At 35.3% G+C, this 230,686-nt stretch carries 191 protein-coding genes, 12 tRNA genes, 1 rRNA gene and 11 pseudogenes (2 of these 215 cut by a window edge); 106 read left to right on the top strand and 109 right to left on the bottom strand.

All coding sequences use genetic code 11. From position 1 onward, the window contains the following. From leuS to OPR21_RS06710, 8 genes are all read right to left on the bottom strand, one after another. On the bottom strand, window positions 1-1,807 hold the 5' portion of the coding sequence (gene leuS / locus OPR21_RS06675; protein WP_077188483.1) for a leucine--tRNA ligase. 710 nt of this gene lie to the left of the window's left edge; only the first 1,807 of its 2,517 coding nucleotides appear in the window; its start codon is at window positions 1,805-1,807; its stop codon lies off the left edge, out of view. A gap of 12 nt (window positions 1,808-1,819) precedes the next feature. Beyond that, window positions 1,820-2,416, bottom strand: coding sequence for a murein hydrolase activator EnvC family protein (locus OPR21_RS06680; RefSeq protein ID WP_006279879.1), 597 nt, complete (start codon window positions 2,414-2,416; stop codon window positions 1,820-1,822). A gap of 45 nt (window positions 2,417-2,461) precedes the next feature. Next, window positions 2,462-2,788, bottom strand: a complete 327-nt coding sequence (locus tag OPR21_RS06685) for a MerR family transcriptional regulator (protein WP_006279880.1) — start codon at window positions 2,786-2,788, stop codon at window positions 2,462-2,464. Next, the gene (locus OPR21_RS06690; protein WP_006279881.1) at window positions 2,788-3,093 is read right to left on the bottom strand and encodes an integration host factor subunit alpha; all 306 of its coding nucleotides are present in this window, start codon (window positions 3,091-3,093) and stop codon (window positions 2,788-2,790) included. Before OPR21_RS06690 ends, OPR21_RS06685 begins: the two co-directional genes overlap by 1 nt. Window positions 3,094-3,153: 60 nt before the next feature. After that, window positions 3,154-4,341, bottom strand: a complete 1,188-nt coding sequence (locus OPR21_RS06695) for an MFS transporter (protein ID WP_006279883.1) — start codon at window positions 4,339-4,341, stop codon at window positions 3,154-3,156. Between the two features lie 301 nt (window positions 4,342-4,642). Then, entirely contained in the window at window positions 4,643-5,599 is a 957-nt protein-coding gene (locus OPR21_RS06700; RefSeq protein ID WP_265029812.1) for an IS5 family transposase, read from the bottom strand. A 533-nt stretch (window positions 5,600-6,132) separates the two neighbouring features. Further along, window positions 6,133-7,635 (bottom strand): leucyl aminopeptidase, encoded by a 1,503-nt coding sequence (locus OPR21_RS06705; RefSeq protein WP_010962337.1) that lies wholly within the window; start codon window positions 7,633-7,635, stop codon window positions 6,133-6,135. A gap of 96 nt (window positions 7,636-7,731) precedes the next feature. Continuing rightward, entirely contained in the window at window positions 7,732-8,373 is a 642-nt protein-coding gene (locus tag OPR21_RS06710) for a protocatechuate 3,4-dioxygenase (protein ID WP_006279956.1), read from the bottom strand. A gap of 424 nt (window positions 8,374-8,797) precedes the next feature. On the opposite strand from OPR21_RS06710, the pseudogene OPR21_RS06715 reads away from it, so the two are divergent. After that, window positions 8,798-9,383 (top strand): annotated as a pseudogene (locus OPR21_RS06715) (DUF6444 domain-containing protein); the annotation flags it as partial. 7 nt (window positions 9,384-9,390) lie between these two features. Here OPR21_RS06715 and OPR21_RS06720 read toward each other — a convergent pair. Then, window positions 9,391-9,801: pseudogene (locus tag OPR21_RS06720) on the bottom strand (IS4 family transposase); the annotation flags it as partial. On the opposite strand from OPR21_RS06720, the pseudogene OPR21_RS06725 reads away from it, so the two are divergent. From OPR21_RS06725 to OPR21_RS06750, 6 genes and pseudogenes are all read left to right on the top strand, one after another. Further along, a pseudogene (locus OPR21_RS06725) lies at window positions 9,793-10,071 on the top strand (hypothetical protein); the annotation flags it as partial. The pseudogenes OPR21_RS06720 and OPR21_RS06725 sit on opposite strands and share 9 nt — an antisense overlap. Window positions 10,072-10,293: 222 nt before the next feature. Next, the gene (locus tag OPR21_RS06730) at window positions 10,294-11,241 is read left to right on the top strand and encodes a hypothetical protein (protein ID WP_077188481.1); all 948 of its coding nucleotides are present in this window, start codon (window positions 10,294-10,296) and stop codon (window positions 11,239-11,241) included. A gap of 63 nt (window positions 11,242-11,304) precedes the next feature. Further along, window positions 11,305-11,382, top strand: a tRNA-Arg gene (locus OPR21_RS06735). A gap of 82 nt (window positions 11,383-11,464) precedes the next feature. Beyond that, a complete protein-coding gene (gene dnaJ, locus OPR21_RS06740; RefSeq protein ID WP_012673045.1) occupies window positions 11,465-12,583 on the top strand; it encodes a molecular chaperone DnaJ in 1,119 nt (372 codons plus the stop codon). A gap of 208 nt (window positions 12,584-12,791) precedes the next feature. After that, a complete protein-coding gene (locus OPR21_RS06745; RefSeq protein ID WP_012673044.1) occupies window positions 12,792-14,426 on the top strand; it encodes a ribonuclease J in 1,635 nt (544 codons plus the stop codon). 5 nt (window positions 14,427-14,431) lie between these two features. Beyond that, on the top strand, window positions 14,432-15,694 hold the full coding sequence (locus OPR21_RS06750) for a Tol-Pal system protein TolB (RefSeq protein WP_265029876.1): 1,263 nt from the start codon (window positions 14,432-14,434) through the stop codon (window positions 15,692-15,694). Window positions 15,695-15,735: 41 nt separating this feature from the next. On the opposite strand, the gene gatC is transcribed toward OPR21_RS06750, so the two are convergent. From gatC to OPR21_RS06765, 3 genes are all read right to left on the bottom strand, one after another. Then, complete coding sequence (gene gatC, locus OPR21_RS06755) at window positions 15,736-16,089, bottom strand: Asp-tRNA(Asn)/Glu-tRNA(Gln) amidotransferase subunit GatC (protein ID WP_006279727.1); 354 nt, start codon at window positions 16,087-16,089, stop codon at window positions 15,736-15,738. Then, window positions 16,079-17,005 (bottom strand): ribose-phosphate diphosphokinase, encoded by a 927-nt coding sequence (locus OPR21_RS06760; RefSeq protein WP_265029877.1) that lies wholly within the window; start codon window positions 17,003-17,005, stop codon window positions 16,079-16,081. The genes gatC and OPR21_RS06760 overlap by 11 nt, the downstream gene beginning before the upstream one ends. Window positions 17,006-17,308: 303 nt before the next feature. Then, window positions 17,309-18,175: an ankyrin repeat domain-containing protein gene (locus OPR21_RS06765; protein ID WP_006280296.1), complete on the bottom strand. Its 867-nt coding sequence runs from the start codon at window positions 18,173-18,175 to the stop codon at window positions 17,309-17,311. A 413-nt stretch (window positions 18,176-18,588) separates the two neighbouring features. Between OPR21_RS06765 and OPR21_RS06770 the strand changes: the two genes are divergently transcribed. Next, entirely contained in the window at window positions 18,589-21,147 is a 2,559-nt protein-coding gene (locus OPR21_RS06770; RefSeq protein ID WP_265029878.1) for a WD_0033/WD_0034 family tandem repeat-containing protein, read from the top strand. Window positions 21,148-21,783: 636 nt separating this feature from the next. Here the strand turns inward: OPR21_RS06770 and purD are convergent. Together purD and serS are read right to left on the bottom strand one after the other, a co-directional pair. Continuing rightward, entirely contained in the window at window positions 21,784-23,055 is a 1,272-nt protein-coding gene (gene purD / locus OPR21_RS06775) for a phosphoribosylamine--glycine ligase (protein ID WP_265029879.1), read from the bottom strand. Window positions 23,056-23,089: 34 nt separating this feature from the next. Then, entirely contained in the window at window positions 23,090-24,367 is a 1,278-nt protein-coding gene (gene serS / locus OPR21_RS06780; protein WP_077188478.1) for a serine--tRNA ligase, read from the bottom strand. 143 nt (window positions 24,368-24,510) lie between these two features. Between serS and OPR21_RS06785 the strand changes: the two genes are divergently transcribed. Both OPR21_RS06785 and dusB read left to right on the top strand, forming a co-directional pair. Further along, window positions 24,511-26,442, top strand: coding sequence for a Ulp1 family isopeptidase (locus OPR21_RS06785; RefSeq protein WP_077188476.1), 1,932 nt, complete (start codon window positions 24,511-24,513; stop codon window positions 26,440-26,442). 5 nt (window positions 26,443-26,447) lie between these two features. Continuing rightward, the gene (dusB, locus tag OPR21_RS06790) at window positions 26,448-27,410 is read left to right on the top strand and encodes a tRNA dihydrouridine synthase DusB (protein ID WP_077188475.1); all 963 of its coding nucleotides are present in this window, start codon (window positions 26,448-26,450) and stop codon (window positions 27,408-27,410) included. A 6-nt stretch (window positions 27,411-27,416) separates the two neighbouring features. On the opposite strand, the gene OPR21_RS06795 is transcribed toward dusB, so the two are convergent. The 12 genes from OPR21_RS06795 to rpsL form a co-directional block, all read right to left on the bottom strand. Then, window positions 27,417-35,930 (bottom strand): DNA-directed RNA polymerase subunit beta/beta', encoded by an 8,514-nt coding sequence (locus OPR21_RS06795; RefSeq protein WP_265029880.1) that lies wholly within the window; start codon window positions 35,928-35,930, stop codon window positions 27,417-27,419. A 58-nt stretch (window positions 35,931-35,988) separates the two neighbouring features. Beyond that, window positions 35,989-36,390 (bottom strand): 50S ribosomal protein L7/L12, encoded by a 402-nt coding sequence (gene rplL, locus OPR21_RS06800; RefSeq protein ID WP_007551887.1) that lies wholly within the window; start codon window positions 36,388-36,390, stop codon window positions 35,989-35,991. Window positions 36,391-36,416: 26 nt separating this feature from the next. Beyond that, complete coding sequence (gene rplJ / locus OPR21_RS06805; protein ID WP_006279539.1) at window positions 36,417-36,935, bottom strand: 50S ribosomal protein L10; 519 nt, start codon at window positions 36,933-36,935, stop codon at window positions 36,417-36,419. A gap of 12 nt (window positions 36,936-36,947) precedes the next feature. After that, window positions 36,948-37,601, bottom strand: a complete 654-nt coding sequence (gene rplA / locus OPR21_RS06810) for a 50S ribosomal protein L1 (protein WP_077188473.1) — start codon at window positions 37,599-37,601, stop codon at window positions 36,948-36,950. A 4-nt stretch (window positions 37,602-37,605) separates the two neighbouring features. Further along, complete coding sequence (locus OPR21_RS06815; RefSeq protein ID WP_006279541.1) at window positions 37,606-38,046, bottom strand: 50S ribosomal protein L11; 441 nt, start codon at window positions 38,044-38,046, stop codon at window positions 37,606-37,608. Window positions 38,047-38,048: 2 nt separating this feature from the next. Beyond that, the gene (gene nusG / locus OPR21_RS06820; RefSeq protein WP_065094731.1) at window positions 38,049-38,885 is read right to left on the bottom strand and encodes a transcription termination/antitermination protein NusG; all 837 of its coding nucleotides are present in this window, start codon (window positions 38,883-38,885) and stop codon (window positions 38,049-38,051) included. Beyond that, complete coding sequence (secE, locus tag OPR21_RS06825) at window positions 38,875-39,084, bottom strand: preprotein translocase subunit SecE (RefSeq protein WP_006279543.1); 210 nt, start codon at window positions 39,082-39,084, stop codon at window positions 38,875-38,877. The genes nusG and secE overlap by 11 nt, the downstream gene beginning before the upstream one ends. Before the next feature lie 10 nt (window positions 39,085-39,094). After that, window positions 39,095-39,167: transfer RNA gene (locus OPR21_RS06830), tRNA-Trp, on the bottom strand. A 13-nt stretch (window positions 39,168-39,180) separates the two neighbouring features. Next, window positions 39,181-40,353, bottom strand: a complete 1,173-nt coding sequence (tuf, locus tag OPR21_RS06835) for an elongation factor Tu (RefSeq protein WP_253303378.1) — start codon at window positions 40,351-40,353, stop codon at window positions 39,181-39,183. An 11-nt stretch (window positions 40,354-40,364) separates the two neighbouring features. Further along, complete coding sequence (gene fusA, locus OPR21_RS06840; RefSeq protein WP_236514502.1) at window positions 40,365-42,440, bottom strand: elongation factor G; 2,076 nt, start codon at window positions 42,438-42,440, stop codon at window positions 40,365-40,367. 21 nt (window positions 42,441-42,461) lie between these two features. Then, window positions 42,462-42,941 (bottom strand): 30S ribosomal protein S7, encoded by a 480-nt coding sequence (gene rpsG, locus OPR21_RS06845; protein ID WP_007549313.1) that lies wholly within the window; start codon window positions 42,939-42,941, stop codon window positions 42,462-42,464. A gap of 5 nt (window positions 42,942-42,946) precedes the next feature. Then, window positions 42,947-43,321 carry a 30S ribosomal protein S12 gene (rpsL, locus tag OPR21_RS06850; RefSeq protein WP_006279787.1) on the bottom strand — a complete coding sequence of 125 codons (375 nt, stop codon included), beginning with the start codon at window positions 43,319-43,321 and terminating at the stop codon, window positions 42,947-42,949. 953 nt (window positions 43,322-44,274) lie between these two features. On the opposite strand from rpsL, the gene prmC reads away from it, so the two are divergent. Continuing rightward, on the top strand, window positions 44,275-45,114 hold the full coding sequence (gene prmC / locus OPR21_RS06855) for a peptide chain release factor N(5)-glutamine methyltransferase (protein WP_265029881.1): 840 nt from the start codon (window positions 44,275-44,277) through the stop codon (window positions 45,112-45,114). Window positions 45,115-45,286: 172 nt separating this feature from the next. Here prmC and OPR21_RS06860 read toward each other — a convergent pair whose 3' ends face one another. From OPR21_RS06860 to OPR21_RS06895, 8 genes are all read right to left on the bottom strand, one after another. Further along, entirely contained in the window at window positions 45,287-46,168 is an 882-nt protein-coding gene (locus OPR21_RS06860) for a P44/Msp2 family outer membrane protein (RefSeq protein ID WP_265029882.1), read from the bottom strand. 121 nt (window positions 46,169-46,289) lie between these two features. Continuing rightward, entirely contained in the window at window positions 46,290-48,293 is a 2,004-nt protein-coding gene (locus OPR21_RS06865; RefSeq protein ID WP_265029883.1) for a type IV secretory system conjugative DNA transfer family protein, read from the bottom strand. A gap of 30 nt (window positions 48,294-48,323) precedes the next feature. After that, on the bottom strand, window positions 48,324-49,316 hold the full coding sequence (virB11, locus tag OPR21_RS06870) for a P-type DNA transfer ATPase VirB11 (protein ID WP_065094644.1): 993 nt from the start codon (window positions 49,314-49,316) through the stop codon (window positions 48,324-48,326). A 1-nt stretch (window position 49,317) separates the two neighbouring features. Further along, a complete protein-coding gene (locus OPR21_RS06875; protein ID WP_174515709.1) occupies window positions 49,318-50,778 on the bottom strand; it encodes a TrbI/VirB10 family protein in 1,461 nt (486 codons plus the stop codon). A 16-nt stretch (window positions 50,779-50,794) separates the two neighbouring features. Continuing rightward, complete coding sequence (gene virB9, locus OPR21_RS06880) at window positions 50,795-51,595, bottom strand: P-type conjugative transfer protein VirB9 (protein ID WP_174515708.1); 801 nt, start codon at window positions 51,593-51,595, stop codon at window positions 50,795-50,797. Further along, the gene (locus tag OPR21_RS06885) at window positions 51,582-52,262 is read right to left on the bottom strand and encodes a VirB8 family type IV secretion system protein (protein ID WP_151807683.1); all 681 of its coding nucleotides are present in this window, start codon (window positions 52,260-52,262) and stop codon (window positions 51,582-51,584) included. Before OPR21_RS06885 ends, virB9 begins: the two co-directional genes overlap by 14 nt. A gap of 72 nt (window positions 52,263-52,334) precedes the next feature. After that, window positions 52,335-53,417, bottom strand: a complete 1,083-nt coding sequence (locus OPR21_RS06890; RefSeq protein ID WP_010082649.1) for a GTP cyclohydrolase II — start codon at window positions 53,415-53,417, stop codon at window positions 52,335-52,337. A gap of 29 nt (window positions 53,418-53,446) precedes the next feature. Continuing rightward, a tRNA-Leu gene (locus tag OPR21_RS06895) sits at window positions 53,447-53,534 on the bottom strand. 190 nt (window positions 53,535-53,724) lie between these two features. Between OPR21_RS06895 and OPR21_RS06900 the strand changes: the two genes are divergently transcribed. Beyond that, a complete protein-coding gene (locus OPR21_RS06900; protein ID WP_006279778.1) occupies window positions 53,725-54,999 on the top strand; it encodes a metallophosphoesterase in 1,275 nt (424 codons plus the stop codon). A 27-nt stretch (window positions 55,000-55,026) separates the two neighbouring features. Here the strand turns inward: OPR21_RS06900 and dnaA are convergent, their stop codons facing one another. Beyond that, entirely contained in the window at window positions 55,027-56,409 is a 1,383-nt protein-coding gene (gene dnaA / locus OPR21_RS06905; RefSeq protein ID WP_010962298.1) for a chromosomal replication initiator protein DnaA, read from the bottom strand. Between the two features lie 326 nt (window positions 56,410-56,735). On the opposite strand from dnaA, the gene OPR21_RS06910 reads away from it, so the two are divergent. Continuing rightward, on the top strand, window positions 56,736-57,473 hold the full coding sequence (locus OPR21_RS06910) for a type I glutamate--ammonia ligase (RefSeq protein WP_265029884.1): 738 nt from the start codon (window positions 56,736-56,738) through the stop codon (window positions 57,471-57,473). 9 nt (window positions 57,474-57,482) lie between these two features. Here OPR21_RS06910 and OPR21_RS06915 read toward each other — a convergent pair whose 3' ends face one another. Continuing rightward, window positions 57,483-58,127 carry a hypothetical protein gene (locus OPR21_RS06915; protein ID WP_265029885.1) on the bottom strand — a complete coding sequence of 215 codons (645 nt, stop codon included), beginning with the start codon at window positions 58,125-58,127 and terminating at the stop codon, window positions 57,483-57,485. Between the two features lie 175 nt (window positions 58,128-58,302). On the opposite strand from OPR21_RS06915, the gene OPR21_RS06920 reads away from it, so the two are divergent. From OPR21_RS06920 to ubiA, 5 genes are all read left to right on the top strand, one after another. After that, a complete protein-coding gene (locus tag OPR21_RS06920; protein ID WP_320157057.1) occupies window positions 58,303-61,377 on the top strand; it encodes an efflux RND transporter permease subunit in 3,075 nt (1,024 codons plus the stop codon). Between the two features lie 88 nt (window positions 61,378-61,465). Continuing rightward, window positions 61,466-63,028, top strand: coding sequence for a transcription termination factor NusA (nusA, locus tag OPR21_RS06925; RefSeq protein WP_264722976.1), 1,563 nt, complete (start codon window positions 61,466-61,468; stop codon window positions 63,026-63,028). A gap of 9 nt (window positions 63,029-63,037) precedes the next feature. Next, window positions 63,038-65,362 carry a translation initiation factor IF-2 gene (gene infB / locus OPR21_RS06930; RefSeq protein WP_265029887.1) on the top strand — a complete coding sequence of 775 codons (2,325 nt, stop codon included), beginning with the start codon at window positions 63,038-63,040 and terminating at the stop codon, window positions 65,360-65,362. Window positions 65,363-65,371: 9 nt separating this feature from the next. Continuing rightward, entirely contained in the window at window positions 65,372-65,770 is a 399-nt protein-coding gene (locus OPR21_RS06935; RefSeq protein WP_038249615.1) for a ribosome-binding factor A, read from the top strand. Between the two features lie 3 nt (window positions 65,771-65,773). Continuing rightward, entirely contained in the window at window positions 65,774-66,631 is an 858-nt protein-coding gene (ubiA, locus tag OPR21_RS06940; RefSeq protein WP_077188461.1) for a 4-hydroxybenzoate octaprenyltransferase, read from the top strand. A 789-nt stretch (window positions 66,632-67,420) separates the two neighbouring features. Here ubiA and OPR21_RS06945 read toward each other — a convergent pair. Both OPR21_RS06945 and OPR21_RS06950 read right to left on the bottom strand, forming a co-directional pair. After that, a complete protein-coding gene (locus OPR21_RS06945) occupies window positions 67,421-68,899 on the bottom strand; it encodes a UbiD family decarboxylase (protein WP_265029888.1) in 1,479 nt (492 codons plus the stop codon). Between the two features lie 47 nt (window positions 68,900-68,946). Continuing rightward, window positions 68,947-70,827 (bottom strand): DUF3857 domain-containing protein, encoded by a 1,881-nt coding sequence (locus tag OPR21_RS06950; RefSeq protein ID WP_236514513.1) that lies wholly within the window; start codon window positions 70,825-70,827, stop codon window positions 68,947-68,949. Window positions 70,828-71,253: 426 nt separating this feature from the next. On the opposite strand from OPR21_RS06950, the gene OPR21_RS06955 reads away from it, so the two are divergent. Together OPR21_RS06955 and OPR21_RS06960 are read left to right on the top strand one after the other, a co-directional pair. Continuing rightward, the gene (locus tag OPR21_RS06955; protein ID WP_236514514.1) at window positions 71,254-72,012 is read left to right on the top strand and encodes a DsbA family protein; all 759 of its coding nucleotides are present in this window, start codon (window positions 71,254-71,256) and stop codon (window positions 72,010-72,012) included. A gap of 190 nt (window positions 72,013-72,202) precedes the next feature. After that, window positions 72,203-72,799, top strand: a complete 597-nt coding sequence (locus OPR21_RS06960) for a TIGR02217 family protein (protein WP_138265061.1) — start codon at window positions 72,203-72,205, stop codon at window positions 72,797-72,799. 127 nt (window positions 72,800-72,926) lie between these two features. Here OPR21_RS06960 and OPR21_RS06965 read toward each other — a convergent pair whose 3' ends face one another. From OPR21_RS06965 to purE, 4 genes are all read right to left on the bottom strand, one after another. Beyond that, on the bottom strand, window positions 72,927-73,715 hold the full coding sequence (locus OPR21_RS06965; protein ID WP_265029889.1) for a GTPase Era family protein: 789 nt from the start codon (window positions 73,713-73,715) through the stop codon (window positions 72,927-72,929). Window positions 73,716-74,295: 580 nt separating this feature from the next. Further along, window positions 74,296-76,941 (bottom strand): 2-oxoglutarate dehydrogenase E1 component, encoded by a 2,646-nt coding sequence (locus OPR21_RS06970; RefSeq protein WP_236514305.1) that lies wholly within the window; start codon window positions 76,939-76,941, stop codon window positions 74,296-74,298. A gap of 889 nt (window positions 76,942-77,830) precedes the next feature. Continuing rightward, complete coding sequence (gene mutL / locus OPR21_RS06975) at window positions 77,831-79,648, bottom strand: DNA mismatch repair endonuclease MutL (protein ID WP_265029890.1); 1,818 nt, start codon at window positions 79,646-79,648, stop codon at window positions 77,831-77,833. Window positions 79,649-79,655: 7 nt separating this feature from the next. Next, window positions 79,656-80,147: a 5-(carboxyamino)imidazole ribonucleotide mutase gene (gene purE / locus OPR21_RS06980; RefSeq protein ID WP_006280351.1), complete on the bottom strand. Its 492-nt coding sequence runs from the start codon at window positions 80,145-80,147 to the stop codon at window positions 79,656-79,658. A gap of 436 nt (window positions 80,148-80,583) precedes the next feature. Here purE and OPR21_RS06985 point away from each other — a divergent pair, with 436 nt between their 5' ends. From OPR21_RS06985 to OPR21_RS07025, 9 genes are all read left to right on the top strand, one after another. Further along, a complete protein-coding gene (locus OPR21_RS06985; RefSeq protein WP_010081926.1) occupies window positions 80,584-80,880 on the top strand; it encodes a helix-turn-helix domain-containing protein in 297 nt (98 codons plus the stop codon). Window positions 80,881-80,940: 60 nt separating this feature from the next. Beyond that, the gene (rpoZ, locus tag OPR21_RS06990; protein ID WP_007548528.1) at window positions 80,941-81,348 is read left to right on the top strand and encodes a DNA-directed RNA polymerase subunit omega; all 408 of its coding nucleotides are present in this window, start codon (window positions 80,941-80,943) and stop codon (window positions 81,346-81,348) included. A gap of 28 nt (window positions 81,349-81,376) precedes the next feature. Then, complete coding sequence (locus OPR21_RS06995) at window positions 81,377-81,622, top strand: monovalent cation/H+ antiporter complex subunit F (protein ID WP_007548527.1); 246 nt, start codon at window positions 81,377-81,379, stop codon at window positions 81,620-81,622. A gap of 6 nt (window positions 81,623-81,628) precedes the next feature. Further along, window positions 81,629-81,916, top strand: coding sequence for a monovalent cation/H(+) antiporter subunit G (mnhG, locus tag OPR21_RS07000; protein WP_006279703.1), 288 nt, complete (start codon window positions 81,629-81,631; stop codon window positions 81,914-81,916). Window position 81,917: 1 nt separating this feature from the next. Next, window positions 81,918-82,445 carry a DUF4040 domain-containing protein gene (locus tag OPR21_RS07005; RefSeq protein ID WP_006279704.1) on the top strand — a complete coding sequence of 176 codons (528 nt, stop codon included), beginning with the start codon at window positions 81,918-81,920 and terminating at the stop codon, window positions 82,443-82,445. Continuing rightward, window positions 82,438-82,857, top strand: coding sequence for a Na(+)/H(+) antiporter subunit B (locus OPR21_RS07010; RefSeq protein WP_006279705.1), 420 nt, complete (start codon window positions 82,438-82,440; stop codon window positions 82,855-82,857). The genes OPR21_RS07005 and OPR21_RS07010 overlap by 8 nt, the downstream gene beginning before the upstream one ends. After that, window positions 82,854-83,165 carry a cation:proton antiporter subunit C gene (locus OPR21_RS07015; RefSeq protein WP_006279706.1) on the top strand — a complete coding sequence of 104 codons (312 nt, stop codon included), beginning with the start codon at window positions 82,854-82,856 and terminating at the stop codon, window positions 83,163-83,165. Before OPR21_RS07010 ends, OPR21_RS07015 begins: the two co-directional genes overlap by 4 nt. Window positions 83,166-83,303: 138 nt before the next feature. Further along, window positions 83,304-85,247, top strand: a complete 1,944-nt coding sequence (rpoD, locus tag OPR21_RS07020; RefSeq protein ID WP_182319843.1) for an RNA polymerase sigma factor RpoD — start codon at window positions 83,304-83,306, stop codon at window positions 85,245-85,247. Between the two features lie 140 nt (window positions 85,248-85,387). After that, window positions 85,388-86,368, top strand: coding sequence for an SGNH/GDSL hydrolase family protein (locus OPR21_RS07025; RefSeq protein WP_010082050.1), 981 nt, complete (start codon window positions 85,388-85,390; stop codon window positions 86,366-86,368). Window positions 86,369-86,543: 175 nt separating this feature from the next. On the opposite strand, the gene OPR21_RS07030 is transcribed toward OPR21_RS07025, so the two are convergent. The 3 genes from OPR21_RS07030 to carB all read right to left on the bottom strand — a co-directional run bounded on the left by OPR21_RS07030 (window position 86,544) and on the right by carB (window position 90,875). Then, window positions 86,544-86,921 (bottom strand): hypothetical protein, encoded by a 378-nt coding sequence (locus tag OPR21_RS07030; protein ID WP_245994753.1) that lies wholly within the window; start codon window positions 86,919-86,921, stop codon window positions 86,544-86,546. Beyond that, window positions 86,918-87,124, bottom strand: a complete 207-nt coding sequence (locus OPR21_RS07035) for a hypothetical protein (RefSeq protein WP_265029891.1) — start codon at window positions 87,122-87,124, stop codon at window positions 86,918-86,920. The genes OPR21_RS07030 and OPR21_RS07035 overlap by 4 nt, the downstream gene beginning before the upstream one ends. Before the next feature lie 376 nt (window positions 87,125-87,500). Further along, the gene (gene carB, locus OPR21_RS07040; protein ID WP_236514310.1) at window positions 87,501-90,875 is read right to left on the bottom strand and encodes a carbamoyl-phosphate synthase large subunit; all 3,375 of its coding nucleotides are present in this window, start codon (window positions 90,873-90,875) and stop codon (window positions 87,501-87,503) included. Between the two features lie 138 nt (window positions 90,876-91,013). Between carB and OPR21_RS07045 the strand changes: the two genes are divergently transcribed. Further along, entirely contained in the window at window positions 91,014-91,187 is a 174-nt protein-coding gene (locus tag OPR21_RS07045) for a hypothetical protein (RefSeq protein ID WP_167471214.1), read from the top strand. A gap of 124 nt (window positions 91,188-91,311) precedes the next feature. Here OPR21_RS07045 and OPR21_RS07050 read toward each other — a convergent pair whose 3' ends face one another. Together OPR21_RS07050 and OPR21_RS07055 are read right to left on the bottom strand one after the other, a co-directional pair. Beyond that, complete coding sequence (locus OPR21_RS07050) at window positions 91,312-92,067, bottom strand: SDR family oxidoreductase (protein WP_006279711.1); 756 nt, start codon at window positions 92,065-92,067, stop codon at window positions 91,312-91,314. After that, window positions 92,054-92,869 carry a YihY/virulence factor BrkB family protein gene (locus tag OPR21_RS07055; protein WP_006279712.1) on the bottom strand — a complete coding sequence of 272 codons (816 nt, stop codon included), beginning with the start codon at window positions 92,867-92,869 and terminating at the stop codon, window positions 92,054-92,056. The genes OPR21_RS07050 and OPR21_RS07055 overlap by 14 nt, the downstream gene beginning before the upstream one ends. Before the next feature lie 135 nt (window positions 92,870-93,004). On the opposite strand from OPR21_RS07055, the gene OPR21_RS07060 reads away from it, so the two are divergent. Then, the gene (locus tag OPR21_RS07060; protein ID WP_236514311.1) at window positions 93,005-93,334 is read left to right on the top strand and encodes a TrbC/VirB2 family protein; all 330 of its coding nucleotides are present in this window, start codon (window positions 93,005-93,007) and stop codon (window positions 93,332-93,334) included. Between the two features lie 92 nt (window positions 93,335-93,426). Here OPR21_RS07060 and OPR21_RS07065 read toward each other — a convergent pair. Then, window positions 93,427-94,438 (bottom strand): IS630 family transposase gene (locus OPR21_RS07065; RefSeq protein ID WP_265029892.1). Its coding sequence is split into 2 segments (ribosomal slippage): window positions 93,427-93,975 and window positions 93,977-94,438, totalling 1,011 coding nucleotides; the frame shifts between segments, so codons are not numbered across the junction. 144 nt (window positions 94,439-94,582) lie between these two features. On the opposite strand from OPR21_RS07065, the pseudogene OPR21_RS07070 reads away from it, so the two are divergent. The 3 genes and pseudogenes from OPR21_RS07070 to OPR21_RS07080 all read left to right on the top strand — a co-directional run bounded on the left by OPR21_RS07070 (window position 94,583) and on the right by OPR21_RS07080 (window position 97,449). Beyond that, window positions 94,583-95,415 (top strand): annotated as a pseudogene (locus OPR21_RS07070) (IS5 family transposase). Window positions 95,416-95,501: 86 nt separating this feature from the next. After that, window positions 95,502-96,333: pseudogene (locus tag OPR21_RS07075) on the top strand (IS5 family transposase). A gap of 159 nt (window positions 96,334-96,492) precedes the next feature. Beyond that, window positions 96,493-97,449: an IS5 family transposase gene (locus tag OPR21_RS07080; protein ID WP_265029893.1), complete on the top strand. Its 957-nt coding sequence runs from the start codon at window positions 96,493-96,495 to the stop codon at window positions 97,447-97,449. 618 nt (window positions 97,450-98,067) lie between these two features. Here OPR21_RS07080 and recF read toward each other — a convergent pair. The 3 genes from recF to OPR21_RS07095 form a co-directional block, all read right to left on the bottom strand. Next, window positions 98,068-99,165: a DNA replication/repair protein RecF gene (recF, locus tag OPR21_RS07085; RefSeq protein ID WP_077188449.1), complete on the bottom strand. Its 1,098-nt coding sequence runs from the start codon at window positions 99,163-99,165 to the stop codon at window positions 98,068-98,070. Between the two features lie 16 nt (window positions 99,166-99,181). Then, entirely contained in the window at window positions 99,182-99,649 is a 468-nt protein-coding gene (bcp, locus tag OPR21_RS07090) for a thioredoxin-dependent thiol peroxidase (protein ID WP_006279715.1), read from the bottom strand. Between the two features lie 189 nt (window positions 99,650-99,838). Continuing rightward, on the bottom strand, window positions 99,839-101,257 hold the full coding sequence (locus OPR21_RS07095; protein ID WP_236514312.1) for a sensor histidine kinase: 1,419 nt from the start codon (window positions 101,255-101,257) through the stop codon (window positions 99,839-99,841). Between the two features lie 66 nt (window positions 101,258-101,323). Between OPR21_RS07095 and OPR21_RS07100 the strand changes: the two genes are divergently transcribed. The 4 genes from OPR21_RS07100 (at window position 101,324) to OPR21_RS07115 (ending at window position 104,345) form a co-directional block, all read left to right on the top strand. Next, on the top strand, window positions 101,324-102,499 hold the full coding sequence (locus OPR21_RS07100) for an aspartate aminotransferase family protein (RefSeq protein ID WP_065094478.1): 1,176 nt from the start codon (window positions 101,324-101,326) through the stop codon (window positions 102,497-102,499). Between the two features lie 14 nt (window positions 102,500-102,513). Next, the gene (rimM, locus tag OPR21_RS07105; protein ID WP_006279718.1) at window positions 102,514-103,020 is read left to right on the top strand and encodes a ribosome maturation factor RimM; all 507 of its coding nucleotides are present in this window, start codon (window positions 102,514-102,516) and stop codon (window positions 103,018-103,020) included. A gap of 62 nt (window positions 103,021-103,082) precedes the next feature. Beyond that, window positions 103,083-103,649 (top strand): elongation factor P, encoded by a 567-nt coding sequence (gene efp, locus OPR21_RS07110; protein ID WP_265029894.1) that lies wholly within the window; start codon window positions 103,083-103,085, stop codon window positions 103,647-103,649. Further along, on the top strand, window positions 103,650-104,345 hold the full coding sequence (locus OPR21_RS07115; RefSeq protein ID WP_265029895.1) for an inositol monophosphatase family protein: 696 nt from the start codon (window positions 103,650-103,652) through the stop codon (window positions 104,343-104,345). A 118-nt stretch (window positions 104,346-104,463) separates the two neighbouring features. Here OPR21_RS07115 and hemA read toward each other — a convergent pair whose 3' ends face one another. The 5 genes from hemA to ispH form a co-directional block, all read right to left on the bottom strand. After that, a complete protein-coding gene (gene hemA, locus OPR21_RS07120) occupies window positions 104,464-105,672 on the bottom strand; it encodes a 5-aminolevulinate synthase (RefSeq protein WP_265030314.1) in 1,209 nt (402 codons plus the stop codon). Between the two features lie 64 nt (window positions 105,673-105,736). Next, window positions 105,737-108,922, bottom strand: a complete 3,186-nt coding sequence (locus OPR21_RS07125) for a host RNA manipulator TomO (RefSeq protein ID WP_265029896.1) — start codon at window positions 108,920-108,922, stop codon at window positions 105,737-105,739. 37 nt (window positions 108,923-108,959) lie between these two features. Next, window positions 108,960-110,864 (bottom strand): molecular chaperone HtpG, encoded by a 1,905-nt coding sequence (htpG, locus tag OPR21_RS07130; protein ID WP_265030315.1) that lies wholly within the window; start codon window positions 110,862-110,864, stop codon window positions 108,960-108,962. A 608-nt stretch (window positions 110,865-111,472) separates the two neighbouring features. Then, window positions 111,473-111,727, bottom strand: a complete 255-nt coding sequence (locus tag OPR21_RS08695; RefSeq protein WP_218914978.1) for a hypothetical protein — start codon at window positions 111,725-111,727, stop codon at window positions 111,473-111,475. A 639-nt stretch (window positions 111,728-112,366) separates the two neighbouring features. Further along, window positions 112,367-113,296, bottom strand: coding sequence for a 4-hydroxy-3-methylbut-2-enyl diphosphate reductase (gene ispH / locus OPR21_RS07140; protein WP_264329845.1), 930 nt, complete (start codon window positions 113,294-113,296; stop codon window positions 112,367-112,369). Between the two features lie 20 nt (window positions 113,297-113,316). On the opposite strand from ispH, the gene OPR21_RS07145 reads away from it, so the two are divergent. Beyond that, window positions 113,317-115,161: a peptidoglycan D,D-transpeptidase FtsI family protein gene (locus tag OPR21_RS07145; RefSeq protein ID WP_077188445.1), complete on the top strand. Its 1,845-nt coding sequence runs from the start codon at window positions 113,317-113,319 to the stop codon at window positions 115,159-115,161. Window positions 115,162-115,163: 2 nt separating this feature from the next. Here the strand turns inward: OPR21_RS07145 and OPR21_RS07150 are convergent, their stop codons facing one another. Together OPR21_RS07150 and elbB are read right to left on the bottom strand one after the other, a co-directional pair. Further along, window positions 115,164-115,472 carry a hypothetical protein gene (locus OPR21_RS07150; RefSeq protein ID WP_039963709.1) on the bottom strand — a complete coding sequence of 103 codons (309 nt, stop codon included), beginning with the start codon at window positions 115,470-115,472 and terminating at the stop codon, window positions 115,164-115,166. Between the two features lie 175 nt (window positions 115,473-115,647). Next, window positions 115,648-116,355, bottom strand: coding sequence for an isoprenoid biosynthesis glyoxalase ElbB (gene elbB / locus OPR21_RS07155; RefSeq protein WP_022626165.1), 708 nt, complete (start codon window positions 116,353-116,355; stop codon window positions 115,648-115,650). Window positions 116,356-116,491: 136 nt separating this feature from the next. On the opposite strand from elbB, the gene OPR21_RS07160 reads away from it, so the two are divergent. After that, the gene (locus tag OPR21_RS07160; protein WP_077188444.1) at window positions 116,492-117,529 is read left to right on the top strand and encodes a hypothetical protein; all 1,038 of its coding nucleotides are present in this window, start codon (window positions 116,492-116,494) and stop codon (window positions 117,527-117,529) included. 32 nt (window positions 117,530-117,561) lie between these two features. On the opposite strand, the gene OPR21_RS07165 is transcribed toward OPR21_RS07160, so the two are convergent. The 10 genes from OPR21_RS07165 to OPR21_RS07210 form a co-directional block, all read right to left on the bottom strand. Further along, complete coding sequence (locus OPR21_RS07165; RefSeq protein WP_077188443.1) at window positions 117,562-118,113, bottom strand: 5-formyltetrahydrofolate cyclo-ligase; 552 nt, start codon at window positions 118,111-118,113, stop codon at window positions 117,562-117,564. Continuing rightward, window positions 118,097-118,717, bottom strand: coding sequence for a ferredoxin reductase domain-containing protein (locus OPR21_RS07170; protein WP_006279429.1), 621 nt, complete (start codon window positions 118,715-118,717; stop codon window positions 118,097-118,099). Before OPR21_RS07170 ends, OPR21_RS07165 begins: the two co-directional genes overlap by 17 nt. A 97-nt stretch (window positions 118,718-118,814) precedes the next feature. Then, window positions 118,815-119,960 carry a SurA N-terminal domain-containing protein gene (locus OPR21_RS07175; RefSeq protein WP_265029898.1) on the bottom strand — a complete coding sequence of 382 codons (1,146 nt, stop codon included), beginning with the start codon at window positions 119,958-119,960 and terminating at the stop codon, window positions 118,815-118,817. 184 nt (window positions 119,961-120,144) lie between these two features. After that, window positions 120,145-120,235 (bottom strand) — tRNA-Ser (locus OPR21_RS07180). A 133-nt stretch (window positions 120,236-120,368) separates the two neighbouring features. Then, window positions 120,369-120,875, bottom strand: a complete 507-nt coding sequence (ppa, locus tag OPR21_RS07185) for an inorganic diphosphatase (RefSeq protein ID WP_265029899.1) — start codon at window positions 120,873-120,875, stop codon at window positions 120,369-120,371. A 70-nt stretch (window positions 120,876-120,945) separates the two neighbouring features. Next, the gene (locus OPR21_RS07190) at window positions 120,946-122,208 is read right to left on the bottom strand and encodes a WD1261 family protein (RefSeq protein WP_265029900.1); all 1,263 of its coding nucleotides are present in this window, start codon (window positions 122,206-122,208) and stop codon (window positions 120,946-120,948) included. 66 nt (window positions 122,209-122,274) lie between these two features. Continuing rightward, the gene (locus tag OPR21_RS07195) at window positions 122,275-122,424 is read right to left on the bottom strand and encodes a hypothetical protein (RefSeq protein ID WP_265029901.1); all 150 of its coding nucleotides are present in this window, start codon (window positions 122,422-122,424) and stop codon (window positions 122,275-122,277) included. Window positions 122,425-123,351: 927 nt separating this feature from the next. Then, window positions 123,352-124,464 (bottom strand): tRNA 2-thiouridine(34) synthase MnmA, encoded by a 1,113-nt coding sequence (gene mnmA / locus OPR21_RS07200; protein ID WP_265029902.1) that lies wholly within the window; start codon window positions 124,462-124,464, stop codon window positions 123,352-123,354. Window positions 124,465-124,780: 316 nt separating this feature from the next. Then, on the bottom strand, window positions 124,781-125,857 hold the full coding sequence (locus tag OPR21_RS07205) for a rod shape-determining protein (protein ID WP_236514315.1): 1,077 nt from the start codon (window positions 125,855-125,857) through the stop codon (window positions 124,781-124,783). Between the two features lie 23 nt (window positions 125,858-125,880). Next, window positions 125,881-127,302 carry a gluzincin family metallopeptidase gene (locus tag OPR21_RS07210; RefSeq protein WP_077188438.1) on the bottom strand — a complete coding sequence of 474 codons (1,422 nt, stop codon included), beginning with the start codon at window positions 127,300-127,302 and terminating at the stop codon, window positions 125,881-125,883. Window positions 127,303-127,577: 275 nt separating this feature from the next. Here OPR21_RS07210 and OPR21_RS07215 point away from each other — a divergent pair, with 275 nt between their 5' ends. The 4 genes from OPR21_RS07215 (at window position 127,578) to OPR21_RS07230 (ending at window position 132,212) form a co-directional block, all read left to right on the top strand. After that, window positions 127,578-128,057, top strand: a complete 480-nt coding sequence (locus OPR21_RS07215) for an OmpA family protein (protein ID WP_010081889.1) — start codon at window positions 127,578-127,580, stop codon at window positions 128,055-128,057. Window positions 128,058-128,241: 184 nt separating this feature from the next. Next, window positions 128,242-129,537: a tRNA lysidine(34) synthetase TilS gene (gene tilS / locus OPR21_RS07220; protein WP_236514317.1), complete on the top strand. Its 1,296-nt coding sequence runs from the start codon at window positions 128,242-128,244 to the stop codon at window positions 129,535-129,537. Window positions 129,538-129,549: 12 nt separating this feature from the next. Then, complete coding sequence (ftsH, locus tag OPR21_RS07225) at window positions 129,550-131,388, top strand: ATP-dependent zinc metalloprotease FtsH (RefSeq protein ID WP_236514318.1); 1,839 nt, start codon at window positions 129,550-129,552, stop codon at window positions 131,386-131,388. A 155-nt stretch (window positions 131,389-131,543) separates the two neighbouring features. Further along, window positions 131,544-132,212, top strand: a complete 669-nt coding sequence (locus OPR21_RS07230; protein WP_010081999.1) for a hypothetical protein — start codon at window positions 131,544-131,546, stop codon at window positions 132,210-132,212. Here OPR21_RS07230 and tmk read toward each other — a convergent pair. Beyond that, window positions 132,205-132,795, bottom strand: a complete 591-nt coding sequence (tmk, locus tag OPR21_RS07235) for a dTMP kinase (RefSeq protein WP_236515193.1) — start codon at window positions 132,793-132,795, stop codon at window positions 132,205-132,207. The genes OPR21_RS07230 and tmk overlap by 8 nt on opposite strands. A gap of 108 nt (window positions 132,796-132,903) precedes the next feature. On the opposite strand from tmk, the gene OPR21_RS07240 reads away from it, so the two are divergent. The 4 genes from OPR21_RS07240 to tnpC (OPR21_RS07255) all read left to right on the top strand — a co-directional run bounded on the left by OPR21_RS07240 (window position 132,904) and on the right by tnpC (OPR21_RS07255) (window position 137,142). Continuing rightward, window positions 132,904-133,476: a thioredoxin family protein gene (locus OPR21_RS07240; RefSeq protein ID WP_006279694.1), complete on the top strand. Its 573-nt coding sequence runs from the start codon at window positions 132,904-132,906 to the stop codon at window positions 133,474-133,476. A gap of 5 nt (window positions 133,477-133,481) precedes the next feature. Then, window positions 133,482-135,200, top strand: coding sequence for a monovalent cation:proton antiporter-2 (CPA2) family protein (locus OPR21_RS07245; protein WP_077190578.1), 1,719 nt, complete (start codon window positions 133,482-133,484; stop codon window positions 135,198-135,200). A 54-nt stretch (window positions 135,201-135,254) separates the two neighbouring features. Beyond that, a complete protein-coding gene (locus tag OPR21_RS07250) occupies window positions 135,255-135,404 on the top strand; it encodes a hypothetical protein (RefSeq protein WP_236514320.1) in 150 nt (49 codons plus the stop codon). A gap of 394 nt (window positions 135,405-135,798) precedes the next feature. Further along, window positions 135,799-137,142, top strand: a complete 1,344-nt coding sequence (gene tnpC, locus OPR21_RS07255) for an IS66 family transposase (protein WP_265022247.1) — start codon at window positions 135,799-135,801, stop codon at window positions 137,140-137,142. Window positions 137,143-137,334: 192 nt separating this feature from the next. Here tnpC (OPR21_RS07255) and OPR21_RS07260 read toward each other — a convergent pair whose 3' ends face one another. Genes OPR21_RS07260 through OPR21_RS07275 form a run of 4 tightly spaced genes read right to left on the bottom strand, consistent with a single transcriptional unit; the run spans window position 137,335 to window position 139,646 of the window. After that, window positions 137,335-137,976 (bottom strand): SURF1 family protein, encoded by a 642-nt coding sequence (locus OPR21_RS07260; RefSeq protein WP_077188434.1) that lies wholly within the window; start codon window positions 137,974-137,976, stop codon window positions 137,335-137,337. Window position 137,977: 1 nt separating this feature from the next. After that, window positions 137,978-138,454, bottom strand: coding sequence for a bacterioferritin (bfr, locus tag OPR21_RS07265; RefSeq protein WP_077188433.1), 477 nt, complete (start codon window positions 138,452-138,454; stop codon window positions 137,978-137,980). Window positions 138,455-138,513: 59 nt separating this feature from the next. After that, window positions 138,514-139,008 carry an RDD family protein gene (locus OPR21_RS07270; RefSeq protein ID WP_077188432.1) on the bottom strand — a complete coding sequence of 165 codons (495 nt, stop codon included), beginning with the start codon at window positions 139,006-139,008 and terminating at the stop codon, window positions 138,514-138,516. Further along, window positions 139,008-139,646 (bottom strand): HAD family hydrolase, encoded by a 639-nt coding sequence (locus tag OPR21_RS07275; RefSeq protein WP_077188431.1) that lies wholly within the window; start codon window positions 139,644-139,646, stop codon window positions 139,008-139,010. The genes OPR21_RS07270 and OPR21_RS07275 overlap by 1 nt, the downstream gene beginning before the upstream one ends. Before the next feature lie 167 nt (window positions 139,647-139,813). On the opposite strand from OPR21_RS07275, the gene OPR21_RS07280 reads away from it, so the two are divergent. The 5 genes and pseudogenes from OPR21_RS07280 to OPR21_RS07300 all read left to right on the top strand — a co-directional run bounded on the left by OPR21_RS07280 (window position 139,814) and on the right by OPR21_RS07300 (window position 143,708). Beyond that, window positions 139,814-140,638, top strand: coding sequence for a hypothetical protein (locus OPR21_RS07280; RefSeq protein ID WP_022626161.1), 825 nt, complete (start codon window positions 139,814-139,816; stop codon window positions 140,636-140,638). An 856-nt stretch (window positions 140,639-141,494) separates the two neighbouring features. Continuing rightward, window positions 141,495-141,659 (top strand): annotated as a pseudogene (locus tag OPR21_RS07285) (phospholipase D family protein); the annotation flags it as partial. A gap of 59 nt (window positions 141,660-141,718) precedes the next feature. After that, a protein-coding gene (locus OPR21_RS07290) for an IS5 family transposase (RefSeq protein ID WP_265029708.1) occupies window positions 141,719-142,551 on the top strand; the annotation gives its coding sequence in 2 pieces (ribosomal slippage) (window positions 141,719-142,085 and window positions 142,085-142,551; 834 coding nt in all). 86 nt (window positions 142,552-142,637) lie between these two features. Beyond that, window positions 142,638-143,470, top strand: a pseudogene (locus OPR21_RS07295) (IS5 family transposase). A gap of 127 nt (window positions 143,471-143,597) precedes the next feature. Beyond that, window positions 143,598-143,708 (top strand): WPE palindromic element domain-containing protein, encoded by a 111-nt coding sequence (locus OPR21_RS07300; RefSeq protein WP_080717651.1) that lies wholly within the window; start codon window positions 143,598-143,600, stop codon window positions 143,706-143,708. Between the two features lie 600 nt (window positions 143,709-144,308). Here OPR21_RS07300 and ndk read toward each other — a convergent pair. Then, the gene (ndk, locus tag OPR21_RS07305; RefSeq protein ID WP_182309846.1) at window positions 144,309-144,728 is read right to left on the bottom strand and encodes a nucleoside-diphosphate kinase; all 420 of its coding nucleotides are present in this window, start codon (window positions 144,726-144,728) and stop codon (window positions 144,309-144,311) included. 113 nt (window positions 144,729-144,841) lie between these two features. On the opposite strand from ndk, the gene OPR21_RS07310 reads away from it, so the two are divergent. The 3 genes from OPR21_RS07310 (at window position 144,842) to OPR21_RS07320 (ending at window position 147,487) form a co-directional block, all read left to right on the top strand. Further along, window positions 144,842-145,639: a hypothetical protein gene (locus tag OPR21_RS07310; RefSeq protein WP_006279845.1), complete on the top strand. Its 798-nt coding sequence runs from the start codon at window positions 144,842-144,844 to the stop codon at window positions 145,637-145,639. Next, window positions 145,640-146,587 (top strand): ferrochelatase, encoded by a 948-nt coding sequence (hemH, locus tag OPR21_RS07315; RefSeq protein ID WP_265029903.1) that lies wholly within the window; start codon window positions 145,640-145,642, stop codon window positions 146,585-146,587. Window positions 146,588-146,665: 78 nt separating this feature from the next. Further along, window positions 146,666-147,487, top strand: a complete 822-nt coding sequence (locus tag OPR21_RS07320) for a hypothetical protein (RefSeq protein ID WP_265029904.1) — start codon at window positions 146,666-146,668, stop codon at window positions 147,485-147,487. Window positions 147,488-147,490: 3 nt separating this feature from the next. On the opposite strand, the gene gshA is transcribed toward OPR21_RS07320, so the two are convergent. Beyond that, window positions 147,491-148,651, bottom strand: a complete 1,161-nt coding sequence (gene gshA / locus OPR21_RS07325) for a glutamate--cysteine ligase (RefSeq protein WP_006279841.1) — start codon at window positions 148,649-148,651, stop codon at window positions 147,491-147,493. A gap of 115 nt (window positions 148,652-148,766) precedes the next feature. Between gshA and hslV the strand changes: the two genes are divergently transcribed. Next, on the top strand, window positions 148,767-149,321 hold the full coding sequence (hslV, locus tag OPR21_RS07330; RefSeq protein ID WP_077188416.1) for an ATP-dependent protease subunit HslV: 555 nt from the start codon (window positions 148,767-148,769) through the stop codon (window positions 149,319-149,321). A 1-nt stretch (window position 149,322) separates the two neighbouring features. After that, complete coding sequence (gene hslU, locus OPR21_RS07335) at window positions 149,323-150,813, top strand: ATP-dependent protease ATPase subunit HslU (protein WP_265029905.1); 1,491 nt, start codon at window positions 149,323-149,325, stop codon at window positions 150,811-150,813. Window positions 150,814-150,881: 68 nt separating this feature from the next. On the opposite strand, the gene OPR21_RS07340 is transcribed toward hslU, so the two are convergent. Together OPR21_RS07340 and OPR21_RS07345 are read right to left on the bottom strand one after the other, a co-directional pair. Beyond that, window positions 150,882-151,823: an FKBP-type peptidyl-prolyl cis-trans isomerase gene (locus tag OPR21_RS07340; protein ID WP_265029906.1), complete on the bottom strand. Its 942-nt coding sequence runs from the start codon at window positions 151,821-151,823 to the stop codon at window positions 150,882-150,884. Then, the gene (locus tag OPR21_RS07345) at window positions 151,816-152,607 is read right to left on the bottom strand and encodes a polyprenyl synthetase family protein (protein ID WP_077188418.1); all 792 of its coding nucleotides are present in this window, start codon (window positions 152,605-152,607) and stop codon (window positions 151,816-151,818) included. The genes OPR21_RS07340 and OPR21_RS07345 overlap by 8 nt, the downstream gene beginning before the upstream one ends. Before the next feature lie 145 nt (window positions 152,608-152,752). Between OPR21_RS07345 and acpP the strand changes: the two genes are divergently transcribed. From acpP to thyX, 6 genes are all read left to right on the top strand, one after another. Then, window positions 152,753-153,013 (top strand): acyl carrier protein, encoded by a 261-nt coding sequence (gene acpP / locus OPR21_RS07350; protein WP_006279836.1) that lies wholly within the window; start codon window positions 152,753-152,755, stop codon window positions 153,011-153,013. Window positions 153,014-153,026: 13 nt separating this feature from the next. After that, a complete protein-coding gene (fabF, locus tag OPR21_RS07355; RefSeq protein WP_077188419.1) occupies window positions 153,027-154,298 on the top strand; it encodes a beta-ketoacyl-ACP synthase II in 1,272 nt (423 codons plus the stop codon). Window positions 154,299-154,301: 3 nt separating this feature from the next. Further along, window positions 154,302-154,427, top strand: coding sequence for a hypothetical protein (locus OPR21_RS07360; protein WP_255322260.1), 126 nt, complete (start codon window positions 154,302-154,304; stop codon window positions 154,425-154,427). A 122-nt stretch (window positions 154,428-154,549) separates the two neighbouring features. Then, complete coding sequence (locus tag OPR21_RS07365) at window positions 154,550-155,374, top strand: CPBP family intramembrane glutamic endopeptidase (RefSeq protein ID WP_022626149.1); 825 nt, start codon at window positions 154,550-154,552, stop codon at window positions 155,372-155,374. A 155-nt stretch (window positions 155,375-155,529) separates the two neighbouring features. Further along, a complete protein-coding gene (gene murA, locus OPR21_RS07370) occupies window positions 155,530-156,807 on the top strand; it encodes a UDP-N-acetylglucosamine 1-carboxyvinyltransferase (RefSeq protein ID WP_006279833.1) in 1,278 nt (425 codons plus the stop codon). Window positions 156,808-156,816: 9 nt separating this feature from the next. Beyond that, on the top strand, window positions 156,817-157,671 hold the full coding sequence (gene thyX, locus OPR21_RS07375; protein WP_015589436.1) for an FAD-dependent thymidylate synthase: 855 nt from the start codon (window positions 156,817-156,819) through the stop codon (window positions 157,669-157,671). Between the two features lie 72 nt (window positions 157,672-157,743). Here thyX and OPR21_RS07380 read toward each other — a convergent pair whose 3' ends face one another. After that, a complete protein-coding gene (locus OPR21_RS07380; RefSeq protein WP_077188420.1) occupies window positions 157,744-159,528 on the bottom strand; it encodes a hypothetical protein in 1,785 nt (594 codons plus the stop codon). A 144-nt stretch (window positions 159,529-159,672) separates the two neighbouring features. Between OPR21_RS07380 and priA the strand changes: the two genes are divergently transcribed. After that, a complete protein-coding gene (priA, locus tag OPR21_RS07385; RefSeq protein ID WP_265029907.1) occupies window positions 159,673-162,015 on the top strand; it encodes a replication restart helicase PriA in 2,343 nt (780 codons plus the stop codon). A 9-nt stretch (window positions 162,016-162,024) separates the two neighbouring features. Here the strand turns inward: priA and petA are convergent, their stop codons facing one another. The 8 genes from petA to OPR21_RS07425 form a co-directional block, all read right to left on the bottom strand. Continuing rightward, on the bottom strand, window positions 162,025-162,624 hold the full coding sequence (gene petA / locus OPR21_RS07390) for a ubiquinol-cytochrome c reductase iron-sulfur subunit (protein ID WP_010963095.1): 600 nt from the start codon (window positions 162,622-162,624) through the stop codon (window positions 162,025-162,027). A 92-nt stretch (window positions 162,625-162,716) separates the two neighbouring features. Further along, a complete protein-coding gene (gene gyrA, locus OPR21_RS07395) occupies window positions 162,717-165,419 on the bottom strand; it encodes a DNA gyrase subunit A (protein WP_006279827.1) in 2,703 nt (900 codons plus the stop codon). Between the two features lie 52 nt (window positions 165,420-165,471). Then, a tRNA-Val gene (locus tag OPR21_RS07400) sits at window positions 165,472-165,544 on the bottom strand. A 224-nt stretch (window positions 165,545-165,768) separates the two neighbouring features. Then, complete coding sequence (locus OPR21_RS07405; protein ID WP_265029893.1) at window positions 165,769-166,725, bottom strand: IS5 family transposase; 957 nt, start codon at window positions 166,723-166,725, stop codon at window positions 165,769-165,771. After that, window positions 166,710-166,904, bottom strand: coding sequence for a hypothetical protein (locus OPR21_RS07410; protein WP_265029908.1), 195 nt, complete (start codon window positions 166,902-166,904; stop codon window positions 166,710-166,712). Before OPR21_RS07410 ends, OPR21_RS07405 begins: the two co-directional genes overlap by 16 nt. A 579-nt stretch (window positions 166,905-167,483) precedes the next feature. Next, window positions 167,484-168,359 carry a tetratricopeptide repeat protein gene (locus tag OPR21_RS07415; protein ID WP_265029909.1) on the bottom strand — a complete coding sequence of 292 codons (876 nt, stop codon included), beginning with the start codon at window positions 168,357-168,359 and terminating at the stop codon, window positions 167,484-167,486. 168 nt (window positions 168,360-168,527) lie between these two features. Next, a complete protein-coding gene (locus OPR21_RS07420) occupies window positions 168,528-168,917 on the bottom strand; it encodes a DUF1284 domain-containing protein (protein ID WP_006279825.1) in 390 nt (129 codons plus the stop codon). Further along, window positions 168,914-169,441 (bottom strand): biotin transporter BioY, encoded by a 528-nt coding sequence (locus OPR21_RS07425; protein WP_006279824.1) that lies wholly within the window; start codon window positions 169,439-169,441, stop codon window positions 168,914-168,916. The genes OPR21_RS07420 and OPR21_RS07425 overlap by 4 nt, the downstream gene beginning before the upstream one ends. Window positions 169,442-169,526: 85 nt before the next feature. On the opposite strand from OPR21_RS07425, the gene OPR21_RS07430 reads away from it, so the two are divergent. Both OPR21_RS07430 and dapF read left to right on the top strand, forming a co-directional pair. Beyond that, window positions 169,527-170,114 (top strand): nitroreductase family protein, encoded by a 588-nt coding sequence (locus tag OPR21_RS07430; RefSeq protein ID WP_006279823.1) that lies wholly within the window; start codon window positions 169,527-169,529, stop codon window positions 170,112-170,114. Further along, window positions 170,095-170,883: a diaminopimelate epimerase gene (gene dapF / locus OPR21_RS07435; protein ID WP_006279822.1), complete on the top strand. Its 789-nt coding sequence runs from the start codon at window positions 170,095-170,097 to the stop codon at window positions 170,881-170,883. Before OPR21_RS07430 ends, dapF begins: the two co-directional genes overlap by 20 nt. Before the next feature lie 8 nt (window positions 170,884-170,891). On the opposite strand, the gene sucD is transcribed toward dapF, so the two are convergent. The 8 genes from sucD to hemF all read right to left on the bottom strand — a co-directional run bounded on the left by sucD (window position 170,892) and on the right by hemF (window position 176,549). Next, entirely contained in the window at window positions 170,892-171,767 is an 876-nt protein-coding gene (sucD, locus tag OPR21_RS07440) for a succinate--CoA ligase subunit alpha (protein ID WP_006279821.1), read from the bottom strand. A gap of 3 nt (window positions 171,768-171,770) precedes the next feature. Beyond that, on the bottom strand, window positions 171,771-172,922 hold the full coding sequence (sucC, locus tag OPR21_RS07445) for an ADP-forming succinate--CoA ligase subunit beta (protein WP_006279820.1): 1,152 nt from the start codon (window positions 172,920-172,922) through the stop codon (window positions 171,771-171,773). Between the two features lie 37 nt (window positions 172,923-172,959). Beyond that, window positions 172,960-173,160 (bottom strand): 30S ribosomal protein S21, encoded by a 201-nt coding sequence (gene rpsU, locus OPR21_RS07450; RefSeq protein ID WP_006279819.1) that lies wholly within the window; start codon window positions 173,158-173,160, stop codon window positions 172,960-172,962. Between the two features lie 199 nt (window positions 173,161-173,359). Further along, window positions 173,360-173,433 (bottom strand) — tRNA-Pro (locus tag OPR21_RS07455). Between the two features lie 218 nt (window positions 173,434-173,651). Beyond that, entirely contained in the window at window positions 173,652-174,338 is a 687-nt protein-coding gene (locus tag OPR21_RS07460) for a 16S rRNA (uracil(1498)-N(3))-methyltransferase (RefSeq protein ID WP_006279818.1), read from the bottom strand. Between the two features lie 28 nt (window positions 174,339-174,366). Beyond that, window positions 174,367-174,438, bottom strand: a tRNA-Glu gene (locus tag OPR21_RS07465). A gap of 68 nt (window positions 174,439-174,506) precedes the next feature. Beyond that, window positions 174,507-175,643 carry an ankyrin repeat domain-containing protein gene (locus tag OPR21_RS07470; RefSeq protein WP_265029910.1) on the bottom strand — a complete coding sequence of 379 codons (1,137 nt, stop codon included), beginning with the start codon at window positions 175,641-175,643 and terminating at the stop codon, window positions 174,507-174,509. A gap of 81 nt (window positions 175,644-175,724) precedes the next feature. Next, on the bottom strand, window positions 175,725-176,549 hold the full coding sequence (gene hemF, locus OPR21_RS07475; RefSeq protein ID WP_236514518.1) for an oxygen-dependent coproporphyrinogen oxidase: 825 nt from the start codon (window positions 176,547-176,549) through the stop codon (window positions 175,725-175,727). A gap of 160 nt (window positions 176,550-176,709) precedes the next feature. Between hemF and OPR21_RS07480 the strand changes: the two genes are divergently transcribed. The 3 genes from OPR21_RS07480 (at window position 176,710) to OPR21_RS07490 (ending at window position 180,971) form a co-directional block, all read left to right on the top strand. Then, complete coding sequence (locus tag OPR21_RS07480) at window positions 176,710-179,190, top strand: response regulator (protein WP_265029911.1); 2,481 nt, start codon at window positions 176,710-176,712, stop codon at window positions 179,188-179,190. Between the two features lie 90 nt (window positions 179,191-179,280). Continuing rightward, a complete protein-coding gene (locus tag OPR21_RS07485; protein WP_006280226.1) occupies window positions 179,281-180,123 on the top strand; it encodes a ParA family protein in 843 nt (280 codons plus the stop codon). Then, window positions 180,120-180,971, top strand: a complete 852-nt coding sequence (locus tag OPR21_RS07490) for a ParB/RepB/Spo0J family partition protein (RefSeq protein ID WP_265029912.1) — start codon at window positions 180,120-180,122, stop codon at window positions 180,969-180,971. Before OPR21_RS07485 ends, OPR21_RS07490 begins: the two co-directional genes overlap by 4 nt. Window positions 180,972-181,770: 799 nt before the next feature. On the opposite strand, the gene OPR21_RS07495 is transcribed toward OPR21_RS07490, so the two are convergent. Further along, on the bottom strand, window positions 181,771-182,385 hold the full coding sequence (locus OPR21_RS07495) for a hypothetical protein (protein ID WP_006279813.1): 615 nt from the start codon (window positions 182,383-182,385) through the stop codon (window positions 181,771-181,773). A gap of 153 nt (window positions 182,386-182,538) precedes the next feature. Here OPR21_RS07495 and OPR21_RS07500 point away from each other — a divergent pair. The 19 genes from OPR21_RS07500 (at window position 182,539) to tnpC (OPR21_RS07595) (ending at window position 203,744) form a co-directional block, all read left to right on the top strand. Then, a 16S ribosomal RNA gene (locus tag OPR21_RS07500) occupies window positions 182,539-184,043 on the top strand. 100 nt (window positions 184,044-184,143) lie between these two features. Next, window positions 184,144-184,521, top strand: coding sequence for a succinate dehydrogenase, cytochrome b556 subunit (sdhC, locus tag OPR21_RS07505; protein ID WP_007548462.1), 378 nt, complete (start codon window positions 184,144-184,146; stop codon window positions 184,519-184,521). Further along, window positions 184,518-184,874: a succinate dehydrogenase, hydrophobic membrane anchor protein gene (gene sdhD / locus OPR21_RS07510; protein WP_010963113.1), complete on the top strand. Its 357-nt coding sequence runs from the start codon at window positions 184,518-184,520 to the stop codon at window positions 184,872-184,874. Before sdhC ends, sdhD begins: the two co-directional genes overlap by 4 nt. An 84-nt stretch (window positions 184,875-184,958) precedes the next feature. After that, window positions 184,959-186,197: a hypothetical protein gene (locus OPR21_RS07515; protein WP_253303522.1), complete on the top strand. Its 1,239-nt coding sequence runs from the start codon at window positions 184,959-184,961 to the stop codon at window positions 186,195-186,197. 112 nt (window positions 186,198-186,309) lie between these two features. Continuing rightward, entirely contained in the window at window positions 186,310-187,602 is a 1,293-nt protein-coding gene (locus OPR21_RS07520; RefSeq protein ID WP_264329418.1) for a sugar phosphate nucleotidyltransferase, read from the top strand. 128 nt (window positions 187,603-187,730) lie between these two features. Next, window positions 187,731-188,939 carry a hypothetical protein gene (locus OPR21_RS07525; protein ID WP_077188429.1) on the top strand — a complete coding sequence of 403 codons (1,209 nt, stop codon included), beginning with the start codon at window positions 187,731-187,733 and terminating at the stop codon, window positions 188,937-188,939. Window positions 188,940-189,219: 280 nt separating this feature from the next. After that, window positions 189,220-190,449, top strand: coding sequence for a lipoprotein-releasing ABC transporter permease subunit (locus OPR21_RS07530; RefSeq protein WP_006279924.1), 1,230 nt, complete (start codon window positions 189,220-189,222; stop codon window positions 190,447-190,449). Beyond that, a complete protein-coding gene (locus OPR21_RS07535; RefSeq protein WP_038250643.1) occupies window positions 190,442-191,173 on the top strand; it encodes a hypothetical protein in 732 nt (243 codons plus the stop codon). Before OPR21_RS07530 ends, OPR21_RS07535 begins: the two co-directional genes overlap by 8 nt. After that, entirely contained in the window at window positions 191,170-192,390 is a 1,221-nt protein-coding gene (locus OPR21_RS07540) for a hypothetical protein (RefSeq protein ID WP_006279922.1), read from the top strand. Before OPR21_RS07535 ends, OPR21_RS07540 begins: the two co-directional genes overlap by 4 nt. Window positions 192,391-192,588: 198 nt before the next feature. Then, complete coding sequence (atpG, locus tag OPR21_RS07545; RefSeq protein WP_010081973.1) at window positions 192,589-193,461, top strand: ATP synthase F1 subunit gamma; 873 nt, start codon at window positions 192,589-192,591, stop codon at window positions 193,459-193,461. Between the two features lie 18 nt (window positions 193,462-193,479). Then, a complete protein-coding gene (locus tag OPR21_RS07550) occupies window positions 193,480-194,799 on the top strand; it encodes a TldD/PmbA family protein (RefSeq protein ID WP_265029913.1) in 1,320 nt (439 codons plus the stop codon). 174 nt (window positions 194,800-194,973) lie between these two features. Further along, window positions 194,974-195,225 (top strand): cold-shock protein, encoded by a 252-nt coding sequence (locus tag OPR21_RS07555; protein WP_006279919.1) that lies wholly within the window; start codon window positions 194,974-194,976, stop codon window positions 195,223-195,225. A gap of 35 nt (window positions 195,226-195,260) precedes the next feature. After that, entirely contained in the window at window positions 195,261-196,487 is a 1,227-nt protein-coding gene (locus OPR21_RS07560; protein WP_038199603.1) for a DEAD/DEAH box helicase, read from the top strand. A 203-nt stretch (window positions 196,488-196,690) separates the two neighbouring features. Then, on the top strand, window positions 196,691-198,997 hold the full coding sequence (locus OPR21_RS07565; RefSeq protein ID WP_265029914.1) for an AAA family ATPase: 2,307 nt from the start codon (window positions 196,691-196,693) through the stop codon (window positions 198,995-198,997). A gap of 64 nt (window positions 198,998-199,061) precedes the next feature. After that, on the top strand, window positions 199,062-199,958 hold the full coding sequence (locus OPR21_RS07570) for a class I fructose-bisphosphate aldolase (protein WP_209473361.1): 897 nt from the start codon (window positions 199,062-199,064) through the stop codon (window positions 199,956-199,958). A gap of 5 nt (window positions 199,959-199,963) precedes the next feature. Next, window positions 199,964-200,035, top strand: a tRNA-Cys gene (locus OPR21_RS07575). A gap of 121 nt (window positions 200,036-200,156) precedes the next feature. Then, a complete protein-coding gene (locus OPR21_RS07580) occupies window positions 200,157-201,224 on the top strand; it encodes a quinone-dependent dihydroorotate dehydrogenase (protein WP_265029915.1) in 1,068 nt (355 codons plus the stop codon). A gap of 90 nt (window positions 201,225-201,314) precedes the next feature. Beyond that, window positions 201,315-202,013, top strand: a complete 699-nt coding sequence (gene rnc / locus OPR21_RS07585; protein ID WP_006279914.1) for a ribonuclease III — start codon at window positions 201,315-201,317, stop codon at window positions 202,011-202,013. Between the two features lie 387 nt (window positions 202,014-202,400). Then, complete coding sequence (gene tnpC, locus OPR21_RS07595; RefSeq protein WP_265022247.1) at window positions 202,401-203,744, top strand: IS66 family transposase; 1,344 nt, start codon at window positions 202,401-202,403, stop codon at window positions 203,742-203,744. A gap of 97 nt (window positions 203,745-203,841) precedes the next feature. On the opposite strand, the gene OPR21_RS07600 is transcribed toward tnpC (OPR21_RS07595), so the two are convergent. Next, the gene (locus OPR21_RS07600; protein WP_077188390.1) at window positions 203,842-204,339 is read right to left on the bottom strand and encodes a hypothetical protein; all 498 of its coding nucleotides are present in this window, start codon (window positions 204,337-204,339) and stop codon (window positions 203,842-203,844) included. A 70-nt stretch (window positions 204,340-204,409) separates the two neighbouring features. Continuing rightward, window positions 204,410-204,494: transfer RNA gene (locus tag OPR21_RS07605), tRNA-Leu, on the bottom strand. 62 nt (window positions 204,495-204,556) lie between these two features. Here OPR21_RS07605 and OPR21_RS07610 point away from each other — a divergent pair. From OPR21_RS07610 to OPR21_RS07620, 3 pseudogenes are all read left to right on the top strand, one after another. Then, window positions 204,557-205,342, top strand: a pseudogene (locus OPR21_RS07610) (PmbA/TldA family metallopeptidase); the annotation flags it as partial. A gap of 49 nt (window positions 205,343-205,391) precedes the next feature. Beyond that, window positions 205,392-206,256: pseudogene (locus tag OPR21_RS07615) on the top strand (IS630 family transposase); the annotation flags it as partial. Window positions 206,257-206,321: 65 nt separating this feature from the next. Further along, window positions 206,322-207,173, top strand: a pseudogene (locus OPR21_RS07620) (IS630 family transposase). 55 nt (window positions 207,174-207,228) lie between these two features. Here OPR21_RS07620 and OPR21_RS07625 read toward each other — a convergent pair. Then, window positions 207,229-208,061, bottom strand: a protein-coding gene (locus OPR21_RS07625; protein WP_265029917.1) for an IS5 family transposase whose coding sequence is annotated in 2 segments (ribosomal slippage) — window positions 207,229-207,695 and window positions 207,695-208,061 — 834 coding nt in all. Because the reading frame shifts where the segments join, the coding sequence is not laid out codon by codon here. 44 nt (window positions 208,062-208,105) lie between these two features. Between OPR21_RS07625 and OPR21_RS07630 the strand changes: the two are divergent. The 3 genes and pseudogenes from OPR21_RS07630 to OPR21_RS07640 form a co-directional block, all read left to right on the top strand. Further along, a pseudogene (locus OPR21_RS07630) lies at window positions 208,106-208,789 on the top strand (metallopeptidase TldD-related protein); the annotation flags it as partial. 37 nt (window positions 208,790-208,826) lie between these two features. After that, window positions 208,827-208,985 carry a hypothetical protein gene (locus OPR21_RS07635; protein WP_186809137.1) on the top strand — a complete coding sequence of 53 codons (159 nt, stop codon included), beginning with the start codon at window positions 208,827-208,829 and terminating at the stop codon, window positions 208,983-208,985. Between the two features lie 90 nt (window positions 208,986-209,075). Next, a complete protein-coding gene (locus OPR21_RS07640; protein WP_077188391.1) occupies window positions 209,076-210,323 on the top strand; it encodes an IscS subfamily cysteine desulfurase in 1,248 nt (415 codons plus the stop codon). A 34-nt stretch (window positions 210,324-210,357) separates the two neighbouring features. On the opposite strand, the gene OPR21_RS07645 is transcribed toward OPR21_RS07640, so the two are convergent. The 5 genes from OPR21_RS07645 to OPR21_RS07665 all read right to left on the bottom strand — a co-directional run bounded on the left by OPR21_RS07645 (window position 210,358) and on the right by OPR21_RS07665 (window position 215,150). Next, entirely contained in the window at window positions 210,358-211,317 is a 960-nt protein-coding gene (locus OPR21_RS07645) for an Rpn family recombination-promoting nuclease/putative transposase (RefSeq protein ID WP_236514387.1), read from the bottom strand. A 292-nt stretch (window positions 211,318-211,609) separates the two neighbouring features. After that, window positions 211,610-212,773, bottom strand: coding sequence for a 1-deoxy-D-xylulose-5-phosphate reductoisomerase (dxr, locus tag OPR21_RS07650; protein WP_077188384.1), 1,164 nt, complete (start codon window positions 212,771-212,773; stop codon window positions 211,610-211,612). Between the two features lie 82 nt (window positions 212,774-212,855). Beyond that, window positions 212,856-213,353, bottom strand: a complete 498-nt coding sequence (locus OPR21_RS07655) for a hypothetical protein (protein WP_182367341.1) — start codon at window positions 213,351-213,353, stop codon at window positions 212,856-212,858. Between the two features lie 320 nt (window positions 213,354-213,673). Further along, window positions 213,674-214,375 (bottom strand): ABC transporter ATP-binding protein, encoded by a 702-nt coding sequence (locus tag OPR21_RS07660; RefSeq protein WP_006279859.1) that lies wholly within the window; start codon window positions 214,373-214,375, stop codon window positions 213,674-213,676. Next, window positions 214,368-215,150 (bottom strand): MlaE family ABC transporter permease, encoded by a 783-nt coding sequence (locus OPR21_RS07665; protein ID WP_015589313.1) that lies wholly within the window; start codon window positions 215,148-215,150, stop codon window positions 214,368-214,370. Before OPR21_RS07665 ends, OPR21_RS07660 begins: the two co-directional genes overlap by 8 nt. Window positions 215,151-215,733: 583 nt before the next feature. On the opposite strand from OPR21_RS07665, the gene rpmF reads away from it, so the two are divergent. From rpmF to OPR21_RS07680, 3 genes are read left to right on the top strand one after another with little or no spacing between them, the layout of a single operon-like run. Then, window positions 215,734-215,916, top strand: coding sequence for a 50S ribosomal protein L32 (gene rpmF, locus OPR21_RS07670; RefSeq protein WP_010962967.1), 183 nt, complete (start codon window positions 215,734-215,736; stop codon window positions 215,914-215,916). Window positions 215,917-215,926: 10 nt separating this feature from the next. Continuing rightward, window positions 215,927-216,964, top strand: a complete 1,038-nt coding sequence (gene plsX / locus OPR21_RS07675) for a phosphate acyltransferase PlsX (RefSeq protein ID WP_151807807.1) — start codon at window positions 215,927-215,929, stop codon at window positions 216,962-216,964. Next, entirely contained in the window at window positions 216,957-217,967 is a 1,011-nt protein-coding gene (locus tag OPR21_RS07680) for a beta-ketoacyl-ACP synthase III (RefSeq protein WP_182321005.1), read from the top strand. The genes plsX and OPR21_RS07680 overlap by 8 nt, the downstream gene beginning before the upstream one ends. 459 nt (window positions 217,968-218,426) lie before the next feature. On the opposite strand, the gene OPR21_RS07685 is transcribed toward OPR21_RS07680, so the two are convergent. Continuing rightward, window positions 218,427-218,771 carry a hypothetical protein gene (locus tag OPR21_RS07685; protein ID WP_265029918.1) on the bottom strand — a complete coding sequence of 115 codons (345 nt, stop codon included), beginning with the start codon at window positions 218,769-218,771 and terminating at the stop codon, window positions 218,427-218,429. A 452-nt stretch (window positions 218,772-219,223) separates the two neighbouring features. Between OPR21_RS07685 and tnpC (OPR21_RS07690) the strand changes: the two genes are divergently transcribed. Then, a complete protein-coding gene (gene tnpC, locus OPR21_RS07690) occupies window positions 219,224-220,567 on the top strand; it encodes an IS66 family transposase (RefSeq protein ID WP_265022247.1) in 1,344 nt (447 codons plus the stop codon). 162 nt (window positions 220,568-220,729) lie between these two features. On the opposite strand, the gene OPR21_RS07695 is transcribed toward tnpC (OPR21_RS07690), so the two are convergent. The 3 genes from OPR21_RS07695 to mnmE all read right to left on the bottom strand — a co-directional run bounded on the left by OPR21_RS07695 (window position 220,730) and on the right by mnmE (window position 223,378). Then, complete coding sequence (locus OPR21_RS07695; protein WP_265029919.1) at window positions 220,730-221,746, bottom strand: NAD(P)/FAD-dependent oxidoreductase; 1,017 nt, start codon at window positions 221,744-221,746, stop codon at window positions 220,730-220,732. Window positions 221,747-221,914: 168 nt separating this feature from the next. After that, window positions 221,915-222,002: transfer RNA gene (locus OPR21_RS07700), tRNA-Ser, on the bottom strand. 47 nt (window positions 222,003-222,049) lie between these two features. Next, a complete protein-coding gene (gene mnmE / locus OPR21_RS07705) occupies window positions 222,050-223,378 on the bottom strand; it encodes a tRNA uridine-5-carboxymethylaminomethyl(34) synthesis GTPase MnmE (RefSeq protein WP_265029920.1) in 1,329 nt (442 codons plus the stop codon). 222 nt (window positions 223,379-223,600) lie between these two features. On the opposite strand from mnmE, the gene nuoI reads away from it, so the two are divergent. From nuoI to infC, 4 genes are all read left to right on the top strand, one after another. Then, window positions 223,601-224,083: an NADH-quinone oxidoreductase subunit NuoI gene (gene nuoI, locus OPR21_RS07710; RefSeq protein WP_265029921.1), complete on the top strand. Its 483-nt coding sequence runs from the start codon at window positions 223,601-223,603 to the stop codon at window positions 224,081-224,083. A 115-nt stretch (window positions 224,084-224,198) separates the two neighbouring features. Beyond that, the gene (locus OPR21_RS07715; protein ID WP_049973587.1) at window positions 224,199-224,486 is read left to right on the top strand and encodes a hypothetical protein; all 288 of its coding nucleotides are present in this window, start codon (window positions 224,199-224,201) and stop codon (window positions 224,484-224,486) included. Continuing rightward, a complete protein-coding gene (gene thrS / locus OPR21_RS07720) occupies window positions 224,479-226,380 on the top strand; it encodes a threonine--tRNA ligase (RefSeq protein ID WP_265029922.1) in 1,902 nt (633 codons plus the stop codon). Before OPR21_RS07715 ends, thrS begins: the two co-directional genes overlap by 8 nt. 12 nt (window positions 226,381-226,392) lie before the next feature. Further along, window positions 226,393-226,911 carry a translation initiation factor IF-3 gene (gene infC, locus OPR21_RS07725; RefSeq protein ID WP_006279610.1) on the top strand — a complete coding sequence of 173 codons (519 nt, stop codon included), beginning with the start codon at window positions 226,393-226,395 and terminating at the stop codon, window positions 226,909-226,911. 28 nt (window positions 226,912-226,939) lie between these two features. Here the strand turns inward: infC and nuoF are convergent, their stop codons facing one another. Together nuoF and OPR21_RS07735 are read right to left on the bottom strand one after the other, a co-directional pair. Continuing rightward, window positions 226,940-228,193, bottom strand: a complete 1,254-nt coding sequence (nuoF, locus tag OPR21_RS07730; protein ID WP_077188376.1) for an NADH-quinone oxidoreductase subunit NuoF — start codon at window positions 228,191-228,193, stop codon at window positions 226,940-226,942. Window positions 228,194-228,212: 19 nt separating this feature from the next. Continuing rightward, window positions 228,213-228,285: transfer RNA gene (locus tag OPR21_RS07735), tRNA-Lys, on the bottom strand. Between the two features lie 341 nt (window positions 228,286-228,626). Between OPR21_RS07735 and OPR21_RS07740 the strand changes: the two genes are divergently transcribed. From OPR21_RS07740 to OPR21_RS07750, 3 genes are all read left to right on the top strand, one after another. Continuing rightward, window positions 228,627-228,702 (top strand) — tRNA-Ala (locus OPR21_RS07740). 213 nt (window positions 228,703-228,915) lie between these two features. Further along, complete coding sequence (locus tag OPR21_RS07745; protein ID WP_265029923.1) at window positions 228,916-230,397, top strand: magnesium transporter MgtE N-terminal domain-containing protein; 1,482 nt, start codon at window positions 228,916-228,918, stop codon at window positions 230,395-230,397. 38 nt (window positions 230,398-230,435) lie between these two features. Further along, on the top strand, window positions 230,436-230,686 hold the 5' portion of the coding sequence (locus tag OPR21_RS07750; RefSeq protein WP_265029924.1) for a hypothetical protein. The gene runs 121 nt beyond the window's last position; the window shows 251 of its 372 coding nt (coding positions 1-251); the start codon lies at window positions 230,436-230,438; the stop codon falls past the right edge of the window.

The following is a 230,686-nucleotide window of genomic DNA, read 5'->3' on the forward strand; positions in this document are numbered from 1 at the left end:
TAGCTCCTTGTGCAATCAACTCTTTTGCTTCTGCGGGAAATAGCCACTTACCATTTTCGTCTTTATAAGTTGCATGGCAGACCATTCCTTGAGTGATTAAAGTAGAGAAAGGCTCTTTAATATCAAAATAGCCACATTTGGTTAAAGCACGGCAGAAAAATCTTGAATAAAGCAAATGCAGAATTGCATGTTCTATCCCACCTATATAATAATCAACAGGCATAAAACGATTACATGCATCTTTGTCTATTGATTTATCTTCACTACAGAATGCAGCAAAATACCAGGAAGATTCAAAAAAGGTGTCGAATGTATCAGTTTCACGCTCTGCTTGCTTTCCGCACTTTGGACAATCAACAAATTTCCAAGTTGGGTGCTTATCCAGCGGATTGCCACCACTTGTAAATTCTACATCTATTGGTAGAACTACAGGAAGGTCTTTTTCTGGCACTGGAACAGTTCCGCAATCTTTGCAATATATGATAGGTATAGGGCATCCCCAATAACGCTGCCTTGAAACTCCCCAATCGTGCAAACGATAGTTTATTGTTTTTTTGCCTATTTTTTTTTCTTCAAATTTTTTAACTATGGCTTCCTTTGCTTCACTAACCATTAATCCGTTTAAGAATTCGGAGTTAAACATTGTCCCGTCTCCAGTATACGCCTCCTTTGTCATCTGAGTAGCTTGACACTGGGATCCATTGTAAGAATTCTGGTCACGCGCTGGAATGACACCTAAGTGGGCTGAAGAAATAACGGGAATTATCGGCAAATTATATTTCTGTGCAAATTCAAAGTCACGCTGATCATGTGCAGGGCAACCAAAAATCGCGCCTTCCCCATATTCCATCAACACAAAATTCGCTATGTAAAGCGGCAATTCCTTATCAAGAAATGGATGTTTGACGTTTAATCCGGTGTAAACTCCTATTTTTTCATCGTTCTCTCTTTTCGATTTTATTTCCTGGATCCCAGTGTCAAGCACTGGGATGACAACAGAAGAACCATTCTTTAAATCCTGCACAATAGGATGCTCTGCTGCCACTGCACAAAAAGAAGCCCCAAACAAAGTATGAGGATAAGTTGTAAAAACTTTTAATTTCTTATTCAGGCCAACTACTTCAAACTCTATAGTTGCTCCTTCAGATTTTCCTATCCAACGCTCCTGCATTGTTTTGACTTTTTCTGGCCAATTTTTCAAACTTTGCAGGCACTTGAGTAAATCTTCAGCGAAATCAGTAATCTTTAAAAACCATTGGGACAACTTACGTTTTTCAACAACTGCACCTGATCGCCATCCTTTTCCATCAACCACCTGTTCATTTGCAAGCACTGTTTGGTCCACTGGATCCCAGTTAACCCATGATTCTTTTCGATAGGCAAGCCCATGCTTTAAAAAATCCAGGAAAAATTTTTGTTCGTGTTTGTAATAATCAGGCTCACATGTGGAGAGTTCACGCTCCCAATTATAAGAAAGACCTATAGATTTCAACTGTGTACGCATATTATCTATATTCTCTTTTGTCCATGTTTCGGGGCTAATATTGTTATCCCTTGCTGCATTCTCAGCTGGTAATCCAAACGCATCCCAGCCAATTGGATGCAAAACCTCAAATCCATTAGCTCTCTTGTAACGCGCTATCACATCCCCTATTGCATAGTTACGTAAGTGTCCCATATGAATTTTACCAGATGGATATGGAAACATTTCCAACACGTAACACTTTTCTTGTTTACCACTCTTGCTTACAGAAAAATCCCATTTATCTTGATAAAATTTTTCAACACTTTTAAAATCATATTTCATATAAATCCAAATTCAATTACAGTTCATATGCATCAAAGGATCAACCGCTTGGCCATTATGTCGTATTGTGAAACACATCTGTGGATCTTTATCTTGTGTGCTTGATTTACCTGCAGATCCAATTACTTGACCTTGCTTTACTTTATCGCCAATTTCAACATGTATGTTTTTTAAATAGGAGTACACAGTCATGTAATTATCTTTGTGTTCCACTATAATTAAATTCCCATACCATCTCAGCCCTTTGCCTACATATATCACTTTGCCTGGTGCAGAGGAAACTACGTTCGTTCCATTTTGAGCAGCAATTTTTATGCCATCCTTACACATTTCATCAGAAGAGGTAGCTGAACCTTTAACTGGCATTACAAATTTACAATTTACCCCCACATTTTGTGTATTATTGTTATCTTTGTATATCCTATTTATGATGGCTTTTCTACTTTCTTTTTGCACTGAAGGCTCCCTAATTAAATGGTACTCTCTTGTATATTCCAGATCTCTTTTTCCGTAAAATTCTTCGCCTTTAAGCAGCACAGGTGCAGGTTTTTGCAGGCCACAGCCTATTAATATTGCTAATAACATAAGAAATGAGGCTATATGCCACATTTTAAACTCTCACAAAACTCCAAAATTTTAGCGAGACGTAGTGTTTCACGCCTGCTTGTTACTTTCCTCGTTATTTATTTTACTAGTTAAATAGTCCCTCAAATCGGTGAGTTCTTGCAACAAATTCTTTGTGACTTTTATATCATTACCAAATTCTTTTTGCACTCCTTTTATTGTATATCCTTTATCATATAGCATGTATTTTACTTTCTTTATGGCCTCTATACACTTGCGATCATATAGCCTTCTTCCTTTACGCTTTGTAGGCTTAATTTGATGAAATTGACCTTCCCAAAATCTCAAAACATGCTGTTCCAAATGTAGCTCTTCAGCTACTTCCCCAATCGTATAAAATAATTTTTCCTTGTTCATTAATTATTGATTGATTTTTTTATAATTTTTGAAGGCCTAAAAGAAACTGAATTTCTTGCCTGAATCATCACTTTCTCCGATGTATTTGGTATATTTCCTGGTCTTTCCTTCTTTTTCTTAACCAAGAATGTTCCAAATGACGATATTTTTACTATTCCATCCTTTACCAAGCTTGTCTTTATTTCGTCCAATATATCATCTATTATCGAAACAGAGTCTTCCTTTGATAATCCTATTTCTTGGTTTATATCTCCAGCTATCGTTGCCTTAGTTACTGTTGTGTCTTTTGTTGTAACGTGATCCATTATTGATAAATATTACAATACGTAAATATAATATAGCAATCGACTCGAGATTCAGCTACTTTATTTTTTAGAGTATGTCTCTTTTGTTGCATAATTTAAAATACCGGCAACTATCAATATCGCAAATATTGCAAAAAGTGCCATTTTATGATCTGTAAAAAGTGCTAACATTGACACTATAACTCCACTGCCAATAAACATAAATCCATTGATAATGGATGATGATGTGCTGATGTATTTTCGTTTCACAATCTCGCTGCCGACAGTAAAATTAAGCATATGTCCTCCCGCAAAAAACCCGAACATTAACATACAAAAGTACACAACGTGGACTGTTAAATGGCTGTATAGTAAAATAATAATTGAGACGCCTTGCAATAAAGCAAAAGCAGAAATTACATGTTTCCTATTTTTAAATAAGTTTGAGATTCGATCTGCAATTGGAGCACCAACTGCAAGACCAAGCCATAGTATTGCAGTTGCTATACCTGACTCCATTGCATTGAGTTCTGAGTTGCCCAGTAACCTTGGAGCCCACAAGGTATTAAGTGCTAAAAATGTTCCAAAAGTAATAGCACCCACCACTGAAGTTATCCAGATATCTCTTAATTTTAGCACTGTTAATATAGAGCACATTACTGTCTTCATAGAGCTTTTTATTGTGCGCTTTTCTGAGCTGCTTTCTGGAAGTGTGTTTGGACAAAAAAGCGTAAGTACAAATATCAACACACCAAATAGTATTATGCATACAATCAGATTTTTCCAATATGCATCTTCGGCAAGCAAGTTAGAGAACAGTATTTGAATTACCAAAGCAGAAAGGCTTGAAATTGTCTGCACTAGTGAAAACATTAGTCCAAATTGGGCAGCGGAAAAACATATGCTACTTGTGTGAGCAGCACCAATAAAACCAAATGATGCTCCAGTTGCAATCAACACTTGAGACAAAATCAAATGGGAGAAATTGTCACTATTAATAAGGACAAAAAACCCCAAGATCATAGTTGATAACGAGAAAAAATAAATTTTTTTACTGGAAAAAACATTAAACGTTGCTCCACTAAAAAATTGTAAGATGGCGAAAGTCCAAGTATATACTGAATTAGCCAGTGCAACTTGCGCGATTGTAAGTCCAAGTTCCTTTTCGAGATTTACACTTATAAAGGTATAAATTATCTGCATGTTGCTGAATATAACAACCAAGTTACTAATCAGCCAAATGAACCAAGCCTTAGCTCTGCTTTCCATAAGATTTATTTTTATAAGTAATCTATTAGAAATTTAACACTAAGTCTCTTTTTAAGCTATTGTTTCCTGACTACTGTTATAGCTAACCCAAAAAACGGTTTCCCTACGTCATGCCGCCGCGGTATCTCTTAGCCGCTAACAAGCAGCGGGATGACGATTGTCAGGGTGTCATCCTAGCGCCCCTATGATGTCATCCGAGTAGCCAACACTGGTTTCCATCCAAGACGGTGTCATTCCAGTGCTTGACACTGGAATGGCTTTGTTGCATCGCTCTTCGGATAGTAGGTAACGTACAATAAATTCATGAAGCTATCTCAAACTTAGCCATGCCTATTTCAGTAAATTTGTTAAGCAAATAACACTTGAGTAGCAGTTCCTTCTCACGATTAATTTCAGATTTGCTCCTAAAACTAAACCCAAATATTCGCTTCAACCTTGAGAAAAATCCTTCAATATACGATCTTTTTCCGTAATTTACTTCTTCTTTCCATCTTTTTATACCATTCTCACCATGTAATTTCATTAACTGAATAGCGGCATTTCTATCAAGCATATAATCCAATTTTGGATGCTCTGCTGCGTTGTTTTTCGGAGGAATTTTCGTTTTTATACCATATTGATTACACAGCTTATAGAGCTTTTCTCTGTCATATGCCCTATCTGCATATAGTACTTTTATGACATACTGAAAATCGACTTCTTTTAGCAAATCACAAGCTCCATAGTGATCAGAGTAGACACCGTTACTGTATTTTACAGCTATGGCTTTTTTGCTGTTTGTATTCAACATTACATGCAATTTTCTTGTCTGTTCATAGCTGCGATACTTTCTATCTTCGCTATTTTCTTTGCTATGACCAGGAGTGTTGTTGTATATACTAATTCCTGTACTGTCTATAGCAATTTCGATATCTTCCATATTATTTTTATCAATTCTGCAATCATTGATCTTAATATTGAGTTTCTTAAACCTTCTTGATGATTGTGAATAGCTGATAACTTGCAAATTTTTCCCAATTTGCTCAAGGTATCCTGCTATAAACCCAACTGTTTGCCTCAGGCCTATTCTAAATAAACAAGTTATTATGTGCACCAAAATTACAACTTTATCGCTATAAATATTGTTGCCACCTGGTATTTTTGGACCATTCTCGTACCACTTTTCTATGGCTTCGTTGATATAATGAAAAATATTTCCTCTTTTTTCTAGAAATTTGTTATATTCGCTATGGTTACTGACCCTCATTTTTTGTGGCATATTTTTTCTTTCAAGGTTAAATGGCTATTTTATAATGAATTTTGTCAGTAGCCACCAGATTTTTCAGTTGCTATGCAACAAAGCCCACTGGAATCCAGACTTTAATTGTTATACTTGTAAATAATCTGGTGAAAATAAACGTTCATCTCAAAATGCAGTATTTTTGTTGAAATAGCTCAACTGGATCCCAGTGTCTGGGCACTGGGATGACACCATAGGAGGCTACTTGGGTGACAAAAAAAGGAGCACTGGGATGACAGCAGTCCTACGTCATACCGCCGCGGTATCTCTAGATCCCGCTAACAAGCAGCGGGATGACGAGCTTATCGTCACGCCGCCACGAACCGTCATACCGCGATTCATTCGCGGTATCTCAGCCGCTAACAAGTAGCGGGATGACGGTTGTCAGGGTGTCATGAAAGTAGCTGACACTGGAATCCAGAAAAAAAGAAATATGTATCAGCTACTTTCATTTGCTGCGCCTCGAAAATAAACGTTCATGTAGCTAAGCCATAAATCCAGTATAAAGACCTTTAATCATTGGCTTCGTAGTACTTCTCAACCAACTTATTAAGTAACCTTACACCAAAACCTACTGCTCCTCTTGGACAAATGTCAGTACCTTTCTCGTGCCAAGCAGTGCCTGCGATATCTAAATGTGCCCAGCAAGTTTCATTCACAAAACGCTGTAAAAACTGTGCAGCCATTATGCTATCTCCACCAGAGCCTGCAGGAGCGATGTTTTGAACATCAGCAATCGGTGAATCAATAATTTTGTCATAAGTTTCATTCATAGGAAAACGCCATAACTTCTCATTTACTTCATTTCCTGCATCAATCAGACGGTTTGCTAATTCATCATTATTTGAAAAAAGACCAGCATATTCGTTATTTCCAAGTGCAACCACTATAGCACCAGTTAAAGTTGCAAGATCAATCATAAATTTTGGTGAGAATCTATCTTGCGTATACCATAAAGCATCTGCAAGTATGAGCCTTCCTTCTGCATCGGTGTTCAACACTTCTATTGTTTGTCCAGACATTGAAGTTACTACATCACTTGGTCTTTGAGCATTACCACCCACTGCATTTTCTGCAAGTGCGACCACGCCAATTGCATTTACTTTTGCTTTTCGTCCTGCTAAAGCATGCATCACCCCAACCACAGTAGCAGAGCCTGCCATGTCATATTTCATCGACTCCATACCACGTGAAGGTTTGAGTGATACTCCACCAGTGTCAAACGTTATACCTTTACCAACAAAAGCTATAGGCTTTTGTTCTTTAGAAGCCCCATTCCATTTTATCACTACTAATTTTGGTTCTTTACTACTTCCTTGTGCAACTCCAAGCAAGGCTCCCATTTTTTTCTCTTCCATCTGCTTTTTATCAAGCACCTCGATTTCAAGGCCAAGCTTAGTAAGTTCTTTTTTTATATGATCAGCATAGGATTCTGGATATAGAATGTTAGGAGGCTCTGTTATAAAAGAGCGCGCAAGGAATATACTCTCACCTTCTTGCCTTAAGTGCTCAAATGATCTTTCAGCATTACTTAATTGTTCATCTTTTACTAATACGGTAATCTCCTCTACCTCTGTAATTTTCTCATCCTTTTTAGTTTTATACTTATCAAACTTAAAACTACGCAGAAACGCACCATATGCAACATTTGCTGCACTACCTTCGATTAAAACCGCTGCTTTTTTAATTTTTAATCTGCTTAGCTCACAATATATTTTACCACCAATATTTAATTCTTTATTTTCATTCCATTCATCCTTCTTACCCAGTCCAACAACTATAACATTTTTTTCTTCTGGCAAAGCAGTAGAGAAAAATTCACCAAAACTTCCATTGAAATCGCTAAATTGCTTTATATTATCTATGACCTGTTTTCCTTGCAAAACTCCGCCATCATTTACGGTTTCGTTGTCTTCAAATAAACCCATTACTATTGTTTTAAAATCGGGCGAAATTTTAGAAATTGTTATTTTCATTGCTGGTATCTCCGTTGCAAATAATTGTAAACTGTACATAAAACATAGCAAAAACATCAGTAAGATATTTTTCATATACATCCTAAGTACAATAACACTTAAGTTTACTATGGACTCCCTTACATGCAAGGTTTTTTATCTTTTATTAGAGAACTTATTATATCCGCCCAAGGTAATGTTAAACGTATAGGTTTTTATGACCTGATCACTGTAAGTAAATGGTGTTATGAGAAGGCTTGCAAGCCCATTACTAACAAAATCTTCAAGAACAGGATCAGCGCAATTATCGCAATTATGGTCAGCAAAAAACATTTGCGTTGTGAATTCTGGAAAATCCGGATGTTGAACTAGAAAGTTGATATGTGGAGCTCTATCACCAATTTTACCAGGTGCTATCGTAATAAAATTATAATAGCCAAGATTATTCACTACAAACCTTCCTGATCCAGCAAAATTCGGATCATCCTCTATATTCTTATCGTAATGGTTCACGCCGCGTGAATTCGCGTGCCATATAGAAACTACAGCATTTTGTATTGGTAAACAGTTTATATCAGTAATTCTACCCACTATGTGTATTAATTCTCCTGTTGCACTATTTGGAGAACCAGGTTTCCTTCTTAAATTGTTTGAAGAGCTAAAATTTTTTGGCCTTGCATCAAGGTCATATATTTCTGGAGTTTCAATGCAGTTGAGCAAAACAGGATCAGCTGCAAATAGCGGCAAACTGAATACCATTTGTACTAAAAACGCTAATAAGATATTTTTCACATTCATTTCATTTATAATAGACTTCTTGCATAACCATATAACAAACTTTTATTGGAAATAGAAACGAAAAAACTTGCTTGACACCCTTCGCCAGCCCCCTTATCATAAAACTGAAGGTATTCAGTTATCTTCATCTGTGCAGATTAAACAGCAAGAAAACAACGTAGTTGGCGTCTTATTTTTAATTTTTTGCACTATGTGCACCTTATGTCTTCACAATATTTCTAGGTTTTTACCTACACAAGCTGAAACGCGCTATTTAAAACATTAAAAAACGCCAACTTAAAAAATGGATAGTGAATAACTAGCTACCCTAGGGTTTCTTTTGCCTTTTTTTCTGTTTAGTAAATTGTATCCGTTCAGCGGAGTGGTAGAATAAGGTAGACAAAGCAAGATAATAAAGATAATCATAGAGCAAAAGTGAGGTAATGTGGTAAACCTTTTAGAACTTTGCAAAAATTTACAGCAAAAAATAGAAAAGTTGGAAGGGAGGATAGAAGAGTTAGAGGCAGAAAATAAGGCCTTGAGGATTGAGAACGCTGAGTTGAAAGAGAGGCTTGGTTTAAACTCGAAAAATTCATCTCTACCGAGCTCTAAAGAATTGTACAAAACAAAAAAGGACAAGCCAAAAAGCGAAAGGAATGTTGGCGATCAGGTTGGGCATAAAGGAAATTTTCATGCCACAATGGAAGCGGATAAAGTAGTAAAAATAGAGTTGCCTAATATTTGCGAATGCGGAGGAGAGCTTGTAATATGCGAAAAACCTTATGTTCACCAAAAAGTTGATCTTCCGGAAATTAGGCCTTATGTAGTAATTGGAACATGGTCGTTGTCGGAGATGCAGAAAAAGAAAAAGTAGCAAGTTACCAGAAGGTGTTACGCCAGATGCATTTGGTCCAAGGGTTAAGTCTATAATTGCAGCACTCAGCGGATTTTACAAAAACTCAAAGCGTGAAGTGGCTAGTATCATAAATGACATTTTTAATTTGAACATAAGTGTTGGCAGCATATCAAATCTTACTATTACCCACAAATATGAGGTTCGTGAGCAAGTCGCCATCCTTCTGCTAAATCAAAGAGACGTTTATATCCTTTCCAAAGAGTAATTGGTCCTGGTTTTGGGTCATTTTTTCTTGCTAAATGGCCTCCAAGTTCATGAAACAGCTTCTTTTATGTTGGGAACTACACTTGGACATGGTTTTCTGTGTATTTTAACGTATAAAACTTTCCATTCTTCTTCAGCTAATAAAGTAGTACATGGTAATGTTGGGTTAGCTCTTGCAATTGATGTAATAAAGAAGATCCTCCAAGCAATAATACTCACAACTGTTAGATATCTCATTAGTCTTTCTGCTATTCCAAGCCTACATTCTTCAACTTTGAGACCGAATTTAAAATTTTATGTAATATCTCTATTTTCCATCTAAGGCAATAGCAGAAAAAGCACCAATAATAAAGTTAGCCTACGATGAATTAGACAGGTTTAGCTGGAATGAAAAAGATTTAGTAGCATATGAAGAAAGAATAATGGATCTACGTAAGGAAGAAGCCATTCTTGAATACAAACTTGAGGAAGGTATAGAGAAAGGAAAAATCGAAGTTGCAAAAAATTTACTTAAAGCTGGTGTATCTGTTAATTTAATAGCTGAATCCACTGGCCTTTCTCAAGCTGAAATTGTACAGCTTAAGCAAGAAGTGGCCTAAGTATCACGGTTTTTAGGGCTTTTTTAGCTCGGCAGTGGTCTGAAAAGTCCATTTTTCACTTTATAAAATGTTTATATTTTACCACCTACTTTATTTGAATAAGTTCTTCTGCCACACTCTGAACGGATATTTGAATCAGGCTCAAGTTGACAAGTAGATGTTATCTTGTTATAATAAGTAAGTAAGTATTTATTAATTTAATCTTAACTTAAGAGGGTATTTATGGTAGCAAGTGATAGTGTTTTAAAAAGGTATGCGTTAGCCTATATAAAGAAATCTGGTAGTAACAGTGATGTTAAAGAGTTTTTACAATTTTGTAATACGCAAAATACCACAAATTGGAGTGAGGAGAATTTTAAAAATGCGTATGAAAAATTTACACATCCAAATTCAAGCAATAGGCACGATACAGGAAGCAGAAATGATCAATATAACGCAGGGAATAACGCACAACCTACAGGCTCTCAGATTACACATATACATGTACACAATAGAGGTTTAGACTTTTGGGATTATTTGCTATTACAATGCTGGATGGATTCTTTATTCGGTGGACGTGGTCACACTACGGTTAATAATATAACGAATATTAACAATGGTAATACCACTCATCAAGGGAGAAAAGAGAATAAAAAAGAATCAGAAGACAGTAGAAAGCTATTAGCTTTGGGTATAGTAGCTGCAGTTGTGTGTGTTGCTTTCCATGCTGGTATGTGTTTTTGGTATAACAGCAGCAGAAAAGTGGCTAGAAAAGAAGAAAAAATAGATTACCTGGATAGTAAATTTAAAACGTTCAGAAATATAGAATTTGCGGTTGGCGTTGTTTCTTTGGCAGCTTTGGTAGCTTGTGCTGTTTACCCAGTCTTACCAGTGTGGGGTTTAGCTATCCTTGGCGTTAATTCTCTCGTATGTTTTGCTGGTGGTTTAGCTTTTCATATGAAGCATGAGGAAGAATCAGAAAATATCGAGAAAGCTAAAGGAGCGGTAGATAGCTGTCTTAGACAAGGGCATGGTTATGGAGATCCTTCTCGTTATGATGCACCACCTCCTTACTTTTCTCAAGATCCTAATACTACTCCAACTGCTCCTCCTTGTAGTGAATTTGATAATCCTAATGCGAAACGGCAGTCTGAGAATTGTGAGGGGTTCACGTATGATAGAAATGAATAGTTTTATTTTTAGCCAAATTAATTGAATCAAGCTACAAAACCTGCTAAAGTTAACTTTGTGAAAGCACCCTTAGCTCAGTTGGATTAGAGCATTTGACTACGGATCAAAAGGTCGGGCGTTCAAGTCGCTCAGGGTGCACCACATTTTATAGGAAACAGAAGTCATACTTGAAATTAATATATGTAATACCTATCTTTAAAGGTTAAGCACTAAACTATTATATATGAGCAAAAAAGACTACTATGATCTGCTGGAAGTAGGCAGAAATGCCAGTATTGATGAGATAAAAAAAGCGTATAAAAAATTAGCATTAAAATATCATCCTGATAGAAATCCTGGCAATCAAGAAGCAGAGGAAAAATTTAAAGAAGTAACAGCTGCATATGAAGTTCTGTCTGACTCTGAGAAAAGGGCAGGCTATGACCGTTATGGCCACGAAGGTGCTTCTGGTGGATTTCAAGGCTTTAGCTCTGCAGGAGATTTTAGCGACATATTCAATGACTTCTTTGGTGGAGGATTCGGTGGTGGTGCAAGTAGATCGAGAGCAAAAAGAAGTACAACAGGAGTATCTGGAGCAGACCTACGTTATGATCTTGAAATTACCTTAGAAGATGCATTTAAAGGAATACAAGCGCCTATACATTATGTGACAAATGTAAAATGTGATACATGCCAAGGCACAGGTGGCGAAGGAGCAATTAAACCAGTTCAGTGCCACACATGCCAGGGAAGCGGTAGGATTAGAACTCAACAAGGCTTTTTTACCATCGAAAGAACATGTACTACATGCTATGGGGAAGGAGAAATAATACAAAACAAATGTAAGAAATGTGGTGGAAGTGGACGTAGAAGAGATGAAGTAAATATATCCGTTTCAATTCCAAAAGGCATAGAAGAAGGAGCTAAGGTAAGGATAAGTGGTAAAGGAGAAGCTGGAACAAAAGGTGGAAAAAGTGGAGATTTATACGTATACGTGAAAATAATTTTCCATAAAATCTTTGCTAGAAATAAAGCAGATTTACACTGTAAAGTGCCTATAAGAATGACACTAGCAGTGCTTGGTGGTGAAATCGATATTCAATCAATTGATGGAGCTAAAATAAAAGTAAAGGTCCCTGAAGGCACTCAAACTGGTACCAAACTACGTTGTAGGGAAAAGGGTATGCCATATATGAACTCACATGCTCGTGGTGATTTATACGTACAGGTAATAGTTGAGACTTTAAATCCAAAAAATTTAACTAAAAAGCAAATTGAACTATTAAAAGCGCTTGAAGAAGAGGAAAATGCAAGTGTACAACAGCAATCTGAAGGGTTTTTTAGTAAAGTAAAAAAAAAATAAGAAATCTGCTAAATGACATAAAGGGGTAACTGTTTACGGGTTTTCATTTAATCCTGCAATTCTTTGACCTTATTAATGGAAAACTTAACAATAGTGTTATTATTAGCCAACAGAAACTTCTTAGTTCCTTAAAACTATGTAAAAGCAATAAATTTCTTTATTTAAGGTCGAAGTTTTGCTATTCTCAGGTTTTAATAATTTAAATTTAATGAATATAAACAAAAATGAGTTTTTATTTCTTCCGCTTGGGGGAGTAGGAAGAATCGGGATGAATGTTAGCCTATATCATTACCAAGGTAAGTGGATTATGATCGACCTTGGTGTTGGTTTTGCAGATGAAACTATGCCAGGTGTTGAGCTGCTCATTGCTGATATAGATTTTATTGCTCAAAGAAAAAAAGATTTACTTGGAATAATAATTACACATGCACATGAGGACCACTGCGGTGCAGTGCCCCACTTGTGGGAAGAGTTGCAGTGCTCCATATATACAACAAAGTTTACGGTTAATTTTCTTAAAGAGAAACTAAAAGAATTTCGATTGGAAGGTATAGTGCCTGTGAAAGAGGTAGACATAAATGGCAGCATAAATTTGGGTCCTTTTACCGTCGAGTTTATAAATGTAACTCATTCAATTCCTGAGGCAAATTCAATATTAATTAGCACTGAAATGGGTAGTGCACTCCATACCGGAGACTGGAAATTTGATCCAAAACCTGTTGTTGGATTAACTTCTAATATGGAGCGTCTAAAAGAAATTGGCGATAAAGGTGACCTGCTTGCAGCAATTTGCGATTCAACCAATATATTAAGCAAGCATCACCCTGAGTCAGAAGGTGAAATTTATAATAATATTTATAACATAATAAAGCGGTCTAAAAAATTAGTTGCTGTTTCGCTATTCGCTTCAAATGTGGCACGAATTGAAACGATAAGCCAAGCTGCAAAAGCACTAAATAGAAAAGTAGTTTTACTTGGTAGATCTTTATGGAGAATAGTGAAAGTTGCGCAAGATAGTGGTTATTTAACTGATTCTCCTCAGTTTCTTGAAGCAAAGGAAGCAGTAAATTTTCCAAGGGAAGAACTGGTGCTACTTTGCACAGGTTGTCAAGGTGAGCCACTGGCAGCTACCGCAAGACTTGCTGCTAAGAGTCATCAAGCATTTAAAATGCAGCAAGGTGATACCATGATCTTTTCGTCAAAAATCATTCCTGGAAATGAAACTCGTGCGCACAACATGCTCAATGCCTTTATTGAGATGGGGGTAGAAGTTATTACTGAAAAAACAGAGCATGTTCATGCTTCTGGGCATCCAACAAGAGAAGAGCTAAAGGAAATGTATTCTTTAATAAAACCGAAGATGTCTATTCCAGTTCACGGCGAATATATTCACACGCATGCACATGTAAAATTTGCTAAAGAGTGCGGTGTGGCAAAAGCAATAATGATTGCACCAGGTGATATTGTTAATTTGGAGAACGGAGAAAAGGTTGATTCAATTGATGTTGACTACTTTGGTATTGATGGTATGTTGCTACGTCATCCGGAGAGCAGTGTTATAAAAATGCGTAAAAGAATGAGAGATGCCGGAGTTATTGTGGTAACAGCAGTTGTAAACAAGAAAAATAAATTGCTTGCTAAACCAAAAGTATTTGTACCTGGTGTTTTTGAAGTGCTAGAAGATGCAGCTACCATACAGAAAATTGTCAAGAAAGTTGAGTCGTTGTTTAGTTTGCAGCCAACAAAAAAAATTAAAAATAAGATTGAAAGTTCAATATTGAGTATCTTAAAGGAATATTTACTAAAAAGACCTATAATTGAGGTTCAGATAGAACAGGTATGAAATGAATGAAGCTATTCGTTCATCTGGTGTTATTTATTTCGTTATTTATTCCTTATTTTACAAAAGCTGCTTTATATGTTGATATAAAAAAAAGCAGTGTTGGTAACATTGGTCTTGTTGTATCTAAATGTACATGTAAAACAGCGTTGGAAAGCGAATTAAGCGAAAATATTGCAAAGGTAATAGGAACAAATTTATCTAATTGTGGCTTATTTAATGTAAAACGTGGCGCGGAAGCTGAATCTAAATCTTGGAAAAGCGATACTGTAGTCACAGTAAGTTTAAGCGAAATATCTGGTAGTGCATTAGAGCTATCATTTCGTTTATTTGACGCTTTTACAAAAAGAGAATTACTTACTCAGTCAGTTGTTTTTCCAGCAAAAGACTGGAGAAAAATTGGTCACCTCGTTTCGGATGTGATACATGATAGATTGATTGGTGAGAAAGGGCACTTCAACACAAAAATCACGTATATCGCTGAAGAAAAAGATAGCAACTACAAATCTGTGCGTAAAATTGCTGTGATGAATCAAGATGGAAGTAATATAAAATACTTAACAAATGGCGATAGATTTGTGTCAACACCGAGATTCTCACCAAATGGAAAGGGTATTGTTTATATCTCGTACGCAAATGGTAAAAGTTATATAATATTAAAAAATTTAAAAGATAACACTGAATCAATAATCAGCGCATTTGAAGGAGTTGTTTCTGCACCAAGATTTTCTCCTGATGGTAAATCTCTTTTAATTTCCCACTCATTGGGTGGTGAAACGAATATATTATCTTTAGATTTAAGTAGTAAACGGACAAAAAAAATTACTAAAGGTTCAGCTATAAGCACTTCTCCCTCTTTTTCTCCAGATCAAAAGTATATGGCTTTTAGTTCTGATATAAGTGGGAGTCAGCAACTGTACGTTATCGATTTTACTAACAAAAGTAAAAAACCTAAAAAAATTAGTTTTGGAAGTGGAAGATATGCTACGCCTGTTTGGTCGCCAAAAGGAGATCTGATAGCTTTTACAAAGATTCAGTCAGGAAAATTTTACATAGGAGTTATGAAGCCAGATGGCAAAGAAGAACGTCTGCTTTCAGAGGGGCATAAAATTGAATCCCCGGCATGGCTACCAAATGGTAGAGAAATCATTTTTACAAGAACAGAATCACCAAGCAACTCTAAACTATATTTAGTAGACTTAGTAAAGAAAAATCAAAAAATGGTTTCCACTCCCACAAATGCTTCTTTACCGGATTGGTCTTATTTTTGAAAGTAGATCTATTATAGGTTTGATATGAGCCTTATTTTACTTTAATCGCTTATAACCTTTGGCACTACAAAATACCCATGCTCAGGTTTTGTATTGGACAATATCTCTTCTTTAATATTTTGAGAATTTATAACATCATCGCGTACATGAATGTCCTTGTCTATACTGCCATAACGCATAGGAGAAACACCTTCAGTATTAACTTGCAATAAAGTATCGTGTATCCAATCCAGCATTGTCAGTTCTTTGGAGTAGTGATCAATCTCGTCATTTGATAACTTAATCCTTACAAGCTGTGCAATTTTAAGCATTTCTTCCTTGGTAATTGTTATTTTTCTCTTATTTGCAAATTCTATTAGTGAAGTAATAACGTCTTCTGTTGACTTAGCTGGCATCTTTACCTCCTTGGATAAAGTGAGTTAAAATATCTACGACCGAAACAACTTCTATTTTACCAGTTTTTTCAAATTTGTGAAGTATGGTATCCGTAATCACTAATTTATCTAAAGAAGAGGAAGAGATTTTCTCAACTGCACTTCCTGAAAGCACACCGTGTGTGATGCATGAAGTTACGGACTTTGCTCCGTAACTTTTTAAAGCAAGAGCTGCATTACACAATGTTCCACCAGAGTCAACTATATCATCAACAATGACACAATTTTTGTTTGCAACTTCTCCTATTATGTTCATTACTTGAGATGTGCCTGCTTTCTCCCTATATTTATCTACTACAATAATCTTATCACTTAACCCTATCTTGTACTTTTCCTCTAAAGTCTTTGCAAAAGCACGTGCTCTGCCAATTGCTCCAACATCAGGTGCAACAATTGCCAAATTTTCTGTGTGTATAGAGTCAACAAATGCTTCAAAGCAGTTCAAATTAGTTATCGGTACATCAAAGAATCCTTCAATTTGACTTGAGTGCAAATCAATAACTGCAACACTACTTGCACCTGCAGTTTGAATAAGATTTGCAACTAATTTAGCACTTAAAGCAGACTGCACATTATTGTTCTTGATAATTCTATCTTGCCTGCTATATCCATAATAAGGAATAATTACTACTATCCTTTTGGCTCCTAATCTATTTACTGCATCAATTATGAGCAGAAACTCCATAAGGTTATCATTCACAGGGGGAGAAAGAGATTGTATTATATATACTTCTTGATTATACAGATCATTTGCTACTTCTACATTTACCTCGCCATCGGTAAACTTTGATATCCAAGCAGAGGATGGTTGAACATCTAGCCGGTTAACTACTGATTCCCCTAATTCCTTACTAGCATTACCTATTATTATCTTCATAACGCACTAATTGAGTTTTTAAGATTATACAGAAATTGTGAAATAATTGAAATGTAAGTGTCTTTATCTAGCATTCTTGTCGGTGAATTAGGTACCTCTTGTACAATGACCTGTCATTTTCACGCGTTGTTTCAATATACAGACCCAAATTGAAACAACTATACAAAATCCTGCTTATGTTTCAAGATAAATGACTTTAATGAAATATAATTTATCTAGTCATTTGTATCTGCTAACATACTACACTTCCCATTGTAGAGCCTCTGCAACTTACTGAAATTTATAATCGCTTTATAAAAAGCTTTATACTCTTTGCTTAATTGGAGGCGCTACCTCTGCACTTTCTGCTCTGTCTAGGGTACTACTTGGTTTTTCTGCAGTAATTTTTTGAATGCTACCATCTACCTTATTCTTGATATCTGCTCCATATGATCTTAATACTTCAATAGCTTTCTCGTTTCCACTATTCAGCGCAATATCCAAAGCATCCATTCCATCATTATTTTTGTGGTTGATAAAATTCTCTAACTCAAAGATTTTTATATATTGCTCAATGATGAATTCTACCACTTTTCCAGGGCAATTATTAGCGGCAGGAAAGAGTACTGCATTGTTATTATTGTCTTTCTTTGTTACATCTGCTTTGAGCTTGTCTATCAAATACTTGATAATTTCTATTCTGCTATCATCTTCTGCTTCAGTGCACTGCCTAGCAGCTAAAAACAGAGCTGTTCGCCCATTATTGTCCACATCTTCAATATCTTGTCCCTTATCAATTAAGGCTTGTATTATATTTTTGTTCCCATACAAAGCAGCAAAGTGAAGAGGAGTATACCCTTCGGTACTTTCTCTTTCATTAATCAATGCACCATGGCTAGCTAGTAATTCTATAAATTCTGGCGTATTTGCAAAAACTGCAAAGTGCATTGGTGTTAGATCATCTTTACCATGATTTTGAGTTTTTGCATTAACGTTTGCTCCATTTTTTATCAGCAATTTTGCTATTTCTAATTGTTTGCGTCCGATGGCAATATGCAGTGGCGTACGATTGCGTTCATAATGATCATTGACGTTTGTGCCACATTTTATTAGTAGTTCTGCAGCTTCAATATTACCTTCCTGAATTGCAACGTATAAGGAAGCATATCCATCTTTTGTTTCCTCTGTCATACGAAATTGCGAACATGTTAGTTCATATATTATTAAGGATTATTATTAAGTTTTTATTAATACAATATTAATGTAGCGGGATGACGAGCTTATCGTCATCCCGCCGCGAACCGTCATACCACTGCGAACCGTCATACCGCCGCGGTATCTCTAGATCCCGCTAACAAGCAGCGGGATGACGGTTTTTCAAATTATCGTAAGTCAGTTTAGCTATAGCTACAAGTTTCATTCTTCCCTTACAAATAACTTTACTGCGTCCTTTTTTCGGATTCAGAATTAGCAAGAAACGTTCTTGTAAGGTGGTCTACTAAAATTTTGCTTTATAAAACAATGTCTGAACTATGCAATTAATACATTATCAACACAACTGATTCATAAAAGCAAATATTATAACCACGAAGAGAGAAAATGTTATGCTTAGTTTAATAAGAAAGACCTTGAGAAAAAAAATGACTCATCAGGTAAACGATTCGAAATTGAAAGAGAAAGATGAAAAAAGTATTTTAAAATTAGCATCAAAAATAAAAGGCAAAAAAAGTAGCATTGCTGAAGAACTAGAAAAAATATCTAAAAAGGAAAAACAAAGGATTCTTACTACGGAAGTAAGCAAACATCGGGGTAAAGAACCAACTATTATATCACTTGCTTATGCTATACTACGTAAAGATAGTATAGCTGTTGAGAAAATGTTAAGAGTAGCTAAAGAAAACGGTATTCTGAAAGACATTCTTGACGCAACAACAACTATAAAATATCCAGGTGGTCAGGAAGAAACTTGCACACCACTTACTTATGCCATATTATGTAAAAATAGCAAAACTATTGAAGAAACTTTAAAAGTCTCTAAAGAAAACGGTATTCTGAAAGATATTCTTAACGCAACAACAACTATAAAATATCCAGATGGTCGGAGAGCAACTGTTACACCACTTGCTTATGCTATACTATATGAAGATAGTATAGCTATTGAAGAAATTTTAAAAGTCTCTAAGGAGAACGGTATCCTGAAAGATATTCTTAACACAACAGCAACTATAAGATATCCAGATAACAAGGAAGTGACTTACGCGCCACTTGCTTATGCTATGTTCTGGAAGGATAGCAAAGCTATTAAAGAAATTCTAGTAGCAGCTGAAGAGAACAGTATTCTGAAAGATATTCTTAACACAACAACAACCATGAAATATCTAGACCGGGAAGTGACTTACACACCACTTGCTTATGTTATACTACGTAGAGATAGTATAGCTGTTGAGAAAGTGTTAAGAGTAGCTAAAGAAAACGGTATTCTGAGAGATATTCTTGACACAACAATAACTATAAAACATTTAGATAGCCGGGAAGTGACTTACACACCACTTGCTCATGCTATGTTCTGGGAGGATGGCAAAATTATTAAAGAAATTCTAGTAGCAGCTGAAGAGAACAGTATTCTGAAAGATATTCTTGACGCAACAACAACTATAAAATATCTAGATGGTCAAGAAGAAATTTACACACCGCTTACTTACGCCATATCATGTAAAAATAGCAAAACTATTGAAGAAATTTTAAAAGTCTCTAAAGAAAACGATATTCTGAAAGACATTCTTGACGCAACAACAACTATAAAATATCTAGATGGTCAGAAAGAAATTTACACACCGCTTACTTACGCTATATCATGTAAAAATAGCAAAACTATTGAAGAAATTTTAAAAATCTCTAAAGAAAACGGTATTCTGAAAGATATTCTTGATGCAACAACAACTATAAAATGTCCAGATGGTCATGAAGAAACTTGCGCACCGCTTACTTATGCTATACTACGTAAAGATAGTATAGCTGTTGAGAAAATGTTAAGAGTAGCTAAAGAAAACGATATTCTGAAAGACATTCTTGACGCAACAACAACTATAAAACATTCAGATAGCCGGGAAGTAACTTACACACTACTTGCTTATGCTATACTGCGTGAAAATAGTATAGCTATTGAAGAAATTTTAAAAATCTCTAAGGAGAACAGTATTCTGAAAGATATTCTTAACGCAACAATAACTATAAAATGTCTAGATGGTCGGAGAGTAACTGTTACACCACTTGCTTATGCTATACTACGTAAAGATAGTATGGCTGTTGAGAAAATGTTAAGAGTAGCTAAAGAAAACGGTATTCTGAAAGACATTCTTGACGCAACAACAACTATAAAATATCCAGATGGTCAGGAAGAAACTTGCACACCACTTGCTTATGCTATACTACGTAAAGATAGTATAGCTGTTGAGAAAATGTTAAGAGTAGCTAAAGAAAACGGTATTCTGAAAGACATTCTTAACACAACAATAACCATAAAACATAAAAATAATCAAAAAGTAACTGATAAGTTACTTGCCGCATTACATGATCGCAAAGTTATTCAAGAAATTTTAGACATAGCTAGAGAAAACGATATTCTGAAAGACATTCTTAATGCAACAATCACTATAAAATATCCAGATAGTGAAGAAAAAATCTACACACCACTTACTTATACAATATCATGTAAAAGCAACGAAGCTTTTAATACAACAAGAGCTATAAATCAAGATGGTCAGGAAAAAACTCACATCCCATTTCCTACCCTTGATAAAAGAGAAACTGAATTAAAATTAAAAGAAAAAAGACAAAGTAGAAGAGATGAGGGATTAAATTTTAACAATGGTAGTAGTGACAAAAATGTTGAAATAAAAGTTAATGGGGATATCTTGTTGCAGCATAGTAGTGGAATTGAAAATGAAATAAATCATACTGCTGTACGTAATGATGTAAGGGGGGTAAAGCCTCTAATAGAAAGTAGAGTAAATGTTAAAGTACAGAATATAAATGCAGTGATTGCAACTTCTGTGACACTTGAGTTGGTAGCTAGTAAAATAACATGTGTACTGTCAAAACCCACCACTAAATTGGAAGAAGTAGCTATAACATATTTTCAAGGTTTAGCACTATATTTGTGAAACTTAATTTATATGTGCTAAACAAGATGCTGATTAGTTTTATAGCTAACCCAAGAAAGGTTTCCCTACGTCATACCGCCGCGGTATCTCTAGATCCCGCTAACAAGTAGCGGGATGACGATTGTCGTTTAGCCATAAATATTTAAGAAATTTACCAAATGAAAAAAAAGGCAAAAGAAGCCCTGGGGTTATTATCTGCTTTAAAATATTGGCGTTTTTTATGTTTTAAACGCTTGACAAGCAAGATTTAGCTGCTTTTAATTGCAACTAACCTATGCTGCAAATGTTTAAGAAATTTACCAAGCAGAAAAAAAGACAAAGAATCCCCGAGTTAGCTAGTCTTTTACTATCTCTGTCGAGTATTGGCATTTTTTGATGTCTTGTAACGCTTTATAAGCGCGTTCAGCTTATTTAGATAAAAATCTAGATGTAGATGAAGTTTTGTAAAGACATACAGTATCTATATACTGCAAAAAATTGAACATAAGACGCCGATACATTAAGTAATCCTTACCTTTTAATCTGCAGATTGGCGAAAGCAAATACAATAGCTTCAGTTTCATGATAAGGGGGCTGGCGGAGTTTGTCAAGGAAGTTTTTCGTTTCTGTGAACCACCTGCTAACCGACAGCTAACATTAACTACCGATATCGTATCTGAAGAAGCCCCCTGGCCATTCTAAAAAATTTAATGCTGAGTACACCTTACTTTTGGCTTCCTCTATAGTGCTCCCTTCTGCTACTATATTTAGCACTCTTCCGCCATCGGAAACTAAGTTACCACTTTCATCGAATTTAGTACCAGCATGAAACACCAACACACCAGGAATGCTTTCAATCTTATCTAATCCTTTAATTACTTCTCCCTTTTGATAATCACCCGGATAGCCTTTACTTGCAACAACTACACAAACTGTAGATTTGTTGTTAAGTTCCACCATTTTGACATTTAACTTTCCTTCTGCAACTGACAACATCAATTTTAACAAATCGCAATTTGAATCAAATCTAGGTAATATAGATTGCGTTTCTGGATCACCGAATCTAACGTTATACTCGAGAAGTTTTGGGCTATCTTTGCAAATCATTAAACCAGCAAAGAGTACTCCTTTATAAGGCGTACCCATGTTAACCAATGCTTGAGCTGTAGGGTATATTATTTTTTGGATAATTTTTTGCTCCATGTCCTTACTTATAATTGAAGGTGATGAGTACGACCCCATACCTCCAGTATTTTGGCTTTCATTACTTTCATCAACTCTCTTATAATCTTTTGCACACCCAAGAGTTACTACTTTCAACCCATCAATAAGAGCAAAAAAACTTACTTCTTCTCCAACTAAAAACTCTTCTATGATTATTTCTTCACCTGATTCACCAAATTTTTTCTCCACTAGCATTGAATTTATTGCTGAAAAAGCTTCGCTTTCTGTATTACATATAACCACCCCTTTTCCTGCTGCAATTCCATTTGCTTTCACTACAAGTGGAAACTTTATTTTATTGCTACGTACAAAATCTTTAGCTAACCCTTCATCAACAAAACACTCGTACTTGGCAGTTGGTATACCATATCGTTTACATAGTCCCTTGGTGAAAGACTTCGATCCCTCAAGTTTTGCAGTTGCTTGACTTGGAGCAAAAACATTTATTCCCTCTGCAACTAAATCATCAGCAAGCCCATCAATTATTGGTTGTTCTGGACCAATAACAACCAACTCTATATTTTCTCTCTTGCAAAATTGTGTAACATCCACTGAATTTTGAATATTTACATCCACAAGAACTCCCAAATTTTCCATGGCCTGGCGACCAGGAGTTACATATAACTCAGTCAAGATAGGAGATTTTTTTAGAGCCCAAAGTAGAGCGTGCTCACGCCCACCAGAACCTATAACCAGAACCTTCATCTTTATTTCCTCGCTTTTCTATATGTCAAAATTATTATTTGCTTATAACAGTATCATTACTCATGTATTTTTGCAACACGTTTGGTATTGCAATCGACCCGTCAGAATTTTGATAATTCTCCATTATGGCAATAATCGTTCTTCCTATAGCTAAAGCTGAGCCGTTTAAAGTGTGAATATATTTTTTCATCTTTTTATCAGTTTCTGAAGAGTATTTAGTGTTCATCCTTCTTGCTTGAAATGCACCACAATTTGAGCAGCTTGATATTTCTCTATATTTATCTTGCTCAGGTAACCATACCTCTATGTCATAAGTCCTTTGTGCAGCAAAACCCATATCACCACTACAGAGTAGCATTACTCTATACGGTAATTCTAGTTTTTTTAATATCTCTTCAACAATACTCGTCATGCGCTCAAGTTCATCATTTGATTGGTCTTCAGTTGTGATACTAACCAATTCCACTTTACCAAATTGGTGTTGCCTTATCATACCTCTCGTGTCTCGCCCTGCGCTGCCTGCTTCTTTACGAAAGCACTCCGAATATGCAGTAAAGCGAATAGGCAGTTCTTTTTCTTCCATTATTTTGTCAGCAACTAAATTTGTTAAAAACACTTCACTTGTGGGAATCAACCTCAATTCGTCGGTAGTTAAATACGAATCGTCAGAAAATTTCGGTAGCTGACCAACATTATACATAGCCTCGTTTTTCACCAAAGTCGGGTGGTACAGCTCAGTATAGCCAAATTCATTAACATGCATTTCAAGCATAAAATTTATTAGCGCTCGTCCAAGCTTAGCTAACTGTCCTTTTAATATCGTAAATCTTGATCCGGAAATTCTCGCCGCTTGTTCGAAGTCCATTAAACCTAATTTTTCTCCGAGTTCATAATGAGATTCTGGTACAAAATCAAACTGTCTTTTTCCTCCATATCTTCTCACCTCTAAATTAGAGTTCTCATCTGCGCCTATTGGCACATCTTGCGCAGGAATATTCGGCAAGTTAGATAAAACATTCACTAACTTATCCTTTTCTGCTTGTTCTTTTAAGCTGATTGCCTCTATCTCATTTGTGATGCTTTTTGACAACTCTATTTGCTCTTCACAGGGGCTCTTGCTCATTTTAAGCTTTTTTATTTCCTCTGTGATTTCATTGCGCTGCCTATTCAAATCCTGCAGTTTAGTGGTTAATGATCTTTTCTCGTGATCGATTTCTAATATCTCTTCCGCAGTAGATTCTCTAATTCCCCTGCTTTTCATTGCCTTTTCAAATCCTTCAGGGTTTTTGCGTATATATTCTATATCGTGCATATATTGTGCTATTACTAACATTGTTACTGTACTCCAAAAGCTCTTAATATTCAATATTTTCTCATACTACTAAAATTATTATGGTTGATTTTTTTGTTAGAATTTGTTAAAATTTAATTAACTTAGCGTTCATAGGGTGTAGTATGTTGGGCATTACAAAAAATAATCAGAAAGAGAGCACTTACTTTGCTGGTGAGGAATTCGTTATCTACGCTACTTGTGTATGCCTAGCAGCCACATTCGCTGCTGGCTGTTTAGGGGCGGTAATAGGATCCCCTCTATTGACCTTTCCACTTGCTATGCTCATCTCTAACCCCGTAGTTTGGGTTTTAATGGGAATAATTCTTACAGTAGCATACAAAATGGTTGTTGAACCTTTATTTTACTTAGCGAAGAACTATATTAATGGAAAAAGAGCTTCAAAGGGGGAAAAGAGTGAAGAAAAAGATACAGAACTACAAGATTTGCAAGGCAAGACTCCAGAAAAGCAAGCAAGACCGAAAACTCCTGATAGGGATAGTGGTGTTATTACATCGGAAATAGCTATAGATAATAATTCTTTTTTACATCAAACAGAGAAAGAAAAGAATTATAATTACAAATTAACTACTACTGATATTAGAGATATTGTAAAAAGCAAATATGGGTGGATAGCACACAAAAATAAAAAAGGCTTAAAAGATACTTCTGAAGGTGTGATTTTTGCTTGTCCTGACTCTACATCATCTTTAGAGCAAGAACTAAAAGAATATAAAAATAAAGTAGAACGAGAGGGTAGTGATTTAGTGTTCACTTCAATCCTTAATTTAAATGGAAACCATTGGGTAACACTGGGTGTTTCTTACGACGAAAAGAGTGAAAAGTTTAGAGCTTGCTATTGCGATTCATTTGGTGAACCATTACCAGAAGAGGTATCAAGTGCGCTACAGAAAACTCTAGGAATAGACAATAGTAGTATTAGAAACTCAAAAGCTAAACAACAAGATGATAAGTATAATTGTGGAATATTTGCCTTAGAGAATGCTAAGAAAATTACAGATATGCTGAAAGCAGGCAAATCGTTTGATGAAATTGATGATCAGCTAAAATATGAACTTAGTTCAGAGCAATTAATAGAGAAGAGAAAAGAATTTGCAAAAGCGTTGAAAAAGGATGAACAAAGCAGGGCTGGCACGCCAAGCCCTGTATTAGGTGGTCCAGGAAATATAAGTCGTAAAGATAGCGGAGTAAGTTTAGATTCAGTAGAAAGTAAGCAAACAAAAATTGTTCAATATAATACTACAGGTGATGGCAACTGCTTTTTCCATGCGGTATTTGGTGATAATAGCTCTGGTCAATATAAAACTGAAAAAGCACAAGATATGAGAATGGAATGGCACAAATTTTTAAGTCAATTTAACTCTTTGAATAATCCAAGGATGCCTGAGTTATTGAAGGGACAGATGCAGAAAGTTTTTGGTGCATTCTTAGAAAATCCAAATCATTTGATTGGTATGTCGGACTCAATAAAAGATTTGGTTCAGCATACAAACAGACGGGTAGAGAAGATCAAAAAAAAGACTAATAAATTAATAAAAAAGTTATGTTGTCTTACGACATTAAAAGAAAATGAAGTTATAGGTGATTTAAGAAGCATTAGTGCTAGTAATCTCAATATTAGTGAAAGAAAATATGATAGAAATTATAATAGTGATACTGCAGCAAATTCTTTTCTCAATGGCAAATCCATTTATAGATCTTATCTAGAGGCAATCAGCAGCCAAAGTTACCATGTTTTCATAGAAGAAATTTCTATCTTAGCTTCGCTGGCTAATATTGAAATTGACGTCTACTATAAAAATAATGGTAATGATGTAAATACATTGTTTCTGCCAAATGCGGGAATGATAAATGAAGGTTATCAGCAGAACAACGAGCTATGGGGAAATAAAGAACAAGAAACGGTATACTTGGCACCTGGTCATTATGAGAGAGCTGAGATAGTAGAGGTAGAGCCTTCTCTTATGGAAAAAGTAAGTTCGGCTATACAAAGTGTTGTAACAGTATGTGTAAATGCGCTAGGTTTGAACACATAGAATATATGTCCCTACAAGTAGGAAATTTGACAATTGATTCTCCAGTTATTTTAGCTCCAATGTCTGGAGTGACTGATTATCCGTTTAGAAGTATTGTGAAGAAACTTGGTGCAAGTTTGTTAGTTTCAGAAATGATTGCAAGCAGAGCTATGATTATGCAAACTCATCAGAGTCTGCAAAAAGCAAAAGTCGATGCATTAACTGCTGTGCAGCTTGCTGGGTGTGAGCCAGATGTTATGGCGGAGGCTGCAAAATTAAACGAGGACATGGGAGCAAAAATTATAGACATAAACTTTGGTTGCCCTGTTAAAAAAGTTGTAAACGGTTATGCAGGATCAGCGCTAATGCGTGATGAGAAAAAAGCCGCTGAGATAATTGAAGCTGTGGTCAAGGCAGTGAATGTGCCAGTTACAGTGAAAATGCGCACCGGGTGGAACGATGAAAATCGCAATGCACCGAGACTTGCGAAAATTGCCGAAGACTTAGGAGCAAAGATGATTACTGTACATGGAAGAACAAGGGCACAGCTTTATAACGGTCAAGCAGATTGGAAATTCGTTAGAAATGTTAAAGAGCAAGTAAAAATCCCAGTTATAGTAAATGGCGATATTAAAAATTTAAATGATATTCAGAATGCTCTCAAAGAATCTGGAGCAGACGGAGTGATGATAGGTCGTGGTGCCTACGGTAAACCTTGGCTGATTAATCAAGCAATGAACTTTCTCAGTGGAAGTGAAACTTCTGAGCCAACAGCTTCAGAGAGATTAAGCATCATACTCGAGCATTACGACAATATTCTTGAGTACTATGGAAATGACACAGGAATAAAGATGGCCCGCAAACACATAGGTTGGTACAGTAGCGGGCTTCAAGGCTCATCTGAATTTCGTGTGAGAGTAAATAACATGACAGATAGCACAGAAGTGAAAGAAAATATTATTGGCTTTTTTGGTCAAGAGACACACTAGCTGTACTCAATTCGACTGATCGTATGCCACTACGCTCTCTTCCTCACCAGAGTGTAAATGACAACCATTATCCATCAACCATTCCTCGTCATAAGTTTCAATATCAAAATATTTTTCATATTTATCCACATTATCACAAAGTGAAAGTGCTCTGATCTTATTCATAATCAAACCTGTACCAGCAGGAATTAATCTTCCTACTATAACATTTTCTTTTAATCCACTTAAAGGATCACTCTTCCCGCAGAATGCTGCTTCTGTAAGTACTTTTGTTGTCTCTTGGAAAGAGGCAGCAGAAATAAAGGAGCTAGTTTCAAGACTTGCCCTAGTAATCCCCTGCAGAATAGGAAGATAATGAGTAGACCGTTTGCCAGAGTTACTCATAGCATCATTTTCCCTATCAACTTCCAGCTTGTCAATGCTTTCGCCAACCAAGTACATAGTATCACCAGGATCAGTAATTTCCACTTTTTGTAGCATTTGTTTTAAGATCACCTCTAAATGCTTATTGTCTATACGAACACCCTGCAATCTATAAACTTGCTGTATTTCAGAAATCATATAGTGCGCTAAAGCTTCTAACCCAAGCACACGTAAAATATCATGGAGATCAGGGTCACCATCCATCAATAGATCACCTTTACGTACAAAATCACCTTCATTGACTATTACATGCTTACTTCTTGATACCAAATATTCAACTGGAGAAATTTGTTCATCTACAGGTTTAATTAATATACTGCGTTTTCCTCTACGGTCTTTTTCAGAAAACGCTACATAGCCATCTATCTCACTAACAATAGCATGCTCTTTAGGACGACGTGCTTCAAATAACTCTATAACCCTCGGTAAACCACCAGTAATATCACGAGTTTTAACTGACTCTCTTGGTGTTCTTGTAATAACATCACCTGCATGAACCTTCTGGCCATCTTGTACATTGAGCACTGCACCGATTGGTATAAAATAACATGCTTCAACGCCACTTGCGAGTGTCATTACTTTACCATTATCGTCAAGCAGCACAATACGAGGACGTAAATTAGCTCCACCAGAATGCAATTTCCAGTCTTTTACTACTTTGCTTGATATTCCTGTAGATTCATCCATCACTTCAGTGATCGAAATTCCATCTTTTAAGTCCTGATAAGACACTGTACCAGTCTTCTCCGTGATAATAGGCAATGTATAAGGATCCCATTCCGCAACTTTATCGCCAATTTTTACTGACCCACTCTCATCTACATAAAGCTTAGCGCCGTAAGGTACACTGTGCTTCAACTTCTCACTACCAAGGCTATCAATCAACATGACTTCACAGGAACGGCTTATCACAATTTTATTTCCGTTTCTATCTATAATTATATTACTATTGTTTAACTTTATTTTAGCATTAATAGAAGCTATAATATTCGAGGATTCAACGCCTCTAGTCATTACTCCACCTATATGAAAAGTACGCATCGTTAACTGAGTACCTGGCTCTCCAACAGATTGAGCAGCTATAACACCAACTGCTTCACCTATTGAAACAATTTTACCAGTTGCAAGGTCTCTTCCATAACATAAAGAACATACACCAGGACTTATTTCACAAGTTAAAGGCGATCTAATTTTTACAACATCAAGACCTGCAATGCTGATTTGCTTTACTTTATCCTCATCAATTAATTCCCCTGCTTTTACTAATAATTCTTTTGTCACTGGGTTATATATATCATTTGCAGCTGTTCTACCCAGCACAACACTCTCTAGAGATGCAACTATAGTACTTCCTTCAACTGTAGCTCTCACAACAAGACCATTTTTTGTTTTACAGTCATGCTTTGTAACTATGCAATTTTGAGATACATCAACTAAACGACGAGTTAAGTATCCAGAGTTTGCAGTTTTAAGTGCAGTGTCAGCTAAACCTTTACGCGCACCGTGAGTAGAATTAAAGTATTCAAATACGTTCAATCCTTCACGGAAATTAGAAATTATAGGTGTTTCTATAATCTCACCAGAAGGTTTGGTCATGAGCCCTCGCATTCCTGCTAGCTGTTTCATCTGTGAAGTAGAACCCCTTGCACCAGAGTTAACCATCATATACACTGAGTTGTACTTACTATTTCCATCATATATAGATATTGCTTTTAACATATCATTAGCTATCATATCCGTACACTTAGACCATTCATCTATAACCTTGTTATACCTCTCACTTCTAGTTATTAGCCCATCTTGATATTGCATAGAGAATTTCTTAATTTCACCCCTCGCGTGATCAACATGTGTAGCTTTAGTTTCAGGTATAACCATATCACAACGACCAAAAGAGACACCAGAAAATGTGGCATACTCAAAGCCAAGTACCATTAATTTATCAGAAAATGCCACTGTAGCACTTTGACCACAGTTACGATATACCAAATCAACTATACCAGTTATTTCCTTGACTGTTAATATCTGATTTATTAGATCGAAGCCTAGATTCTCATGCTTAGGAAAAATTTGCCATAATATTAAACGGCCAGGAGTTGTACAAACAGTTTTATAGTGAGTTTCACCGCTGCTATTAATATACTCCATCCTATACTTTATACTAGAATGAATATGTAAAGTACCATCACTCAAGGAATGCTCAACTTCACAAAAAGCACCAAAAGATGGTAAATTATCTTCCTTAGGTTCTTGTAAAGTCAGATAATATATACCAAGTACTATATCTTTACTAGGAACTATAATCGGTCTGCCATTAGAAGGACTTAAAACGTTATTAGTGGACATCATCAACACCCTAGCTTCAAGCTGAGCTTCCAATGAAATTGGCACATGCACTGCCATTTGATCACCATCAAAATCAGCATTAAACGCCGTACAGACAAGCGGATGAAGCTGTATTGCTTTGCCTTCAATAAGGATTGGCTCAAAAGCCTGAATACCAAGTCTATGTAGCGTAGGCGCTCTATTCAACAAAACAGGATGCTCTTTTATTACCTCTTCAAGCATATCCCAAACTTCTGGTTTTTCTGCTCTTATCAACTTACTAGCAAACTTAATAGTTGGAGCCATACCATACATCTTAAGCTTTGAGTAAACAAAAGGTTTGAATAGTTCAAGAGCCATTCTTTTTGGTAATCCACACTGATTTAGTTTCAAAGTTGGACCAACAACTATTACAGAACGTCCAGAGTAGTCTACCCTTTTTCCTAAGAGGTTCTGGCGAAAACGACCCTGTTTTCCTTTTAACATATCACTAATGGACTTTTTATATCCAACAGCACCAGCTTTATTTACCAAAGTATTACGACGACTATTATCAAAAAGAGAATCAACTGCTTCTTGTAACATCCTTTTTTCATTACGAATCATAATCTCAGGAGGATTTAAGCTCAACAATTTCCTCAACCTGTTATTTCTATTAATAATAGTCCTATAATGATGATTCAGATCAGAAACTGCAGGACGACCACTCTCAAGCGATACCAAAGGACGCAAATCAGGTGGTAAAATAGGTATAGTTGTAAGTATCATCCACTCAGGCCTATTTCCAGATTTAATGAAGTTTTCAACAATACGCAATCTCTTTATAATTTTCTTTCTTCTTATCTCAGAAGCAACAGATTCTAATTCTAGTCTTAAATCCTTCCTAATTTCATGTAAATCAAGGCGCGTTAGCAACTCTCTTATAGCTTCAACACCTTGCATAGCTACAAAACTATCGATCCCATAGCTATCTTTAGCTTCATTATAAGCTTTTTCACTAATAATCTCACCTTTTTCAAAAGGCGAAACAAGAGGATCTATTACGATATAATTATCGCTATATAAAATATTCTCAATATCTCTGAGAGACATATCCAATAATGCTCCAATTCTTGAAGGAAGCGATTTCAAAAACCATATATGAGCAACAGGAGATGCAAGCTCTATATGACCCATCCTTTCTCTTCTTACTTTAGAAGATGTAACTTCTACTCCGCATTTTTCGCATATGCGACCTCTGTGTCTTCTTTTTTTGTATTTTCCACATAAACATTCATCGTCATTGACAGGGCCAAAAACCTTAGGGCAAAATAATCCACCTTTCTCAACTTTGAACGTACGATAATTTGCAGTTGAAACATCTTCTATCTCACCACAAGATATACGCTTAATACTTTCAGGGCTAGCAATCGATATGCTAACCTCATTAAAAGGTTGTGCAATGTTAGTGTGAGATATATCTTCAATCACTACATCATTTTGCTTTAAATCTACATTTAAACATAAAGAACGTAGTTCTTTTATCATCACATTAAAGGATTCAGGAATTCCACATTCAAAATTACTGTCACCTTTTATTATCGATTCATAAATCTTAACTCTACCATTAATATCATCAGACTTCACAGTTAACATTTCCTGCAAAGTATAAGCAGCACCATAGGCTTGTAATGCCCAACATTCCATTTCACCAAAACGCTGACCACCAAAATGAGATTTTCCTCCAAGAGGTTGTTGAGTAACCAAACTATAAGGCCCTACTGAACGCGCATGAATTTTACCATCAACCAAGTGGTGCAACTTAAGCATGTACATGTAACCAACTGTAACCTTGCGGTCGAATTTTTCACCACTGCAACCGTCATATAATACAGCTTGTCCAGAGTTATCTAAACCAGCAAGTTCAAATAATTTTGCTATTTGTTCATCTTTTGGACCCTCAAATACAGGTGCAGCAACAGGAACGCCATCACGTAATTTGCGTGCAAATTCAATGAGATTATTATCACTAATATTACGAATATCATTACAGATAGATACGTTACTGCCATAGCTATAAACCTCAATCAGGAAGTTACGTAAATTGCTGTATGAACTTTTACAAGAGTTCAAATAGTTCTCTACTAACTCATTCAACTCGTCATTTAGTGCATTCTTATTAGGTGTATTTAAAACAGAAGCCGTTATTTCATCATCATCAATATTTTCAATTTTTTTATTATCAAGGTATGCTACTGCAAATTGTGTAAAATTATCATCGTTAAGGGACCTAATTCCCTTGCAAAAAGCACTTTTGATCTTATTGATCTCATCGAGAATATTACTTACCTTTTCCCCTAATTTTCTACAAGCCCAACCTACATGCGTTTCCAGTATTTGTCCTACATTCATTCGTGAAGGAACACCAAGAGGGTTAAGAATAATATCAACAGGAGTACCATCTTCCAAATAAGGCATATCTTCCACTGGCACAACTCGAGAAATCACACCTTTATTTCCATGTCTACCAGCCATTTTATCCCCTGGTTGCAGACTATGTTTCACAGCAATGAAAACTTTTACTGACATCGACACACCTTGAGGCAGGTCATAACCTTCATGTAATTTTTCTACTTTTCGCTTAAACTGTGCTATTGCATGTGATACTTTTTCATCAAAATCTTTTTTTAAGCTCTTAACTTGCTCAGAAATGGATTGGTTTTTTAATCCTATACCCCACCATTGCTCACGTTCAATAGAGTCAAATTTTTCTCGATCTTGAGAACCAGAATTAATAAGAAGTTTCTTCAGTTCATCATAGAAATATTCACTAGTAACATTGATTATATAATCTCGCTCTTCCTCAAAGTCATTTATCTCTTTTTGTTTGATGAGTAATGCCCTTTCATTTTCTTCAACCCCCCTGCGTGTAAAGACTTGTACATCAATTACTGTCCCTTCAACATCTGGAGATGTATATAAAGAGGAATCCGCACAATCGAATGACTTTTCACCAAAAATTGTCATTAATAACTTCGTTTCAGGAGGCAATGAAAGAGAAGGTTTAGGTGTAACTTTACCTACCAGAATATAGCCTGGACCAACTCTTGTACCAATTTTCACTATACCACTATCATCCAAGTGATATAGATTTTCTTCATTAACACCAGGTATAGCACGAGTTATTTTTTCTGATCCTAAAGGGGTATCATGTACAACACAGTCAAATTCTTCTATATGAATAGAAGTAAAGAGATCTTTTTTAACAACTTCACTAGAAATAATAATAGAGTCTTCAAAATTATAACCTTGCCAAGACATAAAAGCGACTAGCAAATTTTTACCAAGCGCCAACTCACCACTGTTAATTGCAGGACCATCAGCTATTACATCACCCTTTTTAACATAATCACCTACGCACACTAGCGGTCTTTGATTAATACAAGTATTATGGTTAGAACGCTGAAATTTCCTTAGATGATAAATATCTACGTCCAAGTAGTTAACCCTTTCTTTATCAAAAGCACGTATAACTATAGAGTTACTATCAGAGCTATCAACTATGCCATCGCGTTTTGCTAAAACTACAGCACCAGAGCCAGAAGCTACAAAAGACTCCATACCAGTAGCAACCAGAGGAGCGGTAGGCTTCAATAAAGGTACGGCCTGACGTTGCATATTTGAGCCCATTAATGCTCTATTAGCATCATCATTTTCTAAAAATGGAATCAAGGAAGCTGCAACTGATATTACCTGCTTAGGAGATACGTCAATGTAACTAACTTGGTCGCTACTTACCATGACGAAGCTACCAGCATATCTACAGTATAGCATGTCATCAACAAAGCAATTATTTTCATCAAGCTTTACGCTAGTGTCAGCTATATGATGTGAGCCTTCGTCTATAGCAGAAAGATACTCAATTTGATCAGTAACAACCCTATTGACTACTTTTCTATAAGGGCTTTCAATGAAACCATATTTATTAATACGCGCGTATATAGCTAAGCTGTTGATTAACCCTATATTTTGCCCTTCAGGAGTCTCAATAGGGCAAATTCTTCCATAATGAGTTGGATGAACATCACGCACCTCAAATCCTGCCCGTTCTCTTGTTAAACCGCCAGGACCTAACGCGGATAACCTTCTTTTATGTGTTATTTCAGATAACGGATTAGTCTGATCCATAAATTGAGATAATTGAGAAGAATTGAAGAAATCTCTTAAGACATTAGTTAACACTTTTGGATTAATAAAATCAGATGGAGAAACTTTATCTAAACTAGAAGTGGACATAGAATCAACTATTGCGCGTTCCAATTTCAACAACCCAGTTCTAAATTGATTTTCTATAAACTCTCCAACTGATCTTACTCTTCTGTTTCCTAAATGATCAATATCATCTACAGATCCTTGACCGTCACGTAACAATACTATTTTTTTCACAATTTCAATAATATCTTCATGCATTAAAACAGTTAAATCCTCATCATAATTTAATCCAAGGTAAGAGTTAAGCTTCAACCTACCAATGTTAGACAAATCATAATATTCCGGACTGAAGAAAAGATTACGGAAAAACTCTTCTACTATCTCTAAAACAGGAACTTCACCAGGACGCAAAACTCTATATATTTCATATAGTGCATCCTGATAAGACATGTTTTCATCTAAGAAAAGCGTATTTAATATATAAGGTCCAACAAACAAATTATCTATGTTCAACACTGATATTTCATCTACAGATAATAACTCAAGCTTCTTTATGTCTTCCAGCTTTATAGATTCACCAGCAGATAAAATTTTCGTAGAGCTAGCACTATCCATTAAATCTTCTGCGAGGAATAAACCACATATAGAATTAAAAGGAACCAGATACTCTTTCAATTCATTATCATATAGCTTTTTAGCTAGTCCTGAGGTAATACGAACGTTAGCTTTAAGCAGCACATTACCTTCAATATCCATTAAGTCGAAAGGCAGCCTCACTCCTTTAAATTTATCAGGAACAAAAGGCACTTTCCAACCATCTTTATGTTTTACATACTTTATTTTCTCATAAAATCTATCGAGTATATCATTATTTGATAGACCCAACGCCTTTAATAAAACTGAAATTGGCAATTTTCTTTTTCTATCAACACGAAAATACAAATGGTCTTTAACATCAAATTCAATATCAAGCCAAGAACCCCTATAAGGAATAATTCTAGCAGAATAGATCAATTTACCAGAATTGTAAGTTTTTCCCTTATCGCTATCAAAAAATACACCAGGAGACCTATGCATTTGTGAGACGATAACTTTTTCCACACCATTAATGATGAAAGTGCCTTTATCAGTCATCATAGGCAACCCACAAAAGTGGACTTTCTGCTCTTCTATAGATTTTACAACGGTTGCAAGTTTAGAATGATCTCCACTCTCTTTAATCGATTTATATTCATCAAGAGAAATACCATCCTGCATAACAACAAGACGTATAGAAGCAATAACCTGAGCAGAAAAAGTTACACCACGCTTTATACACTCAGATTCATCATACTTAGGATCATCTACCCTACAACTTATAAACTCAATAGTAGCCCTACGCAAAGGATCATTTATTGGAAAGATTGTATGAAAGATAACTTCAAGTCTTTCATTACCCTTATTCTTAGGAGTAAAAGAATCATATGATTCTTTTTGAACCTTAACCAAATCCAATAAAGAATCTTTTAAATCAATCGACCTAGAATAAGAAACTCTAGGAACAAAAGCACCAGAAGCGTACATATAAGAAGAATCAACCATTAAAATACCCCAAACTAATTAAAAGAGCTATATCAATATAAAATTAATACATTAAATATTATTCAAGCTCCACTTTAGTTGCTCCTGCTTCAATAAGTTTTTGCTTGATTTTTTCTGCTTCGTCTTTAGGAACATTAGCAGTCAAATCTTTAGGTAAAGATTCAACCAACTCTTTTGCTTCTTTTAAACCCAATGTAGAATTAACCTCTCTCACAGCTTTAATAACTCCTATTTTTTTACTCGCATCAATTTCTTTAATCACAACTTTATACTCAGCTTTTTCTTGAGCAGCAGGAGCAGCAGCATTATCACCAATAGGCGCCCCAGCACCAACAGCTCCACCAAGAAAAGAACCAGCAGGCAACCCTATTTTCTCTTCTAAAACTTTTACAAGTTCAGAAGCCTCTAATAGGTTTAAAGATAATATTTTATCAACCAAATCACTTGTTACATTACTCATAATTACCACCTTACTTAACAACAAATTTATTTTTTAGAACTATAATAATCCAAAACTCTCATAAGCCTCATAGAAGATGAATTAATAGACAACGCTAACCGAGCAGGAATATCATAAGATATTAAACGCATAATTTTAACACGCAATTCATCCAGAGAAGGCAACTTAGCCAGTTTATTAACATCTTCCACTGTTAACAATTCATTTAAATGAGCTGCGCAAATCACAGACATTTTTTCTTTGTTAGCATTAGTAAAATCAACTATTAATTTTGCAGCTTCTACTATGCCACTAGAGTATATAATAGCAACAGGACCGGAAAATTTGCCTGATAAATAAGAGAATTTACCAGTCCTTTCCAAAGCCAAGCGCGCTAGAGTGTTTTTAACTACTAATACCCCACCTGCTATAGACTTCAGACTATTCCTCAGAGTTAATGAATCATTAGCATTTATAGATTTAAAATTTACTAATATCAAGAAATCATTATTTACAAACACGTTTATTGTGCTCTGTATAAATTCATCCTTATCTTTACGCTTCACGGTATCACTCCCTTAAATTATATCTTCCACTTTGCCTATCTTATAAGCTTTACCCATAGTTGAATTTAAAAAAACACCCTTAAAGTAAATTCCTTTCGCAGAAATAGGTTTATTATCTTTAATTACTTTAAGAAAGGCTTTTAAATTTTCTAGCAAGTCATCAATATCAAATTTAATATTTCCTAATTTACCATGAATAACACCATTTTTATCTGTTCTAAATTTTACCTGACCAGACTTAATGGTTTTAATAGCTTCTGCAATGTTAGAAGTCACAGTACCAAATTTAGGGTTAGGCATCAGCCCTTTAGCACCCAATACTTTTGCAATAGGAGTGATTTTTGCCATAAAATCAGGAGTAGTAATGCACCAATCAACATCTAACTTTCTACCTTTTTTTATTTCTTCAACTAAATCCTCTCCTCCTGCAATATCAGCACCAGCTTTTTCAGCTTCTAATAAATGTTTATCTTGAGCGAAAACAGCTACTTTAATATTCTTCCCGATACCTTTAGGCAAAACTACTGTACCACGCACCTGCTCTTCAGATTTACGTGAATCTACGCCTAAATTGACCGCAATATCAACTGATTCATTAAATTTTGCTGAAGCAGACTCAACAATCTTCCTCAAACACTGCTTAGGATTATCATTATATGTATTCATTTACCTAACCTTCCACAACTTCTATACCCATAGATTTTGCAGTGCCTACAACCATTTTCACTGCTGAATCTTCATTATCCACTTTCATATCAACCATCTTGCACTTTGCTACTTTAATTATAGCAGACATAGGTAATTTAGCCACTAATTCTTTACCAGGATTACCAGAACTTTTACTTAATTTAGCCTCCTGCTTAAGTAAATAAGCCACAGGCGGACCGCTGACAGTAAAATCATGAGAGCGATCATCCTTTATGGAAATTCGCACTGTTACTAAATCGCCTACTTTATAATTAGCGTTAGCAGCACTAGTAACTTTATTAAAAGCTTCACAAAACTTAGGAACAGGTATACCACGTGGACCAAGTACTGAAGCAATTTTCGGTCCTGGAACTGCTTTCCCAGCTTCCATAAGTAAGTTAATCTTAGCAACTATAACACTCATAATTAATCCTCTATTTTCTCTACTTGAGCCAGATCAAGCTCTATTATTGTCGGCTTACCTAAAATCGATACTTCCACATTAATAATTTTTTTCTCATCGTTTACCATATTTACCTTACCAGTAAAATTTTGAAAAAGACCATCATTAATTTTCACTTTTTCACCTTTTTCATAACCATAACCTAACTTCTTTGTCTCTTGAGCATTATAAAGTGCATTACACATTGAGTGAATCTCATCATCCAAAATCACCTTTGGAATATTACCGTTTTTCAAAAATCCATAAACCTTAAGAGATTTTGGTATATTATTGATAAAATTCAATACTTCATCGCATAAATTCACGTATAAAAAGACATAACCAGGAAAGCATTTCCTTCGTGTAGCAATTTTCTTAGATTTCAACTCTACTTCACTTAGCTCTTCATATGGAATAAAAACTTCCTTAAAGTAATCATTAACACCCAATCTCATAGAATTTTCTAATATATGTTGGCGCACTTTCTCTTCACAATTAGAAGCAACTCTCAAGATATACCATTTATACCTATTAAATTCTTTACACTTTAAACTTATCTCATCATCTAAAATCATCTCAAAATTACCAGATTCGCCACTGCAGAATCCAGGCGTTTGATTCAAAATATTTTTGCTTTCATCACACAGATGCATATATACATACACTTCACATAATTCTTTTATATCAGACTTTGAATTACATACCGTTTGATAAGGAATAAACACTTCCTTAAAATAAACAGCATTACTTACCAATTCGCGTATACCTTGCTCATATCCATAATCAACTTTAATGATATACCATTTATATTCACATTCCATAAATAATTCCAAATAAAGCCTTAATTACGTAAAGAGACATAAAATCCACAAAACAGAAGAAAATCGAAAAGCATAATATAACAATCATTACAACAAATAGAGATGACAACACCTCCTGTTTCTTTACCCAAGCAATTCTTCGTATTTCTTGCTTTATATCACAGAAAAAACCACACAAACTTTTTAACATTTCCACCACAACATTAATGCAGGAGCGATAGGAATTGAACCTACAACCTCTGGTTTTGGAGACCAGCGCTCTACCAATTGAGCTACACTCCTATAACTCAAACTCTCACTCCAAAATTTCAGAAACAACACCAGAACCAACAGTTCTACCGCCTTCTCTTATCGCAAAACGCAATCCCTTATCCATTGCTATCGGTACTTGCAATTCTACTTCTACACTCACATTATCTCCTGGCATTACCATCTCCTTCCCATCTAGCAATTTTATGCTCCCAGTTACATCCGTTGTCCTTAAATAAAACTGTGGCTGGTAATTCGCAAAAAATGGTGTATGCCTTCCTCCTTCCTCTTTCTTTAATATATAAACCTCCGCCTTAAACTTTCTATGCGGTGTTATCGTCCCCGGTTTCGCTAATACTTGCCCTCTCTCCACTTCTTCTCTTTTTGTTCCTCTTAACAATATTCCTACATTGAGCCCTGCACTTCCCTTATCCAGCAACTTCTTAAACATCTCAACACCTGTGCATATCGTCTTTTGCGTCGCTTGCAGACCTATTATCTCTATCTCTTCTCCCGTCTTTATCTCTCCCTTCTCTATTCTTCCTGTTACCACTGTTCCTCGCCCCGATATCGAAAATACATCTTCGATTGGCAATAAAAATGGTAAATCCACAGGCCTTGGTGGAACCGCTACATATTCATCTAACTTTTCCATCAATTTGTCTATTGATTTCTTTCCATATTCGCTGCTGTCATCCTCCAGCGCCTTGAGTGCTGAACCAACCACCACAGGCACTTCATCCCCTGGAAATCCGTATTTACTCAGTAATTCCCTCACTTCCATTTCTACTAAATCTATCATATCAGCATCAGCAACATCAGCTTTATTTATATACACCACGATATATCCAACACCTACCTGCTTCGCCAGCAATATATGCTCTCTCGTTTGTGGCATTGGCCCATCAACCCCCGACACTACCAATATCGCCGCATCCATCTGTGCTGCACCTACTATCATGTTCTTTACATAGTCAGCGTGTCCAGGACAATCAACGTGTGCATAATGCCTTTTTTCCGTCTGATACTCAACATGCGCTGTTGCTATCGTTATCCCCCTCTTCCTTTCTTCTGGCGCTTTATCTATCTGATCGTACGCTACAAAATTTCCATAATGCTTCGTTATCGCCGCTGTTAACGTCGTCTTCCCATGATCCACATGTCCTATTGTTCCCACATTTACATGCGGCTTTCCAAATGCTTCCACTACTGCTGTCATAATTATTACCCTTAATTATACTCTAACTTTAACTCATCAACCACATATTGTGGCACTTGCTCATAACAAGAAAAATGCATACTATACTGCGCCCTTCCCTGAGACATAGAACGCAAAACGTTGATATAACCAAACATATTTGCAAGAGGTACCGAAGCAGTAATTATTTTACTATTATTACCTAAATCGAGCATATCAGCAACATTTCCTCTTCTACTATTTATATCACCCATAACATCACCCATATATTCTTCAGGAGTAATGATTTCAACTTTCATTATAGGCTCCAGCATTTTTGGACCAGCTTTATTTGCCATCTCTTTAAAAGCACCTTTAGCAGCAAGTTCAAAAGCTAAAGGACTAGAATCAACCTCATGAAAAGCACCATCAAGAAGGGTAGCCTTAAAATCAATCAACGGAAATCCCGAAATTATACCACCTTCTTTTATCAACTCCAAGCCATTTTCTACCCCAGGAATATACTCTTTTGGAATAGCACCACCTACAATTTTACTTTCAAATTGAAACCCAGAACCAGGCTCAAGAGGTTCAAATTTTATTTTAACCTTAGCAAACTGACCAGCTCCACCAGATTGTTTTTTATGAGTGTAATCAATTTCAACAGATTTAGTGATAGTTTCACGATATGCAACCTGAGGAGCACCGACGTTAGCCTCAACGTTAAATTCGCGCTTCATTCTATCAACAATAATCTCAAGATGGAGCTCACCCATGCCTTTCAATATAGTCTGGCCACTTTCCGCATTTACTGACATTCTCAAAGAAGGATCTTCTGCAACCAACCTATTTAGAGCAATACCTAATTTTTCCTGATCTGAAGTGGTTTTAGGTTCCACAGCAATTTCAATAACAGGCTCAGGAAATTCCATACGCTCCAATAATATAGGAAAATCAACAGAACATAAAGTATCTCCGGTGGTTGTTTTCTTTAGCCCAACTAAAGCAACTATATCTCCAGCCCTAGCCTCAGTTATATCTTCTCGGTTATTTGCATGCATAAGTAACATTCTGCCAATCCCTTCAGTTTCGTTTTTTAACGCATTTGAAGCGGTAGATTTAGACTTTAATTTACCAGAATAAATACGGATAAACGTCAAGCTGCCTACAAATTTATCCGTCATCACTTTAAATGCAAGAGCAACAAATTTCTCTTTTTCTGAAGGTTTGACCTCAATTTTCTTTTCTGAATCTTTAGGATCAATTCCAACAATTACATCAACATCAATAGGAGAAGGTAAAAAGTCAACCACACCATCTAAAAGTGGTTGTACGCCTTTATTTTTAAAAGCTGATCCACACAACACAGGAACAAATTTTCCTTTAATGGTCCCATTTCTCACGCATTTTTTCAGTAAATCCACTGGCAGATCATTAGACTCAAAGTAAGTATTCATCGCTTCATCATCCATCTCAGCTGCAGCATCTAATAAAAGATTTCGATATTCTTGAGCCTTATCAAGCAAATCAGAAGGAATATCTTCATAAGAAAATTTAGCGCCCAACGTTTCTTCTTGCCATATAATGGCTTTCATAGAAATAAGGTCAATTATACCTTTGAAATCTTTCTCACTCCCTATTGGTAAATGAATAACTAAAGGTGCTGCACCAAGCTTCGTCTTTATCATATCAACACATCGATAAAAATTTGCCCCTATTCTATCCATCTTATTAACAAAGCAGATACGAGGAACGCTATATTTATCAGCTTGACGCCACACTGTCTCAGATTGAGGTTCAACTCCAGCAACTCCATCAAATACAGCAACTGCACCATCCAAAACCCTTAAAGATCTCTCAACTTCAATAGTGAAATCAACGTGACCAGGAGTGTCTATTATATTGACCCTATGATCATTCCAAAAACATGTTGTTGCAGCAGATGTGATTGTAATACCACGCTCTTTTTCTTGCTCCATCCAATCCATAGAAGCTGCACCATCGTGCACTTCACCAATTCTATTTTGCTTACCAGTATAAAATAAAATACGCTCTGTTGTGGTAGTCTTACCAGCATCTATGTGAGCCATTATCCCTATATTTCTGTATTTAGATATTCCAATTTCCATATCACAATTAATTAGCTAACATTAAAAACGAAGATGAGAAAATGCCTTATTAGCTTCAGCCATTTTATATTTTTCTTCGCACATCTTAAACGCACCACCGCGTTTATTATAAGCATCCAGTATTTCAGATTGCAAACAATCAACAGTGGTTTTTCCACTCTTTTTTCGAGCAGCAGAAGTTGCTTTAGCAATCCACCTTAACGCTAAAGAAACCGCTCTATCTTGTCGAACTTCAACAGGTACTTGATAAGTTGCACCACCAATGCGTCGAGAACGCACTTCTATAGAAGGAGTAACATTTCCTACTGCTGTCTCAAAAATTGATAACCCACCTTCGCCTATTTTCTTTTCAGCTAAAGACAAAGCGTCATAGATAATCTTTTCTGCAGTAGATTTTTTACCACATTTCATGATTGTATTAATGAAACGCATCAGCAAAACACTGCCGTAACGCGAATCAGGACTTATTTCTCTTTTTTTTGCTTTATTCCGACGAGCCATAAACTTTAACCAGATTTCTTTACACCATATTTTGAACGAGCTTTCTTTCGATTTTGCACACCACGCAGATCAAGGGCACCTCTTATTATGTGATAACGCACACCTGGCAAATCTTTAACCCGCCCACCACGTATCAAAACAACAGAGTGTTCTTGTAAATTATGACCTTCACCAGGTATATAAGCCGTCACTTCACCATACCCACTAATTTTTACTCTGGCTACTTTACGGAGTGCTGAGTTAGGCTTTCTAGGAGTTGTAGTATACACCTTAGTGCAAACACCTCTCCTTTGAGGGTTGCTTTCTCCCAAAGCTGGTACCTTTTTCTTATGGGTCAATCCTAATCTACCCTTACGTATTAATTGATTTATCGTAGGCATATGTTATAAACTCAAGCTCATTAAAATAACTAAGTTTTTAGTTATAAAATAATAAACCTCAATAGTCAATATAAAAATAAACATTACTACTCTAATAATTAAGCTCAACTGCCTTGAAAGCCATCAGTAGACTTCTTGCACTACCTCCCAAGCCACAACTGTCATTCAGTAGAAACGAAAAAACTTACTTGACACCCTTCGCCAGCCCCATTATCATGGTACTGAAGGTATTCATTTATCTTCAATCTGTGCAGATTAAATGACAACAGTATTACGTAATTGGCGTCTTATTTTTAATTTTTTGCACTATGCACACTTTACTTCTTCACAACATTTCTGGGTTTTTACCTATATAAGCTGAAACGCGCTTATAAAGCGTTTAAGACAGTATAGTACGCCAATTTGCAGGATTAGAGAGTGACAACTAGCTAATACGGGATATCTTTTGCCTTTTTTTCTGCTTAGTAAATTTCTTAAACATTTAAACTAAGGTGAGTTGCATTTAAAATGCAGCTAAATTGCAGTGTTTAAGACTTAAAAAACGCCAATGTTTTTAAATAGATATTAGCCGGGGCTTCTTTTGTCTTTTTTTTCTATTTGGTAAATTTCTTAATGTTTATGGCTAAACGACAATCGTCATCCCGCTACGTGTTAGCGGGATCTAGAGATACCGTGTCGGTATGACGTGGACTGCTGTCATTCCGCTACGTGTTAGCGGCTAAGATACCGCGAATGAATCGCGGTATGACGGTTCGTGGCGGTATGACGTAAAGCTCGCGTTAGCTATACTTTTATGCTCACCAACTTAGCTGGATCCAAGTAGTCAAGCTACTTGGATCTGCAAATTGCAATGTTCGTACAGCTGCGTGCTTGACACCGGGATTTAGTGCAGCTATCCTAAACTCAAAGATTTACGCTCATCTTTTGGCTGAAAGGAACACATTTTTAGAATAATGAAAACAATCAGCACTTTAATTCAAGAAGGATCGGAGTTATTATCGTCACATAAAGTTGAATCACCACATTTAGATTGTGAAATCATCATGCAGCACGTACTTGGAGTGGAAAGATCATTCATAATTATGAACCATGCTGATCAAGTGCCGATGGAAAAAGAACTTTTATTTTGGAAGTTAACAAAAAAAAGAGCGGAAAGATATCCAATATCGCAAATAATAGGTACTCGTGAATTCTGGAGTAAAAATTTTATAGTTAACCAGCATGTTTTAGATCCAAGACCAGATAGTGAAACATTAATCTCAACAGTGTTAAAATATTACCCAAACAAAAAGCAGAAACTAAAAATTGCAGATTTTGGTACAGGCACAGGTTGTTTATTGATATCCGTACTTAGTGAATATGAATATGCTGTCGGTATCGGTTTTGAAAAAAGCTTGGAAGCATACAAAGTTGCCTATCAGAACACAAAGAAACATAATCTTCTCAGCAGAGCCAAAATATTTCCAAGTTCGTGGGCAGAGTGTAGCGATTTATTTGATCTGATAATTAGCAACCCTCCATATATTAAAAGAAGCAAATTGAAAGACTTGCAAGCTGAAGTGCAAAAGGAGCCAAGAATTGCCCTTGATGGTGGAATTGATGGTCTGAGCTGTTACTTGAGCATTTTTCCAATATTGAGAAAGTGCCTTAAAAAAAATGGGTTTGCGATATTGGAGATAGGTGAAGATCAAAGCAATATTGACAAAATAATCCCCTCATACGAATTAGCTTTTCAGGAATATGTATATGATTTGGCAGGAATGAAGAGAGGCATTGTTATGCAAAAAACATAGCTAATGTTTTCTTGTATTATCTCCTTCATCCCATATTATCCTATGTCATCCCAGTACCCTCTACCTAGTCATCCAAGTAGCGTGACTACTTGGATCTATATTTAACTAGATCCTATGGTCAAGCCATAGGATGACAGGAACGGTTTTATGCATTTTTTAAAGGGCAACATGTTTAAGCTTTGCTGGCAAAGTGGAAAGTAAGGCCAGCTTCTATGCCGTGTGTGTGAAATAGTCGATTACCTATATTTATTTTATCTGTTTTCGCAGCCTCTATCGGTTTATTATTGTCAACGAGTTCATTATACCGCCTTGTTTTGCTGACTTTATCGTCTACCACTTCCCTGAACGCTTCTGCTTCAAGCGTAAAATTGCTATCAATAACACCACCAACAGCAAAACCCCTATATCCGATATGCATATTTACATCTTCATTTATGCGATAATCAAGGCCAGCTTTTAATTGACCTGCAGGTCTTATTGACGATTTTTCAAACATTGTCATTCTTGTTGCACCAATTCCAATACCAATGTAAGGAGAAAAAGAGAAACGGTCACCCTTCCAATGATGATAAACATTTGCCATTACAGATATGTTCTCAATTTGGTCGTGATTGACTATAGCACGATACAAATATTCTATATCAGTGTTGTCTGCTTGCTTCTTAACTTTTTCCTTTGTGTACGATACAGTCATTTGATTGCTTATTAAACCAATATTATCCACTTTTACAGAAGAATACATCCCTTCCAATTCAGCCCTATAGCTGTTGCCATTCAATTCCCCTGTATAACCCAATACTACATTTGCAGCAAAAGGTGGATTATAATCTCCTTTATACTCACTTAGTGACTGACCTTTTGTGTTCTGAGCATCCCTGTCATTTATAGACAAATTTTTGATACCTGTAGTGCTTGTTTTTAGTTCACCCATGCCATTAAAAAATTGACCATAATACCCACTACCAAAGTAAAACCCTTCTGTTTCACTTGCAAAAGATTGTTGTGACAACAGCAAAGCAAGTGCTGTAACCGCTAATGTTTTTTTACTAATCATTACTACTCCCCTAGTTAAAATAGCTAATCTAATACTAATTAATTAAAAATGGCTTAATATGAAAAACCTAATTATTTGCATAACTTGCACTTTTCCGAGCTAAAAATAGGCAAAGTTAACCTTACTTCTCGTCATTTTTGAATTTATCCTCATCTTCAAATTCATCCTCCTCTTCTTCGTCATCAAACCCATCATCGCTCCTATCCTCATCTTCCTCGTCATCATCTTCAAACTTATCGTCAATATCTTCATCATCAATATCTTCGTCTGCAAATTCATCTGATTCATCATATACTGCATCTTCTGTTTTAGTCTCAGCAGGATAATCAACTGAATTAGGCCCCTCAAGAGCATTATTCCCCTCGTTATTAACCTTATCTTTGCTCGCAGCGGCAGAAAGAACTTTATTTGGGTCATATGGTTCTTGTGTAGGCACACGAGTTTGCTTGAGCAGCCTTCTTGTGAAGGTGGTATCACTGTAGTACAAAATTTTCTTTGATTTAATTGGGTAAGTCGACTCTATTAAAATTATCTGATCGTCACGTGGCAACATAATAACTTCTTGAGGCAATAGCAATGCTCTTTGTATTTCAGAGATATGTAATGACCTTGAAGCAGGATTTAAATCTAAAAATTTAGGCTTATTCAACGATTCTTGTTGTACAGTTTTGTTTCCTATAAGTTGCGATATTAAATTAGCTGTTTCAATATTATTGGCTGCAAAAGTTATTCTGTAAGTCGAGTTTGACAAAAAGGAGTTCATCCCTGCTTCTTCGTATATTCCTTTGAGCTGCTCAGTATCTTGAACAATTAAGAATAACCTAACTCGATAACCACGAAAATATGCAATACCTGTTTGAAATTGCTCCATTTTTCCAAGTGTAGGAAACTCATCCATTAAAAACAATACGCCATAAGGCTCGTCATCCGATGGCAATTTTCTACATAAAAACTCAGTTGCCTGTTGGTAAAAAACCTGCATTAAAGGCCTGAGCCTAGTCAAGTTGTCAGGAGTTAAACCAACATAAACTGTAATTTTCTTCTTTTTAAAATCTAGAATATTAAAATCACTTGACGCAGTTGCAGTATCAATCAATGGGTTTGCCCACAATTCAAGTGATGAGTTCATGGTTGATACAACACCTGACCTTTCTTTATCAGCTTTTTGTAAAAAAGCTGCAATATTCATATATGCTACAGGGTGTAGTATTTTACCCATTGTATCAAGAGCAACAGCAAGATTATAAACCACGTCATCACTACGCATCGTACGCACAACTTCACCAAAAGATTTAACTTTCTCTGGTGCAGCAAGTAAGTATAATACCACTCCAACAAATAAGCTTCTTGCTTCATTCTGCCAAAAGTCTTGTTCAGGCATGATTAGGTTAGCTATTTTCTGCACATCGTCAACCATCTGCCCAGGTTTTTCACTAATCCATTGTAATGGATTGTAACAGTGACTTATTCCATCTGGCTGCGCTGGATTCCATACGTATACTTTTTGTCCTTGTCGTTCTCGCCAACCACTTGTTATTTCATAGTTTTCTAATTTTATGTCGTGTACAATTACCGAGTCAGTCCAAAATAATAAATTAGGAATTACAAAGCCAACACCCTTACCAGAACCTGTAGGTGCAAATAACAATGCATGCTGAAACCCATCAGAAATGAAGTATCCTCTTTTATCTTTACCAAGCAATAATCCCTTTTTGCTTCTTAATCCTGCTTTTCGTATGTCTTTCTCTGATGCCCACTGCGAATCTCCATGAAGTGATTCCTTCTTTTTAAATGGTCGCCACTCAATTATCCTTTCTCTTAAATTCCATAAGATAATCATTAAAACAATGATAGGCAGTGCAGAAGATATAATTAATGTGATTTTGAGCTCAAGGCTATATAACTCTGGATGATGCCAACAATATTGTATATGATCAAAAATCGTTGGCCAAAGAGCTTGAGGGAAAGGCGTCAAACTAGGATTAATTGCCTTAAAATCCACAGCATCCGGACCATCAGCAAACAGAACAAACAATATACCAGATAGATAGAAGCAAAACTCAAGTACGCTAAAAGCTACTACACCTCCTATGAGAATATTACGTAGGTGATTTCCATTACTCATAAACTACTCTTCCTTAACTTATGTATAAATTTAAGCATTTTCGCTCGCAGATCTAGTAAATAATATCTCAGAAATGCTTCTTTTGCCCCCACCGGTTCTTTTTAGCTGAATAACAATATCAATCACATTTCTAATGTATGGTATAATTTGGTCTGGAGGAATGCCAAGATTTGCCTGCATAACCATCAATTTTATTTGCTCAAGGGCCATTGTTGGACTATCTGCATGAAGGGTTGATATTGATCCAGGGTGACCAGTATTTATCGCCCTGAGAAAACTAAAAGCTTCCGCTCCACGGAGCTCACCAACTATTATTCTGTCTGGCCTTAAACGTAAGCACGCTTCTATCAAATCTTGAGTGGTTACTTTTGCTCTGCCCTGCCCTCCTTTAGAGGCAATTAGATGGACTTTATTGGGATGATCGTTCAAAACGATTTCCCTTGCATCCTCAACAGTAATAATTCTTTCCTCAGCTGGAATAGCACGCAAAGTAGCATTAGTAAAAGTAGTCTTACCAGTGGAAGTTCCACCACTAATTATAATATTTTTCTTACTTATTACAGCGTATTCTAAAAACTCTTTTATTTTTTTTTGCCTTAACAATAAATCCAAATGACGGTCAACTGGATTATCAGTTGCTTCTGTAACAGTTTCAGAAAAAGCCCCCATTTTTTCGTAATCATCGAGTGCTAACTGCATGCTAGAAGGCTTACGAATCGACATTACTACTTTATCAGGTTCACATGCTGGCGGAAATACTATCTGTATACGATAACCATTTGGTAATGTTGCCGAAAGTAAAGGTGCTTCTTCGCTAAGCTTTTGTTCTGTAGCTTGAGCAATCAGTCTGCCAAGAGATTTCAAATGGTTAAGATCGAATACTTCTAATTTTTCACACCTTATTTCACCGCGATTTTCAATCCATACTTCCTTTGGCTTATTTATTGATATTTCATTTACGCCTTCTTCTTGAAATATGCCTTGTAATGGCTCCAAATATGTATCAAGTGCAGCATAGTTCATTTCATTGATTTAATATTGCCTGTGGAGGAAATACTATATCTTGGTTAACAAATACTTTCAATGCAGTGCCTTGATCAACATAAATAGTTGGTTTTTTATCTGTATATCTGCCCACTACATCCCGCATATCTTTAGAAAAATCCTCGATTGATTTCCCGATTGCTTCATCATAAACAGACTTGCTTTTTCTTTGAATTTGTTCTAACAGTTGATTTACAATTTCCAGGCTTATATTTACCTCGTCTTCTTCAATTCCTAGTGCTTTTGCTATTTCCTCTTTCATTATTTTTAGTAAATCTTGTCTGCTTTTGGCACTCCGAATTCTTCCGATAGCCCCAAGGCCTAATTTCCATTTGTCACTAGATATCTTCTTTTCTGGGTCAATAATGAGTTGGAGAGAAGAAAAATCTATTTCGGTTGCAGTGATAGACTTTACTGCATCTCTGATAGTTAGCGTATCAACAAGATTAGAAGCCTTTTGCCCTATAACAGCAGAACCAATCGAAACACCAGCAAGTGTCACTGAAGAGAATAACGCACTTACTATTTTGTTATCAACTATTCCTGCTATTCCTGCTCTACCAAGCTCGTCAGTACTAAGTGATGAGATTGCAATATCTATTCCATGTGGCAGAATCACTCTATTCCAGTTTATATTTACACGAGATTTAGCAACATTCGAGTCAAATGAATAACTGCCTATCAATCTTGAGCCTTTAGGTATTAAAACTGTATCACCAGTTTCTGCATAAACATCTCTACTCACCATAGCACGCAGCATTCCTTGCAGATCAGAGTTTATTGCAGTTTCAAGAACAGCATCAATAATTTTACCTTGAGTAATCATTAAACCAAGCTTTCCTACTCTGGTAGCTTTGCTCGATTGTGCTGAAGTGTCGGATAAAATAGCATCAGCAGCCTTGTTCTCTCCACTACCACCTGAAATTGTCAACATCTGTGCACTACGTCTGTCTCTAGGATAACCGCCACCCCCTATTGTAGGAAACGAGGTAGGTAAATTGCCCATAACATTACTAGAAGGAAAATTTTGCTTTGGCAAAATAGGTATATTTGACACAGGAGTTTCTTTTGGTTTCTCTTCTTCTTTTTTCATCACTTCTTCTTTTCTAATTTGTTTTATTTCTGGTATGATTAGTGGTGTAGGAAGAGGAGGTAAGGGTGGTAAGGGATCAGTTATTATTCTTTCAGGAACCATTACATTATCTGGAACTTGTTCCAACTTTCCTTTCAATTCTTGAACGTTTTGCTTTGTTTCCTCTTTTTTAATAACTTCTGAACCCTCTTTAGGAGAAGGACTAAAATAGAGATAATACACTCCACCAGCCAGAAGCACTAAAATAATGACCATCAATGCCCTATGACCTTGATTAGAGCCAACTGTTACTACCTTATTCTCTATTTCTGATTCATCTTCTGAATTGTTACGCCTTTCTTTATTCATATTGCATGTACCACAGCTAAAGTGACCTATTTATAATTTCAACTTCACCATCTTCATAACGCATAAATAGCTTTTTATGTACTCCTTTTATTATAACATAATCATCAAATAACAGCCTTTTACAAGGTTTATCCTCCCCTTCTACAAAAACCTGAGGTATTTTATTATTATTTCTAAATTTTAAATAGGTTAAATAACCATCATCAAATAACTCGATCGGAACTATATCCGCATTACCACCTTCATCAATATATGTATAATTGTACTTCGTATCATTTTCTTGTATTATTTTTTCTAGCTTGTCTGTAGTATATTGCATTTGAGTAGGTAAAGAAACCTCATCTAAATCAACATCAAATTCACCTTCTTCTTGAGGATAATAAAAACGTACTACGTAAGATATATCCTTTTCAGCAGAATAATCGTGATCCACTTTCTTAGCATCAGTATCCGGGTATTTATCGTAGTTTGGCCTTGAGATTAAATCAAAAATGTAATTTCTTTTTTTAGTTGTCGTAATAATCATGTTAGTGCGACTACTAACTTCAAATGGCATGATAAGCAATTTATTGTCATAAGGATTAATTTTCCAACTTGATGCATCACCAACAGCGATATTTTTAACTTTTTCTCCTTCCGCAAATTCAATATAAGAATAGTAACCCTGACTAAAAACCACCGTAAATACTTCATTAGGGCTATACACAAAAGTCTTTATTCTACTATCTATAGAAATAGGCTCATTATAATTAATGGATGCGTTTAAATTGCCACTTACAAGTAAAGCTAAAACTAATAATATCCTATACATATTCATCATCTACTCTATATGAAATAACTTGAAATCCTAATGGGTTAATATATCTTTGCTGATCATCCATTTCAAGCGATGCATATCTATATGACATAATAACTATCTTATTTTTTCTCGTAGAACTTCCATCTTTCCGTGTAAATTCCACAAAAAATCTCACCTGAAGAGCATCGTTACCCAACTTTTGAATTGAGCGAATTTTAAATTCACTTTTGGTATCTGAATATAAATTAAAAAGATCATCCATATTCTGCGATCCTACATAATTTCTAAATTCATTATACACATTAGGTGAGGAAAACAACCTCACCTTTGTATAATAGTTATAATTATAATGATATGGATCAAAAACCTCCCTTGCTTTTATATACTCTGAAATAAAATAATCGTTTAGCGCTTCATCTGCAGAATACTGTTTTACTGTGACAGGATCAACCAATTGCACTATTCCTGATTTCTTGTCAATTTCTATAACAAATGGCTCAATAGTGCTACTTGTGCTAATTTTAAATATGACTAATATGCTGATAGAGATCGTTGCTAATAATATTAATGCAAATAAAAGTAGAATATTCCTTTGAGCAATAACTGTGCTGTAGCGGTTTGAATTCCAATTTATATCCTTATCTAAGGATTCAGTATTTTTTTCTCGCTTAAAAAATCTTAGCATTTTAGTATTCCTAAAAATCTTAACTTATGTTAATAAACATAGCAAATTAACAAAGTAGTTACAGCAAAAAAGCTAAAAAACTCTTAATCTATGGCCTAATTTACCAAACTTTGTCTCCATATATGAATCGTTATATTTATTACGTTCCACAATAAGTGGTAGACACTTTGTAACTCCTATACCACTACTTTCCAATTCTGACAATTTCCTATCATTGTTTGTAAGTAATTGGATTTTGTTAATGTTCAATTTCTTAAGCATTTTAGCTGCAACAGCAAAACTCCTTTCATCATCTTCAAAACCCAATATTCTATTTGCATCAACAGTATCAAGATTATGTCCTCTTTGCATACTGTACGCTCTTAACTTATTAGTTAAACCAATGCCTCTTCCATCTTGCATCAAATACAATATAATACCACTTCCAGAGTCAGCTATCATTTGAATTGCTTGATGTAACTGACTTCTGCAATCGCATGACAAGCTATCTAACAAGTCACCCGTATAGCACGAAGAATGAATTCTCACTAATGGTTCGTCATCTTTATCTGGATTGCCAATGATAATTGCATGATGTTCTCTTCCACCACTTTCGGTTCTATAAGATATGATATTTACTTCTTGAGTCTGTTTTAAAAATAATGATGTTTTGCACACTTCATATACATCCTGATTTTCTTGAAAATTATTTATGAATGACGTGTCCAGTGCAATAACGTCATTTTTCTCGCACCAATTTCGCATTTCATGGTTATTCTCAAAAGTCATATCAGCCACTAACGCGTATGGCAATAATTCTGAGAACTTAAGCAAGGCAATAGCACATTCATCTATTGTCTTTGAGCATTGCAACTCTTTTATGCAATCTTCCTTTGAACAGTTTATTAAATAGAGCAGTTCATCAAAATTATTCACCAACAGACGTTTGCTGTTATGTTCTTTATTCTGAGATATGTATTTTACCTTACTTGAAGTTAAAGTAACATATACATTACTTGATGTAAGCTTGTATTGATTAAATAAATCTCTTTCTAAAGCCTCAGCAGCAGCAAACAATAGGTAATTACTTTCATCATATATTACAATTGGCCGACCGCGCCTGATTTCGCTGATAGCTCTTTCTACCTTATTGCTACTCTGATTTCCTATAAACATTTTTACCCATATTAAACAGCGATAAAAACTGGTGCGGCCGAGAAGACTTGAACTTCCAAGGCCTTATGAGCCACAGCGACCTCAACGCTGCGTGTCTACCAATTCCACCACGGCCGCACTATATTCTAGTTTTTATATAATTATTTTAAATTACTTAATCATTTTAGAATTTTTCATCTAGAGTGTCAATCTGATACTAGAATAATTTAGAAATTGTTTGTATAATTTGATTATGAATTTTGTGATTATAAATTTTAATCATTTAAGATAACCTTACTACTAATTTTTAACTTAGGTTTTTATACAAATGAATATAGCTAATATCTTTATTTTTTTAGCTCTCTCTCTTATAACTAGCTTTCATTTCGTCCATGCACAAATATTATACACATGGTCTCAAGTTATCCCAGAAAATAAACTAAGCATACGCGCAATTACGGACAATGACATGTGTCCCATTGTTTATGTTGATGGCGAGGAAACAGAAATGCTGAATCGCAGCTCAATTAACAATGGTGATCATAACGAAACAGTTTGTGAACTGACAGTACAAACAAGTGCCAAAAACATTAGTATTGAGGATCTACGGGTTCCTATATTACCAAAAAAGGTTAATAAAATTGCTTTCATTGGTGACACGGGCTGTAGAATAAATATGTTATTTCAGCAGGAATGTAATTCGGTAGATAGCTGGCCTTTAAAAAAAAATTTAGATTCAATCGCCCTTCATAAACCAGATTTAATTATCCATGTTGGTGATTATCATTATAGACAAACAAAATGTAGAAATACAAAAAAGTGTGGCGATATTTATGGATATAATAAAGAAGTTTGGTACGCTGATTGGTTTGAGCCTGCAAAGGATATTTTATCACAATCCCCTTTCCTTTTTGTTCGTGGAAACCATGAGAGTTGTGATAGAGCTTATGAAGGATGGTTCAGGTATCTAGATTCATACCCCTTTTCGTCTGAAAAATGTGGAAACTTCGTTTCTAGTTGGTCCTTAGATGCTGGACCGATGAAATTTTTTATCTTCGACTCTTCATCCGGTGAGGATATTTTTACAACCCAAAGCACAATTGATGCTTTTGAGAGGCAATTTGATAAATTGATACAAAATAGTTCTGACAAGCCCATGTGGTTTTTAACTCATAAACCGCTTTGGAGATCTCCAAAAAAAGAATTTTTGACATTAAAAAGCCATGGTAATCTTACACAAATCGAAGCTTTTGGAGATAAATTTCCAAGCAATGTTACTACCATAGTTTCTGGCCACATTCATATAGCCCAGATTTTATTAATGGATAATGTTCCAGACCAAATTATAGTTGGAAACGGTGGTGCATCATTACACGCTCAAGATCAAGAATCTGTTTATCAAAATGTAGAATTTGACTATTTAAATGGTAAAAACTACTTAGCACACGAGGTTAGAAACTTTTTTGGCTTTGGCTTTGCAATACTAAATTTAGATGATCACGAATTTACCTTCTATAATCAACACAATAAGGAAATGTATTCTGCGAAGCTAACAGAAGATTTTAAACTTAAACGGATTAAAACTATAGTCGATTCATTTTAGGATTTGTTATTAGCTATTTTAAAAACGCTACTTAAACATTTTTTTTAATCGATTGATTTCATCAGCAAATTTTGAGTCGGTCTTTATAAAATTTTCTACTTGTTTTACTGCATGTATAACAGTAGCATGGTCTCTGCCACCAAAGTTTCTCCCAATATCTGGTAGGCTTTTTTGCGTAAATTTTTTGGCAAAATACATAGCTATTTGTCTTGGCCTTGCAAGACTGCGAAGCCTTCTATTGGATTGCATATCTGCAACCTTTATATTGAAAAATTCAGCTACTTTCTTTTGTATTTCTTCTATTGTGACTGACCTATGATTTGACCTAAGAAGATCGATTAGGGTTTCACTAGCTGATTCTACCGTCATACTTCTTCCAATTAATGAGGTATGGGTAACCTTATTTAATGCTCCTTCTAATTCTCTTATATTAGATTTTATGTTCCTTGCTAAAAACTCTAGGACATCTTTCGGAACATACATATTCATCTGCTCCACTTTTGCCTGCAATATACCAAGCCTTAATTCAAAAGTTGTTTCATTAATATCTGCCACCAACCCCCAACCGAGTCGTGATTTTATTCTTTCTTCCACTCCATCAAGATCACTAGGAGACCTATCAGCTGATATAACCAATTGTTTATTTTGGTCTATCAATGCATTGAAAGTGTGAAAAAATTCTTCTTGTGTACTATCTTTACCACTGATAAATTGCACATCATCTACCATCAATACATCTACTGATCTAAATTGCTCTTTAAATAACATAATATCTTTGCTTCGCAGCGCTGTAATATATTGGTACATGAATTTCTCTGCTGATAAATACACCACTTTTCTTTTTGCTGATGGGGAATTGACTATGTGCCAAGCTATAGCATGCATTAGATGTGTTTTACCAAGTCCCACTCCACCATATAGAAACAAAGGATTGCTGCCTAATATTGGATCTATAGATTCTGCCACACGCTTTGCCGCCGTAAATGCTAATTCATTTGGCTTTCCCACTACAAAATTATCAAAGGTGAACCTTGGATCCAGCGGCGAACCAAGATTATGATTACTTTCCTCTCTGTTTTTTAGTATAACATTAAAATTTGAATTCCTCTCCTCAATTACTTGAATATCAATAGAACGTATACTTTTATCTTCGCTTTGCCATAATGATAATATTTTTTTCATGTAATGAACTGTAATCCACTCTTTTATAAACCTTGTTGACACGGATAAAAGAACTTCCCCATTTCTGCTACTGACAAATTTTAGCGAACTCAGCCAGCTGTTATATGTTGCTTCTCCATAAAGATTATAAAGACAATTTTGGATTTTTTCCCAAGTAACATTGTGATCCGTTACTGTAATAATCTGATCAAAAAACATAGTAGAAACCTTAGGGCTAGTTAAGTTCATATACCACACCAAGAAAAAAGCAATAATTAGAAAAATATAAGATAATCAATAGCTTACTGCAAAATGAAAAGCTAATACTACTTAATACATACTAAAAATTATGGTGATTTTTTGATGGGTTGTAAAGGGTATAAAAACATTAAAATTGATCATTTTTATTTCAAAAAAATGAAAAATTTGTAAATGTCGCTTGTATCGAGGATTAGAAGCATGCTATTAAAAACAGTAATACATTATGTATAAATAAGATGTTAAATTTACTGGCAAATAAGTAAAGTATTCATATAAATATAGCTAACCTAATATAGATTTACTGAAGCAAATTTATGATTATATTAAGTAATTTGAGTTGTTATGCTGTATTCGGTATTGAACTAGAGTTTTACATTGAAGGAATAGAAAAAGAATACTTATTTCTGAATAGCATCAAAAATAAAATAGCATCTCTTGAATTTTCTTGCGAGAAGGAGAATTCTACACATCAGTATGAGATAAAAAGTGGTTGTTATACGAACTCCTACAATTTAATTAAGCATTTTGAGTTAGCAAAACAATCACTTACTGAAACAGCACAAAAACTAGGTGGGAATATTTCTTTTAAAGCAAAGCCCTATTTGGATAGAGCAGGCAGTGCATTAAATGTGCATGTTAATCTCGTGAATTCAAATAACGATAACTTATTTTATATCAATGAGCAAAAGTACAGTGACTATCTGATTCACAGTATTGGTGGATTATGTGCAATGATGAAAAAACATATGTTGTTTTTCGCTCCAAATGATGATTCATATTTAAGATTTCAGTACCCGGATATTCACACTCCAACTACGATTAGTTGGGGAATAAATAACAGAACTGCTGCAATAAGAATTCCCTATTTTGGCAACGATTCCAAAAGATGCCGCCTAGAGCACCGTGTTCCTGGAGCAGATTGTAACCTTGAAAAAGTACTCACAGCAATAATTGAAGGTATAGTTTTTGGTATAGAGAACAAAATTGCTCCGCCAAATAGAGTGTATGGCATTGCATCTGATCCTCAATATAAGATGGAGAGTTTGATATAGCAACTACATCTAAAACCCTAACCCGTTAAATGGCTGTTGGATAATTGGCTGTTTTAGCACTTCCCTCACATCATTATTTACATTCCCGCACTGTAATAGCCACTTTGCAGGAGATAGTTTTCTCTCAGGTTTAGATTCTATACTAATATTTGCACTTGGTCTTTCAGGAAGTGGATTACCAAGCGCATCCATGTGTTTAGGTAAAGGTTCCATAACAATATTTGTAGCACTAGAAACGGAATGACTATCTTTAGTATCAGCGCTTTTAGAAAGTGAATTACCTTTGAAATCCATATGTTTAGGTAGTCCATTTTTCATTTCTTCTTCTGCTCTTTTATTTTTTAATTCTTCTTCTAGCTCAGTTTCAGTTCTTTTTGGTTCTTTTACGGTATCTTTTTCTTCACCTTCATCAACACTGCTATACCCTTCATCTTCTGAAACTTTATCTCCTGAAACACGAGTAATTTCAGCTTTAGTTCTTATTTTATGAATCAGCGAAAGTAATAAGTAAGTAACTGCAGCGGCAGAAACGATAATGGCTATCTTTGCGGCAATGTGGATTGCTGTTAAAAATATTAAAGCTGATAAAGCTCCAGCTAATCCAGACACAATAACTTTATTTTTGCCCTTTGTTACATTTAGAATTGCCACCATAATAACCTCTCAAATACTGTTCTAGAATTATTATACAGGAATTTTCTTATACTTGCAATTTTGCGAAAATTTTAATTATTTGCGTAAAGTTTTAAAGCTACACAAGGATTAATTAATATGCAATGTATCTCGACTATAATATTGTACAAACACACATATTCAGCTAACATTCAACATGCAGAGCTTACTCATAGAGCGAAACAGGGCGGTGGTATTATTACTTATAGTAATTTTTATCTTCGGTTCATACGTTTATGTAAAAATGCCAAGGGAAAGCAATCCTGATATACAGATTCCTATAATCAGCGTGTTTGTTGGACTTCCTGGGATTTCTGCTCAAGATAGTGAAAAGCTATTAGTGCTTCCTATAGAAAATGAACTAAGATCCATCGAAGGTGTAAGAGAATTGAGAGCTTTTGCAACTAATGATGGTGCTCACATGATACTCGAATTTGGAACAGAGTATGATAATAAAGAAGTGCTCGATAATGTTCGTTCAAAGCTTTCAAACATAAAATCGAAGTTACCTGTTGAAGCAGAATCTCCGATAATCAATGAAATAAACTTGAGCTTATTTCCGATACTCAATGTCGGCTTAATTGGTAATTTGCCAGAAAGAGCCTTAACTGAAATAGCACGCAAGCTAAAGAAAGAAATAGAATCTCTGCCAAATGTTCTCAAAGTTGAAGTGGCAGGTATGCGTAAAGAAACAGTGGAAGTGATAGTTGAGCCCACAGTTCTAACAAAATATAACATTCAATCAAACGAAATATTCCAAGCTATATCAAGCAATAACAGACTAGTGGAAGCTGGGTCACTGGAAAATGATACCGGTAAATATTCGATTAAAATATCAGGGTTATTAAAAGATATAGAAGATATTATGAATATTCCTATTAGATCTCAAGGCGATGCAGTTTTGAGAATCAAAGATATAGCAAAAGTATACCCTAGGTTTGAGGATCACCAAGGATTTGCTCGCATTAATGGATTACCTAGTGTCGTGCTAGAAATTTCAAAACGTAACGGAAAAAACATAATAGACACAGTAAATCAAGTAAAATACTTAATGGATAAGGCAAAAGATCAATTACCTGAAAATTTAAAAGTGGTGTACTTAAACGACCAGTCAAAAAACGTCCGCGATGTGCTTGATGACTTGGAAAACGGCATAATATTTGCTGTGTTGTTAATATTGATCATAATGATGCTTTCTATGGGAACAAGGATTGCTATTCTTGTGGCACTCTCGATACCCGGTTCCTTTCTCATTGGGATAATAGCTCTTTACTTTATGGGTATAACCTTAAATATCGTTGTGCTCTTCAGTTTAATTATGGCTGTTGGCATGCTGGTTGATGATGCAATTGTGATCAGCGAATATGCCGATAGAAAGATGATCTGCGGAATGGACAAAGTAGAAGCTTTTTACACTTCAGTTCGTGATATGTTTTATCCGGTTCTATCATCAACGTTAACTAAATTAGCAGTGTTTTTTCCTCTATTATTCTGGCCTGATACTGTTGGTAAATTCATGCAGTACATACCAATTACAATAATTCTAACTTTGACTGGATCGCTCATTATGGCTTTGGTTTTTATACCAACACTTGGTGCAATATTTGGTAAGCCTTCGATAACTTCAAAAAAAGAAATAAAAAAAATGAGTGCTATAGAAAGTGGTGAAATAAAAAATGCTGGGCCTATAATAAGAGCTTACGTACGCATGCTAGAGAAGGTTTTGGATCATCCTAAAAAATTCGTATGTGCTACTGTATTCGTTTTGTTTTCATTTAGTGTGCTGTACTTTACTTTTGCTCCTGGAGTAAAGTTTTTTCCGAAAGTGGATTCAGATAATATTTTAATCAGTGTTAAAGCAAAAGAAAGCTTATCAGCCAAAGAACGAGATCTGATACTCAAAGAAGTGGAAGAACGCATTTTGAGCATTGAAAAAGAAATTCATGTTTCTTATGCTAGATCAGGAGCATTTTCAGACAACGTTATCGCCAGAATACAACTAGAACTTATGGATTGGCGCTTCAGGCGCAAAGCTAAGCACATACTAAATGATATAAGGAGCAGTGTGCAAGACATGAAAGGAATAATAATTAATGTTCAAGAGGAAAAGCCAGGACCGTCGGCTGACAAGCCAATACAAATTAACCTCAGCGGGAGTGTATCCAGTTTGAATTTAGCAGCAGAGAAAATTCTAGAAATTATGAACCAACCTTCATCCGGGTTTATAAATATTCAAGATAGCAGATCAGCACCTGAAATAGAGTGGAATATGAGTGTTGATAAGAATAAGGCTACAAGCTCTGAAGTAAGTGTTGCAACCATTGGCGATTTTATAAAGATGGTTACAAATGGAGTGTTGATTGGAAAATATAGACCAAATAACACGGATGAAGAAATCGATATTGTACTCCGTTTCCCTGGAAAGGATCGCAACATGAAGACTATAGACAATCTTTTTATCAATACAGTTAATGGCCCGTATCCTATGAGCAATATAGTAAAATATGCTCCCGAAAAAAAGGTAAACAAACTAAACAGGATTGATGGATTACGCATAGTGACAATCTCTGCTGACGTTGATACTGGCTATCTTGTTGATGAAAGAGTAAAGTTCATTCAGAATTCTATTGCCCAGGATTGGGACAAGGGAGTAAAAATTGATTTTAAAGGCGACAAAGAAGATCAACAAAAATCAGGAGCATTTTTGTTAAAGGCTTTTATATTAGCGATTACACTAATGATATTGGTATTAGTAACACAGTTTAATAATGTATACCATACATTTATCGTAATGACAGCAGTGTTTTTATCCACAACATGTGTGTTTTTTGTTTTCTTTCTTATCCAACAAGTTTTCGTAGTTGTTATGTGTGGAGTGGGGATAATTGCTTTGGCGGGAATTATAGTGAATAATAACATACTATTACTTGATGCCTTTCATCACCAAATTAAGGTACACAAAAATGACATCAAGCGATGTGTAATAAACGCTGCAATTTCTCGCGTTAGGCCAATATTGCTTACCGTTGCAACCACAGTTCTTGGTTTAATACCGATGATTACCAGGTTAAATATCAATTTTTTTACGCTACAAATCACATATGATGCTCCATCAAGCCAGTGGTGGGTTGACATTTCAACAACCATAGCAAGTGGAATATTGGCTGCAACGGTTTTAACTTTATTCTTTACTCCTGCGTTGCTTGTTATACAAAGACATGAAAAAACTTGACTTAAATTAGCAATCATTTAACATTTAAGATAGTGTTCTTTGCCCGTTGGAGCTATAATTATAACTAATTACATTGGATTTATTTATTATGATTGCTAATCGTAAAAGCAGTGTTAAGCAGAAAAGTAACAAGAATAACATAGTTGGAAGCCTTGATGTAATAAAAACAGCAGGAGAGCTTTCACTTCAAAAAGGTTTAGATTTTGATGTTGTAATAAAGGCACTAGAAAGTGCTATAGAAGCAGTGGCTTATCAAAAATATGGTAGCAAAAGTAAAATTGTAGTTAATATAGATAGAAACACAGGCAAAGTTACTTCATACAGAAAACTAAAAGTTATTGATGATGAATCAAATGAAAAAGAGAATACTGAGTGTGAATCAATTACGCTTACACAAGCTAAATTAATAAAAGGAGATGCAAAAGTTGGAGATACTGTTAGTGAATTACTCTCTCTTAACACTGATCTTGCTTCAGCAAGAATTGCCCAGCAAAAGATTGCTCAAATAATTAAAGATGAAGAGTCAAAAAAGCAATATGAGGAATTTAAAGATAAGGTGGGAGAAATAAGGTATGGTATTGTTAAACAAGTAGAATATTCAGATCTTATTATAGACATAAATGGCACTAGGGCATATCTTCCATTGCGAAATTTAACTGGTGGTGAATCATTTCGTGAAGGTGATAAGGTTAAAGCTTACATACAGACTGTTAAGCGCTCTGATGATGGACGTCAAATTATTCTTTCTAGGACTCATGAAGGCTTTTTGGAGGCATTATTAAATCAAGAAATACCAGAAATTGCTGACGGATTAGTGACAATTAAAGGTATAGCTAGAGATGCTGGTTCAAGGTCTAAGGTTGCCGTTTTCTCTCCCGACAAGAACATTGATCCAGTAGGTGCTTGTGTTGGAGTTAAGGGAGATAGAATAAAAACTATTATACACGAATTAAATGGTGAAAAAATTGACGTTATAAATTACTCCTCAGATTTGGGTCAATTTGTTATTAAAGCCATTACTCCTGCAGAAGTATCGAAGGTTATTATTGATGAAAATGAAAATTGCATAGAGTTAATAGTTGCTGAAGATCAATTGAGTTTAGCGATAGGAAAAAAGGGCCAGAATGTAAGATTAGCTTCAGAGCTTGTTGGATGGAAAATTGAGATATTAAGCACTCAGCAAGAATCAGAAAGGCGAAGTAAAGAACTTAGTCAATGTTCAGCTTTATTTGCTGAAGCTTTAAACTTAGAAGAGATTATGGGTCAGCTATTGGTAACAGAAGGTTTTTCAAGTGTAGAAGACATATCTAGCGCTTCAATTAAAGAGCTTGCTTCAATAGAGGGCTTTAATGAAGATATTGCAAACGAACTTCATAATAGAGCAAATAAGTACCTGAAAGCAGAAAATGATAGAAAAATAGAAGAGCTAAAAAGTTTAGGTATGGAGGATGATGTAATCAATTTAACTTTATCAATAGACAATAAAATTGCTCTTAGTAAGCATGATATTAAGACTTTAGAGGACATAGCAGATTTATCAAGTTATGAGTTTTGCAGCATACTCTCTTCCTCATCCGATAGCAAAGAAGATCTAAAAGATACAGTAGATTCAATAATCATAGAAGCACGTAAAAAGCTTGGATTAATATAATAAAATAATATGAATAATGAAGATATCAGTGATAAAAAATTAACGCTCCAAGGTTTAAGCAAGCTTAAATTAGACCTCAATTTAAACTCTTCAGCTAGCCCAAGTACTGGAGCTACAGTAGTAAAAAAAAGAAGAAAAAAATCTCATGATGCAGAAGAACATAATTTATTTGACGAGAGTAAATTAGGTTCTTTAACAGAGAAAGAACAAATTTTTCGCATTAATGCTGTGCAGAATGCTGCTTTGCTGAAAGAAAGAAATCAGAGAGAAGAAAAAGAGAAAACAGCAAAAGAAGACAGCAATAAAGAGATTGACGAGAAAAATGAAGCGGACGCTTTATCTAAGGAAATAAATAAGCAAGTTTTAAGTAATACCCACTTAGTTGAACCAAAAGAAGATAGTATTGACCATGAGGACAACGATAAAAAGTCTTTTAAAGTCAACAAAGATATATATTCTAAGCATTCTAAACTGGTAATTGCACAGGCAATAGATGAAAAAACTGAACAACCCCCTGTATTTAAGCAAAGGTTTGGTATAAGAGGTAGAAAGTCAAAGTTTACTAAGGGTAAAAATATATCAAGAGAAGTTATTATACCAGACAAAATAACTATCAGGGAGTTATCTATTCGCATGGCAGAAGATAGCAAGAGTGTGCTAAAAATGTTCAAAGAAGAAGTCGGTGAGAGTTATAGAGTAGATGATCTGGTGGATCCAGATATAGCATGTGAAATAGTGGAAAAATTTAATCATACGGCTAAACGAGTGAGCGATACCAACAGAGAAAAAGATTTATTTTTTATAGAAGGCAGAGAAAGCCTGCCTAAAAAACCTAAACCACCAATCGTCACTTTTATGGGACACGTCGATCATGGTAAAACCTCATTGCTCGATGCATTTCGTGAATCTAATGTTGCAGAAAGAGAGTCAGGTGGCATAACTCAACACATAGGTGCTTATCAAATAACGACAAAAGATAAGCAAAAAATTACCTTTATTGATACACCAGGACATGAAGCGTTCACTGCGATGCGTGCACGTGGTGCCAATATTACTAATATAGTTGTAATAGTAGTTGCAGCTGACGATGGAATCATGAAACAAACAGTTGAAGCAATAAATCATGCAAAAGCAGCAAATGTTTCCATTATAGTTGCTATTAATAAAATTGATAAATCTGAGCCTGGTGATGTAGAAAAAATAATTAATAGTTTGCCTCAATATGATCTCATCCCTGAAGGGCTTGGTGGTGATGTTATGATTGTGCCAGTATCAGCAAAAAAGAAAACTAATTTAGATAAACTAGAAGAGACGATTTTGTTAATCGCTGAATTAATGAAGCTAGAAGCAATAGAAGATTGTCGAGCACTTGGATGGGTAATAGAATCCAAAATAGATAAAGCGAAAGGAATATCAGCCACATTGATAGTTGAGGAAGGAACGTTAAAGGTTGGTGATATATTGGTAGTTGGTACAACATACAGCAAAGTACGTAGTATGGTTAATCACCTCGGTCAAAGAGAAAAAGCAGCACTACCCTCCGCTCCAATTGAAATTACTGGTCTAAATGGTGTACCAAATGCTGGAGATAAATTTGTTGTTGTAAATTCTGAAAAGCAGGCGCGTGAAATTGTTGAATACAGGCTAGAGTTAATCAAGAAAAAGAAAGAAGATTTGGGCGACAATAATTTAGATATATTCAGTCGTAATAACAGCGAAACAGAAGAACTATCTGTAGTTTTAAAGTGCGATGTAACTGGTTCTATTGAAGCAATATCAAGTTCAATTGATAAACTCGGTAAAGACCAAGTGAAATTAAATATCCTACACAAAGCAGTAGGAGGGATAACAGATTCAGATGTGCTGCTTGCAGAAGCATCAAGTGCAGTAATTTTAGCTTTCAATGTAAAAGTGGACTCAAAAATAAGGGACTTGGCAAAACAAAAAGGTATAGAAATACATACTTATAACATAATATACGAGCTCATTGACGACATGAGAATGTATTTAACTAAAATGTTAAAGCCTGTTACACGAGAGGTTCGTGTTGGTTCTGCATCTGTAAGGCAAATATTTAATGTATCTAAAGCTGGTAATATCATTGGATGTTATGTAAGTGATGGAGTCATAAAAAAAGATTCTTTAATTAAGGTAGTGCGCAATAGTAAATTGGTGCATGAAGGAAAGTTAAAAGCACTACGTAGATTTAAAGATGATGTTAAAGAAGTAGGTGTAAACTTTGAATGCGGAGTATCACTAGAGGGTAATGTCGATATTAAAGTTGGAGATATTTTGGAAGCTTATCAATTAGTGCAAGAAGAAAGGGTGTTATAGTAGCTGGATATGAAAAAGGAAATTAGAAACCTAAAGATAGCATCGGTATTGCATAGAGCAATATCAAGAATTCTAATGGAAGGTAAGGTGTTCAATAAAAATGTAGCGGTATCTGACGTAAAATTAAGTAAAGATTTGAAAAAAGCAGATGTATATATTGTGTTATCTTCATTGAATATTCAAGTAGCTGACTACTTAGATCCAGAAAAAAGACGCACTGGAGATCCTTCTGAGAATAATTGTGATATTAATACTGTTGTTAATGAAATGAACCAATCTGCATGGTCAATACGTAAATCTATATTGTGTTATGTTGATTTGCGATTTATACCTGAACTAGTTTTCAAGCCTGACTTAGCGTTCGATAATTTTGTTAATGTAAGCAAAATATTACATAATCACACTTAATTAATGCATTTCAATCGTTACTTTTCATTAATGAGGTTGCACAGTTTAACAGGTTTGTGGCTTGTGCTATTTCCCAGTTTGAGCGGTATTCTTTTAGCCTCAACTTCTCTATCGTATCAGGTTCTTTTTCTCCTTGTTTTGTTTACTATAGGTGCATTTTTAATGAGACCTGCAGGGTGCATAATCAATGACATTTTCGATAGGGAAATAGATGCGCACGTTGAACGAACAAAATATAGGCCACTTGCAAGTGGTGCATTAAACATAAAGCAGGCTTTAGCTTTACTTTCACTGTTACTGTCTATTGCCCTGGTAATCTTATTATTAACTAATAAAACTACACTCATACTTGGAATAATCTCAATGTGTATGATAGCTACTTACCCTTTATTAAAGCGGTATGTTTGGTGGCCACAATTGTTCTTAGGGTTTACCTTCAATATGGGATCGCTCATGGGCTCAGCAGCAATAACAAACCAGATCAGTATAGAATCCTTGCTGTTTTATATAGGATGCGTCTTTTGGACACTTAGCTATGACACCATATACGCCCATCAAGATAAAAAAGATGATGAAAAACTCGGGATGAAATCTACCGCATTATATTTTGGTGATACAACAAAATCTTGGTTGAAAAGATTTTATTTAATATCTCTTATGACGTGGCTATATGCTGGTATCTTATCATCATTAAATAACATTTTTTATATTGCTCTACTTGCTGTAGGGTTCATATTTCACCGCCAATACAAAAATTTCAATCCTGACGATCCCAGTCAATGCATGTCCATATTTAAAAATAATTCCTACGTAGGGTTGCTGCTCTTTTTCGGCATTCTTTTAGATAGAATTATCACCTAGGTCTCAAGAGTTTCGGCTCTAATGAAATCAATAGACTCAGGTAGCCCGCAGAAACAAAAAAACTTGCTTGACAAACTCCGCCAGCCCTCTTATCATGAAACTGAAGCTATTGTATTTGCTTTCGCCAATCTGCAGATTAAAAGGTAAGGATTACTTAATGTATCGGCGTCTTATGTTCAATTTTTTGCAGTATATAGATACTGTATGTCTTTACAAAACTTCATCTACATCTAGATTTTTATCTAAATAAGCTGAACGCGCTTATAAAGCGTTACAAGACATCAAAAAATGCCAATACTCGACAGAGATAGTAAAAGACTAGCTAACTCGGGGATTCTTTGTCTTTTTTTCTGCTTAGTAAATTTCTTAAACATTTGCAGCGTAAGTTAGTTGCAATTAAAAGCGGCTGAATCTCGCTTGTCAAGCGTTTAAAACATAAAAAACGCCAATATTTTAAAGCGGATAATAACCCCAGGGCTTCTTTTGCCTTTTTTTTCATTTGGTAAATTTCTTAATATTTACAGCTAAACAACAACCGTCATCCCTAAGTATCCCGCTGCTTGTTAGCGGCTGAGATACCGCGAATGAATCGCGGTATGACGGTTCGCGGCAGGATGACGATAAGCTCGTCATCCCACTACTTGTTAGCGGCTAAGAGATACCGCGGCGGTATAGCTATAGGATGACAAAAAAAGGGCACTGTGACGAACTTAAATCACAATTATCAGTTAATGCTAATTACGGCATTATAAAAAACGCCAAACTTTTTTCTGCTTTTATGCAAGAAGTCTAGTCCATATATTCCTCCCACTTTTCCGTGACTTTTCTTACTATTTCCTCACTCATTTTAATTTTCTTTCCCCATTCTCGTTTGGTTTCAGGCGGAATTTTGTTTGTCGCATCAAATCCCATCTTACCTCCCAGGCCACTTTCAGGGGAAGCAAAGTCTAAATAATCAATAGGTGTATTTTCTATCATGATTGTGTCACGCACAGGGTCCATCCTCGTTGACATTGCCCACATCACTTCCTTCCAATCACGTATATTTATATCATCATCAACAACGATAATAAACTTCGTGTATAAAAACTGCTTTAGAAAAGAAAGTATGCCCATAACAATTCTTTTTGCCTGCCCTGGATAGGATTTTTTTATCGACACTACCGCTATTCTATATGAGCAACCTTCCGGCGGCAGATAAAAGTCCACTATCTCTAGAAATTGATTGATAAGAATGGGCACAAAGATTTCGTTGAGCGCTTCACCAAGAATTGATGGTTCATCAGGTGGCTTGCCAGTGAAAGTGCTGAGATAAATTGGATTTTTGCGCATAGTAATTGCAGTAATATTAAATTCAGGAAATTGCTCAACAGAATTATAGTAGCCAGTGTGGTCTCCGTATGGCCCTTCGTCTTGATAGCTATCCAAACTCACATAGCCTTCCAGAACGATTTCCGCGTGAGCTGGTACTTGAAGTGGAACAGTCTTACAATTTACAAGCTCAAGCGGCCTCTTTCGCAGCAGTCCAGCAAATTGGTATTCTGACAATGTTTCTGGCACTGGAGTTACCGCAGCAATAATCGTTGCAGGATCACTACCAATCACAGCAGCAGCAGGAAATTTCATATCTCTGCCTTCTTCCTTCCAACGCTTATGGTGAGTTGCGCCACCTCTTTGTGCAAGCCAACGCATTAGTGTTGTTTTTTTATCTATAACCTGCATACGATATATTCCAAGATTAAAATTATCTTGCTTTTCTTTCGTGGGTCCTTTTGTTACCACAATCGGCCAGGTGATAAGTGGTGCAGGTTCATTTGGCCAGCATGTTTGAATGGGCAGTAGACTTAGGTCCACTTCATCTCCGGTTAGCACTACCTCTTGACATGGAGCCTTGCTCACGACTTTACTTCGCATCGATAACACGACTTTCAACAAAGGAAACATTTTTATAGCATCCTTAAAGTTTTTTGGCGGCTCAGGTGATTGCAAAAATGCTAAAAGTTTACCAAGATCTCTTAGTTCATCAGGATTTATGTTCAACCCCAATGCAATCCTCTTAATAGTACCAAATAAATTCACCAAAACAGGAATCGAATTTTTGCCATTTTCTGTGATAACATTTTCAAAAATGATCGCTGGCCCTTTGCTTGACAAAACTCTGCGATGAATTTCTGTCATTTCAAGAACTGTTGAAACTTCCTCCTTAATCCTAATCAGATCTTTTTTTTCTTCTAAGGCTTTGATGAAGTCGCGTAAGTTGTTGTACATATTTTAAAGATTTTAAGTCTTTTAAGAAGTGTTTTTCCCAGCACAACCTATTCACTTATTATTATAGAGGCTCTAGAAAAATTATTCTCCAGCTCGCTTTTTAAGTTTTTATATTCAGTAGTGTTTAACTCTTCATTGGTAATAAAGCTTTTCTGTATAGCTACTATATCATTTAATTCTGTGCTGCCATTTTGATGTTTACATGACCTATTTACATATAACCATGGAGAATTTATTTCAAAATTCAATTCTGCACAGTTTTTAATCGCAATGTCTTTTATTACCGTATGCGTTTCACGAGTATGAGGAGTACCTATAAAAATGTCTGACACTTGGTCAGAAACTGTATTTACGACACCATTAAGCAAATTATTTTCTAAAGTTAAAACAAGTCCTAGGTTCGTCCTAAAAACTTTATTTTTTTGTTGTAATTCATACTTAATTGTAAGATCCTCTACATTACGCGAAGTAAGATCAGGCAATTCTAAGAATTTCTTTTCTTTTTCATTAAGATATACCCCACTAATTATATAAAAAACAGAATCTCTTAACTGCTCGTTTGAGTAATATAATCCAGCACTTGCTAAGCTCATAGCTGACTCCCCTTGCATAGTAAGCTGACCACGTTCGTTTACAACATTATCTTGTATAGTTAATTCACTATGGGATATAATTTTTGAATTTTCAGCTTGTACAGCAGGAATTTTTGTGTAGCTAACTTCTTTAGAATCCAATACTAAAGCAACTTTGTCAGCAACATCTGGAAAAATACCTTGTGCCATACTAACCTTATTAGTCGGATCAATCCAATATATTTTTCCACCTTTATTTGTTACTCTGAGCATCGTATGATTAAAATTACCCAGATTAGGTAATGCTTCGGAATTAGGAATGCTAGTAATTCCTCTCATAACTAGAGTAGGTTGAACTCTGTAACCAAGTTTTTGTAAAATAGCAGCCGTACTAACAGAAAAATCCTTACAATCTCCAGTTTGATAATCAGCAATTTTCTCTAAATCTCTTGGAAAAAATCGTCCTGACACTGTACGCCAATCTCCCGTGTATTGAATTTTCTCATTCAACAAAGAAGTAACAACGTTAATTTTCTCTTCATCAGTACTCTCATTGGCAGCAGATTCTGCTATGGCCGTAAAAATTGTAGGAAGTGGCTGAGTAATGACGTTATAATATCCAGGAGCTAATTTTTTTGCTAAATCCTCCCATTTAGATAGGCTTGACAGTGATACCCAAGTATTGTGCTTAAAATTCAATATTCCATTATGTGGCTCATTTATCAAACCTTCATAAATTGCCTTTTTTAAAGTAATGCTTATAGAATGTACACCATTCTTTTTCTCCTCAGCGATCTTTAATACGTTTCTTGGATCATTCACTCTAATCTCTAGAGGCAACTCAGAATTGATTTTAGTATTCTCTGCTTGAAAATACCGCCCATAATAAGAAAAGTGCAAACCATAAAAATTATCAATAGGAACTTTTTTATGAATTTGTTTATATTTTAGATATACTTCTGCACCAATTGTCATTTTAGGAAATGATATGGTTACTTGCCTTAGCTGATCGAAACCTTGAGGACTAGCCAACGCCTTGTCCTCTATCATGTTTTTAGCGACTACGTATTCCCTCCCATTGTAAGCTGTTTTAGCTTCTAAAATAGTGAGGTCTGCACTATCACCATTATAAATAAGACTGTATGGGGAGAATGCACTACGCCCAGATTCCTTGAGTACTTTTGCTTGGAGTTCTGATTCTAATTCATAAGTACCATCCCCATTAATATTAATGGTACTATTAGAAATTTTGATCTCAATGGGAGCATCTTCATACTTAGTCCACCTTGCTTCAACTGGAGGAGTTATAAAAAACACTAACAATGTTAAGTTAAAAAGAGTTTTTAAAAATTTCATTATGACACTCATATAGAATATTTAAAATTATCGGCATATTGACTGAAAAATTGTTTTATTACACCCACACGACGCGACCATACACTGCAATAAACTCAGCAAATGGGAAAAAGAGAAGCTTACTTCCTAGAATGGCTATTTCCTTTTTTTTACCAATATTTATCGCCGCGTTTGTTAGCATTATACATGGCAGTTATAAGATAATCAACTACCAAAATGTTTCACCACCCTCATCACCAAGTTTTCTGATGAACTTTGTGGTAATGTGCTTGAGTTTCATTGTACGTAAAGTTTGTACTTGCAGCAAAATTGGCTATAAAATACACTTGATACAAATGTTTTTATGTATTAACATTAGATGCTTCTTTTAATATACAGATAAATGTGTACTAAAAGTTTTATGTTGTAGGTTTTTAAATAAATTGTATGTCTAGGGTATCGTTTTTATTAATTTTAATAATAGCAATAGCAAGCTTGCCGATAATAAATAATTGGCTCTCAAATCGCAGCCAAATGCTAAACGATGATTATATAGGTGAGAAATTAGATAATTATATAAGTAGAAATTTTGATAAGATCATAAAAACTCTCAAAGAGGAGTCGATTAAAAGTAGTTACGCTGCTCGAGATAATGTAACCAAAAGTAAAATTTCACAATACAAGGATCAAATATTTGACCTTACTTATCCTTACTCCGGAAATGAAAATAGTAGTGTTATAGCTGTAGGCTTCCTTGACTATTCTTGTGGACATTGCAAAGCTATAAAGAATGATATAAAGCAGTTAATTAACGACGGCAAAATTAAGTATATCTTTAGGGATGCTCCAATACTTGGTAACGCTTCTTTAAAGGCAGCAAAAAGTGCTTTAGCTGTCTATTTTCTCGATAAAGAAAAATATTTCGATTTTCACCATGCTGCTTTAAGTCACAAAGGAGAATTTTCAGACGAAAGCATATTGGATATAGTGAAAAACATAGGGATTGATGAGGACGATTTTAATGATTCCATAAAAGATAACGCGGACAAAATTGAGCAAATGATAAACAACAGTAGGCTTCTAGTAAGAGATTTGGGAGTAGGTGGTACACCTTTTTTAATAATTGGAGATAGCCTGTTTGTAGGAGCAACTGATTTGAATGTATTACGCAAAAAAGTAGATGAATTAAGTCACAAGCAAGGCTAGTTTCAATTTGCCATAAAATTTTATTTTTTTGCTTGACAACTCAAATGAACCTGAGTATAGTAATTGTGGGTATGACAGCAGTTTAACTCAGTGGTCTCATCCACTTTCCATGGCGTCATTTACTATGTGAAACGCTTTCAAATTACAACATTTTCTTCAACCAAACTATTTTACTTTCTCAGGAGGACATATGTCATTCACAGAAATTAGATTTCCAGAAAATATATCTTATGGTTCCACTGGAGGACCGGAATTTTCCACTGACGTTGTAACAACTCACAATGGTTGTGAACAGCGCAACATCAATTGGTCTCATGCACGCACTAGATACAACATAGCTTACGGGGTCAGATCAAACGAGCAGCTACTAGAACTAATAACATTTTTTCATGCACGAAAAGGTAAAGCAATAGGGTTTCGTTTTAAGGATTGGTCGGATTTTATAGCCATTAATCAAGAGATTGGTATAGGAGATAACAAAAAAACGACTTTTCAGCTAATCAAAACTTATGTAAGTGGGGAAGATAAGCATATACGTATGATCAAAAAGCCAGTACATGGGACAGTAAAGATTTATTTAAATGGTAAAGAAGAGAGTGAATATTCAGTAAATTATTCAACGGGAGAAATAACATTTATGAAGCCACCAGTAAAAGATGCGATAATCACTGCGAGCTTCGAATTTGATGTGCCCGTACGCTTTGATACAGATTACTTAAACGCTTCGATTGATGACTATGGAAGCAATAGCTGGAATAATATCCCCTTGGTGGAAGTGAAATTTTAGTTAGCGAGCATAGATCCACATCATAGTAGGGCTACTAGTCTACCATAAATTGAAAAATTAAGCACCACTGAGGCTCTATACCTAAATGAGCCTCAGTATATGCAATTATTTTAAACTTTATCACCAGCTATATACTACAATGTTGCTGAGCTTTGCTAACATTTACACTTGAAGCTTGGGGAGATTCTAACTTAGTGCTTTTTTCTTCCTGCAAAATAGAAAGCTTCAACAACTCCTTTAGAGTTGATTTTGCAAGTGTTGTATCATCTTTGTTTAAGATGTAGTCTAGCATGCCGTTTTTCTGTAAGAGATTAACAAAATATCTATCTCCCTCATTAAGAACCTCTATCTTGTTAATACAAGATAATACTAAATCCGAATTCTTTGTTGCTAAAATTCCATTCAAAAAGATATCTAATTTTGTTTTATCTTCAGTTAAGTCTTCAGCTAACCTATTTCTGATATTCTCATTGTCAAACACAATGTACTCGAGGTACGAGGAAGGCTCAATAAGTATAAAGTCCTCTAAAGGCACTAGTTCTGGATAGGTGCCAGCGTAATCAAGTATGCCACACTCAGTAATACACCCTCCTTTTCTTATAACACAGCAATTGAGACGACCATGATACATTGATAACAAAGAAAAAAGACGTATTATACTTGTACCTCTATCTTTCATTTCCTCGAAAAGCTTCCTATCATTTATTAATTTGTGCAAAATGTAATCCATAGCAGGACCTGGTTTGCGGAAATGAAACATATTATTCTCTTCAAAAATGGCCTCAGCTAATTCGATAGATTCTTTATCCTCATCTACGAAAGCTTTTTCATTTCTATTTAACTGTATGATCTCAGCTTTGCTATCTCTGCGTAGACCAGTTCTCCTTATTAACATCTCAAATATTTTTGTATTCATATATATCCTATATTAGTTAAAGTAAATATTAATAATGTTTACTTTTTAAATAAAAATAAATGAAAATTTTAATAAAAATTAAATTTTTTTTAATAGAATAAAAATCTTTTATATTTGCTTGAGTACCAAAAGGGCTTTATTGGTGTAATGCGTTTTCTATTGCGCCTGGCCGCAGCGCGTGATGCAACCGGATTCAAGTGGGCTTTGTTGCATCGCTACTTATGAAAGGCTAACTATAGTTAGGATTATAAGCAACCTATTGAAAATCTTGTTTTTTTGCAATCAATCTGATCAAATTTAAGAATAGTAATTTGTTATTTATATTAATAAATTTAATTCTATTGAAAATAGCTAAAGCATTGAAATTCTTGAATTTTAGCCAGATTAGTGAGTGGTAGTGAAATTTCTTTTACTCAAATTTAGGTATTCACTGACCGTTCTTGTTATAAATACCAGAATAATAAGCTACTGATATTCCCTATCTTTTTTATCTTTAATCCATCATAGCTAGCGATGCAACAAAGCCATTCAAGTGTCAGCTACTTTTATAGCACCACTTCTGCTTCAATAACTGTAAATACTAAGCGATCTGTCTTAAAATCTCCTCTTGTTGCTGAGCATGTACACTAGCATAACCACATGCAGGAGATGCAGCAGCAAGTCTTGCAATGCACTTAGGTCTTTTTGCTTGAATATTGAGATTGGATAACACTTCTTCTATCAATGGGTTGACAAAAAACCATCCTCCCATATTTTTTGGTTCTTCTTGACACCATATAATTTCAGCGCTTTTGTATTTTTCAAGTTCAATACTTAGTTTATCGGCAGGAAACGGATAGAATTGCTCCAAACGTATTACTGCTATATCGTTTATTTTTTGTGCTTCACATATGTCGTAATAAACTTTACCACTGCATATTACAACTTTACGTATTTTATCATTCGAAACTAAATCTGTTCTATATTCTGGAATCACCGTGAGGAATTTTCCTTCAAAGTCAGATAGGTTAGAAACTGCTCTTTTGTGACGCAATAGCGATTTAGGTGTAAACACTACTAAAGGCTTACGAAAGTCTCGATGAATTTGCCGACGTAAAACATGAAAGTAATTTGCCGGAGTGGAGCAATTAACTATCTGCATATTATCTTCTGCACAGAGTTGTAAAAACCTCTCTATACGAGCAGAACTATGTTCAGGTCCTTGCCCTTCATAACCGTGGGGCAACAATAAAACTAGACCGCTTGATCGCAACCACTTTGTTTCTGCAGATGCGATAAACTGGTCGATCATAATTTGCGCACCGTTTGCAAAATCACCAAATTGTCCTTCCCAGAGCACCAGTGAATACGGGGAATCAAGACTATAGCCATATTCAAAGCCCATTACAGCATACTCTGATAAAGCGCTATCTATGACCTCAAAGTGAGCTTGCTTTTCATTTATATTGTTTAGCGGAATAAACGCTTCTTCTGTTACCTGATCAACAAGCCTTGAATGACGGTGCGAAAAAGTGCCACGGCCAGAGTCTTGGCCTGATAAACGCACTTCTATTCCTTCTGTAAGCAGTGACGCAAATGCAAGACTTTCGGCAGTTGCCCAGTCTATATTACTGCCGGAATTTATACTGTCTATTCTGCCATCAAGTATTTTTCTAACCTTATTATTAATGTTAAAGCTACTTGGGATATTGCTATTTATATACACACCTAATTTTTTCAACTCATCTGGCGGAACACCAGAATCTGTATAGTATTCGCTCAAATCGTTCAACCTTGCCCTTCTTAATTTTGACCATACTCCACAAAACCAGTCAGCTTTTTTTGGAGTGTAAGTCACTGATTCAGCAAGACTTTTATCTAATTTTGCCCTGAATTCACTGCGTAATTTATTTACTTCATCACCACTTAATACTTTCTCTGCAGTCAATTTTTCTTCATACAATGTTCCAGGAGTTTTATGCTTTGATATCACCTTATACATGAGTGGCTGAGTGAAATTCGGTTCATCACCTTCATTATGGCCATATTTGCGGTAACATATTATGTCAATCACTACGTCCTTTTTAAATTTCTGCCTATATTCCATCGCCAAATTCGCAACAAAACTCACAGCTTCAGGGTTATCTCCATTAACGTGAAACACTGGAGCTTCTATTGATTTTGCTACATCAGTGCAATAAAAAGAGGACCGCGCACAACACGGATTAGCAGTAAAACCAACTTGGTTATTAATGACAACGTGCACAATGCCATCCACCTTATAGCCTTCAATATTGCTTAGGCTCAAGGTTTCAGCAACCACTCCTTGACCGATGAAAGCCGCATCACCATGAATTGATATGCCAAGCACAGATCTTATATTCTGTTTTGCTCTTATTCTTCCAGCCAAAACCGGATTTACCGCTTCAAGATGAGATGGATTAGGGCATAAACTTAAATGTATTTTTTTGCCACCTGAAAGTGCTCGATCAGAAGAATAACCAAGGTGATATTTAACATCACCGGACACCTCAAGACCACTTGGGTGTGCGAGATTGCCTTGAAATTCAGATAGCATTGCCGCATATTCTTTTCCCATAACTTTGGTTAGAACATTGAGCCGTCCGCGATGAGCCATACCAAGAACTACTTCTTCAATACCATAACCAGCGGAATCACTAATAATTTTTTCAATTGCAACAATAGCTGATTCTCCACCTTCGATAGAAAAACGTTTATATCCAGGAAATTTCATATGGAGAAATTGCTCGAACATCTCAGATTCGATCAAGTGCCTCAGTATTTCCTTTTTATCTTGTGAACTCAGCGTATAGGTTTGATTTTCGATCTTTTCCTGCAGCCACACTCTCTCCTCATAAGAGGAAATATGCATAAATTCAAAACCGATGTTCTTGCAGTAAATATCTCTATAGATTCTAGTGTCACCCATAGGAGAGAGATTCGAATATTTCTGATAATCTACTTCCTTATTCACATTGGGTGATAACGGATTAAGATCCGCAAAAAAATGACCGTAAGATCTGAAAAAATTTGCTAAACTAGAAACTGAATCATCCACCTTAGTTGCACGCTGTGCACCGCAGGTCTCCGCTTTATTAACTTCTAAATTGCTTGAAAAAATTCTATACCAATCCTCCCCGATTGATTTATCACCCTGCAAATAACGGCTATACATTTCTTCCACAAATTCTGCATTATCACCATAAAGGCAGCTTAAACTCGACATAATCACTATAAAAAGTATCAAATACTTATAAGTATAACTTAAGTTTTTTAAAAAAGAACTTTTTTAGTTTCTATACGTCATACTGCGATTCATTCGCGGTATCTCTTAACATAGATCCCGCTAACACGTAGCGGGATGACGATTGTCAGGGTGTCATTCCAGCGCGTGACGCTGGAATCCAGTTTTTATTTGCAGCCTACTTGACTCGAAGCTAAGTTTTCTGGATCTAAATAGTCAAGGCACTGGGATGACAAAAAAAGGAGCACTGGAATGACAAAGCTATAGGTTGCAAGCGAGACGTCATACCGCCGCGGCGCTAACAAGAGATCCCGCTAACACGTAGCGGGATGACGGTTGTCGTTTAGCTATAAACATTAAGAAATTTACTAAGCGAAAAAAAAGGCAAAAGAAGCCCCGTGGTTGGCTAATTACTTACATTATACTTTCAAGTATGGCGTTTTTTTATTCTAAACGCTTAATAACCGCGATTTAGCTGCTTTTTAATGCAACTAACCTTTAGTCATAAATGTTTAAGAAATTTACTAAACAGAAAAAAAGACAAAAGAAACCCTAGGGTAGCTAATTATTCACTATCCATTTTTTAAGTTGGCGTTTTTTTATGTTTTAAATGCTTTATAAGCGCATTTTAGCTTATATTAGGTAAAAACCTAGAATTTTATAAAGACATAAGGTGCACATAGTGCAAAAAATTAAACATGAGACGCCAGATTCGTGAGTTTTTTTGTCATTTAATCTGTACAGAGAAGATAAATAAATAGCTTCACTTTCATGATAAGGGGGCTGACGGAGTTTGTCAAGGAAGTTTTTTCGTTTCTATGAGCTACTTGGATGACGAGAAAGGAGCACTTACATATTTATGGCAACCTCATTACCTACGCTCAAAAAGTTTTTCAATATCACTGAGTTTCATTTCTATATAAGTTGGTCTTCCGTGGTTGCATTGCCCGGAATATGGGGTTTTTTCCATTTGTCTCAGCAGCTCATTCATTTCATCTAACCTCATTTTTCTACCCGCTCTAATTGATCCATGACAAGCGATAGTGGCCAATATTTTGTTCACTTTATCTTCTACTGGCAATGTATCTTCTATTTCCGTTAATCTATCGACTATATTAATTAGCATCTCTTTCACATCTATTGCTCCCAAAATTGCAGGGATTTCTTTTACTATCACTTTATTTTCTGATTTGATCTCAATATCAAAACCCATTTCAAATAACTTATCTTTATAAACTTCAATCATCTCCATTCCGGCTTGATTTTTGATTTCAACCGTTTCAGGAAGAAGTAGTTTTTGTCTTTTTACACTTGATTTTTGTTTTAAGCATTCATATACTAGCCTTTCGTGGGCTGCATGCTGGTCGACTATAATCAATTTGTCTCTTACCTCGGCAATAATGTAAGTATTATAGACCTGACAGCGTGCAAACCCGAGCGGGTGGCTCTCTATCAAATCAACTTGCTCTAACACCTTTTTTTCTAGAACCATAGTCTCCGCTTGTGATGGTAATTTCTGTATGCCGGTATAATCAAACGATTTTGACTGTTCTGATAAGCTTTTTACTCTTTCATTTGGAGAAGCAAATTCTTTTATTAGTTGATTTTCAAAAGGACTTGGCCTTCTTTCATTTTGAACATTAGGTTTATCAAAAGGATCTGGCAATGTTGAATCCATTTTCTGGTCATGCGCTAGAAAGGTGCCTATCCTTCTTGACAATGCTTTAATTAATCCTCTTGTCACTATCTCATATATGAGCTTCTTATTCTGAAACCTTACTTCTGACTTATTTGGATGCACATTTACATCTACTTGATCATAAGGTATCTCTAAATGTAACGCTGCGAAAGGATACCTATCGCTTGGAATAAAATCATGATATGCATACCTAACTGCGCCAATAAGTAGATTATCTTTGATTGGCCTTCCATTAACAAACGTATAGATCTGAGTTGACTTACCACGATTGACGGTCGGTTTACAGATGTGTCCCGTAAGTTTAATGCCGTCTTCTTCTTCATTAATCTCCAGAGAACTGCCCTGAAATTCTTCTTCTACTTCACACAATCTATGAAATAACGAAGTCTGCTTAGCGTATTTTAAGAGCTTTTTATTACCTGAAGTGAGAGTAAACCCTATATGATAGTTAATCATTGCTAGGTTATTTACAATATCAACAATGCTTTGAGTTTCTGCTCTTTCGGTTTTTAGAAATTTTAGTCTATTTGGAGTGGCAAAAAATAAATCTCGTACTTCAATATGTGTCCCTTGTGATAAAGAGTAAGGAATCAGCTCCCCTATTTTCTCTCCACCCTCATAACTTATAGACCATGCTTCATTTGCTTCTCTTGCCTTAGACGATAATTTTATCCTACTTACTGCTGCTATTGAAGGCAGAGCTTCTCCTCTAAAGCCAAGATGCTTGATTTCTATCAACTCATTGTCGCTCAATTTTGAAGTAGCATGGCGCATAAACGCAAGTTCTAAATCGTTTTTTTCTACTCCGTTACCATCATCTGTCACAATAATAAGGTTACGCCCACCACTTTCTATTTTGATCTCTATTTCTAAACTTCCAGCATCTATTGCATTTTCCACTAATTCCTTTACTACACTTGCTGGCCTTTCTATCACCTCCCCCGCTGCTATACGGTTTATGGTTTTTGTGTCTAAAAGAATTATTGCCATAGATTTATTATGAAACTGGTTTTTCTTTTACTTCTTTGGTCTGTTTCTCTCTCCACTTTTTTAACCTACCTGCAATTTCACTGTTGGAAATTGACAATATAGATACGGCAGTAATGGCAGCATTATATGCTCCATTTTCTCCTATAGACATGGTTGCAACTGGAACACCCTTTGGCATTTGAACTATAGAGAGTAGACTGTCCAGCCCATTTAATTGTTTACTATGCACAGGAACGCCGATAACTGGTAAACAAGTTAGTGACGCAACCATACCAGGTAAATGAGCTGCACCTCCTGCACCAGCTATAATAACCTTAAAACCTTCTTCTTGTGCAGATTTAGCAAAATTGAAGAGCCTTTCTGGTGTTCTATGTGCAGATATTATGAATATATCATGTGAAACTTCTAATGCTTTTAACATATCAACAGTATGGACCATAGTGGTGTAATCTGACTCACTTCCCATAATAACAGCAACATCTTTTTTTATTTTTGTCATATTCAACACAATTTTACTTACTAACTAAATAATGTTCCAGCTAAAAAGCAACAAATATTTAAATTATATTATAAATATAGTATATAGAATTCTCGTTAAAATAGAAATTTTAAAAATTTAAATAAATATTTATATTAAGATATAGAGATATAAACTTCTTATGTAAGATAAATTTATAAAATAATTATTTTTGTATTTCAAGCTTTGTAATCTTAGCTTGTTCTTTCTATAAATGGTTTTTTCAGATAGACTGATGGTAAAATGGTAATTTAAAATTACTAGAAATTTGATAAAAATATTAATATATAATCAACTTAAAGTTTTAAATATTGATATCATATAATTATTGACAAGTTACATGATATTAATATCTTGGTATATTAAATATTATGTTATAATATTTAATAAAGTTAATTGATATGTGAGTGTAAGAATTATGGAAATAATATCGTTAAATAACTTAGACAGTGCAGGAATAAAAACAAAGTTGCTTTATATAATAAATAAAATTATAGAAAAAAATGCTTGGACTCAGGCTTTTGCAGCTGAGAAACTTGGTATTGATCAGCCAAAGGTATCGCAAATTAAAAATGGTAAAATAGATGGTTTTTCTTTAGAGCGATTGTTAGGATTTCTAAAAAAACTTGATCATGAGATAACAATCACGATGACAGAAAGCCAAGAAATAAAATCTGAGGCAGAAAAAGTAAAACATGAAGTTGAATCGCAATAGATACAAAGTTGACAACTTGTTTTTTGTGATATAGTATAAAACTTATTAAGGTAGTATCTTATGGCTGAGTCTATTGTAGAAAAGTGTATAGAACGGGTAAGTAACCGTTTCAAATTGGTTCTGTTGGCAAGTCAAAGAACACATGATTTAAATACAGGGGCAAGTAATCCAATTCAAGCAGCTAAGTTTAAAGGTCATAAAAATACCATAGTTTCCTTACATGAAATAGCAGGAAAACAGGTGGATACTCATGAGCTGTTTAGCCTTTTGGTAGGTAGATGCAAGGAATACATGAAAGGAAATATGAATAATGTTTACAGCAGTAATACAAGTAAGCTAGCGAATTTATTAAATTTTTCTGATAACACAGACCTTGATGCAAGTCAAGAAAGCCAAGATTATGAAGTGGATGGTGAAATAGATGATGAAATAAATGATCAAGATGGCGATGAAGAAGTATCCGTTTAGAAATCTACTGAAGTTACATAGTCTTTAAATGATTTGCATTGCTATCTATACACTGTTGTTCTGTATGAGTGTAATGTTGTGTTGCATAGTGTCTAAGTCAAATGATGTGTACAATAAGGTTTTAGCGTTCAATAATTTCTCAACGCAAGTAGTTGTACTTATAACAGCAATATCAATCATTCTGAATAATTTTTTTTTAATTGATATAGCATTGTTGTATGCTAGCGTTAGCTTTATATCAACTATAGCACTAATGAGATTAATGTTGTTTTGATAATTTATGATAGGATCCATTTTCATATTTTTAGGTATTTGTTTGATAATTATTTCAAATATAGGGGTGATCAGATTTCCTGATTTCTATACTAGGTTACATGCAGCAGGTATTACAGATTCTAGCGGTGCAACGTTATTGTTAATTGGTTTTGCTTTGCAGAATGGATTTTCAATCAATACTGTTAAAATAGTATTATTAATTTTTATAATATGGGTAGCTAACTCAACTAATAGCTATATTTTAGCGCGCACTCATTATAAAGTTAAGAAAAAAACTGTTAAAGAAGGCTAAGGTGTTAGAAATATTAAATGTAGTGTTACTTTTGTTGTTACTAACAGTTACGGTTTTTATAGTTTTCTCGCGACATTTAGTCGTAAGTGCTGTTCTAATGTGTGTATTTAGTTCACTGATTGCGCTTATACACTTAATTATGAATGCACCTGATGTTGCAATTACTGAAGCTTCTGTTGGTGCGGGGCTCAGTACAGTTTTTACGTTTGCAGCACTCTCCTTGATAAAGAATCATAAAGTAAATCTATCTCATAACCCTATAACGCTTTTTTTTATGTTATTTCTGGCTGTATGTTTGTCATATTTTATGATTCAATTGCCAGATTTTGGCAGCCACAATGCTCCGATCCACTTGCATGTTGCTCCTTATTATGTGGAAAATACCGAAAAAGCTACCGGTATTCCTAATATAGTGACAGCTATTTTGGCAAGCTTTCGTGGTTATGACACGTTTGGAGAAACTATAGTAGTTTTTACTGCTGCGCTTTGTATAACGTTGATATTAAAAGAAGAAAAAGAAAATGATTAAAGATCCGATATTAAATGCAGTAACATTTTTGATGATACCTTTTATCATTTTATTTGGTTTATACATACAATTTCACGGTGATTACACTCCGGGTGGAGGTTTTCAAGCAGGAATAATTATTGCCTCCGGGATAATATTATATTCAATGCTATTTGGTGTATCTACAACTCTAAAAGCAATACCTTATTCTGTGATTAGATTGACTAACGTGTTAGGTATTTTAATTTATGGAGGAACGGGCGTTGCAACAACTTTACTTGGCCAAAATTTTTTATCTTATGATATCTTGTTAACCAATAATAGAACCGGTCAAAAATTAGGTATTTTTTTGGTGGAATTAGGTGTAGCATTTACTGTCTGCTCCTCTATGTTAATTATATATATAAATTTTGCTCGTAGGAAAAAACAATGACTTTATATAATTATACGATTATTATTGTATTAATGGTGCTAGGTTTATATATTATTATAAACGATAAAAATTTAATCAAGAAAATGATAGGGGTAAGCGTCTTCCAAGCATCTGTTTTGTTATTTTACATATCTCTAGGATATATAAAAAGTTCCTTGCCTCCTATATTGGTTTCAAATTTTTATTCATATAGCAATCCTATACCCCATGTTTTAATGCTTACTGCTATAGTGGTTGGAATTGCAACATTTTCAGTTGGATTATCCATAGCAGTAAAAATGGAAGAAAAGTATGGAACAATCGATTAAGACAAGTGTACATAAATTAACAGTATCTTAAACTATATGAAGTAACAAATAGCCACAAGTTAAAAGTAAAATTATAGACTTGCTCGTTGTAAGTTTGTTTGTTAATAAGAAATAAAGTTATAAACTATAAAGGTAATGATGTCAACTATTAATGATGCAGAAGATAAGAAAAAAATTATCAAAGATCTGGTAACTAAGAGTATAAAAAAGGGTGGTTTTATCACCTTTGATGATATAAATGATAAATTATCAGATGAAAATTTTTCGTCTGACTTTATAGATGATGCTATATCTTTATTGCAGGATTCCGGAATTAATGTGCTTGAAAGTAGCGAAGATGAAGAAGATATTCCTTCCAACAGTGATGATAGTAAACTTGATGATGATGACACATCGCCAAATGTTACTGCAACTTTAGTACAAAATGATGATCCAGTGAGGATTTATTTACAAGACATGAGCTCCGTAAAGCTTTTATCAAGGGCAGATGAAATCGAGATAGCAAAAAAAATTGAATCTGAAAAGCATAACATGTTACGTGCAATAATTGAAACATCAGTAACATTAAAGGTGATAAAAGTATGGCGTGATGATTTAAGTAATGGAGCTCTCTTACTGAGAGAAATTATAGATCTGGATGCAATTTATAACTCTGATTTTAATGTGGTACCCAAAGAAGAGAGTGAAGAAAGTGCTGAAGATGTTGAGGATTCTGAGGATGTTTCTGAAGATGCTGAGTACTGTAGTGATGATGAGAAAGATAGTAAAAAAAGTGATGATGAGAAAGACGGTAATAATGAAGATATAAGTTCAGTCAATTTAAATGTTTCTATTCTTGAAATGGAAAGTGACTTATTGCCAAAGGTCATAGTTGCATTGGATGAGATAATTACTTTAACAAATGAAGCGTTGATATTAAGAAAAAATTCTAAAAATTTCTCTAATGAGCTAGAAAATTTGTATAATCAAATATGGTCTATAGCATTACAAATTAAGTTAAGTGATGCTGCTGTTGCCAGAATTACACAAGAACTTTATAAGATAAATAGATCCATTACGCTTGAAGAGGCTAATCTTATTGCTGAGGCTAGAAAATACGATATCGATAGAGAAAGTTTCTATAAAGTTTATGATGACGTGCTTTTAAAGCACGAATTGAAAAAGATAAGTCTTTTAAAGATCAATGAAAATCAGTCCTCTTTTACAGGTGAATTAAAAAACAAATTTTTAAGGTTTATAGACGATAACTCTGAACATATAGCTAGTACCTTGAACGGTATTAAGCAGCATATACAGGAAGATAACGTACAAGAATTTAAGGAGCTAATCAAGAGAATACAAAAACACGAACGAGAAGTCTCTGAAGCAAAGCAAGAAATGATTAAGGCTAACTTAAGGCTAGTAGTTTCCATTGCTAAGAAGTATTCAAAAAGAGGCCTTGATCTGCTTGATTTGATACAAGAAGGCAATATTGGTCTTATGAAGGCCGTGGATAAGTTTGATTACAAACGTGGATATAAATTTTCAACTTATGGCACTTGGTGGGTAAGACAATCAATCACTAGAGCAATACCTGAGCAGTCTAAAGTAGTTAGAATACCAGTTCATATGGTGGAAATTATCAGTAAAATCAACAGAGCATTAAGAAAGATGACTCATGAGATGGGAAGAGAGCCGACGTTAGAGGAATTGAGTGTAGAACTGACAATGCCACTGGAAAGAATACGCAAAGTTATGAAAATAGCAAGGGATCCAGTAAGTCTTGAAGCTCCAACAGGAAAAGATGATAGTAGTACCTTTGGTGATTGTATAGAAGACAAGCGAGTCTCCAGGCCAGAGGATGCTGCAATACTTGCTGACTTGCGTGGCATTACAACCAATGTTCTTGCAACTTTAACACCAAAGGAAGAAAGAATTTTAAGAATGCGTTTTGGCCTTGGTAAAGATGGGAAGGAACATACCTTAGAAGAAGTAGGAAAAATTTTTAATGTAACACGTGAGAGAATTAGGCAAATAGAGGCAAAAGCACTGCGCAAGTTGAAACATCCAAGCCGTGCTAGAAAACTTAGAGGGTTCTTTTAAGTATACGTGTCAAGTTAAGAAAAAGCTGATTTTGCCCGGAAAAAGTGGAGAGCAAGTTAGGCCAAAGTTGTATAATTTCACCGCTATTTTTCTTTTTCTATGAATCTAATGAAACAACATGCTAATCTACGGTAAATATTATGACAAACAAAAATGACAATTCTAATTCAAAGTATAGAAATTTTTATGTTCTGGGTGATAGCTTATCCGATAATGGCGCAATCATTGGAATTTTAAATAATTTATCCTTTGCAAAAAGCGTAAAATTTGATGATCCTTTTTATCAAGGAAGATCTTTTAGCAATGGCCCTACTGCTGTTGAATATATAGCAAAATATTTAGATTTAGATGAATTTAAACCTGGGTGGAGTTATTCATTTTTTGGGAGATGCCACGAACAGCAAGGTCAGAATTACGCAGTTTCATATGCAACAGCATCTGAAATTTTTGACCCTATTTTTTCTTATTTCTTCAATAAATTTCGTTTAGCTAACCAGCTAGATGCGGTAATTAAACATCATCCAGATATAGGTAAAGAAGATTTATTTTGCATCATAATCGGCGGAAATGATGTTATGGTTGCCACTGCTTATGACGATACTAAAGCGGAAGAAGTGTTGGAACAAGCAGTGAGTGAAATATGTAATGCACTTAAGGTTCTAAATGAACATGGTGTTAAGCATGTAGTTGTTGCAAATGCACCTGAAGTTGGCTCAATACCAGCTTTTAATAGAGATGAAGAAGCAAGGGAACTAGCTACAAAGCTCACGGAGAGTTTCAATGCAAAACTGGCTAAAGGCTTAGATTATATGAAGAAAAGTACAAATCTTGAAATAAAAGCATTTGATCTTAACTCTAAAATGAGAAGTATGTTTAGCGAATACAAGAGCAAAGGTTTAAATTGTCAAGATGCATGCACATCGAACATTGCAGACCAAGTTGGGAGATTTAAAGAAAATATAAAAATACTCTTAAAGTTGATATTTAAAGGGGAACTTGACGTTCACTATAACCCTGGGTGTAGCAAAGAAACACTAAAGGATTATTTCTTTTTTGATTATTTCCATCCAACTGCGGAACTTCATCATGAAGTTGGTAATGAAGTGTATGAGTTGATTTGACACAGTTTTTTTGAACATATCCTTTTAAATAGTAACCAGACTGCATTCTGTGATTTTTAGCAAAACACGATCTTTCATTTGAGCTTTCTTCAATTTAAAATAAATACAGAAAATTGCTGCCTATAGCTAAACTGACTTAGATTTACCGACAATTTGAAAAACCGTCATCCCGCTACTATATAGTTATTGATATATATTTTCTTTTAAGCTCTTGGTTTTGATCGATAAATGTAATCATTTCATCTTCTAAAGTTTTAATTTGATTACGTAAAATTGCAAGAAGTTCCTCTATTTGTTTGATTATAGATGTATCAGTTACCTGTTGGATTTGGGTTTTTTGTATTTTTGCTATTTCTACAAGTTGGTTTCTACGAGATAATTTTTGTTTCAAGCAATCAATATTACCATTACTAACTGTTAAAGGAGTAACACGCATATCTGTATTATTAATATAACGTGAGATGATACTGCAGTCTATTTTATCAGTTTTTGTAGTAATACCAAGGCTTTTAGCATAGTCTCTCCCACCTTGGTTGAATGACGTACACCTCATAAAGTATAGGCACATAATTTTTCGTATCCACCAGTTGCCTCAAGACCAATTTTGGTTACATTATGCAAACGTAAAAAGTCCAGCATTTCATCAATGGATTGTACATTGTTTTCAAATATTTTATAATGCTCAAGTGGGTGAATGTGGAGATCTAATTTACTTTTGCTAACATCAATGCCAGCAATAATGTTTGATGAACTCATAATTCCTCCGTAATAATAACATATACTGCATTTTCCAGCCTTATATACGAGCCTAAAAGCTCAATCAGTTGTTCGGAACTTTCAGTATAATAAACCAGAGAAGAGAACCTTGCTGAACAACGATTCTTATAATCAAGGGGCGTGACGGTTCCTCTTCTCTGTGTGTCTTTAATATCACTACTTTGATATTTATAAAGACTTGTTCTTAACATATAAGGGAAGTGTCCTCTAGGTAAGATTGTGGAGTATTCGTTGTAGCATTTGGCTGTTCAATTACGCTAGTTGATTCTTTAGGTATACTATTTCCTTCAAAATTTCCATCTTTTTATTATGTTCTCTTTAGCATTTTGAGAGTGAATTATTCTAGTTTTGATATTTAACCGTTTTGTATCTGCTGTAATGATTTCACTTCCAATTTGCTATTCTTTACATATTGAATTGCAAGCACTAACGCTTTACTCCCAGAAGCTGTGGTACTGTAAGCTATATTTTGCAAAATAGCAGTTCTCCTGATATCTTTGCTATCTGAAACTGATTTCACACCTTTTGAGGTATTGATCACTAGATTTATTTTTCCATCTTTGAGCATATCAACTATGTGGGGTCTGCCTTCTCTCACTTTATTTACAGTTTGTGCAGCAATGCCATTATTATTCAGATAAGAAGCTGTACCTTTGGTTGCATATATTTCAAAACTCAGTTCTTTCAACATTCGTACAACAGGCAATATATACTCTTTATCATCATCTTTTACTGAAACCAGAGCTGTTCCTTCTGTTGGTAACTTGTATCCTGCAGCCATGTGCGTTTTTGCAAGTGCAGCTTCAAATGATGAGTCAATTCCCATCACTTCTCCTGTTGATTTCATTTCAGGACCAAGTAGAGTATCAATTCCCGAAAAACGCGTGAATGGAAAAACAGCAGCTTTAACTGCAAAATGATTGAAAGGCTTGTTTTCCTGATTCAATTTTTTACCCAAAATAACCTGAGTGGCAAGCTTTGCAATAGGAATATTGATTACCTTGGAAATAAAAGGAACTGTGCGACTAGCCCTTAAATTCACTTCAAGTATGTATACATCACTAGACCTCTTGCATAACTCGATTTCTGAAGGCAATTTTGTCGTCAAAGCTTGTCTGCGCTCCTCAAATACATTCGAGTATTCTGTGGTGCTCATCTGCACTTTTCCTAAAGACTTCTCATCACAAACAGGTTCTGCAAGAGGTCTATTCTCTTGAACAGCAAACTGAATGTTTATCAGACCTTTCACTTTTAATGCTAATGCTATTCTCTCAGTTTGGAGCTCGATCTCTTTTATTACTTCGTCACTCAATGTATTTGTCGGTATTGAGCATGTTGAATCGCCAGAATGAATACCAGCTTCTTCAATGTGCTCCATGACCGCTGCAATGAAAACTTTTTCCCCATCACATACAGCATCAACGTCAACCTCAACTGCATTGACTAAAAATTTATCAAGAAGCAGCGAACCATGCTCAAAGATTTTAGTTTGATCTAAGACGTACTCTTTAAAGCTCTGAGTATCGTGTCTAATCGACATGGATTGACCACCGAGGACATATGATGGCCTGACTACTAGTGGAAACCCCACCTTTTCTGCATTGGTTAACGCTTCTTCTACTGAATGGCAGATAGAACTTTCAGGTTGTTTTAAATTAAGTTGCAAAGCAAGATTTTTAAACCTCATGCGATCTTCTGCAAGGTCAATAGAATCAAACGAAGTTCCCAGAATTTTGAAACCTCTCTCGTTAAGCACTTTGGCTAACTTTAAAGGTGTTTGACCACCTATTTGAACTATTACACCAACCAGTGTGCCATTTTCTTGCTCTTTGCTTAGTATTTCAAGCACATCCTCTGCAATCAGTGGGGCAAAATATAAACGATCAGCGGTATCGTAGTCAGTTGAAACAGTTTCTGGATTACAGTTGATCATTATTGTTTCATACCCCATTTCTTTGGCGGCAGAAGCTGCATGTACGCATGCATAATCAAATTCAATACCTTGACCAATGCGGTTTGGACCACTTCCTAAAATGACAACCTTTTTTCGGTCAGAAATGTCCGCTTCGCATTCTGTCCTATTTGTAATGTTTCCCTCATAACAGCCATACATATAAGCAGTGCTCGATTCAAATTCAGCTGCACAGGTGTCTACACGCTTATAAACTTGTTTGATGCCAAATTTTTTTCTTGTTTCTTCGATTTGCTCTACTTTCTTATTGCTTAATTTCGCCAATCTTGCATCTGAAAATCCCATTTTTTTCAGCTCTAACATTTCATATGCAGTTCCAGGGAGGCCGTTTTCCTTGATTTTTTGTTCAGCCAAGATGATTTGCTGTATATTCTGCAAAAACCATAAGTCATAACCTGTAATTGAATTTATTTCTTCTATGCTAATTCCGTGGCGCATTGCGTCAGCAGCAATCAGTAATCTGTTTGGTAGCAATTTTGCTAATTGAGATTTTACGTGATCAATATCAATGTTCTCAGGAAACACTTCATCAAGTCCTGTAAGATCAGTTTCAAGTGAACGAAAAGCTTTCTGCAGTGACTCATTAAAAGTGCGGCCTATAGACATTACTTCTCCCACTGATTTCATGGAGGTTGATAGTTCACAATTCGTTCCTTTAAATTTCTCAAACTCAAATCGAGGAATTTTAGTGACGATATAATCAATCACTGGTTCGAATGCTGCTGGTATTATTGGAGCACAGTCGTTACGTATTTCGTCGAGCGAATAGCCAATAGCAAGTTTAGTTACAACTTTTGCAATAGGATAGCCTGTTGCTTTCGAAGCAAGTGCAGAAGAGCGAGAAACCCTTGGATTCATCTCAATCACAACGAGGCTTCCATCTTCTTTAGGATTCACTGCAAATTGAACATTTGCACCACCGGCACTAACATCAATTTCTCTCAGCACTGCTATAGATGCATTTCTCATTTGTTGATATTCAGCATCACGCAGAGTCAAAGCAGGAGCAACCGTAATACTATCTCCGGTGTGCACTCCCATCGGATCAACATTTTCTATCGAACAGACTATTATGCAGTTATCTTTACAATCGCGGATAACTTCCATTTCATACTCTTTCCAGCCGATAATTGATTCATCTATCTGAACTTCATTTATTGGCGAAATTTTGAGAGCACTTTCTGCGATATTGAAAAACTCCTCTTTATTATATGCTATGCCACTACCTGCACCACCAAGAGTGAATGATGAACGAATGATTGCTGGTAATCCAACGTAATCCAAAGCCTTTTTTATTTGTTCTTGATTTTTTATAATGATACTTTTGGGGTATTTCAGTCCTATTTTATCCATGGATTGGCGGAATAACTCTCTATCCTCTGCTTTTTTTATTGCTTCTCTATTTACCCCTATTAATTCTACGTTGTATTTGTCTAACACTCCATCATCTGCAAGTTTTATTGCACAATTGAGCGCTGTTTGCCCGCCCATTGTTGGCAATATTGCGTCTGGCCTCTCCTTAATTATAATTTTCTCTATGATTTCAGGCAGTACCGGCTCAATATACGTCGCATCAGAAAACTCAGGATCTGTCATTATAGTTGCGGGGTTGGAGTTAACCAAAATGACTTTATAACCTTCGCTTTTTAATACTTTACAGCTTTGCGTTCCGGAATAATCAAACTCGCATGCCTGACCTATAACTATTGGGCCTGCTCCTATTACTAATATAGATTCTATATCTGTGCGTTTCGGCATAATTACAATAACGGTCTCTATTCAAGTAATGTTACCAATCTTTCCTGTATATGTGAATTTTTATTAAACCTATTAGCTAATTACTTTTAGGCTTGACGCATAACTGTACGAACATTGCAATTTGCGTGGCAGATTCCAGTGCTTGACACACAGCTGTACAAACATTCATTTTTGAAGGTAAATTGCACAGCAAATGATGTCATTCAAGTAGCTGACACTGGTTCCTTTATGACGGCAGTGCCCAGAGGTGTCATCCCAGTCTGGGATCCAGAAAACTTAACTTTAAATAAGTGGCTGCATAATAAAGACTAGATTCCAGACTGGAATGACACCATAGAGGCACTGGGATGACATCCTTCCTAGTGGAGATTACTCTCAAATCACAATGTTCATACAGTTGTGGGCTTAACGGTATCTTTGCAGATACTATGGTAATTTATTCGGGAGATTTGCTGAGCGGTAAGATTTTTCCTGATATGCTGCAGTCTTCAGAAGCTAATTCCACAAATTTATCTGTTAGTTTATCAGGTGACACCAATTCAGATCCAGGAAATGCCTGCTCACTACCCACAGGTCCTTCCGTGTATACAGCATTTACACATAATTTTGTATGTTTTGTCTCAGATGCATATATCTGCACCATTATTTCTAGTGCAACTTTACTTGCAGCATACGGCATCCAATATGGATAAGAGGAAGGAGAAAGTGTCACTTCTGAGGTCATGAATATCGCTCTTCCAGCATTAGACTTTTTTAGCATTGGATCTAAGTTTTTTAGTAAGTACCAATTGGCAGTAAAATTTGTATTCATTACGTTCTGTAGCTCTTCAATCTCACAGTCATGAATGGGGTTCAGTTTGCCTAAAATTCCAGCACACGCAACTAATATATCAAGTGCTCCAGATTCTGATAATTTCAGGCTTTCTATCATGTTTGTCAGTATCTTTACATTCTCAAAGTCTAGAAGATCAAGCTGAATTAGTTTCACAGAGCCTTCTTTAAATTCTTCAAGCTCTTCAATTTCATTATATAGTGGCTTGAGATTATCAAGAGATCTTGAAATCAGAATCACACATGCACCTTCTCTTATAAACCTTTTTGCAACAGCAGAGCCTATTCCACCTGAAGCTCCGGTGATTAAAGCTACTTTACCTTCTAACTTACCCATTTCTTTCTCCTTAGCGAGATCCATTGAAATATTTTAGCTGAAAATTGAATTTTGCTCCATATATAAAAATCAAACTTAGCATATAAAAAAATAGTAATGACACTACCACACCACCTAAACTTCCATATATCAAATCCAGTTGGTCAAAGGAAGCTTTTAAGTATTGCTTAAAAGCTGAAGCAGAAATCGTCCAAAGAATAACAGCTACACAAGATCCAGGAAATACGTCTGATAAATTTTGTTTTATGTTTGGTAACATAAAATATAGCCAAGAGACTACTGTGAAAAGTACAAATTCAATAAGTAAATACCTAGTATAACTTAGCCCCTGATAGGAAAAATCAATTAGCATTGGTACTAGTGTAGAAAACACTATAGTTAGAGTTATAATAAGCGTGATTACTAAAAATTGTAATATACTTAGTACTCTTCTTAATATATAAGGCGGCGAAACCGGAACTTTATAGGCCTTATTGAGTATTGTTCTAAGCCCTTCAATTGTCGATGAAGCGGTCCAAACAGCACCTACAATTGCTAAAGTTAGTAAGCTTTGCGGCGGGCCTGATATTATCTCCCTAATACGCGGCATCAAAGATGATAAAATATCCTGTGGCATGTTATCAATGATAAATACCCAGCCAATGTTGTACTGGTCTAAAAAATTTGCGAATGTTGACGCCACAGCCATTAAAACGATGAGAAAAGGAAATATTGATAACAGAATTAAAAATGATAAATACCCTGCATGCTCCACTCCATCATTATGAATTGTGTCAATCAAAGCACGATAAAGGCAATAAACGATGCTGTAAAATTTCTGTAGCACTGTAATATAAACGAACCAAGAAAAGTATTCTAAATGAAATAAAGGATACTTTTAAGCAAAAAATCCTCACCATTTACTTAAACTTAATCAATGTGATAGATAATCAAATATGAAACAGAAATTATCGGAGGCATAATGAAAAATTTTCTTCTACTTGTAGCTTTAATTCTCTCCTTTGCGTTTGATGCAGGTGCTCCTCCTACAAGTACTACTTTTGTTGATACAAATGATACAACATCATCGGTGATATGCAAGATAATAGGCTATACTCATGGCATAGGTGGACCAATGATCACAATAGTGATAATTGGTGCAGCGTTGCTTGCAATATTCGGCAGAATGCCGTGGCCAGCGCTTTTTGCACTCGGTGCATTCACTGCTGTGTTTTTTGGCGCTCCTGTAGTCGTTTCAAAAATAACACCAGGAGGTGTGATTTGTAAAGACGGTGCAGTAGCAGATAAGTAATAGAAATTGTTGGAGGCACAAACGTAGTTTTCTTTACTTGAAAGTGGTAAGTTTTACCACTTTCAGTGTCTATGACTACCTAATACCAATTCTCATTGTTGTCCAGTCAAATAGGAAACATTGCAGAGTTGTTTAGTTGTGGAGCTGGCAAGAGAAGTAATAAATTTGCACAAAGCACCCTCAAGTAGAGCAATTGTATCGTATATTTTATTGCGCAAAATGTTCTGTTTTATATATAACCAAAGCCTCTCAACAGGATTTAGCTCAGGTGAGTATGGAGGTAGGTATATAATGTCGATATTTTTAGGTACCTTTAAATTTTTTGACCTATGCCAACTAGCACAGTCCATAACGAGAAAAGCCTCTCGTGTTTCTAGATATTGCGAAATTTGCTCAAGAAATATGTTCATGCAATCAGTGTTGACATTTGGTGCAAATAAGCTAGAACTCTCTCCATTTCTAGGATTAACTGCACTATAGAGATAGAAATTTTGCCTACCTAATTTTGTTTTAACCTGTGTTCTAATCCCCTTTTTAAACCACCCATGTCCAACTTTTGAATGTGTGCCAAACCGTGATTCATCAAAGAAAAATAGCTCTTTTTCTGGATACTTGCTAATAGCTCCATTGAGATTTTTTTTTGAATTCCTCTTTTTTGCTTTTATCTTGTCCATTATGAACTGGTCTTGGTGTAATATATGAGAATTTCATCTTTTGCATATGGCGGTGTACTGTAGATTTGCTGATATTTAATCCGAACTTTTCCTGGATTCTTATTCTCATTTCTTTAATGGTGATATTAGGATTTTCTTCTATCCACTCTTCAATTTGCTGTAGTTGAGCCTGATTTAATTTAGTTTTTCTACGACGTTGTGAAGGAGCAAACAGTTTTTCTTCTCTGCCAATTTTCAAGAGTTTTACCCACGAAGTTAGTGCGCTTCTTGAAATGCAATATATTTTTGCTACAGCCGTTATACTGTACTTTTTTGCTGCAATTACAGCATTTAGTTTTTTTGAAACATATGCATTATTCCTTACTTTCTTCAGCATTTCTTTTGCTGATTCTACTACTTTTTCATCCAATAATTTTGATCTTAATGCCATTTAAACCTCGCTATTTTACTTACTTCAGTATGGCTTTTCTTCCATCATTGTCCATCTGTTTGCCCTGTAATGGGAATTGGTATTAGAGGTTGTCCGGAAACAAGTAAAAGGCTATAATATCTGAAATTTTAGTACGGGGTAAAGATGAGAAAAAAGTATCCAACAGATCTAAGCGAAAGGGAATGGGCAAGAATAGAAAAACACTTCAGAGTATCATACAAGAAAGGAGGAAGGCCGCCAAAGTATAGCAAAAGAGAAATATTAGAAGCAATTTTCTATGTATTGCGTACAGGGTGTCAATGGCGGTATTTACCAAATGATTTTCCGCTATGGAAGACTGTGTATGAGCAGTTCAGGCAATGGAAGAAGCAGGGAATTTTTGAGAAAATGAATTATGAAATTACAAAATATAGTAGAAGAAAAATAGGAAGGAATGAGCAGCCGAGTGCCTGTATAGTAGATAGTCAATCTGTAAAGACTACAGAAAAGGGGGGATCAAAGGCTATGATGGAAGTAAAAAAGTAAAGGGTAGAAAAAGGCATATAATTACAGACACTCAGGGTTTTATACTAGGTTGTTACGTAGGCGCTGCTAACGAAAATGATAGAGATGGTATTAAAATAGCATTAAACAATATGAGAACAAAATATACTAAAGTTAAAAAAATGTGGGCTGACATGGGATACCAAGGAAGAAATTTAAAGAATCACATAAAGGAAGAATATGACATAGATATTGAAATTGTTACAAGGCCTCCATGTAGATTTTGGGTGCACAAAGATACGCCACCTGAGCTACTACCAACAAGAGAACAAGGGTTTAAAGTACAGCCAAGAAGATGGGTTGTAGAAAGGACTTTTGCTTGGGTTAATAGGAATAGAAGGCTATCGAAGGAGTATGATTTACTCACAACATCCACTGAGAATTTCATATACCTAGCTATGAGTAGGGTTATGTTAAAGAGGGAATATGCTTGAATTTACTAGTTTCCGGACAACCTCTAAGAGGTTGTCCGGAAACAGGTAAAAGGCTATGATATTTGAAATTTTAGTATGGGGTAAAGATGAGAAAAAAGTATCCAACAGATCTAAGTGAAAGGGAATGGGCACAAATAGAGAAGTACTTCAGAGTATCATACAAAAAAGGAGGAAGACCGCCAAAATATAGTAAAAGAAAAATGTTAGAGGGAATTTTCTATGTATTGCGTACAGGGTGCCAATGGCGGATTTACCAAATGATTTTCCGCTATGGAAGACTGTATATGAGCAGTTTAGGCAATGGAAGAAACAGAGGATTTTTGAGAAAATGAACTATGATATCACTAAATATAGTAGGTCAAAAATGGGAAGAAATGAAGAGCCGAGCGCATGCATAGTGGACAGTCAGTCGGTAAAAACCACGGAAAAAGGGGGGTCAAAGGTTATGATGGTGCGAAAAAGGTAAAGGGGAGAAAAAGACATATAATTACAGATACTCAGGGTTTTATACTAAGTTGTTACGTAGGAGCTGCTAATGAAAATGATAGAGATGGTATTAAAATAGCATTAAACAATATGAGAACAAAATATACTAAAGTAAAAAAAATGTGGGCTGATATGGGGTACCAAGGAAAAGATTTAAAAACCCATATAGAGGAAGAATATGGCATAGATATTGAAATTGTGAAAAGGCCTCCATGTAGGTTTTGGGTGCATAAAGATACACCACTAGAACTATTGCCACAACGGGATCCTGGATTTTTAGTACAGCCGAGAAGGTGGGTGGTAGAAAGGACTTTTGCTTGGATCAATAGGAATAGAAGACTATCAAAAGAGTACGATTTACTTACAACATCTACTGAAAGTTTCATATATCTGGCTATGAGTAGGGTTATGTTACGGAGGGAATATGCCTAAGTTTACTAGTTTCCGGACAACCTCTAATAAATTCTCTTTCTGTAATCATATCAGTTAAAGTCTGGATTCCAGCGGGCTTTGTTGCATAGCAACTGAAAAATCTGGTGGCTACTGACAAAATTCATTATAAAATAGCCATTTAACCTTGAAAGAAAAAATATGCCACAAAAAATGAGGGTCAGTAACCATAGCGAATATAACAAATTTCTAGAAAAAAGAGGAAATATTTTTCATTATATCAACGAAGCCATAGAAAAGTGGTACGAGAATGGTCCAAAAATACCAGGTGGCAACAATATTTATAGCGATAAAGTTGTAATTTTGGTGCACATAATAACTTGTTTATTTAGAATAGGCCTGAGGCAAACAGTTGGGTTTATAGCAGGATACCTTGAGCAAATTGGGAAAAATTTGCAAGTTATCAGCTATTCACAATCATCAAGAAGGTTTAAGAAACTCAATATTAAGATCAATGATTGCAGAATTGATAAAAATAATATGGAAGATATCGAAATTGCTATAGACAGTACAGGAATTAGTATATACAACAACACTCCTGGTCATAGCAAAGAAAATAGCGAAGATAGAAAGTATCGCAGCTATGAACAGACAAGAAAATTGCATGTAATGTTGAATACAAACAGCAAAAAAGCCATAGCTGTAAAATACAGTAACGGTGTCTACTCTGATCACTATGGAGCTTGTGATTTGCTAAAAGAAGTCGATTTTCAGTATGTCATAAAAGTACTATATGCAGATAGGGCATATGACAGAGAAAAGCTCTATAAGCTGTGTAATCAATATGGTATAAAAACGAAAATTCCTCCGAAAAACAACGCAGCAGAGCATCCAAAGTTAGACTATATGGCTGAGAGAAATTCTGCAGTCAAGCTCATAAAGTCATATGATGAAGATGGTATAAAGAAGTGGAAAAAAGAGATGAGTTATGGAAAAAGATCTTATATAGAAGGTTTTTTCTCGCGATTAAAAAAGACATTTGGGTTTAGTTTTAGGAGCAAATCTGAAATTAATCGTGAGAAGGAACTGCTACTCAAGTGTTATTTGCTTAACAAATTTACTGAAATAGGCATGGCTAAGTTTGAGATAGCTTCATGAATTTATTGTACGTTACCTACTATCCGAAGAGCGATGCAACAAAGCCATTCCAGCGCCACGCGCTAGAATGACAAGGCTTATCGTCATGCCGCCGCATACCGTCATACCGCGATTCATTCGCGGTATCTCATCAGCTAACAAGCAGCAGGATGACGGTTGTCGTTTAGCTATAAATGTTTAAGAAATTTACCAAATGAAAAAAAAGGCAAAAGAAGCCCCATGGTGGTTGGCTATTTACTATGTACTAAAATATCGGCGTTTTTTTATTCTAAAACGCTTGATTAAGAGCGATTTAGCTGCTTTTAACTTGCAACTAACCTACACCGCAAGTGTTTAAGAAACTTACTAAGCAGGAAAAAAGGCAAAGAAACCCCGTAGTAGCTAGCATTCAAATTCTCCCTTGTCAATTTGACGTTTTTTGCTGTCTTAAACGCTTTGTAAGCGCGTTTCGGCTTATATAGGTAAAAACCTAAAAATTTTTAAAGACATGCGATGCACGTAGTGCGAAAAATTAAACATGAGACGCCAAATACCCTAAGTTTTTTGTCATTAACCTGCACAGATTGCGAAGATAAATAAATAGCTTCAGTTTCATGATAAGAGGGCTGGCGGAGTTTGTCAAGTAGGTTTTGCATTTAATTCATTTGATAATTCAAAAAACTTGAAAGAATAAAGATAGCTATTGAAATTATCTTGATTTACATCAGTTATCCAAGTTTGACATTGAATACTTAACACTTCCTCCATTAACGCCTTTCTGTAATGTTTATCCAGATGAGACATTATATCATCAAGTAGAAGAAGTGGTGCCTTATTGTAATGAATACACCTTGCTTTTACACTGGATAAAATAATAGAAAGCAGTAATAACTTTTGTTCTCCAGTGGAGCACAGATTTATTGGTACGTTTCTTTTTTGACAAAAAACCCGAAAATTATCGTTATGCACACCAAAGGTTACTCTACCAGTCAATGAGTCTTTTTCTCTGTTTTCCTTTAGACGATTCTGAAAATATTCTGCAGTATCGTTCAAAGTTAGCTGGCTGCTGAATTTCAAACTTGCCTTCGGAAAAAGCTCACTGGAATGGTTATCAATTGTGTCTTGTAGTGTCTTTAAAACAGACGATCGCATACGTAAAATACTAACTGCATTAACGGCCATTATGTTTTCAAGACTAGAGAGCCAGTTTTTGTTCAAAATGTTCTCCCTCAATAGTTTACTTCGCTCATGCTTAGCTTTTCTATATTTCATGTAGCAGCAAGTGTAATTTTCCTCAAACAGTGAGACTATACGGTCTAAAAATTTTAATCTGTCACTTGGAGAATTAAGAAGAACATAGTCCATTTGTGGAATCAGCCATATTACATTGGATATCTTATACAAAGATGAATAACTCGATTGCGTTTTTCCATCAATTTGTATTAGTTTCTTATCAAAACTCTTTGCGATACCAATTGAATTAAAATCCATTCCATTAAAAAAATCATAGTGCACTATCCAATCTTCATTACTGAATCTATTTTGTATCTCACTGGCTTTTGCTTTTTTCATTCCATTGCTTTTAGCAAGCAACGAGATTGCTTCAAGTATATTAGTTTTACCAATACCGTTTTTGCCAGTTATTACAACTGAGCTATCATCTGAATCCAGTTCAAAGTTTGAGTGGCTACGAAAATTATGTAATTTCAGCTTTTTTATGTAGCAATGGGTAGCCATTAACCTATTCTTTAGTTTATATTCTCTTTACTTCTTCCAGAACCTCATCAACATGTCCACTAACTTTTACATTTTTCCAGATCTTCACTATTTTACCTTTTTTATCTATTAAAAAAGTAGTGCGTTCTATTCCCATATACTTTTTGCCAAACATACTTTTCTCTACCCAAACACCATATTTTCCCAACATTTCAGCATTCTCATCAGAAACTAAAGAAAACGGCAGAGAATATTTTGCTTTGAAGTTAGTGTGACATCTAACACTATCTTTTGATACACCAATTATCACTGTGTCAAGGAAAGAAAAATCATCTATTTTATCTCTAAAGCCTTTTGCCTCCATTGTACAACCCGGAGTATCGTCTTTAGGATAAAAATAAAGAACTACATTTTTTTTATCAAAAAATTCACTCAGTGATAAATTTTCACCAGAATCTGTTGGTAAGCTAAAATCGGGTGCATTATTTCCTACTGCTAATTCCATACCTTGCTCCATTAATAACACTTCTATCTATAGTAGTATATTGTAGTCAGAGTATCAAATTTTATATATAGCTAACAGATAAGATTCTTGATGGGGGCTTATTGATGAATTTCTGCCTACCTTCTCGGCTTGCCGCTTTTGATAAAGTGTGGTTTTCGTCTGATGTAAGGCCATATCAAATAGATCCTATTAAAAATCAATCGAATCTTCACATGTTTGTTCTTCATAAAAGAAGTTCAATGTTATCGTAGTACCAAGTTTTGCTTCACTTTTAATGTCAAAAGTTCCACCCATTAACTCTACTAATTTCTTGCTTAGCGGCAATCCGATGCCCGTACCTTCGTTTCTATACCCCGAATCTGCTTGGCCAAAAACAGACATAACTTTATATATGTCCTGCTGCATTATCCCTATTCCATTGTCATGAAACTCAATAGTTAATAAGTTTTTTTCTATATTTTCTTTTACCACCATTCTTATTAAACCACCCTTTGGGGTAAATTTGATTGAGTTTGATAATAAATTTATTATAACTTGTTTCATTCTCTTAGGATCTGCAATAACTAATAATTGCTTATTAGGTATCTCTTTTTTTAAATTAATCTCAGTTTCTCTTAATTTAGGTAATAGCATATTTATGCATGAATCCATTATTTTGTTCAGGTTAAACTTCACTTTTTCTACTGTTAAACTACTTGATTCAGCTTTAGAAAAATCGAGCACATCGTTAATTAAAGCAAGTAAATGCGTCCCTGCATTATATATATCGTCTGCATACTCCTTGTATTGAGAGTTATCCATTGAACCTAAAGTTTCATTTTTGATCAACTCTGCAAATCCAATAATAGCATTAAGAGGTGTGCGTAACTCATGTGTAACGCTTGCAAAAAACTTTAGCTTGTTTGCATTTTCTTGCTCTAATGCCTCTTTTATCTGCTGTAATTCAATGTTAGTTTTATGTTGCTTGGCCAGCATTTTGGTATTAGAAAAGTGCAAATAGAACATTATTAATATTAAAATTATTAATAATAAGCCTAAAAATAGGCCATATGCTATAACATAAGAATTATTGTAGCTTCGAAGAATCTTCAAAAAAAACGACGGTTTAGCGCTATTTTCATGGAATATAGGGAAAATAGAAGTTAATGTATTTCCTGTAGTATAAAATATTTCTTGGTTACTTAATAGTTTATCAATTTCATCGTTTGTAAGTAACTGTTCATAATCATAATCTTGAGTGTTAAAATTACTGAATATTATTCTGCCGTTTTGATCATACAGTATTAAGCTGAAATCCTTTACTTTGCTCACTGATTGTAATAATTCAGCACGTAGTTTTACTAGTTGGTTTATGTAGTCAAAATTTTTGTATTTAATGTGATGCTTTTCTATTAGTAAATAATGGTATTTTTTTATTATGCCATTTTCCAGTACGCTTTTTAAGTTTACACTTGAATCACGGTAAGAAGAAAGGAAATTACTCCTTAGTAAATAATTACAATATATCACACTGAATAAAATCATAAAAATTGATGAGAATAATGCGATAACTTTTGTGTATTTGTTTTTCCCCAGTGCAGAAAACATTAATTTACCTATCTTATACATATCCTTACTCATTGCGAAACAACGGCTTTTATGTTATTAATAATAAAATTTAGCATATAATATTTTATGACAATTTCTCCTATTTTGCCAGTTTATTCTCCTGTTAATATAAATTTTTCTCATGGCAAAGGTATCTACCTATATGATGTTGATGGTGAGCGCTACGTAGATTTTCACTCCGGAATAGCCGTTAGTAGCTTAGGTCACACTAATTCGCGATTAATTAGTGCTCTTAAATTGCAAGGAGAAAAATTATGGCATATATCAAATACCTATAATATACCTGCTGCCAATAATTTTGCAGAAAAATTAATAAACAATAGTTTCGCTGACACTGTATTTTTCTCAAATTCTGGATCAGAGGCAGTAGAATGTGGACTTAAGATTGCTAGGATCTATCAAAATGGAAAAGGCAATAAAAATCGTCACAGAATTTTAACATTTCATGGTGCATTTCATGGAAGAACCTTTTTAACTTGTGCTACAAACGATAAACAGAAATTTTCTGAATTACTAAATCCCTACATTGATTGGTGTGATAACATCGAGCCCAATATTGAGAGCGTAAAGAAAGCAATTTCAAGTGGTATAGGCGTTATATTAATAGAACCAATACAAGGGCAAGGTGGTATCAAAGTAATGAATGAAGTCTTTATGAAAGAACTAAGAAGGCTGTGTGATGAAAATGACATATTGTTATTTTTTGATTGCGTACAATGCGGTGCTGGTAGGACAGGAAAATTATTCGCATACGAACATATAGGAGTGGAACCTGATATATGTGCTCTTGCAAAGGGAATAGGCGGGGGGTTTCCGCTGGGGGCTTGTCTTGCAACTGAAAAGGCTGCTAAATATATGGCAGTTGGTATGCACGGTTCCACTTTTGGTGGCAATCCGCTTGCAACCTCAGTAGGTAATGCTGTGCTCGAAGAATTGCTCAGCCCCGGCTTTTTGAAAAATGTTGAAATTAGAGGTAAATACTTAAAAAATAAACTAGAAGACTTAGCAAGTAAATTTCCAATAATAGAGGAAGTAAGAGGGAAAGGGTTAATGCTTGGAATAAAAGTGAAAGCAGACAATCAAAAGTTTGCAGAAGAGTTAAGTCATCGCGGCTTGCTTACTGTTGGGGTAACATCAGATAACGTTGTGAGAATTTTACCTCCACTCATTATCACTGAAAAAGAGATTGATGAAGGCATCGAGATTTTGACTCAATATTTATCTGAGAAATCTTCTGATTAGATACTTGCATTAATATGAACGACAATCTGGTATGCTTAGGAATTATTACCTCTCCTCACGGAATTAAAGGAGCTGTTAAAGTAAAAACCTTTACTGAAAAGCCTGAAAATATCTCCTTATATGGTAAGCTAATAAGTGGTGATGAGAATTATAAAATAGACTCAGTATCCGTCATAGGTGATAATTTAGTAATAGCTACAATAAGCGGAGTAAATTCCCGTAATGAAGCAGAGCTTTTAAGGAATAAGAAGCTATATATAGAAAGAAGCAAGTTACCAGAGCTAAATGATGAGGATGAATTTTACCAAAGTGACCTTGTAGATATGGAAGTAAGGCTGAAAAGTAATGAATTATATGGCTATGTAAAATCTGTGTATAATTTCGGCTCAGGGGATATATTAGAAATTTTAGTTATCAGCACAAAAAAACGTATTATGCTGTCTTTCACTAAAGAGATATTTCCACATATAAATATAAAGGGGAGGTATATAGTATTAAATATACCAGAATTTATTGACTAATAAAGACTTTGATATTTATATAAAGCTATTTATAATTGTAAGATCAAACTGAAAATGTAATTATGGCAGAAAGAGCTAACGATATTAGACCAGGTCAGGTGTTGGAACATAACGGCGGATTATTTTTGGTTGTAGGTATTATGCATACTCAACCTGGTAAAGGTGGTGCATACATACAAGCTGAAATGAAAAATATCAAGACCGGAGCAAAACACTATGAAAGATTTCGTTCTGATGCAACAATCAGAAGGGCAATTTTAGATGAAGAGGAATATGTTTACCTTTTCACTGAAGGAAACATTGTAAATCTTATGCATCCAAGTAATTACGAGCAAATCACTATAAATTTGGACTTATTGGGAGAAAAAAAAATTTATTTACAGGATAACATGAAAATTAAAGTTGTAGCTTATCAAGACAAAATAATTTCTGCGCATGTGCCTGATTATGTTACACTTGCTGTGAAAGAAACAGAGTCTGTTATTAAAGGACAAACTGCTACTGCTTCTTATAAGCCTGCAATTTTAGAAAACGGAATGCGTGTTAACGTGCCTCAGTTTATAAAAGAAGAGGATAAAATTATAGTACACACTACTGATGACAGCTATTACGAAAGAGTAAAAGAGTAAATGTCCATTTCCTCACCACGAATCAATGTGATGCTTGATTCTGTACGCAGTGCTTCCAAGCAGCTTATGCGCGATTTTAATGAATTGCAAATCTCCAGTGTTAAGTCAGCGGACTTTATCAATAAAACTTATTCAAAATCCAAGCAAACCATATACGATTGCTTGCACGACTACAAACGAGACTATGGGTTTATTTCCGAAGATGATACTGATCAAGAAGTAAAAGATGACACTTATACCTGGTTTATTATGCCTATAGAGGGCAGGGAGAACTTTTCCAGTTGTATGGTTTATTTTGCAGTATCAGTCTGTCTCATTCATAAAAATAAAGTTGTGGCGGCTGTAATTGATGCTCCGGCTCTTAGAGAAACTTTTTGGGCAGAAGAAAAGAAAGGTGCTTTTCTTGAGGATTTTAGATCTCGTCATATAAAAATGCGAGTGAAAAGCCGTGAAGGGGGTCTAATAGATGTAAGTGGTAATTTATTAAATAAATTGCTGCCTGGTAATAGTAATGTACGCTCCATAGGTTCAACAATTTTAGGCTTTGCATACCTTGCAGCAGGAAGGCACAGAGGAACAGTTTACTCTGGAGTTAACAAATATAAAGCCTTGCTCGGTAGACTTTTTCTGCAAGAAAGCGGTGGAAGGCTAACGGAAGACAACGGGCTAATCATTGCTGGAGATATAAAACTATAGCTAAAGTAATTTATGTTTACCTACAATTTGATAAGCGTAAAACTCGTCATTCCGCTACTTGTTAGCGGAATCCATGCTGAGATACCGCGAATAAATCGCGGTATGACGTAGGGCTGTACTAGCTATAGCATAAACAGGCTACAGAGATAGACAACTTTTCGAAAACTTTTACAAGAGATTCTGTTAAATGCTCTATCATTTCATCGGTATGATAAGGTGTAGGGGTAATACGGAAACGCTCAGTTCCTCTTGGAACTGTCGGGTAATTTATATGTTGAACATATATTCCATACTCATCAAATAATAATTTTGATGCTTTTTTGGATAACTCTGAGTTGCCAATTATTATTGGAATTATATGAGTTTCTGTTGGAATGAAGTTAATTCCTGCATTTCTCAGTGAGTTTTTTACTTTTTCAACGACTTGCTTTTGCTTTTCCCTTTCAATGTTGCTCGATTTTAGGTGCTCAACGCTTGCCTTTGCTGCCGCTGCTAAAACAGGCGACATAGCAGTGGTAAAAATAAATCCTGGAGCGGAACTTCTTATTACATCTACCAAGCTCTTTGAAGACGCTATATACCCACCCATCACTCCAAAAGCCTTTGATAGTGTACCTTGAATAACGGTTATTCTATCCATCAGACCTTCTCTTTCTGCAATTCCGCCACCATGTGAACCATACATGCCAACTGCGTGCACCTCATCCAAATAGGTAATTGCATTATGTTGATCTGCAAGATCACATATCGCTTCAAGCGGCGCTATATCGCCATCCATTGAATATACGGATTCAAGCGCTATTATTTTTGGTGTCTTTTTGTCTATAGACTTGAGTAACTGCTCTAGATGATTAACATTATTGTGTTTAAATATATGTTTTGGCCTTTTTCCTGATTTTATGCCTTCTATCATCGAAGAATGGTTCTTCTCATCTGAAAAAATTACTACGCCAGGAATAACAGACGATAAAGTGCTAAGTGTTGTCTGGTTAGCAAGGTAGCCACAAGCAAAAGTTAAAGCAGCCTCTTTTTTATGCAAACAAGCTAAGGATTTTTCAAGTTCGACAACCTCTTTTGTTGTACCAGATATATTTCTTGTTCCTCCAGCGCCAACAGATGAATTTTGGATAGCGGCAATTACACTCTCATTTTGTGACATTCCCAAATAGTTATTACTGCACCAGACTATTACTTCCCTATTTCTTTCATAGTCCATAATGTGGGGAAGCCTACCTGGTAATGACGCAAAGTGCGTAAATTCACGGTAGCGCCCCTCATCTTTTATATCTTTTATTTTATTCAAGAATATTTCTTCGTAGTTTACCAAGTTTTTATTCACTAATAATTAATACAATTATAACAAATTATTAAATGGTAAACTACAATATTTATTATACAGATACGGTAGTAGATGCTTCCTTCGTGTTGAAAGGTTTGTCAACCTTGTTGTTTTCAACTTGGCTTTTAGGTGTACAGCAGTATATAACTGCAGCAGCAACCAGACAACAAGCTCCAACTGCTATCCCCACTGCTAACATTTCTAAGTAAACAGAGATAGCTATCGAAGCTACTGCAGCCACGACTAGTGTTGAAACAACTATAGTAGACAATGTGCTTTTTTTGATATTCTGTGGAGAATCATTATCTTCTTCACTTGGATCATTATCATTTTCTATATCTTTCATGAGAGGCTTGTGATCATCCAGAGTTATAGTGGAAGCACTATTAGATTGACTTATCACCATACCTATAGACTGCACAGATACACTACTATCATCCACCCCTTTGCTATTCTGCTCTAGATTATCGGCAGGTAGTTGATCACTACCATTCTTTGACACTACACCTACACTACTATCACCTGCACTTTGCAAATTAGTATTACCTTTTTCACTTGAATCATAACTCTGTACCATAGGTTGAGCTTCCAGCAAAAGTACACCATTTTGATTACTTGCAACTTCATCAGTATCTTCACTAATAGTTTCAACCAGACAACTCACATCCCTTGAAACCTGCGCATCAACATGCATAACATGCTCTCTATCCACAAAGGATAATACTGTGCTATTGTCCACATAGCCGCTGCTTTGTAAACTCACACCACTTTTTTCCACTTTATTGTTTTCAGTATCACTACTCACAGGAGTTACCTGATCACTTATAGTAGCGCTAACATCTTGTATATCTTTATTGTTTTGATTATCAGACTGTCTACCATTACTTTGAACATTATTCACTTGTCCAGAATTTTCGTTAGCTACTGAAGGCACTGGTTCTAGTATTGGTGCTGGTTTTGTATCTTGTTCATCAGTTTTAAACGTAGAATTCTTCTCACCATTTGTGCCATTATCTAAAGGATTATCATCATTCGAAGAACCTAGACCACCCGCTTGTTCTACATATCCAGCAGGTTGGACAGGAGCTTGTTTCCTCTTACTACTATCAACTTCAGTGATTACCTTCGAGCCATCATTTTTACCAACATATAGTTCTCTGTTCATAATATTTTTTCCTCTGTCCACAATATTTTTTTCTGTCTGCTTACTGCCAGCACTTTCAAGTCCTGGATTTTCTGATAGAATGTCACTTGTTATAACTGGAATTTCTAATTCATCTGCAACGTTATTACTTCTTTTTCGTATTATAAAAGTTCCAGGAGTTTGGCACATTTCATCCCACAAATCTTGACGTTCATGACAGGAATATTTTTGCACATCAATAGAAAATTGCAGAATATTTCTAATTTGCATTAAACTGAATATTAGATCAATATTCTTTTGACGTTTATTGTCTTTTGGATCTTTAGTGTATTCATCATACACTATGCAAGCAGTCTGAACTAATCCATTTACAATACCTGGAAGACGGCTGTTATATTCACGTAAAGCTTCAGATTGCAATAATTTGTTTTCCTTTTCCAGATCTTCTATGCGCTTTTCTATGCTAGATTTAAAAATCTTACACTCCTCTTGAAAAATTACGTTAATTGCACCCTCTTCTGTGTATAAGTAACATACTTCCTTGACTAAGGAGTAATCTTCTTGGCCTATTGAGTAGTGTGTTGCATTTTTCAGTATATTCTGTATGACCGGCCTAATCACTTGCTCATTATGTGATACGTTTTGATGGATTTCTTTAGTGTAAAAAAGCACCTCGACTATAACGTCTGTGTTTGTGTATTCAACATTAGACAATGCAATGAGGATTGATTCGTGTATGTTATCAAATTCGTTATTTTTAAATTTTTGATTGAGATAGCCGATAACATCATTGCTGCATTTAGCACATTTTTCACACAAGTGCTCGATAAATGCAATATTACCAGCATCCAATGCAGTTTTCAGAATTAAATCATAAATTTCTTTTCTGCCACGAGCTCCTATGTTTTTCAGGATTTGTTGCCCTAGTATTGTAATAACTTTATCATCCGCAAATGCTTGTTCATATACATCGTAAATGGCATGATCTGCACTATTAGTGTATCGTTTGCACAGGTATTCAATGACAGATGTGTGTTCCTGGCTTATCGCAGTTTCTAATAAAGTAACAAAACTCTTTTTTAATAACTCTTCTGTTGAGGCTTTTTTAGTTGGCTCATTAATATATCTTTCAAATGCATCCAGCACTATCGTGATGAATTCTTCATTTTTGATCAGAGACGCTGTTTCAAGCACACCATACAAAGGATCAGGTTTACTTGTTTTTAACACCTGTCCAAAATCTCTTAAAACGTATTCGACAAAAACTGCATTTAATAATTCTTGCTCTTTTCTTAATGCTGTAGCTGAGAAGAAGTCAATCTTATTAGGTTCGACAAGTTGTATAGCTTGACCTTTTAATCTTCCGTAAACTCCATCGTTACCATGGAATTTTTCTATAAAAGCTTCAATATATTTTTGATTACCAACAAGGAGAGGTAAAAGACTTAAGTTTTCTTCAGCAAAAAGAAAATCCTGATATTGCTCTACTAGCTTGTCATTAGCTGCAATTGCCAATAGTACCAATTCTTTTACTGAATAATCATACTTGAAACCCTCTTGATCAAATTTATATTGTGATAGTACATTTGAATATATATGTTGATGGTTGCTTCCGTTTTGTAACTCCAAATTAAGTTGATTTGAACAGAAATCTTTGAGATTTTCATTATCCAGCGTAATAGACCTGCCTTCATAATCTTCAATATTTTGTACAACCTTGTCTAATTCTTCACAATTATCTTCTTGTATAGCTTGATTTAAGATATTTATAATCTCAGCAAAAGTTAAGTTTTTAGGAATGATACCATATGAATCTTCATCTTTTAACTCTACAGTAAACGACCTATCACAACCATCAGGAAAGTTTGCAAGTATTGCATTCTCTAAACTTAGATCTTCAGGGGGTGTGCTACATGGAGTAGCTGGTATCTCTTGACTTTCGCTATCTAAAACTTCAAACTCTTCTTCAATACCTGAATCTTCAGAATCTGGTTTTTCAAAACCATGCCAACTTTTGATTAATCTTTCAGGATTTGATTGGCCATGTGAAGTTGTATCCTGTGATACAAAGTCTCTAAAACCTGGACCAAACATGTTTTACCCCTAATTAATAACTAAACTAAGTATAGCATTAAACAGAAATCTTGCCAAGCAAATTATTCAGTCTCTTAGCAAACAGACTTGCATCATCCATCTCTTCGCCTTCTACAATACAAGCTTGGTAGAACAATAGGTGGATCATATCCTCGAGTGTTGGGCTTTCACCATTTTCAGCGTGGGATTCCATTATGCTTCTTATTATGGGATGCCTAGTATTGATTTCAAGCACCTTTGGTGTGCGGTAATTTAGCTGCTTCTGTTCACGCAAAAAACGCTCCATGCGAAGATCCATAGCACCTTCGTCAACCGCCAGGCATACGGGACTACCGGTTAGCTTTTTGGAAATTTTTACGCTTTTCACTGAATTGCCAAGAACCTTGGTGAAATATTGCAGTATAGAGTCCGTATTTTCTTCAGTCTTTTCTTCATCTTGCTTATTTTCTTCATCTTTTTTATCTTCTTCTGAAGAGAATTTTTCCAGATCAACATCAGCGCGAGTCACAGACTTGAATTTTTGATCTTTATATTCATGAATTACACTGGTCCAGAAATCATCAACTGGATCAACAAATAGGAGCACTTCTAGTCCTTTACTGACGAATCCCTCAAGTTGCGGACTGTTTTTCACTGAATCGAGGCTATTTCCGGTGAGATAATAGATATGTTCCTGCTCAGGCTTCATTCTGCTTATATAGTCATCAATGCTGACTAATTTCTCATCACCAGTACTATGAAATCTGCAAATTGAGAGTAGTGCTTCTCTCTCATCAGTTGGCATAGCTTCACAAAGACCTTCCTTTAAAACTGCACCAAAATTGGTCCAGAATTTTGTATATTCCTCTAAATTCTCTTTTGCTTTTTTACCGAGCTCTGATATCACACGCTTAGTGAGAGATTTTCTGATCTGCTCAACAACACGATTATTCTGCAGCGTTTCTCTGCTGATATTAAGAGGCAAGTCCGGTGAATCAACCACGCCTTTCAGAAAACGCAAGTATTGTGGTATAATCTGTACGTTATCTTCAGTGATAAATACTTTATTTACATATAACTTCACAGAGCAACGTCTATCTGGATGGAATAAATCAAAAGGTTTTATAGAAGGAACATAAAGCAAATTTGTATATTCTATTGCACCTTCATTTTTATTATGCAATATCATCCAGGGCTCCCCGCCAACGTGAGCAACACTGCGAAAAAAATCGTTGTGCTCCTCTTGAGTAACGTCATTTTTTGGCTTAGTCCAAATTGCAGCCTTACTGTTTAACTTTTCACTTTTTCCTTCTTCATCTATGAATTCAACAGGAAAATTTATATGATCAGAGTAAGTAGTGACAATGTTTTCAACACGAAATTTATCTAAAAACTCACTCTCTTCAGGATGCATAATGAGCGTAATTTTGGTTCCGCGAGGGACTTGATTATCTGATTTACTTATTGAATATTCTCCATCTCCCTTGGATTTCCAGACCCAAGACTCCTCTTCTCCAGCTTTTCTCGATTCTACTATTACTTCTGATGCAACCATAAAGCTTGAGTAAAAACCAACACCAAACTTCCCAATCAGCTCCACAGTTTGGCTTGAATCCTTGCTATTCTTAATCGCATCCAAGAACTTTTGCGTACCAGAGCTTGCAATTGTACCAAGATTGTCTATTAAATCCTGTCTATTCATTCCAATGCCATTATCAGTGATATATAGCTCGTTCTTATCTTTATTGGAGCTGATAGTGATTTTTAATTCGTCACTCAAATCTAGCAAATTAGGGTTTAGTTGAGATTCATAGCGCAACTTATCACATGCATCTGATGCATTTGATATTAATTCACGCAGAAAAATGTCTTTATTGGTGTAAAGTGAATGAATCACTATATTCAGTACTTTCCCTACCTCAGCGTCAAATTTTAAATTTTCAGTTTCTTGTACATTATGCATTTTGAGCTCCATTATTTGCCTACTACCCTAATAATTTAAGTATTGAATCACGATCTTTCAAGGTCACGTACACCAAAATTAATGTGGGTGTAGTTATTATGACACCCAATTTATGGGATCTCTTGCATAACAAACTTTTGGCAGCGCATTGGATGAAACGAAAAACTTCCTTGACACCCTTCGCCAGCCCCCTTATCATGAAACTGAAGCTATTTATTTATCTTCGCAATCTCTGCAGTGGATTAATGACAAAAAAACTTAATGTATTTGGCGTAAATCATGCTTAATTTTTTGCACTATGTGCACCTCATGTCTTTATCAAATTTCTAGCTACACAAGCTGAAATACGCTATTTAAAACATCAAAAAACGCCAACTTAAAAAATGGATAGTGAATAATTAGCTACCCTAGGGTTTCTTTGCCTTTTTTTCTGTTTAGTAAATTTCTTAACGTTTATAATTTAGATTAGTTGCGGCTTAAAAGCGGCTGAGTCACGGTTATTAAGCGTTTAGAATAAAAAAACGCCATACTTGAAAGTATAATGTAAGTAACTAGCCAACCATCGGGCTTTTTTTGCCTTTTTTTTCGCTTGGTAAATTTTTTAATACTTAGATTAGTTGCAATTTAAGAGACCAGAAATGGTCAGTGCTTGGCACTGGAATAACGTCCTCCTTTGTTATCCCAGTGCCCAGACACTGGGATCCAGGAAACTTAATTGCAAGTAATGCATTGGATTTGGTGAGTATGGGTTTTATGTTATAGAATGAAACACTTTTGGTGAATTTGTAAAGAAAACTGGATCCCAGTGTTTGGGCACTGGGATGACACCATTCTTTTTCCTGGATTCCAGACTGGAATGACACCATTTGTTGTGTTTAACAAAGTTCGTACTTAGCTTCATATTAGCCGTAAATATTTAAGAAATTTACCAAACGAAAAAAAAGGCAAAAGAAGCCCTGGGGTTATTATCCGCTTTAAAATATTGGCGTTTTTTATGTTTTAAACGCTTGACAAGCGAAATTCAGCTGCTTTTAATTGCAACTAACTTACGCTGCAAATGTTTAAGAAATTTACTAAGCAGAAAAAAAGACAAAGAATCCCCGAGTTAGCTAGTCTTTTACTATCTCTGTCGAGTATTGGCATTTTTTGATGTCTTGTAACGCTTTATAAGCGCGTTCAGCTTATTTAGATAAAAATCTAGATGTAGATGAAGTTTTGTAAAGACATACAGTATCTATATACTGCAAAAAATTGAACATAAGACGCCGATACATTAAGTAATCCTTACCTTTTAATCTGCAGATTGGCGAAAGCAAATACAATAGCTTCACTATCATGATAAGGGCGCTGGCGAAGGGTGTCAAGTAAGTTTTTTCGTTTCTATTCCCAATAAAAGTTTGTTATATGGTTATGCAAGAAGTCTAATGAATCGCGGTATGACGTCTTAGCTATAGATGCTGGTTTGTGTGATTTCAAGAGAAGTTTAGTAGATAAGTTGTGTTTTAAACCAGATTCGGTATTTTAAACTGAACATTTTCAATAATACCACCTGGCATAACTGAAATTTTTACACTCAGGTTTACTTTTAGGTAGTCCATTAATTCATCAACCAATATGTCAGGAGCGGAAGCACCTGCAGTGATTCCTATCTTTTCTACGCCCTGGAACCAGCTTTTATTTACACATCTGTAATTATCAATCAAGTAGGCTCTTTTTCCTCTAGCAGTGCACAGATCTAATAAGCGGTTTGAATTTGAGCTATTTTTACTTCCTACAACTAATACCATGTCTACAATTTCAGCTAGCTTTTTAACAGCATTTTGTCTGTTTTGCGTTGCATAGCATATGTCCTTTAAATCTGGACCTGTTATGCCTGGAAACCTTAATTTCAAGGCAGCAATAATGTCACGGGTATCGTCGATGCTTAACGTAGTTTGTGTAACATAAGACAAATTATCTGGATCTTTAACCTTTAAATCATATACATCCTGCAAAGTTTGCACTAAAGTGATAGGATTGTTTACTCTTCCCCTAATTCCCTTAACTTCTGGATGGTTTTCATGCCCAATGAGAATTAATTCTTTACCACTGTTTTCATACCTTTTTGCTTCTTTATGCACTTTGTTGACTAAAGGACATGTTGCATCAATCACTTGAATACCCTTTCTTTTTGCCTCATCTTCTATATTTTTTGATACTCCGTGCGCGCTGAAGATCAGTATTCCTTCATTATCTTCAATTTCCTCGATACTGCTTACAAAAACCACTCCTTGTTTCTTAAAGTCCTCTACTATATATTTATTGTGAACAATTTCGTGTAGCACATAAACTTGGCGCTCGTTTTTGTATTTTTCTAAAGTAATAGCTAATATGTCCACAGCTCTTTTTACCCCGGCACAAAAACCTCGTGGTTCAGCTAAGATGATTTCCATTTTTGTCAAATCAAGTAAATATGCAAGCATTACTTAAAAATAAGCTCCGCTCACTGTGTTTTATAGTACCATTATTTATATTTTATATAATAATTATTTTTCGCATATTCTCTTTAACATTTGATCAACTTACTACTTCAGAAAATTTTAGAAAAGATAATATAGTACATAAACAACCTGATATTTTAGATAGAAATGGAGTGGTAATAGCAACAAATGTGCCCACAACATCACTATATATAGATGCAACCAAAGTAAAGAATCCGGAAAGTATAGCAGCACAACTGTGTTCTACTTTGCATGACCTCGAATACAAGAACTTATATAGAGTACTTACTTCAGAAAAGAAATTTGCTTGGATAAAGCGGCACTTGACTCCAAAAGAATTACTAGCGATCAAAAACGCTGGTGTACCAGGAGTAAATTTTTATGACGACATAAAGCGTATATATCCTCACAGTAATTTATTTTCACACGTGCTTGGTTATACTGACATAGATGGCAACGGTATTGCAGGAGTTGAGGCATATATAAGTAAAAACAAACAACATTCTGTTATCCAAGTACCTGATATACAGTTGTATGAATGTTGCAACTTGAAAGCAATTCCTGCACAACAATTCCCCACACAACAGATGGTGTCATCCCAGTGCGTGACACTGGGATCCAGATATAAAAATACTGACAAATTACGTGATGAACAACGGATTCCAGAAACATATGTCAAAAACAATGTTTGTGATGAAATTGCGCATAAAACTGGATTCCAGTGTCAGTGCACTGGAATGACACCAGACCAAGCTTCTGCACAATCTTCTGTCATCCGACAGGGATGGTCACGCTCTGCTGATCAATATGTTCAACTATCCTTAGATACACGAGTGCAAAGCATAGTGCATGAAGAGCTAACTAAAGCTGTAAGCAGATATCAGGCACTTGGCGGAGTAGGAATTGTTTTAAATGTGAGAAATAGTGAAGTCATCTCGATGGTCAGCCTACCTGATTTTAATCCCAACTTACAGAATAAGGCAGAAGACGTACAAAAGTTTAATCGCGCCAGTCTTGGGGTATATGAGATGGGGTCGGTATTAAAATACTTTACAATAGCCGCAGCGCTTGATGCGAACGCTACAAAAACTAGCGATTTATATGACGTATCAACACCAATCACCATTGGAAAGTATAAAATTCAGGATTTTCATAAATCTAAAATTCCAAAAATTACTGTGCAAGATATATTTGTAAAATCATCCAACATTGGTGCAGCAAAAATTGCAGTCAAACTAGGTATTGAAAAACAGGTAGAATACTTTAAAGCTATGAAGCTATTTTCTCCTTTGAAAATAGAAATACCAGAAAAATCCACACCGATAATCCCGGATAAATGGAGTGAAAACACTTTAATAACAGCATCTTATGGTTATGGCATAGCTGTAACTCCTATACATCTTGCACAAACTGCAGCAGCATTAATCAACAATGGGATATTTCATAACGCAACCTTGATGTTGAATAAAAGAAGTATAGGAGAGCAAATTATCTCAAGAAGAACTTCCAGGGAAATGAGAAAATTATTACGTGCAGCAGTAACAGATGGCACTGGCAGAAAAGCAAAAATAAAGGCATATTCAATAGGAGGAAAAACTGGATCGGCGGAAAAAGTTGTAGATGGTAAATATAGCAAAGATGCAAACATAGCATCATTTATAGGAGTGCTAACTATGCTTGACCCAAGGTACATAGTGCTAATTGCTATTGATGAGCCTCAAGGGATGCACCATACCGGGGGAGTAATTGCTGCGCCTATAGTAAGAAACATTATAAATAGAGTAGCACCTATACTAAATGTTACACCTGAGATGTAAAATTATGATTGCTTTACTATAATTTCAAATTTATCATTACCAAAATCCTTATTAATATACCAAGAACCATCATCTTTAGTTACAAATTCAAGACCTTTAAGGTCTTTTTTTATTGTCTTTCCATTTTGACCATCAATAGCGATATTAATATCGAATGTAATAATGTCTAGATTTATCATAGCTTCTTTCCCGCTGCACGAATTTAGACTGAACTTGCCTAACATGACATCATTAAAACTCACTTCCCCTGTATAGACATCACACTGACCGTCCACACAACACGTAGTTTCAATATAGAAAAGATCTGACATACAAAATACCTTAAAAAAAAGAACTAAACATATATGGCCACTACACCACACCGCTAACAAGTAGTAAAGCGTCGATAAACCTAAGTTACTTTAGCTACGTAGCCATAATACAGCTAGAAATGTAAAATTCAACAGTTAATTGTGTGATTAATAGAGAAGTCTTATTTAGTACACCTTATAGGAATGGCTGTTTAGTTTTTTTGTTAATCTTTTTTACCATGCTGTCAATCATATGCTTTATCCCTTGATATACAGAGTATGTACTTTCGTCGCTACGCATATAAGCAGAACAGGAAAATACATTATGTTCTTCGTCTTCTATTGATAACTCTGTATCGCATTTTATGTGCTCGCCGCCAAGCCTTTCTATCAACTGTTCTCTGTCATCTCCTATAGTTACCTTAACCTTACTTTCTTCTTTACCTATCTTGCTACTTAAAATTGAAACAATGATGGCTGGAGATATGCATATCGCTCCTATTGGCTTTTTTGTAACAAAAAATTCTGAAACTAATCTTTCAAATTCAGGCATTACTGTCACCATGTCTTTACTTTCAGCTAAGTCAGATAAATTTTTCGCAACCCCGTATCCACCAGGTACAACTAGCATGTCAAAATTTTCAGCTTTGGCTTCTTTTAAGTCATATATTTCGCCTCTTGCGATTCTTGCTGCTTCCACAAGTACATTCCTTTTTTCTTTTGTTGCCTCTTTTGTTCTATGATTCATAACTTGTGTGATATTGATATCAGGTGCAAAGCATTTAACATCCACTTCCTGCTGATCAAGCACAAGCAAACTTAAAACCGCTTCTCTTACCTCTGCACCGTCAAGGTGACCACACCCTGATAAGACCACAGCAGCTTTTAATTTTTTTTCACCCATAAAGTACCTTGATTTCATATAATCTAGATATTTTAATACAAATTCTATATTTGGAAAGGGGTATGTTATATCAATTATAATATAATTAATGATTAGTATGTATAATTAGGCATATTTATAATCAACGAAGCTGAATATGGAATCTAGCAATAGTATGTTTTTTGACACTGACTATCCAGAACTAAGAAAAGCTATTTCAGATATAATAGAAAGTATTGCACAATCCTCACAAGAGGGGAAAAAAGAGTTATTTACAACCCTATCAGAACAAGTTAAAGGGATGAACCTCAAAGATTTAGGTTTAGCGATTAATGACCAAGGCTTGCAAAAGGAAGTAAATAAAGAATTATTTATAAAACTCATTGAAGAAGCACTTAAAGGGTTAACTTCTGAAAACGTTGACTCAAAAATAATAGAAGAGGCGTTAAAATCTGTTAATCAGCAAGCAATAAGTAATGTTATAAATAATAATAAAGGTCCGCTGGACAATCTAGTCAATTATTTTAAATCAGCATCTGCAAATGAAAAAATAGGAATAGCTTCTGCTGGAATGGTATTAGGAGCAGCATTTTCTCCGCTTATTGTGCTTGCTACATTAATAGCGCTTGTAGCTATTGGAGCACGTTATGTAGGAATAGGTATAGGAAAGGCAGGGGAAAAAATAAAAGAAGGTGCGATTGAAACAGGAAAAGCAGTAAAAAGTTCATATAAGGATTTAATAGATAAATTACCTACGATTCAAGACAGAGAGAATAACTTTAGTAGATTAAGAACAAACGTGCTTGAAACTATTGCAAACATTAGTCTTAAAGATAACGAAGGCGTTGACGCTAAAAAAGGTTTTGATGATGGGAAAAAAATATTAGAAATGCTTCAAAATGAAAGGCAGCGATCTGCTATACAAGAGTTAGTAAAGAATGGAACCATTCAAAATTTTTCAGAAGATGATATGAGCAGACTTCTGGAAAAGGGCCTCAGTACTCATGTAGCAGATATGAAAGCACTTAATGATCTTATAAATAAATTTCAACCTGCAATTATGGCTATTGGTAACGGTAAAATAGAAGATGTAGAACAAAAAGTTAATGAGAAAGCTCAGGAAATGGAGCCAGATTCTCAATTAGGTGATTCAAGTACTGAACGAGTGAGTGAAGAAGAAAATAAAACCCTCTGATGGCTTGGGGAGGGAATGGGAAAGATAGGGATCTACTCCTTTCTATCCACTTTCTTGAGCAATCCACTTCCACATCTAACACACATCTCAGTGATTATAATATCCAATTTTTGATCATGTTTTTCTACAGGTAAATCTTTACAATATTGTTTCTCATAGGCTACACCTATAAATATTTTTCCAAGTGGCCGCAGTTTTTCTATCATTGTATCATACCAACCACCGCCAAAACCTAATCTATTAAAATGATCATCAAAAGCAATAACAGGAGTAATGATTGTGTCGGGAATTACATCTTCATTTGTTTCGTTCCATTCCTCAAATTTTAGTAACTTATTTTTATTAGGAATTGCTACTTTATAATCTAAATCGAGTAAACTATGCATCAAAGGCACAACATCTATTTCCTCATCCATTGGAATGTAAGCTGCTATTGTTTTGCCTTTAACGTAGCTTAAGTTCTGATTAAAGAGATTAATAAGGGAATTTGCCGCATAACTGGAATAACTTTCATCAATATCTTTTCTTATAGCTCTATATTGCTCTCTTATTTCCTTTTTGTGCTGTTTAATATCTTTGAACATGATCTATCCATTTTGCAGTAAGTTTTTCTTGTAAACTATTTTGCTTCAAGCGCTCACTTAAAAAGTCAAAGTCAACACACCCCATATCCTGGTCTTGATTACTGCAACTATAAACAAAACTCCTTTCTCCTGTTTTCGCATTTATATGTTGCTGCACACACTGAGCGCAGATTTCTTTCATCATACACTGCATAGGAGAATTAACTGATGATATCGCTATGTGGCCTGATTTCAGATATGGCTTTAAAATTGTTTTTCTAGCTTCATTCACAGCTTTCATCATTTTGTCAGAACCAATAGTGATAATTTTATCTATAACGTTCAAATTAATACCTAATCTTCCTTGTTGATAAGAGACTATTGCATCAACTATATTACCATGAAAGGATTTATCTTGATCTCTGCTTGTTTCTATCAATCCTTCTTCACATGCCCAAACTACTGCATTTGATGCACGCTCTATCAGTGCTCGTTTAAATACATCACTTAACTTCTTATAGCCAGCAAAGTACAAAACCTTGTTATTATTTTCAAGACATGCCTTCCCTATCGAAAATAACACTGCATTTCCAACTCCACCACCAATTAGCATTATATTCTTCATGTGCTATTTTAACTGCATTTGTTCAAATTTTTTGAAATTTTATAGAACAAAGTAATTTATATAGTTCTATACACAAAGACAAGGACACTCTCTGACTTCAACTATACCGATAACTGATAGCTGCATTTTTACGCATATCATCTAATAACAAGTTGCTTTGTATCATAATCTTTTGTTGGTACATTTTCTGTTTGATTGCTTCTATACCCGCTACATTACTCTTGATATCACACAACATCATCAACTTTGCAGTGCCATTTTCTCTCAATTCTACTATTTCATTCACACTTGTTTTACTAAATAAAATCTGTAAATCAGGATTTAAATCTCGCATTTTTATTTCAAATTCCTTTGCATTTGGCAGCTTAAAATTATCTGCCAATTTATCAAAATTTAAACAATTAACTTTTTGCTCCTTGAAATTATCCAATAAACTTTCTGAACCTTCAACCACAATCTGTTTTAATTTTAAAGTGCTTTCCAGCAGTGCATGATTAAGTTGTACCTTATCTATGACTTTTATAATAGAGTAACCTTCACTGAAACTGAATGGACCTGCTATATCATTGATTTCTAATCCTTCTAAAACGCTCTTGAGTTTGCCTTTCAACTGACTTAAATTAACTGTTGCTTTACGCATCTTTATTAGAGATTCTGGGTTATTACTGTTGCGTAATTTTTTTACTAAATCTTCAGCTATACCATAAACGTCCTTGTCTTTTTGATCAGGAATTATAAACTCTTGGAACGTGATAAGATAATCCGGCTTTTCTGTTTGCCTTTTTACATCATCTACTTCTTTATCGCTTATATTAATAAATGGCACAATTCTTACTTCAATAATTTTGCTCCACAGTAACTGACATTTTATTTGTTTTCTTAAAATACCAAGATCTATATTATGCTTCTCTATGTATTGATCAACTTCATTAGCCTTAAGTTTAAAACTTTGGGTTAAAAATAACATAATAGCATTATCTAACTCCTCGTTGCTCAATTTTATATTTAGCCTCTGTGCTTCATTGATAATGATAATTTCGTCTATTAGCTCCCTAAGCACTTGAGGCTTTGCTTCTTTTTGATTAACACTTTGAGTGCCAAACAATGAATTTATAAAGTTGATGCGTTTTTCGATATCTAAATTTGAAATTGGTTCACCATTTACATCTGCAACAATTTCAATCTCGGTTGCAAGCAACCTAAGTGGCAACACTATCAACAGTAAAATTAGTATTTTATACATACAAGTAAAGTTGTTTAGTTAATAACCAATTCTATAATAAATACTGAGTCAATGCTAGCCAACTTTTTAATAGTGATCTCAGTGACAATGGAAATAAAAACCATTGCAACAAAATCAGGTACGCTGGTAAATAGGCTAAAAACATGCTAATATAGCGAATTTAAACCGTGCTAAAAACAGTATACGGAAGGAGAGGGATTCGAACCCTCGATACGACTTTTGGGTCGTATAACGGTTTAGCAAACCGCCGCCTTCAGCCGCTCGGCCACCCTTCCAAATTTAGAACCTAAAGATTATATAATACCAAGACCTCCACCGCCTGTCTAATGCTTTTAATTGCAATATTTACCCATTAAAAATAACAACATTTTTCCGAATAACTGTAATTCCAGGCTAAATCAATGCAAACTAATTTCTGCTTTTTTCAATGATTTTCTTTGTTTCTTCTATACCAACCCATTCTCCAATTGTTACCGTTTTTCCCTTTTCTAGATCTTTATAATGAGAAAAGAAATGAGCAATTTTATCTAGTAGGCTTTTAGATAAATCAGAATAGTCCTTTATATTGTCATAATAGCTATCAACACTGGAAACAGGCACAGCTAATATTTTCTCATCTTCTCCTTTTTCATCTTTAGTGAGTAATGCACCTATTGGACGCACCGATATTAAAACACTAGATGCTAAGGAAAATTGAGTTAGCACCAAAACATCCACAGGGTCACCATCACCTGTGCAGGTATTTGGTATAAATCCATAATTGCAAGGATAAGTCATTGAGGTAGACAAAAATCTGTCAACTTGTAACAACCCAAGCTCTTTATTAAATTCATACTTTACAGGCTCAGCATTTGCACTTATTTCAATTACCACATTCACCGCATTTGGTACCGCTGTTATTTTACTTAAATCCATAAATTACCTTCTTAACTTAAGAATAAACATTATACAATATGTACTTTTAAGTTGCTACATTTATGTAGTTCTAAGCTTGTTTTGCATGGAGCGGTCCTAAATTTTCATTCGTCATCTTATTGACTGTTGAAAGTGGTGGTTCCTGTGATAATTGAAATAAAGCATATACTATTACAATAGTAAGCACCGCACCAACTATCAGGTTAGTAAGGTTGTCTTGTGGCAAAACATTTTTTATTGAGTTGAACAATTTTTGCTCCATAAAGAAATAATCAGCAACATATAACCCAACAGATAATACAAACATACCTAAAATAAGTTTACAGACTGTGTTTTTATGGTCTTTTTCTTTTTCCTTGCTGACAATGAAATTTGGCCTGCCTTCATTCTCTTCTTGCGGTGCTGAATAATGTGTGTTGTTTTTTATCCTCTCTTCAAATTTATTGCTATTTTGCTCCTTTAACAGATGTTTCAAAGTTGGTCCAGCTCTTTTCAGGCATAAAAAACCTTGATTATTATAACCTGCAGACGCCGATATATTGAATGTTCTGTTTAGACTACCTATCTTTTCACAATCCAGCGTATATTTAGTGGCTCTATCTTGATCTTTCAAATTAATACTTTGCAGTAATCTAGTTAAATTCATTATATATGTGGAAACGACCACGTTATCTATTATTGATAAACTTTCCTTTTTTATAGACTCTTTGTGATATTCAGAAAGTTTATGGTAGTTGCCAAATATAGAAAATAACAATACTACACCCCTGTCTACTTTTATGTCTTGATGAATAGAATAATAGAAGTCAGTTATGCACTTATTTAATGCAAATTCTCTGTCATATTTGTTTAATGTATTTCCTTCACTTAGTAACTTTCTAAGACCAATGAGTACTTTATTTTCAAAATCTTCTTCTGTTTTAAATATTGGTTCTCCCTTTGGATTTGCTAAGATGTTAAGTAAATCTAATTTACTTCCATCTACTACTTCATTTATATCTTGATTTAGTCCAGACTCTTCAACAACTTTATATATTCGATTAATAACATCCTCAGTACTTAGTTCATTATTTTCACTAAGTATCTTATAAGCTTGAGCATAAATTAAAAACAGCCCTTGTAGACTAAACTTTAAGTTAAAATATTCATCTAATGGCTCCCTCTCTTTTTTAATGAATGCAGACAAACCAAAATGATTTCTGCGGTCCATACTACGATCTAAGTCAGCATGTTGAAAGCCACCTAAAAAAATAAACAAAGTCTCTAATAAATTACCCTTACCAACAATTTTTATTAGTTTTTCTTTTATTAGTTCTTCAATTTCTTTTATCATTGCTGAAACCTATAATGTTCTACTTTATAGTATAAGGGATACATGGCAAAATAGCAATAAATTTTATTAGACTTCTTGCATAACCCAAACTAAGTAGAAAAAGGTATCACCCAAGTAGCTGACACTGGTTCCTTTATGACGGCAGTGCCCTCTTCTTGTCATCCCAGTGCCCAGACACTGGGATCCAGGAAAGTTTGCTTGTGCACTATATAACATTTTCGATCAAAAGCTGGATTCCAGTGGGCTTTGTTGCATCGCTAGCTATGATGGATTAAAGATAAAAAAGGTGGAGAATATCAGTAGCTTATTATTCTGGTATTTATAACAAGAACGGTCAGTGAATACCTAAATTTGAGTAAAAGAAATTTCACTACCACTCACTAATCCGGCTAAAATTCAAGAATTTCAATGCTTTAGCTATTTTCAATAGAATTAAATTTATTAATATAAATAACAAGTTACTATTCTTAAATTTGATCAGATTGATTGCAAAAAAAACAAGATTTTCAATAAGTTGCTTATAATCCTAATTATAGTTAGCCTTTCATAAGTAGCGATGCAACAAAGCCATTCCAGTGTCAAGCACTGGAATGACACCTTCCGTATAAATATTAAGAAATTTACCAAACGAAAAAAAAGGCAAAAGAAGCCCTGGGGTTATTATCTGCTTTAAAATATTGGCGTTTTTTATGTTTTAAACGCTTGACAAGCAAGATTTAGCTGCTTTTAATTGCAACTAACTTACGCTGCAAATGTTTAAGAAATTTACTAAGCAGAAAAAAAGACAAAGAATCCCCGAGTTAGCTAGTCTTTTACTATCTCTGTCGAGTATTGGCATTTTTTGATGTCTTGTAACGCTTTATAAGCGCGTTCAGCTTATTTAGATAAAAATCTAGATGTAGATGAAGTTTTGTAAAGACATACAGTATCTATATACTGCAAAAAATTGAACATAAGACGCCGATACATTAAGTAATCCTTACCTTTTAATCTGCAGATTGGCGAAAGCAAATACAATAGCTTCAGTTTCATGATAAGGGGGCTGGCGGAGTTTGTCAAGGAAGTTTTTCGTTTCTATTCCCAATGTTATATGGTTATGCAAGAAGTCTATTGTATGTTTACACTCTGCATTAAAGCTTTTAGTTAAGAGCATATCCATCCACCGCCAATTACTTGCTCATCTTTATACGCTACACAGGCTTGACCTGGACTGATGCCAAAGTAATCGTCGTTTAAAATGACACAGGCTTTATTTTTTTCGTCAGTTGAATGTATTGTTGCTAAACTTCCCGCATGTGATGATCTCAGCTTCACAGTTACTTCCATACCTTCCTTTGGTTGTTCTAACCAATTTAACTCTTTGATCAATATTTTTTTTTGCATTAATGCGTTGATCGGACCTACTATAACCTCATTATTCTCTGTATTAATTTTTATCACATAAAGAGGTTCATTGTGTGCGATACCCAAGCCCTTTCTTTGCCCCACTGTAAAATTTACTATGCCACTGTGCTCGCCTAGCACTTTTCCATTAACATCCACTATTTTACCTTTCTGTACAGATTGTGGAGCTAATTTAGCTATTGTTTTACTATAGCTTTCGGAAACAAAGCATATATCTTGACTGTCCGGCTTTTCAGAAATTTGTAAACTGAAATATTTTGCTAATTTTCTTATATCACTTTTATAGAACCCACCTAGCGGAAATCGCAAAAGCTTTAACTGCTCTTGAGTTGTAGCAAACAAAAAATAACTTTGATCTTTACTTTTATCAATGCTTCTGCACAACTTTACCTCACCATTTTTTTCTAACCTTCTCACGTAATGTCCTGTTACGAGCACATCCGCACCAAGATTTTTTGTAACTTGCAATAGATCACGAAATTTTACCGTTTGGTTACATCTCACGCATGGTATGGGAGTTTCCCCACGCATATAGGTACTCGCAAAATCCTCTATTACTTCCTTTTTGAATATTTCCTCATAGTTTAAAATATAGTGAGGAAAGCCAACACTTTCAGCTACACGCTTAGCGTCATAAATATCCTGTCCAGCGCAGCATGCACCCTTTCTTGCGTTAGCATTACCGTCAGTGCCATAGAGTTGAAGAGTCACACCTATCACCTGGTACCCAAGGTTATGTAGCAGTGCTGCAGCAACGGAGCTATCAACTCCACCGGACATTGCAACAACAGCCTTGGTCTGGTGCGGAGCTTTATCTTTTAGCAGAGGTTCAATTTCAAATTCTTTTAGCATAATCGCCTTAATTTATAAACGCAAATCTTGTGTCATTCCAACATACAACTGTGCAAACGTTTTGATTTGGGGGCAATTTACATAGTAGATGATGTCATGAAAGTAGCTGACACTGGAATCTAGCTTCTATTACACAAATTCATTAAAACAGCATATTTATTTGTAATCAAGTTTCCTGGATCCCAGTGTTAGCTACTCGGATGACACCCTTTTCTGCTAGAAGTTGCCTTCAAATTACTTGGTGCATGACACTGGGATCTCATTTATATTACATAATTCCATCAAAACAATTCGATAAACTACCTTCAAAAATAATTTAATCTTGCTTGAATAAAACATGGCCAAAATAATCCATGTTTTCAAGCACTTTTCCACTACCTAAGGCAACACAACAAAGTGGGTCATCTGCAACACGAACCGGTAATTTTGTTGTTTCACTGATAACTTTACCTAGATTACGTAATAATCCACCACCACCGGATAAAACTATTCCTCTATCGACTATATCAGAAGAAAGTTCAGGTGGAGTGCTCTCCAGCGCAGTCTTAATAGCAGAAATTATCTGATGTACAGGCTCTATTAAACTCTCTGCAACTTGGTATTCTGATAAAAGCATTTCTTTTGGCATGCCACTCACTAAATCCCTGCCTTTAATTATCATTCCCTCTTTGTTATTTTCACCTGGCAGACTGGCTGAACCTATGCTTTTCTTAATTTTCTCAGCGGTTGTTTCACCGATTAATAACTTATGATTTTCACGAATATATGATTTTATTGCTTCATCCATAATATCGCCACCTACTCTGGCAGAACGTGAATAAACAATTCCGCCTAAAGAAATAATTGCAACTTCAGTTGTACCGCCTCCTATATCAACAATCATAGAACCCTCAGGTTCAGTAACCGGGAGCCCAGCTCCGATTGCTGCAGCCATTGGTTCTTCAATTAAAAATACTTCATTTGCACCAGCACTTTCTGCTGCATCTTGTATAGCACGCCTTTCAACTGGCGTGGATCCAGATGGAACGCATATGATAATATTAGGTTTATTAACAGTGAATTTTGTGTTTGCACTGCGTATGAAATATTTTAGCATTTCTTCCGCACTTTTAAAATCAGCAATAACTCCATCCTTTAAGGGCCTTATCGCCTCTATTTCTCCAGGCGTTTTTCCAAGCATCATTTTAGCTTTTTTACCAAAAGCATAAGGAACGTAGCTTCCTTTTTCTTTTATTCTTGCTACAACTGAAGGCTCATCAAGCACTATTCCCTGATTTTTCTGATAAACTAAAGTGTTTGCAGTGCCAAGATCTATAGCAATATCGCTAGCAAATAAACCTTTGAAAGTGAAAAGACTACAAAACTTTTCGGTTAATTTTCGAACAAAATTCATACGCAACTCAAGAAAATCATTTATTAAGACAAATTATACTTTCCAGATAAGTAGCTAATGCAGCACTCAACGTCTAAACCCTTACCTGTTACTTTTTTTAGCAGTTCTAGGCCACACTTTGCACTGTATATATTTTGAGATAACCAACTGATAAGTAAACTAAAATCTCCTTTTATTATAGCACTTAATGATTCGTAATGATTCTTTTTAACGCAAGAGAAAATCTGCACAGCAGCAATTAAAGCAATAATTTTTATAGGAAAGTAGCCCATAACACCGCTTGCCCAATATTCATCTTGAAAATAAGTGTTTAGCTCATTTTCAGCTTTTACTGGAATTTTATAGTGCTTCATACCTTCCAGCCACGCATCATGCAGGTCTTTGACTTCCAATGTACCATTTATTATATCTTGTTCTAACCTAGTTCTCAACATAATATGAGCTAACAGACTAAATTCATCTGCATTTTTTAAAAAAGAAGAAAGGTTTATTTCATTGAAAATCAAGTACAAATTTTCAACACTGCTAACTTTCTCGTTAGTTTTGCCTTTTATAGCAAATTTCTCTTTTATGTGTGGTTGAATAAACTCAATAAATTCTCTGGATGTTCCAATCATCCTTTCCATGAATAACCCTTGAGTTTCATACATAACATGTCTCGTAATTGGGCTACTTATAGAATTTTGCGCTAAACATTTTTGATAAATTGCATAACCACTATGCCGTAAAAGAGAAAATAAACCATAACAAAAGTCAGATTCATCATAATCTATAGGGTAGTAATAAGAAGTACGAACCTCATGCAGTGCGACACCCATTTGCTGTAAACATGACGAGCCAAGTTCAATCTGCTTCTGAGTAGCAACTTTTTGTATATTAGTAACCTTATCCTTTTTCTGCTTTTCAATTATTTTATCTACATTTCCACTAAAGAATTTGCCTACCTTGGGAAATATTTCCTTTATATTCTTTTCTGTGATATCAGAGTCATAGTCAGCAAGCAGTGAGTCGTATTTTGAGCATTTTAATTGCTGCGATTTTATAGAAGCTACTTCGCGAATGAGTTTGATTAAATCAGTAAAACGTTCTTTTAGTTTTTCCAAGTTACTGGCTTCAGAATTGGTTAGCCTCCATAAACTTTGGCATTCAACTTTAGCTTTGGACAAAGATTTTACTAAATCAATAGGAACAGCACTGTTGCTCTTATGTATTCTCTCTATTAACTTTAGCTGCTGAGTATTTGCACTTTTTTTGTTACCAAGAGCATCTGCTAATGATTCCTTTATTACGTCATGAGAGATAATTTCATGTCTGATTTCTTCTAGAAGGCTCATTTGTTCAACTTTGTCCTCTATATTCAATTGGCTTTGGTTTAGTACTTTTAGCGTATTTTCGATATTCTTTACCCTATATAATACTTCCTCTAAAAACTTATAAGATTGCATATTTGTTCATTATTTTAGAAAACATCTGTTTAATACCGTAATAGATTAATAATAAAGTTAAAAGTATATTTGCTTAAAGTACAATAAAAAATTGTACTTTTTATTCTTTTATTGGATTTTTCTACTCAGAGTCCAGCATATTATAGGAAAATTAATTGTAAGGTTGTAGAAAAAGTATTTAGTATTTTATTTCTCTTGACTATATTACAATATGGAGAGATATTAGCTACTGAAATTAAAGTTACGCACTATTTAAAATTTATGGAGGTTTAGTAATGTGGAGTAGACTGGTTATAATGTGCTGTTTTTGTTTATTACTTACTGGTGTAAGTTCTTGCCCAAAAAAAGGAGCAAATACAACAAATAAAATAAATTCTGTTGTTAAGCAGATAGGTGATAAAAGAGTTTTCTTTGGTTATGATGAATCTAGTATTGCTGAAGTAAGTGCAGATGCATTACTTGACGTAATGGAGGTGTTACAAGATAACCCTGACGCGAAGGTTACTTTAACTGGTCACACTGACAACCGTGGTTCTCATGAATATAATCTTGCGCTAGGCGCTAGAAGGGCAGATGCAGCTAAAAAATTTATGGTTAGTTGTACACCCTACATAGAAAACAGAATAAAAACTGCTTCTAAAGGTGAAACTGAGCCTTTGGTTAATGTAAAAGATGATTCTAGAAATTCTAAATATGAAAAAGAGCATGCTAAAAATCGTAGAGTGGAATTTTCATTTTCTGGAATAAAGAAATAGTTTCTTGCATTAAAACCTGGATCCCAGTGTCAAACACTGGGATGACATAAAGAAAGGGCACTGGGGTAGACAAAAAAGGACAAACTTGTCATATTTCGTTGCTTGTTAGCGGGATCTATATATACCACAAATAAGTCGCGGTATGACGTAAGAGATCTGACCTGTCTGGCCATCAAGAGACATAATGGAATTAGAGTTATTATTTCAAAATGTGGTTAATAGTTTTGCTTTCTATAACAATCAAGTTGCAGTTGCAGTATCAGGTGGTGTAGATAGTATAGTCTTACTGCACTTAATGACTAACTGGGCAAAAAAAAACAAGCTTTCACTTCCTACAGCATTAACAGTAAATCATGGGTTACGTCCAGAGTCTCAAAAAGAAGCTGATTTTGTTGTAAGTTATGCAAAGGAACTTGGAGCAAAGGAATCGTTCATATTAAATTGGGAGAAGCAAAATATTAAAGGCAATATTCAGTTACAGGCACGAAAAGCACGGTATAAGTTACTAGCAGAGTGGTGTAAAAATAATAATGTTAAATATTTACTTGTTGCTCATCACAAAGATGATCAAGCAGAAACGTTCTTGTTAAGATTAGAGCGAGGTAGTGGCGTAGATGGATTATCATCAATGGACTACAAGTCTTTCCTAAATGGTATTTATATATTTAGGCCATTGTTAAATTTTAGTCGTAGTGAAATAGAAAAGTACGCTAAGCTTCATCGGTTAAAATGGATCGAAGATAGAAGCAACTATGACTTAAAATACAGGCGAACTTTATACCGTAACTTACTTAAAGCAAGTGATAATCAAGAGATTTTAACAGAGCGAATATGCCTCACAGCCCTTCATATGAAAAGAGCTGCAAAAGCGTTGATGCACTACACACGCCTTGCGTTTAATGACTGCGTTAATGTGCATGATCTTGGTTATATTGAAATTAAACTAAGTGAGTTTTATCAATTGCCAGAGGAAATAGCCTTGAGGCTTCTTCTTTACTCCATAATGGCAATTGCCAGTAAACATTATAAACCAAGGTACAACAGCCTTATCGTAATATTTAATAAAATATTGCAAAAGGATAGTAATGTTAACTGTACACTTTCTGGGTGTAAAATAAGAAAACATGGAGAAAATATCTTGATAATTAGAGAATCGTCAAAGATACAAGAAATTACCTTAAACCTACCTTTAAATGAATCTACTCAATGGGATAACAGATTTAGCTGCACAATACTCGGAAATCAAGAGTGTTCAGTTATCATCGCTCCATTAAAAAAAACACAAAAAGTTCCTGAATTTCTGAAGGATTACAACTGCTGCCCTGAAGTTTTCTATTCTTTGCCTGTAGTGCTAAAAGATGGAAAGGTGCTTGCTTATCCTGATGTAAATTATAACGGAAAAAATACCAATGACGATAAGGTTCAATGCATTATTAATAGCACGATAAAACAAAATTTGGTAAGCTTGATTAGTATTTAGTTAGAAATAGAAATGAAAAAATTTTTAGAAGGCTTATTGATCTGGTTAGTAATTATTGTTCTTATTTCAGTTGCTTATATTCAGTTCAGCGGAAATGTAGGTAAAAGTAAAACAATTATACCTTTTTCGGAATTTTTAACTAGATTAGAAGACAATGATGTAGAAAATATTGTCATAAAAAACCAGAGCATTGAAGGCAAGTTCAGGGACGGTTCAAGTTTCAATTCAAGCGGTGTCATATATAGCGACCTAATAAAAAATTTACATGATAGAAAAGTGAGATTCTCCTTTTCAACTGGAGATTCTGCCATGAACGTAATTGGTGGATTACTTATCTCATGGGTCCCAACATTTATCTTTATTGGCTTCTTGCTATTCTTTCTTAAACAAACACAAGCGGGGGGCAACAGAACTATAAGCTTTGGCAAGTCAAGGGCTAGACTCATTACTAGTGGAAAAAAAGTAACATTTGATGATGTTGCCGGAATTGATGAAGCAAAAGAAGAGCTAGTAGAGATCGTTGATTTTCTTAAACAAAGGCAAAAATTTCAAATATTAGGTGGAAAAATACCAAAAGGGTGCCTTTTGATTGGCTCTCCTGGAACTGGTAAAACTTTACTTGCTCGTGCAATTGCAGGAGAAGCTAATGTGCCATTCTTTAGTATTTCTGGATCTGATTTTGTTGAAATGTTTGTGGGTGTTGGTGCAAGTCGTGTTCGTGATATGTTTGATCAAGGCAAGAAAAATGCTCCTTGTATAATTTTTATAGATGAAATAGATGCGGTGGGTAGACATCGTGGCATTGGTCTTGGTGGCGGCAATGATGAAAGAGAACAAACATTAAATCAGTTATTAGTTGAGATGGATGGCTTTGAGTCTAATGAAGGTGTAATAATAATTGCTGCGACTAACCGTCCGGATGTCTTAGATCCAGCACTGCTTAGACCTGGTCGTTTTGACCGACAGATTACTATTTCTTTACCCGATATAAATGGGCGTGAAAAGATATTAAATACTCATATAAAGAAAATATCAATAGCACCAGATGTAAACGTGAAAACAGTTGCAAGAGGAACACCAGGCTTTTCTGGAGCTGATTTAGCAAATTTAGTGAACGAATCTGCACTTATTGCTGCAAGAAGAAACAAGAAGATTGTTACCATGGACGATTTTGAATATGCACGTGATAAAGTGATGATGGGCGTAGAAAGACGATCCCTAATTATGACAGAAGAGGAAAAGAGACTGACTGCATACCATGAAGCTGGTCATGCGATAATTGCTGTTAATATGCCTGCTTCTGATCCTATACACAAGGCAACAATTATTCCACGCGGTAGAGCACTCGGTTTAGTTATGAGACTACCAGAAACAGATAGAGTGTCCCTCACAAGAGAAAAGATGATAGCAGATATTACTGTTGCTATGGGTGGAAGAGTGGCAGAGGAGCTAATTTTTGGCTACGATAAAGTCACAAGCGGTGCATCTTCGGATATAAAACAAGCATCTGATTTATCACGCGCTATGGTAACAAAATGGGGAATGAGTGACAAAATAGGTCCGATCTATCACAATCGCGAACAAACCATGCATGGTTCTGAGATAATTTCTGAAGATACGTTAAAACTTATAGATGAAGAAGTGAAGAAAGTTGTGTCTTCTTGCTATGAAAAAGCAAAAGAGATTTTGACCAAGCATAAGAAAGGCTTAGATCTCATTGCCGAAAATCTACTGGAGTTTGAAACTTTAACAGGAGATGAAATAAAGGACATATTAAATGGAAAAAAAATTGTTAGAGAGGAAAATGAGAAGAATGAGAAAATAAAAAAATCCTCTCTCTATGAGAGTTGACCTCATCTTAAAAATGTTAATCAGCTAACGCTGCAATAAAACAATTTAGAATTGTAACTGTCAATATAAATTATATTAAAATATTCATAATATTGCATTTTCATCACAATAATGCTATCATTCAGTTAGTATTAATGTTTAATGAGGTGTGAGTAATGATTGATATAGCTTCTATTGGTGTAAGTACAGTTATTGATCAGAATTATAGAAGAAAAGCACAATTATGTTTATCAGGATTATTTGTAACTGTGTCAATAGCAACTGTTACCTGGTTTATTTTCCCTGCGTCACAAAATGTATTAGCTCCGTTTTTACTTCCGGCTATGTTCTTGCTCTTCACTTTATCGATGGGTTATTACATGTTCATATTTAGTTGTGAAGAAAAATCTTTGGTAAAGAATGTTCTTGGTATGGTTGAACCGGCTGAATCGGTAAAGAGAGTGCATTGCCAAGAAAATATTAAGTCCTTATTAGCAGAAGTGAGAAGTACTACGAAAGATAGGTTTCGCAACGTGCTTGTTAATCTTTGTTTTGAAGATCGTAGTAAAGCACACAAACTTGCATTATATGTGAAAGAAATTGACGATATTGTGTCTTCAATAAAAAATAAAGACCTCTTAGACCATTTTGATCAATTTTTTACTATTACTGAAGTAAGCAATAAAAAAAATAGAAGTGAATTAATGAACCTCGCAAGGGCATATAAGATGATAAGTGAAGAAGATCCAGACAAAATACAGGATTTTTTAGCTACTCAAACAAAAAGTTATTCATATGAAATAATGTTACCTGAAATTGATAATTTTCTATCACAAGCTAGGTGATTTTATCAATAATTTCATTGTGTACGTGATTATCATTTTTTGTTTCAATTCCAGTGATAACACTGCACCTAACGGGCTCTTTTATGGCTATTTCCTGAAATCCTTTTCTGACCTTATTGTAAAAATTAACATCCATTTCTTCATATTTATTCTTGTCTTTTGCTCTATTTAACCCAACTTTAACATCAATATCTAGAATAAATGTAATATCTGGACATTTAATTTCCACTAGCTTATGTAAGTCCCTTATTAGCCCTAAGTCAACTCCAAACCCATATCCTTGATATGCAATAGTTGAATCAATAAACCGATCACAAATCACTATTTTTCCTTCTGCAAGAGCTGGTAATATTAATTTTTTCATATGTTCGCGCCTCATCGAGATAAGTAGCAAGAGTTCAGAAATAGAATCAATATTATTCGTTAACAATACTCCTCTTACCTTCTCTGCAAAGTTAGTGCCACCTGGTTCTCGAGTCAATACCACATTATTTTCGCCGCGAATTTGCTTAAAATGATTTGCAAGTAGCTTAGATTGTGTTGTTTTACCAGAGCCGTCTATTCCTTCGAAAGTTATGAACATAAGTTTTATAATTATAATACTAAAAAAGAATATGCAAACAGTATACATAGAAACCGTTTGACATTTAAATAATAAGACCGTAAATTACATGTGGTATAATAATAGTCTATGGTTGCTCTGAATACTCCTAAAGTTGATTTTAGTTTTACTGCAAAAGATTTTAATCTTTTGGGAGTAGACAATAAATATTATGCATTAAGTGACTGTTGTGGAAAAAATGGTCTTATTATAATGTTTATATGCAATCACTGTCCTTACGTTCAGTCAATTATTAGCAATCTGGTAAGCGATGTTGATCAATTGAAAAAAGATTATCAGGTAAACACCATTGCAATAATGCCAAATGATGTAAATGAATATCCAGAAGATTCCTTTGAAAATATGATTAATTTTGCCAAGGAAAATAAGTTTACATTTCCATATTTAATTGATAGTACACAGAAAATAGCTAAAGAATACGGGGCTGTTTGCACTCCTGACTTTTTCGGCTTTAATTCCAATTTAAACCTTTGCTATCGTGGACGTTTTAACGACACAAAAAAAGAAAAGGTTCAAAGCTATGAAGTAGGAAGTAGTGACTTATTTCAAGCTATGAAATTTATTGCAGAAACTGGTAATTCTCCAATTGACCAAAAATCAAGTATTGGCTGCTCAATTAAATGGTCTAATTCTACAGGTTAAATATCATGCACAGTGGCTCTCAGCATTTGTTTGATATTATAATTTTACTTTCTGCTGCTGTGTTTATAGTCATAGCATTTTGGAAAATGAATATTAGTCCAGTGCTTGGTTACTTCGTTGCAGGTGCAGTTATTGGTTCTCACGGATTTAATCTGATACACTCAGCTGAAGCAATGGATAATCTTGCAGAATTTGGTGTAGTTTTTCTATTATTCATTATAGGCCTTGAATTGACATTTGAACGCCTGATCGCTATGCGTATTCATGTATTTGGGTTCGGTTCTCTTCAAGTTATAGTTACCATGGTAGCAATATGGTGCATCGCTCTTGCTTTCGGAGTGAATACGAATATAGCAACAGTTATTGGTGGTGGGCTTGCGCTATCCTCAACAGCAATAGTGTTGCAGGTTCTGCAAGAAAAAGGTTCTCAAGCAAGTCAGGTTGGTAGATTGTCGATAGCAGTGCTATTAATGCAAGATTTTGCAGTGGTACCATTAATAGTATTGGTACCTTTACTTACTGGCAATTCTGAGCACAGCCTGATAAGCTCATTGGCAGGTTCATTGGTGCAAGCAGCTATTGCATTAGTGCTGATATTTATAACTGGTAGATTATTGCTTAGACCTTTATTTTCGGTTATTGCTAAAATGGAAAGTAATGAGGTCTTTATATCAACAACGCTTTTAATAGTATTAGGAGCAGCATTTATTACTGAGCAATTCCATTTATCGTTGGCATTAGGTGCATTTGTCGCTGGATTGTTAGTTGCAGAAACAGAATACAGACACTCAGTGGAACACGCGGTACTACCATTTAAAGATTTGTTTCTTGGCTTATTTTTCATGACTGTTGGTATGTCCATCAATACCGAACTTTTACTCAATAAGTTACCACTAATCACCTTATTATCGATTATCCTTATCGTTTTAAAAACATCTATCATATATATATTGTGTAGATTTTTTGGGTTTAAGAGTGCACCTGCTATACAAGCTGGGTTACTGCTTTCACAAGGCGGTGAATTTGCGTTTATTTTATTTCGCTTAGCAGATGAGCTAAATGTGCTACCAAGTGAAATCGCTCAAGTACTTATGATGGTAACTACAGTAACCATGGCTTTCACTCCTCTTTTATCGGGGCTTGGAGATTGGATAGCAAACTCATTTAGCACTGAGAAAACAATATTAGATGATGAAGCTGTTGAAACAGATACACAAGATCTTTATAACCATGTGATAGTTGCTGGATTTGGTAGAGTGGGATATATGGTAACAAAAATGCTTACTGCAGAGCATTTAAGTTACGTTGTTGTAGATATTCAATCGAAAATAGTCAAAGAAGGAAAAAGTGATAGTTTTCCTATATATCTTGGAGATGTTACAAGATGTGAAATTTTAAAATCGGTAGGAATAGAAAGAGCTCAAGCTCTCGTTATTTCAATAAAGAATGAAGTTACTATAAAAAAAGTTGTTTCTTTAGTTGCAGCAAATTTTCCGCATGTAAATATTGTAATACGCTTACCAGATCTGAGTAATGTGGAGGTTTATAGAGATCTAGGAGCTAGTAAAATTATTCCTGAAACATCTGAGATAGGATTGCAGCTAGGTGGAGCTGCACTGAGCCTTAGTGGTATTAGCGAAAGTGGAGTTACGTCTTTAAAAAGTAGATTTAGAAAAGGCAATTATAGTATGTTAAAAGACCTTGGTAGTGATAAAGATGAATAACTACTTCTCTAATTTTATGTACAGAAAGCTTCAAGCTTTGTTGAGGTCAGATGCATGGCTAATGCTGAAACAAAAATTCCAGTGCTCCCTTTCTTGTCATCCCAGTGCGTGACACTGGGATGGCTTTGTTGCATCGCTAGCTATGATGGATTAAAGATAAAAAAGATAGGGAATATCAGTAGCTTATTATTCTGGTATTTATAACAAGAACGGTCAGTGAATACCTAAATTTGAGTAAAAGAAATTTCACTACCACTCACTAATCTGGCTAAAATTCAAGAATTTCAATGCTTTAGCTATTTTCAATAGAATTAAATTTATTAATATAAATAACAAATTACTATTCTTAAATTTGATCAGATTGATTGCAAAAAAACAAGATTTTCAATAGGTTGCTTATAATCCTAACTATAGTTAGCCTTTCATAAGGTAACCGTTCACGCAATGGCGTCAACTTAAGAGCCTTCATTAGCAGACTCTCCTAAAGACATGATGGCGTTTAGGCTTATCAACTTTGTCCATTCACGGTATAAGAAAGTAGTTTACAAAAATTGCATAATTAGTATAAAAAACAATAAACTAGATAGATGAGGGGTTGATGATAGAGGTGCTACAAGAAAAGATTGTGGTATTGGAGTCAGAAGTTGGTACTCTGAAAGCAGAGAATGATAAGTTAAGGACAAAAATAATTGAGCTAGAGGATAAGCTGGGTTTAAATTCAAAAAATTCATCGCTGCCACCATCGCAAGATGTATATCGCAAAAAGACAAAAAAGAAGAGCGATAAAAAACCAGGCGGGCAGCCAGGACATGAAGCGCACAAGCGGGAATTGATGGTAGCAGATGAGGTGGTAAAATGTTCAATTGATACAATTTGCATGTGTGGAAGCCAAGTTATTTTAGAAGAAGAAACTGTGCATCAAAAGGTTGAATTGCCAAAAATTAAACCGATAGTGACTGAATATAGGCTACAAAAAGGCTACTGTAAGGCGTGTAAGAAAAGGATCTCAGCTAGTCTGCCTGAAGGTGTGACAAGGGATCTTTTAGGAGCTAATGCAAAAGCAGTAATTAGCAGTTTTAGTGGATTTTTTATCAATTCAAAAAGGGAAGTACAGCAAATTTTGAGCAGCATATTTAATCTGAATATAAGCCTAGGTTTGGTATCAAAGACCGAGGGTAGAGTATCAGAAAAATGTATATCTGAATACGAAAAAATAAGAGAAGAGCTACGGAAAAGCAAGTATTTACATATAGATGAAACAAGCCATAGGAACCAGGGAAAGAAAGGTTGGAGTTGGGTAGTAACGAATAAAACAGCAACACTTATGAAGTTAGTTGGATCTCGCGGAAAGAAGATATTAAAAGGGCTATTGCCAGAGTATGATGGAATAGTTATAAGCGATAGGTATGCTGCGTATAATTACTTTAATCGTGAAAACAGACAGATATGCTGGGCCCATTTAGCAAGGGACTTTGAAAGGTTTTTTTACAGTAAAAATGTTGAAGTGAGCAGAATTGGCGCAGCATTAAAATCGCTGAGCAACAGGGTATTTGTGGTAGATAGAGCACGTAAACAAAACCTGATAGACAATTTAAGATTTTTCCGGTTAATGAGGAAGATTCGAAAAAGGGTGAAACATTTTTTGCGAGAGATAACAAGGGTTGCAAAAGGAACTCAGGCCTCGAGAATGGCTGCCAATATACTACGTTCTGAAGATATGATGTGGAGATTCGTGCGCAATCCTGATCTGATCGAGACAACCAATAACCTTGCAGAACGTCAGGCTAGACGGTACGTCATTTATCGTAAAAATAGTTTTTTCACTTGGTCAGAACGTGGAGAAAAGTTCATTGAAAGAATGCTTTCGATATTTTTGACTGCACGTTTGAATGATCAGAATCCTGTCCAGAAACTACAGAATTTAGTCGCTATTCCTGCCTAATTGGGAATATTCCGTGAACGGTTACTTCATAAGTAGCGATGCAACAAAGCCCACTGGGATCCAGATTGGGCACTAAGTTGGTAAACACGAAAGCGCTTTACAACGTTTTTGATGGAACTGTGCAAAAGGACTGGATGCCAGTGTCACGCACTGGCATGACACCCATTTGTTCCTATAGTTGTCTTTTTTCGTCTACCTTATTTTGCCACCCTGCTGAACAGATACATTGAGGTTTTGCCTATAGTAAATTACGCACATAATCAACCAAGTTAAGGAAAGTGCAAACCAAGTGATTGCATATTCCAAATGCTTCATTGGCTGTATAGCTACTTTGCTGCCAAAATTGTTCGGCCACAATACACACTTCTCTAGCTTAATACCTAACTCATTGGAAATTTCTTCTGTACTCAGGGTAAACCATGTATTCGAAGCAGTATCGTTCTTGATAAACCAATTTTTACTTTTATTGCTATCGCAATATAAAATTCCATCTGCAACTACTTTTTCAATTTTTACTTTTTTCTCCTTTTTTTCTCTAACTATTCCTTTATTCACCAACATGTAACGTCCAGTGGTGAGCAACATAGGAGACAGCACGTGATAGCCGTGTTGCCCTGCAAAAACATATAGTTCTATATCACTTAGAATCCCATCAATCTTGACATGCCTATAGTTAAATTTTTCAAGGTCGTTATTGGGCAATAGATGAACCACTGGAAGACTCATACTTTTAATAATATTATTCTTCCAGTTCAATCTGAATATTTGCCATAACCCTAATAAAAAAAGAAGTGAGCAAGGTATAATTAAAATAAATACTATCTTTTTTAACACTCTATATTTGTGTTCTTAAATAGTTTTCAACACCCATTAGTTCAATAAGATCGATCTGTTTCTCAATCCAATGAAAGTGCTCTTCTTCATTTTTTAACATCTCTTCTAATAACATTACACTAACAAAATCCTTTTCTTTCTCAGCGATAGAAATCGTTTCTTTGATATCCTTAATACCTTTTCCCTCTAATTTCAAATTAGCTTCTAAGATTTTCCGTATTGTGTCTTTTGTAAACTTTCCATCATACTTTGATATTTCGTTTGTATCCTGAAAATTTGGGACTCCTTTAAATAACAAAATTCTTTCTGCCAACTTGTTTGCATGTTCAAGTTCTTCGTTAAGCTCATTTTTTACCTTTTCTGCAAGTCTATTAATTCCATTGTTTTTGAGAATCGCAAAATGCAAAAGATACTGGCGTACAGAAGTCAGCTCATTGGTCAATAATTTGTTCAAATGTTTTACTATCTCTTCATTCATAATCTTCCCTTAGTTCAATTCATCAGCATAATTTATATGATAACGATAGTTATAGCAACTCATTTAATAGTTCCTTTGATAACAACCGTATTAAATAGCATGTCGTGGTATGTCTGTTTTTTCTTAGAGAAGCAAGCAACTAGATACCAGCAGAGAGTGAGTAGCACTATAATTACTTTCAATGCACTCAAGACATTCACTAATACTTCCTGATCTCGCAAAAATTCAGTAAGGACAACTACTACACTGTTTAACAAAGGAAGAAAAAACTGGGAAGAGCTTCTGTCAAACGCTAAATTCAAGTCTATTTTAGAATTATCTAAATTGATAGTATACATATTCATTAACTGTTGACCGGGAGTTGCTTGGGCCTTTGAAGATATAAAATATGTGAAGTAACTACAATTTACACACATGTATGATAGATGTAAGATCAACGGAGAATCCTCTAATAGCAGTATAATTAATAAAGTTGGAATTAATAAAATTGCTACATCTATTAAATACGCGCAAAAGCGTCTTGTTATACTGGCAATCTCTGTAACAGCGGTCATTACCTATCTTCTAAATACTTTATTACAAAATCTGTAAGTTTATCAAAATGTTGAAAACATAACAAATCTTCATAACCGCTTATTGATTGACCGTATATAATAGGTAAACAATTGGCATTTTGTGCACACAGAACATCTGTGATGCTATCACCAACGAAAAACACATTTTCTCTATTTATAGGCAACGTACTCTCTTCTAATGCAAATAGCAGTGGGGTTGCAGATGGTTTATCTTCTGCAGTATCGCATGACCCAACCACTCTTTCAAAGTAAGAATCTAGTTTAAAATAGGTAACTTCTTCACGTAAATTAGTATTTTTCTTATTACTTACTATTGCTAGATAAACATTGTGGCTTTTCAGTGTCTGCAACATTTCCTCTACTCCTTGATTCAGAGCAATGTTTTGTAATAGCGCATTATCTAAGTATTGTTGATATATGTGATTTGCTTTTTTCCACTGATCGCCAAACAAATTGACCATATAGCTCTTTCTCGACTCATGGGAATTTCTATCAGCAGCTTTATTACTATACCCCATTGAGTTTATGGTATGCTTAATAGCATTAAAAATGTTATCTTGAGTGTCAACTAAGGTATTATCCCAATCGAATACTACTACTAATGGGCTATCTTTCATTTCTTACATAATTATACATTTTAACTTAATAAGTAAATAGCATTTTAATGAAAAAGATATAAATAGGACGCCCTTGATAAACACTTTTTACCACAAGTTATGTTAACTGTTTTTTATATAATTAGCTAATATACTGATTATATGATATGTTTTAATAGGTAACAGGTATGGCCCAGACATCTAAAGAAAGTGTTGAAAAAAAGTTTAAAGATGTTTTTGAACGTTCTCCAGGTGCTTTTCCAGAAGGTACCTCATTAGAAAAGAAGGTTAATTATATCGCAAAAGGAACAGAGGCTCTAAAAGCTGTGAAAAGTAAGGAGCTTGAGAACAAAATGAAAAACGTTGCAGAATTGAGTCAGAAATTTGAAAGTCAAAAAGGACGTGCAGATGAAAAAGTACGTCAAGATTTTGAAAGAATTGCTGAGCTTGACCAACAATATAAAGGGAAGGGCATCTTCACAAGTGAAAAAGTTGCAGAGCCAAAAAGTGACAAAAAACTCCAAGACACTCCGAGAAAAACTACAACAGCAGTTAAAGACCTTGAACATAATACACAAAAAAAGACTACTGAAGCTTCTGTGCAAACAGCATCAGAGCACGATTCACAAACCGTTAATCCCTCAGTGAGCAAGAGTTCTGTAAAAGAGAAGCTCAACACTGAGCCGGACAAAAAAGATAACACGCCTCAACCACAAGAAAATCAAAAAGAAGAAGGGTTTTTGAGTCTTCTGAAGCGCTTTGTTAAGAAAATATTAGAAAAATTTTTAGGTGAAGGTGAAAAGGATGTAGAGAATGCTCGTGGCATGAAAGAAGATGCTCAAAGAGATACGTCAAATAACGAAGAGCAACAAAAGAGTAAGCAGCTTGATGAAATTTTAAAGGACAAAAGTGTAAGCGAGGGTTTGAAGCAGGCAACAAAGCTTGAGAACCCGGCAATAACGCCTGTTAATACTCCTAAAGTGAATGAAGTAAACACGGGTCGTGAAAGGTGATCCGCTTTCAAGCTTCATTATACCGCCACGAACCGTCATACCGCCGCGGTATCTCATCCGCTAACAAGTAGCGGGATGACGATTGTCAGGGTGTCATCCCAGTGTCCCTATGATGTCATCCCAGTGCCCTGACTACTTGGATCTAGCAAGCTTTGCTTGCAAATAAGTCTAATACGCGTCGCGTTTTATGCCAAAACACAATTGGAGTTACATGCAAAATAGATCCCAGTGTCAGCTACTCGGATGACAAAAAAAGGAGCACTGGGATGACACCATTTGTTGTATTTAACAAAGTTCGTACTTAGCTTCATGTTAGCTATAAACATTAAGAAATTTACCAAGCGAAAAAAAGGCAAAAGAAGCCCCAGCTAATATCTATTTTAGAACATTGGCGTTTTTTAAGTCTTAAACACTGCAATTTAGCTGCTTTTAAATGCAACTCACCTTAGTTTAAATGTTTAAGAAATTTACTAAGCAGAAAAAAAGGCAAAAGAAACCCCGTGTTAGCTAGTTGTCACTCCCTAATCCTGCAAATTGGCGTACTATACTGTCTTAAACGACTTATAAGCGCGTTTCAGCTTGTGTAGGTAAAAACCTAGAAATATTGTGAAGACATAAGGTGCACATAGTGCAAAAAATTAAAAATAAGACGCCAACTACGTTGTTTTCTTGCTGTTTAATCTGCACAGATGAAGATAACTGAATACCTTCAGTTTCATGATAAGGGGGCTGGCGGAGTTTGTCAAGTAAGTTTTTTCGTTTCTAACGGTTGTTGCCAAAAACTATGCAAGAAGTCTATTGACAGGTGATTAAATTATAATGTAGCCTATCGCCGTATATCCGGGGGTGGGTTGTTGTGAGGCTTTTTCACTTTTTATTCTTGTTAATGTGTTTTTCTCTGTATTACTATGCGGGTTTTATATTTTCGCCCTGCCCAAAAGCTACGGTTTGCTTTTCACCTGGAGAAGATTGTGCTGTACCGATAATCAACGTAATAGATCAGTCTAAAAAATCTATCTTAGAGGTTGTCCGGAAACAGGTAAAAGGCTATGATATTTGAAATTTTAGTATGGGGTAAAGATGAGAAAAAAGTATCCAACAGATCTAAGTGAAAGGGAATGGGCACAAATAGAGAAGTACTTCAGAGTATCATACAAAAAAGGAGGAAGACCGCCAAAATATAGTAAAAGAAAAATGTTAGAGGGAATTTTCTATGTATTGCGTACAGGGTGCCAATGGCGGTATTTACCAAATGATTTTCCGCTATGGAAGACTGTATATGAGCAGTTTAGGCAATGGAAGAAACAGAGGATTTTTGAGAAAATGAACTATGATATCACTAAATATAGTAGGTCAAAAATGGGAAGAAATGAAGAGCCGAGCGCATGCATAGTGGACAGTCAGTCGGTAAAAACCACGGAAAAAGGGGGGTCAAAGGTTATGATGGTGCGAAAAAGGTAAAGGGGAGAAAAAGACATATAATTACAGATACTCAGGGTTTTATACTAAGTTGTTACGTAGGAGCTGCTAATGAAAATGATAGAGATGGTATTAAAATAGCATTAAACAATATGAGAACAAAATATACTAAAGTAAAAAAAATGTGGGCTGATATGGGGTACCAAGGAAAAGATTTAAAAACCCATATAGAGGAAGAATATGGCATAGATATTGAAATTGTGAAAAGGCCTCCATGTAGGTTTTGGGTGCATAAAGATACACCACTAGAACTATTGCCACAACGGGATCCTGGATTTTTAGTACAGCCGAGAAGGTGGGTGGTAGAAAGGACTTTTGCTTGGATCAATAGGAATAGAAGACTATCAAAAGAGTACGATTTACTTACAACATCTACTGAAAGTTTCATATATCTGGCTATGAGTAGGGTTATGTTACGGAGGGAATATGCCTAAGTTTACTAGTTTCCGGACAACCTCTAAGAGGTTGTCCGGAAACAAGTAAAAGGCTATAATATCTGAAATTTTAGTACGGGGTAAAGATGAGAAAAAAGTATCCAACAGATCTAAGCGAAAGGGAATGGGCAAGAATAGAAAAACACTTCAGAGTATCATACAAGAAAGGAGGAAGGCCGCCAAAGTATAGCAAAAGAGAAATATTAGAAGCAATTTTCTATGTATTGCGTACAGGGTGTCAATGGCGGTATTTACCAAATGATTTTCCGCTATGGAAGACTGTGTATGAGCAGTTCAGGCAATGGAAGAAGCAGGGAATTTTTGAGAAAATGAATTATGAAATTACAAAATATAGTAGAAGAAAAATAGGAAGGAATGAGCAGCCGAGTGCCTGTATAGTAGATAGTCAATCTGTAAAGACTACAGAAAAGGGGGGATCAAAGGCTATGATGGAAGTAAAAAAGTAAAGGGTAGAAAAAGGCATATAATTACAGACACTCAGGGTTTTATACTAGGTTGTTACGTAGGCGCTGCTAACGAAAATGATAGAGATGGTATTAAAATAGCATTAAACAATATGAGAACAAAATATACTAAAGTTAAAAAAATGTGGGCTGACATGGGATACCAAGGAAGAAATTTAAAGAATCACATAAAGGAAGAATATGACATAGATATTGAAATTGTTACAAGGCCTCCATGTAGATTTTGGGTGCACAAAGATACGCCACCTGAGCTACTACCAACAAGAGAACAAGGGTTTAAAGTACAGCCAAGAAGATGGGTTGTAGAAAGGACTTTTGCTTGGGTTAATAGGAATAGAAGGCTATCGAAGGAGTATGATTTACTCACAACATCCACTGAGAATTTCATATACCTAGCTATGAGTAGGGTTATGTTAAAGAGGGAATATGCTTGAATTTACTAGTTTCCGGACAACCTCTAAATGTACAATAAGAACTAGATTCCAGACTGGAATGACAGCAGTCCTACGTCATACCGCGATTCATTCTCGGTATCTCTAGATCCCGCTAACAAGTAGCGGGATGACGGTTGTCAGGCTAGCTGTCATCCCAGTGCCCAGACACTGGGATCCAGAAATTTTAATTGTAAGTAAGCATACTGGGTTGATAAGTATAAAAGTAGCTAGAAAATAAACATTTTTGATGAGATTATATGGAAAACTGGATGCCAGTGTCAAGCACTGGCATGACACCCTTCACGGACTTTTAAATTACTTTAGCTATAAATATTAAGAAATTTACCAAATGAAAAAAAAAGGCAAAAGAAGCCCTGGGGTTATTATCCGCTTTAAAATATTGGCGTTTTTTATGTTTTAAACGCTTGACAAGCGAGATTCAGCCGCTTTTAATTGCAACTAACTTACGCTGCAAATGTTTAAGAAATTTACTAAGCAGAAAAAAAGACAAAGAATCCCCGAGTTAGCTAGTCTTTTACTATCTCTGTCGAGTATTGGCATTTTTTGATGTCTTGTAACGCTTTATAAGCGCGTTCAGCTTATTTAGATAAAAACCTAGATGTAGATGAAGTTTTGTAAAGACATACAGTATCTATATACTGCAAAAAATTGAACATAAGACGCCGATACATTAAGTAATCCTTACCTTTTAATCTGCAGATTGGCGAAAGCAAATACAATAGCTTCAGTTTCATGATAAGGGGGCTGGTGAGGTTTGTCAAGGAAGTTTTTTCGTTTCTATGTTGTCAGCTACTTGGATGACGCCAATCTGAGTTAACTACACCAACTCACATTCAGCAAAAAAGAAAGCTATCTCCTTACGAGCATTTTCTAGACTATCCGAGCCGTGGACTCTATTTTCACTAATATCATCAGCAAAATCACCCCTGATTGTGCCTTTATCTGCCTGCTTTGGATTGGTAGCTCCCATGATTTGTCTGTATTTACTTACTGCATTTTCACCAACTAAAACTTGAACTACCACAGAACCAGAGGTCATAAACTCTACTAATTCCCCAAAAAAAGGCCTATCTTTATGAATTTCATAAAACAGCTCTGCTTGTTTTTTTGTTAGTAACATCATTTTTTGTGCTGTGATTTTCAGCCCAGATTGTTCGATGTAGGAATTTATATTGCCTGTAATATTATTTTTTACTGCATCAGGTTTTAAGATTGAAAGTGTCTTCTCAATTGCCATATTATTTCCTTATATAGAATAGTACATTTATAGATTTATTTTATTACAAATTTTAATTTCATAGAAGTGATTTTTTATCTATAATTAAGGACAAATCATCAAGGAGGTATTGTATGGGTAAATGTTGTAAAAATAACACTACTAAACAAGCTGAATCTACTACTAAAAAATTAGTAAGTAACTTTAAGTCATCGCTTTTGTGTGGAACAAAAGGGTTTTTGACTTTTAGTCTGGCATTTTTAAGTTATTTGGAATATAGTTCACATCATAATACAAAATTAAAAGAAGGTGCTGCCTTTGCAATGAAAAGAAACACTATTCCATTTCTTGAAATGACAATCATAGCACCGCTTGTTTGTTTTGCACTGCCAGCTATGCTAGGCAGTATGAGCCTCATGCAATGCGCACTTTTATGTGCTGCCTTAATGATTGCCACATGTTTTATTGTCAGAACTTTTCATCTGCGTGAGAAGTTAATGGAAAAAATCACTAACCATAGTAGAAAAGAAATAGACGCGGAATTTAAGAAAGATACTATAAAATTTCCTATTTTTGATCAAAATAGAAAACACATCGAGTATAATTCGCCCAATTCAGGGCAACCACTGAATGAAACGAGTAGCACCTCTCTTTTCGTTAAAGTTTTACTTTTCCCTCTAAAGGTTCTTTTGAAGGTCCTGCAAAGTTGTATAATGCTATCTTTAGCTGCTGTTGAACTTCTTGAAACCGTGCCAAGTTTTTGTGTTGATCTGTTTTTTGATAGAAGTTTTGAATCCACACAGAGTAACATGCAGAGATTTGGCCACTTATTGTATGCAAATGTGAGAAATTTAGTGCCTATAACTAAATTTGATGAGTGTGTAGCTAATTTTATAGGTACCCCGAAAGTAACTTGTTGTAGTAGTGCGTAGGTGAAAAAGGCAGTTATCTTATTTAATCTTGGCGGGCCTGATTCACTAAATGCGGTCCGTCCTTTTTTATTCAACCTTTTTTATGACAGGAGAATAATCAATCTACCGAATCCCTTTCGGTTTCTTTTAGCAAAGTTTATATCTGCGAAACGAGAAAATACTGCACGAAAAATATACGAGGAAATTGGAGGTAAATCGCCAATTCTAGAGAATACAAAAATGCAAGCTAATGCTTTAGAACTAGAATTAAACGAAAATAGAAACCATGTACACAAGGTATTCATCTGCATGCGCTATTGGCGTCCATTTGCTGACGAAGTTATTGAAAGTGTAAAACAGTTTGATCCTGATGAAGTGATTCTGCTGCCACTGTATCCACAATATTCAACTACCACAACTCTGTCATCCATCGAGAATTGGCAAAAAAATGCTAAACGGTATGGCCTAAAATGCAATACAAAAATGATTTACCGTTATTATGATAACCAAGATTTTATTGAAGCTCACGCTAATCTGATAGCTAAGTACTATAAATTGGCTAGCAAAATCGGTAAACCAAGAGTCCTATTTTCAGCCCATAGCTTACCTCTTAGTATTATTAAAAAAGGCGACCCTTACGCTTCACAGGTAGAAAGAAGCGTAGAGTTAATAGTAGAAAAGTTAGCTATTAATAACTTAGATTGGTCAATATGTTATCAGAGTAAGATTGGTCCTGTAAACTGGCTAGAGCCAAGCACTGAAAGTGAGCTATTACGCGCAAAAATTGATGGTGTACCTGTAGTTCTATCACCTATATCTTTTGTTTCTGAGCATTCAGAAACTCTAGTTGAACTTGATATAGAATATAAAGCAATTATCAAGGATGGATATTACTTTCGCGTGCCAACTCTCAGTGCCGATTCTTTGTTTATTAAATGCTTGGCTGATTTATGCATAAATCTCCCTTAAAGCCCTGATTTATAGTGCTTTTCTTTTAGGATTTTATGTGATAGAATAACAGAAAGTTATTATTTTATTAACTATTTCATGCCAAGCAAGCTAAAAGAAAAATCAAATACGGTTGCACAAAAGGTACATGATGCTTATAATCATGATATCAGGAAGGTAATCTGCATCACAACAGGTTTAACAGCCCTATTGTGTAAGATTTCACTGCAATTTTGCTGCGAGTTCATTGACAATAATAGATCCAATATCTTTCTTATACGGAATGTTGCTCGACTAGTAAAGTTTCCGACATCTATTCTATACATTGCCCATTCTGCATTTACTCTACAGGATCTAATTAAGGATTACAGAAACCCTGAGAGTAAAAAAGAGCTGGCAAAAATTGTGGGTAAATCGGCTAATCTTGCAAGCAGCATCATAGAAGCATTGATGATGTTGAAAGTCATCCATTTTTTTACTAGGAGTAATGCAGACGTAATAAGTCACATTCACTTAACATCAACGATCCTATTTCTGTTTATTTCGGAACCTATAAGCTACTATTATTCATGGAGAAAATACCTAGATAATAAGGATCCTGAAAAGTCTGCTAAGTGTAAGAAGGACCTTATTATCAGCACATTAACTTTGTCATTAGGTTTGTTAAACTTCATATTAAAAAGAATGGAGACTGCAACCATACCAATAAACTTAGGTAATGGTATAATCTATAATTTCAACTTAAGCGTAACAGTTAGCATAATATATAGTGCAGTATTTCTGGCAGTTCAGCTTGACAAATTGTTTCAACAACCTGTCAATGATGATCCTTCCACTGAACTTGATAGTGCTGGCCATAACCATATTCAGCACGGTAATGATGGTAATGATCTGCCCGATGGTAACGCTGTGGGAATGTAAGGGTTAGAGGTGAAAAGATTTTATTTCTACTGCCAACGCTAGTACTGCTAATTTGCTAACAATACTCCAAAGTGACAGAATTTTACCTTCCACAACCTGGCTAACATCATGAAACTCACAGTCAGTGGCATTCAAGCTAGAATATACATCTTTTCTGCTATTACATCGGTATAAGTAACATGTTGGAGTATCTCCTATATAGTATATTAGCGGTTCTGCAGAACTGCTTTTAAACATGTCAATGGTTGGTACACCTTCTTGTATAATAACGCTATTGATTGCTATTCCTTCTTTTATCTTTTTCATTTTATGACGCTTTTTTTTATTGAGGTTTAATATTTCCTCTCCACTTGTTGCTGTTATAATGCCCATCCCATATGTGCCATTGCTTGCTTTGATAAAAACGTAAGGTTGTGTTTTTATTTCATATTCCTCATATTTTTTTTGCACTAGAGATAATATTTGGTCAACTTTAGTTGCTACTGCTCCTAGTGACAAATCATCATCAAAATCAACTCCATCACAGCTCTCTGTAAGCACAGAAATTAGCCATGGGTCTATTTTAAATTCGCCACAAAACTCAGATGCTAATTCTTGATAGATTTCAAAATACTTAAATTTCTGCCTGCTATGCCAACCGTATAGTGGGCTTGGTACTATATCTTGCTTTACGTCTTTCAGCGTGTCTGGAATGTGGCTCGTCATATCACGGTTCAGTATAATAACATCAGGCACAAATCCTGAAGTTGTCTTTAGCAGAGAGTTTTCTTTCACAACAGTTTCATACTGTTCTATTAAATTGTATACTTCATTATGTAAAAGGCCAATTCTAGCTTCAAAACCTGCGAGTTGCAGTACTTTCTCTATAACAAATACGTTTTCTATATACATTTTATTGCGTGTATAATTTTCCGGTATTATAAGAACCTTTTTGTATTGATGTCTTTTAAAGTAGCTTTCTATCAATCTTGCTGCCATTGTTCTTGATTCTTCACTTAAGTTATTGAATCCTGCAGGAAATAAATTAGCGTCCACTGGGGCAATTTTGTAGCTGGAGTTTCTAAGATCTATAGAGCTATAAAATGGCGATGTAAGGCCATTAAATTTTGCTTCGAACCAATTATTTATACTTTTTTCCAAATCTGGGTGAATTATGTTTTGCATCTGCACTTTAAATGTTATAAGGAAGGTATTATATTATAAGCTATAGTTGAACATATTTAGTAAATTTGACTAAAGATTAAAGTATAATGAGATTCTTATTTAAAGTGATAGAAAAATGATTCAACACGATAACAATAAAATGTATGGCACTACTATACTGTCAATTAGAAAAGATAAAAGTGTAGTAGTAATAGGTGACGGACAAGTTTCACTGGGCCACACTGTTATAAAATCTGGAGCAAAAAAAGTTAGGCGTCTTTCTGGTGATTCCGTAATTGCTGGATTTGCCGGGGCAACAGCCGACGCATTTACTCTTTTTGAAAGATTAGAATCTAAACTTGACAAGCACCCAGGGCAATTAATGAGAGCATGTGTTGAACTTGCAAAAGACTGGAGAATGGATAAATATCTGAGGAAATTAGAAGCTATGATGATCGTTGCAGATAAATCTATTTCATTAGTAATTACGGGAACAGGTGATGTTCTTGAACCTGAAGATGGAATCGCAGCTATTGGCTCTGGGGGAAATTTTGCTCTATCTGCAGCAAGAGCTTTAATTGACATTAAAGGAATATCAATAGAGGAAATTGCGAAAAAGGCTATGAAGATAGCTGCTGATATATGTGTTTATACAAATCATAATGTGATTATTGAAAAAATAGAGGAGTGATATGTCTTCCAAGCAAAAAACTTTATGCACCAATTTTTCCAATCAGCCTATAACCCTTTCAGAAGGACGGTCTTGTAGTAGTGACACCTACGATGAAAAAAATGACCTCTATAAAGATACTAAGAGTGGTTTTGATTCAAATGACAGCGATGTTCAAGTTAATGACAGTACTCAAGTTTTGTTAGATGACCTGCCACCACAGAAGATAGTTAAAGAATTGGACAGATTCATAATCGGACAGGATGATGCAAAGCGTGCTGTTGCTATTGCGCTCAGAAATCGTTGGCGTCGCAATCAGGTTCCATTTCCATTGCGTGATGAAATCATACCTAAGAATATATTGATGATCGGTCATACAGGGGTTGGTAAAACTGAAATAGCTCGCCGCTTAGCAAAACTTGCCGGTGCACCGTTTATAAAAATTGAGGCAACGAAGTTTACTGAAGTAGGATACGTTGGACGTGACGTTGATTCGATAATACGTGATTTAGTTGATGCAGCAATAGTTTTAGTTAAAGAGAAAGCCCGTAAAGCCTTAGCTAAAAAGGCTTTAATTTTAGCTGAGAAAACAATAGTAAACTCTATGGTAGGCGAAGATGCAACCGAAGAGAGTAAAAAAATTTTTAGAGAAAGGTTGAGGAATAAAGAGTTTGAGGACGGAGAAGTTTCTATTAACGTCAGAGAGAGCAAGAGTATGTTACCTACTTTCGATATACCAGGCATGCCAGGTGGGCAAGTTGGTGTGATGAATGTAACAGAAATAATGGGCAAGATGTTTAACGGGAGCAAAAAAACAAAAACTATTACGGTGAAGGTAAAAGAAGCGCGTGAAATATTAATTAATGAAGAAAGTGAAAGGCTAATGGATGAAGATAAGATAATCAAAGAAGCCATTGATCTTGTTAGTAATGACGGTATAGTATTTTTGGATGAAATAGACAAAATTGCAGCGCGTACAGAAGTAAAAGGTGAAGTAAACAGAGAAGGAGTGCAACGCGATCTGTTACCATTACTTGAAGGAACAACTGTTACAACTAAGTATGGCCATGTAAAAACAGACTATATATTATTTATTGCATCTGGTGCTTTTCATCAGTCTAAACCATCTGACCTCTTACCGGAATTGCAGGGCAGATTACCGATCAGGGTAGAACTTAAGGCACTTACTCAAGAAGATTTAATAAGAATATTAAAGGAACCAGAATCTAGTTTGTTAAAGCAGTACATAGCTTTAATGAAAACAGAAAATGTGACACTTGAGTTCACTGATGATGGTATAAAAACCATAGCTGAAATAGCGTTTACAGTTAATAGGCAAGTGGAAAATATAGGCGCAAGAAGGCTTCACACTGTTATGGAGAAGCTTTTAGATGAGATAAGTTTCATTGCTTCTGAGAAAAATAGCGAAAAATTCATTATAGACAGCAAGTATGTAAAAGATAAACTTGAGTCAATTTCGAAGCAGCTTGATTTATCTAAGTTTATACTTTAGGAAAAACGAAAAGCCTACTTTAAGTAGTATAGAAAGTGTTCAGAAGGTCAGCCAGTAGACCTAAAATTTCAGCTATATTCTTTAGGCTGTTTTTCAACAGTAGAATGGTGTGCTGCGACCTCTTGCTTAACATCTAAGCTTAAGTCAATTATTGAGATATTTTCTTCATCATAATCTATGTCTTTTATTAACATATCGTCAGTAATAGTCAAAAGGTCAGGCGGAGAAAGAATAGTTCTTTTATTACCAGCTCTCATTCCCACAACTCCAAGCTCTATAGCAAGTGGTATTTTTTTATCGCCAACCCTAAATTGCACTGTTTGATCTTTGGCTATATATTCTCCATTATGCTCCTTTACGCTATATTTAACCGATATCTCATCACCGCACCTTACTTGTTTTCCAGTCTTGTTAATTAAGTCATTAAAAACCATCAGATTATTTACTGAGTCGGGATATTTATCCTTTACTTCGATCAGTTTGACGTAATAAGAATTAAAATTCATTTTGTTATCATTGGCAATAGTAACTACACGCTCTCCGCCTTCTTTCATACCTATTACCCCTAAACTCGCTTCTTTTAGGTTATCTTGACCTATTTTCAAAGTAACATCAGAAATTTTGCTAGGGAGTGTTGCTAAGTTATTATTAGAAATTTTATATATTTGCAGTAGGACTTCCAGGCCGCAGAAAGCCTTGCTGCCACTGCCTTCAGTAATTTCATAAAAATTTATCGAATCTTCTTCTTTTTGCTGCGTCATTTCTTCTAAATATTCTGTTAGCCCATGCTTTTCAATATAGCGGTCAAGTGCTGATTCAAGTATTGGCTTCACTAGGTAATGTGCTATCGTCTGTATCAAACCACCATGCGTGGCACTTATCTCATAAAGCTTGTCCTTTTTTTCCGGTTTACCTTTGTTTATATAGACAATAGTAAACACAAAAGCAGAAGTTAAAGTGAGAATCATTACTATGGAAATAAGCATTTGTAATATAATTTTTCTAACCATCTTTCTTTACTTGATTCAATAAATCATATAAATAATTAGTATCCCCTGAAAGCGCACTCAAATTATCCAAGCCTTGTTTAAAGAGGCCGTCTATATAGTTCTCTACTTCACTTTTACCAAGCACAGACATAAGATTATTTGTTTTATCTTGTTCGTAGTCTTCAATATCATCCTTAGCTTGAAAGATAAGCCCTAGATTTATTCCATAGTTATATAACGCTTTACGTTGCTTGTCTATAGCATTTCCTATTATAGCGCCTATTTCACATGAAGCTGCAAATAGTTTTGCGGTTTTCATCAAATGAATTTCTTTTATTTTGTTAAAATCTGCACCAATATCTAAAGCCTGTCCTCCCACCATTCCCCTAATTCCTATTGCCTGAGAAAGAACTTTTATGATCTCACAGCGTTTCTCATTTAATGAAGATAATACCTCAAAAGCCAGAGTAAGTAGTGCATCTCCGGCAAGCACTGCTGTTGCTTCATCAAATTTTTTATGGCAGCTTAGCTGGCTTCTGCGAGTATCACTGTTGTCCATGCACGGTAAATCATCGTGAATTAGAGAGTAAGCATGAACAAATTCAATTGCTGCAGCAACTGATATTACTTTTTTAGCTTCCGCGTTAAACACTCGCGATGAAGCTACGACTAAAAAGGAGCGTATATGTTTTGCAGGAGCAAGGAGTATATAACGCATAGCTGATATAAGCTTATTCTCGCTATTTTCGGGTAAGAGTTTATTTACTTCTACAATAAGCAAATTTTTTGTTGTTTCGTCTAGCATTTTTGAATTGTTAATTGTTTAGCACGTAACGCTAGCCAGCTAGGGCAGTAGAAAACTTTACTGTAGTTTACCAGTTATAAAAGATATTGCAAACATAAAAATTTTTTATAACATCAAAGAATAGGTTATTTTTTTGGTAAGAAATGTGAATAGCGAACTAGCAAAGAGCACTAGAGAAGACATAGAAGAAAAAGTAAAAAAGATTATACTAGAGCACATTAGTAAGGATGTAGAGAAATTCAACAGCTCTTCAAAGCTTTCGGAGCATGGTACAGACAGTTTAGATGCAGTTGAAATCATCATGGCGGCAGAAGAAGAGTTCGGAATAGAAATTCCAGATGAAGACGCACAAAAAATGGAAACTATGGAGCAAATAGTTGAGTACATTAATAATAAAAAAGGCTAATAGTTAGTGTTAAATGAGCAGAAGAGTAGTAGTCACTGGTGTTGGTTTAATCACTCCACTAGCGGCAGATGTTGACAACACTTGGTCAAGGCTAATAAAAAGTGAGTCTGGCATAAAAGCAATCAATACGGATAGATTTGACTCTTCTGATCTTGCTTGCAAAATTGCAGGGCAGGTGCCGTTGCAATCAGACAACATTGAGCACCATTTCAATCCACTAGATTATATTTCTGAGAAAGACTCAAAAAGGACAGATCGTTTTATTCATTACGGTATTGCAGCAGCTATTCAGGCAGTAGATGATTCATTAATTTTGGAAAGCCAAAATATCAATCGGGAACGTGTTGGTGTAACTATTGGCTCTGGTATAGGTGGTCTTCCGTCAATTCAGGAAAATGTAATTACCATGCAGGAAAAAGGGCCCAGACGTGTCAGTCCATTTTTTGTCCCTGCAAGTCTAATAAATTTGATATCTGGCCATATTTCTATTAAATACGAATTTACAGGTCCAAACGATTCAGCAGTAACCGCATGTGCAACAGGTGCGCATGCAATCATAAACTCAGCAAGAACTATAAAACTTGGTGAAGCGGATGTTATGATTGCAGGTGGAGCAGAAAGTGCACTGTGTAGAGTTGGAATTGCAGGTTTTGCATCTATGAAGGCGTTATCAACTAAATTCAATGATAAACCCAAAGAAGCTTCAAGACCATGGGATGCAGAACGCGATGGTTTTGTTATGGGTGAAGGAGCAGGTATATTGGTGTTGGAAGAATACGAACATGCAAAAAAAAGGGGGGCAAAAATACATGCTGAACTGGTTGGGTACGGACTCACAGGAGATGCGCACCACATTACAGCACCACATCCAGAAGGAAGAGGCGCATTTAAGGCAATGCAGCTTGCTTTAAAGAGCGCACAAATTAATCCCAATCAAGTAGGGTATATCAATGCACATGGAACTTCAACGCCACTTGGAGATAAAATTGAAGTAATAGCAATGAAACAGTTATTCGGTGACTACGTTTATAAAATACCTGTTTCTTCAACTAAATCTTCTATAGGACATTTACTTGGTGCTGCAGGGAGCGTTGAAGCAATATTCAGTATTCTTGCGTTAAATAATGGAATTATTCCGCCAACCTTAAATTTACACAAGCCTTCAGAAGGATGTGATTTAAATTTTGTACCGTTTAAAGCTCAGGAGCATAAAATTCAATATGCACTTTCTAATTCGTTTGGTTTTGGTGGCACTAATGCATCGCTCATATTTGGACAAGTTTAGTTGATGTCACCCCAGTGTCTTCCTCTTGTCATTCCAGTACCCTCCTCTTGTCATGCAAGCAGCTCTCCTACTGTCATCCCAGCACGTGACACTGGGATGACAAACGGTTGTGAAAGGGAATACATATAAAAATTAAACTATCAATAGCAATTCAAAAAGAAAAAATATTCTATTCATCCCTGAAGAAGTATTTTATTGACAATTTATGAATAAAGATCAATAATGCAGAAAAGGAATTGATAGGCGTATGCATGAATTTAACCACTATTAATTGTACATTATTTGTTGTAATTACATATTTTTTGACGTGCATTATAGCTTGGTGCTTACCTTTCAAAGACATAACATTATTAACAACATTTGTTCCGGCTTCAGTTGCAATTTTGCTAACCATTTATAATAAACAGAAGGTAAGGGATCTTTTTAAACTTAGTTCGCCAAAAAACTGTCTATTAGGGTTTATACTTATTCTGGTAAGTATGCTAATTTCCAATGGTCTTTTGTCAATTTACTGCGGTTTTTCATTTTTCCGAGAGTCTTTTACGTTAGACCGTGTAAAGGATTTGAGTGCAGTTTTGAGTCCATTAGTGATGTTATTTGTTTTATTATCAACCTTTGTGATGTGGATCATTATGTCTCTTGGTGAAGAGATCGGTTGGCGTGGCTATCTTTTGAAAAATCTTAAAAGCAAAATATCAAATTTTTATATCAGAGCAATTATTGTCGGTATTATTTGGTCAGTATGGCACATACCAACTTATGTGGTTGCTGGCTCAGCTTTGTGGAAGGATGGCTTTACATTCCCGACTATTTGTGCTTATACCCTTTATATTTGTGCAATGTCTATAATGTTTACCTGGTTGTTTGAAAAAGACAACTCGATTTGGCCAGTAACTATTGCTCATGCAACAAATAATCTTGTGTATAGTGTTTTGAGCATTCTAATGCCGTCTCCTCCTCTGTCAACTTTCGATGCAGTAATTCGCCTTACATTAGGAGCAGCTGGTTATTTCATTGTTGCAATTGGTGTTATTTGGTTTGATAAAGCTCGAGAGCGTCATTTGAGTAATTCATAGTATAAAATTTCGGGGGCAATTCGCATCAGGTGTCATGCAGGTAGCATGACACTGGGATGATGAGGAAGAAAAAGCAAATTTTGCCTTTTACGGTCAATCTATTATACTTAGTAAGACTTCAATAAACTAATGAATTATACTTTATATCTAATTAAATGCACAAGATATTAATAAGAAATAACTACAAACCTTTGGTCGGAAAAATCAAGATTAATGGCTCAAAAAATGCTGTTTTACCAATAATGGCAGCAAGTCTATTAAGTAGCTCCCCGGTAATTTTGCATAATGTACCTGATTTAATTGATGTGCATCTAATGTCTAAGTTGCTTGAAAGTCTTGGAGCAGAAGTAAACTTTATGCACAATAAAAATTATAAAGCGAACCATACTTTGAAAATTGACTGCAGCAATATCAACAATCACGTGATGCCATATAAAACCGCAAGTAAGCTAAGAACTTCTTTTCTAATATTGGGTCCAATGCTTAGCAGATTTGGCAAAGCGAGAACAGCATTTCCTGGTGGATGCAACATTGGAAAGCGTCCCGTTGATATGCATATTAAAGCATTAGAAGAAATGGGAGCTAAAATTGAAATTGACGGCTATAATATAATTGCAACAGTGAAAGGAAAGCTACAAGGAAAAGAAATCACATTTGAGAAAATAAGTGTTGGCGCAACAGAAAATGTAATAATGGCAGCAACATTTGCAGAAGGAGTGACAACAATAAACAATGCTGCAACTGAGCCGGAAGTTCTTGATTTAATAGATTTTCTGAAGAAAATGGGTGCTGATATTGAAATTGATAATACAAAGGTCATAATAACAGGAGTTGAAGCACTAAATGGATGTGTTCATAAAATAATACCAGATCGCATAGAAGCAGGCACCTATGCACTAGCTGCTATAATAACCGGTGGTAAGTTGGAGTTGGAAGGAATAAATCTATCTGATATAAGGTGTATTACAAATGAGTTGGAGACTATAGGAGCTATGGTTGAACTGTATGATGGAGGCATTGTTATTTCCAGAAAAAATGGCTCTATTAAGTCTGCTAACGTTGCGACAGATCCATACCCCAATTTTCCCAGTGATATGCAACCACAACTGATGTCTGCAATGTGCATCGCTGATGGGATATCAGTAATTGAAGAGAACATTTTTGAAAACAGATTTACACATGCAGATGAATTGAGAAAGTTAGGTGCTAATATCAGCATCGAGAAAAGCAAAGCTACTATAAGTGGAATAAAAAGCTTATCTGGAGCTAATCTATATGCTACTGACTTAAGATCAACAGCAGCTTTGGTGCTTGCTTCTTTGGTAGCCGGTGGAGAAACTATAATAAACAATTCACATCATTTATGGAGAGGATATGAAGCAATGCATGAAAAACTCAATTCATGTGGAGCTGATATCTCCATTTCGTCTTGAGGATATTTTATGAATGAAGCAACCAAACGAACTATAGTAAAAGAAATAGATGCAATCTTATATGAAGAACATAAGGTATTAGACCATGGATTTATTCGAGTAGTGGATTATATGGGCTCTGATAGCGCTATAGTTCAAGCTGCTCGTGTTTCTTATGGTAAGGGAACAAAACAGATAAGTCAGGATGAAGCACTTATAAAGTATTTAATGAGACATCATCATACAACTCCATTTGAAATGTGTGAAATTAAGTTTCACGTGAAACTTCCAATTTTTGTTGCAAGGCAATGGATAAGGCATAGAACTGCAAATGTGAATGAATATTCAGCAAGGTATTCAATACTTGATAATGAATTTTATACACCTAAACCAGAACAAGTTGCAAAACAATCTGACAATAATAAACAAGGTAGCGGGGAAGCTTTTGATCCAGATACCTCAAAGGAAATAATAGATTCTCTAACAAATGACTCTAATTTAGTATATTCTCATTATGAAAAATTTATTGAGCAGGGGCTTGCAAGAGAAATTGCCAGAACTAACCTAATGCTTAATTACTACACGCAATTTTATTGGAAAATAGATCTGCATAATCTCCTTCATTTTTTGAAGCTTAGAGCTGATAAGCATGCCCAATATGAAATCAGAGTTTATGCAGAAGTTATGCTGGATATAATAAAAAAATGGGTTCCACTGGCCTACAATGCCTTTGTTGAATATTGCCTAGAATCAGCCTGTATTTCAAGAACTGGTCTAGAAATAATTCGCAAATTAATTAAAGGGGAAAACGTTACTAGAGAAGAAAGTAATATTGGTAAAAGAGAATGGGGCGAGCTGATGTCTATACTTGATAAACAATCTTAAAGATAAAGGCATACGTGTCAATCTCCTCTGTCAGTTAACTCTCGTTCACCAGATTGAATCTTGCTTTTTACATCACATTAACTCATCACTTTTATAGAACATCTCATTAAAATCATTTAGAGTTCCAAAATCCTGACCCTTGATAAACAGGTGATCATTAGCAACATGTGCTTCATCAAGAGTAAACAGCTCGTAATGATGATTGTGAGCGGGCCTAACAATTTCATTATATAAAACCATTACTTGTTCGTAGTTATATCCATCGCCAGCATGATATTTACCACGTACGGTATCATAAAAATTCTTTACATCATCATATGTCACTTGCAGCTCCACCTTATACTTTCCCACTTCAAGAGGACTTCCTGTCTTTATTTTTAAGGGATGTTGTGAATTTGCAACACTGTTAGAAGTTTCTGCTTCAATATCAGAATTTTTATCCATATTTTCTATCACACTTGCCATAACAGTTTCTTGTTCATCTTCTGTTGGTTTTGTTTGTTTTTCAGTCTTATTACTGCTACTGTCAGTTTCCACAGTTACTTTTTTTACTTCTATATCTTTTTGAGCTTTCTCATTACTTTGCTTGTGTATTTCATCTCCATGCAATTTTTTCTGCAGAGCTTTTTTCGTATCAGCATAATCATCACGATTGCTTTGCAAAGCTGGTTTATAACTGCTGCTATCATCCGCTTGCATTTGATCTATATAGTTAGATTCTTCTTCCTGTATAGTATTTTTTGCGTTATCCTCACCAACCGTTCCTTTCTCCCCAGACTTGGCTTCACTCTCTACCACAACTTCTTCGTCTACTTGCTCATCATCAATTGTAAATTCAGTACCTATCTGATTGCTATCTTCCTCCAATTCATTAGATAATTTTTCAGATAGCTGGTCACCACTCAAATATGGTTCCTTTGAATATTTAGCATAATTATGGGGATCGGTTCTGTTTTCTGAATAAAACCCACTTTCAAAGTCTGAGTAGGAGCTTTGATTGAGCACAAAAAATAAGTTTTCATAATTAACCAGCATATCACTATCAGGGCTAACAAAATTTAAATATTCATCGCCTTCCCATTCTGGGTGGTGTCTATACTCTGCTATGTAGTATTTACTAGAGTCGAGAGGTATCTTGTCACCTTCTTCCCCATCAAGTTGTAAAACTACTGCTGAATGCCCATTACCTAAATCATTACCTTTTACCACTTTGAATATTTTAATCTCATCCTTTTCTACAAGTTCTTTTAACTCCTCGTTCTTTTCATTTAACTCTTCCTCCCTTTGTCTTTCTGCTTCTCTTTCTCTTGCCAATCTTTCTGCTTCTTCATCAGCTTTCTTCTGCAGTTGTGAGAATACATTTTGTAATATATCTTGTGTGGTTAAACTATTTGTGTTGCTTAAAAAATTATCTAACACATTTGATGCAATTGGTGACAATTCACCGTGATCATCAAATACTTTTTCCTTTGCTTTATCATAGTGATTTGGGTTATAGATTGCATACAGAGGATAAAAACCATAATCTGCAATTGACGCTCCGTCAGGTGATAGTTCCATTGAGAATCCATAGTAATTAAGTGGAAGATTGGAGGTTAAATATTTACCGTTATCATCCCTAACGTGTAGCTCACTTCTACCATTGTGCTCACTATATTTGTTGTAGTAGATATAAAAATTCTCATGGTTAAGATTGAAGTGATCATCTAGATTATCGAATTGAATTGTACTGCCAAGCTTCTCCCGCAAAAGATTTTTGCTTTCATCTGTAAGCTTTATATGTGCAGAAAAGTAGTATCGATCTATAGGTTCGCCTTTTTCTATTTCAAAGTTCAAAGTAATCTTGTCGTTGACCATTGGTAGCCTCCACAAATTCTATAAATCATTTTATTTATCAATCATACGGTCTGTACTATGAAAAATGTGTTAAACATTAAGATTTTCTCTGTACCGATTCATCTATATTGCCAAGCTTAATAAAGTTACAAGCTCTTTAAAACAATGTTAAACTCAATCACTATGGCAAAAACAGTTGACGTATTACTACCACTTCCAATTGATCAGTTATTTTCATATGCAATTGAGGAAAGTACTGAGATTTTACTTGGAGATTACGTAGTAGTGCCATTTGGCAAAAAACGCTTAATCGGAATAGTTTGGAAATACAGTGATAAAAGTAACCGAGAATTAAAATTTATTGAGCAAAAAATCGATTTACCAAATATTAGACCAAAATTGATTGCATTTGCAGAGTGGGTTGCGCAATACAACTTAATACCTATTGGTATGCTTGCCAAAGTGATAATGGGAGGAGTGTTAAAAGTAAATCACATAGATAAATTGGTTTGTGTTGAACAAAAGCAGGAAACAAGTGAAATAAGCTGCAAATTGAGTCCTGAACAGCAGGTAGCTAGTGATAAAATAATCAGCAATTTGAACGAATATTCAGTGACTTTGCTTGACGGTGAGACCGGGTCTGGAAAAACCGAAGTTTATCTCTCTGTGATTGCACAATTGATTAAGAATTACACTGCCGTTCCAAATGCTGCTCAGACTTTACCATCCCAGTGCCCAGAGACACAACTGTACGAACATTGTGATTTGGGTCTACCAAGAGGGTGTTATCCGAGTAGCCTGACACTGGGATCCAGTTTTTCATATAACCTCATTACAAATGTTTATTTTAACTTAAAACCAATACCTAATTTACAATCAAAATTCCTGGATTCCAGTGTCAAGCACTGGAATGACACCTTTATACTCAAGGCAAAACCCACTGTAACATTTAGCATACCGTCTTTGCCACGTACTAGTATGACACCAGAATATGTTGAAATGACATCAGGAGAAGGTAATGCGCAAGTGCTAATCCTCTTGCCTGAAATTGTTTTAACTTCACAATTGGTAAACCGTATTCATGGTCAGATATCAAAAAACTTAGTTGAATGGCACTCAGAGCTCACTCCAAAAACTCGCCGGAATAATTGGCTCAGCATAGCGAATGGAAATGCGCAGATAATTATTGGTGCACGGTCAGCGCTTTTTTTGCCTTATAAAAACCTAAAATTGATTATCGTTGATGAAGAGCACGACTCATCTTTTAAACAAGAACAGGGAATTATATATAATGCTCGAGATATGGCGATAATCTTAGCCAAATTTGAAAATATTCCGATTATTTTATCATCAGCTACTCCACTGCTTGAAACGATTCATCATGTTAAAAACGGGAATTACAATCATGTAAAGCTAACTAAACGATTTGGTGGTGCAGAATTGCCACTCATTAAAGTAGTAGATATGAGGAACAACAAGCAATGGATCTCCTCTGAGCTTTTTGAAAGCATCAAACAAACCATAGAGAAAAAACAGCAGGTTATGCTTTTTCTAAACCGCAGAGGGTATGCACAACTGGCAATTTGTAAAAAGTGTGGATATAAAATTTCCTGCTTAAATTGTGCTGTTTGGCTTACATATCACAAGAAAAAAAATGCTCTTTTGTGCCATCATTGCCCTTATCAATTAAAACTTCCAGAGAAATGCTCTAATTGCCAAAGTGAACAGCCATTGTCCCTCTACGGCATAGGAATTGAAAGGTTGCTTGAAGAAATGGTGAAATTAATACCAAACGCAAAAACTGCGATGATAAGCAGCGATCAGAAGTCGGTTAGTAACGTAATTGACTTGATATTGAAAGAAGAGGTGAACATTATAATCGGCACACAAATAATTGCTAAAGGGCACAATTTTCCCAAATTAACTTTGGTTGGAGTAATGAATGCAGATTTGAGTCTCGAAAATTCTGATTTGAGAGCAGCGGAAAAGACGTATCAATTATTGCACCAAGTTGCAGGCAGATCAGGAAGGTTTAATGAAAAAGGAATGGTAATAGTGCAAACCAATAATCCTGAAAGTTCAATAATAAAAGCATTGCTGCATCAAAAAAGAGACTCATTTTATGAAATCGAACTTAAGTCAAGACGCGAAGCCAAAATGCCACCATTTAGCAGATTAATAGCGCTTATAATCTGTGGTAAGAATCAGATTGCAACACAAAAAGCAGCGAATGAAATAGTAAAATCTCTTCTTTGTCATCCAAGTAGCTTAACTACTTGTATCCAGGAAAAAAATGTAGGTGTAGACAAAAAGGAATTTGAAATTCTTGGCCCATCACCAGCAGCGATAAATTTTTTAAATAATAAGTATCGGTATAGGGTATTATTAAAAATACACAATAAACACAGTTTATCTATACAAAAAAAGCTGAAATATTGGATTAAAAATTGTAACTTGAATTCGAGTATTGCAGTAATAATAGATGTTGATCCTGTGAGTTTTTTTTAACGAGTTCCGTTAAGCCTTCTTGCCAATTACCACAACATTCTCACTGGGAAAAAAATAATCAGGTACAGCCATATTTTTCGGTGCAGGACCCCCAATTACTCGACCTGATGTATCATAATATGAACCGTGGCAAGGACAGAACCAACCATTACCATCTCTTGTAGCGTGGTCAACCGGTACACACCCAAGATGTGTACATATTCCAAGCATAATTAACCATTCGTCTTTTCCTTCGTATACTCTCTGCTCATCTAATTGAGGATCCCTCAAGCTCTTCACATTCACAGCTCTTGCAGCCTCAATTTCTTGCTTTGTGCGTCTACGAATGAATACTGGTTTACCTTGCCACTTTACTTTTACTCCGTGTCCTTCCTGAATTCCAGACAAATTCACCTCCACTGTGGAAGTTGCTAGAACTTCAGCAGAAGGATTCATAGATTTAACCAGTGGCCAAAGTCCACTTGCAGCTCCTATACCTGCCATAGCGCATGTAGTTAATGTTATAAAATCTCTCCTACTCTTATTTTTAGTAAGATCTTTAACAGGAGGTGTTTTTTTATCCTCTTTGTCTGCCAGTGGTTTTTTATTTTTAGTTAATTTTTTGTCCATTGATCTTTACTTAGCCATAAGTATATATTTTAATTTAAATACTGCGTATTAATCAACAAAAACTTGCGCTTTTTGTTTAACCTATACTACGGTTAAGAAGCGATAGAGTTTTCAACTTCAAAAATACTATCTTCAGTGGAATCAGGATCTTCAATTTTCGCTACTGACACCACTTTTTCTCTACTTTCTGTTTTAAACAGAGTGACTCCTTGAGTGCTGCGTCCTGCAATTCTAATCTCATTGACCGAAATGCGAATTAACTTTCCTTTATCTGTAATAAGCATTATATTATCACCCTGCTCAACTGGAAAACTAGCAACAACATTACCGTTTCTGCTAGTAGTAAGAATATTGGTGATACCAACACCACCCCTGTTAGTTACTCTATACTCATACGCAGAAGTTCTTTTACCAAAGCCATTTTCAGTAATAGTTAATATAAACTCCTCATTCACTGCAAGTTTTAAGAATAATTCGTTATCTATTCCTAAATCATTCAAAGTCTTTTCCAATTTAGAATCAATGGAGTTATTAATTGCAGTCCCCAGTCTTTTTGCAAGTGGAACTTTTAAGTAAAGTTCTTTTGTTTCTGTTGCTACACCTATCCCATTTAATATGGTCATGGATATCACGCTGTCATTCTTTACAAGTTTGATACCTCTTACGCCATCTGAATTGCGACTCTTAAATTGACGCACATCACTTACAACAAATCTGATACTTTTTCCAAGCGTTGTTGAAAGTAAAACATGGTCAATTTCATTACATACCTTAACCGATACTAATTTGTCTCCTTCATCGAGCTTTATTGCTATTTTTCCATTGCTTGGAATATAGTGAAAGTCCGCTAAAGAGTTACGCCTTATGTTTCCATAGGCAGTAGCAAAAACTATGTTTTGATTTTCGTCATTTTCACTTGGCAATGGCATGATATTAGTTATAGTTTCACTATCGCTAAGCGGAAATATGTTAACAAGCGCTCTTCCACGTGCAGTTGGTTCTGCAAGAGGCAACTTATAAACCTTTAATCTATAGACTCGGCCAATATTAGAAAAGAATAAGAGGCTAGTGTGAGTATTTGTCACAAATAATTCTGTAATTACATCTTCTTCTTTTAATCCCTGTCCTAGCTTTCCTTTTCCACCACGACGCTGAGTTCTGTAGTGAGAAAGTTTCACACGCTTGATATAACCATTCATAGTTACGGTTATCACCATATCCTCTTGTGGAATTAGATCTTCAGCTTCAATGTCCGCGTCTGACTCCTCTATTGAAGTTTTTCGCGGCACAGCAAATCTGTTCTTTATTTCTTGTAGATTGTTTTTTATTTCTTTCATCAACTTCTCTCCTGAGCCAAGAAAAGCGATATATTCTTTTATCAGGTTGATCATTGAACTTAGCTCAGCTTCTAATTTGTCTTTTTCAAGGCCTGTTAAACGCTGCAGTTTCATATCAAGGATAGCCTTAATCTGTAGCTCAGTTAATCTATACACTCCATCTTTCAAAAAGCTTGAGCTATCTGAAATCAACTCGATAATAGTGTTGATTTCATTCGAAGTTTTCCATTCTTTATTTAAAAGTTCTCTACTTGCTTCCGCAGGATCTTTTGCACCGCGGATGATTTTTATCACTTCATCTATGCTGAGGACCGCAATGTAGAGCCCTATATATATATGAGCTTTTTCTCTCGTTTTTCTTAGACGAAATTCTGTTCTCCTGATTAACACTTCTTTTCTAAAGTCAACAAAAGCAGCTATGATTTCTTTTAACGACATCAAAGCAGGCCTGTTGTTATTGAGCACTAAAGTGTTAACACTAAAACTACTTCTTAGTGGAGTTAGCCCCAATACTTGATTAAGTATAAAACTTGCTTCAGCATTTCTTCTGAGGTCAATTACTACTCTAATACCAGACTTATCGGACTCATCCCTAATTTCTGTTATACCATCAATTCTTTTTTCTTTTACAAGCTCACCTATCTTCTCAATTAATTTTACTTTATTTACCTGGTAAGGTATTTCATCAATCACTATTGCTTGCCTATCTTGTGGCAGATCTTCTATATGAGTCTTGCCTTGCACAACAATTGATCCACGACCAGTTGCAAATGCTGATCTTATTCCAGACCTTCCAAGAATTGTTCCCCCAGTTGGAAAATCCGGCCCTGGCATCACTTCAAGTAACTCATCCAAAGTAACTTCAGGATTATCTACATATAACATACAAGCATCTATTATTTCTCCAAGGTTGTGAGAAGGAATATTGGTTGCCATACCAACTGCAACACCACTTGCACCGTTTACCAATAGATTCGGAAACTCTGCAGGCAGCACAACTGGTTCTGTTTCATTTCCATCGTAGTTTGGCCTAAAATTAACTGTATCTTCATCAATATCATTCAGTAAAAAGTGCGACACTTTTTGAAGTCTTGCTTCTGTGTATCGCATTGAAGCTGGTGGATCTCCATCTATCGAACCAAAGTTACCTTGCCCATCAATAAGTGGTAAAAGAAGAGAAAAATCTTGAGCCATCCTGACCAAGGAATCGTAAATAGCTGCATCACCATGTGGGTGATATTTCCCCATTACGTCCCCAACTATACGAGCCGCTTTTTTATATGGCTTACCGGCATCGAATCCAGCTCTTGACATTGCATATAATATGCGCCTGTGAACAGGTTTAAATCCATCCCGCACGTCAGGTATAGCCCGGCTTATGATAACGCTCATTGCGTAGGAGAGATAAGAATCTTCCAGCTCTTTTACTATTGAGATTGGTACTATATTATCCTGCATTTTTTATACTTTAATTGAAGTAATTAATAATACTAACATTCAGTTAAGCAAATGGGCAATGACAGACTTGAACTGCCGACCTCCTCGGTGTAAACGAGATGCTCTACCAGCTGAGCTAATTGCCCCTTTAGATTTAATTCTATAGCTCAATATTATTATTGTAAACAAAAATAGCAATAAATTGTATCCGTTCAGCAGAGTGGCAAAATAGGTAGACAAGGTGATCTAAAAAGATAATCATAGAGTAAATGTGAGGTAAGTCCTTACAATAAATGGTGTCGTCCAAGTAGCCGACACTGGGATGGCTTTGTTGCATCGCTCTTCGGATAGTAGGTAACGTACAATAAATTCATGAAGCTATCTCAAACTTAGCCATGCCTATTTCAGTAAATTTGTTAAGCAAATAACACTTGAGTAGCAGTTCCTTCTCACGATTAATTTCAGATTTGCTCCTAAAACTAAACCCAAATGTCTTTTTTAATCGCGAGAAAAAACCTTCTATATAAGATCTTTTTCCATAACTCATCTCTTTTTTCCACTTCTTTATACCATCTTCATCATATGACTTTATGAGCTTGACTGCAGAATTTCTCTCAGCCATATAGTCTAACTTTGGATGCTCTGCTGCGTTGTTTTTCGGAGGAATTTTCGTTTTTATACCATATTGATTACACAGCTTATAGAGCTTTTCTCTGTCATATGCCCTATCTGCATATAGTACTTTTATGACATACTGAAAATCGACTTCTTTTAGCAAATCACAAGCTCCATAGTGATCAGAGTAGACACCGTTACTGTATTTTACAGCTATGGCTTTTTTGCTGTTTGTATTCAACATTACATGCAATTTTCTTGTCTGTTCATAGCTGCGATACTTTCTATCTTCGCTATTTTCTTTGCTATGACCAGGAGTGTTGTTGTATATACTAATTCCTGTACTGTCTATAGCAATTTCGATATCTTCCATATTATTTTTATCAATTCTGCAATCATTGATCTTAATATTGAGTTTCTTAAACCTTCTTGATGATTGTGAATAGCTGATAACTTGCAAATTTTTCCCAATTTGCTCAAGGTATCCTGCTATAAACCCAACTGTTTGCCTCAGGCCTATTCTAAATAAACAAGTTATTATGTGCACCAAAATTACAACTTTATCGCTATAAATATTGTTGCCACCTGGTATTTTTGGACCATTCTCGTACCACTTTTCTATGGCTTCGTTGATATAATGAAAAATATTTCCTCTTTTTTCTAGAAATTTGTTATATTCGCTATGGTTACTGACCCTCATTTTTTGTGGCATATTTTTTCTTCAACAGTTAAATCGCTATTTATAATGAATTTTGTCAGTAACTGCCAGTTCTTTTCACTTGAGCGATGCAACAAAGCCCACTGGGATCCAGAAAAAAGAATGGTGTCATTCCAGTGCTTGACACTGGAATCCAGCTTTTTCATAATCATTAAAACGTTGTATTTTAACATAAAACAGCTATTTTTATGCTCGCCAACTTAATAAAATTCCTGGATCCCAGTGGGCTTTGTTGCATCGCTACTTATGAAAGGCTAACTATAATTAGGATTATAAGCAACTTATTGAAAATCTTGTTTTTTTGCAATCAATCTGATCAAATTTAAGAATAGTAATTTGTTATTTATATTAATAAATTTAATTCTATTGAAAATAGCTAAAGCATTGAAATTCTTGAATTTTAGCCGGATTAGTGAGTGGTAGTGAAATTTCTTTTACTCAAATTTAGGTATTCACTGACCGTTCTTGTTGTAAATACCAGAATAATAAGCTACTGATATTCTCCACCTTTTTTATCTTTAATCCATCATAGCTAGCGATGCAACAAAGCCATCCCAGTGTCAAGCACTGGGATGACACCCTCCTAATAGGCCAAAATCACAATGTTCGTACAGTTATGCATTTGTTGTGTAAATTACCTTTGCAAACAAATGTTCGTACAGCTGTGTTTCACACACTTTGCTTCAATATTTGCACATTAGCCACTCCCTTGAACAGATACGATAAATTAGATTTAGGTGAGCTATAAGCTTTTATGAAATCTTTGAGTGCGTGCTGTGAAGTTTTATAAATTTTAGTCTTGCTGTCACTTTGTATAAAGGTATTTTTTCACTCACATCTTTCGAAGTTGTAGCCATGTTCAACAATTTTAAGTAGAATATTGTAGCATTTTGAAAATCTGAAAGTTTATCTAGAATAACAGCTAAATTATAAGTATAAAAAATATTGTTTTCATCGAGGGAAATAGCAGTTATCATATACTCTTTACCTTTTACATAATCCTCCTTTTTCATATAGATCATACCTAAATTTGCTAATAAAGGAGCATAATTTTTATGTATATCATACAATTTTAACATTTCACTCAACGCCAGATCAGGATCATATTGTGAGATTATCGTCAGAAAATTTTTTAATATGTAAGGGTTACTAGGGTGTTCTTTTAACAGTCTTGTGTAAATCTCTACAGCTTTTTTGTATTCTTTATTAGCGTAATAAATATTTCCCAATCCAATTAAAGCATTTTTATGATAAGGAAACTTTGCGATAATCTGATTAAGGAGAGAAATAGCTGCTTCATTATCTCCTGATTCAAAGGAATCTTTTGCTTTTTTTAAAGTAGAGTATATGTCAAAACTCTTGCCAGAATTCTGCGAAATTTTGATATTAAATTTGTCACTTTTTCTCTCAATAACATCAAGATCTTTATATTTTTTATCAGCTTTTATATGCTTGACAACACTATCGAAGGCCTTTTGTATCTCCAAATTTTCACTAGCATAGGTAACAGAAGACCTCCATAAAATCACAACGCAAATTAACATGCAGATAAACATAGGTCCTAGTGTTGTGGCATTGGCTGCAGCGTGTAACCAGTAAACCTTATTTCTTTGAGCTATGCGTAACACATTACAAATTCATAAATGCTAAATTACCTATCTCATACAATAATAAAGATATTATTAATTAGCGGGACGAACATGCTGTGTAGCTTTTCAGAATGCATTTATCTTTTGTCTTCCATATTTCGCTTTATTTCCACAAAAATGCTTCAATTTATCTTAACATTTTGTCAACTACCTTTGTAGATTTAAAAGGGCATTTTTACATATTCCATATGGCTGCCAGTTGCACCCCTCACATGCGTACTCGAATTTCTTTAAAGACATTTTCTCCCTAATCTTTTTTACTGCCTCATTCCAAGTTAAAGTCTCGCCAATTTTAATTCCTAAAATTTCCATATGCCTTCTATCTAGCTCTAAAACTTTAGCTTGTGTGGTGCATTTACCTTGTTTAGTCTGATTTGGACAAGCACTACAGATATTATCAAGGTTACCAACTACTTCGATTTGAGTACTAATTACTTTGCTTGCTATCCTTTTATAATTTTCTACAAAACCCTGAGAATACCCATATCCCCGAAACGCGAGGGTGCACATGAAATGATGAGGGCGGAATTTTATCATTTTTTCAAATATTGCAAAGCTGCTACAAGTAGAAAAATTTTTACCAAACCAGGAAGGATAAATGGTAAAACACCCACCATTATTGCTTGTCCCAGACCCAAGTAAACAGCAAGCCAACTAACACCACAAATAAAGATTACAACTGTACCAGCCAGACAACTTAAAGAATTACACACAAATGATTTATATTTAGAGTTCAGTAATTCATTTACTTTGCTCATTACCATAACAGCAGCTAAACAGCCAATTAAATATCCACCGGTTGGTCCAAGAAGAGCGTGATAACCACCAGAAAAATTCGCAAGAACAGGCAATCCTGCTGCACCAAGTGATAGATATGTAAGCACAGAATAGAATGCTGTTCTGCGGTTAAATTTAAGCCCAATAAGCATTACTCCTAAAGTTTGCAATGTGATAGGCACAGGCTGCAATGGTATACTTATTTGAGCCATCAAGAATAAAAGTAAAACGCAAGACAATATTTCAGCCAGTGTTGATCTGCTGCTAGATTGTGTTATAAACATACCTTCCCAATAAAAATAACTTATTAAATGTAATATATGTGTATGAGAGGTTTTGCAATTTAAATTTTGCTTATATTGTGCTACAATGAATTATTTATGCACTATTAAATTAAAAATGATGAGTAAACAAGATCTATTATCGTTGATGAAAGCAAGACACAGCGGACGTTCATACGATCCTACAAGAGCAATATCTCAGGAAGACATGGATATTTTAATGGAAGCTGTAAGGCTGACTCCCTCATGTTTTGGTGATGAACCCTGGAGATACGTAATATGCAACAAACAGAACAATCAAAGCGCATGGGAAAAGCTGCTAAATTGCCTTGATGAATCTAATCAAAAATGGGCAAAAGATGCACAAGTGTTAATCATATCTTTAAGTGCTAAAAACTTCCGTAAACAAGGTAAAGGAGAAAATCTTTGGGCTAATCATGATACTGGTGCAGCAAATTATGGACTTATGTTACAAGCTGCAGTTATGAACTTAATGGCCCATCAAATGGGTGGATTTGATAGAGATAAAATAGTGAAAGAGTTCAATATACCCAATGACTTTAACGTAATGTCAGTGATAGCGGTTGGTTACGAAGAAGAGGGTGCTGAAACAAGTAAGAAGAAAAGAAGACCAATAGAAGAAATATTTTTTTATGATGAGTGGCCAAAATTCTGAAAATTTTATCAAAATGCACGGCACTGGTAACAATTTCGTTATCATAGACTCACGTTCAACAAACAATTTAGACTGGAACCATAGACAAATTGCTGATCAAAGCAGTTGTGATCAAGTGATAATTATAACAATGTCTAATGCTGCAGACTGTTTTATGCATATCTATAATGCTGATGGAAGTCGAGCTGAAATGTGCGGAAACGCAGCACGCTGTGTTGGATATTTGATAATGTCAGAAAAAGGTGCTGAATACTCCATTATTGAGCTAACAAGCAAACGCATTTTAGAGTGTTTTAAAGTGGGTGATAAATCCATAAAGGTTAACATGGGTAAACCTTTGCTAAAATGGCATGAAATTCCCTTGTCTACTGAGTGTGACACTCTTCACTTACCTATAGAGCTTGAAATGCTAAAAGATCCTGTTGCAGTAAATATTGGCAATCCTCACATAGTTTTTTTTGTTGATAACATAAGTGAAATACCATTGCGAAATTTAGGACCAAAGCTAGAAAATCACGCATTATTTCCTCGGAAAATTAATGTTAGTATTGCACAAGTTGAAAAGTCTGGAGAAATAGCTTTAAGAGTTTGGGAAAGAGGTACAGGCATTACTGCATCATGCGGTAGTGCAGCCTGTGCAGCACTTGTTGCATCCACACTACGTGGATATCTGGTTGCCCAACAGACTTCAGTAAATTTACCAGGAGGCAAGTTATTAATCGAATGGGCAAATAACGTATTCATGACCGGTGATATAGGGTTTTTGTGATCCTAATTCTAGTGATGCATTACTTCCAATACCTTCTTACCAATTACTGCAGGGGTTTCAGCAATTGCAATTCCAGCGCTCCGCATAACTTCTAGTTTTGCACCAGCACTTCCACCGCTGGAAGAGATGATTGCTCCAGCGTGTCCCATACGTCTTCCTGGAGGTGCCGTTTGGCCTGCTACAAAACCAACGATTGGCTTTTTAGTTTTTTCTGTTTTTACAAAATGTGATACATCTTCTTCTTCGTTTCCACCTATTTCACCAATAACTACAATACCATGAGTATCGTCATCTTTTAAAAAGAGCTCCATACAGTCAACAAATGTCATACCATGAACTGGATCTCCCCCAATTCCGATACATGTGGATTGACCAAGACCAACAGCGGTTGTTTGTGCTACTGCCTCGTAAGTTAAAGTTCCGGAGCGAGACATAATTCCTATGTGTCCACGCTTATGGATATGGCCAGGCATAATTCCTATTTTGCATTCTTCAGGTGTAATAATTCCCGGGCAGTTGGGACCAATCAATCGACTTTTTGAGCCGATAAGCGCACGCTTAACTTTCACCATATCAAGTATAGGAATGCCCTCTGTAATACAAATTATCAATTCTATTTTTGCATCTATTGCTTCAAGTATTGCAGCAGCAGCAAATTTAGCAGGTACATATATAACTGTAGCATTTGCACCGGTTTTTTCTTTGGCTTCTGCTACAGTATTAAAAACCGGTAAATTAAGGTGAGTGCTACCACCCTTTCCAGGAGTTACACCTCCCACCATTTTCGTTCCGTAATCAATTGCTTGCTCTGAATGAAATGTGCCTTGTGCACCAGTAAAACCCTGGCATATTAATCTTGTATCTTTGTTTACTAAAACGGACATGCTTTATTTTACCTCTTTTACTATCTTTTGCGCAGCTTCATCTAGCTCATCTGCAGCAATAATATTTAATCCTGACTCTTCTAAAATTTTTTTTCCTTCTTCAAAATTAGTACCTGATAATCTAACCACTAGAGGAACTTTAATGCTCATTTCTTTTGCAGCCGCAACAATTCCACTTGCGATAATATCGCAACGCATTATACCACCAAATATGTTAACCAGAATTCCTTTTACGTTGCTATCAGACAATATGATTTTAAATGCTTCAGTTACAGTTTCTTTACTCGCTCCACCACCAACATCCAAAAAGTTAGCAGGCTCTGCTCCGTAGTATTTTATTATATCCATTGTTGCCATAGCAAGACCTGCACCATTTACCATGCAACCAATACTGCCATCCATTTTGATGTAACTGAGCCCATACTTTGAAGCCTCTATCTCTTCTTTCACTTCCTCATCATAATCACGAAGTTCCATAATTTCTGGGTGACGATATAAAGCATTATCATCGAAATTAATTTTTGCATCGAGCGCAATAAAATCTCCAGAATTTGTTTCAACCAGTGGATTAATTTCAATTTGGCTCGCATCAGTTGCAATAAACGCATCATATATTTTTTTTGCAATGTTCGATATCTTTTCTATTTGTTCTGGACTCAAATGAAAACTGCTGCTTAACTTGCTGCTATCAAAACTTGTAGCAGGATCAATATCAAATTTCACAATTTTTGCAGGAGAATTTTTTGCCACTTCTTCGATGTCCATTCCACCTTCTGAGGAAAATATGAATATCGGCCTACTGAGCTTCGGGTCGATTACCAGGCTTAAATAATACTCTTTCTTAATGCTTGAGCCTTCTTCAACGTACACTTTTCTTACTTGCTGCCCGCTTGGCCCTGTTTGATGAGTAACTAAAGTCATACCAATCATGTCCTTTACAAACTGCTGAGCTTCTTCAACTGACTTTGCTAGCTTTACGCCACCGGCTTTACCCCTACCACCTGCATGAATTTGAGCTTTAACTACAAACACGTCAGATTTTAATTGACTTACTTGAGTCTTTACTTCTTCTGCAGATGTAGCAACAAAACCTTTTGGCACTGGGACATTAAATTTATGCAAAACTTCTTTCGCTTGATATTCGTGAATATTCATAAAATAACCAATGATAAACTATTAACTTGAGTACAAACTACCAACCATAACGTTGCCTTCTGCACTCTTGTTGGTACCTCTTTTTTTTAGCTTCAGCTTTCTTTTTAGCTCTTTTTTCTGATTTTTTTTCATGATATTGTTTTTTCATTTTCAACCCTCTTCCTTCCTTTTGAATTGTTTTTTTCAATACTGGAAGAGCTCTGTCTACATCACCATAATGGACTGATACTTCTATCAAACTCTATACCTCCTTCGGTAATCATTTCAAAATCTATTTATAAATTAGAAAATTAACATTGTCAATTATTTTATAAACTTGAGCGTTAAAATGTAATATGCCATAATTTACATGGTAAATAATGTCATTCCAGTGTCAGCTACTTGCTTACTGATGGAGATTGCTCTTATGTTACAGCGTTCTTACAATTATACTAACATCGGGGCGGAGAGATTTGAACTCCCGACCCTTTGGTCCCAAACCAAATGCGCTACCAGGCTGCGCTACGCCCCGACTTCTTTACTCAGAGTATCAATAACTCAGGCAAAATGCAAGATTCATTTGTTTACTTTAGAAAAAATATAATATGAGATTTAATATTATCTTAGAATATGTTTTTTATTAGCTCCTCTTTAACAACAGACTGCTTCGTAGAAAGTCTACAGGGTTTTTGTGCGCGCAACACTGAACCAGATTTCTTTATGACCCAAACCTTAGCCATATTTAAAAATCTAGCTACACCAATTGGTGAAAGTGAGTGCAGCAACTACAGCAGTATCGACCCTTAAAATTCTTTTTCCTAGACTCAATTTTTGACAAAACTTATCGGCAAGATCAAGTTCATAAGATGAAAAACCACCTTCAGGACCAACAATAATAGCAACATTTTTTTTGCCTTTCAGCACTTTATCAGCTTTACCTGTTTCATCACACAAAACAAAATTTTTACTTTGGGAATCAGGTAACTCACAAAAGTTAATAGGAGGCAAAATCTCTGGTATACTTATCCTACCTGATTGTTCCGCTGCTTCGATTGCTTGTAATTTTGCTCTACTTAGGTTAATATTTTTTACCACTGTACGTTCTGTTGAAATAAATTGAATGCAGATTACTCCCATTTCAGTTGCCTGTCTTACTATGTTGTTCAAAGCAGCACTTTTTACCATGGCACAATACAGGTATAAATTTTCCTCATATTGCTGTTGTTTAGTGCATTCTTTGGGTGTAACTTCTGTCAATTTACGCGATATATTAACTACTTCTCCTAACCATTCTCCATCTTTTCCATTAAAAAGAGAGAGATTATCATACTTCTTAAGCCGCATTACATTGCAAATATAGTGACTTTGTTGTGGATTAAGTGCTAAACTCACGCCTTGTGATAAAGCTTCTTCAACATAGAGCCTAATTTTTCCCATTCAAAACTTTAATTATATTCTACTTGAGTGACTCTTACGGGATTTGAACCCGTGTTACCACCGTGAAAGGGTGGTGTCCTAACCACTAGACGAAAGAGTCAACTTGAATCTAACTAGGTTATATCGATTACATATATAAAGTCAATTCAATTATTTTGAATCACATAGTTAGAGGGATATATCAGTAATCTTATATCGACAGCCTCCTATTACTCCATGCTCAATACTCACTGAACCTATCTCAGATTTAGGAGCTAATTCTAATTGTTGTTCAACTTTTGTATCGGAATCATAGCCAGAATCGTAGCCAGAATCTCTACGCTCATATTTCTGCCTTATTTCTTCTACACTAAAGCCAGCCTTGGTCTTAATTTTTTGATCATTAGTCTGTTGCTGACTTATCGACTTATTAGCACTTAGCTCATTTAGCTTCACTTGCCAATCATTCACTTTATCTTGCACTAACCCATGGCAAGTTCCAGAATTAGCTTTTATGTCTTTTGCTTTTCTTTCTGCTCTTTTCTTGGACAAATCTACCCTAGCATAAATAGGTTCTGACGACTGTTCTGGCTCTTTCTGTTTTAGGCTAGTAGGCTTTTTTTGTTCTGAAAGATCATCTATAGTGCAATAAATAGGTTCTTCTGATATACTCAAATAACCACTATCTTCCAATGATAAATTTTCAGTGGATTTTTTATGTGAATCATATATTTCAGCATAAATAGATTCTTCTGATACACTCAAATAACCATTCTCCCCTAATGAGTTACTAACCTTAGTGTCATACACCTCAGCGTAAATGGGCTCTTTTGAAGGCAAAGCATCATAGCTAGTATTCTTTGACTTATACTCAAAAGTTCTAGAAGGTTTTTGTTGTATAGCTTCAATATTCAAATCATCTGTAGAATAATACTCTGCGCCTTTTCCTAGTAAAAAGGAAACTGTGGGGTGAAGAATTATCTCTGCTGGTAAGTTTTTCTCACTATCCAATTTTAGATTTTTTGATTCTGCTAAACTCTCAATAACACGAATTATAACATTCTTTCCATTCTCATCTATTGAGTGGATATCAGCTCCACGATTAATCAGCAATTCCATTATTTTGTGATCTGTAGCATGTCCTAAAGCCTGATTTAAAGCTTGATTATTATTTATATCAAATGATCCTGTATTCTTGAGAGACATAGTCTTTGAAAAGAATTTTCTAAAACTATTTAATGCATCATAGAGAATTAGAGTCAGTTTAACACCTTTTATGTCATTGTTTTTGACAGATTTAATTAAAAAATTATCTATTATGCCCATGATTATACCCCCTATATAAAAGCTCACTACCATGGTACAATTTTAAACTATGATGATTTATTTTCTACTAATAGCAGCTCTCTATAACCACTTAACAAGTGGTGGCATTGACATCATAATTGCATCTGGATTGCCGTCAGTCATTAAACCAAACCTTGTGCCACGATCGTATAACAGATTGAATTCTACATATCTGCCACGTTTTATTAATTGATTTTCTCGTTGTTCTTTTGTCCAAGATTTTTGCATATGTTTACGTATGACGTGCGAATAAATTTCCAAAAAGGCTTCACCTACTGCTTTTGTGAACTCAAAATCGTTTTCCCAGTTGCCAGAACTCAGATTATCATAGAAAATGCCACCAATGCCACGCGGCTCTTTTCTGTGTTGTAAGAAAAAATAATTGTCACATTGCTCTTTAAATTTTGGATAATATCCGGTGTCAAATCTATCACATGTCATTTTGATTGATTCATGGATATACTTGCAATCTTCTTCATTTTTATATATTGGCGTAAAATCCATTCCTCCACCAAACCATTGTTTTGAAGTATATATCAGCCTTGTGTTCATATGTGCTGCAGGGATAAGGGGCGATTGCATATGAGACACTAAAGATATACCGCTTGCCCAAAACTCTCCGTTACTTTCACTTGCACCAGGAATTTCATTAATGGCTGAATCTGCAAATTTTCCGTGTACTTTTGAAACGTTTACTCCAACTTTTTCAAAAACATTACCAAAAATAATTGTAGATTCACCACCTCCACCACCTGGGCGATCCCACTTTCTCTTTTCGATCTTTGGCTCTGCGGATGATTGTTTTTCAATTAATAAGAAAGATTCTATGATCTTATCTCTTAGTGCACAGAACCATTTAAATGCTTGTGTTTTTTGTTTTTCCATAATATCCTCTTGCTAGCTTATTAACATTGTTATATCTGATATTTAAGGAACTTAATTAGATTTGGATGATAATTATCTATCAAAGACGTTAATAAATCTATAATAATTAAATCAATATAATAGAACATTTTCGTATGTACAACAATGCCAAGTAACAATAATGAATAAAAGATACATAGATAACAAAAAAGAGAACAGGGTTGACTTCATACTAAGAAATTATGGAATGTCAATTGTTGTGATGGCAGTTATTATGCTCTTACCTCCAGTAGCAATATCGATACTCTACTTTTTTGATATATATAGTCAGCATATTAATATAGAGATTAATTTATTAGTTAGCATTCTAACAACTCTCTTTATGATGTATAATGTAAAACGCTACAGATACCTACTTAATACTATAGAATTTCAAAATGCAATATTTGCAAATGCACTAAATCATAATACAGAATTTTGCCTTATTTTACATAAGGATGAAGGTATTATTTATGCTGATGCAAGGTTCTACGAAAGGTTTAAAGATCATATAGATGATGACATTACGTTAGCCAAGATTCTTGAAATAGGAGATGTTTCAGAAGCAGACAAAAAAGTACTCTATCATGCACTAAAAAATAACTCTTCTGTACAGGTATGCATTTCCTTAAACAAGAAGAATAGAGTATCTAACTTTCTTTTGCTCTTTGAGCCGATACCAGATAATCCCCAAATTGCTATAAATAGTAATAAGATTTTAAATTTATCATTAGTGCCAATAGCAAGGCCAGATGGGTATTTTGTATTAAAAGCAACACAGATAAACAAGGAGCAGATATATGAAGAGTTAATAGAAAAACACAGCATAGGAACTTACATTGCAAATGCCAAAGGGGTGATTTTATCTGTAAATAAAAGATTTTTAGACATATTTGAACTAAAAAAACTGGAAAAAGGTAGCTCAATCAGTGATTTTATATCTCAATCTAAATATAACAATACAATAACCGATAATGAAATTTTGTTTTTTACTATAAGTGGTATTCCATTCAAGGCTTATATGAGCACTGCTATATTTTGTGATAAATACAACCATAGCTATATATATGGCTTTATAACACCAACCGAATCAAATCTTGTTGATTATCAATTACACCCTTGTTTTGCAAATTCATCAATTGCTATTGCACAATGTGACATAAACGGCAACTTTGTAAAGAAAAATACGGCACTAATAAAGCTTGCAGGGTCAGATAATAATTCAATCTTTACATTGATATTGGATAGTTATCATGTAAAAATACGTGAATATTTTTCGAGTAATAGAATAAATAATGCGTCCTTTGATGTACAGCTCAACGGCGGTAATAACATAAAAATATATTTCAATAAGTTTCTTCATAATAAAATGATCTTCATACTTTGTTATTTTATTGACAATACTGAACACAAAAACCTAGAGATAAAGCTTGAGCATTATCAAAAGATGCAAGCTATAGGGCAGTTAGCAGGTGGTATTGCGCATGATTTCAACAATATATTGACTGGGATAATAGGATTTTGCGATTTGCTTTTACTCCAGCATTCAGCTGGTGATCCATCTTTTGGAGATATAATACAGATACAGCAAAATGCAAAGCGTGGATCAAATTTAGTAAGACAATTGCTTGCTTTCTCAAGAAGACAGACCTTGCAGCCAAAAATTATTGATGTAAATAATACTATAGCTAATCTTTATGAAATGATAAAAAGATTAATAGGTGAAAATATAAAATTTAATATTTATTATGGTAGAGACTTGGGTGCTGTTAGGGCTGATCAAGGGCAATTAGAGCAAGTTATACTTAACTTAGCAGTCAATGCTAGTGCTGCTATGGAAAAGGGCGGAGAATTAACTATACGAACCTTTAATCAAAAGATTGACTCATTAAATTCTACACCTCAGGATATGTTTTCTCCAGACAAGGAAGCGATTGAACATGGAAATTATGTTGTGATTGAAGTAATTGATACTGGATGTGGAATGACGAGTGATACAACTGAAAAGATCTTTGATCCATTTTTTTCTACTAAAGATATTGCTTCCGGTACAGGTCTTGGCCTCTCTACTGTATATGGCATTATTAAACAAACTGAAGGATACATCTATGTTGCTAGCAAAGTAAATCATGGAACTAAATTTAGCATATTTTTGCCCATGGTTTACATATCAGATGAAAATGATAGAGAGGAAGATAGTGAAGAAACAGAAAAACCGGTAGTAAGTGAAATTAAAGGTAATGGTATAATTTTATTAATCGAAGATGAAGATTCAGTAAGGGAATTCATCTCTAAAGCACTCAAAAGAAAAGGATTTGATGTAATAGAAGCAAGCATAGGCAGCGAGGCGCTAGAAATAATCAGTAAAAAAAGTCAACATATAGATCTTATAATCACTGATGTAATCATGCCAGAGGTGAGCGGCCCAGAAATAGTTAAAGAAGCATTGATCCATAGGCCAAGTATCAACGTTATTTTTATTTCTGGGTATGCAGAAGATGCTTTTTTAAAGAGTGATGACATCAATATAGAAGATTTTCACTTTTTGCCAAAACCATTCACTCTGAATGAATTAGGAAACAAGGTTCAAAGTGTGTTACACAAAGCAAAAAAGACAGTCTAATTTTAGTGTGATTAGCAACAAAAAAATTTTCTAATGCAAAAGTTTCTTGCATATATACAATAGAATTATTTTATACATAAGATAAAAGGCGTGAGCAAGATTATTGCAATAGTAAATCAAAAGGGTGGAGTTGGCAAAACCACAACTAGTATAAATTTGTCGACAGCCTTTGCTGCTGTGGGAAAAAGCACTTTATTGGTAGATCTTGATCCTCAAGGAAATGCTAGCACCGGACTCGGGATTTCTTATCGTAGTAGGGAAGAAAAAAACATATACAAAATACTACTAAGCAGCGAAAATAAATTGATAGAATCGGCAATTTTCAATATAAAGGAAATTCCGAATTTATCGCTAATTTCGTCAGTAGTTGATTTGTCAGCTGCAGAAATTGAATTATCGCAACTTGAGCGAGGAAAATTCGTACTAAAAAGCGCATTGGAGAAGATACGCGATAATTATGAGTATATAATCATCGATTGCCCTCCATCACTTGGGCTTCTGACCATAAATGCTTTGACTGCTGCTAATTCTATTATTGTTCCTCTTCAGTGTGAATTTTTTGCTCTGGAAGGATTAAGCCATTTAGTTAAAACTGTGGAGCTAATAAAAAGGAATAACCTAAACCCTTTTTTGGCAATAGAAGGGATAGTGTTAACAATGTATGACAGGCGCAACAAACTCAGTGAACAGATTAAAAACGATATTTGCCAGTATTTAAATGATAAAGTATACAAAACTATCATCCCATTGTATGAGACTGTTATTCCACGTAACGTACGGTTATCAGAAGCGCCTTCTCATGGAAAACCCGCTATTGTGTATGATCTTAAGTGTCCTGGTGCACAAGCATATATAAGTTTGGCAAGGGAAATTTTAAAAAAGCACGCGAGCAGTTGTAAGGAGAAGAAGCTAGTAAGCGAGGGCGTAGTATGAAGGATGATAGACGCCTCGGCAGAGGTCTTGCCGGTCTCATAGGCGATAATTATGATAATAAAGAAGATCGACAAGAGTATTTGCCTATTTCATTACTGCACCCAAGCAAATTTCAACCGAGGAAACATTTTGACGAGGAATCATTAAGAGAGCTTGCAAATTCGATAAAGAAAAGTGGCATTATACAGCCTATCGTGGTACGCAAAGATTCAAATGATGATGGTTACGAAATAATAGCTGGGGAACGTCGTTGGCGAGCAAGCAAGATTGCAAATCTTGATAGTGCACCGGTTATCATAAAAGATCTGAGCGACAAGGAATGCTTGGAAGTATCCATTATTGAAAATATACAAAGGCAAGATATTAATCCAATAGAAGAAGGTGAAGCTTACAGAAAACTGATAGATGAGTTCTTCTATACACATGAGGAATTAGCTTCAGCTATAGGCAAAAGCCGCAGCCACATAACCAATATGATTCGGATGTTGTCACTTCCCTATAGTGTAAAAATGATGATCAATGAAAAAAAATTGTCTATGGGCCATGCAAGAGCGTTGATTAATGTTGAAAATGCGGAAGATATTGCAGAAAAAATAGTTTCTCAGGGCTTAAGTGTTAGACAAACTGAAAAATTGATAAAAGACTTACACCAAAATAATAATCAAAAAGAACAGAAATATACTAGAAATCAAGATATGACGGTAATAGAAGGCGCTATATCTTCTCAACTTGGTTTAAAGATCAAAATTAATGACAACAATTCTAAGGGTAAAGTTATGATACGGTATAATAATCCAAATGAATTGGATCTAATATTGAAAGTTTTGAATAGGAAACTTGAGGCATAGCTAGTAGCTGCCAGTAAAGCAACAAACCAATATCAACTGTTGGTGTCATGAAAGTAGCTGACACTGGAATCCAGGAATTTTATTAAGTTGGTAAGCATAAAAGTATAACTTCTACGTCATACCGCCGCGGTATCCGCTAACAAGCAGCGGGATGACGATTGTCAGGGTAGCTGTCATCCCAGTGCCCTGACTACTTGGATCCAGGAAAAAGAATGGTGTCATCCCAGTGCGTGACACCCTAGTAGAAATCGTTTTTGTAATTGCAACATTCGTGCAATCTTTAGCCATAAATATTAAGAAATTTACCAAATGAAAAAAAAGGCAAAAGAAGCCCTGGGGTTATTATCCGCTTTAAAATATTGGCGTTTTTTATGTTTTAAACGCTTGACAAGCGAAATTCAGCTGCTTTTAATTGCAACTAACTTACGCTGCAAATGTTTAAGAAATTTACCAAGCAGAAAAAAAGACAAAGAATCCCCGAGTTAGCTAGTCTTTTACTATCTCTGTCGAGTATTGGCATTTTTTGATGTCTTGTAACGCTTTATAAGCGCGTTCAGCTTATTTAGATAAAAATCTAGATGTAGATGAAGTTTTGTAAAGACATACAGTATCTATATACTGCAAAAAATTGAACATAAGACGCCGATACATTAAGTAATCCTTACCTTTTAATCTGCAGATTGGCGAAAGCAAATACAATAGCTTCACTATCATGATAAGGGCGCTGGCGAAGGGTGTCAAGTAAGTTTTTTCGTTTCATCCGATGCGTTGCCAAAAGCTATGCAAAAAGTCCAATGAGTTAACTCCCATATATCCTGAGTAATTCTTGTGCATTAGCTTTGATTAGGATAGGGCATTTTCTATCATTTAATAGGGAACGCAATATTTCAGTTGCACCCTTAACGTCGTTATTGTGTATCTTTACTATAGCGATGGCTTCTTGGCTTGAATAAGGGTATACTGTGCTTGATTCTAAATTATCAATTTTGTCTTTATTTATTTTTTCACCGTTGGAGTGAAGTAAGCTCATTACTTCTAAATATTGTGCTAACTCACGCAAAACACCAGGAGCATCTTTATCATCTGCCAAATCATTATAAATAGATGCTGTGTCTGTTGGCATTGAATCTGAGATATGATTGAATGCGCGTTCAAAATTTGCTAAATACTCCCAATTTGAATCTATTTCTTCTAGCAGCGGCTTATTATCTTTTTTTAAGAATAATACTTCGTAAAACTTGTCACCTGCAGTTATAGATTGTTTTGTGTTATCAATGTTGCGCAATAAGTATAATGTGATGCCAACTAACATTGGCGCGAGTGCAAGCAGAAAGATGTATTTTTTCATGGTAATATTCCAAATAGTTATATATTTATACATTAATGCTTTTGATTTGCAAAAACATATTGACATAGTGATTATATCACATAATAATATTCTTAAAGTTGTTTGAATAGTTGGAGATTAAAATATTTCTAAAGTAGAAATAAAGACAGCAGTATTAAGCTAAATTATTTTTTGTCGGATTTATCCGATGTACCCTCAACCTTTTATAGGTTGAAGTCTAAATTTGAGAGTTTGATCCTGGCTCAGAATGAACGCTGGCGGCAGGCCTAACACATGCAAGTCGAACGGAGTTATATTGTAGCTTGCTATGGTATAACTTAGTGGCAGACGGGTGAGTAATGTATAGGAATCTACCTAGTAGTACGGAATAATTGTTGGAAACGGCAACTAATACCGTATACGCCCTACGGGGGAAAAATTTATTGCTATTAGATGAGCCTATATTAGATTAGCTAGTTGGTGGAGTAATAGCCTACCAAGGCAATGATCTATAGCTGATCTGAGAGGATGATCAGCCACACTGGAACTGAGATACGGTCCAGACTCCTACGGGAGGCAGCAGTGGGGAATATTGGACAATGGGCGAAAGCCTGATCCAGCCATGCCGCATGAGTGAAGAAGGCCTTTGGGTTGTAAAGCTCTTTTAGTGAGGAAGATAATGACGGTACTCACAGAAGAAGTCCTGGCTAACTCCGTGCCAGCAGCCGCGGTAATACGGAGAGGGCTAGCGTTATTCGGAATTATTGGGCGTAAAGGGCGCGTAGGCGGATTAGTAAGTTAAAAGTGAAATCCCAAGGCTCAACCTTGGAATTGCTTTTAAAACTGCTAATCTAGAGATTGAAAGAGGATAGAGGAATTCCTAGTGTAGAGGTGAAATTCGTAAATATTAGGAGGAACACCAGTGGCGAAGGCGTCTATCTGGTTCAAATCTGACGCTGAGGCGCGAAGGCGTGGGGAGCAAACAGGATTAGATACCCTGGTAGTCCACGCTGTAAACGATGAATGTTAAATATGGGAAGTTTTACTTTCTGTATTACAGCTAACGCGTTAAACATTCCGCCTGGGGACTACGGTCGCAAGATTAAAACTCAAAGGAATTGACGGGGACCCGCACAAGCGGTGGAGCATGTGGTTTAATTCGATGCAACGCGAAAAACCTTACCACTCCTTGACATGGAAATTATACCTATTCGAAGGGATAGGGTCGGTTCGGCCGGGTTTCACACAGGTGTTGCATGGCTGTCGTCAGCTCGTGTCGTGAGATGTTGGGTTAAGTCCCGCAACGAGCGCAACCCTCATCCTTAGTTACCATCAGGTAATGCTGGGGACTTTAAGGAAACTGCCAGTGATAAACTGGAGGAAGGTGGGGATGATGTCAAGTCATCATGGCCCTTATGGAGTGGGCTACACACGTGCTACAATGGTGGCTACAATGGGCTGCAAAGTCGCGAGGCTAAGCCAATCCCTTAAAAGCCATCTCAGTTCGGATTGTACTCTGCAACTCGAGTGCATGAAGTTGGAATCGCTAGTAATCGTGGATCAGCACGCCACGGTGAATACGTTCTCGGGTCTTGTACACACTGCCCGTCACGCCATGGGAATTGGTTTCACTCGAAGCTAACGACCTAACCGCAAGGAGGGAGTTATTTAAAGTGGGATCGGTGACTGGGGTGAAGTCGTAACAAGGTAGCAGTAGGGGAATCTGCAGCTGGATTACCTCCTTAGGCTTTGCGCATAACTTACCATTTTTAATGATGGTGTTGTTATGTGCTATACTGCTGTCTTTACTTCTACTTTATTTTAATTTCCCGATAACGGAATTTTATGAGTGATAGACCTCTTTCTCCACATTTACAAATATATAAAGTACAAGTTACTAGTTTTTTCTCTATTATGCATAGATTGACTGGTATCTTGCTATTCCTTTTATTAATGATACTTTCTTGGTATTTCATATTACATGTTTACTTTCCTGAGTTACTTATAGTAAGGTACTTAAATGCATTATTATTCACTCCTGTTGCTAAATTAGCTTATGTCTTATGTTTTATAAGTTTTGTATATCATTTTCTTAATGGTATTCGTCATTTATTGTGGGATGCTGGGCTTAATTTAGAAATTACTGGCGTTTCAAGGAGTGCTATACTGCTGACAGTAACGCTACTTCTTTCTACTATGGCTTTTTTATTTATGTTTATATGAGTCAGTCTGGAAATTCAGTACATCATTGGTGGGTTCAGCGTGTTTCTGCGGTAATTTTACTGTTCCTGTTTCCTTGGTTTATCTATTCATTTTCTTGCACATTTTATACTGATAGCTCTTTGTCTTTTAGTGAAAAATTTATTAATCACCCTCTAGAGCTTTTATTTTTTGTTGTATTGTTGTTTTGCATTTTTTGGCACGCAGTTCTTGGAATGCAGGTAGTATGCGAAGATTATATACACAGCGTACCTTTGAGGATTTTTACAATTACATGCATAAAGTACTTATCAAGCATTACTTATATAACCCTCGCTTTTACAATCTTTATCTTCTACAGGCATATTTTCTTGTAAAATCACCGGTGCTGTGTTAATATATTATTAGTGTACTAGTTTTATTATTGAACTATAGCATTATAGCGATTTTGGTTTGACAATATGTTTGAAGCATTAAAAAAGGGAGCAATAGATCTTACACTTAAAGCAAAAGGTCTGCTTACTTCACCTGAATCTCAAGTTTACGTCGAAGACCTTAGAAAGGTAATGATGTATGATGGAAGGAAATGCCAGTATCCAAAAAATTATGATCAAATTGTACAGTCTGCTAAAATCATAGAAAACAGGGATATGCATGGAAATGCTATACTAGATAAAGATAAAAATCCAACCTATAAACTTTTGTATGGTCAAAAAGATGAGAATGGAGAACAACCAAGTTTCAGATTATCTTTAGTTACCAAAGATAAAGATAATGATAGATCTTATTTTACTATCAATTATATAGACAATCAGGGTAAGCAAATTCCGATAAATGAGTTGCATAAGTCATATTTTGAGCCATTAGGCTTTTCGAGAATGGATTTGAAAAAACACGTGCCAATTTTTGAAGCTGAAAAAACTAAGGATCCTCAATATCCATTTGAATTAACTAATTCTTCTGTGCTAACTAAAGAGGTAAAAAATAAAGAAGGTAAAGTTCAGGAAGTTGTTGATGAAAAAGGAAGAAATGGAGAATTATTATACACTAGTGATTACAAGAAGCTAAGCACCCATTTTTCAGAAATTAGAGATCAGGATGGTAATCTAGAGCTAGATAAAAGTCTTATATCTGTTCCTATCGTTTTTGCTACAAGCTTGGCTAAAGTTTGTACTAAATTGTTGACTTCTCTTCCTATAAAGTTAGGGGAGCATTTAATAAGCAAACAAAACCCAATTGCAAAGTCTTTTGGCTATCTTTTGTTCACCCCTGCGATGGCAGTGAAGAATTCAGTAAATATGGTAGCTACAATACTTAAGGCCCCAATTTTATTGTTTGTAGCAAATGAGAAAAAATATGGTGATGCTTACTTTACTATGTGGAAACACCAATTGAAAGGATGTTGGGAAGAAGCAAAAAGTGACTTTAATGTTATTAAAGGTGAAGAAAGGCTAAAGCCGGATCATGGGAATCGTGATTCACTAGTGGGCACATGGGATGAGCTTAACGCTAGAAGGCCAAAGAAACAAGGGGATGATAAAGAAGTTAGCAAGAGTAATGAAATACTAAAGAGTCCTGAGGAAGAACAAAATAAGGGTAATGAAATATTAAGTGATAAAAGAAAAGGTCATGTTGAGGAATTACAAAATAGAAGAAATTCACAGCAAGGGCAAGGCGCTACACATGATCACTCTCATTAGCAATTACTTTAAATCAACATTTACTTTCTTTATTAACTATTCCACAACAAAAACTTGCATGTATTTTGCCCTCAGTATAAGATATTAATTATTTAATTAATATCTTAACTAAATGCGCCCTGTAATATTGTGTGGTGGTAGTGGTAGCAGACTTTGGCCTTTATCTAAGCCAAAGCAATTTCAGAAAATATTTAGTCAGAACACTATGTTTCACAACACTTTGTTGAGGCTAAAAAGCGATTATATGCCGCCCATAATTGCTACAAATATACAGTACGAGTCATTAGTGATGGAGGAATTGCATGCACTGCAAGAATATAAAGTGATTTTCGAACCAGTGAAAATTGGAACAGCAGCGGCAATATTAATTGCTGCACTTCTCTGCAATGAAAACGAGACAATGTTAATTCTGCCTTCAGACCATTTTATAGGTGATTTGAATAGTTTTTATGCTTCTACTCAAAAAGCGTCTAAGTTAGCCTCTGAAACTAACTCTATAGTCACTTTTGGGGTTAAGCCTCATGAATTCAATTCTGAATACGGCTATATAAATGCAGTATATGATCAGAAAGAAAAATGTCATATAGTGAAAGATTTTACAGAAAAGCCCGAGCGTAAGTTAAGTAACGATCATTATTGGAACTCTGGAATATTTGTGTTTAAAGCAAAACGCTACATAGATGAGATTAAAAAATCTGCCCCGAATCTTTACAATTTATGTTTTAAATATTTCACACCGCAAGAGAGATTTCTGTATTTAAAACAACGAGATTTTGCAGGAATTGAAGGCATATCCATTGATTACTTGGTGATGGAGAAAGCAAAAAACGTTGCAATGATAGAAGCTAATTTCGATTGGTTGGATGTTGGAACTTGGAATTCAGTTTTAGAATTGAGTGAGAAGTTTAGTAAAGAACCGGCATCATTTCAGCATGTGATTAGAGAAAAAGAACCAGTTTCAACGACAGAAAGTAATAAAAATTTATTGAGTGGAGCTTGTAAGCAACCAAACAAAAGTCTAATTTCATTTATTCATAAAGTTAAGAAAGTAAAGGTGATAAGGAAAGAAGTTAAACCATGGGGATTTTGTAGTATAATTTTAATGAGCGAAAATTTTCTTATAAAATATCTTTTTATCAATCCATTAAGCTGCACTTCTAAGCAATTCCATCACTATAGAGATGAATACCATATAGTGCTATCAGGAGTTGGATATGTTAGTTTAGAAGACAAAGAATATGCTATAGCAAAGGACCATATGATAGAAATCCCAAGGGAAGTTTCCCATAGGATTGAAAATAGAAGCACAAGCTTTCCACTTGAAATAGTTGAATTTCAGATAGGAGAGCATTTATCTGATAATGATATAGTGAGATTGGATGATGTATATGGAAGAATATGGTAACGCCATAAATGCATTTGTTGGCAATTTATAATATGGGTATAGCTGCTTTATGTAAAAAATAATATTTACTAAATCTTAATATTTTAAACCTATACCCATATTTTAATAAATAATGAGTTGTAATTAATATGAAGGATCCATTTAAAAGTGACAATTATAGAGAAAATCTCGGTTTCCTTAAAGAAGCTATAAAAGCAAGAGATGAGTTAGTAACTATTAGACATTATAATAAAACGGTAAGGGATTTATCTCAGGCATTAAAGCGTTTTACAGATAAGGCAGAAGATGTAGCTAAGTTTGTTATACGTAGTGACTCAATTGATTATGTAAAATCGATGAATGGAAAGCCATCAGGTCTTAAGATATTAAAGGAAATATTGAATAGAATCTCGGGAAGAAATGTTCCAGTTAAGAATATAAGTAGTTTTATTGATAAATTACCTCCTCCTACTTCAATGACAATCTTTGAATATCTAGAGGCTTATCGTAAAATTTCAGGTTTGGAGCAAGTTGAAAGAGGAAATATTGCAATAGCTCCAGAAAAGCCAGAACGCAGTTTTCTAAAAGAAGATAGACAAGTAGAAGTTAATTATAATGATTCAGGCCATGGAAATTCATTAGATGAAAAGCCTGGATACAAAGAGATATCAAATTATCAAGAGAAGAAGAGTAAAATTTTAACAGAAAATTCACAAAGTTCAAAATCGCCTAGAGAAGAGCTAATTTATGTAACAGTTCCTAAAGAACATATGGAAGCAAAAAGAGAACTTAAACAAAAACAACAATCTAAACCTCCAATATTGCCAAAATCATCAATAGCACCCCCATTGCCAAAAAAAATGTTTACTGCTGGTCAAGAAGTTAGACAAAAACCAAAAGTAGTAGGAACTGTTCCTAAATCAACTAAAGATAAACCTGAATTACCACTAAAACTTAAAAAGTTAGGTCATACTGATCAAAAATCAAGCACAAAGCTAGAAATGGTAGTATCTTCTATGGAAAAAGAAATTAATTATAATATCGATATTAAAGTACAAGAGATAAGAAAAAAATTCAAACAAAATCAAGCAAAAGAAAGTCCTAATGCGCAAACTATTGAAAGCAGGACCCCTCCTGTTGCACAAGTGAATATAGATGTGGAGAAAAAAACTAGGCCATCACCAAAAGTTGCTTCCCAATCTCGCTTATTTCCAATGAGGGATGAAATATCTCAGATGAATCCCTTATCAGCAAAATCTGATCCGAGACCTCATGTTAGCAAAAATGCTCTTCTCACAGATGTAAATGTAAAGCAACTAGTTGTACAATTTGAAAATTATGGAAGGAAAGAATTATAACTTATTGAATAAACCCAATAATATTCTTGATTTTTTCTATGTTATAAAAGCACAAGCTCTCCACTTGAAATAGTTGAATTTCAGATAGGAGAGCATTTATCTGATAATGATATAGTGAGGTTGGATGATGTATATGGAAGATTTTGAAATTCTAATGTTAAAGATACTCTATAAGTCTGCTAAATTTAAGGAAGCAAAAATCTCTAGTTTTTAAATAAAGAAAAGTCTACAATTATACGAAGTTTCAAAAATATAATGTCTAACCTCAAAATATTTTGTAATGTCCATTGCCTTTGAAATTACTATGGCTGCTTGCTATTTGCGAGCAAGAAATGCCAGATTTTGCTCTATAATGACTTTGTTCTCTATTATCGGCATTGCCCTTGGAGTTGCAACACTAATAGTGGTGATGTCTGTGATGAACGGATTCAGAGCAAAGTTGCTTGACTCAATACTTGGCATTGATGGCCATATTAACGTTTATTTTGATAGGAACATAAATTCAGATTACTACGCAGTTTCAAAATCTATTGAGAGAATTCCTGGTATATTAAAAGCTACTCCTATGACCAATGATCAAGTTATTATTGTAGCAAATGGTAAAATTGCAGGTAGCGTAGTGCGAGGTGTGTCAACTAAAGATTTGCTTGATAGTACTGCCGTTACAAATAATGTAATTATAGGTGATGTAAAAAAATTTGATGAAGGGATAATAATAGGAGCACGCTTAGCAGAAGTTTTGAACATTGACTATGGCGACGAAATTACGTTTATATCATCTGAAGAATTTGATGCATTACTTGGTGAAATGCCGCGAATGAAAAAATATAAAGTTATAGCAATATTTGATATGGGTATGTTTGAGTATGATAATACCTTGATATATATGCCTCTAAAATCAGCACAAGCCTTTTTTAATTATAAAAATAGCATAAAAAATATAGAAGTACTTGTAGACGACGTTACTAGAGCTGATAAGCTGGCAGATGCTATAGAAAAAGAAATAGGAATGGAAGCTGAAAGTTGGCAATCACAGCAAAGCCATTATTTTAGTGCTTTAAAAACTGAAAGAAATGTGATGTTTTTAATTCTCACTTTGATTATAGTTGTAGCAGCGTTTAATATTATCTCAAATTTAATGATGATAGTGCAAGAAAAGAAATCCGCGATTGCAATTATGCGTACATTTGGTGCAACAAGTGGAAGCATTATGCGTATATTTTGCGCTTGTGGTCTATTAATCGGTTTTACGGGAACTTGTCTTGGCTGTATTATAGGTGTCGTTTTTTCTCTCAATATCGAAAGCATTAGAGTGTTTTTAGAAAACATTACTAACGTCAAGCTGTTTGATCCTATGATATACTTTTTTTCAAGTTTGCCAATGATATTAGTTCCTCAAGATGTAGTGAACATTTCTGCACTTGCATTATTCTTATCATTTTTAGCGACAATTGCTCCTGCATTGCAGGCAGCTGCACAAGATCCTGCGGAGATACTACGTTATGAATGATACTCAGCAAAAGTACATAGGTTGGTTCTTAATTGTATTGTTATTTACCGGTTACATCACAATAAATAACATAATCTTTTTAAAAATAAATCAGCAAGAGAGTGAAAACAATGTGAAAGCTTTAACGGAAAACATGGATGAATTTAGAATGTTGCTTGAAGTTAATCAATCTAGAATAGAAAAAAAGATATTTGACCTCAAGAGAAGTCAGCATACTCAATGTGAGCAAGGTGATAATAACTCAAGATGTAAGAACCTTGCAAAATTGCTATTACTTGTGGTTAAAATGAAGAATTCGTTATTGCGAGAAGCAAAATTTGATAACCATATAAATTCAATAAAGCCTTTGATATCAGAGCTTGACGATCCAGAGATAGAAAATGCAGTAGATGAATTAGAAAATTTGAAAGAGATAAATACCTTACACGAATTGAAGTTATCTTTTGAAAAAACTATTGATACTATCGATTACAACAAAAGTACATTGTCTAAAAAAATCATTTCAAACTGGATAAAGGTAGACGACCGAAATGATCCATTAAGAGTAAAATTCGCAGAAATTGAGGAGTCAATAAATGATAATGATTGGCAAAATATAACTGTTACAGTAAGCAATTTAACGCATTCAGAATTCAAGCCATGGCTGAATAAATTGAATGGTTTTATTGTAGCTTCTAAGAATATTTCAACAATATATCATCACTTATTACAATATATCTCATGATTTATTTTATAATTTTCGCTTTTTCGTTTTTATTTGGTATATGGGTCAAGGTAAGTGGTGAAGTAATAAAATTGGAATTAGGCAATTACACTATAAGTATTGATCTATATTTCATTATTTTTACTTGTGTAGTTTTATTATTTTTATTAATTACACTTGTACGCTTTTTTTCCTCCATTTCATCAACATTTGCCAACATAAGAAATAGAAGAAGGGATAGGGAAGAATTGCTTCTCTTTGAAGCTTTCTTTAGCATAGACTTAGACAATATAGAGAATGCCCAAAAGCTAGTTAAAAGTCTGAGTGAGGAGAGCGATAGGTTGTCTTTAATAAAGCTCTTTAACTCAGGTAAGACGGGAAATTACAGCTTTTTCAGTAACGGTTTAACAAATATTGCAAATAAAAATCGTAACTTAGCTCTACTTCTAGCCAATAAGCTGATTGTCCACCTCAAACAAGAAAAAGTAGTCTTTCAAAAATTTATAGAATATTGCTCTAGTTCAATTAACGATAAAATGCTATCTATTCCCTTTCAAATAGAGCATGGCATATTGAAAGAAGATTGGATTAATGCAATTTTGAGGTTGAAGGAAGCAGTTAAGTCCAATATTTTTCTCCCCTTTGATCATAAAGAAATGTTTGCAGTGTTTTATTGCGCTTTAGCAAAGCAATATGAAAGTAAAGGAAATTTTAAGGAGGCTATAAAGTCTTTATTTAGAGCACAACGTTATAGTGCAATTTTTCAGCCCATCAATTATTTAAAGGCAGAATTATATATTAAACTTGGAAAAATCAGAAAAGCTTCTGCAGTGCTAGAGGCAGAGTATACAGTAAATCCTACTCCTCAGTCAGCTAAAATGTACATCAATTTAAATAGTAAAGGTGCTGAAAGACTATACAACTTACGCCCTGATTATTATTTTAGTTACTGTTTACTTGCTTTGTCCTCAATGAGTTCAGGTAAATATGATCTTGCAAGTCAATATTTAGACACTGCTATGAAAAAAGCTAATTACATGTCAATCTACTTTATTGTAATACAACTCAAGGTTACATTGCAAGAACACGACAAGGTAATTTATTGGCTAAACAAGATGGGCTCAGAAGCTTTGCCTGATCCAGGCTGGAAATGTAAAAATTGTAACAGGGAACTAGAACAATGGGATCATAAGTGTTCAAGTTGTAATAGTTTTAATTGTGTTTATTATATATTATAAAATTCCACAAAGTGTAGAAATTACCATTAGGCTACTTTCACATTGATATTGCTGAAGTTAGAGCACTTTCTTAATATAATCCTTATCTCCAAACAATAAACCTGCAAGTTTCTTAGCTAGACTTGGTTTTAATGTCAAAAAAACTTGCTTTTAGACACTAACAGTTATATATTTTAATAAATCAGGGTTGTATACAAAATGAAGAGCTTAAAGGAATTATCCTTAAGAATTAAGAATATTAGGTCTGTACAGAAAACCACGAAAATAATGCAAATGGTTTCTGCAGCAAAGTTGTTACAAAGCCAAAAGAAGTTATTAAATTCAAAATTATATGTATCTAAGCTGCATAACATTATTTTTTCATTAATGCTATCAGTTGATCAAGAATTACTGGCAAAAATTCTAAATGTCAGTAACGACGGTTCTTACCTAGTATTCATTATTGCGTCTGATCGTGGCTTGTGCGGCAACTTTAACTCTTCTATTGTCAAATTTAGTCAAGAGCGTGTAAATAAGTCAATCGCAAATGGCAAAAAAGTAGATATTGTATTTCTTGGTAAAAAAGCTTTTGATGTAGGTAAAAATAGATTTGACTCTAAAAGTATCTTAAAAATTGAAAATAGTAAGGGAATCACGTTAAAGCACGTAGAAGCTTTGGTTGATGGTATAGATTTAAGTAAATACGATAAAGTTAAAGTTTTTTATAGTAAATTCTATAATACCTTCACGCAAAAACCAATGTTGGAAACAATAAAACCATGGAGTAAAGACTCATCCTTGATTGATAGCTCTCTGGCTGGTCCAACAACAGATTACGGCTATGAGTATGAACCACAAAATATTGAATTTATTTTAAAATCTTTGGTTCAAGATTACGTTGTAATTGCTCTTTACTCTGCTTTACTTGAAAGTGCAACGAGTGAGAATAGTGCTAGAATGGTTGCTATGGAATCAGCAAACAGAAACACTAAAGAGATACTGAACAAATTAGCATTGCTTTATAATCGTTCTCGTCAAGCAGCGATTACGACTGATTTAATTGAAGTTATAGGTGGTGCAGAATCTTTATAGAAATCTAAGGAATAGAAAATGAATATATTAAATATTGCAGCAGATATTACTAAACTAATAAAAAAGCAAAATCAAGATGCGGAAGTTACAATATATGAAACTAATAAGACTTCAGTTTCTCAGCGTCTATCAAAAATTGAGCAAATATCACAATCTAAAAATTGCACTGTAGGAATCAGAGCTATAGCAGGTAAAAACAAAGCTGCGTATATTTCTACAAACGATTTGAATAATCTGAGTGATACAGTAAGCCAAGTGGTAGAAATGGCAAAGAATGCGCCAGAAGATCCTTGCATTAATTTTGCTGTAAATGGTAGTAATTATATCTCTTCTGCAGATTTAAGTATCTCAGATAATAATGTTGTAACCGTTGATAACCTAAAAGAAATTGCTGAAGCTGCAGAAAATTCAGCCCTTGCACATAAGAGTATCACTAATTCTGAAGGAGCCTCTTCTTCATACGCTTTAGTGAATACAGTATTATCGACTGTTTCTGGTTTTATTGGCTCGTTTAGTAAATCAACCTTTGCTAATCAGGTCTCTGTTGTTGCTGGAAGAGAAAGTGAAATGAAGGTTGGTTACGATTATGATATAGCATGTAATTTTAGTGATTTAAAGTTGCCAGAGTTAATGGGAAAAGAAGCAGCAAAAAGAGCAGTTGATCAATTGAATTCACGTACAATGAAAACTGGTAAATTTCCAGTTATTTTTGAAAAAAGAGCAGCAAAAGGGCTAGTAAAAAGTTTTGCTTCTGCTATAAATGGGAGCAGTATTATAAGCAACAGTTCTTTCTTGAGGGGTAGTTTAAACGCTCAGATTTTTAACGATAGAATTAATATTATCGATGATCCATTGTTGCCAAGAGGCATAGCATCGAGACCATTTGATGGAGAAGGGATAACTAGCAAGAAAAATATATTTGTAAAAAACGGAATATTACAAAATTGGATTTTAGACTTATACTCGGCTAGAAAATTAGACTCAGAAACAACCGGAAGTGCAACTCGTGCAAGTAATGCTGCAGTTATTCCTGCAGCTAGTAACCTCTACATTGAGAATGGTGATGTATCGTTTGAAGAATTAATTCAGGAAGTGAAAGAGGGAATATATGTAACTGATTTATTTGGTTTTGGTGTCAATTTAATCAATGGCGCTTCCGGATTTTTTATAGAAAATGGAAAAATAACGTATCCAATACATGAGATTACCATTGCTAGCAATTTGAAGGATATGTTTAGCAATTTAGTCGTTGCAGATGATCTAACTTTTTGTGGGCAATTTAATTCACCAACGATTAAAGTTAGCGAAATGACGGTTGCAGGTTCGCTTAACGATTAAAAAATTTATTTGCATCAAGTACAACAATTGTGTATTATTGTCATGTAATGTTAAGAATAGACTATGGAGTATAAAGGTTTAGTTTCAATAGCTAAGCTTAAAGCATTCTCAATCGTAATTTCAAAGTTTTTCATCACATTAGTAATGTTAGTTAATAATTTAGGAGTTGTTTAAATGGAATTTGGTAATGTAAAATGGTTTAATGCCGAAAAAGGCTATGGTTTCATCAAGCCAGAAGGTAAAGGGGGTGACGTTTTTGTACATATTAGCACATTGGAACGTTCGGGAATAAGACCTGAGGCACTTAAAGGAGAGAATAAAGAGAAGGGAATAAAAGGAGAAAGGGTGAGTTATGAGGTTAAAGAGGAGCGCGGTAGAAACGGAGAAGATAAAAAATCTGCAATAAATTTAAGATTGGAAGATTAATCTATTATGAAGTCTTTTAACAGGATTAACGTATTGTGAATAATTTTCATGAGATGGGTCTCCCAGCTTCGCTTAGACAAGCTCTAGATAAAAATAATCTTTTCGTCCCAACTCCGATTCAAATACAAGCGATTCCCTTAGCGCTACAAGGTAAAGATATTCTCGGATCTGCTCAAACGGGGACTGGAAAAACTTTAGCATTTGCTATTCCGTTGGTTGCTAAGTTGCTGAATGAGCCTAACACTGGTTCAGCTTTAGTCATCGTGCCAACCAGAGAGCTTGCGCATCAGGTAACAAATGAGATAAGAAAACTCTTATCTCAAAATTCTGCACTAAGGGTCGCTTTGTTGATTGGTGGTGAGCCTATTTTTAGGCAGCTAAATCAGCTTCAGAAAAAACCACAAATTGTAATAGGTACTCCTGGTCGTATTATAGACCATATTGAGCGTAAAACTTTGATTACTCGCAATGTTAGCGTTCTTGTGCTTGATGAAACGGATCGTATGTTTGATATGGGCTTTGGAGTTCAGATTGAAGAAATTATGAAGCATTTGCCTAAAATAAGGCAAACTCTTATGTTTTCTGCAACTCTTCCTGGAGATATAGTAAAACTTGCTGAGAAGTACCTTAATCGACCAGAACGTATTTCTGTTGATTGTGAGGTTACAACTTCTGTAAAAATTAAGCAAGAAATTGTTTATGCATCAGAATCAGAAAAATATGAAAAGCTTGTTACACAACTATGTCAGCGCGAAGGATCAATCATTATCTTTGTCAAAACAAAGCGAGGAGCGGATCAGCTAGCTAACAGATTGCACAAAGATGACTATAGCGCTTTAGCAATTCATGGTGATTTAAGGCAGCACAAGCGCGAAAGGGTCATTAATTCTTTTCGTCGTGGCCGTAATCAAATCATGGTTGCAACAGATGTTGCTTCTCGCGGCCTTGATATTCCCCACATTCAACATGTTATCAATTATGATGCACCACAATCGCAAGCTGACTATATTCATCGTATAGGTAGAACTGCACGCGCTGGAGCTGAAGGGTATGCGCTGTCTTTTGTTACACCTCAAGATAAGAGAAGACTGCCTGCACTGGCAGACAAAGAAGGAGAGCTAAATTTTGATTGTAGTGTGCAATTTAAAAAACGTAACAGCAAAAAGGTCTTTAAAAGGCCAAGTACGTTAAAGACTAAATACGGTAGAAAAAAGATCAATGCATTTAAGAAGAAAAGCAGAGTACTAGAAAAAGCGTATTAAATAGGATTTACCTACAATTTGATAAGCGTAAAACTCGTCATTCCGCTAATGAGTAGCGGAATCTATGCTGAGATATTGCGGTGCTATGACGTAGATCCAGAGTGGGATTCAAATTGGCTACAGCGAACTGCTGGATTTCAATTTTTTTAATAATTGTGTGCTATTCATTATATATGAGTTCCCACTTTTAAAGAGAATAGGAGATGATTTCCAAAAACTTAGAGGCAAGTTTGAATAGAGCACTATTCATTGCTTCTAATTTTAATCTTAAATATGCGAAAGTAGAACATTTATTGCTGGCGTTAACTAAAGACGTGGATGTAAATTACGTTTTATCAAGATGTAATATCAGAGCCGATGAAATCATCAGTATGGATAACATTCTATCAAGATGCAATATTAAGGCTAATGATTATAATAATAATATAAAAGGGTTTTTACAAAGCAGTTCTGAATTGATTATCAGTGGAGTTAAACCTAGCTCAATGTTTCAATGCATAATACACAGAGCAATAATACGGGCTCATAGCTTGGGGAAAAAAGAAATAAATGGAGCAAGTGTTCTAGTAGAAATTTTGTCTGGGCAAGATTTATACGTTGAAGATCTATTGCAGAAACAAAGTGCGAAAGATTCCAATTTGATTTACCACATATCTAACATGAAATACTCTAACGATATAGATGAATACAGCACTAATCATAAAGTAAAACTTGATAAAAATAATGATGCTCCTACTACAGTAAATAAAGGTGAGCTACTAAAAGATGAGGAAATTCTACAAAGTTATTGTAAAAATTTAAATGACTATGCAAGAAGCAAAAAAATAGATTATGTTATTGGTCGTGATTATGAATTAAATCGCACTATAGAAATATTATTGAGGCGTAGAAAAAACAACCCTTTATATGTTGGAGATCCAGGTGTTGGCAAAACCACAATAGTTGAGGGTTTGGTACTCAAAATCATTGAAAACAGTGTTCCAAGTGCGCTCAGGTCCAGTATAATTTATGCTTTGGATTTAGGGTCACTCCTTGCAGGGACACGCTATAGAGGTGATTTTGAAGAGAGAATAAAATCTATAATAAAAGCGATTGAGGCAAAACCAGGTGCTATCCTTTTTATTGACGAAATACACACTATCATTGGAGCAGGTTCTACAAGTGGTAGCTTTCTTGATGCCGGTAATCTGCTCAAACCTGCACTTGCAAGAGGTACACTGCGTTGTATAGGTGCAACTACATATAGAGAATACAGCACTAGTTTTGAAAAAGATAAAGCACTAGCGAGAAGGTTTCAAAAAATTAATGTTAAAGAATCTTCTGTTAATGAAACGATAAAGATACTAGATGGTATAAAGCACTACTATGAAGGGTATCATGGAGTATATTATACAAAGAATGCCATTAGGTCTGCGGCTGAACTTTCGCATAAGTATATTACTGGGCGAATATTACCTGATAAAGCGGTTGATGTTATTGATGAGGCAGGGGCATATTGTAAATTGCTAAGAAACAGGGGTAAAATTGTAAATAGTAGAGATATTAAGAATACCATTACTAGAATTACAAATGTGCCTTGCGGATCTGAATCTGATGATTTGCAGAAAGTAAAGTCTTTAAAAGCTAATCTAGAGAAGGTGATTTTTGGCCAAGAGCAGGCAATAGAATCTCTTGTTAATTCTATTAAAATTGCTAAATCTGGGTTGAGAAATTACAATAAGCCTTTAGCAAATTATCTTTTTGCAGGGCCAACCGGTGTTGGTAAAACCGAGCTAGCAAAACAATTAGCAGAAAGCATGGGCATGAATCTTATACGCTTTGATATGTCCGAATATATTGAGTCTCATACGATATCAAGGATGATTGGTTCTCCTCCTGGATATGTAGGTTATGATCAGGGTGGATTACTCACAGAGTCTGTATCTAATAATCAATATAGTGTTGTGCTGCTTGATGAAATTGAAAAGGCTCATAGCGATATCTATAATATATTGCTACAAATTATGGATTATGGTTGCGTTACAGACACTTACGGACGTAAAGTTAACTTTTCCAATATAATCTTAATTATGACAACTAATGCAGGAGCAGCTGAACGCAGCAAAAGTTTTGTTGGCTTTGGGCATAAAAAATTTAACACTGGTGATAGTGAAAAAGCGATAGAACAGGTTTTTAGCCCTGAATTTCGTAATCGTCTTGATGCGATTATTTCTTTTTCTGACTTAAATGCGGATATAATTCTGCATATTGTAGATAAATTTATTCAGGAACTGAAAAAGCAGCTGACGCAAAAAGGCATAAACTGCTTGGTAGAAGATGAAGTGAAATCTTATCTTGCACAAACAGGTTATAGTAAGGAAATGGGAGCACGTCCGATAGAGAGACTTATTGAAAAAGAGATAAAAAGTTACTTAGCGGAAGAAATACTGAATCGTAAATTAATAAAAGGAAAGAAATTAAGAATCTATATGAATAAAGTAGAAAATAAAATTGCTTTTGATATAGTTTAAAATCCTTGTATTGAACTTCATCTTTGTTACAATCTATAACTTAAATTCAATTTGAATTATAGTGATAAGTGATAAAGTAAAACAAGTCCTAAGCTACTACGAAAGTGAAAACCCTGGGGTAAAAGCAAATCTTACTCGTATTCTCATGCATGGAAAGCTTGGCGGCACTGGCAAGTTAGTGATTCTGCCAGTAGATCAAGGATTTGAGCATGGTCCAATTAAAAGTTTTGAAGTTAACCCTGATGCTTATGACCCACATTATCATTTTCAGCTTGCGGTTGATTCGGGAGTAAGTGCATATGCTGCTCCACTTGGTATGATTGAAGCTGGTGCTGCAACTTATGCTGGAATGCTCCCACTTATTTTGAAACTTAATAGTTCCAACTCTTTACATTCAAAGGATCTAACCTCTGATCAGGCAATAACCTCTTCTGTGAAAGATGCGCTGCGTTTGGGCTGCTTAGCTGTCGGATTTACTATATATCCTGGTTCTGCTAAGTGTTTCGATATGATGGAGGAAGCCCGTGGAATCATAGCTGAAGCCAAATCTTACGGGCTTGCAGTAGTGCTATGGTCTTATCCACGCGGTGAAGGGATTTCCAAAGAAGGTGAAACAGCAGTTGATGTTATTGCCTATGCTGCACACATAGCAGCTTTGCTTGGCGCTAATATAATAAAAGTAAAACTTCCAACTAAATATTTGGAAAGGGAGAAAATAGAAACAGAAAATATTGAATCATTATCTAAAAGAATTGAATATGTTAAAAGGTCTTGTTTTGCAGGGAAAAGAATAGTAGTTTTTTCTGGTGGTGAATCGAAGGAAGTAGATAACATATACAATGAAGCGAAAGAAATTAAGCAGGGTGGCGGTAATGGTTCAATCATTGGACGTAACACTTTTCAACGCAAAAGGGAGGAGGCTTTATCTATGCTAAAAGATATAATGGATATCTACACATAAAAAACGGCTGGGTGGCAGAATGGCTTATGCGGAGGACTGCAAATCCTTTTATACCGGTTCAATTCCGGTCCCGGCCTCTTTCATTCTCTATATCTAGTAAAAGTTAACAGTAGCTTTAAGTGTGTAACCTATAGAGAAAGCTTGTCCATAGTAAAATCAATTTCTTTTCAAGTTATGGTTATACTCTTATAGCGTTTCATGGTAAAAAATAAACTAAAAATAAGCAAAGTGTTTTACAAACGTAATTTACTATTTTTACTACCGCCCGAAGTTGCTCACTCTTTGGCAATTATGGCATTAAAGAAAATGCCTTATAAGAGTCCTATAGAGCTACCAGAATCTTTGAGTGTGAATTTTTTTGGTAATAAGCTCAGAAGCCCCATAGGTCTGGCTGCAGGTTTTGACAAGAATGCAGAAGTTATAAGGCCTATGCTCTCATTTGGTTTTGGGTTTATTGAAACTGGTACTGTAACTCGTAATCCACAATATGGAAACAAAAAGCCAAGAATTTTTCGGTTAATTAAAGATCAAGGGGTAATTAACAGATTGGGATTTAACAATAAAGGAATAGACTATTTTCTTAAACAAATAGATGAAACCAAGCTTGATGACTGCATTTTTGGCATCAACATAGGAAAAAACAGTACATCAAAGGACCAAATCAGCGATTATGTTGACTTAATAAAGATAGTATATGGAAAGAGCAATTATATAGTGCTGAACATCTCATCCCCAAACACGCCTAATTTACGCAATCTGCACAATAAGCAAGAATTATCGGAATTGTTGAAATCCGTAACTCTAACCCGAAAATCAATTGATAATTCTAAATCCATACCAATAATATTAAAAATCTCACCAGATGTAGATCAGCAAACGAAAGAAAATATCGCTGAGCTTGCGTTGGAATATAAGATTGACGGATTAACAGTAAGCAACACTACGGTAAGTAGAGATAATCTGCATTCTCACCATAATGAGAGTGGTGGGTTGAGTGGCAAACCGCTGTTTAAACTTTCAACCGAGTTATTGGGCGATATGTACAAATTTACTAAGGGCAAAATATTATTGATAGGGTGCGGAGGAATCTCAAGTGGTGCTGATGCATATAAAAAAATAAAGGCAGGAGCTTCTTTGGTGCAGTTGTACACTGCTCTCATATACCACGGACCTCAAGTTGTAAACAAAATTAATCTAGAACTTGCAGAACTAATAAGGAGAGATGGATTTAGTAACATTAGTGAGGTGGTGGGTTGTATACATTAATTTTGGAAGTTGGTGGTATTATTTTAATAAAATAAAACTAATTCTCTGGTATAAAGGTGGTAGAAAGTGCTTTTCTTTTAAATAATGGGTATGAAGAGTTTGAATGATGCAATATCTAAGATCATTGATTATAAATTTACAAATTATGCAATATTAGAAGAGGCACTAACTCACCCAAGCGTAAATAAAAGGAATAGCAAAAACCAGATTGTAAGCTACGAAAGACTAGAGTTTTTGGGCGATAGTGTTTTGAATATGGTTGTATCTGCCACACTGTTTAAACTATTTCCTGAAGAAAAAGAAGGAGCATTGGCAAAAAGAAAGACGGATTTAGTTTGTGGCAACACCATTGCTAATGTTGCTAAAGAAATAAAATTAGGCAGCTTTATCATCATGAATAATAGTGAACGCTGCAATGGAGGGAGATGTAACTTAAAAAATTTAGAAAACTCGCTTGAAGCACTAATAGGTGCAATTTATATTGATGGCGGGCTTGAAAATGTTGAAAAATTTATTATCCAATATTGGGAAAAGCTAGCTAAAGGCATGCTTGACCCCCCTCAAGATCCTAAAACCTCACTGCAAGAGTGGACTCAGAAAAACAAATTGCCTTTACCAGAGTATGAGCTTGTAAAACAAACTGGACCAGCGCACAATCCTGAATTTACTATATCAGTTTGCATAGAAGATTATGGTAAAGTTTCTGCATGCGCTTCTAGTAAAAAGATTGCTGAACAAAAAGCTGCTGAGTTGATGCTAGAAAAAATTGGAAAAGACGCTTCAGTTTAGGCAAAATAGGCATTAATGTAAATTTTAAGGAAGCTAATAGCGTTTAGGGTAAATGGTCAATTTAAGGAGAAGCATAGTATTATTCATAAAAAAGTTGATCTACCAAAAATCAAGCCTTATGTAGTGGAATATCAATGGCTGTTGTCGGAGATGCGGAAAAAAAGAAGTAGCAAGTTACCAAAAGGTGTTATGCCAGATACATTTGGTCCAAGAGTTGTGTAACCGTTCACGCAATGGCGTCAACTTAAGAGCCTTCATTAGCAGACTCTCCTAAAGACATGATGGCGTTTAGGCTTATCAACTTTGTCCATTCACGGTATAAGAAAGTAGTTTACAAAAATTGCATAATTAGTATAAAAAACAATAAACTAGATAGATGAGGGGTTGATGATAGAGGTGCTACAAGAAAAGATTGTGGTATTGGAGTCAGAAGTTGGTACTCTGAAAGCAGAGAATGATAAGTTAAGGACAAAAATAATTGAGCTAGAGGATAAGCTGGGTTTAAATTCAAAAAATTCATCGCTGCCACCATCGCAAGATGTATATCGCAAAAAGACAAAAAAGAAGAGCGATAAAAAACCAGGCGGGCAGCCAGGACATGAAGCGCACAAGCGGGAATTGATGGTAGCAGATGAGGTGGTAAAATGTTCAATTGATACAATTTGCATGTGTGGAAGCCAAGTTATTTTAGAAGAAGAAACTGTGCATCAAAAGGTTGAATTGCCAAAAATTAAACCGATAGTGACTGAATATAGGCTACAAAAAGGCTACTGTAAGGCGTGTAAGAAAAGGATCTCAGCTAGTCTGCCTGAAGGTGTGACAAGGGATCTTTTAGGAGCTAATGCAAAAGCAGTAATTAGCAGTTTTAGTGGATTTTTTATCAATTCAAAAAGGGAAGTACAGCAAATTTTGAGCAGCATATTTAATCTGAATATAAGCCTAGGTTTGGTATCAAAGACCGAGGGTAGAGTATCAGAAAAATGTATATCTGAATACGAAAAAATAAGAGAAGAGCTACGGAAAAGCAAGTATTTACATATAGATGAAACAAGCCATAGGAACCAGGGAAAGAAAGGTTGGAGTTGGGTAGTAACGAATAAAACAGCAACACTTATGAAGTTAGTTGGATCTCGCGGAAAGAAGATATTAAAAGGGCTATTGCCAGAGTATGATGGAATAGTTATAAGCGATAGGTATGCTGCGTATAATTACTTTAATCGTGAAAACAGACAGATATGCTGGGCCCATTTAGCAAGGGACTTTGAAAGGTTTTTTTACAGTAAAAATGTTGAAGTGAGCAGAATTGGCGCAGCATTAAAATCGCTGAGCAACAGGGTATTTGTGGTAGATAGAGCACGTAAACAAAACCTGATAGACAATTTAAGATTTTTCCGGTTAATGAGGAAGATTCGAAAAAGGGTGAAACATTTTTTGCGAGAGATAACAAGGGTTGCAAAAGGAACTCAGGCCTCGAGAATGGCTGCCAATATACTACGTTCTGAAGATATGATGTGGAGATTCGTGCGCAATCCTGATCTGATCGAGACAACCAATAACCTTGCAGAACGTCAGGCTAGACGGTACGTCATTTATCGTAAAAATAGTTTTTTCACTTGGTCAGAACGTGGAGAAAAGTTCATTGAAAGAATGCTTTCGATATTTTTGACTGCACGTTTGAATGATCAGAATCCTGTCCAGAAACTACAGAATTTAGTCGCTATTCCTGCCTAATTGGGAATATTCCGTGAACGGTTACATTACATCGAACTCTTTTGAATGGCTTCCTTCAGTGGAATTATATAGCTAATATTCCTGTATAAGTTAATACTTAAGCTTGTACTCTTGTAGTATTTGAAGAGAGATTCTCAAGGACGTTTTTTGTCTGTGGTTCACTAATCATAGTTTGAACGATATTAGCTGCCATAATAACACAGCCTAGAATAAAAAAAGGCGTAGAAACAAAATAAATAACAGAAGACTCAAAAAGCGACATAGATGCAATACCTCCTATTAGAAATGAAGCACTGGATGCTATATCAAGATAGATCTTTGTTAACTTTTTTTGTCCTGGAGTGTTTTTTATGCCAGATTTCTTATTAAGATTCTGTTGTCGGGAATGATCATTTAGTGACCATATATTTAAAGCAAACGAAAGTGCACTGAATATAGTGCCGGCAATACTAAAATACAGACTTAAGACAGGAATATTCAAGACCAATGCCGCTATGTATCCAATGAAAGAGATAGTAGATAGTGTAGTAACTAAGCGTTTCGAGTAAGTTCGTACCTTCTTTCTGCAGGCTAACTTATTTTTTTCACTATACATAGCATGAATATTACCTAATATGTTATATTATAACATTAATTAATTCAATAAGCAATATGGAAGCTAAGAGTGCCCGAGAGAAGACTTGAACTTCCACAACTTAAAAAGTTACTAGCACCTGAAGCTAGCGCGTCTACCAATTCCGCCACCCGGGCTTTTTATAGTTTACTATGTTAAAGTTAAATAATATACTTAAACAATTTTTAGTTCAAAGGTAATGCCAAATCTAGATCAAATATTTTTTGCTCAAAACAATGTTAATATTAATAACGTGTATAAAATAGTCAATAACGCTTTGAGCAATAGCGATGGTGGTGAGCTGTTTCTAGAATTTTGCCAGTCGGAGTCCCTGGTTTTTGAGGATAACATATTAAAACACATGGACTTGAATACTAGAAGGGGATTTGGTTTAAGGTCTTTTTGTGAAGATAGTACATCTTTCGTTTGTTCTTCTGAGATCAGCGAAAAAGAAATTAGTAATGCTGCTTCTATGGTAAAAAGCTCAGTGTCTTTAAACAAGACAAATTCAATAAATTTAAACGAAGAGACAAAAAGCCTATATTCGAGGATTAACCCTATAAATGAAATGGATCTGAATTCAAAGATTAAGCTACTCAATGAGGTTAATGAGTATGTAAGGTCCAAAAATAACTGCGTGAAGCAAGTAAAAATAACTCTAAGTGGAGAATGGCAAGTTGTACAAATAATAAAGGGTGATCACAGATTAAGCGATATCAGGCCTCTGGTACGTTTTAATGTGCTAGTCATTGTAGAAAAAGATGGCCGTACCGAAAGAGGTTCTGCAGGGCATGGTGGAAGGGACTCTTATAGTAAGTTTATTTCTGAGAAAAAGTGGAAAGAAGTTGCAAACCAAGCGTTAGAACAAGCACTGGTAAATCTTGAAGCAATTCCAACTCCAGCCGGAGAAATGACAGTCGTTTTAGGTCCAGGCTGGCCAGGAATATTGTTATACCAATTCCCATTACAGGGCAAACAGATGGACAATGATGGAAGAAAAGCCATACTGAAGTAAGTAAAATAGCGAGGTTTAAATGGCATTAAGATCAAAATTATTGGATGAAAAAGTAGTAGAATCAGCAAAAGAAATGCTGAAGAAAGTAAGGAATAATGCATATGTTTCAAAAAAACTAAATGCTGTAATTGCAGCAAAAAAGTACAGTATAACGGCTGTAGCAAAAATATATTGCATTTCAAGAAGCGCACTAACTTCGTGGGTAAAACTCTTGAAAATTGGCAGAGAAGAAAAACTGTTTGCTCCTTCACAACGTCGTAGAAAAACTAAATTAAATCAGGCTCAACTACAGCAAATTGAAGAGTGGATAGAAGAAAATCCTAATATCACCATTAAAGAAATGAGAATAAGAATCCAGGAAAAGTTCGGATTAAATATCAGCAAATCTACAGTACACCGCCATATGCAAAAGATGAAATTCTCATATATTACACCAAGACCAGTTCATAATGGACAAGATAAAAGCAAACAAGAGGAATTCAAAAAAAAATCTCAATGGAGCTATTAGCAAGTATCCAGAAAAAGAGCTATTTTTCTTTGATGAATCACGGTTTGGCACACATTCAAAAGTTGGACATGGGTGGTTTAAAAAGGGGATTAGAACACAGGTTAAAACAAAATTAGGTAGGCAAAATTTCTATCTCTATAGTGCAGTTAATCCTAGAAATGGAGAGAGTTCTAGCTTATTTGCACCAAATGTCAACACTGATTGCATGAACATATTTCTTGAGCAAATTTCGCAATATCTAGAAACACGAGAGGCTTTTCTCGTTATGGACTGTGCTAGTTGGCATAGGTCAAAAAATTTAAAGGTACCTAAAAATATCGACATTATATACCTACCTCCATACTCACCTGAGCTAAATCCTGTTGAGAGGCTTTGGTTATAGCTCTTTCCATAAAAGTCCGGATGTGATAGGATAAGGATAGATGATGATAAGGAGGTTGAATGCCAGCAGCATATAGTTATGATTTAAGAAAAAAAGCAATGGAAGCGCTAGACGAAGGAGAAAGCAGAGAAACAGTGGCAGCAAGATTTAAGATTGGACGAACTACTTTATGGGAGTGGCAGCAAAGAAGAAAAGAAACAGGAGACTTTCAATCAAAAAAACTTGGAAATGGGGGTTACAATCACAAAATTACCGACTGGGATACCTTTGCCAAATTTGCCAGAGAACACGGAGGAAAGACTCTATCGGAAATGGCTAAACTTTGGAACAACGTTAGTATCCAAACGATCTATCGAGCCCTTAAAAAAATTGGATTTACGCGCAAAAAAAGACATATGGATACAAGGAAAGAAACGAAGAAAAACGTGCTGAATTTTTGAAAATTATAGCGACAAAAGAACCTAAAAACTTAGTGTATATAGATGAGTCTGGCATTGATAACACCGAAGACTACCCCTACGGATATTGCCAGAAAGGACAGCGGTTTTATGCCTTAAAATCTGGAAAGAAAACTCAACGAATCAGTATGGTTGCAGCCTTAAGTGGAAGAAAGATAGTTGTTCCGTTAACCTTTGAAGGCCACTGTAATATGGATGTTTTTAATGGATGGTTTGAGCAATTTTTGACACCGATCTTGGAACCTGGACAGACTGTCATTCTTGACAATGCTACTTTTCATAAGTCTGATAAAGCTTGCTAAAGGGGTTGGTGCAGAAATTTTGTATCTGCCGCCTTATTCTCCAGATTTCAACAAAATTGAGCATCATTGGTTTGCTATAAAAAACAGAGCCAGGAAAAACATTCCTCTATTCGAATCCTTTCGTCGTGCTGTTGATTCTGCCTTCCTATGACCTGTTCGGACTATTATGAGAAATGCTATATGAGGTTGTCCGGAAACAAGTAAACTTAGGCATATTCCCTCCGTAACATAACCCTACTCATAGCCAGATATATGAAACTTTCAGTAGATGTTGTAAGTAAATCGTACTCTTTTGATAGTCTTCTATTCCTATTGATCCAAGCAAAAGTCCTTTCTACCACCCACCTTCTCGGCTGTACTAAAAATCCAGGATCCCGTTGTGGCAATAGTTCTAGTGGTGTATCTTTATGCACCCAAAACCTACATGGAGGCCTTTTCACAATTTCAATATCTATGCCATATTCTTCCTCTATATGGGTTTTTAAATCTTTTCCTTGGTACCCCATATCAGCCCACATTTTTTTTACTTTAGTATATTTTGTTCTCATATTGTTTAATGCTATTTTAATACCATCTCTATCATTTTCATTAGCAGCTCCTACGTAACAACTTAGTATAAAACCCTGAGTATCTGTAATTATATGTCTTTTTCTCCCCTTTACCTTTTTCGCACCATCATAACCTTTGACCCCCCTTTTTCCGTGGTTTTTACCGACTGACTGTCCACTATGCATGCGCTCGGCTCTTCATTTCTTCCCATTTTTGACCTACTATATTTAGTGATATCATAGTTCATTTTCTCAAAAATCCTCTGTTTCTTCCATTGCCTAAACTGCTCATATACAGTCTTCCATAGCGGAAAATCATTTGGTAAATACCGCCATTGGTACCCTGTACGCAATACATAGAAAATTCCCTCTAACATTTTTCTTTTACTATATTTTGGCGGTCTTCCTCCTTTTTTGTATGATACTCTGAAGTACTTCTCTATTTGTGCCCATTCCCTTTCACTTAGATCTGTTGGATACTTTTTTCTCATCTTTACCCCATACTAAAATTTCAAATATCATAGCCTTTTACCTGTTTCCGGACAACCTCTTACACGAAGCCGTGGGTCATGGACTTGAGGGCGACTTCAATCGCAAAAAAGTCTCAGCATTTTCAAATTCTGTGGGTAAACAAGTAGCAGCTAGTGACATCACAGTAGTTGATGACGGAACTCTGCCCAATTTGCGCGGTTCTATCAGCGTAGACGATGAAGGCACTCCACCCAGTTATAATATATTGATAGAGGATGGGATCCTAAAAGGATACATGCAGGATCATATGAACGCTAAACTCATGGGTGTAAGCCCAACTGGTAATGGTAGAAGAGAAAGTTATAAAGAAGTTATTATGCCGCGCATGACAAACACCTATATGTTGCCCGGAAAGTATACACCGAAGGAAATAATATCTAGCGTAAAGAAAGGTCTATATGCAGTAAATTTCGGTGGTGGGCAGGTTGATATAACGTCAGGAAAATTTGTTTTTTCATCTTCGGAAGCTTACCTAATAGAAAATGGCAAAATTACACAGCCAGTCAAAGGGGCAACACTAATTGGTGACGGTCCAACAGTGTTGAAAAAAGTATCTATGGTTGGTAATGACTTAAAGTTAGATCCTGGTGTTGGCACATGCTCGAAAGATGGACAAAATGTGCCCGTTGGAGTTGGTCAGCCGACACTCAAAGTCGACGCAATAACTGTTGGTGGAACTGAGATATAGATAAGGGCTAAAACGGATTCCAGCACACGGCGCACAATTGTACAAACATTGTGATTTGGAAGCAATTGCCACCAGTAGGGTGTCATCCCAGTGTTTGGGCACTGCCTTTGTGTTTGAGGCAAAACTGGCTATAACATTTAACACACTGCTTTCGCAAATAAATGTTCGTACAGTTATGTGTCAGCTACTTGGATGACACTTTTGTACTTGATGCAAGATTATATCTTGAAAAAATTAAGTTTTAGTGCTATTAAATGGTTGTAAATTTTGTTTCTGTGGTAGCTTTATGAATGTTGAAAGTAAAAAAATACATGATGCTAAAATAAAATTACCAATATTTCTTGATTATCAATCTACTACTAAAGTGGATCCCCGTGTTTTAGAGGTGATGATACCTTACTTTGGTGAGTTCAGCAATGCACACTCTCGCAGCCATTCATTTGGTTGGACTGCTGAAGAAGCAGTGGAAAAAGCAAGGAAACACATCGCTGATCTGGTGAACGCAGATAGCAAAGAAATTATCTTTACCTCAGGTGCAACTGAGTCAAATAATACAGCAATCAAGGGCGTTGCTCACTTTTATAAAAATAAAGGAAATCATATAATCACTGTCTGCACGGAGCATAAGTGTGTTTTGGATTCTTGTCGGCATCTGGAAAATGAAGGCTTTAAAGTTACATATTTGCCTGTTAAGCAAAACGGAATTATAGATTTATCAAAGCTTGAGGAAGCAATTACTGATCAAACAATCCTGGTTTCAGTGATGATGGTAAATAATGAAATCGGAATAATTCAGCCTGTCAAAGAAATTGGTGCAATATGTAGAAAGTATAATATATTTTTCCACACAGATGCAGCTCAAAGCTTTGGAAAAGTTCCAATTGATGTTAATGAGATGCGCATTGATCTTATGAGTCTCTCTAGCCACAAAATTTATGGACCTATGGGAATAGGCGCATTATACGTTCGTAAAAAGGGCTCTCGTGTTAGATTGACACCATTGATCAGTGGTGGTGGACAAGAAAGAGGTATGCGTTCTGGAACAGTTCCAACTCCCCTTGCAGTCGGTTTTGGTGAAGCAGCACGTATTGCTAAAGAAGAAATGGAACCAGAAGCAAGCAAATTGGAAGGACTGAGAGATATTTTGTACAATAAGATAAAAGAAGCATTTCCTGATGTTGTTTTAAATGGTGACTATGAAAATAGGATTCCTGGCAACCTAAACTTGAGCTTTCCCTATGTTGAGGGTGAGTCTCTCATCATGGCAATCAAGGATTTAGCAGTAAGTTCTGGTTCTGCGTGCACATCTGCGTCTCTTGAGCCTTCCTATGTCATACGGTCGTTAAATAATGGCCATGACCTTGAGCATTCATCAATTAGATTTGGCCTAGGCCGATTTACAACCAAAGAAGAAGTTTTGTACGCAACAGATCTTATTACTAAAAATGTTGGCCGACTGAGAGAAATGAGCCCACTTTGGGAGATGGTACAAGAAGGAGTAGATTTGAACACCGTGAAATGGGACTCTCATTAAATGTATCCGTTCCAACTGCAAATGCACTTTGAAATTACTCTGTACCGTTCACACTTAATTCTTCAATCTCACTAATAGAAAGGCCAGTAAACTTGACAATAGTGTTGACATCAACATTATTAGCCAGCATTGCTTTTGCAACTTCAATTTTCCCTTCAATTTTCCCTTCAATTTTCCCTTCAATTTTCCCTTCAATTTTCCCTTCCTCTTTACCGATTTTGATGCCTCTTTCTTCGCCAATTTGGATGCCTTTTTCAGTAGCAAGGTCAAGTCTGTATTCAAGAATGGCTTCTTCTTTCCGTAGATCCATTATTCTTTCTTCATAAGCTACTAAATCTTTTTCATTCCAGCTAAACCTGTCTAATTCATCGTAGGCTAACTTTATTATTGGTGCTTTTTCTGCTATTTTCCTTAAGTCTTCTTCCGTAGTTTCATCTGCATATTTGAAGAAAAATAACCAACGATCCACTATGCTTTCTAGCTGTTCTTCCTTATTCTTAGGAAATTTAGGTAGTTCAATAAATACAAATTGAAAATCTTTTAAGTCATGCTCATTGGTTTTCTCATCTCTTATAGTGTGGCTGGATATATAATCAAGCTTATCAGGAAATAAATTACAATTAGAGATAGCAATAAAGAAAACCTTCTTTAAATCAATGTACTTACCAGATTTATCAGCTTGCCTTGAGTAAGCCTTAGCAGCATATAGTTGAGCTCGTTTTTCGAAGCCTTTATCGCGAGTGAGCTGCATTTCAATCACATACCTAGCCCCACTAGAGTCCCTGCAAAGAACATCAACTATACTTTGCTTATCAGAGGCAATTTCAGGATCCATTATAGTACTGAGGAATTCCACTTCTTGTATAGTATTTATCTCGGTAAACCCTAAAATATCATTCAAAAAATGTATGAGAATATTCTTATTTTTTTCAGTGCCAAAGATTCTTTTAAAGGTTAAATCCAGCTTAGGGTCGAGAAACTTAGATAAAGCCATAGCCAAAGTGCTTAAAAATATTAATAATTATACACTATTATTAACAATTATTCAACCATATTTTTGAAGATAGCTATGCCGCCGCGAACCGTCATACCGCCGCGGTATCTCTAGATCCCGCTAACAAGCAGCGGGATGACGAATTACTTAACCGTCATACCACCGCGAACCGTCATACCGCGATTCATTCGCGGTATCTCGGCATAGATTCCGCTAACTAGTAGCGGAATGACGATTGTGTATCGTGCTTTGCTAAAAAAAAAATCACAGAATGCAGTCTGGTTACATTACTCTAGCTATACGCAACAACTTTACTTTCAACAATTTTATTAGCAATAATACGACTTTCACAATCAATATTTATTATATCAGATAGTGAATTAATATCAGTATAACTATCAAAACTTTCTATTGTTGATTCCACTATCTCTACTATTTTTAAAAAGCCAATTCGTGACTTCAAAAATTCATTAACAGCTATTTCATTTGCAGCATTGAGCACAATACTATTTGCTTGTGGAGCAGAAGAGTTTAACACTGCCATGCTAAGCTTTAGCGCAGGAAAACGTTTATGGTCTGGTTCTTGAAAGGTCAATTTTCCTTGCTCTGTTAAATCTAGTCTACAATTTAAAGCTGATCTTTCCGGCCAAGACAAAGCATATGAAATGGGAATTGCCATGTCAGTCTCTGCAAGCACAGCAAAGTTGAACCCATCCTTATAAGTTACAATTCCATGTACTATTGACTCAGGATGCACTATTGCTTCAATTTTATCCGGGCTGATGTTAAACAAGTTATGTGCTTCTATTATCTCTAGTGCCTTATTCATCATTGTTGCGCTATCAACCGAGATTTTCTTTCCCATATTCCAAGTGGGGTGACTAAGCGCCTGATCTACCATGACATTTCTTAATTGCTCAGAACTATAATTTAAGAATGGTCCACCAGAAGCAGTAAGTATGATCTTTTCTACGCATTTGTCGTCATTTTGCAAAATTTGAAAAATTGCATTGTGCTCAGAGTCAATAGGGATTATTTGTACATTTTTTTCTTTAGCTTTTTTGAGTAATAACTTTCCACCGCAAACAATGCTTTCTTTGTTTGCCAATGCAATGACTTTGGTACCGCTTTCTATAACCTCCATAACTGGCTCAAGGCCTGCAATGCCAACTATTGCAACAACTGAGAGATCAACAGGTATGGTAGCAATATTTGTAGCACCAATTGCTATTTTTACATCTGTACCAAGTAAACTTTCTTTCAAATCTTTGTAAAGCCTTTCATCGGAGATAGCAACATATTTTGCATTTAGCAGTTTTGCTTGGTGTGCCAGTAGAGCAAAGTTCGAATGGGCACTTAGTGCTTCCACTTGGTATTCTTCTTTTCTCTTTGAGAGCAAATCTACAGTCTTTTTTCCAACACTTCCTGTTGACCCTAAAACTGAAACCTTTTTCACTAAGACAAACTCATGTTAATTATAACAACAGCAACTTTTCTTATTAGGCCTTCTCGCATACTATTCAGCAGTTTTTAAGCGTTTAACCAAGTTCATGCCCGTGGTCATCACCAACAGATGGTGAAGGACCAGGTGAAAAAGATTGACCATGGTGATCACCTGCATCATGCATGTCTTGCAAACCATCAGCATTATGAGCCATTTCATTATTGGCATGAGGGTAATCATCTGAGTGAGGTCCCTCATCACCATGAGCCATATCCATTCCTTCTGATGGCATATCTTCCCCACCTCCACCTGAAAAATATTCTGCAAGGCCTTCAAGAAATTTTATGCCAAACATATTACCTGATTTTCCAAACAGCGTTACTAGACTACTACCACTCACCAAACCTTCAAACACGTTACTATAAGCAGCAATTGCTCCTTCATGAAAGTTGAACAACCATTTCATTCCATCCACGACTGTTGAAACAGAGTCACTATGACCAAGACCAAAACCACTTTTCTCACCAGCAGCCTCTTGGTGTTGCTGCTGCGCTTGCCATTCTGCAATATTTGGACCTTGAGCTTCACTCATAAATTTTTACTCTCAACCTTAAGCTATTATTTTATCACAAATATTGCAAAATATCAATAGAGCTTTTGAATATAGCTAATACAAACAATTTCTGTCATCCTATATATAGCTAAACTGACTTACGACAATTTGAAAAACGACAAATTCGTCATTCCGCTACTAGTTAGCGGAATCTATGCCGAGATACCGCGAATGAATCGCGGTATGACGTGTTAGCTATAGGATCCAGTTTGAAAAAAATCTGAATTCCAATGTCCACTACCTTTTACAAAGTTAAAACTTAAAAATATGACTGTTAGCAATAGTGTATATATCTTTAGCTATATATAATGAATGAATTTTTTTATATATTCGTTATTAGTATTTTGTATTTCCTGAACAGTTCCATGGGAAATGATCTCCCCTTCATATAATACTGCTATTTTATCAGCTATTTTAAATGCACTATGAATATCATGTGTAATCGTGATAATTGTAGGGTTAAGATCTCTAGATAATTTTATTATTATCTCGTTTACTATATCTGACATAATTGGGTCCAATCCTGAAGTTGGTTCATCCAAAATAATGATTTCTGGATTGTGTGCAATCGCCCTTGCAAGTGCCACTCTTTTTTTCATTCCACCTGATAGCTCTATTGGAAACATATCTGCTATGCTTTCCTCCAGTCCAACATCATTTAACTTCTCGATTGCTAGCTGTTTTGCCTCTTTTTTGCTGATATTAAAGCGCTTTTTATAATTAAAAGATATATTTTCCCACACTGTAACGTAGTCAAATAAAGCGGAATTTTGAAATAAAACCCCAAATTTATTTTTGCTTTTACTATTTATTTTAACAGACCCTGAGTCTGGAGCAAGCAAGCCGATAATTGTTTTTGTTAATACAGATTTGCCGCTTCCTGAGCCACCAAGTATGACTAATGATTCCCCTTTTAATATATCAAAATTTAGATCTTTTAGTACTGTCCTATCATCAAAAGATAAGCTTAAGTTCAATATTGATATTATGGGGTTACGCATGTATCAAAGTAATCATGTAGTTTGCTAAAATGATCAGTATGGACGATAAAACAACAGTTGATGTTGTAGCAACACCTACTCCTCGTGCACCTTCTTTGCAATGGTAACCGTAATAGCAGCTTGAGACAGAAATTATGGCGCCAAATACAGTTGCTTTTATTAGCCCAGTTATAAAATCATACGTATTAAAGAACTGAGCTGTGTGTTTAATGTATATATTTAAATTGTGGTTAAATTCGAAGACTGCGGTGATACATCCTCCAAATATTCCTATTAAATCTGCACATACTGTAAGTATGGGAAATACTATGATTGACGCTAAAATCCTTGGTGCAATTAAATATTTAAAAGGGTTGATGTTCAAGGTTGTAAGTGCATCTATTTGCTCGGTGATGCGCATTGTACCAATTTCTGCTGCAACTGATGATCCAACCTTTCCTACCATTATTAAGCTGATCAAAACTGGTCCTAACTCTTTAATGATAGTGATCGTAACAAGTTTGGGTATTATCTGTTCTTGGTTAATTAATGGGTCACTCAAGCTACTTTGTAAAACTATTGCCGCTCCTATAAAAACTCCAGTGAGCCCAACAATTGGCAGAGAGAAAAAGCCTATCTCTATAATTTGTCTTGCTATGTTGCTAAAATAATATGGTGGCACAAGGCAGTGGTATAGAGATTGAATAAAAAATATGAATGCACTACCAAGCCTTAACAAAAAATTGATAAAGTACCTACCAATTATTCTAACACTATTTATATCAAAAAAGCTCACTTTGTATTCATTTTAGCTAGAGGTTAGTCTTACTGATTTTATTAAAATTTTTATTAACTTTATCGCAAAGTATAGCTGAGATATGTTTTAAGTTCAACATACTTGATGTTTTAATTTAAAGCTCATATAGCTAACCCAAGAAAGGTTTTCCTACGTCATACCGCCACGGTATCCACAACTGTACGAACGTTGTAGTTTGGGAGCAATTCCCACCAGTGGGCCAGTGCCCAGACACTGGGATCCAGCTTCTATGCAACTTAATTAAAAACGTTTGTTTTAGCATAAGACAACTACCTTTAGCTCATCAGCTCAGTTATAAGCAAAATTTCTGGATTCCAGACTGGAATGACATCATCTGTTGTGCAATTTACCTTCAAAAATGAATGTTCGTACAGCTATGGATTCATTCGCGGTATAGATTCCGCTAACGAGTAGCAGAATGACGGTTTTTCAAATTGTAGAGCCACTTTAGCTATAGAACTCAATTACATAAGCAAACCTTACTTATTTTACTATCCCTGTTTACTTCCTGTAAAAAACATGTTACTAATGAATTGAATTTTGTAGTAGAATGGAGGAAGTTTTGGCAGTTCCAAAAAGAAAAAAGTCAAAGTCAAGGCGTAATATGCATCGTTCTCATCATGCTATTGAGCCTAAGAATGTTGTGGTATGTTCAACAACTGGGGAATTCATGTTGCCTCATAACGTAGCAGTTGATGGCAGTTACAAAGGAAAACGGGTTTTCATCAAGCAACAGGCGGAGTGACTATTATGATATGTTACCTACGGTCAATAATAATATAGTTATTGCACTTGACGCTATGGGGGGCGATTTTGCGCCTCTTTCCGTAATTCATGGTGCTGGTTTTTTTTTAGACAACCTTGTTGACCCAGGCATTAAAGTTTTTTTTCATATTTATGGAGATAAGGAAGAAGTATCTCCTTTGCTTTCAAAATACAAAAAAGTAAGTAACAATTCTGAGTTTACTCATTGTTCTGACAATGTTCTTGCAAATGATAAGCCATCTTTTGCACTGAGGCATCGTAAAGACTCAAGTATGAAAGCTGCCATTGAGGCAGTAAAAAAAGGTAAAGCTTTCGGAGTGGTGTCTTCAGGCAACACCGGAGCATTGATGGCAATTTCCAGATTTATTTTAGGAACATTACCAAACATTTATCGTCCTGCTATTGCCTCTATCTGTCCAACTAAGACAAAAAGCTTCGCTTTGCTTGACCTTGGTGCAAATGTTGATTGTAATGCCGACTCATTATTTCAATTTGCGTTAATGGGTAGTATATTTGCAAAAATAGCATTAAAAATTGACAATCCTGAAGTTGCTTTGCTAAATATCGGCACAGAAGAAGTTAAAGGTAATGACTCAGTGCGCGGCGCTTTTGAGTTGCTTAAAAACGCTCCAGGCATTAATTTCAAAGGGTATATAGAGGCAAGTGAATTTTTAGAGGGTAATATAGATGTGATTGTTGCTGATGGTTTTGTTGGCAATGTAATGCTCAAAACGGCTGAGGCAACCGCTAGTACCTTTATCAATCTAATAAAGCAGGAAGTATTCAATTCGTGGATAGCGAAAATGCTTGTTGGTATATTGTTAAAATCCAAACTAAATAAAGCTTTAACGCGTTTTAATCCCAAAATTAGAAGTGGAGCTATGTTTTTAGGGCTGAATGGTATCATCATTAAAAGTCATGGAAATTCTGATGCTATTTCTTTTGCCCATGCCATAAAATTTGCAGTAAATGCAATTAGTGAAAATTTAAATCAAAAGATAATTAACGGGGTAAGTCATATTGAATAAAAGTTTCATATTAAGCACTGGATCTTACCTACCAAGAAAAATGTTGAGTAACAACGAAATTGCATCGATAGTTGAGACGAGCGATGAATGGATAAGGCAGAGAACAGGAATAGTTCAAAGGCATATAGCAGATGAAGGAGAACTAACGTCAGATCTAGCTGTAAATGCAGCAAAAAGTGCTATAGAAAAAGCTAAAATTTCAGTAGATGAAATTGATTTAATCATAGTTGCCACAACAACGCCTGATAAAACTTTTCCTAGCTGTGCAACAATTGTACAAAGTAAGTTAAAATGTAAAAACGCATTTGCTTTTGATGTACAAGCAGCATGCTCTGGTTTTATATATGCAGTTACAGTTGCTGATTCGCTCATAAAATCTAACAATAGAATTAAATATGCATTGGTTATAGGTGCTGAAATAATGTCTAGGATTGTTGATTGGGAAAATAGGTCAACTTGTGTACTCTTTGGTGATGGTGCTGGTGCAGTAATAATGAAATCAGCATGTCATTTTAACGTCATTCCAACAAATGATGCTGATACTTGGGTGGCAGAGAAGGGGGTTACAAAAGGTATAATTTCAACTAGCCTATATTCTGATGGCAATGTGGACATACTATGTACGAACGGAGGGATATCCTCAACTGGTGATTCTGGAAAAATATGCATGAATGGAAGAGAAGTGTTTAAACATGCAGTGGATAAGTTAACAGCCTCAGTAGAGGAAACTCTGAAATGCAATAATTTGAAAATCACTGATATTGACTGGTTAATTCCCCATCAAGCAAACATTCGTATTATTGAAGCAGTAGTAAAGAAATTAGATTTTCCTATAGAGAAAGTGATTAATACCGTTGATAAGCATGCAAACACCTCAGCGGCATCAATTCCACTGGCCTTAGACTATGCAATACAAGAATCAAAAATAAAATCAGGAAATCTGGTACTGCTGATTTCAATAGGTGCAGGCCTGACCTGGGGTTCCGTGTTACTGCACTATTAGACTTCCTGCATTACCTCCTGTCATCCAAGTACCCTCTTTGTCATTCCAGTGCCTCTTTCTCCTGTCATCCCAGTGCCCTGACTACTTGGATCCAGAAAAAAGAATGGTGTCATGAAAGTAGCTGATACTGGTTTTCATCCAAGAGGGTGTCATCTCAGTGCCCTGACTACTTGGATCCAGGAAAAAAATGGTGTCATCCAACTCCCCTGTTATCCCAGTGCTTGACACTGGGATGGCTTTGTTGCATCGCTAGCTATGATGGATTAAAGATAAAAAAGGTGGAGAATATCAGTAGCTTATTATTCTGGTATTTACAACAAGAACGGTCAGTGAATACCTAAATTTGAGTAAAAGAAATTTCACTACCACTCACTAATCCGGCTAAAATTCAAGAATTTCAATGCTTTAGCTATTTTCAATAGAATTAAATTTATTAATATAAATAACAAATTACTATTCTTAAATTTGATCAGATTGATTGCAAAAAAACAAGATTTTCAATAAGTTGCTTATAATCCTAATTATAGTTAGCCTTTCATAAGTAGCGATGCAACAAAGCCCACTGGGATCCAGGAAAGTTTGCTTGTAAGCAAGCAAACTAGCACAGAAAGTGGTTACAACATTTTCGATGAGATTATATGGAAAACTAGATCCCAGTGTCAAGCACTGGGATGACAAAAAAAGGAGCACTGGGATGACATCATCCTTTTTTTGGATTCCAGCATCAAGTGCTGGAATGACACCTCTCTTGGGCTCTTTTAGCCACAAATATTTAAGAAATTTACCAAATGAAAAAAAAGGCAAAAGAAGCCCTGGGGTTATTATCCGCTTTAAAATATTGGCGTTTTTTATGTTTTAAACGCTTGACAAGCGAGATTAAGCTGCTTTTAATTGCAACTAACTTACGCTGCAAACGTTTAAGAAATTTACTAAGCAGAAAAAAAGACAAAGAATCCCCGAGTTAGCTAGTCTTTTACTATCTCTGTCGAGTATTGGCATTTTTTGATGTCTTGTAACGCTTTGTAAGCGCGTTCAGCTTATTTAGATAAAAATCTAGATGTAGATGAAGTTTTGTAAAGACATACAGGTAACCGTTCACGCAATGGCGTCAACTTAAGAGCCTTCATTAGCAGACTCTCCTAAAGACATGATGGCGTTTAGGCTTATCAACTTTGTCCATTCACGGTATAAGAAAGTAGTTTACAAAAATTGCATAATTAGTATAAAAAACAATAAACTAGATAGATGAGGGGTTGATGATAGAGGTGCTACAAGAAAAGATTGTGGTATTGGAGTCAGAAGTTGGTACTCTGAAAGCAGAGAATGATAAGTTAAGGACAAAAATAATTGAGCTAGAGGATAAGCTGGGTTTAAATTCAAAAAATTCATCGCTGCCACCATCGCAAGATGTATATCGCAAAAAGACAAAAAAGAAGAGCGATAAAAAACCAGGCGGGCAGCCAGGACATGAAGCGCACAAGCGGGAATTGATGGTAGCAGATGAGGTGGTAAAATGTTCAATTGATACAATTTGCATGTGTGGAAGCCAAGTTATTTTAGAAGAAGAAACTGTGCATCAAAAGGTTGAATTGCCAAAAATTAAACCGATAGTGACTGAATATAGGCTACAAAAAGGCTACTGTAAGGCGTGTAAGAAAAGGATCTCAGCTAGTCTGCCTGAAGGTGTGACAAGGGATCTTTTAGGAGCTAATGCAAAAGCAGTAATTAGCAGTTTTAGTGGATTTTTTATCAATTCAAAAAGGGAAGTACAGCAAATTTTGAGCAGCATATTTAATCTGAATATAAGCCTAGGTTTGGTATCAAAGACCGAGGGTAGAGTATCAGAAAAATGTATATCTGAATACGAAAAAATAAGAGAAGAGCTACGGAAAAGCAAGTATTTACATATAGATGAAACAAGCCATAGGAACCAGGGAAAGAAAGGTTGGAGTTGGGTAGTAACGAATAAAACAGCAACACTTATGAAGTTAGTTGGATCTCGCGGAAAGAAGATATTAAAAGGGCTATTGCCAGAGTATGATGGAATAGTTATAAGCGATAGGTATGCTGCGTATAATTACTTTAATCGTGAAAACAGACAGATATGCTGGGCCCATTTAGCAAGGGACTTTGAAAGGTTTTTTTACAGTAAAAATGTTGAAGTGAGCAGAATTGGCGCAGCATTAAAATCGCTGAGCAACAGGGTATTTGTGGTAGATAGAGCACGTAAACAAAACCTGATAGACAATTTAAGATTTTTCCGGTTAATGAGGAAGATTCGAAAAAGGGTGAAACATTTTTTGCGAGAGATAACAAGGGTTGCAAAAGGAACTCAGGCCTCGAGAATGGCTGCCAATATACTACGTTCTGAAGATATGATGTGGAGATTCGTGCGCAATCCTGATCTGATCGAGACAACCAATAACCTTGCAGAACGTCAGGCTAGACGGTACGTCATTTATCGTAAAAATAGTTTTTTCACTTGGTCAGAACGTGGAGAAAAGTTCATTGAAAGAATGCTTTCGATATTTTTGACTGCACGTTTGAATGATCAGAATCCTGTCCAGAAACTACAGAATTTAGTCGCTATTCCTGCCTAATTGGGAATATTCCGTGAACGGTTACACATACAGTATCTATATACTGCAAAAAATTGAACATAAGACGCCGATACATTAAGTAATCCTTACCTTTTAATCTGCAGATTGGCGAAAGCAAATACAATAGCTTCAGTTTCATGATAAGGGAGCTGGCGAGGTTTGTCAAGGAAGTTTTTCTTTCCCGTGAATTCCCTTTGAGGTTGAATATTGAAAATTAACCGGAGAGTTGTGGATTACTTTGTATATGTCATAACAAGCCATGGCGCTCTCAGCAAAACCATTTAGTATTAATTTTAGTTTGCCTGAATAAATAGCTATATCTCCGATTGCATATATCCTATCTCTACTGGTTTTAAGTGTAGCTGGGTCGACAACTATGCGGCTATGTTCTAACTGTATACCCCAATTGTTTATTGGACCAAGATTCATTGACAATCCAAAAAATGGCAGCAAAAAATCAGCGGATATTTCTTTTTCTTCCTTAGAGGCAATGTTTTTTACTATCACTGCGCTCAACTGCCCATTACTTCCTGCTAGTTCGTGTAATTGATATGGCACTACCAGTTCTATTTTTCCATCAATTTCAAGTGATTCTAATTTATTTCTAGTTTCAGGAGTGCAGCGAAATTCCTTTCTTCTATGTATCACATAAATTTTCTTTGCAACTTTAGAAAGTTCTACAGTCCAATCAGCCGCAGAATCACCCCCCCCTGCAATGACTATAGTTTTATCCTGAAAATCAGAAATTTTATTTACACTGTAAAATACAGATTTATTTTCATATTCTAATATACCATTCAAGGGTGGGCGGTTAGGTTCAAACATTCCGTTACCTGCAGCAACAATAACGGCTTTGCATTTTACCTCTGTACCTATGTTCGTTATGACAGTAAAGCTTTCACCTTCGTTATTTGAAATCTTTTCCACTTTTTGACTTAAATGGTAAACAGGCTTAAATGGCAAAGCTTGCTCTATTAGCTGCTCAATTAATTTTTGGGCAGTAATTACAGGATAACCAGGTATATCGTATATTGGCTTTTCTGGGTAAAGAGCTGTGCATTGTCCTCCTGCTTGATCCAAAACATCTATTATATGACATTTCATATCAAGCATTCCCGCTTGAAAAGCAGTGAATATTCCAATAGGCCCTGCACCTATTATTACTATATCGGTTTTCATATTCAGATGGTAATCTATTTATAGATATTAGCTTTCTTCGCTAACAAGGTCAATTTACAAAGGGATGTATTTTAAAAGATGTAGCTAATTAGATAAGATTTCCAGCGTTATGAACCACATAGTCCAAATAAGCTCTAAAAATTAGCTAACATAGCGGGATGCTAAGTGCGGACGGAATGGGATTCGAACCCATGGTACGCTCATCACGTACGTCAGTTTTCAAGACTGGTGCCTTAAACCGCTCGGCCATCCGTCCATTTCTTTTCTATCACAACATTTGATTTTAAGCAATCTATAAAAGCTTTACTTGCCCACGCAAAAGTTGCTAAATATACTATCCAATATTTCCTCAACATTAATAATCCCAATCACTGCACCAAGTTCAAATGCAGCAAGCCTCAAATCTTCAGATATCAACTCAATTGGATTATCGATATTAAAACGTTGTAAATGTTCCAGTGCTTTCTGCATGTGATTCCTATGTCTTTGCCGAGTGATTACAGGAGTGTCTCTATCATGCCCAAATTTTTCCTCTGCCTTCTCTTTTATGAGAGAGATCAATTTGTTTGTACCTATTCCCTTTAAAATAGAAATAGGTAGAAAATCTATGCCATTAATTTTTATATTGTGATTATTGATAACATCGTCAGCTTTGCTCAATACATAAATAGTATCGCTATTTACAACGTTGCAATTGATATTATGACGCTGTTCAAAAGGAAATAGTTCTATTCTTAAATCAGCTTCAAAAGACCTCTTTTTCGCTCGACTTATACCTTCTGATTCTATTGGATCTGAACTCTCACGAATTCCAGCAGTATCAGAGAGAATGATTGGGTATCCGCCAATGTCAATATGAGCTTCAAGTATATCTCTTGTTGTGCCTGCATATTCAGAAACAATAGCAATATCACGCTTGGCTAAGAAATTAAACAGAGTTGATTTACCGACATTTGGTTTACCAGTTATTACAATATGTAAACCCTCACGCAACCTTTCGCCCCGTCTATTATCATTTAAATGCTCTTGTATCAATCGCACGAGAGATTGCACTTCATTATTAATTTTTTCCAACTCACTTTTTTCTGTCCAAATGTCCTCTGGAAAGTCTATATATGCTTCGATTTTGGATTGTATCGTTATCAATCTTTGCCTCCAATTGCTGTATAGTCTCTCCAATTCTCCTGATATCTGCTTAATCGCTTGTTTAGCTTGCATTTTCGTCTCAGCGTCAATTAAGTCTGCAATTCCTTCTATTTGAGTTAAGTCAAATTTACCATTTAGAAAAGCCCTAAGTGAGAATTCTCCAGGCCTGGCCATAACGAAAATTTTTGATAATTCCTCCAAGATGATTTTTATAACTGCCTTGCTTCCATGCACTTGTAACTCTATAACGTCCTCGCCAGTGAAACTGTTTGGAGCAGGGAAATAGATGATTATTCCATTATCTATCAATTGACTGGAATCATCATATAGATCAACTAAAGTAGCAAATCTTGGTTTAATTTCTTTCTTAATATGAAAATGATTTAAAGCTTTAAGCGCGTAGTTGCCTGAAATTCTAATTACTGCAACTCCTGACTTACCAAATACGGTCGATAAAGCGAAAATAGTTTCATTTGTGTTTGTCATTATTTATATAAACTACTTAGCAATATTACACTTAAGAAACCAAAATACCTAATTTGAAAATATTCAAAATTTTTATCTATCTTGCTAGTTTATATTAATGCAGTACTATCATACTAGTGAATGTATTATATAGAAAAGCTGTAAAAGTCACCCAGGTGAAAATATTTATTTTGAAAACTGATAATATGATTTATAATGACTGACACAAGTTTTAAATATTTTATGCTCAAAAAATTAGCTTGGTACTGGTCTTTTGTAGAGTTAATTAAAGGGTTTGTTATTACATTAAAGTATATGTTTAAGCCAAAGGTTACTTTGAGGTATCCTATGGAGAAGGGCCCTTTAAGTCCAAGGTTTCGTGGTGAGCATGCGTTGCGTAGGTATCCAAACGGTGAAGAACGATGCATAGCTTGTAAATTATGCGAAGTTATCTGCCCTGCTCAAGCAATAGTTATTGAAGCAGAGGAAAGAGAAGACGGTAGTCGTCGCACCACACGCTATGATATTGACATGACAAAATGCATATACTGCGGGCTTTGCCAAGAGGCATGTCCAGTTGATGCAATTGTGGAGGGTCCTAACTTTGAATTTGCTACTGAAACGAGAGAGGAGCTAATGTACAATAAAGAAAAGTTATTGCGTAATGGTGAAATTTGGGAAGACACAATTGCACTCAGGTTAAAAAAGAATAGACCTTATTATTAATGTTCAGAGCTTATAACCCTGTTATCCATTATGATTTAGGGGCAGTGCCCACTAGGGGTGGTGTCATCCAAGTAGCTGATACACAACTGTACGAACATTTGTTTGCGAGGGCAGTATGTTAAATGTTATAGCCTGTTTTGCCTCAAACACAAAGGTGTCATCCCAGTGCTTGACACTGGGGTCCAGTAAAATTGATTGTGAACAAGCACACTATACAACATTTTCAATGAAATTACAAAAAAGCTGGATTCCAGTGTCAAGCACTGGAATGACACCATTTGCTGTGCAATTTACCTTCGAAAATGAATGTTCGTATGGCTATGTGCGTGACACTGGGATGACACCGTTGGAAGAAGCAAACCGCCTTCAAGCTACATGTCCGTATAGGTTTATTTATGGTTAGGGTTACTTTTTCAACCGAACAAAAAGTAAAAGAATACAGTGGTAAAGTCACTGGCTTTGATATATTACAACCGGATGCTTTGAAAGAAGTAGTTGCATTGAAAGTAAATGGTGAGCTATATGACCTCTCACGTGAAATTGAAGCTGATGCAGAGATAGAGGTGATACAACTGAGTGACGAAGTGGGTTTAGATATAATAAGGCATGATGCTGCTCATATAATGGCGCAGGCAGTGAAAGAGCTATTTCCTAATACTCAGATTACTATCGGCCCAACAATTCAGGACGGTTTTTACTATGATTTTGCTACAGATCGTACCTTCACTACGGACGATCTTACCGCAATAGAAAAGAAAATGAAAGAGATTGTAAAAAGTAACCACAGATTTGTTCGAGAAGTTTGGACTCGCAAGCAGGCAGTTGATTTCTTTAGTGGTATAGGCGAAAAATACAAGGTTGATATTATCTCATCCATACCAGAGAGTGAAAACCTAACTGTTTATAGACAAGGCGATTTTGTAGACCTATGTCGTGGTCCGCACTCACCATCAACTGGCAGAGTTAAAGCGTTTAAACTTATGAAAGTAGCGGGTGCATACTGGCATGGTGATTCTAAGGGTCCAATGTTGCAAAGAATATATGGCACAGCATGGAGAAATCAGGATGAATTAAACGCTTATCTTGAGTGTCTCAAGGAAGCGGAGAAACGCGATCACCGCAAAATTGCTAAGGATATGGACTTATTTCACATCCAAGAGGAAGCTGTTGGGCAGGTTTTTTGGCATGAACAAGGATATATTCTATATAATGTTCTTGAGTCTTACATCAGAAAGAAGCTAATAAATAATGGCTATTTTGAGGTAAAAACTCCTATTTTAGTAAGTAAAGAGCTGTGGGAAAGATCTGGACATTGGGATAAGTTTCGTGAAAATATGTTTATTGTTGACGAATCTGAGAATAAAAAGTTAGCAATAAAACCCATGAATTGTCCTTGTCATGTGCAGATTTTTAATTCTCACACCAGGAGCTACCGTGATTTACCAATACGTATGGCAGAGTTTGGCACATGCCATAGAAATGAAAGCTCAGGCTCATTGCACGGACTGATGCGAGTGCGTGGTTTTACGCAAGACGATGCACACATTTTTTGTATGGAAGAACAAGTGAATTCTGAGACTATAAAGTTTTGTGACCTTTTAAAAGAAGTATATTCAGAGCTTGGATTTAATGAAATTTCTGTGAAATTTTCAGACCGTCCAGATATTAGAGCAGGTAATGATGAAGTGTGGGATAGAGCTGAAAAAGCGCTGCTTGAAGCCGTTAAAGAAGCGGGCTTGAGTTATAAACTTAACCCTGGTGAAGGTGCATTTTATGGTCCAAAGTTAGAGTTCGTTTTGAAAGACGCAATAGGCAGAAATTGGCAATGTGGAACATTACAAGTTGATTTCATTTTACCAGAACGTCTGGGAGCTTTTTATATAGGGGCAGATGGGCACAAGCATCACCCTGTCATGTTACATAGGGCAATTCTTGGGACTTTTGAGCGTTTTATCGGAATTTTGATAGAAAATTATGCAGGAAAATTTCCAGTTTGGCTTGCTCCAACGCAACTTGCTATTCTGACCATTACAAATGAAGCTGACGGTTACGCCACAGAAATTAGCAATATTTTAAAAGAACAAGGTGTGAGAGTCAAGACTGATTTGACCAATGAAAAAATTAGTTATAAGATACGTTTGCATAGTTCAAACAAGGTTCCTATATTGTGGATTGTAGGCAAAAATGAAGTTACAAGTAAAACTGTGTCAGTAAGAAATTTAGGATCGGAAAGACAGGAGTCTTTTTCTTTGGAAAAGGCTAATGAATCGCTGTTAAAAAGTATTAATTTGAATTAAGGGAGTTAAAGTTTGCAAGTTAAAAAGAACAATAAAAACAGAATTAATGGATTTATCACAGCTAAGGAGGTACGCTTAGTTGATCATAGTGGTGAAATGGTCGGAATCGTGCCAATAGAACGAGCTTTGGAATTTGCACAGGGTGTTGGTTTAGACTTGGTGGAAATTGCACCTGATTCAACCCCTCCAGTATGTAAAATTCTGGATTATAGCAAGCAAAAGTATGATATAAAAAAGAAAGCAAGTGAAGCAAAAAAGAAACAAAAAACATTAACTATAAAAGAAATTAAACTGGGTCCCAATATTGGTGATCACGATTACGGAACAAAATTGCGTCAAGCAAGAGACTTACTTGCCCACGGACATAAAATTAAAGTTACAATGAGATTTAGAGGGAGAGAGCTTATAAACACTGAAGTTGGACTGGAAAAATTAGAACGGCTAATTCGAGACACTGAAGATATCGCAAAGGTAGAATTGGCACCTAAAAGAGAAGGGAATCAATATTTTTTAGCTCTGGTTGCTAAGTAGCAAAACGGCTTAAGAAGTATAAGTAAAGTTAAATTATCGCTCTCTCTTTGATAACATGGCGAAAATGTCTTATTAATCCTTGAATCGGCCAAGCTGCAGCATCGCCAAGCGCGCAAATTGTATGTCCTTCTATTTGAGTTGTAAGGTCAAGCAGCTTATCTATTTCATCAGGCTTAATATCTCCTGCCACCATCCTCTTCATAATCCTCCACATCCATCCAGTACCTTCACGGCATGGTGTGCATTGTCCACAGGACTCATGCATATAAAAGTGTGATAACCTCTCTATTGCAGCTATTATATCAGTTGATTTATCCATCACTATTACAGCAGCAGTACCAAGCCCTGATTGTGCAGTTCTTAATGAATCAAAATCCATTTCAATAGTATCGCATATAGATTTTGGAATTAATGGCACTGAAGACCCACCAGGTATTACAGCAAGTAAATTATCCCAACCCCCTCGCACTCCACCTGCGTATTTTTCAATCAATTCACGTAGTGGAATTCCGAGCTCTTCTTCAACATTACACGGGTTGTTTACATGTCCTGAAATACAAAAAATCTTAGTACCAGTATTATTTGGTTTACCAAGAGATGCAAACCATTCTCCTCCGCGATTTAGAATATCTGGAACCATGGCTATAGTTTCAACGTTGTTTATTGTGGTTGGACAGCCAAAAAGTCCAACACCTGCGGGAAATGGAGGTTTCATGCGAGGAAAGCCCTTTTTTCCTTCAATTGATTCAAGTTGAGCTGTTTCTTCTCCACATATGTAAGCTCCTGCACCCCTATGGATAAATACATCAAGATCATAACCTGATTTGCAGGCATTTTTTCCAATTAAGTTTTCTTTATAGGCTTCCTCAAGTGCTTTTTTCAGAACTAAATATTCATTATAAAATTCACCCCTGATATAAATATACGCAACTGATGCGCTGATCGCTTTGCCGGCTAGGAGAATTCCCTCAAGTAACTTATGTGGCTCATATCGCAATATATCTCTATCTTTACATGTACCAGGTTCTGACTCATCTGCATTGACTACTAAATATGCTTTTGGAAGATTCTTGGGCATAAAGCTCCACTTAAGGCCGGTGGAAAATCCTGCACCCCCTCGACCTCTCAAACCAGATTTCTTTACTTCATCAATGATCTTTTCTGATCCTAAATCCAGTAATTCCTTTGTTTTTTGCCAGCTACCACGTTTTTTTGCACCCTCAAGTAGTGGAGTTCCTTTACCATTTAGGTTGGTGAATATTTTGTCTTGTTCTTTTAGCATGTTTTTCAAAATTTGTGAGTGATCCCGACGCGATTCGAACGCGTGACCCACTGATTAAAAGTCAGTTGCTCTACCGGCTGAGCTACGGGATCATTTCATTTTTCAGCTATACTAAACATCAATACAGTTTTTATCCGTTTTAATCAAACTAAAATTTTCATGTGTGGTTAAATAAATTATATAATATACTGCGTTAGTGATAATTTAGTTAAAAAATCTATGAATAATTTAAAAAAATTTCCAAAGGAAAACTTCTTGTTAATTTTCAGTTCACAGATTTATTTGGATGGTGTGACGTATAACGCTAAGGAGACAAAAAAATAGAGAAGTGTGTACACCCTGCAGAATTTGTACGCTATTTAGCAATAGCCTAATAGATAAATATTTCTTGCATTTCAGCCTGAGTGATTTATGCTTTAAGCAAGAATTACCTGGGGGTATAGCTCAGCTGGTAGAGCATCTGTTTTGCACGCAGAAGGTCAGCGGTTCGATCCCGCTTGCCTCCACCAGTCTATATTAGCTCTAGCCGCCACAAAACCTGTCAAAGCAGCTTATTTTAATCTATGAGGATTTTATACTACTTCCCTGAAAATCCCTATTTCTTTTCGTAACTTTTCTCTACACAAGTAATGTTGGTTATTACAATTGTAATATATACCAACTTAACAATAAATTAATCAATAAATGTTAGAATACTAACAATTAATTTATTGGTAACGCCTATGAGTGGAAAAAAGCATGTTTTTAAGATGGTACCTGGAAAAGAGGTGTTTAGAAAAACCCCGACTAAATTGATAAAGTGGCCTGAAGGTTATGATCCTACAATGTCTATTAAAAAAGTTGAGCTTGTATCGCTGGATGATAAAAACGATGTAGCACTAGGCTTATTACCTATAAAACTTTGCGGCAGTTCTTGCCTAGACAGTTACATATGTCTGGAGGAAGAAAATGAAGGAAATCTGGTAGCCAAAGATTATAAAAGTGATTCTAACTTAGATTATGTAAAAAGTAACCATACATTTGTATATTACGGTAATGAGTTGGCTAAGTTATCATATACAAGAGAACTTGTGCAGCCTTTCAAAACTATGTGTAGCAGTTCTATTAAATCAAAAAAATTGGAATACAAATATGTAACATGGGAAGATTCAGATACTGGCAACAATAAATATTATTTTTCAGACGAAGCAGGAAATATAATCGATTCACCTGACAATGAGGTATTACAAGACATTATGTTATACTACGGTGAGAGACATATAAGAGATGTGCTACTGTTGCTATCAAGCACGTTTACCAAAGTTTTTATTCAGGGCCTAACAGACGACCAACTAAAAACTCTTACCAATACTTTTAGTAACGAGCAACTGCAAAAAATCATTCCTGAACTGAGTTCAAACCAGTTGCAAGCTTTAGCAGAGAACTTAACAGATGAACAACTCCAAGCTTTAGTAGATCATCTAACCAATCACCAGCTAAAAACCCTCGCTCAGGAACTAAATCCAGAAAAGTTACAAATAATTGTTCCTATTTTAAATGATACTCAGCTTGAAGCTCTAGTGAGAAAATTAAATTCAGAGCAAGTAAAAGAAATTTTACCTCACTTAAAAGTGGATCAGTTCAAAGCACTTATTAAAACTTTAAATGACGAGCAATTTACAGTGCTTGCAAAAGACTTAGCTGAGCACCACTTGACAATACTCTCCAAAGAATTAGAAGGTGATCAGTTGAAAGCTTTAGTAAATAGTCTGCAAGAAGACCAACTGAAAGACTTAGTTAATAAGCTTGATCATGATAAACTTGGCATAATTGCTCAGGATTTAACTGATTCTAATAGGATTCAGATTATCATTAAGTCTTTAGCTGACAACCCAGAAAAACTTCAAGCTTTTGCTCGCAATATGTCTAATGAGCAGTTTAAAGAACTTTTGGATAACGTAGGTGCAGAAGAGCTTAAAGACATCATTCACAAACTGCCTTATGAGAAAGTAACAGCTGTGATTGGTGATCTTGGCAATCAAGATCAGTCTAAAGCTATTATTGATGCATTAAAAGGGAAACTTGACGAGCAGAGTAAACAGAACAAGGAAATGATTGAGATGCTCAAGCAAATCAAGGACGATATGCCATATTCTGCACATGACCTAATTCTTACAGCAGAAGATGGCGATATATATCCTTATGATTCGTCAATACTTGCATAATTAAAATTTTTACTTTTTAACTTTTTATAGGAGACCGTATGACTGAAGAAATGCAACAACTTCAAAAACCTAAATTTGTCAAACCTACATTCGAAAAACCGAAAATTCCGCAATTTCAGGATAGAGCACAAAAAGTGGTTGATCTCACCAACGATATCAATACTGCAGAAATTGATGAAAAAATGATGGTAAATGTTGTTAGATTTAAAGTTTTTTATGATAACCTGGTAAACAATATCAACGAATACAATGACAGTATAAGTTCTAGTATTGAAAATGATATAATAAA

Source organism: Wolbachia endosymbiont (group A) of Philonthus cognatus, assembly GCF_947251755.1.
Classification (GTDB): domain Bacteria; phylum Pseudomonadota; class Alphaproteobacteria; order Rickettsiales; family Anaplasmataceae; genus Wolbachia; species Wolbachia pipientis.

What these genes read in the sequence shown, in the direction of transcription:
- OPR21_RS06680 (WP_006279879.1), bottom strand. Translation starts at nt 2,416, where the DNA reads ATGTGGCATATAGCCTCATTTCTTATGTTATTAGCAATATTAATAGGC.
- OPR21_RS06685 (WP_006279880.1), bottom strand. Translation starts at nt 2,788, where the DNA reads ATGAACAAGGAAAAATTATTTTATACGATTGGGGAAGTAGCTGAAGAG.
- OPR21_RS06690 (WP_006279881.1), bottom strand. Translation starts at nt 3,093, where the DNA reads ATGGATCACGTTACAACAAAAGACACAACAGTAACTAAGGCAACGATA.
- OPR21_RS06695 (WP_006279883.1), bottom strand. Translation starts at nt 4,341, where the DNA reads ATGGAAAGCAGAGCTAAGGCTTGGTTCATTTGGCTGATTAGTAACTTG.
- OPR21_RS06700 (WP_265029812.1), bottom strand. Translation starts at nt 5,599, where the DNA reads ATGCCACAAAAAATGAGGGTCAGTAACCATAGCGAATATAACAAATTT.
- OPR21_RS06705 (WP_010962337.1), bottom strand. Translation starts at nt 7,635, where the DNA reads ATGTACAGTTTACAATTATTTGCAACGGAGATACCAGCAATGAAAATA.
- OPR21_RS06710 (WP_006279956.1), bottom strand. Translation starts at nt 8,373, where the DNA reads ATGAATGTGAAAAATATCTTATTAGCGTTTTTAGTACAAATGGTATTC.
- OPR21_RS06730 (WP_077188481.1), top strand. Translation starts at nt 10,294, where the DNA reads ATGGTAGCAAGTGATAGTGTTTTAAAAAGGTATGCGTTAGCCTATATA.
- dnaJ (WP_012673045.1), top strand. Translation starts at nt 11,465, where the DNA reads ATGAGCAAAAAAGACTACTATGATCTGCTGGAAGTAGGCAGAAATGCC.
- OPR21_RS06745 (WP_012673044.1), top strand. Translation starts at nt 12,792, where the DNA reads ATGAATATAAACAAAAATGAGTTTTTATTTCTTCCGCTTGGGGGAGTA.
- OPR21_RS06750 (WP_265029876.1), top strand. Translation starts at nt 14,432, where the DNA reads ATGAAGCTATTCGTTCATCTGGTGTTATTTATTTCGTTATTTATTCCT.
- gatC (WP_006279727.1), bottom strand. Translation starts at nt 16,089, where the DNA reads ATGCCAGCTAAGTCAACAGAAGACGTTATTACTTCACTAATAGAATTT.
- OPR21_RS06760 (WP_265029877.1), bottom strand. Translation starts at nt 17,005, where the DNA reads ATGAAGATAATAATAGGTAATGCTAGTAAGGAATTAGGGGAATCAGTA.
- OPR21_RS06765 (WP_006280296.1), bottom strand. Translation starts at nt 18,175, where the DNA reads ATGACAGAGGAAACAAAAGATGGATATGCTTCCTTATACGTTGCAATT.
- OPR21_RS06770 (WP_265029878.1), top strand. Translation starts at nt 18,589, where the DNA reads ATGCTTAGTTTAATAAGAAAGACCTTGAGAAAAAAAATGACTCATCAG.
- purD (WP_265029879.1), bottom strand. Translation starts at nt 23,055, where the DNA reads ATGAAGGTTCTGGTTATAGGTTCTGGTGGGCGTGAGCACGCTCTACTT.
- serS (WP_077188478.1), bottom strand. Translation starts at nt 24,367, where the DNA reads ATGCACGATATAGAATATATACGCAAAAACCCTGAAGGATTTGAAAAG.
- OPR21_RS06785 (WP_077188476.1), top strand. Translation starts at nt 24,511, where the DNA reads ATGTTGGGCATTACAAAAAATAATCAGAAAGAGAGCACTTACTTTGCT.
- dusB (WP_077188475.1), top strand. Translation starts at nt 26,448, where the DNA reads ATGTCCCTACAAGTAGGAAATTTGACAATTGATTCTCCAGTTATTTTA.
- OPR21_RS06795 (WP_265029880.1), bottom strand. Translation starts at nt 35,930, where the DNA reads ATGGTTGATTCTTCTTATATGTACGCTTCTGGTGCTTTTGTTCCTAGA.
- rplL (WP_007551887.1), bottom strand. Translation starts at nt 36,390, where the DNA reads ATGAGTAATGTAACAAGTGATTTGGTTGATAAAATATTATCTTTAAAC.
- rplA (WP_077188473.1), bottom strand. Translation starts at nt 37,601, where the DNA reads ATGAATACATATAATGATAATCCTAAGCAGTGTTTGAGGAAGATTGTT.
- OPR21_RS06815 (WP_006279541.1), bottom strand. Translation starts at nt 38,046, where the DNA reads ATGAGTGTTATAGTTGCTAAGATTAACTTACTTATGGAAGCTGGGAAA.
- nusG (WP_065094731.1), bottom strand. Translation starts at nt 38,885, where the DNA reads ATGGAATGTGAATATAAATGGTATATCATTAAAGTTGATTATGGATAT.
- tuf (WP_253303378.1), bottom strand. Translation starts at nt 40,353, where the DNA reads ATGACAGCAGTAGTGGAAGCATTTGGAAAGCCGCATGTAAATGTGGGA.
- fusA (WP_236514502.1), bottom strand. Translation starts at nt 42,440, where the DNA reads ATGGAAATTGGAATATCTAAATACAGAAATATAGGGATAATGGCTCAC.
- rpsG (WP_007549313.1), bottom strand. Translation starts at nt 42,941, where the DNA reads ATGGCTCGTCGGAATAAAGCAAAAAAAAGAGAAATAAGTCCTGATTCG.
- rpsL (WP_006279787.1), bottom strand. Translation starts at nt 43,321, where the DNA reads ATGCCTACGATAAATCAATTAATACGTAAGGGTAGATTAGGATTGACC.
- prmC (WP_265029881.1), top strand. Translation starts at nt 44,275, where the DNA reads ATGAAAACAATCAGCACTTTAATTCAAGAAGGATCGGAGTTATTATCG.
- OPR21_RS06860 (WP_265029882.1), bottom strand. Translation starts at nt 46,168, where the DNA reads ATGATTAGTAAAAAAACATTAGCGGTTACAGCACTTGCTTTGCTGTTG.
- OPR21_RS06865 (WP_265029883.1), bottom strand. Translation starts at nt 48,293, where the DNA reads ATGAGTAATGGAAATCACCTACGTAATATTCTCATAGGAGGTGTAGTA.
- virB11 (WP_065094644.1), bottom strand. Translation starts at nt 49,316, where the DNA reads ATGAACTATGCTGCACTTGATACATATTTGGAGCCATTACAAGGCATA.
- OPR21_RS06875 (WP_174515709.1), bottom strand. Translation starts at nt 50,778, where the DNA reads ATGAATAAAGAAAGGCGTAACAATTCAGAAGATGAATCAGAAATAGAG.
- virB9 (WP_174515708.1), bottom strand. Translation starts at nt 51,595, where the DNA reads ATGAATATGTATAGGATATTATTAGTTTTAGCTTTACTTGTAAGTGGC.
- OPR21_RS06885 (WP_151807683.1), bottom strand. Translation starts at nt 52,262, where the DNA reads ATGCTAAGATTTTTTAAGCGAGAAAAAAATACTGAATCCTTAGATAAG.
- OPR21_RS06890 (WP_010082649.1), bottom strand. Translation starts at nt 53,417, where the DNA reads ATGTTTATAGGAAATCAGAGTAGCAATAAGGTAGAAAGAGCTATCAGC.
- OPR21_RS06900 (WP_006279778.1), top strand. Translation starts at nt 53,725, where the DNA reads ATGAATATAGCTAATATCTTTATTTTTTTAGCTCTCTCTCTTATAACT.
- dnaA (WP_010962298.1), bottom strand. Translation starts at nt 56,409, where the DNA reads ATGAACTTAACTAGCCCTAAGGTTTCTACTATGTTTTTTGATCAGATT.
- OPR21_RS06910 (WP_265029884.1), top strand. Translation starts at nt 56,736, where the DNA reads ATGATTATATTAAGTAATTTGAGTTGTTATGCTGTATTCGGTATTGAA.
- OPR21_RS06915 (WP_265029885.1), bottom strand. Translation starts at nt 58,127, where the DNA reads ATGGTGGCAATTCTAAATGTAACAAAGGGCAAAAATAAAGTTATTGTG.
- OPR21_RS06920 (WP_320157057.1), top strand. Translation starts at nt 58,303, where the DNA reads ATGCAGAGCTTACTCATAGAGCGAAACAGGGCGGTGGTATTATTACTT.
- nusA (WP_264722976.1), top strand. Translation starts at nt 61,466, where the DNA reads ATGATTGCTAATCGTAAAAGCAGTGTTAAGCAGAAAAGTAACAAGAAT.
- infB (WP_265029887.1), top strand. Translation starts at nt 63,038, where the DNA reads ATGAATAATGAAGATATCAGTGATAAAAAATTAACGCTCCAAGGTTTA.
- OPR21_RS06935 (WP_038249615.1), top strand. Translation starts at nt 65,372, where the DNA reads ATGAAAAAGGAAATTAGAAACCTAAAGATAGCATCGGTATTGCATAGA.
- ubiA (WP_077188461.1), top strand. Translation starts at nt 65,774, where the DNA reads ATGCATTTCAATCGTTACTTTTCATTAATGAGGTTGCACAGTTTAACA.
- OPR21_RS06945 (WP_265029888.1), bottom strand. Translation starts at nt 68,899, where the DNA reads ATGTACAACAACTTACGCGACTTCATCAAAGCCTTAGAAGAAAAAAAA.
- OPR21_RS06950 (WP_236514513.1), bottom strand. Translation starts at nt 70,827, where the DNA reads ATGAAATTTTTAAAAACTCTTTTTAACTTAACATTGTTAGTGTTTTTT.
- OPR21_RS06955 (WP_236514514.1), top strand. Translation starts at nt 71,254, where the DNA reads ATGTCTAGGGTATCGTTTTTATTAATTTTAATAATAGCAATAGCAAGC.
- OPR21_RS06960 (WP_138265061.1), top strand. Translation starts at nt 72,203, where the DNA reads ATGTCATTCACAGAAATTAGATTTCCAGAAAATATATCTTATGGTTCC.
- OPR21_RS06965 (WP_265029889.1), bottom strand. Translation starts at nt 73,715, where the DNA reads ATGAATACAAAAATATTTGAGATGTTAATAAGGAGAACTGGTCTACGC.
- OPR21_RS06970 (WP_236514305.1), bottom strand. Translation starts at nt 76,941, where the DNA reads ATGTCGAGTTTAAGCTGCCTTTATGGTGATAATGCAGAATTTGTGGAA.
- mutL (WP_265029890.1), bottom strand. Translation starts at nt 79,648, where the DNA reads ATGGCAATAATTCTTTTAGACACAAAAACCATAAACCGTATAGCAGCG.
- purE (WP_006280351.1), bottom strand. Translation starts at nt 80,147, where the DNA reads ATGACAAAAATAAAAAAAGATGTTGCTGTTATTATGGGAAGTGAGTCA.
- OPR21_RS06985 (WP_010081926.1), top strand. Translation starts at nt 80,584, where the DNA reads ATGGAAATAATATCGTTAAATAACTTAGACAGTGCAGGAATAAAAACA.
- rpoZ (WP_007548528.1), top strand. Translation starts at nt 80,941, where the DNA reads ATGGCTGAGTCTATTGTAGAAAAGTGTATAGAACGGGTAAGTAACCGT.
- OPR21_RS06995 (WP_007548527.1), top strand. Translation starts at nt 81,377, where the DNA reads ATGATTTGCATTGCTATCTATACACTGTTGTTCTGTATGAGTGTAATG.
- mnhG (WP_006279703.1), top strand. Translation starts at nt 81,629, where the DNA reads ATGATAGGATCCATTTTCATATTTTTAGGTATTTGTTTGATAATTATT.
- OPR21_RS07010 (WP_006279705.1), top strand. Translation starts at nt 82,438, where the DNA reads ATGATTAAAGATCCGATATTAAATGCAGTAACATTTTTGATGATACCT.
- OPR21_RS07015 (WP_006279706.1), top strand. Translation starts at nt 82,854, where the DNA reads ATGACTTTATATAATTATACGATTATTATTGTATTAATGGTGCTAGGT.
- rpoD (WP_182319843.1), top strand. Translation starts at nt 83,304, where the DNA reads ATGTCAACTATTAATGATGCAGAAGATAAGAAAAAAATTATCAAAGAT.
- OPR21_RS07025 (WP_010082050.1), top strand. Translation starts at nt 85,388, where the DNA reads ATGACAAACAAAAATGACAATTCTAATTCAAAGTATAGAAATTTTTAT.
- OPR21_RS07030 (WP_245994753.1), bottom strand. Translation starts at nt 86,921, where the DNA reads ATGAGGTGTACGTCATTCAACCAAGGTGGGAGAGACTATGCTAAAAGC.
- OPR21_RS07035 (WP_265029891.1), bottom strand. Translation starts at nt 87,124, where the DNA reads ATGAGTTCATCAAACATTATTGCTGGCATTGATGTTAGCAAAAGTAAA.
- carB (WP_236514310.1), bottom strand. Translation starts at nt 90,875, where the DNA reads ATGCCGAAACGCACAGATATAGAATCTATATTAGTAATAGGAGCAGGC.
- OPR21_RS07050 (WP_006279711.1), bottom strand. Translation starts at nt 92,067, where the DNA reads ATGGATCTCGCTAAGGAGAAAGAAATGGGTAAGTTAGAAGGTAAAGTA.
- OPR21_RS07060 (WP_236514311.1), top strand. Translation starts at nt 93,005, where the DNA reads ATGAAAAATTTTCTTCTACTTGTAGCTTTAATTCTCTCCTTTGCGTTT.
- OPR21_RS07080 (WP_265029893.1), top strand. Translation starts at nt 96,493, where the DNA reads ATGCCACAAAAAATGAGGGTCAGTAACCATAGCGAATATAACAAATTT.
- recF (WP_077188449.1), bottom strand. Translation starts at nt 99,165, where the DNA reads ATGGCTACCCATTGCTACATAAAAAAGCTGAAATTACATAATTTTCGT.
- bcp (WP_006279715.1), bottom strand. Translation starts at nt 99,649, where the DNA reads ATGGAATTAGCAGTAGGAAATAATGCACCCGATTTTAGCTTACCAACA.
- OPR21_RS07095 (WP_236514312.1), bottom strand. Translation starts at nt 101,257, where the DNA reads ATGTATAAGATAGGTAAATTAATGTTTTCTGCACTGGGGAAAAACAAA.
- OPR21_RS07100 (WP_065094478.1), top strand. Translation starts at nt 101,324, where the DNA reads ATGACAATTTCTCCTATTTTGCCAGTTTATTCTCCTGTTAATATAAAT.
- rimM (WP_006279718.1), top strand. Translation starts at nt 102,514, where the DNA reads ATGAACGACAATCTGGTATGCTTAGGAATTATTACCTCTCCTCACGGA.
- efp (WP_265029894.1), top strand. Translation starts at nt 103,083, where the DNA reads ATGGCAGAAAGAGCTAACGATATTAGACCAGGTCAGGTGTTGGAACAT.
- OPR21_RS07115 (WP_265029895.1), top strand. Translation starts at nt 103,650, where the DNA reads ATGTCCATTTCCTCACCACGAATCAATGTGATGCTTGATTCTGTACGC.
- OPR21_RS07125 (WP_265029896.1), bottom strand. Translation starts at nt 108,922, where the DNA reads ATGTTTGGTCCAGGTTTTAGAGACTTTGTATCACAGGATACAACTTCA.
- htpG (WP_265030315.1), bottom strand. Translation starts at nt 110,864, where the DNA reads ATGCATAATGTACAAGAAACTGAAAATTTAAAATTTGACGCTGAGGTA.
- ispH (WP_264329845.1), bottom strand. Translation starts at nt 113,296, where the DNA reads ATGGAAATCATCTTAGCTGAACCACGAGGTTTTTGTGCCGGGGTAAAA.
- OPR21_RS07145 (WP_077188445.1), top strand. Translation starts at nt 113,317, where the DNA reads ATGCAAGCATTACTTAAAAATAAGCTCCGCTCACTGTGTTTTATAGTA.
- OPR21_RS07150 (WP_039963709.1), bottom strand. Translation starts at nt 115,472, where the DNA reads ATGTCAGATCTTTTCTATATTGAAACTACGTGTTGTGTGGACGGTCAG.
- elbB (WP_022626165.1), bottom strand. Translation starts at nt 116,355, where the DNA reads ATGGGTGAAAAAAAATTAAAAGCTGCTGTGGTCTTATCAGGGTGTGGT.
- OPR21_RS07160 (WP_077188444.1), top strand. Translation starts at nt 116,492, where the DNA reads ATGGAATCTAGCAATAGTATGTTTTTTGACACTGACTATCCAGAACTA.
- OPR21_RS07165 (WP_077188443.1), bottom strand. Translation starts at nt 118,113, where the DNA reads ATGTTCAAAGATATTAAACAGCACAAAAAGGAAATAAGAGAGCAATAT.
- OPR21_RS07170 (WP_006279429.1), bottom strand. Translation starts at nt 118,717, where the DNA reads ATGAAGAATATAATGCTAATTGGTGGTGGAGTTGGAAATGCAGTGTTA.
- OPR21_RS07175 (WP_265029898.1), bottom strand. Translation starts at nt 119,960, where the DNA reads ATGTATAAAATACTAATTTTACTGTTGATAGTGTTGCCACTTAGGTTG.
- ppa (WP_265029899.1), bottom strand. Translation starts at nt 120,875, where the DNA reads ATGGATTTAAGTAAAATAACAGCGGTACCAAATGCGGTGAATGTGGTA.
- OPR21_RS07190 (WP_265029900.1), bottom strand. Translation starts at nt 122,208, where the DNA reads ATGATAAAAGAAATTGAAGAACTAATAAAAGAAAAACTAATAAAAATT.
- OPR21_RS07195 (WP_265029901.1), bottom strand. Translation starts at nt 122,424, where the DNA reads ATGTTATATAGTGCACAAGCAAACTTTCCTGGATCCCAGTGTCTGGGC.
- mnmA (WP_265029902.1), bottom strand. Translation starts at nt 124,464, where the DNA reads ATGCTAAAAGAATTTGAAATTGAACCTCTGCTAAAAGATAAAGCTCCG.
- OPR21_RS07205 (WP_236514315.1), bottom strand. Translation starts at nt 125,857, where the DNA reads ATGAATTTTGTTCGAAAATTAACCGAAAAGTTTTGTAGTCTTTTCACT.
- OPR21_RS07210 (WP_077188438.1), bottom strand. Translation starts at nt 127,302, where the DNA reads ATGCAATCTTATAAGTTTTTAGAGGAAGTATTATATAGGGTAAAGAAT.
- OPR21_RS07215 (WP_010081889.1), top strand. Translation starts at nt 127,578, where the DNA reads ATGTGGAGTAGACTGGTTATAATGTGCTGTTTTTGTTTATTACTTACT.
- tilS (WP_236514317.1), top strand. Translation starts at nt 128,242, where the DNA reads ATGGAATTAGAGTTATTATTTCAAAATGTGGTTAATAGTTTTGCTTTC.
- ftsH (WP_236514318.1), top strand. Translation starts at nt 129,550, where the DNA reads ATGAAAAAATTTTTAGAAGGCTTATTGATCTGGTTAGTAATTATTGTT.
- OPR21_RS07230 (WP_010081999.1), top strand. Translation starts at nt 131,544, where the DNA reads ATGATTGATATAGCTTCTATTGGTGTAAGTACAGTTATTGATCAGAAT.
- tmk (WP_236515193.1), bottom strand. Translation starts at nt 132,795, where the DNA reads ATGTTCATAACTTTCGAAGGAATAGACGGCTCTGGTAAAACAACACAA.
- OPR21_RS07240 (WP_006279694.1), top strand. Translation starts at nt 132,904, where the DNA reads ATGGTTGCTCTGAATACTCCTAAAGTTGATTTTAGTTTTACTGCAAAA.
- OPR21_RS07245 (WP_077190578.1), top strand. Translation starts at nt 133,482, where the DNA reads ATGCACAGTGGCTCTCAGCATTTGTTTGATATTATAATTTTACTTTCT.
- OPR21_RS07250 (WP_236514320.1), top strand. Translation starts at nt 135,255, where the DNA reads ATGGCTAATGCTGAAACAAAAATTCCAGTGCTCCCTTTCTTGTCATCC.
- tnpC (WP_265022247.1), top strand. Translation starts at nt 135,799, where the DNA reads ATGATAGAGGTGCTACAAGAAAAGATTGTGGTATTGGAGTCAGAAGTT.
- bfr (WP_077188433.1), bottom strand. Translation starts at nt 138,454, where the DNA reads ATGAATGAAGAGATAGTAAAACATTTGAACAAATTATTGACCAATGAG.
- OPR21_RS07270 (WP_077188432.1), bottom strand. Translation starts at nt 139,008, where the DNA reads ATGACCGCTGTTACAGAGATTGCCAGTATAACAAGACGCTTTTGCGCG.
- OPR21_RS07275 (WP_077188431.1), bottom strand. Translation starts at nt 139,646, where the DNA reads ATGAAAGATAGCCCATTAGTAGTAGTATTCGATTGGGATAATACCTTA.
- OPR21_RS07280 (WP_022626161.1), top strand. Translation starts at nt 139,814, where the DNA reads ATGGCCCAGACATCTAAAGAAAGTGTTGAAAAAAAGTTTAAAGATGTT.
- OPR21_RS07300 (WP_080717651.1), top strand. Translation starts at nt 143,598, where the DNA reads ATGACGGTTGTCAGGCTAGCTGTCATCCCAGTGCCCAGACACTGGGAT.
- ndk (WP_182309846.1), bottom strand. Translation starts at nt 144,728, where the DNA reads ATGGCAATTGAGAAGACACTTTCAATCTTAAAACCTGATGCAGTAAAA.
- OPR21_RS07310 (WP_006279845.1), top strand. Translation starts at nt 144,842, where the DNA reads ATGGGTAAATGTTGTAAAAATAACACTACTAAACAAGCTGAATCTACT.
- OPR21_RS07320 (WP_265029904.1), top strand. Translation starts at nt 146,666, where the DNA reads ATGCCAAGCAAGCTAAAAGAAAAATCAAATACGGTTGCACAAAAGGTA.
- gshA (WP_006279841.1), bottom strand. Translation starts at nt 148,651, where the DNA reads ATGCAAAACATAATTCACCCAGATTTGGAAAAAAGTATAAATAATTGG.
- hslV (WP_077188416.1), top strand. Translation starts at nt 148,767, where the DNA reads ATGATTCAACACGATAACAATAAAATGTATGGCACTACTATACTGTCA.
- hslU (WP_265029905.1), top strand. Translation starts at nt 149,323, where the DNA reads ATGTCTTCCAAGCAAAAAACTTTATGCACCAATTTTTCCAATCAGCCT.
- OPR21_RS07340 (WP_265029906.1), bottom strand. Translation starts at nt 151,823, where the DNA reads ATGGTTAGAAAAATTATATTACAAATGCTTATTTCCATAGTAATGATT.
- OPR21_RS07345 (WP_077188418.1), bottom strand. Translation starts at nt 152,607, where the DNA reads ATGCTAGACGAAACAACAAAAAATTTGCTTATTGTAGAAGTAAATAAA.
- fabF (WP_077188419.1), top strand. Translation starts at nt 153,027, where the DNA reads ATGAGCAGAAGAGTAGTAGTCACTGGTGTTGGTTTAATCACTCCACTA.
- OPR21_RS07360 (WP_255322260.1), top strand. Translation starts at nt 154,302, where the DNA reads ATGTCACCCCAGTGTCTTCCTCTTGTCATTCCAGTACCCTCCTCTTGT.
- OPR21_RS07365 (WP_022626149.1), top strand. Translation starts at nt 154,550, where the DNA reads ATGAATTTAACCACTATTAATTGTACATTATTTGTTGTAATTACATAT.
- murA (WP_006279833.1), top strand. Translation starts at nt 155,530, where the DNA reads ATGCACAAGATATTAATAAGAAATAACTACAAACCTTTGGTCGGAAAA.
- thyX (WP_015589436.1), top strand. Translation starts at nt 156,817, where the DNA reads ATGAATGAAGCAACCAAACGAACTATAGTAAAAGAAATAGATGCAATC.
- OPR21_RS07380 (WP_077188420.1), bottom strand. Translation starts at nt 159,528, where the DNA reads ATGGTCAACGACAAGATTACTTTGAACTTTGAAATAGAAAAAGGCGAA.
- priA (WP_265029907.1), top strand. Translation starts at nt 159,673, where the DNA reads ATGTTAAACTCAATCACTATGGCAAAAACAGTTGACGTATTACTACCA.
- petA (WP_010963095.1), bottom strand. Translation starts at nt 162,624, where the DNA reads ATGGACAAAAAATTAACTAAAAATAAAAAACCACTGGCAGACAAAGAG.
- gyrA (WP_006279827.1), bottom strand. Translation starts at nt 165,419, where the DNA reads ATGCAGGATAATATAGTACCAATCTCAATAGTAAAAGAGCTGGAAGAT.
- OPR21_RS07405 (WP_265029893.1), bottom strand. Translation starts at nt 166,725, where the DNA reads ATGCCACAAAAAATGAGGGTCAGTAACCATAGCGAATATAACAAATTT.
- OPR21_RS07410 (WP_265029908.1), bottom strand. Translation starts at nt 166,904, where the DNA reads ATGTTAAAATACAACGTTTTAATGATTATGAAAAAGCTGGATTCCAGT.
- OPR21_RS07420 (WP_006279825.1), bottom strand. Translation starts at nt 168,917, where the DNA reads ATGATAAAATTCCGCCCTCATCATTTCATGTGCACCCTCGCGTTTCGG.
- OPR21_RS07425 (WP_006279824.1), bottom strand. Translation starts at nt 169,441, where the DNA reads ATGTTTATAACACAATCTAGCAGCAGATCAACACTGGCTGAAATATTG.
- OPR21_RS07430 (WP_006279823.1), top strand. Translation starts at nt 169,527, where the DNA reads ATGAATTATTTATGCACTATTAAATTAAAAATGATGAGTAAACAAGAT.
- dapF (WP_006279822.1), top strand. Translation starts at nt 170,095, where the DNA reads ATGAGTGGCCAAAATTCTGAAAATTTTATCAAAATGCACGGCACTGGT.
- sucD (WP_006279821.1), bottom strand. Translation starts at nt 171,767, where the DNA reads ATGTCCGTTTTAGTAAACAAAGATACAAGATTAATATGCCAGGGTTTT.
- sucC (WP_006279820.1), bottom strand. Translation starts at nt 172,922, where the DNA reads ATGAATATTCACGAATATCAAGCGAAAGAAGTTTTGCATAAATTTAAT.
- OPR21_RS07460 (WP_006279818.1), bottom strand. Translation starts at nt 174,338, where the DNA reads ATGGGAAAAATTAGGCTCTATGTTGAAGAAGCTTTATCACAAGGCGTG.
- OPR21_RS07470 (WP_265029910.1), bottom strand. Translation starts at nt 175,643, where the DNA reads ATGGGCATAATAGATAATTTTTTAATTAAATCTGTCAAAAACAATGAC.
- hemF (WP_236514518.1), bottom strand. Translation starts at nt 176,549, where the DNA reads ATGGAAAAACAAAAAACACAAGCATTTAAATGGTTCTGTGCACTAAGA.
- OPR21_RS07480 (WP_265029911.1), top strand. Translation starts at nt 176,710, where the DNA reads ATGAATAAAAGATACATAGATAACAAAAAAGAGAACAGGGTTGACTTC.
- OPR21_RS07490 (WP_265029912.1), top strand. Translation starts at nt 180,120, where the DNA reads ATGAAGGATGATAGACGCCTCGGCAGAGGTCTTGCCGGTCTCATAGGC.
- OPR21_RS07495 (WP_006279813.1), bottom strand. Translation starts at nt 182,385, where the DNA reads ATGTCAATATGTTTTTGCAAATCAAAAGCATTAATGTATAAATATATA.
- sdhC (WP_007548462.1), top strand. Translation starts at nt 184,144, where the DNA reads ATGAGTGATAGACCTCTTTCTCCACATTTACAAATATATAAAGTACAA.
- sdhD (WP_010963113.1), top strand. Translation starts at nt 184,518, where the DNA reads ATGAGTCAGTCTGGAAATTCAGTACATCATTGGTGGGTTCAGCGTGTT.
- OPR21_RS07515 (WP_253303522.1), top strand. Translation starts at nt 184,959, where the DNA reads ATGTTTGAAGCATTAAAAAAGGGAGCAATAGATCTTACACTTAAAGCA.
- OPR21_RS07520 (WP_264329418.1), top strand. Translation starts at nt 186,310, where the DNA reads ATGCGCCCTGTAATATTGTGTGGTGGTAGTGGTAGCAGACTTTGGCCT.
- OPR21_RS07525 (WP_077188429.1), top strand. Translation starts at nt 187,731, where the DNA reads ATGAAGGATCCATTTAAAAGTGACAATTATAGAGAAAATCTCGGTTTC.
- OPR21_RS07530 (WP_006279924.1), top strand. Translation starts at nt 189,220, where the DNA reads ATGTCCATTGCCTTTGAAATTACTATGGCTGCTTGCTATTTGCGAGCA.
- OPR21_RS07535 (WP_038250643.1), top strand. Translation starts at nt 190,442, where the DNA reads ATGAATGATACTCAGCAAAAGTACATAGGTTGGTTCTTAATTGTATTG.
- OPR21_RS07540 (WP_006279922.1), top strand. Translation starts at nt 191,170, where the DNA reads ATGATTTATTTTATAATTTTCGCTTTTTCGTTTTTATTTGGTATATGG.
- atpG (WP_010081973.1), top strand. Translation starts at nt 192,589, where the DNA reads ATGAAGAGCTTAAAGGAATTATCCTTAAGAATTAAGAATATTAGGTCT.
- OPR21_RS07550 (WP_265029913.1), top strand. Translation starts at nt 193,480, where the DNA reads ATGAATATATTAAATATTGCAGCAGATATTACTAAACTAATAAAAAAG.
- OPR21_RS07555 (WP_006279919.1), top strand. Translation starts at nt 194,974, where the DNA reads ATGGAATTTGGTAATGTAAAATGGTTTAATGCCGAAAAAGGCTATGGT.
- OPR21_RS07565 (WP_265029914.1), top strand. Translation starts at nt 196,691, where the DNA reads ATGATTTCCAAAAACTTAGAGGCAAGTTTGAATAGAGCACTATTCATT.
- OPR21_RS07580 (WP_265029915.1), top strand. Translation starts at nt 200,157, where the DNA reads ATGGTAAAAAATAAACTAAAAATAAGCAAAGTGTTTTACAAACGTAAT.
- rnc (WP_006279914.1), top strand. Translation starts at nt 201,315, where the DNA reads ATGAAGAGTTTGAATGATGCAATATCTAAGATCATTGATTATAAATTT.
- tnpC (WP_265022247.1), top strand. Translation starts at nt 202,401, where the DNA reads ATGATAGAGGTGCTACAAGAAAAGATTGTGGTATTGGAGTCAGAAGTT.
- OPR21_RS07600 (WP_077188390.1), bottom strand. Translation starts at nt 204,339, where the DNA reads ATGTATAGTGAAAAAAATAAGTTAGCCTGCAGAAAGAAGGTACGAACT.
- OPR21_RS07640 (WP_077188391.1), top strand. Translation starts at nt 209,076, where the DNA reads ATGAATGTTGAAAGTAAAAAAATACATGATGCTAAAATAAAATTACCA.
- OPR21_RS07645 (WP_236514387.1), bottom strand. Translation starts at nt 211,317, where the DNA reads ATGGCTTTATCTAAGTTTCTCGACCCTAAGCTGGATTTAACCTTTAAA.
- OPR21_RS07655 (WP_182367341.1), bottom strand. Translation starts at nt 213,353, where the DNA reads ATGAGTGAAGCTCAAGGTCCAAATATTGCAGAATGGCAAGCGCAGCAG.
- OPR21_RS07660 (WP_006279859.1), bottom strand. Translation starts at nt 214,375, where the DNA reads ATGCGTAACCCCATAATATCAATATTGAACTTAAGCTTATCTTTTGAT.
- plsX (WP_151807807.1), top strand. Translation starts at nt 215,927, where the DNA reads ATGTTACCTACGGTCAATAATAATATAGTTATTGCACTTGACGCTATG.
- tnpC (WP_265022247.1), top strand. Translation starts at nt 219,224, where the DNA reads ATGATAGAGGTGCTACAAGAAAAGATTGTGGTATTGGAGTCAGAAGTT.
- OPR21_RS07695 (WP_265029919.1), bottom strand. Translation starts at nt 221,746, where the DNA reads ATGAAAACCGATATAGTAATAATAGGTGCAGGGCCTATTGGAATATTC.
- mnmE (WP_265029920.1), bottom strand. Translation starts at nt 223,378, where the DNA reads ATGACAAACACAAATGAAACTATTTTCGCTTTATCGACCGTATTTGGT.
- nuoI (WP_265029921.1), top strand. Translation starts at nt 223,601, where the DNA reads ATGCTCAAAAAATTAGCTTGGTACTGGTCTTTTGTAGAGTTAATTAAA.
- OPR21_RS07715 (WP_049973587.1), top strand. Translation starts at nt 224,199, where the DNA reads ATGTTAAATGTTATAGCCTGTTTTGCCTCAAACACAAAGGTGTCATCC.
- thrS (WP_265029922.1), top strand. Translation starts at nt 224,479, where the DNA reads ATGGTTAGGGTTACTTTTTCAACCGAACAAAAAGTAAAAGAATACAGT.
- nuoF (WP_077188376.1), bottom strand. Translation starts at nt 228,193, where the DNA reads ATGCTAAAAGAACAAGACAAAATATTCACCAACCTAAATGGTAAAGGA.
- OPR21_RS07745 (WP_265029923.1), top strand. Translation starts at nt 228,916, where the DNA reads ATGAGTGGAAAAAAGCATGTTTTTAAGATGGTACCTGGAAAAGAGGTG.